This window comes from Bacteroides sp. AF20-13LB (genome assembly GCF_003603065.1).
Taxonomy (GTDB): domain Bacteria; phylum Bacteroidota; class Bacteroidia; order Bacteroidales; family Bacteroidaceae; genus Bacteroides; species Bacteroides uniformis.
The window spans coordinates 115,344-288,328 of the sequence record NZ_QTMH01000008.1 but is presented as its reverse complement, the minus strand read 5'-3'; the positions used below and the strand labels follow the sequence as shown (position 1 = coordinate 288,328).

152 protein-coding genes, 2 tRNA genes and 1 riboswitch (1 of these 155 only partly in view) are annotated in these 172,985 nt (G+C 45.7%); of the genes, 60 read left to right on the top strand and 94 right to left on the bottom strand.

Annotation, left to right across the window (positions count from 1 at the left end):
• The 39 genes from DWX62_RS11650 to DWX62_RS11465 form a co-directional block, all read right to left on the bottom strand.
• A partial coding sequence (locus tag DWX62_RS11650) for a hypothetical protein (protein WP_120172838.1) occupies nucleotides 1-1,440 on the bottom strand: 1,440 nt, incomplete at its 3' end.
• 244 nt (nucleotides 1,441-1,684) lie between these two features.
• The gene (locus tag DWX62_RS11645; protein ID WP_005829037.1) at nucleotides 1,685-2,113 is read right to left on the bottom strand and encodes a DUF5053 domain-containing protein; all 429 of its coding nucleotides are present in this window, start codon (nucleotides 2,111-2,113) and stop codon (nucleotides 1,685-1,687) included.
• A 38-nt stretch (nucleotides 2,114-2,151) separates the two neighbouring features.
• Entirely contained in the window at nucleotides 2,152-2,346 is a 195-nt protein-coding gene (locus DWX62_RS11640) for a hypothetical protein (RefSeq protein WP_005837025.1), read from the bottom strand.
• 105 nt (nucleotides 2,347-2,451) lie between these two features.
• Complete coding sequence (locus DWX62_RS11635) at nucleotides 2,452-4,227, bottom strand: hypothetical protein (RefSeq protein WP_005829033.1); 1,776 nt, start codon at nucleotides 4,225-4,227, stop codon at nucleotides 2,452-2,454.
• Nucleotides 4,224-7,724 (bottom strand): phage tail tape measure protein, encoded by a 3,501-nt coding sequence (locus tag DWX62_RS11630; protein ID WP_120172837.1) that lies wholly within the window; start codon nucleotides 7,722-7,724, stop codon nucleotides 4,224-4,226. The genes DWX62_RS11635 and DWX62_RS11630 overlap by 4 nt, the downstream gene beginning before the upstream one ends.
• Nucleotides 7,711-8,253 (bottom strand): hypothetical protein, encoded by a 543-nt coding sequence (locus tag DWX62_RS11625; protein WP_005829029.1) that lies wholly within the window; start codon nucleotides 8,251-8,253, stop codon nucleotides 7,711-7,713. Before DWX62_RS11625 ends, DWX62_RS11630 begins: the two co-directional genes overlap by 14 nt.
• A 64-nt stretch (nucleotides 8,254-8,317) precedes the next feature.
• Nucleotides 8,318-8,842 carry a glycosyl hydrolase 108 family protein gene (locus DWX62_RS11620; RefSeq protein ID WP_120172836.1) on the bottom strand — a complete coding sequence of 175 codons (525 nt, stop codon included), beginning with the start codon at nucleotides 8,840-8,842 and terminating at the stop codon, nucleotides 8,318-8,320.
• Nucleotides 8,843-8,866: 24 nt separating this feature from the next.
• The gene (locus tag DWX62_RS11615; RefSeq protein WP_120137743.1) at nucleotides 8,867-12,007 is read right to left on the bottom strand and encodes a hypothetical protein; all 3,141 of its coding nucleotides are present in this window, start codon (nucleotides 12,005-12,007) and stop codon (nucleotides 8,867-8,869) included.
• A 10-nt stretch (nucleotides 12,008-12,017) separates the two neighbouring features.
• Nucleotides 12,018-14,159, bottom strand: coding sequence for a hypothetical protein (locus DWX62_RS11610; RefSeq protein ID WP_008664696.1), 2,142 nt, complete (start codon nucleotides 14,157-14,159; stop codon nucleotides 12,018-12,020).
• Nucleotides 14,160-14,165: 6 nt separating this feature from the next.
• On the bottom strand, nucleotides 14,166-14,642 hold the full coding sequence (locus tag DWX62_RS11605) for a hypothetical protein (protein WP_005829022.1): 477 nt from the start codon (nucleotides 14,640-14,642) through the stop codon (nucleotides 14,166-14,168).
• Nucleotides 14,639-15,427 carry a hypothetical protein gene (locus DWX62_RS11600; RefSeq protein WP_005829021.1) on the bottom strand — a complete coding sequence of 263 codons (789 nt, stop codon included), beginning with the start codon at nucleotides 15,425-15,427 and terminating at the stop codon, nucleotides 14,639-14,641. Before DWX62_RS11600 ends, DWX62_RS11605 begins: the two co-directional genes overlap by 4 nt.
• Complete coding sequence (locus DWX62_RS11595) at nucleotides 15,424-16,458, bottom strand: DUF6712 family protein (protein ID WP_005829020.1); 1,035 nt, start codon at nucleotides 16,456-16,458, stop codon at nucleotides 15,424-15,426. Before DWX62_RS11595 ends, DWX62_RS11600 begins: the two co-directional genes overlap by 4 nt.
• On the bottom strand, nucleotides 16,458-17,813 hold the full coding sequence (locus DWX62_RS11590) for a hypothetical protein (protein WP_005829018.1): 1,356 nt from the start codon (nucleotides 17,811-17,813) through the stop codon (nucleotides 16,458-16,460). The genes DWX62_RS11595 and DWX62_RS11590 overlap by 1 nt, the downstream gene beginning before the upstream one ends.
• The gene (locus DWX62_RS11585; RefSeq protein WP_005829015.1) at nucleotides 17,813-18,091 is read right to left on the bottom strand and encodes a hypothetical protein; all 279 of its coding nucleotides are present in this window, start codon (nucleotides 18,089-18,091) and stop codon (nucleotides 17,813-17,815) included. The genes DWX62_RS11590 and DWX62_RS11585 overlap by 1 nt, the downstream gene beginning before the upstream one ends.
• Before the next feature lie 9 nt (nucleotides 18,092-18,100).
• Entirely contained in the window at nucleotides 18,101-19,195 is a 1,095-nt protein-coding gene (locus DWX62_RS11580; RefSeq protein WP_005829013.1) for a hypothetical protein, read from the bottom strand.
• The gene (locus DWX62_RS11575) at nucleotides 19,189-19,689 is read right to left on the bottom strand and encodes a hypothetical protein (RefSeq protein ID WP_005829011.1); all 501 of its coding nucleotides are present in this window, start codon (nucleotides 19,687-19,689) and stop codon (nucleotides 19,189-19,191) included. Before DWX62_RS11575 ends, DWX62_RS11580 begins: the two co-directional genes overlap by 7 nt.
• Nucleotides 19,673-20,233, bottom strand: a complete 561-nt coding sequence (locus DWX62_RS11570; RefSeq protein WP_008664691.1) for a phage holin family protein — start codon at nucleotides 20,231-20,233, stop codon at nucleotides 19,673-19,675. The genes DWX62_RS11575 and DWX62_RS11570 overlap by 17 nt, the downstream gene beginning before the upstream one ends.
• Before the next feature lie 114 nt (nucleotides 20,234-20,347).
• Nucleotides 20,348-20,647, bottom strand: coding sequence for a hypothetical protein (locus DWX62_RS11565; RefSeq protein WP_005829006.1), 300 nt, complete (start codon nucleotides 20,645-20,647; stop codon nucleotides 20,348-20,350).
• Nucleotides 20,644-20,889 carry a hypothetical protein gene (locus tag DWX62_RS11560; protein WP_005829004.1) on the bottom strand — a complete coding sequence of 82 codons (246 nt, stop codon included), beginning with the start codon at nucleotides 20,887-20,889 and terminating at the stop codon, nucleotides 20,644-20,646. Before DWX62_RS11560 ends, DWX62_RS11565 begins: the two co-directional genes overlap by 4 nt.
• Nucleotides 20,886-21,092 carry a hypothetical protein gene (locus DWX62_RS11555; RefSeq protein ID WP_005829002.1) on the bottom strand — a complete coding sequence of 69 codons (207 nt, stop codon included), beginning with the start codon at nucleotides 21,090-21,092 and terminating at the stop codon, nucleotides 20,886-20,888. Before DWX62_RS11555 ends, DWX62_RS11560 begins: the two co-directional genes overlap by 4 nt.
• Nucleotides 21,089-21,364, bottom strand: a complete 276-nt coding sequence (locus DWX62_RS11550) for a hypothetical protein (protein WP_008664689.1) — start codon at nucleotides 21,362-21,364, stop codon at nucleotides 21,089-21,091. Before DWX62_RS11550 ends, DWX62_RS11555 begins: the two co-directional genes overlap by 4 nt.
• 315 nt (nucleotides 21,365-21,679) lie before the next feature.
• Nucleotides 21,680-22,087 (bottom strand): DUF2442 domain-containing protein, encoded by a 408-nt coding sequence (locus DWX62_RS11545; RefSeq protein ID WP_005828999.1) that lies wholly within the window; start codon nucleotides 22,085-22,087, stop codon nucleotides 21,680-21,682.
• Between the two features lie 33 nt (nucleotides 22,088-22,120).
• Nucleotides 22,121-22,357, bottom strand: a complete 237-nt coding sequence (locus DWX62_RS11540; protein WP_005828998.1) for a DUF4160 domain-containing protein — start codon at nucleotides 22,355-22,357, stop codon at nucleotides 22,121-22,123.
• A 204-nt stretch (nucleotides 22,358-22,561) separates the two neighbouring features.
• A complete protein-coding gene (locus tag DWX62_RS11535; RefSeq protein ID WP_005828993.1) occupies nucleotides 22,562-23,152 on the bottom strand; it encodes a JAB domain-containing protein in 591 nt (196 codons plus the stop codon).
• Between the two features lie 19 nt (nucleotides 23,153-23,171).
• On the bottom strand, nucleotides 23,172-23,732 hold the full coding sequence (locus DWX62_RS11530; protein ID WP_008664684.1) for a phosphoribosyltransferase: 561 nt from the start codon (nucleotides 23,730-23,732) through the stop codon (nucleotides 23,172-23,174).
• Nucleotides 23,733-24,558: 826 nt separating this feature from the next.
• Nucleotides 24,559-26,286 carry a hypothetical protein gene (locus tag DWX62_RS11525; RefSeq protein ID WP_005828988.1) on the bottom strand — a complete coding sequence of 576 codons (1,728 nt, stop codon included), beginning with the start codon at nucleotides 26,284-26,286 and terminating at the stop codon, nucleotides 24,559-24,561.
• Nucleotides 26,287-26,298: 12 nt separating this feature from the next.
• The gene (locus DWX62_RS11520; RefSeq protein ID WP_005828986.1) at nucleotides 26,299-26,511 is read right to left on the bottom strand and encodes a hypothetical protein; all 213 of its coding nucleotides are present in this window, start codon (nucleotides 26,509-26,511) and stop codon (nucleotides 26,299-26,301) included.
• 10 nt (nucleotides 26,512-26,521) lie between these two features.
• The gene (locus tag DWX62_RS11515; protein WP_005828985.1) at nucleotides 26,522-27,124 is read right to left on the bottom strand and encodes a hypothetical protein; all 603 of its coding nucleotides are present in this window, start codon (nucleotides 27,122-27,124) and stop codon (nucleotides 26,522-26,524) included.
• Nucleotides 27,117-27,404: a hypothetical protein gene (locus DWX62_RS11510; protein WP_005828984.1), complete on the bottom strand. Its 288-nt coding sequence runs from the start codon at nucleotides 27,402-27,404 to the stop codon at nucleotides 27,117-27,119. Before DWX62_RS11510 ends, DWX62_RS11515 begins: the two co-directional genes overlap by 8 nt.
• Nucleotides 27,376-27,993 carry a hypothetical protein gene (locus DWX62_RS11505; protein WP_005828983.1) on the bottom strand — a complete coding sequence of 206 codons (618 nt, stop codon included), beginning with the start codon at nucleotides 27,991-27,993 and terminating at the stop codon, nucleotides 27,376-27,378. Before DWX62_RS11505 ends, DWX62_RS11510 begins: the two co-directional genes overlap by 29 nt.
• Nucleotides 27,994-28,001: 8 nt before the next feature.
• Nucleotides 28,002-28,892, bottom strand: coding sequence for a hypothetical protein (locus DWX62_RS11500; protein WP_005828982.1), 891 nt, complete (start codon nucleotides 28,890-28,892; stop codon nucleotides 28,002-28,004).
• A 133-nt stretch (nucleotides 28,893-29,025) separates the two neighbouring features.
• A complete protein-coding gene (locus DWX62_RS11495; protein WP_118273825.1) occupies nucleotides 29,026-29,628 on the bottom strand; it encodes a hypothetical protein in 603 nt (200 codons plus the stop codon).
• Between the two features lie 14 nt (nucleotides 29,629-29,642).
• On the bottom strand, nucleotides 29,643-30,875 hold the full coding sequence (locus DWX62_RS11490) for a hypothetical protein (RefSeq protein WP_035449826.1): 1,233 nt from the start codon (nucleotides 30,873-30,875) through the stop codon (nucleotides 29,643-29,645).
• Between the two features lie 18 nt (nucleotides 30,876-30,893).
• Complete coding sequence (locus tag DWX62_RS11485; protein WP_240056950.1) at nucleotides 30,894-32,009, bottom strand: Clp protease ClpP; 1,116 nt, start codon at nucleotides 32,007-32,009, stop codon at nucleotides 30,894-30,896.
• Between the two features lie 124 nt (nucleotides 32,010-32,133).
• On the bottom strand, nucleotides 32,134-32,616 hold the full coding sequence (locus DWX62_RS22265) for a hypothetical protein (RefSeq protein WP_243636264.1): 483 nt from the start codon (nucleotides 32,614-32,616) through the stop codon (nucleotides 32,134-32,136).
• Nucleotides 32,597-33,181, bottom strand: coding sequence for a hypothetical protein (locus DWX62_RS11480; protein WP_005828970.1), 585 nt, complete (start codon nucleotides 33,179-33,181; stop codon nucleotides 32,597-32,599). Before DWX62_RS11480 ends, DWX62_RS22265 begins: the two co-directional genes overlap by 20 nt.
• Nucleotides 33,182-33,760: 579 nt before the next feature.
• Nucleotides 33,761-34,090 (bottom strand): hypothetical protein, encoded by a 330-nt coding sequence (locus DWX62_RS11475; RefSeq protein ID WP_005828963.1) that lies wholly within the window; start codon nucleotides 34,088-34,090, stop codon nucleotides 33,761-33,763.
• 59 nt (nucleotides 34,091-34,149) lie between these two features.
• Nucleotides 34,150-34,470 carry a hypothetical protein gene (locus DWX62_RS11470; RefSeq protein ID WP_005828961.1) on the bottom strand — a complete coding sequence of 107 codons (321 nt, stop codon included), beginning with the start codon at nucleotides 34,468-34,470 and terminating at the stop codon, nucleotides 34,150-34,152.
• Entirely contained in the window at nucleotides 34,470-37,133 is a 2,664-nt protein-coding gene (locus DWX62_RS11465) for a DUF3854 domain-containing protein (protein WP_243636263.1), read from the bottom strand. Before DWX62_RS11465 ends, DWX62_RS11470 begins: the two co-directional genes overlap by 1 nt.
• A gap of 566 nt (nucleotides 37,134-37,699) precedes the next feature.
• Between DWX62_RS11465 and DWX62_RS11460 the strand changes: the two genes are divergently transcribed.
• Nucleotides 37,700-38,026 carry a hypothetical protein gene (locus DWX62_RS11460; RefSeq protein WP_008664637.1) on the top strand — a complete coding sequence of 109 codons (327 nt, stop codon included), beginning with the start codon at nucleotides 37,700-37,702 and terminating at the stop codon, nucleotides 38,024-38,026.
• Nucleotides 38,027-38,239: 213 nt separating this feature from the next.
• A complete protein-coding gene (locus DWX62_RS11455) occupies nucleotides 38,240-38,521 on the top strand; it encodes a hypothetical protein (protein WP_061411824.1) in 282 nt (93 codons plus the stop codon).
• A 91-nt stretch (nucleotides 38,522-38,612) separates the two neighbouring features.
• On the opposite strand, the gene DWX62_RS11450 is transcribed toward DWX62_RS11455, so the two are convergent.
• The 3 genes from DWX62_RS11450 to DWX62_RS11440 all read right to left on the bottom strand — a co-directional run bounded on the left by DWX62_RS11450 (nucleotide 38,613) and on the right by DWX62_RS11440 (nucleotide 42,018).
• Nucleotides 38,613-40,004 carry an integrase gene (locus DWX62_RS11450; protein WP_117713960.1) on the bottom strand — a complete coding sequence of 464 codons (1,392 nt, stop codon included), beginning with the start codon at nucleotides 40,002-40,004 and terminating at the stop codon, nucleotides 38,613-38,615.
• Nucleotides 40,005-40,513: 509 nt separating this feature from the next.
• Nucleotides 40,514-41,473 carry an alpha/beta hydrolase gene (locus DWX62_RS11445; protein WP_057258618.1) on the bottom strand — a complete coding sequence of 320 codons (960 nt, stop codon included), beginning with the start codon at nucleotides 41,471-41,473 and terminating at the stop codon, nucleotides 40,514-40,516.
• A gap of 311 nt (nucleotides 41,474-41,784) precedes the next feature.
• A complete protein-coding gene (locus tag DWX62_RS11440; protein ID WP_022402461.1) occupies nucleotides 41,785-42,018 on the bottom strand; it encodes a YecH family metal-binding protein in 234 nt (77 codons plus the stop codon).
• Between the two features lie 209 nt (nucleotides 42,019-42,227).
• Between DWX62_RS11440 and DWX62_RS11435 the strand changes: the two genes are divergently transcribed.
• The gene (locus DWX62_RS11435; protein ID WP_005825577.1) at nucleotides 42,228-42,941 is read left to right on the top strand and encodes a hypothetical protein; all 714 of its coding nucleotides are present in this window, start codon (nucleotides 42,228-42,230) and stop codon (nucleotides 42,939-42,941) included.
• A 70-nt stretch (nucleotides 42,942-43,011) separates the two neighbouring features.
• Here DWX62_RS11435 and DWX62_RS11430 read toward each other — a convergent pair whose 3' ends face one another.
• The 3 genes from DWX62_RS11430 to DWX62_RS11420 are packed head-to-tail and all read right to left on the bottom strand — an operon-like array spanning nucleotide 43,012 to nucleotide 46,199.
• Entirely contained in the window at nucleotides 43,012-45,021 is a 2,010-nt protein-coding gene (locus tag DWX62_RS11430; protein WP_005825576.1) for an alpha amylase C-terminal domain-containing protein, read from the bottom strand.
• Nucleotides 45,022-45,052: 31 nt separating this feature from the next.
• The gene (locus DWX62_RS11425; protein ID WP_005825575.1) at nucleotides 45,053-45,499 is read right to left on the bottom strand and encodes a YhcH/YjgK/YiaL family protein; all 447 of its coding nucleotides are present in this window, start codon (nucleotides 45,497-45,499) and stop codon (nucleotides 45,053-45,055) included.
• A 34-nt stretch (nucleotides 45,500-45,533) separates the two neighbouring features.
• A complete protein-coding gene (locus tag DWX62_RS11420) occupies nucleotides 45,534-46,199 on the bottom strand; it encodes a DUF2461 domain-containing protein (protein ID WP_008664625.1) in 666 nt (221 codons plus the stop codon).
• A 335-nt stretch (nucleotides 46,200-46,534) separates the two neighbouring features.
• Here DWX62_RS11420 and DWX62_RS11415 point away from each other — a divergent pair, with 335 nt between their 5' ends.
• Complete coding sequence (locus DWX62_RS11415) at nucleotides 46,535-46,765, top strand: hypothetical protein (RefSeq protein ID WP_005825572.1); 231 nt, start codon at nucleotides 46,535-46,537, stop codon at nucleotides 46,763-46,765.
• Between the two features lie 104 nt (nucleotides 46,766-46,869).
• On the opposite strand, the gene DWX62_RS11410 is transcribed toward DWX62_RS11415, so the two are convergent.
• The 4 genes from DWX62_RS11410 to DWX62_RS11395 all read right to left on the bottom strand — a co-directional run bounded on the left by DWX62_RS11410 (nucleotide 46,870) and on the right by DWX62_RS11395 (nucleotide 51,390).
• Nucleotides 46,870-48,567: an alpha-amylase family protein gene (locus DWX62_RS11410; RefSeq protein ID WP_005825570.1), complete on the bottom strand. Its 1,698-nt coding sequence runs from the start codon at nucleotides 48,565-48,567 to the stop codon at nucleotides 46,870-46,872.
• 32 nt (nucleotides 48,568-48,599) lie between these two features.
• Entirely contained in the window at nucleotides 48,600-49,409 is an 810-nt protein-coding gene (locus DWX62_RS11405) for a patatin-like phospholipase family protein (protein WP_005825568.1), read from the bottom strand.
• 285 nt (nucleotides 49,410-49,694) lie between these two features.
• Nucleotides 49,695-50,204 carry an ECF transporter S component gene (locus DWX62_RS11400; protein ID WP_165859011.1) on the bottom strand — a complete coding sequence of 170 codons (510 nt, stop codon included), beginning with the start codon at nucleotides 50,202-50,204 and terminating at the stop codon, nucleotides 49,695-49,697.
• A gap of 64 nt (nucleotides 50,205-50,268) precedes the next feature.
• The gene (locus DWX62_RS11395; RefSeq protein ID WP_009038441.1) at nucleotides 50,269-51,390 is read right to left on the bottom strand and encodes a DUF362 domain-containing protein; all 1,122 of its coding nucleotides are present in this window, start codon (nucleotides 51,388-51,390) and stop codon (nucleotides 50,269-50,271) included.
• A 169-nt stretch (nucleotides 51,391-51,559) separates the two neighbouring features.
• Between DWX62_RS11395 and DWX62_RS11390 the strand changes: the two genes are divergently transcribed.
• Nucleotides 51,560-52,207: a DUF4476 domain-containing protein gene (locus tag DWX62_RS11390; RefSeq protein ID WP_005825555.1), complete on the top strand. Its 648-nt coding sequence runs from the start codon at nucleotides 51,560-51,562 to the stop codon at nucleotides 52,205-52,207.
• 108 nt (nucleotides 52,208-52,315) lie between these two features.
• Here the strand turns inward: DWX62_RS11390 and thiD are convergent, their stop codons facing one another.
• The 10 genes from thiD to fabD form a co-directional block, all read right to left on the bottom strand.
• Nucleotides 52,316-53,143: a bifunctional hydroxymethylpyrimidine kinase/phosphomethylpyrimidine kinase gene (thiD, locus tag DWX62_RS11385; RefSeq protein WP_009038440.1), complete on the bottom strand. Its 828-nt coding sequence runs from the start codon at nucleotides 53,141-53,143 to the stop codon at nucleotides 52,316-52,318.
• A 21-nt stretch (nucleotides 53,144-53,164) separates the two neighbouring features.
• Nucleotides 53,165-53,767, bottom strand: coding sequence for a thiamine phosphate synthase (locus DWX62_RS11380; protein WP_016273738.1), 603 nt, complete (start codon nucleotides 53,765-53,767; stop codon nucleotides 53,165-53,167).
• A gap of 18 nt (nucleotides 53,768-53,785) precedes the next feature.
• The gene (locus DWX62_RS11375) at nucleotides 53,786-54,481 is read right to left on the bottom strand and encodes a HesA/MoeB/ThiF family protein (RefSeq protein ID WP_009038438.1); all 696 of its coding nucleotides are present in this window, start codon (nucleotides 54,479-54,481) and stop codon (nucleotides 53,786-53,788) included.
• A 35-nt stretch (nucleotides 54,482-54,516) separates the two neighbouring features.
• Complete coding sequence (gene thiH / locus DWX62_RS11370) at nucleotides 54,517-55,650, bottom strand: 2-iminoacetate synthase ThiH (RefSeq protein WP_057098126.1); 1,134 nt, start codon at nucleotides 55,648-55,650, stop codon at nucleotides 54,517-54,519.
• 20 nt (nucleotides 55,651-55,670) lie between these two features.
• Entirely contained in the window at nucleotides 55,671-57,353 is a 1,683-nt protein-coding gene (gene thiC, locus DWX62_RS11365) for a phosphomethylpyrimidine synthase ThiC (protein ID WP_008664608.1), read from the bottom strand.
• Between the two features lie 157 nt (nucleotides 57,354-57,510).
• On the bottom strand, nucleotides 57,511-58,290 hold the full coding sequence (locus DWX62_RS11360) for a thiazole synthase (protein ID WP_009038437.1): 780 nt from the start codon (nucleotides 58,288-58,290) through the stop codon (nucleotides 57,511-57,513).
• Between the two features lie 23 nt (nucleotides 58,291-58,313).
• Nucleotides 58,314-58,964, bottom strand: coding sequence for a thiamine phosphate synthase (locus tag DWX62_RS11355; protein WP_009038436.1), 651 nt, complete (start codon nucleotides 58,962-58,964; stop codon nucleotides 58,314-58,316).
• A 5-nt stretch (nucleotides 58,965-58,969) separates the two neighbouring features.
• Nucleotides 58,970-59,167, bottom strand: a complete 198-nt coding sequence (gene thiS / locus DWX62_RS11350; RefSeq protein WP_005837106.1) for a sulfur carrier protein ThiS — start codon at nucleotides 59,165-59,167, stop codon at nucleotides 58,970-58,972.
• A 70-nt stretch (nucleotides 59,168-59,237) separates the two neighbouring features.
• A riboswitch (TPP riboswitch) is annotated at nucleotides 59,238-59,328 on the bottom strand.
• 74 nt (nucleotides 59,329-59,402) lie between these two features.
• Complete coding sequence (locus DWX62_RS11345; RefSeq protein ID WP_005837107.1) at nucleotides 59,403-59,945, bottom strand: hypothetical protein; 543 nt, start codon at nucleotides 59,943-59,945, stop codon at nucleotides 59,403-59,405.
• Between the two features lie 107 nt (nucleotides 59,946-60,052).
• A complete protein-coding gene (fabD, locus tag DWX62_RS11340; RefSeq protein ID WP_005825542.1) occupies nucleotides 60,053-60,940 on the bottom strand; it encodes an ACP S-malonyltransferase in 888 nt (295 codons plus the stop codon).
• Nucleotides 60,941-61,338: 398 nt separating this feature from the next.
• Here fabD and DWX62_RS11330 point away from each other — a divergent pair, with 398 nt between their 5' ends.
• The 5 genes from DWX62_RS11330 to DWX62_RS11310 all read left to right on the top strand — a co-directional run bounded on the left by DWX62_RS11330 (nucleotide 61,339) and on the right by DWX62_RS11310 (nucleotide 68,345).
• On the top strand, nucleotides 61,339-62,070 hold the full coding sequence (locus tag DWX62_RS11330; protein WP_034523179.1) for an NUDIX domain-containing protein: 732 nt from the start codon (nucleotides 61,339-61,341) through the stop codon (nucleotides 62,068-62,070).
• 47 nt (nucleotides 62,071-62,117) lie between these two features.
• Nucleotides 62,118-63,596: an FGGY-family carbohydrate kinase gene (locus DWX62_RS11325; protein ID WP_035448507.1), complete on the top strand. Its 1,479-nt coding sequence runs from the start codon at nucleotides 62,118-62,120 to the stop codon at nucleotides 63,594-63,596.
• Between the two features lie 105 nt (nucleotides 63,597-63,701).
• A complete protein-coding gene (gene xylA / locus DWX62_RS11320; protein WP_005825539.1) occupies nucleotides 63,702-65,018 on the top strand; it encodes a xylose isomerase in 1,317 nt (438 codons plus the stop codon).
• A gap of 114 nt (nucleotides 65,019-65,132) precedes the next feature.
• Nucleotides 65,133-66,620, top strand: coding sequence for a D-xylose transporter XylE (gene xylE / locus DWX62_RS11315; protein ID WP_119992650.1), 1,488 nt, complete (start codon nucleotides 65,133-65,135; stop codon nucleotides 66,618-66,620).
• A 192-nt stretch (nucleotides 66,621-66,812) separates the two neighbouring features.
• On the top strand, nucleotides 66,813-68,345 hold the full coding sequence (locus DWX62_RS11310; RefSeq protein ID WP_005825535.1) for a carbon-nitrogen hydrolase family protein: 1,533 nt from the start codon (nucleotides 66,813-66,815) through the stop codon (nucleotides 68,343-68,345).
• A gap of 41 nt (nucleotides 68,346-68,386) precedes the next feature.
• On the opposite strand, the gene DWX62_RS22490 is transcribed toward DWX62_RS11310, so the two are convergent.
• Nucleotides 68,387-68,515 carry a hypothetical protein gene (locus DWX62_RS22490; RefSeq protein WP_005837113.1) on the bottom strand — a complete coding sequence of 43 codons (129 nt, stop codon included), beginning with the start codon at nucleotides 68,513-68,515 and terminating at the stop codon, nucleotides 68,387-68,389.
• Between the two features lie 47 nt (nucleotides 68,516-68,562).
• Here DWX62_RS22490 and DWX62_RS11305 point away from each other — a divergent pair, with 47 nt between their 5' ends.
• The 6 genes from DWX62_RS11305 to DWX62_RS11280 all read left to right on the top strand — a co-directional run bounded on the left by DWX62_RS11305 (nucleotide 68,563) and on the right by DWX62_RS11280 (nucleotide 75,654).
• Nucleotides 68,563-69,369, top strand: coding sequence for a hypothetical protein (locus tag DWX62_RS11305; RefSeq protein ID WP_005825533.1), 807 nt, complete (start codon nucleotides 68,563-68,565; stop codon nucleotides 69,367-69,369).
• Nucleotides 69,370-69,861: 492 nt separating this feature from the next.
• Nucleotides 69,862-73,350: an isoleucine--tRNA ligase gene (ileS, locus tag DWX62_RS11300; protein WP_057281123.1), complete on the top strand. Its 3,489-nt coding sequence runs from the start codon at nucleotides 69,862-69,864 to the stop codon at nucleotides 73,348-73,350.
• 33 nt (nucleotides 73,351-73,383) lie between these two features.
• Complete coding sequence (locus DWX62_RS11295) at nucleotides 73,384-73,764, top strand: TraR/DksA C4-type zinc finger protein (RefSeq protein WP_004290962.1); 381 nt, start codon at nucleotides 73,384-73,386, stop codon at nucleotides 73,762-73,764.
• A gap of 2 nt (nucleotides 73,765-73,766) precedes the next feature.
• Entirely contained in the window at nucleotides 73,767-74,399 is a 633-nt protein-coding gene (locus DWX62_RS11290) for a lipoprotein signal peptidase (protein WP_016273745.1), read from the top strand.
• Nucleotides 74,396-75,322 (top strand): DUF4296 domain-containing protein, encoded by a 927-nt coding sequence (locus DWX62_RS11285; RefSeq protein WP_035448513.1) that lies wholly within the window; start codon nucleotides 74,396-74,398, stop codon nucleotides 75,320-75,322. The genes DWX62_RS11290 and DWX62_RS11285 overlap by 4 nt, the downstream gene beginning before the upstream one ends.
• On the top strand, nucleotides 75,319-75,654 hold the full coding sequence (locus DWX62_RS11280) for a hypothetical protein (RefSeq protein ID WP_005837115.1): 336 nt from the start codon (nucleotides 75,319-75,321) through the stop codon (nucleotides 75,652-75,654). The genes DWX62_RS11285 and DWX62_RS11280 overlap by 4 nt, the downstream gene beginning before the upstream one ends.
• Here the strand turns inward: DWX62_RS11280 and DWX62_RS11275 are convergent.
• Nucleotides 75,602-76,363 carry an RNA methyltransferase gene (locus DWX62_RS11275; RefSeq protein WP_008664596.1) on the bottom strand — a complete coding sequence of 254 codons (762 nt, stop codon included), beginning with the start codon at nucleotides 76,361-76,363 and terminating at the stop codon, nucleotides 75,602-75,604. The two genes, DWX62_RS11280 and DWX62_RS11275, sit on opposite strands and share 53 nt — an antisense overlap.
• Before the next feature lie 143 nt (nucleotides 76,364-76,506).
• Between DWX62_RS11275 and DWX62_RS11270 the strand changes: the two genes are divergently transcribed.
• Nucleotides 76,507-78,816 carry a BamA/TamA family outer membrane protein gene (locus DWX62_RS11270; protein WP_119992647.1) on the top strand — a complete coding sequence of 770 codons (2,310 nt, stop codon included), beginning with the start codon at nucleotides 76,507-76,509 and terminating at the stop codon, nucleotides 78,814-78,816.
• 83 nt (nucleotides 78,817-78,899) lie between these two features.
• Here the strand turns inward: DWX62_RS11270 and DWX62_RS11265 are convergent, their stop codons facing one another.
• The 3 genes from DWX62_RS11265 to DWX62_RS11255 form a co-directional block, all read right to left on the bottom strand.
• On the bottom strand, nucleotides 78,900-79,454 hold the full coding sequence (locus DWX62_RS11265) for a DUF3332 domain-containing protein (RefSeq protein WP_005837119.1): 555 nt from the start codon (nucleotides 79,452-79,454) through the stop codon (nucleotides 78,900-78,902).
• 138 nt (nucleotides 79,455-79,592) lie between these two features.
• The gene (locus DWX62_RS11260) at nucleotides 79,593-80,030 is read right to left on the bottom strand and encodes a DoxX family protein (protein ID WP_044468852.1); all 438 of its coding nucleotides are present in this window, start codon (nucleotides 80,028-80,030) and stop codon (nucleotides 79,593-79,595) included.
• A 56-nt stretch (nucleotides 80,031-80,086) separates the two neighbouring features.
• Nucleotides 80,087-81,373 (bottom strand): NAD(P)/FAD-dependent oxidoreductase, encoded by a 1,287-nt coding sequence (locus DWX62_RS11255; RefSeq protein ID WP_008664590.1) that lies wholly within the window; start codon nucleotides 81,371-81,373, stop codon nucleotides 80,087-80,089.
• Between the two features lie 208 nt (nucleotides 81,374-81,581).
• Here DWX62_RS11255 and DWX62_RS11250 point away from each other — a divergent pair, with 208 nt between their 5' ends.
• Both DWX62_RS11250 and DWX62_RS11245 read left to right on the top strand, forming a co-directional pair.
• The gene (locus DWX62_RS11250; protein WP_025835369.1) at nucleotides 81,582-82,775 is read left to right on the top strand and encodes a BamA/TamA family outer membrane protein; all 1,194 of its coding nucleotides are present in this window, start codon (nucleotides 81,582-81,584) and stop codon (nucleotides 82,773-82,775) included.
• On the top strand, nucleotides 82,762-84,462 hold the full coding sequence (locus DWX62_RS11245) for a lipid A phosphoethanolamine transferase (RefSeq protein WP_005837124.1): 1,701 nt from the start codon (nucleotides 82,762-82,764) through the stop codon (nucleotides 84,460-84,462). The genes DWX62_RS11250 and DWX62_RS11245 overlap by 14 nt, the downstream gene beginning before the upstream one ends.
• Nucleotides 84,463-84,486: 24 nt before the next feature.
• Here DWX62_RS11245 and DWX62_RS11240 read toward each other — a convergent pair whose 3' ends face one another.
• The 9 genes from DWX62_RS11240 to DWX62_RS11200 form a co-directional block, all read right to left on the bottom strand.
• Nucleotides 84,487-84,903, bottom strand: coding sequence for a DUF1893 domain-containing protein (locus DWX62_RS11240; RefSeq protein ID WP_005825513.1), 417 nt, complete (start codon nucleotides 84,901-84,903; stop codon nucleotides 84,487-84,489).
• 1 nt (nucleotide 84,904) lies between these two features.
• On the bottom strand, nucleotides 84,905-86,305 hold the full coding sequence (locus tag DWX62_RS11235) for an aldo/keto reductase (protein WP_005825512.1): 1,401 nt from the start codon (nucleotides 86,303-86,305) through the stop codon (nucleotides 84,905-84,907).
• A 21-nt stretch (nucleotides 86,306-86,326) separates the two neighbouring features.
• Entirely contained in the window at nucleotides 86,327-87,823 is a 1,497-nt protein-coding gene (locus tag DWX62_RS11230; RefSeq protein WP_005825508.1) for a 4Fe-4S binding protein, read from the bottom strand.
• 196 nt (nucleotides 87,824-88,019) lie between these two features.
• A complete protein-coding gene (locus tag DWX62_RS11225) occupies nucleotides 88,020-89,810 on the bottom strand; it encodes a glycoside hydrolase family 15 protein (RefSeq protein WP_005825506.1) in 1,791 nt (596 codons plus the stop codon).
• Between the two features lie 5 nt (nucleotides 89,811-89,815).
• Nucleotides 89,816-92,071 (bottom strand): bifunctional alpha,alpha-trehalose-phosphate synthase (UDP-forming)/trehalose-phosphatase, encoded by a 2,256-nt coding sequence (locus DWX62_RS11220; protein WP_005825504.1) that lies wholly within the window; start codon nucleotides 92,069-92,071, stop codon nucleotides 89,816-89,818.
• Between the two features lie 139 nt (nucleotides 92,072-92,210).
• A complete protein-coding gene (locus tag DWX62_RS11215) occupies nucleotides 92,211-92,768 on the bottom strand; it encodes an NAD(P)H-dependent oxidoreductase (RefSeq protein WP_005825500.1) in 558 nt (185 codons plus the stop codon).
• 324 nt (nucleotides 92,769-93,092) lie between these two features.
• Nucleotides 93,093-93,165 (bottom strand) — tRNA-Lys (locus tag DWX62_RS11210).
• 93 nt (nucleotides 93,166-93,258) lie between these two features.
• Nucleotides 93,259-94,062, bottom strand: a complete 804-nt coding sequence (locus DWX62_RS11205; protein WP_025835841.1) for an MBL fold metallo-hydrolase — start codon at nucleotides 94,060-94,062, stop codon at nucleotides 93,259-93,261.
• An 82-nt stretch (nucleotides 94,063-94,144) separates the two neighbouring features.
• Nucleotides 94,145-95,527 (bottom strand): MFS transporter, encoded by a 1,383-nt coding sequence (locus tag DWX62_RS11200; protein WP_008664585.1) that lies wholly within the window; start codon nucleotides 95,525-95,527, stop codon nucleotides 94,145-94,147.
• A gap of 207 nt (nucleotides 95,528-95,734) precedes the next feature.
• Here DWX62_RS11200 and DWX62_RS11195 point away from each other — a divergent pair, with 207 nt between their 5' ends.
• Nucleotides 95,735-96,424, top strand: a complete 690-nt coding sequence (locus DWX62_RS11195) for an HAD family hydrolase (RefSeq protein WP_005825494.1) — start codon at nucleotides 95,735-95,737, stop codon at nucleotides 96,422-96,424.
• Between the two features lie 42 nt (nucleotides 96,425-96,466).
• Here the strand turns inward: DWX62_RS11195 and uxaC are convergent, their stop codons facing one another.
• Nucleotides 96,467-97,873, bottom strand: coding sequence for a glucuronate isomerase (uxaC, locus tag DWX62_RS11190; protein ID WP_008664581.1), 1,407 nt, complete (start codon nucleotides 97,871-97,873; stop codon nucleotides 96,467-96,469).
• Between the two features lie 233 nt (nucleotides 97,874-98,106).
• Here uxaC and DWX62_RS11185 point away from each other — a divergent pair, with 233 nt between their 5' ends.
• Together DWX62_RS11185 and DWX62_RS11180 are read left to right on the top strand one after the other, a co-directional pair.
• Nucleotides 98,107-99,168, top strand: a complete 1,062-nt coding sequence (locus DWX62_RS11185) for a substrate-binding domain-containing protein (RefSeq protein WP_035448524.1) — start codon at nucleotides 98,107-98,109, stop codon at nucleotides 99,166-99,168.
• Nucleotides 99,169-99,207: 39 nt separating this feature from the next.
• Entirely contained in the window at nucleotides 99,208-100,656 is a 1,449-nt protein-coding gene (locus DWX62_RS11180) for a tagaturonate reductase (RefSeq protein WP_005825488.1), read from the top strand.
• A 108-nt stretch (nucleotides 100,657-100,764) separates the two neighbouring features.
• Here the strand turns inward: DWX62_RS11180 and DWX62_RS11175 are convergent, their stop codons facing one another.
• Together DWX62_RS11175 and DWX62_RS11170 are read right to left on the bottom strand one after the other, a co-directional pair.
• The gene (locus tag DWX62_RS11175; protein ID WP_005825486.1) at nucleotides 100,765-101,298 is read right to left on the bottom strand and encodes an FHA domain-containing protein; all 534 of its coding nucleotides are present in this window, start codon (nucleotides 101,296-101,298) and stop codon (nucleotides 100,765-100,767) included.
• Nucleotides 101,299-101,348: 50 nt separating this feature from the next.
• Nucleotides 101,349-102,503 (bottom strand): SPOR domain-containing protein, encoded by a 1,155-nt coding sequence (locus tag DWX62_RS11170; protein WP_005825483.1) that lies wholly within the window; start codon nucleotides 102,501-102,503, stop codon nucleotides 101,349-101,351.
• Between the two features lie 233 nt (nucleotides 102,504-102,736).
• On the opposite strand from DWX62_RS11170, the gene DWX62_RS11165 reads away from it, so the two are divergent.
• The 4 genes from DWX62_RS11165 to DWX62_RS11150 are packed head-to-tail and all read left to right on the top strand — an operon-like array spanning nucleotide 102,737 to nucleotide 106,863.
• Nucleotides 102,737-104,155 (top strand): capsule assembly Wzi family protein, encoded by a 1,419-nt coding sequence (locus DWX62_RS11165; RefSeq protein ID WP_005825482.1) that lies wholly within the window; start codon nucleotides 102,737-102,739, stop codon nucleotides 104,153-104,155.
• Between the two features lie 4 nt (nucleotides 104,156-104,159).
• Nucleotides 104,160-104,708 carry a dTDP-4-dehydrorhamnose 3,5-epimerase gene (gene rfbC / locus DWX62_RS11160; RefSeq protein WP_005825481.1) on the top strand — a complete coding sequence of 183 codons (549 nt, stop codon included), beginning with the start codon at nucleotides 104,160-104,162 and terminating at the stop codon, nucleotides 104,706-104,708.
• Nucleotides 104,709-104,711: 3 nt separating this feature from the next.
• Complete coding sequence (locus DWX62_RS11155; protein ID WP_005825480.1) at nucleotides 104,712-106,025, top strand: UDP-glucose/GDP-mannose dehydrogenase family protein; 1,314 nt, start codon at nucleotides 104,712-104,714, stop codon at nucleotides 106,023-106,025.
• A gap of 37 nt (nucleotides 106,026-106,062) precedes the next feature.
• On the top strand, nucleotides 106,063-106,863 hold the full coding sequence (locus tag DWX62_RS11150; RefSeq protein WP_005837141.1) for a DUF4738 domain-containing protein: 801 nt from the start codon (nucleotides 106,063-106,065) through the stop codon (nucleotides 106,861-106,863).
• 120 nt (nucleotides 106,864-106,983) lie between these two features.
• On the opposite strand, the gene DWX62_RS11145 is transcribed toward DWX62_RS11150, so the two are convergent.
• The 3 genes from DWX62_RS11145 to serB form a co-directional block, all read right to left on the bottom strand.
• Nucleotides 106,984-108,198, bottom strand: coding sequence for an IS256 family transposase (locus DWX62_RS11145; RefSeq protein WP_005837038.1), 1,215 nt, complete (start codon nucleotides 108,196-108,198; stop codon nucleotides 106,984-106,986).
• Between the two features lie 97 nt (nucleotides 108,199-108,295).
• A complete protein-coding gene (locus DWX62_RS11140; protein ID WP_120172834.1) occupies nucleotides 108,296-109,582 on the bottom strand; it encodes a DEAD/DEAH box helicase in 1,287 nt (428 codons plus the stop codon).
• Between the two features lie 128 nt (nucleotides 109,583-109,710).
• Nucleotides 109,711-110,940, bottom strand: coding sequence for a phosphoserine phosphatase SerB (serB, locus tag DWX62_RS11135; protein WP_005837143.1), 1,230 nt, complete (start codon nucleotides 110,938-110,940; stop codon nucleotides 109,711-109,713).
• Nucleotides 110,941-111,216: 276 nt separating this feature from the next.
• On the opposite strand from serB, the gene DWX62_RS11125 reads away from it, so the two are divergent.
• Nucleotides 111,217-111,717: a thioredoxin-like domain-containing protein gene (locus tag DWX62_RS11125; RefSeq protein ID WP_005825473.1), complete on the top strand. Its 501-nt coding sequence runs from the start codon at nucleotides 111,217-111,219 to the stop codon at nucleotides 111,715-111,717.
• Nucleotides 111,718-111,990: 273 nt separating this feature from the next.
• Here the strand turns inward: DWX62_RS11125 and DWX62_RS11120 are convergent, their stop codons facing one another.
• From DWX62_RS11120 to lon, 3 genes are read right to left on the bottom strand one after another with little or no spacing between them, the layout of a single operon-like run.
• Nucleotides 111,991-113,127, bottom strand: coding sequence for an LptF/LptG family permease (locus tag DWX62_RS11120; RefSeq protein WP_009038416.1), 1,137 nt, complete (start codon nucleotides 113,125-113,127; stop codon nucleotides 111,991-111,993).
• Nucleotides 113,124-114,254 carry a tRNA guanosine(34) transglycosylase Tgt gene (tgt, locus tag DWX62_RS11115; RefSeq protein WP_005825470.1) on the bottom strand — a complete coding sequence of 377 codons (1,131 nt, stop codon included), beginning with the start codon at nucleotides 114,252-114,254 and terminating at the stop codon, nucleotides 113,124-113,126. The genes DWX62_RS11120 and tgt overlap by 4 nt, the downstream gene beginning before the upstream one ends.
• On the bottom strand, nucleotides 114,251-116,731 hold the full coding sequence (gene lon / locus DWX62_RS11110; protein WP_005825468.1) for an endopeptidase La: 2,481 nt from the start codon (nucleotides 116,729-116,731) through the stop codon (nucleotides 114,251-114,253). The genes tgt and lon overlap by 4 nt, the downstream gene beginning before the upstream one ends.
• A gap of 171 nt (nucleotides 116,732-116,902) precedes the next feature.
• On the opposite strand from lon, the gene DWX62_RS11105 reads away from it, so the two are divergent.
• Both DWX62_RS11105 and DWX62_RS11100 read left to right on the top strand, forming a co-directional pair.
• Nucleotides 116,903-117,610 (top strand): methyltransferase, encoded by a 708-nt coding sequence (locus DWX62_RS11105; protein ID WP_022402423.1) that lies wholly within the window; start codon nucleotides 116,903-116,905, stop codon nucleotides 117,608-117,610.
• Nucleotides 117,611-117,696: 86 nt separating this feature from the next.
• Nucleotides 117,697-117,771: transfer RNA gene (locus DWX62_RS11100), tRNA-Pro, on the top strand.
• 61 nt (nucleotides 117,772-117,832) lie between these two features.
• Here the strand turns inward: DWX62_RS11100 and DWX62_RS11095 are convergent.
• The gene (locus DWX62_RS11095) at nucleotides 117,833-118,798 is read right to left on the bottom strand and encodes a HAMP domain-containing sensor histidine kinase (protein WP_057281063.1); all 966 of its coding nucleotides are present in this window, start codon (nucleotides 118,796-118,798) and stop codon (nucleotides 117,833-117,835) included.
• Nucleotides 118,795-120,168, bottom strand: coding sequence for a sigma-54 dependent transcriptional regulator (locus tag DWX62_RS11090; RefSeq protein WP_120172841.1), 1,374 nt, complete (start codon nucleotides 120,166-120,168; stop codon nucleotides 118,795-118,797). Before DWX62_RS11090 ends, DWX62_RS11095 begins: the two co-directional genes overlap by 4 nt.
• A 218-nt stretch (nucleotides 120,169-120,386) precedes the next feature.
• Between DWX62_RS11090 and DWX62_RS11085 the strand changes: the two genes are divergently transcribed.
• The 11 genes from DWX62_RS11085 to DWX62_RS11035 all read left to right on the top strand — a co-directional run bounded on the left by DWX62_RS11085 (nucleotide 120,387) and on the right by DWX62_RS11035 (nucleotide 140,880).
• On the top strand, nucleotides 120,387-121,874 hold the full coding sequence (locus DWX62_RS11085) for a TolC family protein (protein ID WP_120172833.1): 1,488 nt from the start codon (nucleotides 120,387-120,389) through the stop codon (nucleotides 121,872-121,874).
• Between the two features lie 169 nt (nucleotides 121,875-122,043).
• The gene (locus DWX62_RS11080) at nucleotides 122,044-123,294 is read left to right on the top strand and encodes an HlyD family efflux transporter periplasmic adaptor subunit (protein ID WP_005837154.1); all 1,251 of its coding nucleotides are present in this window, start codon (nucleotides 122,044-122,046) and stop codon (nucleotides 123,292-123,294) included.
• 11 nt (nucleotides 123,295-123,305) lie between these two features.
• Nucleotides 123,306-125,711, top strand: a complete 2,406-nt coding sequence (locus DWX62_RS11075; RefSeq protein WP_120172832.1) for an FtsX-like permease family protein — start codon at nucleotides 123,306-123,308, stop codon at nucleotides 125,709-125,711.
• 11 nt (nucleotides 125,712-125,722) lie between these two features.
• Nucleotides 125,723-128,098 (top strand): FtsX-like permease family protein, encoded by a 2,376-nt coding sequence (locus DWX62_RS11070; RefSeq protein WP_057281058.1) that lies wholly within the window; start codon nucleotides 125,723-125,725, stop codon nucleotides 128,096-128,098.
• An 18-nt stretch (nucleotides 128,099-128,116) separates the two neighbouring features.
• Nucleotides 128,117-130,516 carry an ABC transporter permease gene (locus DWX62_RS11065; RefSeq protein ID WP_008664546.1) on the top strand — a complete coding sequence of 800 codons (2,400 nt, stop codon included), beginning with the start codon at nucleotides 128,117-128,119 and terminating at the stop codon, nucleotides 130,514-130,516.
• 23 nt (nucleotides 130,517-130,539) lie between these two features.
• Entirely contained in the window at nucleotides 130,540-132,897 is a 2,358-nt protein-coding gene (locus DWX62_RS11060; RefSeq protein ID WP_005837160.1) for an ABC transporter permease, read from the top strand.
• A gap of 37 nt (nucleotides 132,898-132,934) precedes the next feature.
• Nucleotides 132,935-133,609, top strand: a complete 675-nt coding sequence (locus tag DWX62_RS11055) for an ABC transporter ATP-binding protein (RefSeq protein WP_005837161.1) — start codon at nucleotides 132,935-132,937, stop codon at nucleotides 133,607-133,609.
• Nucleotides 133,610-133,767: 158 nt separating this feature from the next.
• Nucleotides 133,768-134,055: a RyR domain-containing protein gene (locus DWX62_RS11050; protein WP_005837162.1), complete on the top strand. Its 288-nt coding sequence runs from the start codon at nucleotides 133,768-133,770 to the stop codon at nucleotides 134,053-134,055.
• A gap of 24 nt (nucleotides 134,056-134,079) precedes the next feature.
• Complete coding sequence (locus tag DWX62_RS11045; protein ID WP_034529763.1) at nucleotides 134,080-134,475, top strand: hypothetical protein; 396 nt, start codon at nucleotides 134,080-134,082, stop codon at nucleotides 134,473-134,475.
• A 13-nt stretch (nucleotides 134,476-134,488) separates the two neighbouring features.
• A complete protein-coding gene (locus DWX62_RS11040) occupies nucleotides 134,489-136,507 on the top strand; it encodes a hypothetical protein (protein ID WP_044467872.1) in 2,019 nt (672 codons plus the stop codon).
• A 20-nt stretch (nucleotides 136,508-136,527) separates the two neighbouring features.
• Nucleotides 136,528-140,880, top strand: a complete 4,353-nt coding sequence (locus tag DWX62_RS11035; RefSeq protein WP_118274934.1) for a hypothetical protein — start codon at nucleotides 136,528-136,530, stop codon at nucleotides 140,878-140,880.
• Here DWX62_RS11035 and DWX62_RS11030 read toward each other — a convergent pair.
• From DWX62_RS11030 to DWX62_RS11020, 3 genes are all read right to left on the bottom strand, one after another.
• On the bottom strand, nucleotides 140,858-141,544 hold the full coding sequence (locus tag DWX62_RS11030; RefSeq protein WP_057089411.1) for a hypothetical protein: 687 nt from the start codon (nucleotides 141,542-141,544) through the stop codon (nucleotides 140,858-140,860). The two genes, DWX62_RS11035 and DWX62_RS11030, sit on opposite strands and share 23 nt — an antisense overlap.
• Before the next feature lie 342 nt (nucleotides 141,545-141,886).
• A complete protein-coding gene (locus tag DWX62_RS11025; RefSeq protein ID WP_117749614.1) occupies nucleotides 141,887-142,693 on the bottom strand; it encodes a M48 family metallopeptidase in 807 nt (268 codons plus the stop codon).
• 99 nt (nucleotides 142,694-142,792) lie between these two features.
• A complete protein-coding gene (locus DWX62_RS11020) occupies nucleotides 142,793-143,980 on the bottom strand; it encodes a pyridoxal phosphate-dependent aminotransferase family protein (protein WP_005837169.1) in 1,188 nt (395 codons plus the stop codon).
• Nucleotides 143,981-144,187: 207 nt separating this feature from the next.
• On the opposite strand from DWX62_RS11020, the gene DWX62_RS11010 reads away from it, so the two are divergent.
• The 3 genes from DWX62_RS11010 to DWX62_RS11000 all read left to right on the top strand — a co-directional run bounded on the left by DWX62_RS11010 (nucleotide 144,188) and on the right by DWX62_RS11000 (nucleotide 147,522).
• Entirely contained in the window at nucleotides 144,188-145,231 is a 1,044-nt protein-coding gene (locus DWX62_RS11010) for a diacylglycerol kinase family protein (protein ID WP_005827827.1), read from the top strand.
• A gap of 131 nt (nucleotides 145,232-145,362) precedes the next feature.
• Entirely contained in the window at nucleotides 145,363-147,120 is a 1,758-nt protein-coding gene (gene aspS / locus DWX62_RS11005) for an aspartate--tRNA ligase (RefSeq protein ID WP_005827825.1), read from the top strand.
• Nucleotides 147,121-147,141: 21 nt separating this feature from the next.
• The gene (locus tag DWX62_RS11000) at nucleotides 147,142-147,522 is read left to right on the top strand and encodes a GtrA family protein (protein WP_005827823.1); all 381 of its coding nucleotides are present in this window, start codon (nucleotides 147,142-147,144) and stop codon (nucleotides 147,520-147,522) included.
• 26 nt (nucleotides 147,523-147,548) lie between these two features.
• Here the strand turns inward: DWX62_RS11000 and DWX62_RS10995 are convergent, their stop codons facing one another.
• The 3 genes from DWX62_RS10995 to DWX62_RS10985 all read right to left on the bottom strand — a co-directional run bounded on the left by DWX62_RS10995 (nucleotide 147,549) and on the right by DWX62_RS10985 (nucleotide 150,267).
• Nucleotides 147,549-148,436 carry a carbon-nitrogen hydrolase gene (locus tag DWX62_RS10995; protein ID WP_005827821.1) on the bottom strand — a complete coding sequence of 296 codons (888 nt, stop codon included), beginning with the start codon at nucleotides 148,434-148,436 and terminating at the stop codon, nucleotides 147,549-147,551.
• 40 nt (nucleotides 148,437-148,476) lie between these two features.
• Nucleotides 148,477-149,592, bottom strand: a complete 1,116-nt coding sequence (locus DWX62_RS10990; protein ID WP_005837171.1) for an agmatine deiminase family protein — start codon at nucleotides 149,590-149,592, stop codon at nucleotides 148,477-148,479.
• Nucleotides 149,593-149,730: 138 nt separating this feature from the next.
• Nucleotides 149,731-150,267 (bottom strand): DUF2148 domain-containing protein, encoded by a 537-nt coding sequence (locus DWX62_RS10985; RefSeq protein ID WP_005827817.1) that lies wholly within the window; start codon nucleotides 150,265-150,267, stop codon nucleotides 149,731-149,733.
• A gap of 92 nt (nucleotides 150,268-150,359) precedes the next feature.
• Between DWX62_RS10985 and DWX62_RS10980 the strand changes: the two genes are divergently transcribed.
• Both DWX62_RS10980 and DWX62_RS10975 read left to right on the top strand, forming a co-directional pair.
• Complete coding sequence (locus DWX62_RS10980) at nucleotides 150,360-150,983, top strand: ATP-binding cassette domain-containing protein (protein WP_005827815.1); 624 nt, start codon at nucleotides 150,360-150,362, stop codon at nucleotides 150,981-150,983.
• Nucleotides 150,984-150,994: 11 nt separating this feature from the next.
• Nucleotides 150,995-151,804, top strand: a complete 810-nt coding sequence (locus DWX62_RS10975) for an ABC transporter permease (RefSeq protein WP_005827813.1) — start codon at nucleotides 150,995-150,997, stop codon at nucleotides 151,802-151,804.
• A 2-nt stretch (nucleotides 151,805-151,806) separates the two neighbouring features.
• Here the strand turns inward: DWX62_RS10975 and DWX62_RS10970 are convergent, their stop codons facing one another.
• Both DWX62_RS10970 and DWX62_RS10965 read right to left on the bottom strand, forming a co-directional pair.
• Nucleotides 151,807-152,217: a DUF4891 domain-containing protein gene (locus tag DWX62_RS10970; RefSeq protein ID WP_005827811.1), complete on the bottom strand. Its 411-nt coding sequence runs from the start codon at nucleotides 152,215-152,217 to the stop codon at nucleotides 151,807-151,809.
• Nucleotides 152,218-152,241: 24 nt separating this feature from the next.
• Nucleotides 152,242-152,982 (bottom strand): DUF4377 domain-containing protein, encoded by a 741-nt coding sequence (locus DWX62_RS10965; RefSeq protein WP_243636262.1) that lies wholly within the window; start codon nucleotides 152,980-152,982, stop codon nucleotides 152,242-152,244.
• A 209-nt stretch (nucleotides 152,983-153,191) separates the two neighbouring features.
• Here DWX62_RS10965 and DWX62_RS10960 point away from each other — a divergent pair, with 209 nt between their 5' ends.
• The 8 genes from DWX62_RS10960 to DWX62_RS10925 all read left to right on the top strand — a co-directional run bounded on the left by DWX62_RS10960 (nucleotide 153,192) and on the right by DWX62_RS10925 (nucleotide 164,074).
• Complete coding sequence (locus DWX62_RS10960) at nucleotides 153,192-154,286, top strand: Nif3-like dinuclear metal center hexameric protein (protein WP_005827806.1); 1,095 nt, start codon at nucleotides 153,192-153,194, stop codon at nucleotides 154,284-154,286.
• 5 nt (nucleotides 154,287-154,291) lie between these two features.
• On the top strand, nucleotides 154,292-155,131 hold the full coding sequence (locus tag DWX62_RS10955; RefSeq protein ID WP_005827804.1) for a C4-type zinc ribbon domain-containing protein: 840 nt from the start codon (nucleotides 154,292-154,294) through the stop codon (nucleotides 155,129-155,131).
• A 145-nt stretch (nucleotides 155,132-155,276) separates the two neighbouring features.
• Complete coding sequence (locus DWX62_RS10950; RefSeq protein ID WP_005827802.1) at nucleotides 155,277-156,443, top strand: PCMD domain-containing protein; 1,167 nt, start codon at nucleotides 155,277-155,279, stop codon at nucleotides 156,441-156,443.
• Nucleotides 156,444-156,468: 25 nt separating this feature from the next.
• Complete coding sequence (locus DWX62_RS10945) at nucleotides 156,469-157,251, top strand: porin family protein (protein WP_005827800.1); 783 nt, start codon at nucleotides 156,469-156,471, stop codon at nucleotides 157,249-157,251.
• 93 nt (nucleotides 157,252-157,344) lie between these two features.
• Nucleotides 157,345-158,778, top strand: coding sequence for an efflux transporter outer membrane subunit (locus tag DWX62_RS10940; protein WP_117887844.1), 1,434 nt, complete (start codon nucleotides 157,345-157,347; stop codon nucleotides 158,776-158,778).
• Nucleotides 158,779-158,803: 25 nt separating this feature from the next.
• Nucleotides 158,804-159,907, top strand: a complete 1,104-nt coding sequence (locus DWX62_RS10935; RefSeq protein WP_005827796.1) for an efflux RND transporter periplasmic adaptor subunit — start codon at nucleotides 158,804-158,806, stop codon at nucleotides 159,905-159,907.
• 25 nt (nucleotides 159,908-159,932) lie between these two features.
• On the top strand, nucleotides 159,933-163,046 hold the full coding sequence (locus DWX62_RS10930; protein WP_005827794.1) for a multidrug efflux RND transporter permease subunit: 3,114 nt from the start codon (nucleotides 159,933-159,935) through the stop codon (nucleotides 163,044-163,046).
• A gap of 137 nt (nucleotides 163,047-163,183) precedes the next feature.
• A complete protein-coding gene (locus DWX62_RS10925; protein ID WP_005827792.1) occupies nucleotides 163,184-164,074 on the top strand; it encodes a CblA family class A beta-lactamase in 891 nt (296 codons plus the stop codon).
• Between the two features lie 30 nt (nucleotides 164,075-164,104).
• Here DWX62_RS10925 and DWX62_RS10920 read toward each other — a convergent pair whose 3' ends face one another.
• A complete protein-coding gene (locus DWX62_RS10920) occupies nucleotides 164,105-164,554 on the bottom strand; it encodes a type I restriction enzyme HsdR N-terminal domain-containing protein (protein WP_005827787.1) in 450 nt (149 codons plus the stop codon).
• Nucleotides 164,555-164,618: 64 nt separating this feature from the next.
• Here DWX62_RS10920 and DWX62_RS10915 point away from each other — a divergent pair, with 64 nt between their 5' ends.
• The 5 genes from DWX62_RS10915 to DWX62_RS10895 all read left to right on the top strand — a co-directional run bounded on the left by DWX62_RS10915 (nucleotide 164,619) and on the right by DWX62_RS10895 (nucleotide 169,620).
• Nucleotides 164,619-165,395 (top strand): AMP nucleosidase, encoded by a 777-nt coding sequence (locus DWX62_RS10915; RefSeq protein ID WP_005827785.1) that lies wholly within the window; start codon nucleotides 164,619-164,621, stop codon nucleotides 165,393-165,395.
• Between the two features lie 41 nt (nucleotides 165,396-165,436).
• On the top strand, nucleotides 165,437-166,456 hold the full coding sequence (gene holA, locus DWX62_RS10910; protein WP_005837183.1) for a DNA polymerase III subunit delta: 1,020 nt from the start codon (nucleotides 165,437-165,439) through the stop codon (nucleotides 166,454-166,456).
• A gap of 909 nt (nucleotides 166,457-167,365) precedes the next feature.
• Nucleotides 167,366-167,827, top strand: coding sequence for a helix-turn-helix transcriptional regulator (locus tag DWX62_RS10905; protein ID WP_005827779.1), 462 nt, complete (start codon nucleotides 167,366-167,368; stop codon nucleotides 167,825-167,827).
• A 117-nt stretch (nucleotides 167,828-167,944) separates the two neighbouring features.
• Nucleotides 167,945-168,721, top strand: coding sequence for a dihydroorotate dehydrogenase electron transfer subunit (locus DWX62_RS10900; protein WP_005827777.1), 777 nt, complete (start codon nucleotides 167,945-167,947; stop codon nucleotides 168,719-168,721).
• On the top strand, nucleotides 168,709-169,620 hold the full coding sequence (locus tag DWX62_RS10895; protein ID WP_009038379.1) for a dihydroorotate dehydrogenase: 912 nt from the start codon (nucleotides 168,709-168,711) through the stop codon (nucleotides 169,618-169,620). Before DWX62_RS10900 ends, DWX62_RS10895 begins: the two co-directional genes overlap by 13 nt.
• A 93-nt stretch (nucleotides 169,621-169,713) precedes the next feature.
• Here the strand turns inward: DWX62_RS10895 and trmD are convergent, their stop codons facing one another.
• Nucleotides 169,714-170,391, bottom strand: coding sequence for a tRNA (guanosine(37)-N1)-methyltransferase TrmD (gene trmD, locus DWX62_RS10890; protein WP_005827773.1), 678 nt, complete (start codon nucleotides 170,389-170,391; stop codon nucleotides 169,714-169,716).
• An 89-nt stretch (nucleotides 170,392-170,480) separates the two neighbouring features.
• Here trmD and ligA point away from each other — a divergent pair, with 89 nt between their 5' ends.
• Entirely contained in the window at nucleotides 170,481-172,478 is a 1,998-nt protein-coding gene (ligA, locus tag DWX62_RS10885) for an NAD-dependent DNA ligase LigA (RefSeq protein ID WP_117887236.1), read from the top strand.
• Between the two features lie 103 nt (nucleotides 172,479-172,581).
• Nucleotides 172,582-172,985 carry the start of a 4-hydroxy-tetrahydrodipicolinate synthase gene (gene dapA / locus DWX62_RS10880; RefSeq protein ID WP_005827769.1) on the top strand. The gene runs 490 nt beyond the window's last position, so only the first 404 of its 894 coding nucleotides appear in the window; the start codon lies at nucleotides 172,582-172,584; its stop codon lies beyond the right edge, outside the window.

The following is a 172,985-nucleotide window of genomic DNA, read 5'->3' as shown; positions in this document are numbered from 1 at the left end:
ATTGGGTAATTCTCCCAAAGTCCTTTGTATAAGGCACAAACAAAAGTTTTCCAGAATTACCATAAAATCCTGAATATTATCCCAAGTTGTTTGAATATCTATTGGCACAGGGGAAAGTTTGTTACTATGTACATAAGCATTCATTGTATCCACTCCCCAAATAGAATTACGTTCTTTGGTTAATAATTTTACAGCTTTTAATATTGTTTCATCTGCAATTTTCTCTTTATATAAGTATTGACTAGCATCATTAACCTTCTGATACAAACTTCTTGAAGAATTGGAAGCCGAAATTTCTCCTTCTTTAAGTAATCCTTTTTTTTCAATGAAAGTATCTACACTTAATTCTAAAAAAACTCTCAAAGTGACAGCTGCACAATTAACAAAACTTCGAACATCTATTTTTTTCAATTCATCATAAATTTTATTTGCTTTTGGATTGGAAATCCTAATAATACAATTATTGGGTATAAGAGTTTTACGTTGGGTCGGAATAGACTTCTTTAAATGTCCCTTAGAATGCAAATCACTTCCCTCATTCTTTGCTGTATTATCTTCTTCTTCCAAATTAGGAATTTGTTCTAATGGATTATCCAACCTCCAAACTTCTCCTATTGTCTTATTTTTATCAGGCAGTTTTTCTCCTAAGCCTTGAATATAATCTTTTCTTTGCTTGGCATTATATATAGAACTAACCTTAAAATCTTTATCAGACAAATCTAAAATAATTTGCCCTAAGGCCTTAGCTATTTCTTCTTCTTCAAGATTAGAACTTAATTTAGAATTTATATACTTTAAACCCAAAATTTCCCGAACACTTTTATCTCCTAATAAACGAGCAAAATTTGTGAGTTTAATGTTTTCGGAAGCCCTCTTTACTTCTTCTTGTACGAAAGGAGATGTTCGTATGAAATCAATAGCTTGTATTTCTACAGACTTATTTTTTCCATGTTTTATATCAAATCTCTGTACTTGCTCTGGTTTCCACTCAACTATACCAACTCCATTCTGTTCTCCTGTATGTTCTAATCGAACCCATTTATCTGCCTCTTCTACATCATCATAAATATAGCACATTATTTTTCTAATCGGAGTTTCCATAAATCTTTCATGCAGCTTAAAAAAACGATTCTTTAATGAAGCATGTTTTTTAGAATCAATTAACTTAGGGTTAGCCATCAATTTTAATGCTGTGGTTCTTCTGTTTCCTTCCTTTACAAGAAATTTCTTGTTAGATTTCTTTGATGGCATAACATAAAATGGCTTGGGAGACAACCCATTCTCTAAAATATGTATCGCAATATAATAAATTTTGTCTCCTAATTTTGTTAGCATTATGTCTATAGCCTGCTTTTCATTCTCAACAGACTCAAAACGATCATTATCTGGATTTATAATTAAATTAGAAATACTGATAGATTTGTATTTTTTGTTTGTCATAATATTAAATGGCGAATCCTTCACTATAGTGCGCCTACAGGAATGAATAAACCTGAACCCAATCTTATGGGTTACACTATGGAAAAGGATTCATTTAATTCATTTTTTGGCGTTGCTAAAATAGTGATTTTATCAAACTTAACAAAATAAAAAAACTTTTTATTCTAAATTTAATTCATGATTATTTGAATAATGAAATAAAAAAGGCTTCCAACCCGTGGAAGCCCCTCTGTCATTAAAAACCTTACGGCCTCGCGATAGACCGAGAAGTATCTTTCATTATGTCGCCAAGCTCAGATAGAGCTAAAGATAGAGTATTCAGTTCATCAGCGGTGAAGTTGGCTGGTTTGCCGTTTACCGCACTTCCGTTAATCCGTTGATATAGCCATTGGCGTGTTCTGCCAAAATAGTGCTGGGCAATATACGACATAGAAGCGAAAGGCAATACTTTTTCTAAGGTCTGCCTGATTTCTACTGTTTTCACAATGGCTTGGGCTTCATTGATTGATTGCCTGGCACCATCTTGGAATGCTTGCGCAAACGCTTTTTTATCCTCCGGTGAAAGCGTCTGCAGAAAAGCCCTGAAACGTTTTTTATGGTCGGCCAATTCCTCCGGAGTATTGCATTTTACATATTCCGACTTCCATTTTCCCAATTCTTTCTGTACGTCCATAAGCCTAAAAATTATATGTTAGAGAAAAAGTAGCCCCCTCAAGGAGGGCTACCGTTTTCATTCAGCTTGTCTTGTGCATCATTCAAGTCATCGAGACAATCATTGATGCCTTCCTCAAGCTCCTCATCGGAAATCCAATCAGTATTCTGAATGTCATCCCAATAGAGGGAAAAGAAGCTGAGGTCTTTTTTCGCAGCTTCAATCCGAGCCTTTAGCTCTTCTTCTTCAGTCATAAAAAGATCGCGATACATTATGACACTGCAAATATAATAACCTTTTGGTAATTACGCAAGGGAAAAAGGAGTTATTTTTGAGAGGCAGATGTCTTTTTAACATTATTATTCTATCCGGTAAAAAGTCCCCTTCAGTACCTTGCTTAATCCATCAACATCTATTTCCGTCTCAATCTTCTCGCACAAATACTGCTTGTTGCCTATAAGAAACACCTTATTCACATCTGGCAGCTTATTGGCTTGGAACTGGATTGTGTAAGGGATATTGGAGTGAAACAGACTGAGTGTCGACAACCGATGTCCGACACTGTCCGGACAAACATCGTTCAAGCTTAGGGAATACGGAAGGAAGTCCGTGAGCTGTGCTTCGGTCTTCTGCTGGTAGTCCGTAAAAGGATAGGCATAATCATAGGCATGTGTCTGACCGCTGTAAGTTACGTTCTGCCGGTTGAACTTGCCGGTATTGACAGCCACTTCCATGTGCCCGTTTTTTTCCTGCTTCTCCTTCAGCTCCACGTCACCGTTTATGGCTTCCTGGACATTGAAGCGCTCCTGCTTGGCAACAGTAGCCTGGTAGCCCACCGCGGGTATGTTCAATACCATGGAGGTGTACGGACGGGACAAATCGTAATCAGCTACAGAGCCATACACGCCGACATTGAACTGAATAATTTTAGCCGGGACGATTCCGAGTGAGGTCTCTACATCGGACGATTCCGGGTCACGGATTAAATCCGCATACAAATTGACTTCACGCAGCGTATTCTTATCATTTTCATTGTAGTTGATATAATACCGTTTGCCAACAATAAAGATTGTACTTTTCTTGTCACTGTCACCCATTCCATTGTATGCGGCCAGCATTGCATCGTAAGAATCATATTCTTGTTTGTATGCAGCCTCTATGATGTCCCTTTCAATTCGCAGATAGCCGTCATCCGTATGGGAAGGCAGATTGTAGCCCACATTGCCAGTGCTCAAGTCTTTCTCATTCTTTTCATCTTCAATATCCACAGTGAACTCCCGTAGCAGGGAAGATGCAGGAATTATCTCCTTTCCGGATTCTGTAAAATAATCGTTAAGCCCTACGAGACTCACCACTTTGGTGCGTTCGTTGACCACCGTAACCGCACAAAGGAATTTCTCCAGTTCATCAAAGAATTCGGAAACAGTCCAGTGCGGCAATGCGGCGGCCACCCGGTTGCTGCTTACCGCGCTGCATACATAAACGTTCCGCAAGAAATTGTTATCAAAGAAGGAGGTATCGAACGTATAGCCAAAATACTCCACTATTCTCTTGATGACTGTCAAAAGGTATGGTTGTACACATCGACGGCCATAATAGGGGCAAAGGGTAAAATTGTTCGTGCCGAACTCATAGATTGCATCGTTCTGAAGATTCTCCCATTTGGCTTCCTGATAGAACACCGGCAACCATACAGCTTCAATGTCGTCCACCGAACCGTAGTAGTTCACCATATTGGCAGGTGGCTGGAAACGGTTCTGATTGTTGTTCGGCCAACTGATTGTACCTAAATCAAGTTCGTCAATATACAGATCATCATTCGTCAGCAGATTAAATTCCGCATTACCCGATACGAGCTGTACCTTAACCAGTGCATCTTCTACTGAGAGTAAAACCGCACTGCCGTAAAGCAGGCATCTGGCGTCAACGATGAGTGTGGCCGGAAGGATAGTCTTTTTTTTCGTCACATCCAGTCTGTTCACGTGCTTGAATATGGCATGATTGGCAGGCATGGGGAGTTCTATGTCCAAGGAGTAATTGGAACTGCGGGTGAAATACGGATTCTCGGAGGTGAACGTAATGTTGAACCCTTCAGGAAGGGCGGCCAATTGCCCGTCAATGTATAATTCTGTCATTGCTTGTTGCGTGATTTATTGTTGTTCAACTTCTGATATTCTTTTTGTGCCTGGTTGATACCCCGTTTGCCGGTAACATAAGTTTCCGCTACCAAAGGGGCATCCAGCCTGTTTTTAAGCTTCCGCAATACGCGGGTACATTCTATCAGCATCGCCACCATAGCCGGGTCATTGGTCGTCGTTGTGGCGCTGGCAGCAGGTGCCTTGGCTGGTACGGTACGTGTACTCTTTCCGGAACCTGCTACAGCCGCTATGTCTTCAGCTGTCAGATTACCAACATTACCGCTACGCTGTGCCACGTCAATGGCGTCGAATATCGGTCGCAGATTCGGGTTGGCCACAGCAAAACGGTTGGCGACAAATTCATTGGAATGTACAATACCTTGCGGCTGATTCCAGTCACCGGACGGAGTAAAGCCGCCGGTGTAGAAATTGGAGATAAGCCCTTTGGCTGTCTCAAATGCGGCAGTTATCAGAGCAATCTCTCCGGCAGCTTTAGCTACACCTACGAAGCCGAGTGAACCTATATTCTTGATGGTGCGTTCGGTAACGGCCATAATCATCATACGTTCCAACGCATCAAGCGACATAGTAAGAATATTCTTCAGGAAGTCCTTGAGAGACACCTCGGAGTCCGTGAAGAATTGCGCCATGGTCTCTCCGAAGCCTTTCGCCAGGTCAGACAGTATGTCAAACTTCTCACGTTCAATCCGTTTTTCTTCTTCAGCATCTTTTTGGGCATCCTTCAGATTACGTTTACGCATCTGTTCACGTACCTGGTTTTTCTTCTCCTCACTGATTGCCGCGTCATTGAGAACCTTATGGTAATATACATCTTGCAGTCTGCGCAGCTCATTGAAATACTCCTCCTCGGAAGTCCTGTTTTCATAATGATACATGGCGGCAGCTTCCACCTGCATTTGGTACTCTTTGTCCAAACGGGAAAACGTCTCTTCTGCCTGCTCCTTACGGCGTTTCTCTTCATCCTTGGCAGACTGTTCATCAAGCCTGCGCAATTCATCACGCGCCTTTATTTCCGCATCAAGTATTTGGTCATTGATACGTTGAATCTCTGAAGGCTCAAGCCCCTTGACCTTCAGCTTATCGTTGAGCAGTTGTATTTCTGCATCCCGCATCTGCTTGTTGTATTCTTCCTGGGTCATCTTATCGTCAGCGAGGTACTTCCGTTTGATGTCAGCGATACGTCGGTAGTAGTCGGCTTCAGCTTGGGCGAACTTGTCTTTGGAAGTGTTGTTTTTATCGCAGGTACAAGGTTTGTTTCCACATATCGGACATTTTCCACCGTCATTGCCTCCGGTGGGATTGTTTTTAGGAGTGTTCGGATTCAATGCTTTCCATTTTTCTTGTACCAGTTTCTTATAACGTGCAGTTAAAGATTCAACAATCTCTTCTTCTTGGGAAATCTTGTTGCGAACATCCTCGCGAGCCATCGACCCCATCGGTGAATTGTCACTCAATGCCGGGGATTTTTGAAGGCGCATCAGGTTGATCCGGTGCTTATCCAGTTCGTCGGCAGCCTCTTTTAATTCGATATTGGTTGCTAATACGGCATTATATCGGTCAAGTGCCTCTGTGTTTTCATTGATGATTTTGCCCTCTTTATCAATCTCTGCATTATAATCCGGAATAATAGCCTGCAATTGTACAATTGCCTTTTTACGTTCAAAATTGGAAAGATTATTATTGTGTATTTTGGTGGTCAACTGTTCAATCAGTGATGATTGACGCGCATATTCATCATTTGATTTTTCTGTAATTTTCTCATTGACTTTATTTAGGTCGTAATAAGCTTTGGTGCGTTGTGTCAGTTTGTAGGATGCGGTAGCTGCTGCAAGAACTAATGTAACCAGTAAGCCAATCGGATTGCTGGACATAATAGTCCAAGCTGCTTTCAGCGATTTGGCAGCCAAATCAACGCGCCCGTGTAAAACCTGCACGGCAGCGGCATATAAATAAGTGGCGGTACGTAGTGATTTAAGTAAAACAGAATGTCCTTGCATGAGCATTGATAATTTACGCAAGTTTCCAAATGATGTCACTGTATAACCAGACAATGTATTCATTGATGCGGCATAAGCCAAATTGAGAACTGTCGCAATTTTGGTAAGTGAATTCCAAATAGAATACCATGCTGTAATTATCTTCAGCCGGGTAGCATATACAAGCAATATCGTACTAAGCCACAATACAGTACCACCCCATTTTTTGCACCAGTCAATCAATCCCGGCAAATACTTGAGCACATTGGTCAGCATATTCGTACTCACCGTCAGAGCCGGATTCAGTTTCTCTCCCAAATCAATGGCTGCCAGCTTCATCTTATTGCGTGCCTGCTCCAGTTTGGCCTGTGCAGTATCACTGTTTATGGCCGCCTGCTCATACGCCACATTGGTACCGGTGACGGCAGCGGTGAAGTCTTTCACCATCTCCGTGTTCTGAAGGATTACGGATGCGGTATTGTAGCCTTCCTCCCCGAACATCTTCTTGATGGCGCCTGCATCCATATTCTTGTTCTTCAGATTCTCCAGTGCCTTATCCAACCCGACGATTTTAGGGTTGGTCTCGTCCGCTCCGGTCTGAAGAACCAGAAAGAATTTCTTCAATCCCGTTCCGGCCACTTCATCCTTTATACCCCGATAGGCAAGCGTTTCAATCAATGCGACCGTCTGTTCAATGGGAACATTGGCCGAAGCCGCTGCGGTACCTGCATTCCGGATAGCCTTTGCCTGGCTTGCGATATTGGCGGAACCTGCCTGGGAGCCGGCAGCCAATACGTTGGTAAACCGTCCTGCCTGGTCTGCTGCCGCCCCATATTGGTTGAGTGATAAGGTAAGTGAATCAACCGCTTCGTTCAGGGTAATGTCCTTGGCTGCCGCCTGCAACCGCATGGCTTCCTCCGTAACAGCCTTGAGCGTTTCCTTGTCACCAAGCAGTTCCGGCTTGGCCGAACCGACCAGCATGAACGCATCCAGGATTTCGGCTGCCGACTGGCGGACACGCAAGCCCTCTTTTGTCATGGTGGTGGAAAGCGTCTTGGCTTGCCCGGTCAACCAGGCAATGCTGTCATCATCAAGTCCGGTCAAGGCTTTCAGCCCGGCCTGGGACTCCTCCAACTTGTTGCGTTCGTCTCTGATGGCGCGTAAGGCAAGGGTAAAACCGGTCAGGAAACCTATTACGGACAAGATAACTCCACCGAAACGGTTGAACCAGTCTACCATACTGCCAATACTGACAGTCGCTTTCTTGGTTTCGGTGGTGATGCCTTTTATCTCCTGGCGATGCTGTTTTAAAATCCCCTGAAGATGCTGTATCTTCGCCATGGTGCGGTTGTATTCCTCAGAGCCGCGTGTCATTTCCTTAATGTCACGCTGTAGGCGTTTCATCTCCAAATCAATGGAATTGATGTCATTCTTAATTTCCTTGCCATCGATGTACAAGTAGACACCTCTTTTGACAGTCTTGTCACTTTTTGCCATAACGTTTTTCAATTGTTATTTTATCAAACTTCTGAAGCACATTCTTGAGTGCCTGGTCACCGTAATACTCTCCGGATAAATCAGCCAGTGATTCAATGTTATCCACAATGGGAGGGTCTAACCAGGGTAGGGGACTTCGCCGGATAACGGCATAGTGTTCATCAACGGTACGCATGCGCCGGATACGATATTCAGAAACACGTAGAGAACGCAGTTCCTGACGTTTCTTCTTATCGCTCCATGCCGAATGTCCCTTCATTATAATTCCGTTCTTGACGATATATCCACGCCCGGCGCCATACTCCCGGTACGCACCATACCGGGCAAAGCGGAAACCCAGACCGACATAAGCCGGTCCACCTTCACGGTCTTTCAGCCAACGGGATTGCAGTTCCCTACGCAATCTGCCGGTTGCGTGTGTCCGTTGTAGAATATTTACGGAGGTATTCCTGACTTTCCACGTCCAGTTCTCAACTCCTCGATTGAATTTCTCGGAGGTCATTAAACTCTTTTCTTCAGTTATTGCCATAAAAAAGCCTTTAGTTCCGGACACAAAACTAAAGGCTGAAAAGAGTGGAAAAAAGGACAAGAATTCAACGGACAGAGAACTTGAAATCATTGATCCGGTTCAGCCATCCTTTCCGGAATACAAGCTGCGACGGATCTCTTTTGCAGATTTCTTCAATAAACCGGATTCTGTCTGTCTTGATAGCTTCGAACAGCTGCCGTTGGTTGGCCAGATTGATACTTGCAACCGTCTGAGGACCTACGATGCCGTCTACATTGATTTGCAGTAGTTGTTGTACCCTTGTGATACCGGGACGTCCGGAGGCCCACACCCAATCCACACAGATGTTCGCAATGGACTGGTTGTGTATGAAGTCCGCTTGGTAACGGTCCCAATAATACTTCTTGAAAACATGAAAAACGTCATCCGGAGTAATCATGCGTAAATCATCCGCATCAATATCTCCGTCACCATCCTTGTCATAACCACATGATTTCCACGTAGACAAGGTTATCCCCATATTGGTTTTGCCACCTTTGTCATTTTTGTGGTCACTCCATCCGCCTTCCCATTTGCGGATGACCTTGAATAAGATTTCTACTTTAGCCATACTACTTTTATATATTTCATTATCTTACGTTTCTTCTATTTCTATAATATTCAGCGGAACCTCCATCCATCCTTTTGTCGCATTCTCCATCCCCCATTGCAATTCGAACATTCCCGATTCCGGTACGGTGATTTCCTGTTCAAGCCATCGGGTGAGATTGCCTATGACATCATAACCGTCCGGCAGTTCAAACACATTGGCAACACCGTCCACGACGGTCTGTACCTTCATGAATTCCGTGGAGTTCTTATAAGTGGAGTTCAGGGAACAGAACAGCCGCAGACGGTATGTCCCTGGAGAGAGATGTATCGAGGCTGTCCTGTGTCCGTATGTATTCTGCGGGAAACCGTTATACCTGACATATTTCTCCAACACACTGTCCGGATACATGCCACTATCGTCACCTGTAGTTGCACCACCGACCCTGATATCCTCATTGAAATTGACGGAGTCCCCTTTGACGACAGTTCCGGCATCTTCCCCGGAATCCCATACAAAGGTCCGGGCTGTCGCCGAGTAATTCATCCTATTGATGCCAAGCCCACTGTCAAACACACATCCGGGGGCAACATCATCATAGGCCCATCCTATACTGACCACTGCCTTACGCGGCGGATTGATGGTGATGCTTGCGGACCGGGTTTCAGTCATCTGCCCGAATCCGTCCATCAGTTGTACATACAAGGTCTTCGCGCCCGTTGTATCAAACGTATAGGAGAAACGTTCCGTAAACGCAGTCCAACCGGCAGAGGTCAAATCCTCCGTTTCACCTGCACGGTAGTATCGGGGCATGACAGAACCGCTGTATGATATTTCAACACTCACAGTCTTTCCGTTCTTTTCAGGAACACCGTCCTCTATCACGACAGAGGACAGTACCAACGGGCTTTCCTGATAGATGATGGATGCGGATTTAACAGCGCTCTCTTCCGTAGACGACTTTATCTGGCAGTACAATGTCTTCGGTCCTGTGGAAAGGAATGTGAATTCTACGGTATCACCGCTCCACTCCGACCACACCGTGTCGGAAAAGTCCCTTTTCTCACTTATACGGTAATGTGTCACCTCACCCTTGCAATTCATCCGCACGCTGACCTTATTGCTCAAGGTACTGGCGGCACCTCCGTCTATCACAATGGATGACAGTCCGAAAAGGGCATCCACGATGTCCGGACTCCTATATTTCCCAAGGAAAGGGCCTATAGGGAACACCTTGTCGTACCAATTTTTATAGCCGTTGAAATCAAAACGGAAACTGTCGCCGCATCCTCCTTCAACCAGAGGCGAGGAGGCGGCAATGCGATAGTCCAGATTGATGGAATCGGCAATCTTGTACCGCTCGTCAATAGCCTGGAAATCGAAAGGGTAACGCGGGTATTCCAGTTCCATGTTCCCCTCTACTTTCCAACCGGACATTATATCCGCCGCCTGACCTCCCCAGGCTCCCTTATGTACACAGAAGTTGTCCAGAATACGGACATTCTTGCATTTGTTCGCCTGACTGAACAGATATGGCACGCCATACGAGAAGAGGATGTTGTTATGTATATTAATCAGATGCCCTATTGTCAACCCGGTATCATAATCGGACTGCGGGGGTTCCTGGAAGCCCCCCAGATAGAAAGCGCTTGAGACTTCCGTGCCGGGAGCGATGATATTGTTGAAAATCTCCACATCACCCATGCACAGGCACTGGATGGCAGGGCCGAAATGCCCGCGTATGACATTGTTGTATATTTTGCCACTGAGACCGAGGGCAAGAGCCGATGTCTGGTCCTTCTCCATACGGTTACCGCCATTGATGAATTCATTATAGCATATCTCGGCATCTTCGGCATTATTGAGCTGGAAGTTGTCATAACCCTGATTCTCATAGATATTACGGTATATGCGGGTGTTGTACAAGTGGTGCGCACGGTATCTGACCTCCTCCCCGTTGCTGTTGGTACCGGTATAATAATTAGGACTGTAGTGTCCCAGATAGCTCCCTTCTCCGACCGTGTCATGAATATGGTTATGATGGAGCCTGAGATTTTCCAGCCTATAGGCAGGCCACCACCCCTGGGGGTTATCGGCCGTGGGGTCTGTCTTGATCATGAATCCGGCAAAATCCGCCTTGTCGATCTCGATACCAAAGAATTCAAGCTCGTTCGAATAGTTGGTGACTTGTATGGCGATATTCGCAAATTCCGGCATGGCAATCATTCTGAACCCCTTATCTAGATTATGATAGCCCCTACCGTCAAAGACGATATGGGTGCAGTCATTGAAGAGTATGCCGAACCAATAGAACCAGTTGAATTCAAACGGCTCCTCAGTATCTATCGTGAAAATGATCGGATTCTCCCGCGTGCCCTTGAAATTGTCAAGACGCAGACGCATGGGGTATCTCTCACCGAACTGCGGGTCATATTTTAGGATAACCGTACAGCCTGCCGGATAATCCTTACCGTCTATAATCCAGCTCTCGGCTCCACCCACAATCTTGGCGTCGGGGACGAGATACTCAACCGCTTCATCACGGGGGGCAAGCGCGGGGGTAACGGTTATGAGCTTGTTGATACGTTTGGTAAAAGTCACACCGGTCAGGACATCTGTCACGTCCACCTCCACATCGTATATTCCACGGTCGGACACAGCATCGAAGGTATAGGGGGATGCCGCCCAGACAGTCGGTCCTGGACGGCTCGTGTCAAAGCCGACGGTTTTCACTGGTTCCGGTTCATTCTCCTTGTATATACGCGCAACGATGGTATTGTTGCGGGAAGTGGCATAACCGTTTTCGGCATATATCGAAAGATAGCCCCTTTCCCCGACACGCACTATCTCAGTGGCGGTAACCATAAAATAGGGCTCGGTGGCGGGAAGCATCGGATATGCGATTTTCCTGACAGAAGCGTTGCCGCTATCGTTGGATACACTGACGCTCTGTATGAACTCACCTGCGGCAGACATATCTACAGTCTCTGAGGATTTTCCCAGTACACAATCCAGGACAGACCGTTCAGGCCCGGCTCCACCATCAAGCAGATACTCGTGTTGCCTCACCCATTCGCTTGTACTTGATATGGTAACTTTGTCCCCGACCAGAGGGAAAGGGTTGTCAAGTCTTGCGGACAAGGAGGGAATGCCGATCAGGGCTTTCAGAATCTCGTGGTATTTCATATATTCATCATTATTCAATGGTTACATCATATAACTGGTCTGCTGTATATTCTCCGTTCCCGTCAAGCTTCGGACGGATGGAGAACGATGCCAGGCGGCCGACAGATACAATCCGGTTACCGACATCGTCCGATTTGGTTATGTTGAACACAACCATCCTGTCCCGGTTCTTGGACCGTGCAAGCAACACCAGGGTCTGGTCTGACGGCATACTGTATTGGGCAGCGCTGCTGAAGACTTCATTGCTGTAACGGTTTATACCGTCGTAGCCATCGGTGGTGTCGGCTGTCTCGTCAAACTCGACGCTGTAGTAGTTGTCACAGCCGATGCTGGTATTGTCCCGGTCATTCGTCTGGTACTTGTAATCGAATTCACGTACATATTCCGCGACGCTCTTGTGAATGGCTGCCAGTTCCGCTGTCAGACACGGGCGGTCATCCATCAGGATGGCGCTCCCGTCGGTAATCTGTGCCGTGCCAGCCTCATATCCCTGTGCTTGTATGTACGCAAGGTTTCCCTGGTTGTTTCCGGCAAAATACACCGGTGAAGTATTGTCGGCCATGGAGTACAATACGGTCTCCTTATTATAAATATTACTGCCACTTATGAGGCTATGGACGCTCGAAAGGATGAAGATGCCATGATTCTGCTCATTGTGCCGGACAAATATATTGTTCACATTGACCAGCCTTTCGATAGCGGAAGTGCTCGAACGCGCGAAAAACTCCTGGAAATAGCCGCTGCTGAACACGAAGGTATTGTTCGCGATTATTATTTCCTTGGACATGCCGGGGAACGTGAACCACGTGCAGTCCCATTGGTATTTCGGAAGCTCCATGTTATCATGCATGTAATTGCCGGATATGAATATCTTGTCCGCGCCGAGTTCATTGCTTATTCCGATGACCGGTCCGCAGGTCTTGTAGATATGGTTACGCTCTAAGAACAGTTGTTTGACCTTGCCTACGGAAATGGCTACCTCATTGTAATGGCTGCCGTCTATGTCACAATCCATGATATAGACATCCGTTGCCGAAAGGCTCATGATTGACGGGTGCCCGACCACTTCGGCCTGCATCACTGATTCGGAGAATCTTATCTTTGATATATAGACGGTATTCGCGTCTGTAATGGAAATCGGCTGGACAACGACCTGCGACATACGGATATTATGGAGACACACATTCTCGTATCCTTTGACCGTAATGCCGTAGCGGGTGCGGTAATTGGAGTTCGGACTCTTGGTGCTCTGCCCTTTGACGGTCAGGTTCTCAAAGTACAGGTTGCGGCAAGGCTTGCGTTTGGAGATGTTTGTGGCATAGATGCAGGCGGGCTCCTCCGGTGCATAAACACCCTCGTAGGTATTGAAGTTCAGGAAGGTGATGTCCCGGATGATGATGTTACTGCAATCCTCGATATGTATGCCACCGAAACCGCGGCCGTCGAGTGTGCATTTGCCGGCCCCGTCAATGGTAAGTATATGTGCGGTATCCTGGTTCCAGCCTTTCATCTCCACGCTCCACATGCTGTCCTCATCCTGGTATCTGTTGCCCTTGTAGTCTATGTTGGTCTGGGTGCATGTTATCGTCACATCCTGCGTCAGACCGTCGGGATAGTCCTCCATGACCGATTTGGTCGCGTTGTAGATGCCGAGATATTGCCGTCCGTTGTCGCTGCGGACATAGACGGGCGGTATGACCTTGTTCCAGTCCTCCGCTCTCATTGCCCAAAGATTCAAGATACCCGCAAAGAGACGCCCCACACGTTCGGACGTATTCTCACCTTTTCGGGTGGCACCACGTACCTGGTCGGAAAGGGACTGCAGAATCTCTATGGAATCATCTCCTTCGGCAGTATCGAACTCGATACCGGACTGCTCCAGCAGATCCAGGATGCCGGCAAAAACACGTCCGACACGTTCGGCGGTATTCTCACTGTCCTCGGTAGCACTGCGTACCTGTGCCGCCAGTTCCTTCAATGTCCCAAGCGTATCGTATCCCTCGGAAGGCTCGAATGAAATTTCGGATTCTTCCATGAGGGCAAGGATGCCCACAAAGAGACGCCCGACACGTTCAGCCGTATTCTCACCTTTTCGGGTGGCACCACGCACTTGTGCCGCCAGCTCCTTCAATGTTGTAAGTGTATCAGACATACTGTATCATAAAAATGCATTGCGGCAATTCAAAACCTTGTAAAGTTCGGACAGATGTATTGCCGCAACCACGCCATAAAGCTGGTTATCATTGTTTACCACATAATCCGCTTCCACATCCTCCAAGGAAAAAGCGAGCCACAGCCTTTTCTTCCTTTTGTCTTCCAAAATTTGGTTGAGCAGCTCATCAAGAATGCGCTCGCACTTGTCAAGGGCAGCCTCTATCTGCTCATAGTCGGAGGTGTCGGACACATGCTCCACAATGAAGAGCAGGTAATCGCGGTCTTTTCGGTATGCACCCGGATTACCGCCGTAACCGAATCCTGAGCCACGGTCCACAATCACTGCCGGATAGTGGAGCACGCTGTCCAGTGCCGTATGCTTCTCTCGTTCTGATGAGAGGAAGTGTACTTCATCATTCTCCTTGTGTCGTATATCGACATGCCTTTCAGCCAGATTCTCTATGTATTCCGAAAAAGTCATTTCTTCTGTTTTTGGGCGTCACGTATCCTTTTGTTGAGCAGGCGGAATGCCGTTGCCACCGGCATCGCCTGGTATTTCTCCATCACCGCCACATCGTCACCGACAAAGGCGTCGAAGATGTCGAGCCAGTTGACTGACGGTGCGGCGGGACTATTCCGCTTTTCCTCCGGTTCATCATCCAACGGAAAGAGGAAAGGAAAAGCCTTTGAAAGCCACCTCTTGACAAAAACGTAGTTCAGGAATATGGCATACTTGACGTGCCTGTCAATCTTTGTCACCTTCATTATCCGTTTTTGCAGTATCAGCGGTTTCTGCCTGCTAAATAAGCCGTTTTTCCCACCTGATGGTAGGACAATATATTCGTTGTCCTTCAAATAGAGCATTGCTACGAAAGTGTCCAGTGAGGCATCCTTGCCGTCACGGACATATCGGTTGAAAGCAGTGTCCACGTGCATGAAGTGTTCGAAACACATCCCCTTCAGGCGGTCACCCGGCGCTTTCAGCCCGGAGACGGCAGGAAGGATAAAGCGGTCCATCCGGACACGGCAGTCGCTGATGAACTCCACCAGTTCGCTCAGCTTATAACTGTAATAGGTGTCGGAACCGACCCCGTACGGCAGGGAATAGAACTCCTTCAGGAAGGATGGTTCGTCTATTTCCTGAAGATAAAGCCGCGACACGAGCAGGAACTGTGCCGGTGTCAGCTCCTCCCATTTCTGAGGTACCCGGCGGATTATCTCATGGCGGATTCCGAATCTACGGTATGCAATGCGAAGCTCCCTCATGTCCAGAATGTGCGTTTATGGTCATTGTCCCGGTCGTATATCTGCCTGGGATCACCCTCATAGAAATTCTCAAAACAGCTCCGTACCGTACGCAGCAGCACGGTCATGTACATGTCCGCATCCGTTTTCAGATTCTGGATCTGTACGGCTATGCGCTCCGTATCGACGGGTCTCTTCTCCTCATTGCCCTTCTCACCCGGCTGTACAGCGGTGAAGTACAGCCCCCGGTCCGTGACGCTACCCGTCTCCATCAGCAGCCGTCTGACCGCCATTGCCACAATGTAGCGGGAGCAGGCAAGGCGCAACCGCTCCATGCTCTTCCGGGCTTCTTCGTCTTCTGGGGGATTTACCAGTCCGTCAATCAGATGCTCATACAGCTTGTCACCGATGGCCGGCTGAAGGAGCATCTCCTCGGCAAACTTCAGGTGCGGCTGCAGACGGAGGAAAACAATCCGGCTGCCATTGATAAAACAGACGTCATTGACATCCGCGGTACTGCGGACAATGGCTGATTTACGGTCCTGATAGGCCTGGGAGGACGCGAACTCCGGATATTCGGCTATATGGGCATACAGAAACTCAAGCAGCTCGTCGAGCGCATTGAACCCCTTGTTGCGTAACGATGCCCGCAGGTTATCTTCCTGGTACTTGTACACCTGCTGGAATGATTCGCCGTTGTCGGATTTCTGACGTTGGAAGCCCGCATCGGTGATACGCATGCTGATTTCATCGAAATCGTTCCAGAACGCCAGGTTCGCGTTCGCGCGTTTGCAGATCTCCAGCAGGCGGCTGTCCAGTTTCTCCCGTTCGGTTGCCCCTTCGGTATTCTGTTCCAATACATCCGGATTTGGACCGAATTCATATATCTCGACCACTTCTCCCACCATCGCATCGCCCAATAACGGTACGAGGTATTGCCGGAAAGCATTCCGGAGCGGTGCCTCCATCATGTCAAAGGAGATGGCGGTGTTCACCTTCATCACCGCTTTCAGCTCCTTGCCGTTGTTCCATTTTTTTGCACTGAATATCATTAGCTCAATGTTTTTTTGGTACCGCTGCCGGTATCGAGGGTTACTAATACGGTATTGCGGAAACGCAGCTCGCATTCCGGCATGCCGTTCATTTTGATATAGAGTTCTATAGGGTCCAGGATATTCTGCCGGTCAATCCACGCGTTGGCAATGTTCACAAGGAAAGCCTCACGGATATTGGAACCGCCCTGGTTGCCGGCATAGGTGCCACCGGGCATACCTGCACCGAGCACATTCGGATTCACCATCAATGCAAACAGAATTTCCGAGTTGGCGGCTGCCGACACCGGAAGATTGTCACTACCCTGGTATTTGTTCTCCAGCGGCTTGATTTTCCACTCCTCCTCAATCCTGCCGTTCATCTCGTTCACGGCATAATGAGAGAAGATGGGCTTCTCCGCATTGTCCGGTCCGCAAAGGTTCTGCTCCACAGAATCCATATACTTCTGTATGGCCGCCTCACGCTCCTTGGCAGAATAGTCCTTGGACGGGTATTTCTTCTCCCAGTAGGAATACGGTATCTGTACATGCCACTTCCAGGTTATCTGGTTCTTGTAGGCTTTCTTGAGGAAATGGGGGATAAGATGGGCTATCTCCACCCATCCACAAACGTAGGCGGGCCACCAGATGGGCATGCCGTAAAGGTCGTCGTTGCTCCAGCTGTCGCGTACCGGCATGATGAAACCGTCCCTCACCTTTCCGGCAAACTTTAACACCTCGGCGTGCATCTGCGGGTCGTATTCGGAGAGCACATCCAGCCTGGTGTATTGTCCCTTGTCCGGACGTTGCGGCCAATATCCGGAAATGATGCACTTGCAGGCGCCGTATTCGTCCACTTCGGAATAACGGCGGTAAAGCGCATTGACCGGATTGACCCCTGCAAAAGAATTGCCGGCAGCCGACGGCACAAACTGGACGGCACCGTTGCCGAATTTCAAGTAATCCCGAAGCACCTTCTCCATGTAGCGCCTCACATTCCGGGAAGCAATAAAAGCTTGTACTCGGCTATCGGTAACGGGCTTCAGTATCTCGTTGCCATCATTGTCGTAACCTTTCACCGTACAAGGATATATGCCTTGCCCAAGTGTCAGGTTACGAAGAAACTTCAGGCCCGTATTGAGCACGCTGGTGTTTCCTATCTCTTCAGCCGCCTTCTGGGGGAAATCATTCTCATCTCCCCATGGACGCACCTTCACTCCGTCGATGTCTATATAGGAAACATTCGACAAGTCATATGGCGCCAGGATTCGGGTACGCTCCTTCATTTCGTTCTGGGGTGTCCCCGTCGTTTCGCCGAATATGTACGTGGACTGCATCAGCAGGGGAATGCCGCTTGAATTAAACAATATGTTCATCAGAATATTATTTTCTTTTTGTTATACTCCAGTATCAGGTCAATATCCACAGGGTAGGGGTGTCCTTCCGGATTTCCCTTGCAGTCGCAGGGCTGCACGCCCCGGAGCTGGTATTCCTTCATGTTCATGCGTCCTGCACCGCAGGCGTAGGCCTGGGGCATGAAATAGACCTTGCCTTCCTTGCTGACGAACTTTATCGAAAAGATGCGCCGGCGTCCGCGTTCGTCCGTGCGGATGTCCATGTCGGCCAGAGCCAGGTTTCTGCGTATTGTCTCCATATCGTTATATCATTCAAATGTATTGTCAAATGTTCTGTCGAATATCCGCCCATAAATACCATTGTCACCGGTACGCTCGAAAGCCAGATGCAGGCGTGATGCCTGACGGAATGTAAGTGAGACATTGATTTTCTCGTTGCCGGTACGCTTGTGAGAGAAATCAATGTCAGTGGTCACCACTTCCGTCGATGTTTCCGTATTATACAGCTGCAAAGAATCAGTTGTTATCAGATCCAGTACCTTTCCGTATTGTCTGGTGTCCAGATAGCCGCTGTTTACCGTACGGCTGTCAATGTATTTGGATGAAGTGCGGACGGTTCTCTGTAACAGTTCTACCGGATCACCCTCAAGTTCGGGGGAATATTCCACCAGTCCGGTGAATGCCATTGTCTCCGGCATACCGAATGCGTTTCGGTAAATGAAATTGGTGACATTCCTATACTGTCGGTCATCATTGACAAATCTCACCTTATCCTTTACAGTGCCATCTTTTTTCAATAGGACATCATAATATGTGATGGATGATACGGCAATACCGGACCGACGTACAATCTTATCAAGTGAAAAAGAAACAGCGAGCATACCGGCAGTGGCATCCACTTGCTCACTGACTGTCTTGTACTTTTCCTTTCCCGCATCCATGTAGGCTATGCTCATGTCCACCGACATGCCTTTATGGGCAGTAAAGGTTAGATATTCCATTCTATCATGGGCTGTACGGATTGTGCTCTCGTGTGTCAGAAAAAGTACGTCTGACGGGGATACCGATGTGCGACAACGGCTGTAATAAGCATTGAAACTCCTCCGGACTGTGTCCTGCTTGCCTGAAAACACAGCGGTTATGGACAATGGAGCCTGATAATAAGAGACTACATTGTTTGACATCCCTTTCGGGTCATGCAGGGAGAAGTGACTGCGGAGCATTTCCCCTATCTCATGGATTACCACGTTGCCTTTCAAAGCGTAATAGCTCTCATTGAAAATCTCCGTACCTCCGGTTTCAATACGGACATTCAACTGTTCATCTGTGATTCCTGAGATTTTTATTTCCCCGATTTCCGAGATGAAGCAGTCCACTCCATCATGTATGCCGTCCACTACCATTGCCAAAGGGTTTTAGAAATGCCCAACACCAGTGACCTGTTGTACAAGTCATATCCTGCTCTGAACTCCCATTGCTTATGGCGATATTCTGCCGACAAGACTTGCCAGGAACGTCCAATTTCCAGACCTAAGGCAAGAGCATTGTTGCAGACGACCGGTTGCCGGTAGTCCACCACTACCGTGCGGTCAAGCAATGAATTGCGGGATATGACGTCGGTCAGCTCCACTTTCAGGTAAGGGCGTTCAATAATTGTATCAAGATAATGCTTCTCCGAGAAATAGTCGGCCAGTATAGCCGCCGTATCCACTTCTGTGGGTACCTCACGGACAATCACCTCCGGTTCCGGAATGGCAGAGCGTATCGTATCATGCCTGACCACCGTTTCCGGTACATGGACAATGCTCCGTTTCCGGGAACCCAGCCAGTGGCCGGCCCAGCCGGAAAGAAATGCGATAACCGCACAAAGCAACATATGGCTAACCTTCCGTCTCATCGGCCTTTCTTCTGAATTTATCCGTGACTGTCACCCACAATATTCCCACCTGCTTGATCAGCGCATCTTTCGGCTTGCCGTCGATGACTGCCAGGTTCTCCAGTATGCTTGTCACGTGCTCGACGCAGAACCAGGTCATGACGAACACCTTGACAATGGAAAAGAACAGGGTGGCCAGCAGCATGACAAAGCTTTCTTCCGCTCCGGCCTTGCTCTCCAGATAGAACGAGTGGGTGATATAGATGATGGTCAGCCAGATACACAGCTTGATGATGCAGCGTGAGAAACGGAAGCTTTCAAATCCTATTCCCTGGACCTTGCTTGCCCGGATGCCCGTCCACATCTCTGAGACAATGGCGACGAGCATGGCCATGGCCAGGAACGGTGTAATGCCTATCCATTCGCTGACTACGGCAGTGACGGCGCTGAAGGAGATGGCCGGAAATTGCAGGTTGTACTTGAAGCTCGGAGCCACCGAAAGAAAGAACTCCTTCGGTGAATCATACCCATAGGTGGCGACGAATCTTGTGAAAAAACGTATCATATCTCTTTTTTTGTCACAAAGATAGAGCCCAACCATCCGCTCTCATAGGACAAAAAAAGCCCTTACTCTCACGAGCAAGGACTTCAAAAATAAAAAAATCTCCGGTTAGTATTTTTATGGCTTCTCGTACATCACCCAGTAGGGTTGTCCTGCCAAATATTCTACATGGTACCCGGCATCAGCCAGTTGTTTGGCCAGCGCCATCGGAGCGACATCGACAATGTTCGACAGCTCATATACCAGTTCAGCGGTGGTCTTGTAACATTTCTGTGAAGTGGTACCGATGGGTGAATAGTTCTGGCCGATGAAGTTTGCTATGGCTTTCTGCCGCTCGGCTTGTTGCTTCTCCAATTCGTCTTGTTTGTCCGGTTCTTCGTCGTTTTGATAAGAACGGAATCCTATCTTCTTGCTCATTGTGCGCCTCCTTTCTCTTCTTCCGGAGTCAAGCTTCTTATCATGGATGACACAATGCGTAAATCACTTATTACGGATATAATGTCATCAGCACTAACTTCATTGTCGACTTTCAAGTCCAGGATTAATCCGGTAGCTCTATCTATGGTATTGCAACAAGCACTGGCAACGCCATTTTGTAAAATCGAGATGGTTTCGCTGATGGAGGAGGTCAATACGATGTTATTGATTTCGGTATTCATTTCTCACCTCCTTCCCCATTAGCCTTTAGGGCATTTTGCATGCAGGAAATGATTTCACGTAACTCATCGGCAGACATATCGCAAGCTATATAATTACCACCATACGACAACATATAACTATATTCATCGGTGTTGGTAGCTGAATGACTGCGTTGGCTCGTTACAAATATGCCATCTTCGCTGATTTTTTTATGTTTGCTCATGCCTCACCCCCTTTCCGGCACTTCTTTGCCTTATAAACACACAACGCGGCTGCCGCCAGTAGGGGAGGGAACACCATCGCGGCACATGCCCAGACAATGGCACGGAAGTACCAGCAATCGGCTTCGGTCTTTATTTCGCAATCGGGAGCCAGGACGCGGTAGTAGCGGCATTGGATGTTGGATACTTGCTCATTCAGAGCTTTCAAGTTCTCGGATACACGAATCCCTGCGGGTTCTGGTGCGATAAGCGCACCGGATGTTTGATTTTTCATACTGTAACTGTTTAGCATTTTAGGCAATTTTCTTAAAAGAAGAACGGCTGCCATTTCCCGTGTCGCTAAACAGTTACAGATTCCGCTCGTAGAGCAAAAGTGTAATGGGAAAGGCAGCCGCCTATTTCGTATGTATCATTTTACTGACGTCAGTAAAATGGTTAATGTATGGGCATAAAAAAAGCCCACTGAAATTCATTGAGCATTGACCGCGCTCTGCGATACGGTGTGACCGTAACTGTTTAGCACTGCAAAGATGAGAGTTTCTTTTGAAACAACAAAAGAAAAGCGGAGTTTTTTGCTCCGCTTCTCTTTTTAAATTGAAATACCGCTCAATTCCTTTCCGATTTCACGCACCGTATTCAATATCGCCTGCTCCCGTTCTTTTGAGGGACGTTTAATTCCCCGTATATACTGTGCCAACAAACTCTGCTGCATCCCCATCCGTCGGGCAACAGCCGAAGCGTTTATCTCCGGGTGTGTAAGGAACAAGCGGGAGATACCTGCCGGTTCTGGATCATCATATTCAAAGCTCTCGTAAGAAACATCCTCGTCAATCTCTTCCCAGTGAATGCCGAAAGCTCCCAGCTCATAATCCTCGCGCTGCTCTTTGGTGGCATTCCTCAATCTTTGATAATACAAGATTGACTGCCACAACGTACGACCGTCATCAGTTTCGATGTAGATTCGTTCACCTTCGAACCAAACTTTTTTCGCTACCATAATCACTCCTTTCTATGTATAGAGATATACGGCTTATTTGCCGTATATCTTAACCCATTCTGTAATAATCAACTCTTTGTTCTCTTCAATAATAGACTCAGCCAGTTTTATGTCTTTGGGCTTCATTCCTTTATTGACCATCAACCGGATTTCATCACCTACCTGGAACTTGGCTTCACCGTCTTGACTGAGTACATGTACATGCACCGGTTCGTGGTCACGTACATAAATTCTAAACTTCAAACCGAATAAAATTAAAATTGTTGGCATATCGTTATCTGTTTTTGATTACTCTGCAAAGATAGGTAATTATTTTATTACCCACAAAGAATAGGGTAATTATTTTATTACCATAAGTAAAAATCCCCTCCGTGGTTGAAGGAACGGTAACACGACCAGTCATTCCGCTTTTCGGGCCCCATTTCGTTTGCGAGCATGCGAGCAAACGGAATGGGTGCGCCCTGCACCCCTCCGTCAAATCAGCCCCTCATCGCCAAAACTGTAATATCCACCATTCGTTATAATCACATGGTCTATCATCCTAATATTGAATAACCCTGCCGCCTTTTTAAGTTGCTCCGTCAGCCTCTTGTCCTCATTGCTCGGTCGGCTGTTGCCACTCGGATGGTTGTGCACCGCTGCGAACTGCACCGCCCCCGTATCAATCAGCACGCGCATAATCAGTCTTATATCCGCTGAAGTCTGGTCAATACCGCCTACCGATATGCGTACTTTCTTGATAATCCGTCCGGCTTGGTTTATCGACACTACCCAAAATTCCTCATTCGGCAAATCTCCTATCAACGGCTCCATCAGTTCGTATACGTCTTTGCTCATCCTTATTTGCCTACGTTCCACCTGCTGCGACAGTTGTCTCTTGTACATCTCCACGGCTGCCACGGCTACCCTCCTGCGTCCAGGAGTCAAAGAGGAAAACAATTTTTCAAGGTCTATCACTTCGTTGCTGCGTTCGATGTCCGAAACAATCTGTCTGTTGTTGCTGATTTCGTAAATCAGTTCGCTGTCGCTCATGTAGCGGCAATCGTTATCAAAAAGAGTATTCATAATTGTATGGATTAAATTGTTATAAAAGAATTGTCTTGCCTAAGAAATAGCCTCCCAAAACCTCTGCCCCAAGCGTTTCAAGTGCACACGCAAACCGTGCGTAACTATGCCCCTGCGTCAGTATATCATCGAATACAAGGCATTTCTTACCCTTGAAAAAACGCTTGTCAAACTTGATGACCTCCACCGTCTGCACCGTCTTGGCCGCTTTCGTCTCATGGATGGCAAGCCGTCCACCCTCAATGGTAATTGCTTTGTACGCATTCCTGCACCCCGTCAGCCGTGCCACCTCTTCGGCAAAAGCCTTGTATCTGATTTCGTTCTTCTCTCCGCTACTGGCTGGTATGCAGACCAACGTCACGTTGCAAACCTCCGCACCGAACTGCTCGCGCATCTTCTTCGCTACAAGTTCTGCCACAGACGCACTGCGCTTCCCGTCCTTAAAATCCCATATCATCCTGCGGATAGACCACTCCCGTTTGTTAGCCTCGTACTTGGTAGGCAAGTAATCAAAGAAGTTAAACATGAATTTAGACCATTGATTTTTCCATGCTTCGGGGATGTTTCTTTTTGCTGCCATAACTGTAAGTTTTTAATTTATTCTGGATTTCTGGAGTCGTCGGGTGGAGCCTTTTTTAATTTTCTCCGTTTCCCAGAACGACTTTTTTTTTATTCCGGCGTGTCTGTATGACGTGCGGTATGGTTGCCTTTTGATGCCGCAATAATTGAGGTGCCGAGGATGACATTCCGCAAGGTTCCGACTAAAACCGAAGGCTTGAATACTACCCGTAGGGCTGGAGATTTTTTAGCGGACAACGCCCGACCTTGTTTGTCAGACCGGTGCCCTACATTTGCGGACTCAAAAGACTACCTGACCGCATACAGAGATGCAGGAAATGAAAAGGAGTTGCGGAAAAGAAACGGAGGCACGCCAAGCGGAACGCTTACCGCTCTACGGTCTCTACCTTAGCTATTGAAACGGAAAAGACCGGGTCTACCTGCATGGATGCGGACAAACGCAAGTAGCTGCCGCTACTTACCGCTGAGACGCGCAAAATCCGTACTGGAGGAAATAGATTTGCCTGCCTGTTCCTTCAGTACGGATTTTGCGCGCGCCGTGCTCTTTGTTAATGAATGTTATAATAAATATACTTCTTTGATAATGAATACAGAATACCCCGCTTTCCATCCGAATGGAAACAGAAACGGAAGTTTCTGCCGACCGCGCCCTATCCAAAAACGCAACCAAAAGCGCAAGAAACAAGGAAATATGACAAGGAGGATGCCCCTCGGCCAGTCCTGCACACGGCGTTCTGTCCTAAAGTGCAGCGATTCCCATTGCGGACGTTGCGAGTCCTGCCATAAGCATTGCGATTGTGATTGCGGATGTATGTGTATGAGGTGAATCAGATACGTGCGTCCACGAATCCGTATGCCTGCCTGAGTAGGTGCCCGTACTTCGTCCATACACGCTTATCCACCGCATCACCGAAGTGGGTGGCTTCTTCCGGAAGGATGGACTGGTTACGCTCGCTGCGCTTATCCTTGGCAAAACGCCCCTCGCGGTCCTCGATGACACGCGTATTGTTCATGGAGATGAGTGTATATTTGCATTTCGAGCCGTTGAAACGCTTCTTCGGGAACCGTTCGTCTTTCTCTGCCAGGATGGAAGCCCAGAGCAGGTACTTGTCATGCTGCGGCGGCTCCATGCCCGCATGGGTGTGTTGTTCCACCGTCCACCCGTGTTTCTCCAGACGCTCGATGGCAAGCTCGTTGTAGGACTTCTTGTTGTTGGCACGGCGTGCATCCCCGTAACGGTCACGGTAATAATGCAGGTGTTTGTTGATATGGTTACGGTAGTAGTGGCAGAACTTGTCCATCAGCGCGTTCACCATGGTGTCATCCTCTTCATCACGCTTGACGAAGAACTCGTTGATGTTGTTGTCCACCGGCTCACGTGTCAGCATCTTCGTCACGAAGTCATAGTTGCGCTCCTGCGCCACTTCCAGGAATGAAGCGGCACTACCCCAGTCGGGTGTCAGCTCTATCGGCTGGTTGGGATTGCAGTCCAGGTCACGCCGGCTGTCATCGTTATTGGCAAGCTGCTGCCAGTTGTAGTTATGATCTTCGGCAAAGTCACGGATATAGTCGTCATTGGTCGCATTGTAATAGATATGGCGTTCATCCAACTGGTAGTAGCAGCTGTCAATCTTATCCACCATGAAGTTTAGGATCTCTATCATGAAGGAAAGTTTATCCATCACCTTGTACTGGTTTAGGATATAGTTCATGCCCACATTGGCGATGTTGTCGAAGATGGAGCCAAGGATAAAGAGCGTGCCGTCACGTGAAACGAACGGCGTGATACTTTGCCTGAGACGGACGGTCTCGTTCCAGATCTCCTTGAACAGTCCGGCGTCATTCGCAATCCTTGCATCAATGAGCTGCATCTGTAACCGCACAATCCTGTTCCAGACATCAAACAGCCGGATGCCGCGTTCTTCTTCATAATACTTGGCCGGTTCAAGCAACCATTTCTGTTCAGGCGTGTACGGCATGGAGGAGAGGAAGGTGTTGCCGTGGTGCTTCAGCACCGGATGCTCCGACTTGCGCCCGAAGATATGCTCATTGCCACGGTTGGTCGGCGCCGCCTCCTGGTCGAACTTCTCCTTGTCGAGTGTCAGCGCTTCATCGGTGATGTTGTAGTCCGCATTCGGACCGCGGCTGTTGCCGCCCTGGGTAAGTATGTAGAGCATATGCCCGTTACTGAAGCTGATACCATACTCAAACGACATGATGTGCTCGTAAGGTTTATACCATCCCTCAATAGGTTTGCGACAAACCACATAGTCACCGGTCTTGCTGACCGGATCCCACTGCTTATAACCGAGCATCTCCAGCATCTTGAACGCTGAAGGCAGGGTTTTAGTCAACGCCTGCCCAATGGTGGCCTGGGTGAGCGTAGTAATCCCTCGCGGCATGAGCCGGATGTTGTCATCTATCACGGCACCGGTAATGAATGATTTACCCGTGGCACGCGAGTAGATGACATATCCGTTCTTGTACGGCATCACGAGAAATGCCGCCTGCGCCGGATTGACCTGTATGACCTCTTCCCAGACATTTTCGTCCATTGTCCTGCCGTATCAATATCGTGGGAAAACAATGTAGTTCACACCTTCGGAGGAAGTCATGCGGGGCATGTCCTGCCCGGTGTCAGCCAGCAGCTGCGGCACCTCTTCCGGCCTGAACCTGGCGGATACGGTACAGACAATCTGTGTCTTGCTGACCGATACCATATCAATGTGCTTATGGTCAACCAGGTAAGAGATGAGTCGTTTGTTTGTCAATTTTTTCATGGGTAATCTGTTATGAGTTCATTATTTCTTCAGCTTGTGCGTCGTCGATAGGCGTGTACATCGAATCCACCAGAACCTTCTGCTCTTCCTGGGAAAGGTTGCGGACGGCATTTAGGGGAATATCCACCTTTTGCCCCATACTGTTGATCTGGATGTAGAATACGTTCTTCTCCATGCGTCGCGGGTCCTCGACGGAAGCCGGCTTCTCACCAATCATCTGATGCAGCACTTTCTTGGCGTTGTTCCATTGCTTGAGATCACCTTTGAGCTTGCAATCCCGGATAAGCTGAATCTGGTCCTTGATCATCCAGGCATACCAGAAGTCCCAGTCGAACTGGTGCTGTGTCTTGAACAGCTCTTTTGCCAGGGCGATGTCCTTCCTTATCTGGGTACGCGAGATACGGTATTTTGCCAGCATGATGTTGATGATGTGGCTCTCGTTCGGATAGTCATCCAAAAGACGTGCTATCTGCAGCACCCGGTTGCACTGCACACGCAGATGCTCCGGCAGCGGACTGTTCTCCGGGTCGATGATGTGCTGCTGTATAAGGTCGTAGGATTGCTCCTCCAGTGCGGCCTTGCTTTTGGATGCCGTCAGACGGTTGTTATTCATACTCAAGATACTGCTGTTGCGATTTGATGAACTTGATAAGCTCCTGCTGTGCCGGGTTGCTGCCATTGACGGCCGACTTGATGAGTGACTCCCGGAGTTCAACCGTCTGGCGAAGATGCCCCCGGTAGAAGGCGGTCCGGACTTCGGTGCCCGGTGTGCGGAGTTCCGCGAGAAAGTCCGTCTCATCGGCACCTATATTGATGGCTATCAGCCCCGGAGGGATCAAACGATAGGCCATCTTCTCTATCTCCTCACGTTGTTCCTGAGTCAAATTCATCATTCAGCATTTTAAAGTCAAAATCAAAAATATCTCTGCCGGTATGGATGATTCCACGTTCCAGCTTCGGGTTGTGCGTGGCGTTCTGGCTGCCCACTACGGTAATCTTCCAGTCCTCGTTATACAGCAGCGCCACCTTCGCATGAAGCGCGAGGCAACGGTAGCAGTCCGGGAACGTGGTCACCAGATAATCGAACGGTTTGGGTGATATGCTGCGCACCCGGTTGTCTATCAGGAACCGCACTGACAACAGCTCGCCCGTTTCCACCTTCCGATGAATCGCCGCAATGCTGTCCATGGAGATGGAATAGGTGGTAAGCAGCAGGTGTGCCGGTCCCGTCTGTCTGAGAATATAGAAAATCAACTGGATCAGGTTGAACGCCCCTGAAGAGTAGAAATGCTTGTCCCTGCCGGGTACCAGCACCCCCATGGCGTCCGGATGCAGCAGCTTCTCCGCAGCCAGGTCGTGGCCGGAGGCTGCCGCATCCGTTCGGCGGATGTAGCCTGTCGGGTATCGGTCTCCCTGCATAGGACTTACTGCATCATCCGCCGGCATCATCTTATTCTCAATCTCGCTGCAACAGACCAACATAACCTAACCTATTGCAGTTCTGCCAAACGATATTCTATCCTTTCCACCAGTGCTTCCTGGGCAGCCACCTTCTTCTCGTATTTCACGCGTTTGGGGCAGTCGGGAAGGGGATTCTCCTTGCCGTCCTTGGGCTTGCTTTCCGAAGAGTACAGCAGCATGTTCCTTGCCTTGGTAATCTTGCTCTTGGCATTGGATTTCGCTTTCCTCAGCTCTTCCACGGATAGGGAACTGATGTCGGTCTCGTCCTCTTCCTTTTCCGGATTTTCTTCGGGGGTATCCGCTTTTTTGTAGAGTTCGTCCAGCTGCTCTTCAGTCGGCAGTTCCCTGTCCTGCTCGAACTGCCTTTTGATGGCAGCCAGCAGTGTCATGCGGTTGGAGAGAAAGGCTATACGGGCGACAATATCCTTGCGCTGCGTGCATACAGCCTGCGTGTTTGTCTCACCCAGTCCGGCAAGCATCCGGTGCTGGCGTGAACGTTCGTTGTAGCATTCCCGGAAGTCATAGATGATTTTGGCCATCACCGGAGGATAGGCGGGCTGTTCGTCCGCCTCACGCGCCAGTTCCCTCTCCGCAACGGCGACAATGGCGGCAGCCGTCTCTTCGGGAACCGTCTCGGAACGCCCGTCATTGCCCGGCATTGCATCATCTGCCAGGTCCACATCCTCAAAGCGCGGGTCATCCGGATGGTACCACACCTTGATCATCTGCCGGATTTCATACTCCAGCTTCTCGCGGGTATGCGGCTTTTCGCCCTGGCGTGCCAGACGTGCGGCGACAAACCCCTTATATCCAGAACGGGTCAGGATATTCACACCGGTGCTGTAGTCACGTTTCTGCGAGTTCAGCCACTTGATGCCGTCCCTGCGCGCCTCGATGTAGTTCTGTGTAATCTTTGACATTGTATGTACGTTGTTTTTTGATGATACGCAAAGCTATTGCGGTTTTTGTTGCCGGAATAGGACAAAACAAAATGTCCGCCCCTGCCTAAGAGCGAGAGACGGACATGAACAACCAATCATGAACAAAAAAGTCTTATGGAACTTCTGATGCGGCTTTTACAGTCAGGATATCCTCCGTATCCCCCTCATACACACATTTGCGCGGTGCGGTAAAGGTGTAGTGGAGGGTGTTCTGGTTGCGGGCAGTGGAGCTTGCTCCGGTAGTGGCGCCGTCACCCGATGCACGGAGCGCACCGCGCCGCTTGTCACCCATCAGGTAGTTCGTGCCGTTGTTGTCGGTCACGATAAAGAACATCTTGCGCCCTTTGGTCGCATTCTCAAAACCGAATATCTTCTTCCGCATCTTGGCCGAAATGATATTCAGGTCCATCAGGAACGATTCCCCGCCGCTTTCTCCCTGGTCGGTAATCTTGAACTCGGCCAGCTCGTCGGTGAAATCCATCTTGTATGCCCTGCAGCCTTCCTTCATGACCAGGTCGCCGACCAATGTACCGGCCGCTTCAAGAGAAAGGGGAGATTCCGTCTTTTTCGGGTAGTCCGGCCATGTGGCCACATCCGCATGATAACCGAAGATGACGGACGGTATGATACCGCCCATGTTGTCCTGGTTCTCGCAGTCCATTGCCTCGTTGATGTCATCAAGGGCAATACATAATTTAGGGTCTACTTCTGCCATAATCACGCCATTTTTTAAGATTTAACAACGTATGTACCCGTCACTTTCTCTACTGCACCCGCAGCGGGCGTCTTCTTCTGCACGGCAGGAGTGGTGTATCCGGCAGCCTCCAGGAACTCCACGGTATATTCCTTTCCACCGGGAACAGCCACATACGTGCCGGACTCACGCCAGGCTTCCTCGCCCTGGATACGCCATTTGCCTCCGTTGTTGGCCGCTTCATCCGGCGTAATGGTCACTTCAATGTATCCGAACGGATTGGTCCCTTCCGGGTCCACCGGACGGTCGTTGACGCAGAACTCGGACTTGTGCACAGACACGAACTGGAAGCCGATTACATACTTGCCCGCAGCGTCGAAGGTATAGGGATTGCCGGACATGAACGGCTTGATGGACTTGAAGTCGCTCTCCTTGTCAAAACCGTAGCATACGTTCTCCTTGGTGGTCAGCATGACGAACTGGCTGCCGTCGGGAAGGTTCGGAACACGCACCAGCTCGCAGCGGTTGTTGGAACCAAGCAGGTGTTGCGTGTCGGAAGTGTCCTCCTTGAGTCCGATGACAATCACGCCTTCACCTTTGCGCCAGTCATCATACATGTCACCGATGTCATCGCTGATGAACATCTTGATGTTCTTCTTGCGCTTGAAGGTACGCGGCATGTGGCGCCACATATCCAGCAGTTTCTCGCCGACATTGGCAAGTGTCAGCTCACCGGTAGCATACACATTACCTTCGGCACTGGAGATGTCCCCGACAGCTTCGCCTTCAGTGATAATGGTACCGATACCGTCGAAAGAGTCCTGAATGTCCGTCTTTTCTTCATCCGCACTGTATTTTGCCGTGAAAATGGCAAACAGCAGGTCATTGGATGCCAGTTCATGTCCGTGGTTGATCAGCCACAGCTCGAACGGGTGTTCCTTGCGGAGTGTACCGGGAACCTCGGCGATGTAGGTACGTCGGTAGCGCTCAGGCTCGTCGGACATCTCCATTACAACGGGACGCACTACCAGACGTCGGGGAACAATCTTGCCCAGATACTTTCCGGCAGTGAACTTTCCGGTGTACTTGCCGGAGATGCTTCCGCCCTCCACCTTGCCCAGTTCAAGGGAGTCGGTTATGCCCGGTACCGGAGTGAAATGTCTCAACACCTCCGAGGCGTCGAGCTTGTCGACCGCCTTCAGGATGTCCTTGTGCTTTTTTACCGCGGTCAGAACGGCGGTAATGTCAATAGGTGCTTTAAAATCCATAATAGAATAGTTTAGGTGTTACTCATTCTCAAAACTGTTGATCGGGTCTGTGGCGATGTCCGCAAACTTGTTGTCTTCGTTCGCTTCCCGGTGGCTGTCGGTACCCGTTCCGGGTATTTTGGCGACAATGTCACGGATAACTTGTACCTTGGCCTTGTTGTCGGCGGCATTCTTGATGCTGTCACTTAGGCTGTCAAGGTCATTCACGACTGCCGTCAGACTGTTTTCGGCGGTCTCCTTGGCAGTGTTGGCGACAGCCAGGTCATTCTCCGCCTTGGCTTTCGCTTCGTTGGCGGCCTTGACGGCGTCATTGATGGCCTGCAGATTCTCTACGGTAAGCAACATCTTGCCGTCTTTTTCCTCAATGCCTTCGCTGTTGAGGATCTGGTTGATGAAAGTAAATTCTTTACGCATAACTGTATTTGAATTAGAAATGTCAGTCTTGTTGCCGGCAGGGAACAGCCCTTTGATACCGTCGATAATCTGGGAGACCAAGTTTTTGTCACGGCCTTCCGGTTCCGGCTTCTCCTCCGAACCGATAGCCGGCAACGGTAGACCAAGCGCGGTGAAGCAGTCGGTCATTTCATTGGTCACCTGCGGCTTTTTATGGGTACCGGGAATGATCTTGTCTATGAATCCCCATTCCTTGGCTTCGGCGGCAGGCATCCAGCGTTCCTCTTCCATCAGGGTGATAATCTCCTTCAGGCTTTTGCCGCTACGGTTGATGTACTTCTGTGCAATCATCAGGTCAATGGCTTCCGCGCTCTTCTTCTTGTTCTGCAGTTCCTTGATGGTGTCCTCCAACTGGTCAGCATTGAGCTGGCCCCAGATGTCCACTCCCAGGCTGCATTTATGCGCCAGCCACATGCCGTCCTCGTGCATCTCGATGGACTTGGCGCCAAACGCCAATATGGTGGCCGCCGAAGCGTTGAAGCTGATGAACTCCACCGTCACATTGCCGTGCTCGGCCATCAAGGCGGACATGGCAACCGCTTCGGCCACATCACCGCCATAACTGGAAACCTTCAGGCGTACGGGCTGGCCTTTGGCCTTGTCAAGGAAGTATTTCAGATAGTTTTTGTTGTACCAGTAACGGTCAATCGCTCCGAATAATGTGATAACTGTCTCGTTCATAAAACTTATTTTTGCGCAAAGAAAAACGCAAAAAAAACGGTACCCAAGGACATCGGGCACCGTCAGCGGACATATAAATGTTTGACTGAAAGAGTGTTGTGTGTCAGCAAAGGACGTTGTACGGTTATATTTCCTCCATGTTTTCAATATAGACGGTCGGTTCATCCTGGATGCAGGTGAACGTGAATGAGGTGCCGTTCCGTTCCGACACGGAACGTCCGCTTGTCTTGTTTGTGGCGAACAGCATGAGTGCGTCCTCCTGCCCGCACCAATGGACCACCCCGTTGCCGTCCACTGCCAGTACATACCACAAGCCACGCTCCAGCGTCTCCATTAAATGATGATTCACTGAGGAAAGTTTTGGAATCACCCCTTCGACCGACACATTCCAGCAATCCCCCGCATCATTCACCTCCTTGTCCTCATTATAGGAATAGGTGTCATTGGCATATACCGGTATGGAAACAATATCCTCCCGGTTGCGGAGTTCCAGATAGTTCAGACCGGCGGCATAGTCCTTACGGATTTGCACGAACGAGGCCGGAGGCACGGCAATCACCTGCAACAATCCTCCGACGTTTTCAAAATCATAATGCATTGCTTTCATAAGTCATTTTTCCCTGCTGGGAAATTGTCCCGAATTCGGACAACTTCCCCAAAATTATACGGTTAATAAAGTCTAAAATCGTGGTATTCTCCACCGTTTTCCTATATCCATGCCGGTTATACTCCCTGCGGATAGTCTCATAAGACCAGGTGTCGTCATCAAAGCCGAAGCTGTTCTGAAAGTTGCGGATGGCGGTCGAGAGTGGGATTCCGATACTGACATGGGTGTCGAGATAGAGGAAAAGCATCTGCTTGATCCGTCTTTCCACCTTGCTGCCGAACGCCACCACTTCGGTATTCGACATCGCCCATCCGTATCGGTAGAAGTCATCACGGCGTATCTCCACCGCCACGTTGGCGGTATATCGTGCCAGGTTCCGGTATCTGTTCTCGTATCGTCCGGGTTTTGCAAGCCTGGAAAGGAAGTCGTTCTGTAGCTCCTTGTCCGGGGACAGATTGACTATTTCGGTCCAGGTGTCGTCCGGGGCATTGAAATTGTACAGCAGGAATTGCTTGACATAAGGCTTGCAAGGGAGCCAACACACAAATCGGTCTTTCTTTGTCATTTAAAGCATTGATTTTTATACAAATATACAAAATACCGATAATATAGCCAAGGCCTTATACGGATATAGTATAAAAATCGTGCGACAGTGCTTTTGTACATGGTTTATCTTTTATATTGTTGAATGTCAGGCTGTTATAAGTGTACAAAAAGCGTACAAAACCGTACTAATTCTTTCGTTTGCGTACTTTTTGCCGTTTTTTGAAGAAAAGTACAATTCGTGCGCTATTCGTGCACGATTCGTGCGGAATTTGTACGCTTATAAATATTTGTATATCAGAATAATATGTACTTAATTCCGCACATCCGTACGAATGCACGATTTTTTCTCTGTTTTTTAAGGTAGTCCAATTTTAAAAAGAAGAATAAAAAAAGAATAATATACCCCCTCCGGGAATTCTCATGTCTGTTGCCACTTCCATGCACGTTTGTCCGAATCGTTATTATGACGGGTTGGGGGGAGGGGGGAAGGGGCAGAAGAAAAAACTGCATCCGGCTGTACTCACGCACAGCCGGATGCAGACAAATACCTAATATGCACTTTCAAGAATACTCCGCATTGTGTTTTCCGGGAATGTCATCACGGAAAATCTTCCGGATAGAACACCTTGCAGATGAATTCATATTCACGGGGAATGGAACGGACTCCTACAGCCACACACAAGCCTCGCGCCGCCATTTCATACAAGCGCTGGTTGGTGAGTACGGCTCCACGGAAATTGTAGCTGCTGCAGAAAACGAAATAGGCCGTCGCCAGGTCTATGCCGTAGATGTCGTTCGATATGATTTTCGCTGCATCCGAAGGGATGAGTGCGAAACCGAGCCGTACTGCCAGGCGGCTCAACAGTCTCTTGCGTTCAGCCGGTTCCGGAGAAACGACCACCAATATTTTGTGCTCTTTTTTCAGCATGATTGTTTGCGTAATTCGTTGAAAATATGTATCTTTACATCATAATAAATTGACATATTCTATCCCTTTCTCCATTTCGGGATGAAGCGGTTCCCGGAAGGTTTAAAGCCGGTTGTCCGCCGCACATACTCCATATCATCCGACAGTTCCAATTGTCCTGCATACTTGTCGTAAGGCTGTTCCGCAATGAGAGTCTTCACGATGTCCCGGAACAGTTCCAGGTCTTTTTCCCGGCAACGGTCTGAGATACGGAACCGGCAGCCTTCCGGCAGATCGACACACATCAGATACACCGCATCATAGAACGCCATGAAACGTTCGGGCGCCATCTCGTAGAGCGGCATAAGTCTGGCCATGATACTGGAATGTGTCTCGCTCATCAGAATGCAAGTTTGTTGTCCGGATTGCCAACCGGTAGTTCATGCGGGTCACTCTGGGGTGTCTGCTCTCCGGCTGTCTTGCCTATGGTGAAATACTCCACTCCTCCGGACTTGTCATCTATAACCGGTTTCCCGTCCTTGTCCAGGAAGAGAGGCAGACCGCTTTTGGCGTCATACTTGTGTGGGTTGAACACCCAGCCCTTCCATTCGCAGTATTTTTTTATCTTGTCCTTGAAGGCGGTGGAAGTGATGTACTTGCGTTGCTGCGGATCATAGTTGCAGAAATTGTCATAAATCTCCTTGCGTGGGGTACGGCGACAGTGCTCCTCGCTGCTGAAGTATTCGTCCGCCCAGGATATGATGGTCTCGCCAATCTCCTGCCTTAGCTTACGCTGCTGCAGGCGTTCGCCCGGTGCCTGCACGACCCCGAATTTAAGATAGAGCTGTATGCAGTTGGCCAGCATGTTCCAGGTCAGGTTCCACTGGGTGAAGTCCCATTCGGAAAAGAACAGTACCCCGAAATCATCCATGGGCTTGTGCTTGTCATTATAAAAATCGGAGAAGGCTATCAGCCATTGCCTGTCGGTATAGCTGGAACCGGTACCGCGGATGGCATGATTGGTGGGGATATATACTTTGGGTGATTTGGCGAACGGATAAGTGATACGTGCGCCCCCCTTTTTGTTCACAGTCCAGTCTCCGGTGAGATTGGGGAACAGAAACTCGAAGTTGAAGTTCAGCATGACATCGTCGATGAATACCAGGCGTGTCCGTTCGTCGATGTCATTCCAGATAAAGCTGTCGTTGAAGATGTCCGTCCGTTTCCCGGATATATAGACTGTATCGACAACCTGGCGCATCAGCTCACCGACAAGTGACTTGCCGCTGCGTCCGTTGCTGTCACCGACTTCCGACTGCTTGCCGTCCATGCCGATAACGGCACGTGTCACGTTCGCGTCCTTGCATTCCATCAGCATGTAGCCGATGGCGCACATCTTAGAAAGCAGATGAAGATTGTTTTCAAAGATTTCACTCTCCTCAATCTCTTCCGGCCTCTTTCTCCAGGTGAAATTGCTGGTATTGATAAGGAACTGGAGATAGTGGCATTTCCTGCCTTCCGGAGAGAGTTCGTAGTCATACCTGCCGTCCTTCTCCCTGAATATAATGAGGGGGTGGCCGAGGTACCTGGCATCGGTGTTCTTCCGTTGTTCATCCCATATCTGGTGGGTGATGCTTTCATATCCCACTTCCTTGACCTCATGCTGGGTGATGTGCCAGCAACGGTCACGGAAATAGAAATATTGCTCGTCACGGGACGGGGAGATGAAGTTCGGTTGGATGAAGGCGAGCCTTGACATCTGGAACGGTCCGACGTATTGCGAGCCTCCCTTGAGTAGCTGGTTGTTGACGAAACGGCTGCAGTTCTGTTCGGCAAAGGCGAACATGAAATCGCGTGCGTCTTCCACGTCAATGGTGCGGACTACCGGCGGCTCCAGATGGATATATGTCCAGAGTTTGGTATCGAGCAGGCGGTAACGGCCGATACCCCGGTTCTGGAAAAAGGTCTTGGCGGCCACATAATCATATTCAAACACCGGCACCCTGTTACCGTTCGTTTCCTTGTAGTCCTCATTCCAGAACTTCTCATCCTCATCATAGGGTAGGGCAGATACCAATTTGCCGTTCTCGTCAAACTTCCAGGCATAGCGACCAAAGATAAATTCCGGAAGCTCCTGCAGGACCTCGCGGTGCTGCTCGGCAAATTTTTCATGGCTGTGCAGGTTCCATAATTCCCGTAGTTTCTGGTCATTCCATGTGGTGATTTTGAACACTTCCACATACTTTCCCATTCCGGACTTCTCGTTGCAGGCAAATTCCAGGTCTTCGGCCAGTTCCTCTTCATGACCGGCCAGCTTATCGGCCAAGAGGTCGTCCACTCCCTTGTCGCCTTCATCGTTCTTGTTGATGTGGCCAATGAATATTTCCACCATGATACCGCGGTTCTTCAGCATACGCATATATTCCTTGAAGTTTCGGGCAGCGGAGAAGAAACTGCGTGGTCGAAAATCAACTGGAGCATTGAACTTAATGTTACGGGAGAGGTCATTCCAGTCCGCATCAAAAATGAAAGCCACTTCCTTGACTCCGCAGACAGTGATTATCTTGACAAGATCCTCCGGCAACGCCCCTTTCTGTCCCAGGTTCTGGATGCCGCTGACCGCTATGGAGGGGATACCGTGCTTGCATGCCTTTTCCGCTTTCTTTTCTCCTTCCTGGATGTAGAGTCTTGGGAACTGCTCTTTCCTCTTGTACATCTGCCTCATGCGTTCCGGGATGTATATGGGCGTACCGCTGCCGGCAGGAGACTTGTACTTGAACGGTTTCCCTTCCTTGTCCCGGTGTTCTTCCGGGAATTGCCAGCGGACGCGGTAATACACTTTGAGTTCCTGCTTGCCACGCCCCGGCAGCTTACGGGTATAAGTGACCGGCATGCCGTCCAGGTCGTAATATTCGATGATGACATCATCCCCGTCAACGATATTGCCGTATTCGTCAACGGTTCCCGGACGGAAAGTCTTCGCCTCGAAAATGCTCTGTGTATCTCCCTTCTTGAAGATATGTGCCGTCACGTCCTGATAGGTCAGACCGCTGTCAGCAAGCATACGGGCGCAGAATATAGTGTTAGTATAGTCCTTCTTTCAGCCATTGCAGTTTCTTTATACTGGATTTACAGAATGTTCCAACATTGTGTGCTCTAATTGATTGTATATATTGAAAGGAACATGCTGGACCTCAGCTTTTATGCGGCTGAGGTTTTGTCGGAGACAAGAGTGCGTTGTTGAACGTGCGATGGAAATATGTGTTTAACCAAATTATTAGTTATGAAAAAAGAGTTTTGTATGGTAATTGCATTTGCTATGGCTTTAGCCGGGTTATTTATGCTTATGTTTATGTCATTTGATTAGTGAATGTCTGTTTGTTGACTGTTTTATAGAAGGGGCAGCTTATTCAGCTGCCTTGTTCCATTTCCCAGGAATTAAGTAATCCATATTGTGTAATTATTCCCCATGTGTGGTACTCAGTTCCACATATTTCCACACATAATTATTCCTTCTTGTTTTTATAATATGCTGATGTATAATGTATTATGTGCTGATGTACATCATGGCATATCGTTTGTCCTATAGTTAATACAAAAACTATATTTATTTACTTAAAACTTACGATTATGAAAAAAGTATTGGTAGCATTAGCAATGGTTATGGGATTAGGCAGTTCAGTAGCATTTGCTTACGTGGTTTCTGGAACACAGTCTGTAGAGCAAACTCAGCAAAATCCTCAGGATGAGTTCACAAAAGTGGAAGTAAAAGACTTGCCTCAGGCAGTTATGAATGTCTTGGCTAAGGACTATGAGGGGGCTGTAATAAAGGAGGCTTTCATTTCCGAGAAAGAAACCGGTAAGATTTATAAGGTTGTGTTGACCATCACCAAGGAAAATCAATCCACTGAAGAAGTAACGGTACTTCTGAATGAAAAAGGAGAAACTGTAGAATGAATGGAAACTCTGTAGTGGTTCGGCATCCATCTACAGAGATGATTCGAGATGCTTTTATGTCTATCTCGTTAATGCGAAAGGGGCGGCTGAATAGTCGCTCTTTTTGTTTATATTGTAATAATAGTTCGTTTCTTTTTCGTCAGAAATTCCTATTATAGAGGGTTGTTTTATACAAAATAATGTTTATATTTGTATTCTAATCCCTATTGTATTATGAATGACAAACAACAACTTCTAATTGATTGTATTTCCCTTCTTCCCGTTATAGGCATTCTGGTTTTGATAACTGTTGCCAATGACCAGCTTGTTACTATGGTTGCTGCCTATGTGCTTTGCGGAGAACTCTTATGTGTATTGGTTAGCAGGATATTAAATTTGTACTATATTGATGTGGCTTTTGTTTGGTTGGGTGGGATTATGCTTTGGTTGTGGTATTGGTTCTGGTTGGAGTCAAGCCATGTAGTGATGGAGATTGTGGAAAAGGCAGTTGAATGAATCGCTTCTTTTTCAGTAAAAATCCCCGTAGCGGCTCAACTACGGGGATGGTGTCAAATAACAGAGTATCAATATGAGATACTAAGTGAGCCTATTCCATTACAGATAAATCATCGTCAACTTCATACTGATTACAGCCAAAAGCCGCACACATTAAAATAAAACGTTCTTTTATACCTAATCCAGTATATCTGTCTACGGCTCCACTGCCTTTTGCATGAAGGCCTGCTGCGTATTTATCTATCTGAACTTTATTCATTAAATCTACATGAGTTTTACGGGCAAGTTTACTGCTTGCAATCTCATATATGGATTTGTATTCATTTGTTCCCAATGCCGCACTAAACATTGCCACTTTCCGGCTAATCTCACAGTATTCAAGTAGTTTTTTTATTTGATAATTGTACCCGGTTTCACCATTGCCATCAGGATAATAGGGTAACAAAGCATTGCTTGGTAGCCTACCTTTATACTTCATAATAATATCATAAGCAATACGAATGATGGGAGTTTTTATCTCAGTGCGTATAAGTCCATCCTTGTGTGTTTTTTGAGGTAAATAATGAATGTAAGGTATTCCTTCTTCAATGCTGATATTATCAAAAGTGAATCGTCTGAAATCACCTATACGGCAACCGAAACAACATTGAACAACGAATACATCTTTTACTCGCTGCAATGTTTCGGGACATTCTTTGTGGACAACTTCATTGAATTCTGTTTTGGTGAGAAAGAAAGGCTCGTCATATTGTTGCTTCATAATGGACTCTTTTTCTTTTCCTATCTTGCGGAAAGGAGATACGGGAATAACATCATTACTTTCAAGCTCCACCATAAATGCTTGTAATAATAATAGTTTCTCAGCAATTGTATTCTGGCTTCTTTCCTTTGATGGTATATTCCGCTTATTCATTTCTGCGTACAGTTCTGGAAATTTTTCAACCAGAGTGTATTCTTTGCGTAGAAAATCACGAAAATTTAGAATATGTTCCTTATTGAATTCATTGACCGGCAACCCGTCAATGCCATTGATAATGAGGAATCGAGTCAGTTCCCTTATCACTACATCGTAATGTTTCTTTCTGCCGGGACCTATTACACCTGCATTTAGCCATCCGTCAACATAGCGTTGGAACATACTACACATGGATTCCTCTTCACTGCTGATGTTATATTTTTCAGGATGTAAGTGCTGGTCTATTAAGATTTCCAGTTTTTCACTGGTTAATTCTTTGTTGCTCCCATAAATGGATAAAATTAGATTCTTCCGTTCTTCAATAGATGTGTTAAATGATGTTCTTATGTCTAACTTTATAATACTTTTAGCCTTATATTTTTCAGTCTTGGCATCCCAAAGAGTAGGAGAGACCATAATATCTGATTTGTGGAATAACTGTACATTGCGTCCATCAGATAATCGAAATCTGACATTTACCTCTTTATCCTTCTTCCCAGTTCTTATAAATGCTTTTACTGTAGTCATATATTCTCTGTTATATCGGTTGTGCAAATATACATAAATTGCACAACTCAGTTCAAATATTGCACAACATAATGCAATGGTATGCAATATAATATTTTTATATTACTCTGATTTTTAATATTATGTTATATGTATTGGTTTTATAGTATTTTATATTCCGAATCGCAACGGAATCACAAGGAAAAAACCGCAAATGGCTAATAAAAAGCTTTTGCGGTTTTCTTGTTTTAGAATTAGAAAATGTCCGCATTTTGTCAGCATAGGTTGTAATGGGAAACAAATTGGAGTATTTGGTTTACATTGCAGGCAAGATTTATTTGCGATACCTGGAGAAAAAATTATCAATCCAACGGACTAGATATACTATAATAACTCCGGCTATGACCATACTGATAATACGTACCAACATAATTTATAGAATTAAAGATTTGTTTTTATAGAATAATAATGTGCAAAGATAATTGATTGGTGGAGAAACAAAAACTCTGGAAAGGATATAAAGATAGGAATTAACGCATATTTTCACGGATATAATCTTCTATTGTAAAATCACTCTTATATCTAGATATTTCCGGATTCTTCTCTACAGTCGTAATGCAACGTTTTTCTTTACCAAGTACCAACCGATTTAGGAAGCTCAGGATGTCATGACGATTATCCTTCATAGGAGAATAGGATAGGGAATGTCCTATACCTTCCGCTATATAGAAATAGTATGCTGTCTCTTTTTCTTTCAGTTGCATACAGATAAAGTTTGAGCCCCATAGCCCCATTTCCTCTACTACTGCCTTAGTAAAAGGAACCGTGCTGTCGGCATCACCATGGAACAACATAAGAGGACAAGGGGACATTATCCATTTTGGAATACCATTGGCACAGATTGCTCCAGAAAAGGAAATGACCCCTGCATAATTGAAATTGGCAGGTAATCTGTCCGCAAAAGCCGTTTGATTGCAAATCTCATACTCTGCTTGAAGGGCAGTTATCGCACCTGCACTTGAACCGCAAGCTATAATTTGTGCAGGATTTATTTGCCATTCTACACTATGCTCAATTATATAATTTGTAGCATCACCAAAATCTTCTACAGCACAAGTGATTGCTTGTTGCAGGGCAGAAGAGAATCCTTGCAAGTCCGAATACTCCGATTTATCTATATCCTTTAATTGGGTACGGTAATCTGTTGATACTACCACATAGCCGGCTCGTGCCAAAAAATGAAAATAAGAAATGTAATCGGGATTATCTCTTCTCCCGCCTTTGAAACCTCCCCCAAATGCAAAAAGAATGACGGGCTTTGATTGTGTCCCTTGTATTTGATCAATCATTACATACTTGTCCAGTTTCAGAGTATCAACCTTTTTGATGGCAAAAATATATGTTTGCTTGTCAATATGCTGTGCATGCACAACAGTAGCTATACTCAATAATGAGCATGCCATCAAGATAAAAATAAAGCGTTTTCCCATATTCAGTTTATTCTATTAATGCTGCGTGGATTATCTGACCTACAAAGATAGAATAAAACTATAACTAAAAAGGGGAAAGATGACATTTAGACATAAAAAAAGGCTATCTATCCCAGACAGCCAATCTTTTTTATTAACCTTAAATCTAATACTATGAAAAACACAGTACAAAGATACGTACTTGCAGGAGATATCCAAATTTTAGCGGGTAATCAGCGGATATTATAACATGGTTTAGTAGAATATTATTTCCGTTAACTATTAACATAAATAATATTCAATTTAACAGAAGAAGGAATTAATATTCCTCATCAGTGATTGCAAACTTTAGTCATGTCCACTGTAAATCCACCATTGGCGGGTATAAATTTTCCTTTTCTTTTAAGAAATTCTATCAGGGTATCTACATCCATATTGTCGGCAGAGCAGGTGAAAAAACGCTGCTGCTCGCCGAATTTTTGGATAATGGCTTCTCTCAATGATAACTCAGTATAACTATTACCTTCCATCATGTGAAGGACTTCATGTGCATGTAATTGTTCCATAATCTTTTTTTGTGGCAAAGATAATATGATATTCTAAGTATAAGTGTAACATATGTGACAAAGCCCAACACACATATCCGGATATTTGCTTTTACGTAAAATAACACTTGTTACGACTATGCTAAAAACCTCAAAAAAAGTAAAAAGGTTTTGCTTCTATACCATTGTAAACTAACTTTGGGAATCAACTTTTAAATGAATTAAAGCATATGAAAAAATTAATCTTATCTATTGCACTATGTTGTGCAGCTACGAATTTCTTTGCGCAGAATGCTGACCCTGCCCAGTTGGTCAACGATGGTAAGGCTGCTCTTGAAGCTAAAAATTACCAGGAAGCTTACACAAAATTTAGTACTTATCTGACACAAACAAACAACCAAGATTCCGTAATTGCATATAACTGTGGCGTTTGTGCCGATAAGATAAAGAAACCTGCCGAAGCTTTGAAGTATTTTGATATTGCTGTACAGAAAAAGTATAACCTGGCAAATGCTTATATAGGTAAAGCCGGTGCTTTGAAAGATTTGAAGAAAAATGATGAGTATGTTGCCACTTTAAAGGAAGGGCTGGAAGCAAATCCCGGTAATAAGACATTGACTAAATTGTATGCCACTTATTACGTAAATCAAGGTATCATGGCGCAGAAAGCCAAAAAGATGGATGCAGCCGAAGAAGCATTTAAACAAGCCATAGCTATCCAAGCAGATAATGTAAATGCACTTAACAGTCTGGGTTCTTTGTATTATAGTAAGGGTGCCAATACCATGAAAACAGATGTAGAAAAAGCAAAAGTTGAATTCAAGGAAGCCAAAGAATATTTGGATAAACTTATTCCATTGCTCTCTGCGGACAAACCAGCTCAAAAGAAAATGATGGATAATGCAAAAACGATGTTGAACTTCATCGACAGTCAAGTGAAATAAAAGACTCATATATAAAAAAGAGGCAGATATCTGAATTGATATCTGCCTCTTTTTTTGCGTTATGAAATGACTATTTAGTTCTTCTCAGTACAACAGCTGTACGTGCCGGTATGTAAAGCTTCAGCCACTCCTTCTTGTCTTTTTTGTAAAGCGGGTCGTGGATGGTAAAATGTTTGATGGTATCATCCGTCAAACCATTACCGCCATAATCTGGATTATCTGTATTCAAAATAACTTCATAAGTTCCGGCAGGAACCAAGAAACCGTAATCAGTAAAAGACTGCTTAGGGTTGAAGTTGAATACAAAAATCAAGTCCTTGCGCATATAGGCCAATACCTGGTCACCGTCATTATGCCATATTTCTTGGACCGGAGTAGCCTGGAAGTTCTTTATGCTTTTTACAACTCCCAACATGGCAGCATCAAAGTCACCCATATAATGATATGCCAGATTCTTGTTGTCCACCAAATTCCATTGGCGGCGGGCATATTTACAAGACCAACCGTTACCTTCACGGGGGAAGTCAATCCATTCCGGATGTCCGAATTCATTGCCCATAAAGTTAAGATAACCGCCATTGATAGTAGTCGCAGTCAGTAAACGTATCATTTTATGGAGAGAAATGCCTCGATTTACGGTATAGTTCTCGTCTCCTTTCTGCATGTGCCAGTACATATCCGCATCAATCAAGCGGAAAATGATGGTTTTATCGCCCACCAAAGCTTGGTCATGGCTTTCCGCATAGGAGATGGTCTTTTCATCTTTGCGGCGGTTGGTCACTTCCCAGAACATGCTGGATGGCTTCCAGTCTTCATCTATTTTCTCCTTGATTGTCTTAATCCAATAATCGGGAATATTCATGGCCATACGGTAATCAAATCCGTAGCCGCCATCTTCATATTTTGCCGCCAGTCCGGGCATTCCCGATACTTCTTCGGCAATGGTGATGGCTTTGGCATTGACCTGATGGATAAGCCGGTTGGCAAGTGTCAGATAACAAATGGCATTGTCGTCTTGATGTCCGTTGAAGTAATCTCCATAATTACAGAATGCTTCTCCCAAACCATGACTATAATATAACATGGAGGTTACTCCGTCAAAGCGGAAGCCGTCGAAATGATATTCTTCCAGCCAGAATTTACAGTTAGACAGCAGGAAGTGAATAACTTCGTTCTTGCCGTAATCAAAGCAAAGTGAATCCCAAGCTGGATGTTCCCGACGTCCACCGGGATAGAAATATTGATTAGGATCACCGGCAAAGTTACCCAAGCCTTCCACTTCATTCTTCACAGCGTGTGAATGGACAATATCCATGATAACGGCAATCCCCATACTATGGGCTGTATCAATCAACTCCTTCAGTTCTTCCGGAGTACCAAAACGGGAAGAAGCGGCAAAGAAACTGGAAACATGGTATCCGAAGCTACCATAATAGGGATGTTCCTGGATAGCCATAATCTGTATGCAGTTGTAGCCTTCTTTGGCGATACGTGGAAGAATCTTTTCCTGAAATTCCTTATAGCTACCGACCTTTTCCTCCTGCTGAGACATACCGATATGGCATTCATATATCAATAAAGGATCTGTAGATGGCTTGAAAACCCGCTTTTTCATTTTATAGGGTTTCTCCGGAGCCCAAACCTGGGCACTGAATATTTTAGTCTGTTCGTCTTGTACGACACGTGTAGCCCATGCAGGAATGCGTTCACCGCAACCACCGTCCCAATGTACCATCAGCTTGTACAAGTCACCGTGTTTCACGGCATCAGCAGGAAGCTTGATTTCCCAATTACCGTTTGCTTTACGCTTCAAGCTATATTTTTTTTCTTCTTTCCAATCGTTAAAAGTTCCGACCATAAAGATTTGGGTTGCGTTAGGCGCCCATTCACGGAAAACCCAACCATCGTCAGTACGATGCAGGCCGAAATAGAGGTATCCGGATGCAAAATCAGACAAGGTTAGTTTTCCTTTGTTGGTCAATTCCGATTCTTTGTCTATGGCATGTTGATGACGTCCGTTGATGGCATCGGCAAAAGGTTCCAGCCATGGGTCATTCTTGATTAAATTCAATGTTTCCATAAAGAGGATGAGTTTTGGATATTTGATAAATTTACGCTTTAACTTTCACAATTATTTTTTTTACACCGTCAGGGGTAATACCCGGAGCATGCCCGTCCTGAGGGAAAAAGATAGCAAACATTCCGGGCTTCACTGCAATATAGTCCTCCGCCAGTCCTTCAAAAAAAGTGATGTCTTTTTCCGCATTGTAAGGAGCATCAACCGGAAGGCAGTCTTGGGCGGCGGTATAACCCATTATCTCCGTACCGGACAAGGGTATTTGAATGTCAATATAGTCTTTATGGGTTTCCAGTTTGGCATTTTCTTTTTCTTTTGGGTTTGTCTGCGCCACGTTGACCAGCAAGTCCTTTCCTTTCAGTTCGGTCTTGCCGATTTCCAAAGAGTGCAAGTCATGTGATTTTAAAAAATCAATGGCCTGCTCAAACAGAGGATGCAGCAAAGTATATTTTTCTATGTTTTCAAGTCTGTCTATAACCATAATTCAAATGTTTTAAGTTAGTTATATAGGTAAATTATTCAAAGTCGTCTATGGTGTAATTCACAAAATCAGAAAAACGCTTCATCTGCTTGAAGATGTCGTCTGTACGATCCAAAAAGTCTGGAGCAAGAAAGAAGCTGTCCGGCTGGCAGCAGGCAACCGTATACTCTTTACACTGAAGGTATTTCAGATAGGGATAGTCCTTTGGAAATCCTTTTGGAGCTGTTTTTAGAAAATTCTCTCCGATGACGGGAAAGTATTGCTTGAAAGCAGGATCTTCCACTATACTGCGAAATTCATCTATATTGTCGTGTACCGCTTGTCGCAGAGCTCTTAACAAGGGCGGGGGAGGACAATAACTTCCACCGGCCAACAAGCAGTTTCCCGGTTCCAGATGCACGTAATAGCCACAATGGTCGGATTTCTTTCCTTTCGCATTGATATATCCTCCCAGATGTGTCTTGTAGGGAGTTTTATCTTCGGAAAAGCGTGTATCACGATAAATACGGTATGTACAGTCCTTTGCTTCTATACCACGGATGCTTTCATCAAATAAAGAGATACGGGAGATAATTACTGTAAGCAAGTTTTCAAACTCGCTGCGGGCGACTTCATACTGTTCCCGGTGAGAATTGAACCATTCACGATTGTTGTTTGCAGACAGTTCTTTCAAAAATTGAAATATAACAGGGATATTCATATCATATTCTTTCCTTATTATCTGCCAAATTTACGGATAATATTTCTAACATGCTACAAAGAAGGGTAAAAAAAAGCATCGGCTCTGGTAAACCGATGCTCCTTACACATTTATCAATCAAACAGACGCTTCTGTTTTTGATGTACTTACTTATCACAAGCGGGTACGTCTCTTTTAATTAATCTTATATCTAATACTATGAAAAACACATTTATATAACACAACAAATTGGAATTTTGTTCATGCAGATGAGGATAACTTTAGCATAAAAAAATGGGTGGGTCATTTTATTCTGCATTCGGTTTGCACTATCTTTGCAAGAAAATATGTAGAATATGGCCGAATATAAATTTGATGAAGATAGCGTTAAAGCGCTGATAGATTGGGCAAAGAGCACATCTTTCCCTCAAAGTGTAACATTGTCTGATGCTGAGAACATAGTGGATGTGAAACGTTTTGTGCAAGCTAACCTGAGTGACATAGATGCACATTATCCTGATGATTTTTATAATCCTGCCATCACGCGGCTATATCGGCTGAAGGAATATATGGAAGAGAACAAATAAAGACTTGGCACTGATTATGCGGAAAACCACGAAGCGATTAAGAAATCCGTGTTGTTCTGCATAATCAGTGCCAAATCTAATAAATCACCAGAGTTGTGACTCCGTTATAGCTTTATCTTAAGTATCTTTCCTCCATATCCTTCGACGGCCACATTAGTAGCCTTATAGGGAAGCAGACTTATGTTTTCTTCTTTTCCGCTGAGCAGCTCCGTAGCTTTGTACTGGTCCATCTGCGGTATTTGCAGGAAGTCAAAAGCATGAGAAGGAATATTTATGGCAAGGTCTGCCGAGATATGGTCGAAGTTCACGACGAACAGCAGCAGGTCTCTCTCAAATTTGCGCAGGAATGTATATTGCTTATGTTCATTAAAGCGCCATCCGTTGACATTGGCATACATCAAATCGAAGAAAGCCCCCTGAGAGATGGCCTTTTCTTCATTGCAAAGAGTCAGTAGCCGTTTATAAATGCTGTATAGGTGTTTCTGGTCCTCCGTCAGCATCTTGCCGTCGAACTTGCCGCCATTGCGCCAACGGCGGATGGTATCTACACTCCAATAGTCAAAGATGGTTGTACGTCCGTCTCGGCCGCTGAAACCTTCACTATCCATGCCCAGCTCACCAAACTCCTGACCGAAATAAATCATCATCGGATTGGTGTTCATGCAGGCTGACACAATGAGTGCCGGAATCGCCTTGCGTGGGTTACTGGCAAAAAAGTCGGAAGCGATACGTTGCTCGTCATGGTTTTCCAGAAAGTTCAGCATGCGTTTTTCTATACCTCCCAGACTTTGCCAAGAGCGGGTGATGGCAGTTGCCGATTCATACCCGCAAGTAACAGCCCGCAAGGTATCATAAAGTCCTACTTTGTCGTATAAATAATCAAACTTGCCACGGAACAAGTAATTCTTGTATTCTCCCGGGTTATAGACTTCGGCTATAAACAGCAGGGAGGGATATTGCTCCTTTACCTGCGGGATTGCCCATTCCCAGAACTCTACGGGAACCATTTCGGCCATATCGCAACGGAAACCGTCTATATTCTTTCCCGCCCAGAACAGCATGATATCCAGCATCTTGGTCCATGTGTCGGGAATGGGGTCGAAATGGCAAGTCCCGCCGTTCTGATAATCCACTCCATAATTCAACTTTATAGTTTCGTACCAATCGGTGATGTTTGGATAAGCGTCAAAACGGTTGTTTCCGGTAGCTTTTGCCGGAAACTCCCTATAAGGTTCGGCGGCTGCACCTTTCATGTCAAATTGGCCATGCAGTTCCGATTTCGGGATATAATAGAAGTTATTATATGGGCTGAACGCATAATTGGTATCATCGTTTGAACCCAGTTGTGAAGTGCCATCCGGCTGGGCATCCGAGTGATATTGACGGGCTACGTGGTTGGGAACAAAATCTATGATAACCTTCAGACCGCTACGGTGAGTGCGCTGCACCAGATTCTCAAACTCTCTCATACGCTCCGGTACGTCCTTGGCGAGATCCGGATCGACATCATAGTAGTCCTTGATGGCATAGGGAGATCCGGCTTTACCTTTCACAATGGCCGGATGGTCGGGTTGGATATTGTGACGGCGGTAGTCAGTTTGCGTAGCATGCTCGATGATGCCCGTGTACCATATATGTGTAGCGCCAAGCTTCTTGATTTCTCCCAACGCCTTGGCTGTAAAGTCAGCCATCTTGCCGCATCCATTTTCGGTGATGCTGCCATTATTGATGCAGTGGTTATTGTTGTTTCCGAATAGTCGGGTGAACACTTGATAAATAATCAATTTGTTTTCGTCGTTCATTTCTTTGTTTTCTATGTTATAGAATGGTTATTTTATTCTTTCCAAATGCTGCCTTTGTCTATGAGCAGGCGTTCCAATATATCATTGGTCGTATTATATCCCTGCATGAATATCTCCTCCGCCTTTTCCAGCTCTGTATTGCTGTATCCTTCCAAGTTATAAGGTTCTATCAGCAAATCAGCCTTCTCGCGTTCAGGAAAAGAGTTGGAGCGGAACATAAAATTATAGGAACGTAAGGCAATGCTCACAATGTTCATTTTATACTTGGTTGCCATCAGAGGGCTGACATTCACGGCAATCACTTTTTCGCATATACGGCGGAGGGTAGAGACAGGCAGGTTCATCAGCAGGCCTCCGTCCACGTAATGGGTGCCGTCTATATTGACCGGGGCAAACAATACCGGCATGCAACACGAAGCTGCTACGCGTTCGGCGATGTCCCCTTTATGGAAATGTACCAGACGTCCGTGGTCCAGGTCAGTAGCTGTAATAATCAGAGGGATTTGCAGTTCTTCCAGTTTCTTGGATTTCAGATTGCTTTTCAGGAAATCGATGAATTCTCCCAATTCAAACAATCCGACTTTGGGAATCACCAGTTTGGTCAGGTCCTGAAACTTGTGCCCGGCAAAGTAGTCAAGAACTTTATGCGGTTCATTGCCGTCGGCGTAGAATACCCCGGCCAAGGCTCCGGCGCTGACTCCGGAAAGTATATTGGGCTTTATGTCATGTTCCAATAAGGATTGCATGGCACCCAAATGGGCAAAGCCTTTGATGAAACCGCCGCTTAAGGCAAAACCTATTGGATATTTTTTAGTGAACCAGTTGTTCGTTACTACTTCCATGTTGAAAATATGATATATTGTTCGGCACGAAATTAATGATTTTATTGTAGGGAGAAAGGAAAATAGCGGAAAAAAGTTCAAAGTATTAAGAGAAAAGTCTTCTCTATTAAGGAGAAAGTTTTTCTTAGTTAGGGAAAAAGTTTTTATCAGTTAAGAAAAAACTTTGTTTATGGTTTGCGGATGTCTATCCCAAGCCTTGGGATAGACATCCGCAAACTGGGGATATGTATCCGCAGTGTGCGAACAAAGTTTTAGGATTAAGGGATACTGTTTGAGAATATACGTTTATTTCTTTGCGATTGCTTTCAGCAGTGCATATCCTCCAAACCACTGAATCAGCATGCCCGGAATGCCCATACGGAAATCTTGCACAGCCAGAAAGAAATTACCGCACAACGCCCATTCAAAGACCGTACCGATAATTTGATAGGAGAGGACTACACCCAGCAATGCCAATAAAGAGATATTCTTGGCATAGCGTGCAGCAAGAGCGGCGGTTCCGGCCAGCAGACCGGACTTTATAAGTATGGCCGGCAACACGGCTGCTGCAGGCATGGCAAAAAGCAGATGATTGATGACCGGAGACAAGAGAGCCGTCAGCAGACCTACCTTGAAACCATATTTATAAGCAGCTATCAGTGTAAAGAAATAGATGGGAAGCAACGTCGGACCGCCTGCTGGGACCAGATGGCAGAGTTGCGGCAAGGCGATGTTTCCTGCCACGAACAGCAGGACGAATAGATAGGTCTTTACGTTGCCGAAAGGCAAAGAATAAAGTTTTACAGATGTTTCCATTTGTATAATATTATAGTTGATAAATCTATTTTTATTATGACTGTTTAAAACTGAAAAGGTTTAATCAAATCTTCACCAATTCATATTCCATGGTTCCCAATCCTATTTTCTCGGCATGGCGCAATCCGGCAAGCCAGTCTGTGTCGGGGTGCATCAAGTGGAACTTGTCGCATCCACACAAGTCGTCGTGCTCGTGTGCCGTGGCAAGGCAATTGTTACCGTGCAGTATCGGGGCTTGGATGACCATATCTGCACATGCCTTGTCCAGTGCAACCGGGTCTGCCGAAGCCAGAATGCCGAGGTCGGGCACGATGGCGGCATCGTTGTGGTTCCAGCAGTCGCATTCGGGAGATACGTTCATGATGAAGCTGATGTGGAAATGGGGCTTGCCCATAACGACAGCGAGGGCATATTCCGCAATCTTGTAGTTCAGGCGCTCGGAAGTATCTTCGGCTCCCATCACGGCACCGTCGTGCTGGCAGAGGGCTACGCACTGTCCGCAACCTACGCATTTGGCGTAGTCTATTTCTGCCTTGCGGCTGGCATTGAGGTGCACAGCGTCGTGTGCGCAATGCTTCACGCAGATGTTGCAGCCGATGCAGCTTGCTTCATCAATCTTGGGTTGCGAGGCGCAATGCAGTTCCAGCTTTCCGCCTACGCTGGCACATCCCATGCCCAGATTCTTCAAGGCGCCGCCAAAACCGGCTTGTTCGTGCCCCTTGAAGTGGTTCATACTGATTACAATATCGGCATCGGCTATCGCTGTGCCGATTTTGGGTGCCGGACAATATTCCCCGTTCAGAGGGATTTCGCGGTAGTCCGTTCCCTTCAGTCCGTCGCCGATAATGACCTGGCACTGGGCCGAGATAGGGTTAAAGCCATTCTCCATCGCACTTTGCAAGTGGTCTACAGCATTGGCACGACGACCGGAATACAGCGTGTTGCAGTCCGTCAAGAAAGGTTTGGCTCCCAGGCTGCGGAGCAGGGTTGCCATTCGAGCTGCATAATTGGGACGCAAGTATGCCAGGTTTCCGGGTTCGCCGAAATGGATTTTAATGGCAGCAAAGCTATCTTTCAAAGGAAGTTGCTCGATGCCTGCCCTTTTCAGCAAGCGTTCCATTTTATCCAAAAGATTGGATGTAGGGGAGGTACGCAAATCAGAGTAGTATACTTTTGCTTTTTCCATGTGTTTTTACCTATTTATAGTGATAGTATCTGCAAAAATAACGGATTATTTCCATATTAATAGGTATATGGCTAAAAAAAGTAGGGAAATCCCTTTTGACAAATAGGGGGATAATAAGAGGTCTATCCATGTTTCTGCCTACCTTTGTGGCAACTAAAAACTCGATAAGATGAAAACAATCAGACTAATTATTGCGGGACTGGTAATGACGATGGGATTCAGCAGTTGTTCCAGTTTGTTTTATGATGCTAAGGTAGATGTGTTGAACAGTATCCAGAAGGGGATGAGCAGGCAGGAGGTCACCAAGATATTGGGAACTCCAGAGTATCGCCGCTTCGACCGGGATATAGAAGAATGGGAATATTCCAGAGTGCTGTCCGGTAAAAGTAATATCAGCCGAACTCAGATTGTCGTGACTTTTGAAGGTGGGAGAGTCGTTGCAATGGACTCATTCTCCGGAGAGCCACGTACGTTGCCGGTTGTTCCCAGTGAAGTAGTGATAGATTCTCCAGCTCCGGTTTATGTCAGGGGGATGCACCCCGAAGACTTCCGGCATTTTTATGAAAAAGTGAAGTCCCGCCCTTTCAAGGATGATCAAATCGAAATGATGAGAACTGTTGCCCGAAACAACAGTCTGAACTGTGTGCAATGTGCCAGTTTGATGGCACTATATACTTTTGATGACGACAAGATGAAAGTCCTCAACATATTCGCTCCCAATATCGTAGATCCGGAAAACTACGAAGCGATTTTAGACGTCATTGATTCACTGTTCAAGAAAGACGATGCCAAGAAAATTCTGGGCATACGCTATTAAGAAGCAGGCATGTCGAAACGCATTGTCCGTTGGTGCCAAACACATGATGTATCGGAGGCTGACAGATAATGCGTTTAAGGTAAACAGATAATGCGTTTCGACGAGCTCTTATTCCGATAAAGGAAAGTGCCATAACGGACCGTTCCCGTGCCCTATATTCATGTCTTTCCCCCGGTTTATCGCAGTACCGATATACTCTTTAGCCTTGCAGACCGCTTCATCGAGTTTGTTGCCACCGGCAAGAAATGTAGCTATGGCAGAGGAAAGGGTACACCCCGTGCCGTGCAGGTTACGGCTCTCTATTTTGGGATTGGAATAGAGGATGCATCCGGATGGCAGGACGTCAGCCCCGGCAGAAGGTTGCCGGCAATAAAGCACGTCGCACATGTCATTGCCCTCCAGATGTCCGCCTTTGACGAGAACAGCGGTATTGTATCTGCAGGATAATTCCTGTGCCGCTTGCTGCATCTCCACAGTGCCGGCAATGGTTCGCCCCCAAAGCAGGCTTGCTTCATTCAGGTTGGGAGTAATGAGGGTGCATAGCGGAAACAGTTCCGTCTTAATGACTTGTATGGTTTCTTCGGTCATCAGCCGCCGTCCGCTGGTCGATATCATGACGGGGTCATAGACTATACACTCCGGAGTATATGTCTGAAGACAATCGACAATGGTGGTCACAATACCGGCATCATATACCATACCTATCTTGACGGCATCCGGCCTTAAATCATCCATAACAGAGGTGATTTGTGCCTTAACCATATCCACAGGTATCGGATAAACCGATTGTACTCCCAGTGTGTTTTGTGCAGTAACAGCCGTGATGACGGAAGCGGCATAACCTCCCAAAGCGGAAATGGTCTTTATGTCTGCTTGTATGCCTGCACCGCCCGAACAGTCGGAACCGGCAATGGAAAGGATAATAGGGGGAAGCATGAAATAATTAAAAATTAGAAATTAAAAATTAAAGGGGTGAGAGGAAAGCTGTTTCAGGTGGAGGAAGTGGGGGATGAAAGCTTCCTTCGCTTGCTGCCAGACATCTCCCAGCAGTACGGCACCTCCGAAACCTAAAGCGGCTATTTCCGGAAGATGTTCCAAGGTGATGCCACCCAATGCCATCACCTTTGAGTCGATAATACCAGCTTGCTGCGCCTTCTGCAAGGTATCGCAGGAGTAAGCGGAAGAATAGCCTTCTTTGGATATACTGTCATAAATGGGGCTGAGGAACACATAGTTACAATCTGATTTATGTTTCAACACTTCTTCAAGAGAGTGACAAGAGCGACTGACATGTCCCTTATATCCGGACGGTATCTGCGGATTGCGCCCGTTCAGATGAATTCCTTTCAGACCGAAAACGGATGCCAGCTGGAATTGCTCATGCGTGACAATGCGTGGCATATATTCCATCGGTAGCTGTTGAAGAAAATTCCCCATCTCCTCTGCCGAAGCTCCCGGCTTGCGCAGGTGGAGTATTTCCAAACCGTTTTGGAATAAGGAGGTAACTGCCTCTGCTTCTCCTTCAAAGAATTGCGGCGTGGTAATGACTATCAGTTTCATATCTTTATGGATGTTTGCCTATAATGAGAGAATATACGACTGCATGGTCCTTAAATCAATCGTCCATAGCTTTCCAGCCAAGGGTTCACCGTAGCCGCAAATCAGTTTCAACACTTCATTGGCTTCTACGCTACCCACAATGGCAGGGGTTACGCCGATAACCGATTTGTCCGGAGATGGCATGAGCAGTGTCCCTTCTTCATCTGGATAGAGGTCACGATAGTTTTTTGCACTCTCACCGTAGCAGAAGACGGACACTTGGCCTTCAAAGCCTTGAATGGCACCATAAACGTAGGGCTTGCCCCAAGCGTTGCATACGTCATTCAGCAAGTAGCGGGTAGCGAAGTTGTCGCACCCGTCTACCACTATATCGTAGTTCCTTATCAGTTCTCCGGCATTCTTCTTGTCCAGACGGAAGGGGTATACTTCCACGTTTACATCGCTGTTCAAACCCTGCACTCTACGGGCGCCACATAGAGGTTTAGGCTGCCCAAGGTCAGCTTCAGCATACAGAACCTGACGTTGAAGATTACTGATGCTGACCTGGTCATCGTCCACCAATCCCAGCGTTCCGACTCCTGCTCCCGCCAGATAGAGGGCAATGGGAGAACCCAATCCTCCCACACCGACTATCAACACCTTGGCATTACGCAGTTTCTCTTGTCCGGCTTCGCCTATTTCGGGAAGGGACGTTTGTCTGGCATATCGGTTCATTTGTTCATTGTTATTAAGGTTCTGTATTCGGTCACTCATCTCTTGAAAGCCTTCAAATCAAAACTCGCATCCCAATCTTTCCACACCGGTTCGCGCCCCAGGCGTTTCAACGCTTTGTCCACTTCCACAGCCTTGCGCTCGTCGCTGACATGAAACTGTTCCAGTGTTTGCGGATAGCTGTAATATCCTCCCGGTTCGGTCTTGCTTTCGGCGCTCATGGTTGTCACACCGAGTGTTGCCATATGGTCGCGTATATCGGCAGGCTCGCGGGTGGAGTAGGAGATGTCTACATCATGGTCGAAGATGCGCATGGCGAAAGTGACTTGTGCCAGTTCGCGGTCGCTCATGATGACATTGGGCTGGAAGCCGCCGTTCTCCGAAGGACGCATACGGGGGAAGTTGACGCTGTATTTCGTTTGCCAATAATGTTTCTGGAGATAGCGCAGGTGATAAGCCATCATGGTGATGTCTGTCCGCCATTCTTTCTCCAGACCGATGAGCACTCCCATGCCGATGGAATGGACGCCTGCCTGCCCCATACGGTCAAAACCGTTGACACGCCATTCAAACTTGGACTTCATGCCGCGGGGGTGGTAGATGTTGTAATTCGCTTTGTGATAGGTTTCCTGGAAACAAATCACACCGTTCATGCCGTGCTCTTTCAGCTCTGCATACTCTTCCGTTTTTAAGGGCATCACTTCTATTTTCAGATTGCTGAAGTAGGGTTTTGCCAGGTCCAGTGCGCGGGCTATGTAGGGCACGCCTGCTTTGGCCGGATTTTCTCCCGTCACCAACAGCAAATTCTCGAAAGGTGCCAGCTTCTTGATGGCCTTGTACTCGTTCACGATTTCTTCTTCCGTCAGTATGGTACGCGGCATGGGGTTGCTGATGTGGAAACCGCAATACACGCAAGAGTTGGTGCAGGAATTCGTGATGTAAAGAGGCACGAACATGGAGATGGTCTTCCCGAATCGTGCCTCGGTGTATTTCTTGCTCAATCGTGCCATCGTCTCCAGATAGGGGGCAGCGGCGGGTGAGATGAGGGCCATGAAGTCCTCTACATTACAATGTTCTTTGGAGAGGGCACGGCGTACATCCGCATCTGTCTTGGCATGGATGCGTGCCGTGGTTTCCTCCCAGGATATATGTTCTAATTCGTCTGAAAACATAGTGTTCTATCAATTCCCATTTATTTCTTTTTTAATTCTCTCGACAACCGCATTGCGCAGAAGTTTGGTCCGCACATCGTGCAATACTCCCCATCCACATGCTTCCCTGCATGGAAATAGCTGAACGCACGTTCCGGGTCGAGTGACAAGTCAAACTGGTCTTTCCAGCGGAATTCATAACGCGCTTTGCTCAGTGCATTGTCGCGCACTTGTGCTCCGGGATGCCCTTTTGCCAGGTCGGCAGCATGGGCGGCTATCTTATAGGTGATGACACCTACACGCACATCCTCCTTATCGGGCAGCGCCAGATGCTCTTTGGGGGTGACATAACAGAGCATGGCCGTACCCAGCCAACCTATCTGTGCCGCGCCGATGGCAGACGTAATATGGTCGTAACCCGGTGCGATGTCCGTCACGATGGGGCCGAGCGTATAGAAAGGCGCATCGTGGCATTTTTCTATCTGGCGCTCCATATTCTCCTTAATCTTGTGCATGGGCACGTGGCCGGGACCTTCGATGAAAGCCTGCACATTCTTGTCCCAGGCACGCAGCACAAGCTCGCCCATCGTGTCGAGTTCTGCAAACTGCGCTTCATCGTTGGCATCGTGCGTAGACCCCGGACGCAGCCCGTCTCCCAAAGAGATGGCAACGTCATACTGTGCCAGAATGTCGCAAATGTCATCAAAGTGTTCGTAAAGGAAACTCTCGCGGTCGTGCACCAGGCACCATTTGCTCATGATGCTGCCGCCACGGCTCACGATGCCGCACAACCTTTTCTCGGCCAGATGCACATTGTGGCGGCGTATGCCGGCATGGATGGTGAAGTAGTCCACTCCCTGCTCGCATTGTTCAATCAAGGTGTCGCGGTAGATTTCCCAGGTGAGGTCTTCCACCTTGCCGTTCACTTTCTCCAATGCCTGGTAGATGGGGACAGTGCCCACGGGAACGGGACAGTTGCGGATAATCCATTCGCGCGTTTCGTGTATGTTCTCGCCCGTGGAGAGGTCCATCAGCGTGTCGCCGCCCCATTTGCAGCTCCACAATGCTTTCTCTACCTCTTCTTCGATGCCCGAGGTGGTGGCGGAGTTTCCGATATTGGTATTTATCTTCACCAGGAAGTTACGGCCTATAATCATCGGCTCTGCTTCGGGATGGTTGATGTTGGCAGGAAGCAGGGCGCGTCCGGCAGCAATCTCCTGGCGTACAAATTCCGGTGTGATGTGCGTCTCTATTCCCAGCTCCGCGCAGTTCATGTTCTCGCGAATCGCCACATACTCCATTTCAGGCGTGATGATGCCTTGTTTGGCATAGTACATCTGTGTGCAGCATTTTCCTTGAAGGGCGCGGTAGGGCAGGGTGATATGCTCAAAGCGCAGAGAGTCGAGCGACCGGTCGTCGCGGCGCATGCGCCCGTACTCCGACGTTATTTCGGAAAGCTGCTCCACATCGCCGCGTTTCAGTATCCACGGCTCGCGCAGACGGGGCAGCCCTTTCTTCAAATCCACTTCGACGGCAGGGTCGCTGAACGGTCCGCTGGTATCATACACATACACTTCCGGATTCGGAGTAAGTACCTTTTCTCCATCAACGAAGTTCGTACTGGGCACTTGCTCCACCTTGCGCATAGCTACGCGCAATTCGGGAAACAAGGTGCCCGGCAAATATACTTTCTCGGAACGGGGGAATTTTATCTTCTGGTTCATTTTTCTTTAGGTTTTGTTATGTAGAGATTTACGATTAGACAATTTACGATTTACGATTGGAGTTTGTATTGTTAAACAACCTCTCTCAACCGGTAGGTTTATGATTGCATGAGTAACTTCAATCGTAAATCGTCTAATCGTAAATCTCCCTGTTTTATCATTTTTCATTCAAGAAAGCCGTCAGCGGTGAGCTGGCTTCCGCAACAAAATTATCTGCCTGTATGCCCAGACCTGCTTCGTATGCCATGCGTCCTGCCTCTACAGCCTGCTTGAACGCTACCGCCATGGTCACGGGGTCGCCCGCCACTGCAATGGCTGTATTCACCAGGCAAGCCGAAGCGCCCATTTCCATAGCCTCTGCCGCATGGCTCGGGGCACCGATACCGGCATCCACCACTACGGGGATATTGGCTTGCTCGATGATTATTCTCAGGAAATCCCTTGTCTGCAGTCCTTTGTTTGTACCGATAGGAGCACCCAGCGGCATGACGGTGGCGGCACCGGCTTCTTCCAGCCTCTTGCACAGTGTGGGGTCGGCCTGGCAATAGGGCAGTACCACAAATCCTAACTTGACCAGTTCTTCTGTGGCTTTCAGCGTCTCTACAGAATCGGGCAACAGATAGCGGGGGTCGGGGTGTATCTCCAGTTTCAGCCAGTTCGTGCCGAAAGCTTCACGCGCCATCTGTGCAGCAAAAACAGCTTCTTCGGCATTGCGCACGCCGGAGGTGTTGGGTAGAAGCTGGATGCCGGGATGCTGTATGTGTACCAGCATATTGTCTTCCTTGTTGTCCAGTTCAATGCGTTTCATGGCTACCGTCACCATTTCTGTGCCGGATGCCAGGATAGACTGCTCCATCACTTCATCGGAATTGAACTTTCCGGTTCCTAAAAACAGACGGGAGTTGAACTCACGTTCCGCAATCACTAATTTTTCCATATCAGTCGTCATATATTAATTCTTTATTTTTCATTCTCCATTAAAGAAATGATTCTTTTCATTTCATCTGCCGGACTATCGGCATGCAGTACCGTGCCCGAAAGGGCAATCCCGCTTACCCCCGTCTGCATAACGGCTGGAATATCCGCTATGGTTATTCCACCGATGGCTACTATCGGAAGGTGTATATCCTTCTCCTGCATCCGGTGGATGATAGCTGTATATCCTTCCAGTCCCAATATCGGACTCAGATTCTTCTTGGTAGTGGTGTAGCGGAAGGGGCCGCAGCCTATGTAGTCGGCACCGGCTTTGTAGTGTTGCAGTACATCCTCAAAAGTATTGGCGGTACCGCCTATAATGTACTCCGCGCCCAGAATCCGGCGTGCGTCGGCTATGGGCATGTCTTTCTTTCCAAGATGTACGCCGTCGGCATGCAGTTTTCGCGCCAGTTCCACATGGTCGTCAATGATGAAGGTGGCACCGTATTGCCGGCAAAGGGCCTGCACTTCCAAAGCTACGGGTTCTATCGTTTCCACCGGGGTGTCTTTCATGCGCAGTTGCACCCAGCGGCAACCGCCCTCAAGAGCCATGCGTGCAGCATCCAGATACGAATATCGTTCCGTATAGTGCGTGATGAACTGCATTCCTCCGTTTTTCAGTCTCTCGTCCTTCATCTTCCTCACCCTCCGCAAGCTGCTTTGATAATGATGATGGGCATGTATTCCCTCAGGATGCATTTTGTCCATTCCGTGCGAAGTACAATACGGTTGTCTACGGCCACGGCAATGCCTTGCATCGGTAGGGCAAGTTCCTCGATAAGTTGTGAAAGGGTAGTGGCGCCGGTTTTCACTTCCTTGTTGTTGACCAATACTTTCATTTTTCTGTTCATTAAGAAATAAAACAAATGGAAGTAAATACAAAGAAGCGTCTTTACGGCAAGTTCAGTGAAGAAAGAAATATCCAATTCCTACGGCAGTACTAACTGCATCAGGTTCGAGGGTATAATCTCAGCCCGTCGGGGCACCCCTTTGTCTTTACGGCAACAAAGGTAAGGGAAAATCGGAAATAAAAAACAAAAGAACGTACTTTTTATTTCAGTGATTACTTTTTGTTTACTCGCGCCCCTTTGTGGCACGTATCTTTTTCAGCGTATTCCGAACAGTGGTTCTGACTCCAGTTGAATAAAAATCAAGCTCTGTATTTTCCAGTATCAGTTGCAATTCCTGCAGCAGTTCCGGCTCCTTCCTGCAAAGCAGATAGGCTATTCTGATGGAAAGGGCTTGCACTCCTATGCTTTCTTGCGGAGATAGCATGTGGTCCAGGCAGTAATTCAGCAAATCGACGGAGATTGGAGTAGGGATGGGAATATTATACAGTATAGATAATAAGAGACGTTTGGAACCGTCGTGCGTGCAGTCTATCAGCCGTTGAATGATTTCATCGTACAGTAGGATGAACCAGCCGGGATGGATTTCGCTCAATTTCTCGCATACCCATATTGCCCGCCATGACACCGTCTGTTTTTCATCGTATGTCAATCGGTATATATCTTCAAAATACTCGGGGCAGAGGCATACCTCTTGTACCAGAGAGTCTATCGATAACTTATGAATAGGTACTGCCAAGGTATTTCTGAACTCCGTAATCTTTTCCATATATCCCATTTTGTTGTGAGTGGCAAATATAAAGGAAATGGCCTATTAAAACAAGAAAGGCTGTCTATTTGAAGAAAGACAGCCTTGAAAATATTCTATTTAAGGAATTATGCAATCCCGTGAGCCGTAGCTTCCGGTGCAATCTTCTTGATAAGACCTTGCAGCACTGCACCAGGACCGCACTCTGTGAAGTCCGTAGCACCATCGGCAACCATGTTCTTCACTGTTTGCGTCCAACGTACCGATGCTGTCAGCTGAGCCACCAGGTTCTTCTTGATTTCTACCGGGTCAGTATGAGGCATAGCGTCTACATTCTGATATACGGGGCACTTCGGAGCATGGATTTCTGTTGCATTGATGGCTGCTTCCAGTTCAACTTTGGCAGGGTTCATCAGCGGAGAGTGGAACGCACCGCCTACCTTCAACGGCAGAGCACGCTTTGCACCTGCAGCCTTCATCAGTTCGCAAGCCTTGTTGATACCTTCTATGGAACCGGAAATTACAATCTGTCCCGGGCAGTTATAGTTGGCTGCCACGCAAACTTCACCTTCAGCACTTACTTGAGCGCAGATTTCCTCAACCTTTTCATCCGGCAGGGCAATAATGGCTGCCATAGTGGAGGGCTGTGCCTCACAAGCCTTTTGCATAGCCATGGCACGGGCATACACCAGTTTCAGACCATCTTCAAAGCTCAGTGCACCGGCAGCAACCAAGGCAGAGAACTCGCCCAATGAGTGACCGGCGGTCATCTCCGGCTTAAAGTCATCGCCCATGCAGAGGGCGGAAATAACGGAATGAAGGAATACGGCAGGTTGGGTAACTTTAGTCTGGCGCAGGTCTTCATCTGTTCCGTTGAACATAATATCAGTAATACGATACCCGAGGATATCATTTGCTTTCTCAAAAAGTTCCTTGGCTAATGCCGAATTTTCGTACAGGTCCTTTCCCATGCCAACGAATTGGGCACCTTGACCCGGAAATACAAATGCTTTCATATTTACTCGTTTTTTAGTGTTTAAATAAAAAGTGCTGCAAAGGTAGAGGTTTTTCTGATATTCACCGCACAAACGGATGTTTTTTGTGCAATGCCCTTACTTTAAGGAGGGAAGCTAAAATACAATATGTATGCTTGGGCCTTCTGTGGTATCCGGAGGCTGAAATACTTATAAATGAAACACTTTCTCCTTATTGTACTTCCTACAATTAGACCTCTTGTATATTCTTGTAAATTACATATTGTATTCCATACGATAACAACTGAAAATGATATTGTATAAAGTAAGATATGTATTCAGTTGAAAAATAATGCTTTATAACATTATAAAAATAATCTTTTCCTTTATTGCAAATTAGAAAAACCTATTTATATTTGCAGCGCTTAACGAGATATATTATGCAAAACATAGAACAAAAAACGCCGTTGGCAAACAATCATATCTCTGTGGACTGTGTAGTGATTGGTTTTGACGGAGAACAGCTAAAGGTTCTGCTGATTAAGCGTGCAGGAGAGGAAGAAGGAGAAATCTTTCATGATATGAAGCTTCCCGGAAGTTTGATTTACATGGATGAGGATTTGGATGAAGCTGCCAAACGGGTGTTGAATGAATTGACGGGTCTGAAGAACGTCAATCTGATGCAATTCAAGGCATTCGGCTCAAAAAACCGTACGAAAGACCCCAGAGATGTACATTGGCTGGAACGTGCCATGCAGTCCAGGGTGGAGCGTATTGTCACCATAGCCTATCTTTCCCTGGTGAAGATAGACCGCGCATTGAACCGTGATTTGGACAATTATCAAGCCAGTTGGGTAGCCATGCCGGATATAAAGGCTCTGGCATTCGACCACAACCTGATTATCAAGGAAGCCATTACCTATGTCCGCCAGTACGTCGAGTTCAACCCGTCTTCACTGTTCGACTTGTTGCCGCGTAAGTTCACCGCATCCCAGCTTCGCACTTTGTACGAACTGGTGTATGACAAGCAGTACGACGTACGCAATTTCCATAAAAAAATTGCCTTGATGGAGTATGTCGTCCCCCTGGAAGAAAAACAGCAGGGCGTGGCCCACCGGGCGGCACGTTACTACCGTTTCGACAAAAAGATATACAATAAAATCCGACGGTAGCCGGATTGTAAATTCTTCATATCACTTTCATTTTAATATTGATAGAAATGTATTTATTAGGTTATGACATCGGCAGCTCGTCTGTAAAAGCGAGTCTGGTAAATGCGGAAAGCGGCAAGTGTGTATCGTCTGCCTTCTTCCCCAAGACTGAAGCGGAAATTATCGCAGTGAAGCCCGGCTGGGCAGAGCAAGACCCCGGAAATTGGTGGGAAAATTTGAAACTGGCCACACAAGCTGTATTGGCAGAATCCGGAGTAAACGCAGAAGACATCAAGGCGATTGGTATCTCTTATCAGATGCATGGCTTGGTATGTGTAGATAAAAACCAGCAGGTGTTGCGTCCTGCCATTATCTGGTGCGACTCCAGAGCCGTGCCCTACGGACAAAAGGCTTTCGAAACATTGGGAGAGGAGACTTGCCTTTCACATTTGCTGAATTCTCCGGGCAACTTCACGGCCTCCAAACTGGCTTGGATTAAGGAGAATGAGCCTTCCGTTTACGAAAAGATTCATAAGATAATGCTGCCGGGCGACTATATCGCCATGAAGTTGAGCGGTACCATCTGTACCACGGTGTCCGGTTTGTCCGAAGGGATGTTCTGGGATTTCAAGAACAACCGGGTTGCTGATTTTCTGATGGAGTATTATGGATTCGACTCCTCTCTGATTGCCGACATCAAACCGACTTTCTCCGAGCAGGGACGCGTCAATGCTGCTGCAGCCGCAGAGCTGGGTCTGAAAGAAGGTACGCCTATCACTTACCGTGCCGGCGACCAGCCCAACAATGCCCTTTCCCTGAATGTATTCAATCCGGGTGAAATTGCTTCTACCGCCGGAACGTCCGGTGTGGTATACGGCGTGAACGGTGAGGTGAACTACGACCCCAAGTCACGTGTCAACACCTTTGCACACGTCAACCATGCTGCCGGGCAAACCCGTCTGGGTGTTCTGCTGTGCATCAATGGTACGGGCATCCTCAATTCATGGGTAAAACGCACCGTTGCTCCCGAAGGCATCTCTTACAACGATATGAATCTGCTGGCCGCACAAGCCCCCATCGGCAGTGCCGGTATCAGTATCCTGCCCTTTGGAAACGGTGCGGAGCGTATGCTGGAGAACAAGGAAATAGGCTGCTCCATTCATGGCATCAACTTCAACCAGCACGGCAAACAGCATATCGTCCGTGCAGCACAGGAAGGCATCGTTTTCTCCTTTAAATATGGAATCGACATCATGGAACAAATGGGCATTCCCGTGCAGAAAATTCATGCAGGCAAGGCTAATATGTTCCTCAGCCCGCTGTTCCGCGAGACATTGGCCGGTGTGACGGGAGCTGTCATCGAACTGTATGATACCGACGGCTCTGTAGGTGCCGCCAAAGGCGCCGGAATCGGTGTGGGCATATACAAGGACAACAACGAAGCATTTGCCACGCTTGAGAAGCTCGAGGTGATAGAGCCGAAAGTGGCAGACCGCCAGGCTTATGCCGACGCATATGCGCGCTGGAAACACTGGGTAATGTGCTAATGTGCACATTAAAACGTTAGCACGTTAAAACAATAAATTAATAATTAACCCCGTGATGAATGTGTCTGTCATTGGCACATTCTCACATTAAAACATTAAATTCTTATGGCAACAAAAGAGTATTTTCCCGGAATAGGAAAGATTAAATTCGAAGGTAAAGAGAGCAAGAACCCGATGGCATTCCGTTATTACGATGCCGATAAAGTAATCATGGGTAAGAAAATGAGCGAATGGCTGAAGTTCGCCATGGCATGGTGGCACACTCTTTGCGCAGAAGGTGGTGACCAATTCGGTGGCGGAACAAAGAAATTCCCCTGGAACGGTGAGGCTGACAAGGTTCAGGCTGCCAAGAACAAAATGGACGCCGGCTTTGAATTCATGCAGAAAATGGGTATCGAATACTACTGCTTCCACGATGTAGACCTCTGCGAAGAAGCCGAGACCATTGAAGAATACGAAGCCAACTTGAAGGAAATCGTAGCGTATGCCAAGCAGAAACAAGCAGAAACCGGCATCAAACTGTTGTGGGGTACTGCCAACGTATTCGGCCATGCCCGCTACATGAATGGTGCAGCCACCAATCCCGATTTCGATGTTGTGGCACGTGCCGCCATCCAAATCAAAAACGCCATCGACGCTACTATCGAACTGGGAGGTTCAAACTATGTATTCTGGGGCGGTCGCGAAGGCTACATGTCATTGCTGAATACAGACCAGAAGCGTGAGAAAGAGCACCTCGCACAGATGTTGACCATCGCCCGCGACTATGCACGTGCCCGCGGCTTCAAAGGTACCTTCTTGATTGAACCGAAACCGATGGAACCTACAAAACACCAGTATGATGTAGACACCGAAACCGTTATCGGCTTCTTGAAGGCTCACAATCTGGACAAAGATTTCAAGGTGAACATCGAAGTGAACCACGCTACTTTGGCGGGCCACACCTTCGAGCACGAACTCGCAGTAGCCGTAGACAACGGTATGCTCGGCTCCATCGACGCCAACCGTGGTGACTACCAGAACGGCTGGGATACAGACCAGTTCCCCATTGACAACTTCGAACTGACCCAGGCAATGATGCAAATCATCCGTAACGGAGGCTTTGGCAATGGCGGTACAAACTTCGATGCCAAGACCCGTCGCAACTCCACCGACCTGGAAGACATTTTCATTGCCCACATCGCCGGTATGGACGTGATGGCACGTGCACTGGAAAGTGCAGCCAAACTGCTTGAAGAGTCTCCTTACAAGAAGATGCTGGCCGACCGCTATGCTTCCTTCGACAGTGGTAAAGGCAAGGAATTTGAAGATGGCAAACTGACGCTAGAGGATTTGGTAGCTTACGCAAAAGCCAACGGTGAGCCGAAACAGACCAGCGGCAAGCAGGAATTGTATGAGGCAATCGTGAATATGTACTGCTAATAATGATCAATGTTTAGTGATTAGTGGTTAATAAGTTGCGCATGAGGTGTTTCAATATTAATCATTAATCGCTAATCATTAATCGCTAATCATTAACCATTAATCATTAATATCATGAATTATACAGAAAAAGGCAGTAAACTCTACCTCTTCTCTATTGTGCTGGTAGCCGTCATCGGGGGCTTGCTTTTCGGCTACGATACAGCAGTCATATCCGGTGCCGATAAAGGGCTTCAGGCATTTTTTATGGGTGCCTCCGATTTTGTCTACACAGATACGATTCACGGCATTACCTCTTCCAGTGCACTTATCGGATGTATCATCGGTAGTGCTCTTTCGGGATTCTTCGCATCCAATCTGGGACGTAAGAATTCTCTTTTCATAGCCGGCGTCTTGTTCTTTCTGTCGGCATTGGGCTCCTACTACCCGGAATTCCTTTTCTTCGACTATGGTGTTCCTTCCTATTCCTTGCTCGTGGCATTCAATTTCTACCGTGTATTGGGAGGAATCGGCGTAGGTTTGGCATCGGCCATCTGCCCGATGTATATTGCGGAAATTGCGCCGAGCAACATTCGCGGGACTCTGGTATCATGGAATCAGTTTGCCATTATCTTCGGCCAGTTGGTGGTTTACTTCGTGAATTTCCTTATTCTGGGCGAGAATTCAAATCCGGTGATAAAGGCCATTGAAGGAGTCAACCAGATTCTGAATCCCGAAGCGGCAGCATGGACCACAGAGATAGGATGGCGTCTGATGTTTGTCAGTGAGGCTGTTCCTGCAGGAGTCTTTGCGTTGCTCGTACTGTTTGTTCCCGAAACGCCACGCTATCTTGCCATGAGTGGCAAGGATGATAAGGCACTCCAGGTGTTAAGCCGTATCAACGGCTTGGCTCAGGCAAAGGTTATTCTGTCTCAAATCAAAGCCACGGCAGAGGAAAAGACGGAAAAGCTTTTCACTTATGGCTGGATGGTTATCTTTATCGGTATCATGCTGAGTGTATTCCAGCAAGCGGTAGGTATCAACGCCGTACTCTATTTCGCACCGCGTATCTTCGAAACGATGGGAATGGGCAACCCGATGGTTCAAACCGTCATCATGGGTATCATCAATATTCTGTTCACGTTGCTGGCTGTCTTTACAGTCGAGAAATGGGGACGTAAACCGCTGCTCATCTCGGGGTCTATCGGCATGGCGATAGGTGCTTTCGGAGTAGCTCTTTGCAACGTTGTGGCAGGGCTTCCTCCCATGTTGGCTGTTGTCAGCATCATGGTCTACAGTGCTTCGTTCATGTTCAGCTGGGGCCCCATCTGCTGGGTACTGATTGCTGAAATCTTCCCGAATACCATCCGTGGCGCTGCAGTAGCCATTGCCGTAGCCTTCCAATGGATATTCAATTTCATTGTATCTTCCACCTTCGTACCTATGTACAATATGAGTTTGGGAGATATGGGAGACAAGTTCGGGCACATGTTTGCTTATGGCTTATACGGAATCATCTGTGTGGTGGCTGCTCTGTTTGTCTGGAAGCTTGTTCCCGAAACGAAAGGCAAGACACTGGAAGACATGACCAAGCTGTGGAAGAATAGAAGAGACAACGGATAAGACCGTCATTGAAACTGTCCATATAAGACGGGAAAGAGGAGGCCTGATGAATGCCTCCTCTTTTTGTTATCAATTCCGTATCTTTTCCCTTATCCGTTCAAGATGGGAAAGAAAAATCTTCGGAGGGGAAGATAACATGTAAGGATAAACCGTACCTTTGCACTGTTTTTAATCAGGAATAGCAAGAAAGTTATGGATTCAATGAAAATCAATAAGGTGCAGATACGTAATCTGCAGATTGAAGATTATGACCAGTTAGCACAATCGTTTACGCGCGTTTATTCAGACGGAAGCGATGTGTTCTGGACGCACAAACAAATAGAAAAACTGATACGCATCTTCCCCGAGGGGCAGATTGTGACGGTGGTTGACGAGAAAATCGTGGGCTGTGCGCTTTCCATCATAGTGAACTACGATGATGTGAAGAACGACCACACTTACGCCCAGGTTACGGGCAAGGAGACTTTCAACACCCACAATCCGAAAGGCAACATACTTTATGGCATCGAAGTCTTTATCCATCCCCAATACCGTGGCCTGCGTCTGGCACGCCGTATGTATGAATACCGCAAGGAACTTTGCGAGACATTGAACCTGAAGGCAATCATGTTTGGCGGACGTATCCCCAACTACTACAAATATGCCGATCAAATCCGCCCCAAGGAGTACATAGATAAGGTGAAGCAAAAGGAAATCTTCGACCCGGTGCTGACCTTTCAGCTCTCTAACGACTTCCACGTGCGCAAGGTGATGCGCAACTACCTTCCCAATGATGAGGAGTCCAAGCACTACGCCTGCCTGCTGCAATGGGACAATATCTACTATCAGGCTCCCACACAAGACTATGTAAACCCCAAAACCACTGTCCGCGTAGGCTTGGTACAATGGCAGATGCGTACCTACAAGACACTGGATGACCTTTTTGAGCAAGTGGAATTTTTTGTGGATGCCGTGAGCGACTACAAGAGTGACTTTGTTCTTTTTCCCGAATACTTCAACGCACCGTTGATGGCAAAATTCAACAACGAGGGCGAGTCGCAGGCTATCCGCGGGCTGGCGGCCTATACCGAGGAAATCAAGGAGCGTTTCGTCAAGCTCGCCATCAGCTATAACATCAACATTATTACGGGCAGTATGCCGCTTATCAAGGAAGACGGGCTGCTATACAACGTAGGATTCCTCTGCCGACGTGACGGAAGTTATGAAATGTACGAAAAGATACATGTCACTCCCGACGAGATAAAGTCCTGGGGACTGAGCGGAGGCAAGTCCATCCAAACTTTCGATACGGACTGTGCTAAGATAGGCGTGCTGATATGCTACGATGTAGAGTTCCCCGAACTGAGCCGCATCATGGCGGACCAAGGCATGCAGATACTCTTTGTTCCTTTCCTTACCGATACGCAGAATGCTTACAGCCGCGTAAAGGTGTGCGCCCATGCTCGTGCCATCGAAAACGAGTGCTTTGTAGTGATAGCCGGCAGTGTAGGCAATCTTCCCCGCGTGCACAACATGGACATCCAGTATGCCCAGTCCGGTGTGTTCACTCCCTGCGACTTCGCTTTCCCCACAGACGGCAAGCGTGCGGAAGCCACTCCGAATACCGAAATGATTCTTGTGTCGGATGTGGATCTGGACTTGCTGAATGAACTGCATACCTACGGCAGTGTACGCAACCTGAAAGACCGGAGAGGCGATTTGTACGAGGTGAAGATGAAAAGATGACTTTCCCGAATGCCACACTCGGTTGCCTCCAATACCACACCTTATTCTCCGAAATGCCACACTTCATCGTCCGGAATGCCATAGGTTTCGGACAACGGAGTGTGGCATTTCAGCTGCTGAAGTGTGGCATCCGGGACGATGAAGTATGGCATTTCGGATGGTAATTCCATAGTTTATCCGTATCTTTACAAAACTTTTATTCTAAAAAACAGAAACAATGGCCAAGAAAGCTCTCTCTGCTCCCGAAATACCTCTCTGCATCAATGTGTTGCGATTACTTAACTACCGTCTGGCTCCCGACGAGCTGATTCTGTTCGACTGGCTTACAGTAAAACAGATTTCTTTTAAATACAAGCCTTTCCATTACTCCCAGGCGCGTGTAGAGGAAGAAACCCGTATCCGCCGTACCCGGCAGGAAGTCATCATTAAGCAATTCTCGGCCTTGGGCTTCTTGAAAACCGACATAAAGGTCAATTCCGTCACCCGTGGACGTGTCCGCTATTACTCCGTGGACTTCAGTGTACTTGCCGACGTGGATGTCCTGGTAGAAATCATCATGCCCCAAACCACGCTCTTCCGTGACTTCATCCTCTACTTTGCCTACCACGCCACTATGCAGAAGAAGAGCAAGGAAGAACAACTGAAGCCTGCCTCCGCCATAAATCACGAGGCTGCCGCCCGAATCTATCAACTGCTGAGCCAAGTCTATGACGAGCGCCGCCAATACTATAATGATGGGGGACTGACCGGAGATGTGAAGCCTGAACGCTCGAAATCTGCCATGCAATTGCAGCATAACAAACCCATAGAACGTAAACTGGCAAAGTTGGCAGACTACTACAACGATAACAGCATCAAAAACGCCTTTCTTGCCTATGTGGACGAAATCCTGACCCAAAAGAAAGAACCCGAAAACCTGATGTATTACTTTCTCTCTTTCGATGAGACATCGGATTGTTTCGGAGTGGTGAATCATTACCTTAATTATTTCACCTTGCATTATAGTTACAGCAGCAACAGTTGAAGTCTATCCGCTGATGATGCTGTTATTATTTCTTTTAATATAATACTTTATTATTCTTTCCCATGCTGTTCTCTGCACGCTTATTGCTGATTGCGGCAATAGCATTCGCAGAATTCTACATACCATTTGTTGAACTCAGCAAAATAGCCCTCTCATTTGTTGTTTTCAACGTAGTTTTCAGGGGGTAGGTTTTGGCAAATTCTGCGTTTTTTGTCGTTTTTTGCTTAGGGAACCCTGCATTGCCCCAAACGACATCTACAGATGCACTTCTATGTACTAATTCGGGAAAAGAGAAAAGAGGGACAGTGTTGAGTGAGCGAATATTTTTTAAAATCGTACCTGCATATTTTTTTGTTCTTAAAAAGTCTCTTGTATTTAAGTTTTTTGTAAATTTGCACCCTTAAAATGGAGAAGGTAGCTTTTGACGTACCAAATGCCTATCAAGAGTATCTTCAATCGTAAATTGTAAATTGTCAAATAGTAAATATCAAGATGGGTAAGAAGTTTGCCGAATATTCGAAGCTCGACCTTTCCGAAGTGAACGGAAAAGTGTTGAAGAAATGGGACGAAAACCAGGTTTTCGCCAAGAGTATGACAGAACGTGAAGGTTGTCCTTCTTTCGTATTTTTCGAAGGACCTCCCTCGGCCAATGGTATGCCGGGCATTCACCACGTAATGGCTCGCTCCATTAAGGACATTTTCTGCCGTTACAAAACGATGAAGGGGTTCCAAGTAAAGCGTAAGGCCGGATGGGATACTCATGGACTGCCCGTGGAACTGGGTGTGGAAAAAGCACTCGGCATTACGAAAGAGGATATTGGCAAGACTATTTCCGTAGCAGAATACAATGCTGCCTGCCGCAAGGACGTCATGAAGTTCACCAAGGAATGGGAAGACTTGACGCACAAGATGGGCTACTGGGTGGACATGACGGACCCGTATATCACCTACGACAACCGCTACATCGAAACCTTGTGGTGGCTGCTGAAACAGCTCTATAAGAAAGGACTCCTTTATAAAGGGTATACCATACAACCTTATTCTCCTGCTGCCGGAACCGGACTCAGCTCGCACGAGTTGAACCAGCCCGGATGTTACCGTGACGTAAAAGACACGACCATGGTGGCACAGTTCAAGATGAAGCATCCGAAACCGGAAATGGCAGAGTGGGGAACTCCTTACTTCCTGGCATGGACCACTACTCCGTGGACGTTGCCCAGCAACACTGCGCTCTGCGTCGGTCCCAAGATAGACTACGTGGCCGTACAGACTTACAACGGATATAGCGGTGAGAAGATGACTGTTGTCTTGGCAAAAGCACTGCTCTACACTCACTTCAACAAAAAAGCGGAAGACATTGCATTAGAGGATTATAAGCCGGGTGATAAGCTGATACCTTTCAAGATAGTAGGTGAGTACAAAGGCCCCGATTTGGTAGGTATGGAGTACGAACAGCTCATCCCTTGGGTGAAACCGATAGACGTTGCCGAAGACGGTAGCTGGACTCCCAGCGACAAAGGTTTCCGTGTAATTTCTGGTGACTATGTGACGACTGAAGACGGTACGGGTATCGTACACATTGCCCCGACCTTTGGTGCGGACGATGCTTTTGTGGCACGCGCTGCAGGTATACCGTCCTTGTTCATGATAAACAAGAAGGGTGAGACCCGCCCGATGGTAGACCTCACCGGTAAGTTCTTCTTGATTGACGAACTGGACGAGGAGTTTGTAAAGGCATGTGTCAATGCAGACCTTTACAAAGACTATCAGGGCAAGTGGGTAAAGAATGCCTATGACCCTCAATTCACCGTAGACGGCAAGTATGATGAGCAGGCTGCACAAGCTGCCGAATCATTGGATATCGAACTCTGCATGATGATGAAAGCCGCCCGCCAGGCATTCAAGATAGAAAAGCATGTACACAATTATCCGCACTGCTGGCGTACGGACAAACCCGTATTGTACTATCCGCTGGATAGCTGGTTTATCCGCAGCACCGCTTGCAAGGAACGTATGATAGAGTTGAACAAGACCATCAACTGGAAGCCGGAAAGCACCGGTACGGGACGTTTCGGCAAGTGGCTGGAAAACCTGAATGACTGGAACCTCAGCCGTTCACGCTACTGGGGTACTCCGCTGCCCATCTGGCGTACAGAGGACAATAGCGAGGAAAAGTGTATCGAGTCTGTAGAAGAACTTTACAACGAAATAGAGAAATCCGTAGCTGCCGGCTTGATGCAGTCCAATCCTTACAAGGAGAAGGGCTTCCAGCCGGGTGTATATACCAAAGAGAATTATGACAAGATAGACTTGCACCGTCCTTACGTGGACGATGTCATCCTTGTTTCCAAAGACGGCAAGCCGATGAAACGCGAAACGGACTTGATTGACGTTTGGTTCGATTCCGGTGCCATGCCTTATGCACAGATACACTATCCGTTCGAGAATAAGGAACTGCTGGATAGCCACCAGGTATATCCTGCCGATTTCATCGCCGAAGGGGTGGACCAGACACGCGGTTGGTTCTTCACGTTGCACGCCATCGCTACAATGGTGTTCGACAGTATTTCTTATAAGGCTGTCATTTCCAACGGCTTGGTGCTCGACAAAAATGGTAACAAGATGTCCAAGCGTCTGGGCAATGCCGTAGACCCCTTCTCGACCATCGAGAAATACGGGTCCGACCCGTTGCGCTGGTACATGATCACCAACTCTTCTCCGTGGGACAATCTTAAGTTCGACGTGGATGGAGTGGAAGAGGTGCGCCGCAAGTTCTTCGGAACACTCTATAACACCTATTCATTCTTCGCCCTCTATGCCAATGTAGACGAATTTGACTACAAAGAAGCCGATGTGCCCATGGCAGAACGCCCTGAGATAGACCGTTGGATTCTCTCTGTACTGAATACGTTGGTGAAGAACGTGGATACCTGCTACAATGAATACGAGCCCACGAAAGCAGGACGTCTCATTTCTGAGTTTGTGAACGACAATCTCTCCAACTGGTACGTTCGTCTGAACCGCAAACGTTTCTGGGGTGGCGGTATGACGCAGGACAAGCTTTCTGCATTCCAGACACTCTATACCTGCTTGGAAACTGTAGCCAAGCTGATGGCGCCCATTGCTCCGTTCTATGCCGACATGCTGTATACGGACCTGATTGCAGCTACGGGACGCGACAATGTGGTTTCCGTACACCTTGCCAAGTTCCCCGAATATAAGGAGGAAATGATAGACAAGGAATTGGAAGTCCGCATGCAGATGGCACAAGACGTCACTTCCATGGTATTGGCATTGCGCCGCAAGGTGAACATCAAAGTCCGCCAACCGCTTCAGTGCATCATGATACCGGTAGTGGATGAAGAACAGCGTGCACACATCGAGGCTGTGAAAGCACTTATCATGAACGAGGTGAATGTGAAAGAAATCCAGTTTGTGGACGGTGCTGCCGGTGTACTGGTAAAGAAAGTGAAATGCGACTTCAAGAAGCTGGGACCGAAATTCGGTAAGCAGATGAAAGCCGTGGCTGCTGCTGTGGCGGAAATGTCCCAGGAAGCCATTGCCGAGCTGGAGAAGAAAGGCTCTTATACGTTCAATCTGGACGGTGCAGAAGCCGTGATTGAAACGGCAGATGTGGAAATCTTCAGTGAGGATATTCCGGGATGGCTGGTTGCCAACGAGGGCAAACTGACCGTGGCTCTGGAAGTTACCGTTACCGAAGAGCTGCGCCGTGAGGGTATTGCACGCGAGCTGGTAAACCGCATTCAGAATATCCGCAAGTCGAGCGGTTTTGAGATAACAGATAAAATAAAGATTACATTATCAAAAAATCCTCAAACAGATGATGCGGTAAATGAATATAATGACTATATTCGCAACCAAGTTTTAGGAACTTCACTGACGCTGGCAGACAACGTAGAAAATGGTACAGAACTGAACTTCGACGATTTCTCGCTGTACGTGAGCGTAGTGAAAGAATAATTAAATACTAACCCTGATTAACACGTAAAAGTTATGGCAGAAAAGACAAGATACTCAGATGCTGAATTGGAAGAATTCCGCGCTATCATTATGGAGAAGTTAGAGTTGGCACAACGTGACTATGAACTGTTAAAGGCCAGCCTGACGGGTGCAGACGGTAATGACACCGACGATACATCTCCTACGTACAAAGTACTGGAAGAAGGTGCCAACACCTTATCCAAGGAAGAAACCACACGTCTGGCCCAACGCCAGTTGAAGTTCATCCAAGGATTGCAGGCTGCTTTGGTGCGCATTGAGAACAAAACATATGGCATTTGCCGCGAAACCGGCAAACTGATACCGGCAGAGCGCCTTCGTGCAGTGCCCCATGCCACTTTGAGCATCGAAGCTAAAAACAACGGCAAGAAATAAAAATGGGTAAATTCTTTACGAAGGGCCGGATAGCCTGCCTTATTATATTTTCGGTATTGGTTATAGACCAGATTATCAAGATTTGGATAAAGACCCACATGTACTGGCATGAGAGTATCCGGATTACGGATTGGTTCTATATATACTTTACCGAGAATAGTGGTATGGCTTTCGGTATGGAAATATTCGCCAAACTGTTCCTGACCTTGTTCCGCATTGCTGCAGTCACGGTCATTGGCTGGTTTCTGTACAAGTTCGTGAAGCAAGGCATGAAGACCGGATTTATCGTCTGTGTGTCTTTGGTCTTGACGGGAGCCTTGGGAAACATTGTCGACAGTGTGTTCTATGGCGTGCTGTTCAACGAAAGCACCCATTCGCAGATAGCCTCCTTCATGCCTGAAGGAGGGGGATATGCCCCGTGGTTCCATGGCAAGGTGGTGGATATGTTCTATTTCCCCATCATTGATACAAACTGGCCCGCATGGATGCCGTTTGTCGGTGGAGAACATTTCATTTTCTTCAGCCCGATATTCAATTTTGCGGATGCAGCAATCAGTTGCGGTATCATTGCTTTGCTGTTGTTCTACGGCAAGGACTTCAATGATGCCTATCATGCTGCCATAAAGAAATCATGAAAGGAATAAATCGAATTCAATGGTGTAGCGTAGTCCTTCTGGCGTTCAGTCTGACGGCTTGTAAGGTGAAAAGACCTGAGACCGTCCTTCCGGATGCCAAGATGGAAAACGTGCTTTATGATTATCACATAGCCAAAGCTATGGGTGAAGAAGTGCCGTATAACGAAAGTTATAAGCGGGTGCTATACATTGAATCGGTTTTCAAGAAATATGGCATTACTCAGGCCGATTTTGACTCTTCTATGGTCTGGTTTGCCCGTAACCCGGAAGTACTTACCAAAATCTACGAGAAAGTGAATGTACGGTTGAAAGCCGAGAGAGACGGTATCAACCACTTGATTGCCCTGCGTGACAACAAGCCGAAAGAATCACTTCCCGGAGACAGTATCGACGTGTGGATATGGCAGCATATCTATCAGTTGACGGGTATGCCCCTGGACAACAAGATAACGTTTACGTTGCCATCAGACACCAATTTCCACGACCGTGACACGCTGCGCTGGAGCGTGCGCTTCCGTTTCCACAACGGTGCACCGGACAGCATACATGCTCCGTTGATGGCGATGCAGGTTCTTTACGAAAAGAATGACAGTGTCATCAGTGCCATTCGGAAAGTACAAGACACAGGTGTGGAAACGCTCACCTTGTTTGCCGATACTTTAGGAGAAATCAAGGAAATACGCGGGTTCATCTATTATCCGCAGCAGGAGACTCCACAGCCTTTGCTGGCAGACCGTATCTCACTGATGCGCTATCACGCCACGGACAGCTTGGTCATTGCCCCAAAGGACAGCCTTCAGCAGGCGACAGACTCCCTTCGCAAAGACAGTATCGGAAAACCTGAGAAATTGAAACCTCTGGAAATTCAGGAGCAGGAAAATACCACGACTCCCAGAACCATACGTCCCCGTCCGAAAGCATGAAACGCTACGCTTCCCATTTTCTGTTTCTTCCCGGGCATGGCTATCTGAAACAATATGTGGTGGAGATAGGTGAAGGACAATGTGTATCACGTATCTTCCCATTGACAGAAGAGGTGGAGAATACGGAATGGCTACCGGGAGTTATAGCTTTGCTTACGGAGGTGGAAACAGACTATCCTCATTTTGATACGTGCTGCAATATACTGACGGCAATCCCTCCGGTTATCGAGGAAGAATTGCCTTATTTGATTCCCTGGTTGTTTTTTCCTTTTGATTTTACTACAATGCAGCCTGGCGCCGGAACTCAGCGCAAACTACTGCTGTGGCAATAGCCACGTTCAATGACTCCGAGGTCTCACGGCTGGCGGGATAATTCGGTATGTATAGTTTGCGGTTGATGAGTGCCTCCACTTCTTTTCCGATGCCATTTCCTTCATTACCCATCACAATCAGCCCATTTTTCGAAAGCGGTTGTCCGTACATATTCTCTCCGTCCAGGAAAGTGCCGTAAACGGGAATATCCTTCAGTGAGCGGATGAACTCGGGTAGGGGAGTATAATGCAGTCTGACGCGTGCGATACCTCCCATCGTGGCCTGCACAGTTTTGGGATTATAGATATCCACCGTGTTGGGCGAACAGAAAATATGCTCTATCCCGAACCAATCAGCAAGGCGGACAATCGTTCCCAGGTTACCGGGGTCTTGCACATCATCCAAAGCCAGACAGAGGGAGTGGCTGATGACGGAAATATCCGTCTCCTCATCCGGCTGCCGGAACACAGCCAGCACTTGTTGGGGAGTTTTCAGCAGGCTGGCACGCGAAAGTTCCTCCTCCGATACTTCCGTGACATCTGTTACGGTGGAGAGAGGGCGGTTCCGGGAAAGCCATTCTGAAGTTGCCAGCAAGAACTGACAAGGAAAATGTCCCAACAAATCCCCTACGAGTTTAGGCCCTTCTGCCAGAAATACCTTGTCTGCCTTCCGGTTCTTTTTCTGCTCCAACGAGTGGATATATTTAATGCGATTTTTACTTAATGCCATAGGACACACATGTTATCATTTGACAAAAATACGTGATTATTTCAATATAATCAAAAACTCTGCACTCTTCCGGCGTTTTTTATTTCGGGAACAAAAAAATACAAGTATATTTGTAGCTGTTTATGCGCAATTAATGACTCGGTATGAATAAAGGTTTCCGCTACGCGATACTTACTACTATCGTACTTTTGTTGGCTTCCTGTTCTTCTACCAAATATGTGCCGGACGGCTCGTATTTGCTGGATGAAGTGCGCATACATACCGACAATAAGGAAGTAAAACCATCCAATCTCTCCATGTACATCCGCCAGAATCCCAATGCGAAGTGGTTCAGCCTGATAAAGACCCAGTTGTATGTCTACAACTGGTCCGGACGGGACTCTACACGCTGGATAAACCGTACATTGAGGAAATTAGGTGATGCCCCGGTCATATACAGTGAGGAGGAAACCAACCGGACCAGGGAAGAGATTACTAAGGCTGTGCAGAATATGGGCTATATGGGTGCTCTGGTGGAACCGGTACGCCAAGTCAAGAAGAAAAAGATGAAGTTGGTCTATAAGGTGACGACCGGCAAGCCCTATAAAGTGCGTACCTTGAAATATGATATCCGGGACAGTAAAATAAAGGAATACATGCGGCAGGATTCCGCAGTAACCCTATTGTCCGAAGGCATGTATTTTGATGTCAATGTACTGGATGCAGAACGCCAGCGTATCACAAACAAACTGCTTCAGAATGGATATTACAAGTTCAACAAAGAGTACATATCCTATACCGCAGATACCGTCCGTAATTCTTATCTGGTAGATTTGACGTTGCACTTGGCTCCATACAGGCAGCACAACGAGGATACACCGCAGAATCACCGGCAATACACTATCAATAAAGTGAGTTTCATTACCGACTATAATGTGTTGCAGGCATCTGCCTTGAACAGCATTGAGGTGAATGATTCATTGCACTACAAAGGATTCCCCATCTACTACAAAGACAAGCTTTATCTGCGTCCCAAAGTGCTGACCAACAATCTGCGCATCATTCCGGGAACTCTCTACAACGAGCAGAACGTGCAGCGTACCTACTCCAACTACGGACGCCTGCAAGCCCTGAAATATACCAATATCCGTTTTTTCGAAGTGCAGCAGAGTGACAGTGCAAAGCTCAACGCTTATGTGATGCTGACCAGAGGCAAGCATCAGTCCGTATCCTTTGAAGTGGAAGGCACAAACTCTGCCGGCGACTTGGGAGCTGCCGCTTCGGTGGCTTTTCAGCACCGCAACATGTTCAAAGGTTCCGAAACATTCATGTTCAAGCTACGTGGGGCATACGAGGCTGTGTCCGGTCTGCAAAGCGGATTGAACCAGAACTACATAGAACTGGGTGCGGAAGCGACCATCAACTTCCCGCGTTTCATGTTCCCGTTTCTTTCCGGCGATTTCAAGCGGAAGATAAGGGCTACTACCGAGTTCGGATTGCAATACAACTACCAGATACGACCGGAGTTTACGCGTATTGTGGCTTCTGCCGGATGGAGCTACAAATGGGGGGTACAACAACGGCGTTCACAGCATCGCATTGATTTGCTGGATATTAACTATTTGTATATGCCCAGTATAGATTCAACTTTTAGAAAAAAATATCTGGAGAAGGACGAGAACTATATCCTTAAATACAATTACGAAGACCGTTTTATTGTCCGCACCGGCTACAGCTATATCTACAACAGCGCCGGAAGGGCTTTGATGAATAACTCCGGTATCGGAAATTCCTATACCATCCGCCTCAATTTTGAATTGGCGGGTAACTTGTTGTATGCTGTGGCAAAGCTCGGAGGAATGAAGAAGAATGCATTGGGGGAATACACTTTGTTGAACATTCCTTTTGCCCAATACCTGAAAGGCGATTTTGACTTTGCCAAGAATCTAGTCATTGACAACCGCAATTCATTGGCATTTCATTTTGGTGCCGGTATTGCCATTCCATACGGCAATGCAACAATGCTTCCATTTGAGAAGCGCTACTTCTCCGGCGGCGCCAACAGTGTGCGCGGATGGTCTGTACGTGATTTGGGGCCCGGTTCTTTCCCCGGCGATAATAACTTCATGAACCAGTCGGGAGACATCAAGCTGGATGCCAGCATTGAATACCGCACACGGTTGTTCTGGAAATTCAGAGGAGCCCTCTTTGTAGATGCCGGGAATATCTGGACAATACGGGATTATAAAGACCAGCCGGGAGGTCAGTTTAAATTTGACAAGTTCTATAAGCAGATTGCCGTGGCATATGGTTTGGGATTGCGTCTTGACCTGGATTTCTTTGTATTGCGTTTCGACGGAGGTATGAAGGCCATCAATCCGGCTTATGAAAAGAAAAAAGACCGTTATCCCATTATTCATCCTAAATTCAGCCGCGATTTTGCTTTCCACTTTGCTGTGGGATATCCGTTCTAATGAAAGTTGAAAATGGAAAGTGAGAAATGCTTATTGGGCATCTATGTACCAGCCACTTTCCATTTTCAATTTTCCATTTTCCATTAATTAAAAGCGTAGTACGTGCCAATCATCGTCGCCTGACGTGCTGCTGCCACACCTTGGGCATCCAGCGTCACTGTCATTTCCTCACCGTTCGGAAGGGTCATTTGTGCAGTGCCGTCATTGTTCATTTGCAGCAATTCTGTGCTGACACCATCGGCAACAACATTCCAAGTATTCAACTCTTTGTTGTAAATGAGTTCCATAGAAGCAGTCTCACCTTCTTTGGTGATAGAATAGCCGTTTTCAAGTGTCTCTACCAGGTAGTCACCGTTTTCGCCTTTCACTTTCTTTACATCACCAATGCTGGCCATAGGGTTTGAACCACTCCAGAATTCGATGGAGTTGATGACCAATGCATCGGCCAGATAGCAAACGCCATATACCGGGATAATATTGAATGCCAGATAAACCAGTTCGTTTACAAACTTGGTACCAATACCTTGATTCCAGCTGACCAGTTTACTATGCAGTCCAAAAGAACCGATACAAGAACTGAAAAGAAACGAGCCGCAAATCATTACGGTCGCAGCCATCTTCAAATTGAACTTTTTCATAATCACTCTTTTTTATTTTACTGTATTTAATTAGCTTTATAGCTCATCGAGTTATTTTAAGCATCCGCAAATATAGGATTTTTTACGAAAATACATCCTATTTGAGCTTAAAATCTGTTTTCAGTAAAACGGAAGTGTCTATTTACGAGCCTTTTGGAAAAGAGCTTTTCCTATCCAGCGGTCAACGGCAAACTTGCCCGGACCTATGATATACATCAATATGAACACTACCAGATACACAAAAGCCAACTCTTTCGTGGCAAACGGGTCATTGCCATGAATTACAAAAAAGGCAACAGCCATTGTAAACACCATTGGTATCATAGCCAAACGATAGAGAAAACCTATAATGAATGCCATGGAACATGCCAATTCACCAAAGATAGCCAGTCCTAAAGACAGCGGACTGCCTACACCCAGCGGGTCAGGGAAAACAGCCGACAGCTCTTGAAAGTTAGTCCACTTCTGGATGCCGTGGTTCATTAATAATATACCGAATACAATTCTTGCAATCAATAGTATAGCAGATGTTGCCGTTCCGTCCGGTTTGACAGGAAATAAAAGTCGTTTTAACATATTCATTCGTTTTTAAGTTCGTATATGAACTATAACAAATATTACTCAATAAAAGTTTACTCCCGCTTCAACGGTTTGATGATAATCCGTAAAGATGGGTCATAGGTAAAGTAACTCCACATCCAGTCTACGAAGATGAAAAGACGGTTCTTTACACCCACAATACTCATCAAATGGATGAATAGCCACACAGCCCATGCCGGAAAACCGCCAAAACGCAGTTTCTTAAGCTCGACTACGGCATGATTGCGGCCAATGGTCGCCATGGAGCCTTTGTTTTGATATATAAACGGCTGCAACGGCAGGCCTGTTTCTGCACGCTGCAAGTTCCTTATCAAGTTGCGGGCCTGCTGGATGGCTGGTTGCACCACTTGCGGGTGTCCTTTGGGATACTCCTCAGAAATCATAAGGGCCGTATCCCCGATAGCGAAAATATTGGGATATTGAGAAAGACGGTTATAAGTGTCCACCTTCAAGCGGTTTCCCGGTCCATAGGCATCGGCAGGCAATCCTTGAAGGCTGTTTGCCTTGACACCGGCCACCCAGAATACATTTTTGGTATCGATGGCAGTCCCGTCATTCAATGCCAATTGATAATTCTCGTATCCCATCACCCGTTGGTTCAATTTGATTTCCACATCACGCTTCTTCAGATAATCGGCCACTTCTTTGGAAGACTCTTCTGAAAAAGCAGACAAGAGCCGGGAAGAGCCATCCAACAAGATGATACGCATCTCATTGATATTCAAGTCCGGATAGTCTTGAGGAAGGACAAACTTCCTCATCTCGGCCAAAGCACCAGCCAACTCTATTCCCGTAGCTCCACCGCCTACAATGGCAAAGGTCATCAGACGCCTGCGCTCTTCTTTATTACCGGTGTTCTGGGCTTGTTCAAAACTATCCAATATCTGGTTTCGGTTGAACAAGGCTTCCGAAGTATTCTTTAGTGCCATGGTCTGTTTCTCCAGCCCGTCGTTTCCAAAATAATTTGTGTTGCAGCCGGTGGCAATGACCAAATAGTCGTATGCCAGCGTGCCGATGGAAGTCTCCAGCAGATTGTGTTCCGGGAAGACTTGCTGTGCTTCACAAATACGTATATGGAAATGCTCTCTTTTTTTGAAGATTTTTCGGTATGGGAATGATATGGCACTCGGTTCAATACCTGCTGTGGCCACTTGATAGAGTAACGGTTGGAAGATGTGATGGTTATTCTTATCCAGTAAAACTATCTGAAACTTGTTGCTTTTCAATTTTCGTGCCAGCTTTAATCCGCCAAAGCCGCCGCCTACGATTACCAGTCGTTTCTGTCCCTCTTTATCGGGAATGTCCATTGCTGTTTTCATAATTCAATATCATGTTGTTCTTTGTAATATTAAAATAACAGTATAAATCGAGGAAAGTTCTATAAATGATGTAGTTAAAAAGAGTAAACCCCACATGCAATGTAGAAATGAACATTAAAAGAGAAAAATTGGAAACAAAAAGAACAGTAACATTGTTGTAATGAAGAACATAAAAACTAACTTTGCCACGGAAGTTTTCTACAAGTAAATGGACACTAAATTGACAAAATGGATATTACCAATATTGATGCTGATTACAGAAACGGCTGTTCATGCACAAACACACCTTGCAGAAGCAAAAAACTCTGTGGACTCAATTTCTACGTATCCGATAGACTCGCTTCCCAAGAAACGCAGTTTTTTCGGAAAAATTTTGAATTACTTCAACGATGCCAACAAAGAAAAGAAAAACAAGAAATTTGATTTCAGCATTATAGGCGGGCCTCATTATTCCAGTGACACCAAATTTGGAATCGGACTGGTGGCGGCAGGACTCTACCGTACCGACCGGAACGATAGTATTCTCCCTCCGTCCAATGTCTCTCTGTATGGGGATGTCTCCACAGTGGGATTCTATTTGCTGGGAGTACGTGGAAACCATCTGTTTCCCCAAGACAAATACCGGTTGAACTACAATCTGTATTTCTATTCTTTCCCAAGCCTTTACTGGGGACAAGGATATGACAATGGAGCCAATGATGACAATGAGAGTGAATACGATCGCTTTCAGGCGCAGGTTAAGGTGGACTTTATGTTCCGGATGGCACGTAACTTTTATATCGGTCCGATGACAGCATTTGATTACGTGTATGGGCGTGACTTTGAAAAACCGGAATTATGGAAAGGAATGAAAGCGCGCAGCACCAACGTGAGCTTGGGTTTTTCCTTGTTGTATGATTCACGCGATTTTCTGACAAATGCCTATAAAGGATATTACCTACGGATAGACCAGCGCTTCAGTCCGGCCTTTTTGGGAAATAAATATGCATTCAGCAATACGGAACTGACGACCAGCTATTACCAGTCCGTGTGGAAGGGTGGGGTGTTGGCAGGCCAGTTCCATACTCTGCTGAACTACGGAAATCCGCCCTGGGGACTGATGGCAACATTGGGAAGTTCCTATTCTATGCGTGGCTATTATGAGGGGCGCTACCGTGACAAGTGTGCAATGGATGCCCAGCTGGAACTACGCCAACATGTATGGAAGCGAAATGGAGTTGCCGTATGGGTAGGGGCGGGAACCATATTCCCGAATTTCTCGGAATTGGAGGCCAGGCATATTCTTCCTAATTATGGTTTCGGCTACCGCTGGGAGTTCAAAAAGAGAGTAAACGTACGTTTGGATTTAGGTTTTGGCAAACACCAGACCGGATTTATATTCAATATCAATGAAGCTTTTTAGAGACATAAAAAAATGGTTCGACAATCAGGAACATTTGTTCTATCTGTTTCTGGTCATTCTGATAGTGCCCAATGTAGTGCTATGCTTTACAGAACCCATATCATGGACGGCAAAGATATGTAATATCCTGCTACCCCTTTCTATATATTATGCTGTAATGGCTTGGTCGAGAAACTGTGGCAGGACATTCTGGCTGCTATTTCCGTTCATCTTCTTCGGAGCCTTCCAGCTTGTATTGCTGTATCTTTTCGGTCAGTCCATTATCGCAGTGGATATGTTTCTGAATCTGGTGACAACCAATTCGAGCGAGGCGCTGGAACTGCTGGACAATCTGATACCTGCCATCGTTATTGTGGTAGTGCTCTATATACCTGCATTAATTCTGGCAACCATATCCATTGTACACAAACGCAGACTGTCCGAAGCATTCATCCGGCAAGCTCGCCGTCGCACTCTGTATGTGTTGTCTGCCGGAATATTATCCTTAGGCACTGCTTATTTGACAGATAACCGGTATGAGCCGAAATCCGAACTGTATCCTGCCAACGTATGCTACAACATAGCACTTGCTTTTCAACGGACGGCCCAGACGCGGAATTATCACAAGACCTCTAAAGATTTTACCTTTCATGCTAGAAGTACTCATCAGGCTGATGAAAGGGAAGTATATGTAATGGTGGTGGGAGAAACCTCACGGGCATGCAACTGGGCTTTGTACGGCTACGAACGGGAGACTAACCCGGGACTGTCGGGCATTGGCGGACTGACAGCTTTCAGCCATGTGCTGACAGAATCAAACACTACCCACAAGAGTGTTCCGATGTTGCTGTCGCCGGTCAGTGCTTCCAGTTTTGATTCCATCTATTATCAGAAAGGGATTATCACAGCATTCAAGGAAGCCGGTTACCAGACCGCCTTTTTCTCGAACCAGCGTTATAACCACTCATTTATAGACTTCTTCGGCAAAGAAGCCGACACGTATGATTTCATTAAAGAAGATGTGGGGGATTCCAATTACAACCCCTCTGATAACGAACTGTTGAAACTGGTAGCAAAAGAACTGGGCAAAGGAGTTTCCAGGCAATTTATAGTTCTCCACACTTACGGTTCTCATTTCAATTATAAAGAGCGCTATCCGGCAGAGCAGGCTTTCTTCCTGCCGGACATGCCCGTTGATGCGGAAGTGAAATACAAAGACAACCTGATTAATGCCTATGACAATTCTATCCGCTACACGGATAATTTTCTGGTTCGTCTGATAGATATGCTTCAAGAACAACATGTCAATTCTGCCCTGATATACACTTCAGACCATGGAGAAGATATTTTCGATGACAACCGGCATCTCTTTCTGCATGCCTCACCGGTACCTTCCTATTATCAGATACATGTGCCATTCTTTATTTGGATGTCCGACAACTACCGGCAGAGATACCCATCGTTATTGGAGGCCGCACAAGCCAATAGGCAGAAGAATGTATCTTCCAGTGCCTCATTCTTCCAGACAATGCTGGAAATAGGTGGAGTGGAGACCCCATACCGGAATGACTCTTTATCTGTCACCAGCGCTCTGTTTATCGAAAGACCCAGAGTCTATCTGAACGACCACAATGAAGCCCGCACACTGGATGATGTCGGTATGCTCAAGGAAGACTTCAAGATGCTGGAAGAGAAAGGCATCAGGTAATCAGGGAAAGAGAGCAGGCTGTTGCTATTTTGCCCTGATTCTTGATATAAAATTCTGAATCACCGGATACATCTCCTCTACCGTATTCAGCTCCATGCAAGCCGTCTCCAACGGGCACCAGCCGGTCTTGTCACGGTTAATGATATGGGGAACCTCTTGGGCAAAAGTCGTTTCAATTCCTGCTTCGCACAGCAATGCCAGCGCAGGAGTGCTGATTATATCGGCATAGACCGTTTTAAAGCCTCCCAGTACCATCAAAGCAGCGGCACCTTTCCCTATAACCTTATCGGCAATGGCAGCCCCCTTCATAAATGCAGAATCTGCCTGGTACAAATCATACAAATCCGCTACTCCCCGTTGGGTGAAAGTACGGACTTCCTCCCGGTTCTTCATAACACAAGAGTATCCTCCCTTGTGCAGTATGTCAATGATACTCTCCATTTTATAAAGTCTCTTGTTTCAACTGTTCTACAAATTTGTCAATACGATGCAGTTCTTTGGGAATATCAATCGTTTGCGGGCAATGCGGAGAACACTGGTTGCACCCGGTACAATGGTCGGCCTGCCTCAGTTTGGGTACACTTCGGTCATATCCTACGAGAAAAGCACGGCGTGCTTTCCGATAATTCTCATCCTGGCTGCTTTCCGGCACATTTCCTTCATTGACACATTTATTGTAATGTATCAAGATGGCAGGAATGTCAATTCCATACGGGCAAGGCATGCAGTACTTGCAGTCGTTGCAAGGTATGGTGGGGTACTCCATCATCAAATCTGCCGTATCATACAGATACTGAGTTTCCTCTTCTGTGAGTGGTACCAATGGAGAGTAAGTACGGATGTTATCCTGCAAATGTTCCATATAAGTCATGCCGCTCAGCACTGTCAGTACATCCTGGGGAGAACCGGCATAACGGAATGCCCAAGACGCCACACTGCGTTCGGGTTCGCGCTGCTTCAGCCGTGCCACAATATGGTCGGGGACATTGGAGAGCCGCCCACCCAGCAGAGGCTCCATAATGACAGCAGGAATCTTACGCTTGGCCAGCTCGTCATACAGATACTCTGCCTTGAAGTTGCTGCCCGAAGCATGTTTCCAGTCCACATAATTCAACTGTATTTGTACAAAGTCCCAATGAACTTCACCACGGTCATGCATCTGCAAGGCATAGTCATAGACTTCGATATCTCCGTGGAACGACCATCCCAAACGGCGGATGCGTCCTGCTTCACGCTCCTTGACAAGAAAATCAATCATACCGTTGTCTATGTAGCGTTTGCGGAATTGCTCCATGCCACCGCCACCAATCATGTGTAGCAAATAGTAGTCTATATAGTCCACCTGCATATCCTCGAACGACTTACGGTACATGGCGATGGAACCCTCGCGAGTCCAGGTATCAGGATGAAAATTGGATAGTTTGGTGGCAAGATAGAACGATTCGCGTGGATGGCGTTTCAGAGCTATTCCCGTAGACTTCTCACTCCATCCTTGTACATACATCGGAGACGTATCGAAATAATTCACGCCATGGGCAATGGCATAATCCACCAGTTCGTTTACAGCATCCTGGTCTATCATTTCCCCTTTTCCATCCGGAGCAGGAACGGTAGGCCAGCGCATACAGCCATATCCTAAAATAGAAACTTTGTCACTCCCCAAACCAGGAAAACTACGATAGGTCATTTTATCCGTCGGAATGGGGCCCAATACTTTACTGCCTTCACTGCTTCCTTCCTTAGAACCACATCCATAGAGGGCAGCAGTAGATGTGGCGGCTGTAATTCCCACTATCTTCAAGAAATCACGACGGTTCATATTGTTTTTATGATGTTCTTCCATACTTATAGAAATTCTACTTTGTTATATAATTCGATGTCTTTCATGTCCTTCCACATAGATGGCACTGAACGGACGGGCCGGACAAAGATTCTCACATGCCCCGCAGCCGATACAACGCTCCACATTGATTACCGGAATCTTTGGAGAATCCTTGTCTTCAGGTATACTCGGCACCATTTGTATGGCTCCCGTCGGACAATGGCGTGCACAGTTGCCACACTGCACACCATCCGTCAGTGGTATGCAATTTTTCTTTACCCACACGGCATGCCCTATCTGAACGGATGATTTATCAGCTTTGGTTATCGGACGGATAGCCCCTGCAGGACATACCTCCGAACATTTTGTACATTCCGGTCTACAATAGCCGCGTTCGTATGACATTTCCGGTTGCATCAATTTCCTTAAGTCTGCAGAAGGACGAAGAACCTGATTGGGACATGCCGACACACAGAGCTGGCAGGCCGTGCAGTGTTGCGCCATATTGCAGGCACTCAATGAGCCGGGAGGAGTGAGGGGAGTGCTTCGCTCAGGAATCTTCTTATCTTCAATGGCTGCCAGTCCTCCGTCTACTTTCTTTTCCTGCGCTTTTAAAACAGAAGTGGCTGCAACCAGAGCCGTTGCTGTGAAAAAACTGCGGCGGGTTTCGTTTATCTGTTCCGAATCTGCCTTGCCCGCAGCAGGTTTACCGAAAGGATGATACTTGTAGGAAATGGCTCCATGCTTGCACTTCTCAATGCAGTTCATGCAAACCACACACCGGCTTGCATCAATCTGATGCTCCTTAAAGTTGATGCAGGCTGCCTTGCAGTTGCGTGAACAAAGACTGCATTGGTTGCACTTTTCCGAATCTATTGTGATGCGGAAAAGCGAATAACGTGAAAGGAAGCCCAAGACCGTTCCTACCGGGCAAATCGTATTACAATAGGTTCGTCCGTTGCGTCCGGCCAGAACAACAAGCACAGCCAAAGTAGCGGCAGCAATAATAAAAGTCGGCAGGCTCTTCAACCATACATCCGTTTCATAAAAGGCATAACTGTCTGCCCGTTCAGCCAGATAAGCAAGCAGATTGTTGCCCCATTGCCATATAGGTTGAAAAAGATTATTGGCAATACGTCCGTATGCACTATAGGGTGCAAGTAGAGCAGCCAATGAACCAATTCCGGCAATCAAAGCAATGATAAACACACCCAATACGCCATAGCGCAGCCAAGATAAGGCCGGAGAATAAGAGTAAGGAAGCTTCCTGCGTTTTTTAGGTTGCCGGCCCAGCCATGCCAGTATATCCTGAAATACCCCTAAGGGGCAAATCACAGAACAATAGATACGCCCGCATACCAAAGTGAGAATTACAAGAAACAATATCACTCCCACATTTAGCGCCAATACAGCCGGCAAAAACTGGATTTTGGCCAACCAGCCGAACCACCCATGCAACGTTCCCGTAAAATCAAGGAACAACAAGGTGATGAGTACAAAGCAAATCATTGCAAAAGTCAGTCTAATCTTCCGTAACATGATAATCCTTTATTTTGAGTTCCTAAACTATATCAGCGATATGAGTACAAAACAACTGCCGAAATAGTGAAATTTTATTTATGCAAAAATACATAAAAAAAGAAAGGTATCATCATTCAATGGAATTAAAAACGAAAGAAAGAAGGACAAATACAAAATGCTCCCATTTGCAGTATTAATTAAGTTCCCCTCCTCGTTACGGCCGGATAAAAGCCAATCTCTTATTTTCTTCTGCAAACAGAATAGCCGTATTGACTAATGCCAAATGCGAATAAGCTTGTGGAAAATTCCCCAGTTGTTCCTTCGTATTAAAATCAATATCCTCACTGAATAACCCCAAATGATTGGAATATGTCAGAACATCATCAAACAAACAACGGGCTTCTTCCTTTTCTCCGATAACAAAAAGCGCACGTATCAGCCAAAAAGTGCAAATGGTAAAAGCCGAAGAAGGAAGCCCGAAATCATCTTCGCTGTTATACCGGTACATCAATCCCTTATGCAAAAGAGCTTTTTTCACAGCCTTCACTGTCTTATGGTATCGGATATCGTCTGCTGCAATAAAACCGTAAGGTTCCATCAACAGCAAAGAGGAATCCATTGCCATATTATCATAAGTCTGCGAGAAACTTTGAAGTTCTTCCTTCCATCCATATGTCATTACATCCTGCCATACCTTGTCAGCTTCCTTTTGCCAACGTTCACTATAACCGTATTTATTGAGCATGGAAGCTATCTTTGCACCACGGTCCAAAGCCACCCAACACATCACTTTGGATGAAACAAAATGGCGGCTTTCTCCTCTGATTTCCCATATCCCCTTATCTGGTTTCTTCCAATCTTCCATTACCGTGGAAAGAATGCTCTTTACCATTTCCCACATATCCTCTATTTCGTCTAATGTACCGGGCATCAGCCGATAGTACTGGTAAATCAAATCCATCAGATAACCGAACGAGTCATTCTGCTTTTGATGGTAAGCATCATTACCTATCCGTACTGGTTTGGAATTCTTATATCCGGACAAATGCTCCAGAATAATCTCGGTCAGCTGCCTTTCTCCCCGAATGCCGTACATTATCTGATAGGATTCGTGCTTGGATACGAAAGTGGACTGTATGAACTTCATAAAACGTCTTGCTGCCCCTATATGGCCTATCTGGAACAAAGTTTCGATAGACATGGAGGCATCCCTCAACCAACAGAACCGATAATCCCAATTACGTACTTCGCCGACGGATTCGGGCAAACTGGTAGTAAGGGCGGCCAGTACGGCTCCGTTATAGTAAGACATCAGTTTCAAAACCAGCATGCTTCTTTCTATCACATCATTATAGAGAGAATATTTCTTAGTACGGTTGGTCCAATTAAGCCAATAAACCAAAGTACGGCAATATTCAATTTTTTCCCGTTCAATGTCCACCGGAATGACCTTTTCATTGTATGACAAAAGAAAGAACTCATCTTTTTCCAATATAATTTCTTTTTTCTGTTCGATGTTCTGCAAAGGAAGGGAAGAATACAAATATTGTCTATCTTTATTATCAGAAGAACAATAGCTTTCTATAAATTCAGAAGTGACATTATGAATCACTTTACCTTGCGCATAATTGGGAGCAGGGACATAGTTTACTTTGAAACGGGGCTTACCTTTTATCCACCTCACATATCGATACAATTCTGCCGGAAGATAATGGGCATTTTCGCAGGAACGGTAATAAGGCATGTAATCAAGTACGACAAATTCTCCCTCTTTCGAAGAAAAAGAAGTAGACAATATGTTAGTGTGAGGAACGTAAGATTGTGAGATATGATAGTCTTCTGTAACGTCAAATCCAAAACTTCCTCCTCTTTCCCGATCAAGTAGTGATGCAAAGATAGACGGAGAATCAAAATCGGGAAAACACAACCAGTCTATGCTGCCTTTTTCGGATATAAGTGCGGCAGTCCGACAATTGCCTACTACCCCATAATTTAAATTACTCATTTTTACTATTTTGTTTTTAACAAGTCTCTGAAAAAATCGAATACCCCTTTCAAGCTCGTTTTGACATTCTCGCCAATGGGTTGTTTCATGTCTTTCTTGTTCGCCAGAATTTGAAGAAAAGGCAGGACTTCCGTTTGTGATGGCATATTATAGCTTGCTGCCTCCGACACATATCCCACCTTGATTGTCACTGCATTCACCGGCAAAGCTTTGAACATATCTTCATCCGTAGTATCATCTCCCATAGCTATGATAAAGTCATAATGTTTCTTTTCCAACTGGCGTCTCACTTCGGAACCTTTATTATAATCGGGAGACTTAATCTCCACCACTTTATCTCCTTGTATGATTTGCAGCTTTTGCTGTATACAGATGTTAACCAGCACATTGATAAGTTGCTGTGCCCGCAAAGCTCCTAACCATGCATCACTTTCCCGGTAATGCCATGCCAAAGTCGTTTCCTTGACTTCAAGGTGGGAACGAGGCGTCTTTTCGACAAAAAGCTTCAAGATGGACACCAATCCGGAACTCCATTCCGCTTTGTTTATGTTTTTGTGCCAGATGCCATTTTCCTTATAGAAAGCACCATGTTCCGCAGCCATTGCAATAGGTAAATTTCCCAACCATTTTTCTAAAGTAAAATGGTCGCGACCACTATTCACAACAACATGGTTGGCCGGGTCGGAAACCAGCTTCTGCAATGTGGCAATGAGTTCAGGGGTGGGCTTAGCATTTTCCGGTCGTGTATTGAGCGACGCCAACGTTCCGTCATAATCCAGCAAGATAAGCCGTTGCTTAGCCTGGTTATATTTCATTTTGATGGCACCAATAATACCGGCGGATATCCTTTTCTTACGAAGCTGTTCATTCTTACGGCACGTATCGCTCCATTCACTTACAAAGTCTGCCGCCCACTTATTAACCGTTTGTACGGAAATAATTTTCTGCATGTGTTGCAAGCGTTTCAGTTGTTCCTGTTCGGGCATCTCCAAAGCCCGACAAATGGCCTGCTTTATCTCCTCAGTGTCATTGGGGTTAATCAACAATGCATCCGTCATCTCAATAGCTGCACCTGCCATTTCACTCAAAATCAAAACACCCGGATTATTATTTTTCGAGGCTACATATTCCTTGGCAACCAAATTCATGCCATCACGAAGTGGAGTTACCAAAGCTACATCAGCTATATAGTACATTGCCACCAGTTCTTCAAATGAAAAACCGTGATAGAAATAGCAAACCGGAGTCCAGTCCATCGTAGAATACTGTCCGTTTATAGAACCTATTTCTTCGTCAATCTTGGTTTTTAGCTCAGCATAACTATCTACATGGTCACGTGATGGAACAATGACCATTGCCAATGTAACTTTTCCACAATATTCAGGATGACATTCTAAAAAAGCAGCAAATCCCCATAAACGGTGCAGAATGCCTTTGCTATAATCCAAGCGGTCTACAGAAAGAATCAACTTATGATTCCCGAAAAATTTCCGTGTACGGTCTATCGCCCGCCGTACTTCCGGTCTGGAAGAAGCATTGTGATACAGTCCGTAGTTGATTCCCATAGGAAGAGCATCGGTCCTAACTACTCTATTCCCGAGTTGTGCTTCGTCCAGTTTAAAGTCAATACGCAATACCCGTTCGACAGCACTGATAAAATGCCGCATATAGTCATGAGTATGGAAAGCTATAAAGTCAGCACCCAATAATCCTTTCAGGATTTCTGCACGCTCCGGTAATATCCGGAAAAGTTCATAGGAAGGGAAAGGGATATGATGGAAATATCCGATATTCAAATCCGGGTAAACCTTCCGAAGCATTCCGGGAAGCAGCATTAGCTGATAGTCTTGAATCCACACCTTGTCACCTGGACGTATCACGCGGCAAATGGCATCGCAGAACAACTGGTTCACTTCCTGATACGATTGCCAGAAAGAGTTCCGATACAGCGTATAAACAAAAAAGTAGTGACATAATGGCCAAATAGTACTATTACTATAGCCTTCATAATAATTCTTTATCTGTATTTCGGACAAGAATACTGGGTGGAAATTTATTCCTTCCAATCTAGAAGTGATTTCCTCTTTACTTTCTTCGTTGTCAACGCATATTCCAGGCCATCCAATCCAATGTTTTTCGTAGGAAATCTGAAGTGAGTCCAAACCGGTAGCCAGTCCACCTTCACTTCGTGAAAACACGAACGTTTCATCCTCTTTGGTAACCTTAACGGGTAATCTGTTTGATATAATATAAAGTTTCATGTATGAGTTAACACAAGAAATATGCCAATTCATACAATATTTTATTTATTGCTTAAAATCAGTATTTTAGAAAAAGATAAAGAGAAAAACAAACATTCAAAAATGAAAAAGAATGTTCCATTTCGATATGGTCCTACTATTACCAATTATCACTGAAAATGTCTTTCTTCACCAATGCTTCAATTCTTTGCTTATAGCAATTTATCCCTTCTGCTATATTTTTACTAGCTTCCGAAGTCCCCATTCCATAGACTACAAGAGGAGTTTGCCATATCATTCCAGCATGTACAGCACTTGCTTGATAAGGTCTTAACAACTCATCCACCGTAAAACGATTTCTTCCTCCGCTTCTATAAGCATCATGTTCAGAGCCGGCAGTAGTGACCACCATCAATGTCTTACCAGCCACAGCAGGAGTTTTTGCCAGATAAGTAAATACTTCATCCAACCATCTCTTCAATAAAGAAGGAGCCGACATCCAATAGAACGGAAACTGAAATACAAGCGCAGATGCATGCGATATGATAGTGCTCCATATCTCTGCATTAAAAGCATCTTCCATACGCATCTCATATAAATTGTATATGGCTACCTCTCCCATGTCACTAATAGCATCCATCAATGCCTTGTTAGCTCGCGACTCTTTTATATTGGGATGTGTCAGAAGAACCACTACTTGCTTTGAATCTTTATCCATATTGTTTTTCTTTTAGTTTAAAATCATTGATGTGTGTACAAATATACAAAATATAGATATACGAGTAGGAGGAAATAAAAGTTTTCTTCCTACTTTCATTTTCTGACATATATTTTCGAATGTGACGAAAGAGGCGGAAAGCGGGTGAGGGCAAAGGTATAAAAACAAACTTCTGAAGAATTTATGATGCGGACTAACGAAAAATAATGTATCATCCCCATATAGATTTACTAGTGATTCCGTATGAGGAGCTTATACCCAACAAAGCATGTTCTTGTTAAAACAAATTAAAAAAGGAACAACTACTGTTGTTCCTTTTTTAAGTACACCCTCAGGGATTCGAACCCTGGACCCACTGATTAAGAGTCAGTTGCTCTACCAACTGAGCTAAGAGTGCATTCCTTATTTCTTGTTTGCGGGTGCAAAAGTAGTCCTTTTATTTTATTCGTGCAAACAAAACGGTGTATTTTTTGCGATGAAATGGGATTTTTTATTCAAACTCGTATAAATCAGAAGGAGTAGTACGCTTCAAAGCACACAACTGTACATCCTTTCCTACGATAATTCCTTTTTCCCTTAATTTCCATTCCACTGTTTTATATGCCAATTCAGGATGATTGTTGTCCTTGCTCAAATGACAAAGCCAAATATACTGTAAATGTTCCGTCATATTTTCCGAAAGAAATTCAGCAGTAGCAATATTACTCATGTGTCCGGTGCGGCTGGTAATCCGTTCTTTCAGGTATTGGGGGTAGGTACCCATGCGTAACATTTCCTCATCGTAGTTGGCTTCCAATATCAGATAATTGGCCTTTCTGATATATTCTGCGGCCGTAGGAGTAATTTCACCAAGGTCTGTAAGAAAAGCAAACACTTTTCCGTCTATCTCAATGCAATAGCCCACATTGTCCGTGCCATCATGAGGTACCTCGAAAGATTCGATATGAAAATCTTCCAACTGCATGGGTTGCTGCTTTTCCAGGTAACGGACAGACGAATATAACTTTTCTGTCATGCAATAGCTCCGGTTGATACCCTCATGAATCCGGGCAGTTGTATAAATAGGAATATTCTGTTTCTCACCCAATCCACCTACCGCTTTAATATGATCTGCATGGTCGTGCGTAACAAATACCGCACGTATCATTTCCATGCTAATACCTGCTTCTTTCAGTCCTTTTTTTATCGTCCGTACTGCAATGCCGGCGTCGATGAGTATTCCATATTTTTCTGTGCCTATATAATAACAGTTGCCGCTGCTTCCACTGGCAAGGCTTATAAATTTTACTTTCATCCTAATCTCCTTAATTACAAAAAAGCCGTCGCTTTTAAAAAAAGTGACGGCAAATATACAAAAAGTATGCAATATATAAACCTTATGCCTTCTTCTTTTTGTCGATGAATTCGGTAGTTTTGGCAAAAACGAATAATGCTATTGCCGCAACCAATCCTATAACAGCGAAATAATACCAGATATAATGTGCATTGACACTAGCTGCTTCCCACGCTTCGCGGGTTTCAAACAAGACTGGATCAGGACAATATTTTGTCAGAAGCACCCCCGCAATACCGAATCCGAAAATAGAAGAGAGGAATGAATGAAGATGACTGAAACCGAGGTACATACCTTCTTCGCCCTTGGGGGCCTGCAAAGAGAAGTATTCCAGATAACGCGGTGAGATAAAACATTCTGCCAAAGCTTGCACAACAATACCAAACACCATCATCAAAGTAATATTGCTCATGCCGGAAATAATATCGTTGCCCAGCAAATTACCGCATGCCATCAGCAATGCCGATACCGGAATAAGAAACATGCCTATATTCATAGAAGTAATAGCTGTGCGCTTTGCCATCCACCGGGTGATAAAACTTACGCAGCAAACCACTACAAACGGGTTTACATTGGCTATCCACCCCGGTTTGGCTGTTTCACCCGCCATACGGATGACATATTTGGGCATAGTTGCATAGAGCTGTTGCTGCACCATCCAAAAGCCGGTTACGATGAGGATAAGAATCAACAAACGCCAATTAGTGATAATACGCAGAAAACCTTGCCCAATTTCACGCATGCTTTTCCCTTCACCTGCTGTATGTGCCGATTTATACAATAAGATGACAGCCAATAATGCCAGCACCGTCATGGCAGCCGAGAAGTAATTGATATAAATATAAGCTTGCTCACCGATAACATTCCGTAGAGGGTCGACCACCGTTTTTCCGGTAAAAGCTCCTATATTCACCATCATATAGAAGATGGAATAGCCGCGAGCACGGGTAGCCTCTGTTGTTTCCTTAGCCACCGATCCCGATATGATAGACTTGATGAACGAACCTCCTACCATGATAACAAACAATACGGGGACAATCATCCAGCGGTCATTACTATCCGGCAATCCTGAAAAACGGGTTGTCTCGCCATACTCCACCAGACCGGCTGCTTCCAGTAGGGTGGGAAGCAATCCCAAGCCCAAATACCCGATGGAAAGCAGTGAGAAAGCAATAATCATCGACTTTCGGAAACCTATCTTATCGGCATATGCGCCCGTAAAGATAGGCAACAAATAGAGCCCTCCCGAAAACAGACCGGAAATCATGCTTGACTCAAAATCATTGAAACCTAAAATATTGGAAAGATAAATGGTAAGAACAATAAATACAGCATAATATGCCATGCGTTCGAACAGTTCTACTGTACTGCTTACCCAAAAAGCTCTGCTGAAGCCTTTGGAAGCGGGTTGGGGTGATGTCATCATCCTTTTGTACGATTAAAATTTATGTATTAAATGAAAAAATAAGTGCAAAAATAGGAAATTAATATCGTGTTTGCAAGATATTAATTTTCTGCAAACACAATATTAATAAGTTGCAGACAAGATATTAACTTCCCATTTATCACTATTTATCTTTTCATTTATATAGAATACTCCGTATCTTTGGACGCTTTTATAAAACGACCATTCATGAAAGATAAAATCGAATTTATAGCTTTTGACGCTGATGACACACTGTGGGAAAGCGAACTTTATATTCAGGAGTTCGAGCACAAATTCTGTAACCTTTTAAGGCAATATCTGCCTGCTTCATCCATATCACAAAGGTTTTTTGAAACAGAAATGAAGAATCTGCATATGTATGGCTATGGGCTGAAGAGCATAATGCTCAGTATGACTGAAACCATCTGCAAAGTGACAGACGGAAACGGGAATATGCATCTTATAGAAGAAGTAATAGGATGGGGACAAGAGCTTCTGCAGAAACCGGTTACACTACTGGAAGGCGTGAAGGAGACCATATCGTCACTTCATGGGAAATATAAATTGGTGTTGGCCACTAAGGGGGACTTGTTCGACCAGAAAAGAAAAATAGAAGCTTCCGGACTGCGAGAATATTTCCATCATATCGAAATTATGAGTGACAAGAAAATCGATGATTACCAGAGGCTGATTGATACATTGGGCTGTCCGCCTGAAAAACTCCTGATGATAGGTAATTCTGTAAAATCAGACATACTTCCGGTATTGGAACTTGGGGGATACGCTGCCCATGTACCATACCACGTGACTTGGGCATACGAGCAACATGAAGGGGAAATACGACATCCCAATTTTATACGATTGGATAGTATCAAAGGAATATTAGATAAGCTATAAGTTATGGGTGAAACTGCATAACTTATAGCTTACTATTGCTTTTTAGAATTGGAAGAAATTCTTAGCGTTATAATAGCTGATATCTTCAATCATCTGGTTTACGCGTTCCATCTCGGAAATAGGAATTTCACCATTTTCTACATCACGGCCTACAAGATTACACAATGTACGGCGGAAATATTCATGGCGCGGATAGGAGAGGAAGGAACGGGAATCGGTCAGCATACCAACAAATCGGCTCAATAAGCCCAGTACAGAAAGGGCATTCATCTGCTTTTCCATACCATCCTTCTGGTCAAGGAACCACCAACCGGAACCGAATTGAATCTTACCGGCAACCGTACCATCCTGGAAGTTACCCAGCATAGTAGCAATGACTTCGTTGGCGCATGGATTCAAATTATAAAGAATAGTCTTGGTCAGCTTACCATTGGAGTTTAAGCGGTCGAGAAATTTAGCCATAGCTTTTGCTGTAGTAAATTCGCCAATGGAATCAAAACCGGTATCAGGACCTAACAGTTTGAACATCTTACTATTGTTGTTGCGAATAGCACCATAATGGAACTGTTGTGTCCAACCTTTCTCCCAATCCATTTCGCCGAACACAACCAGCATGGCCGACTTGAATTTCAGAATTTCCTCCTTCGTCAATCCAGTACCGCCATATACCTTGTTAAAGATAGCCTTAACTTCCGCTCCTGTATAATCCTCGGCATAGAATTCTTCAATTCCGTGGTCAGACAGTTTACATCCTTGTTTCGCGAAAAAATCGTGACGCTTACGCAAGGCAGCAACCATATCGTCAAAGCAGGAAATAGCCACATCGCTCACTTCGGCCAACTTTTCTACATATGCGCGAAAATCGGCAGGAACTTCCACCGCCATTGCCTTATCCGGACGCCAAGTAGGCAACATCTTGATTTCAAAGCCGCTCTCACGTGTCTTGATATGGTATTCCAAGGAATCAATAGGATCATCTGTAGTACAAACCACTTCCACATGATAACGGCGCATCATGCCACGGGCGGAATATTCAGGCTGTTTCAGCTTCTCATTACATTCATCATAAATTTCACGGGCCGTATGAGGATTGAGAATTTTATCGATTCCAAAAGCGGTCTTCAATTCAAGGTGGGTCCAGTGATACAACGGATTACGGAAAGTATAAGGTACCGTTTCGGCCCACTTCTCAAACTTTTCCCAATCTGTAGTATCCTTACCGGTACAGAAACGTTCGTCCACACCATTGGTACGCATGGCACGCCACTTGTAGTGGTCACCTCCCAACCAAATCTCAGTCAGTGACTTAAATTGATAGTCTTCCGCCACCATTTGAGGAATCAAGTGACAATGATAGTCGATAATCGGCATTTTAGCCGCATGCTCGTGGTACAACTTCTGTGATGTTTCCGTTTGCAACAGAAAATTTCCGTCCATAAAGTTTTTCATCTTCTTGTGTTTTAAGTATCTAAAAATATTACTTTCTATTTATTACACCTATATAGTATTGATTGTAAAGCTAATAGGTCGTATAATTGTTTTTAGTTTTATTAACCGTTATCGAACACAAAAGTAGAAATTTTACTTGGAGAAACAAAATAATTCGTATCTTTGCGGCGAATATTTATAATATTTAAGCTTCAGACGTCTCACCTTTACTGCCTTAGGCAGCATACCTCAAGATGGAAAACAAGAACTATACCATTAAAGACATAGCACGCATGTCCGGCGTCTCTGCCGGCACTGTAGACCGCGTACTGCACAACCGCGGAGACGTATCCGTTTCCAGTAGGGAAAAAGTCCAGAAAGTACTCGACGAGATAGATTATCATCCCAATATGTTTGCCATCGGGCTGGCGGCTAAAAAGCACTATCATATTGTCTGCATTATACCTTATTATATAGAACATGATTATTGGTATGCTGTAGCAGCGGGAATTGACCGTGCCGCACAAGAATTACGGCCGTTCAATGTTGGAGTTAGCTATCTGTACTATCGGCATGCGGACAAATCCTCCTATAAAGAAGCATGTGCTGTGCTCCGGGAGGAAAATGCCGACGCCGTACTTGTTGCCCCGAATTTCCGAGAGGAGACCATAAAACTCACTGCTTATTTGGAGGAAGCGGATATTCCCTATGCATTCATAGACTTCAATATTGAACAGACGCATGCCTTGTGTTATATCGGACAAGATTCCAAAACCAGCGGATACATCGCTGCCAAGATTCTGATGCGTAGCTATGAAAAAGGGCAGGAGCTTGTGTTATTCCTGAACAATCAGAAAAACAATCCGGCAGAAATCCAGATGCAACGCCGCCTCGAGGGGTTCATGCAATACCTTTCCGAGGAACATAAGGATTTGATTATCCATGACATTGTGTTGCACAAGGAAGATACTGACGGCAACAGACGGATGTTGGATGCTTTTTTTAAAGAACATCCCCAAGCCGTACTGGGAGCTGTTTTTAATTCCCGTGTTTATCAGGTGGCAAATTATCTGCACGAAAAGGGGCAGAAGCTGGCAGGACTTGTGGGATATGACCTTTTACACAAAAATACAGAGTTCCTGAAAACCGGTGAAGTAACCTTTCTCATCGGTCAACGCCCAGGCCTGCAAGGCTATTGTGGCGTGAAGACTTTATGCAACCACGTGGTATTTAAAAGACCGGTCACTGCAGTGAAATACATGCCCATCGACATATTGATGAAGGAAAACATAGACTTTTACTTTGAGTTTGAATAATCAAAAAATTACATATCAACCATTTAAATCATTTTTTAAATGAAAGCATTAAACAAAGAAACTGCTCCCAAAGCACAACGCCCGGAACGCATTATCCAGTTTGGCGAAGGTAATTTCCTTCGCGCATTTGTGGATTGGATTATTTATAACATGAATCAAAAGACCGATTTTAACAGCAATGTGGTAGTAGTCCAACCCATCGATAAAGGTATGGTTGACATGCTGAATGCCCAGGATGACCTTTATCATGTAAATCTGCAAGGTCTGGATAAAGGAGAAACCATCAACAGTCTGACTATGATAGATGTAATCAGCCGTGCCTTAAACCCCTATACTCAAAACGATGAGTTCATGAAATTGGCCGAACAACCGGAAATGCGTTTTGTCATTTCCAACACGACGGAAGCAGGTATAGCCTTTGACCCTGCTTGTAAGCTGACAGATACACCGGCGTCTTCTTATCCGGGCAAACTGACACAGCTGTTGTATCACCGCTTCAAGACATTCAACGGCGACAAGAGCAAAGGACTGATTATCTTCCCTTGCGAACTCATCTTCCTGAATGGCCACAAGTTGAAGGAGACAATCTATCAATACATTGAATTATGGCAATTGGGTGATGAGTTCAGAGCTTGGTTTGAGGAAGCCTGCGGTGTGTATGCAACACTGGTGGACCGTATCGTTCCAGGATTCCCCCGCAAAGACATTGCCGCTATAAAAGAAAAGATACAGTACGATGACAATCTGGTAGTGCAGGCTGAAATTTTCCATTTATGGGTCATCGAGGCTCCGCAAGAAGTCGCCGAAGAATTCCCTGCCGACAAAGCCGGACTGAATGTATTGTTTGTTCCTTCTGAAGAACCTTACCACGAAAGAAAAGTAACCTTGCTGAATGGACCTCATACCGTATTGTCTCCAGTAGCCTATCTGTCGGAGGTAAATATTGTACGCGATGCCTGCCAGCATCCTATAATCGGACAATACATCCATAAAGTGATGTTTGACGAGCTGATGGAAACGTTGAACCTGCCGAAAAACGAATTGAAAAAGTTTGCAGAAGATGTATTGGAGCGCTTCAACAATCCGTTTGTTGACCATGCCGTAACCAGTATTATGCTGAACTCTTTCCCTAAATACCAAACCCGTGACCTTCCTGGCCTGAAAACCTACTTGAAACGTAAAGGAGAACTGCCGAAAGGTCTGGTATTGGGACTGGCTGCCATCATCACGTACTACAAAGGAGGTACCCGCGCAGACGGCACAGAAATCATCCCGAATGATGCTCCCGAAATCATGCAGTTATTGAAAGACCTTTGGGCAACGGGGGATACCCGCAAAGTGGCAGAAGGCGTATTGGCAGCCAAAGACCTTATCTGGGGGGAACACGGAGACTTGAATACCGTTCCAGGATTGACAGACATGATTACCTGCTTCTTAAAATCCATCCAAGAAAAAGGCATGCAGGAAACAGTAAAAGGTATTCTTTAATTCCTATGATTTTAAACAAGCAGACCGTACAAAAGGAGTTTTTATACGGTCTGCTTTATTTATACCACATTTGATGGGAAATAATTAAGTCACAGTTTTCTTTTTTGTCTAAAGGCTTTCCTGCTCTGCTGCCCGCAATATAAAAGTAGTGGCACCAATAGTTACAATGGCTCCATCCTCAATGCGAATACGGTCTTTGTCACCCAAAATTTCATTATTAAGGAAAGTTCCCGTCAGGCTGGGAGCATCGCGTAAGGTATAAATCAACACTCCCTGCTTATTACGCTTTACATTAATGATACAGTGACGCCGGTCCATACTCATATCCGAAGTCTCAATCGGCACATCGATAACATTCCCCACGCAACGCCGGCCTATGATATTGTCACCTTCTTGCAATGGAAGTACCTGCTTAAAACCAAACACGTTCTCAATGACCGTGATGCTGCCAAAAGCCTCTTTAAACTCCGCTTCATCCGGACGTTCTTCCTTTTGAGGGGCTTTCATCTTTGATTTACCTAAACGGATACTGAACTGCTTCTTACACTGGTCACATACAAAGACCAGTGATTGGCCTTCGGTATACTTGGTTTCATCGAATGTTAAGTAATTCTCACATTTGGGACAACGGATACGCTTCATGATAGTTAAAAATTAAAGAATTAAAAAATAAAGCAAGGGTAGATTACTTTCTACTTCTTTAATACCCAAGCGTTCTTATACGTTTCATTCTGGCGAACTCTGTTCAATGCCTGATATGCTTCTGTTTCTGTGCCACAAGACTCAATGCTGACACGCATTTTACCATCTCCAACAATTGCTTTTGCATGAGGGTAACCTTTTTCAATCAGTTGCTTTGCCATTGCTTCGGCATCCTTCTCAGTACCTACACTGGCAATGATGACGTGGTATTTCTGTGCAGAGACAAGTGACGGGGCGACAGTCCCTGCTGTGGTCTTTTGAATTTCACTCTTTGTTGTTACAGATGTTGAAGAGGACACTTCTGCCGCCTGCTGCTTAGGCTGAGAAACAACCGGAGCATTCTGCGCGTTAGCTTGGCCCACCTTAACCTCTCTTACGGCAACCGGAACCACCTTTTTCTTTGCCTTCTGCCCCGTGTTTTTTTGAGCCGACGCTTTCGGAGTGTCGGCCTTCCGGCTAACAACAATCGGATTAATGGCAAGGGATTCCTTTTCTATCATCTCAAAAAGTTCATTCGGAAGTAATTGCGCATAATTTCCTTCAACCACTTCCGTATTCTCTATCGGTGTAGACAAAAAGAAAAACAAGGCAACCACTGCAATCATGGCAACCGCATTCGACAAATAGGAACGGTTGAATTTAATCTCAAACCTTCGCTTTTTGTCTTCCGGCACAACTGGAACAGAATAACGGATGGTCTTTTCCATGTACGGTTTCTTCAGTTCCGCCAGTTCCTGCATTTCAAAACTATCCAACCCATATAAGTAAGGAGTGGTTATCTTGTGGTCATAGGGAACAAAGTCATAAATACCATGAATGGAGTAACGCAATTCGCCAATGTTGGGCAAATCCACCTTACCTTCTTCATGGAGAGCAGTGAATATATGCGCCACTTCTTTTTCTACAATCCGCGTAGCATCAGAAAAATCAGTATCATAGACAGCCATATAGGATTGTACAAGTAAGCCGTCATTCATCTTCAGTTGAGGATTGAAACCGATAATACGGGTAGGGGGCAGAAAAACATTCTCTTCCGCTACTCTCATTGCCGGAGTATAATGAGCTACAAATCCTCCCAAACCGGGAACAATGACACAATCGTTCTCCAATAACAATACTTCTATGTGCTGTGCTAATTCAATCATGCTACAAAAGTAGCGGAAATATCGGATATACGCTAGTTTCAGAGCATTTTTCTTATCAACAAATTATGAACATTGCACATTGAAAATGTATTTGAAAAAGGTTTTTTGGCAAGAGAAGGAATTTTTACCGGAAAAATTTCTACTTTTGTACCGTTTAACTATACTCGTCAAGAATAGAAAGACAATTGCCCTCGCAAGAGTATACAAACCTAAACACTTAACAAAAGACTATTATGCGTATTATTTTCTGTCTGATGGTTTTCTTGTTCATAGGAAAGAACACGATGCTGGCACAGCAGCTGTCCTCATTCGTAGAATATGGAGCAGCCCTGCATACCGGTGACAATACTCCTCTTTGGCAGGTCAGCAACCAGCAAGGACTCACTTCGCTCGACAACAATACTTACATACGTGGAGGAATATCCTACAAACACCAACTTGGAAAATGGAAGTTTGAAGAAGCACTGGATTTGGTTGCAGCAGCCGGATTCAGCACGACCTCCTTCATTGTACAGCAGGCTTACGTAGACATCCGTTACAAGTGGTTTGGATTCTTTGCCGGAAGCCGGGAACAGAATTCTCCATTGCTGAATCAAGAGCTGAGCAGTGGCGGCATGACCTGGTCGGGTAATGCGCGTCCCATCCCACAAGTACAGATAGGCATACCCGAGTATGTACAGTTGCTACCCCGTTTAGGCCTGAAAGGAGAAATCTCGTACGGATGGTTTACAGATAACAAATACCAGCGGGAGCAAGTCGGAGAAAAATACTGGTACACCAAGAGTATCAAATACCATCATAAAGAAGGGTTCCTGCGTATCGGTATACCCAAAGGAAAATGGCAACTGGAACTCGGAATGACCCTCGACACCCAATTCGGAGGATACAAGATTGGAGGTTCCGAATCGGGAGACTTGGGCAACGGATGGAAGGATTACGTACGCGTATTCTTCCCCGGCCACGGGCGTGAGGACGGACCGGTAGGTGAACATCTGGCTTTCCAAGGCAATTTTCTGGGTAGCGAATATATCAAAATGACTTATCGTCCTAAGGAAGATTTCTCCATCAGCGCCTATCTGGACAATCATTTTGATGACTTCTCCGCCATGGCCAAACTCAACGGTTGGGATGGCTTATGGGGTGTGGAATATAAATCCAACCATAGACAAGCCATCAACGAAATCGTTATCGAATATCTCCAGACTACCAATATGAGCGGTCCACTGCACGGTTTGCAAAATTCTGTAGTAGGTAAGACCGGAGGAGCCGACAACTACTACAACAACGGTTACTACCCAGGATGGGCACATTGGGGTATGGCGATAGCCAATCCGTTGATAGCATCGCCTATCTATAATAAGGATGGCGATATGAGTTTCAAGTACAATCGCGTTAAGGCCCTGCATCTGGGATGGAGCGGCGACATCAGCAGTGAGTGGAGATATGTGGCAAAATTGTCCCACAACAGAACTTGGGGAACTCCTCATCGTCCAATACCCGATATATTAGAAAATTTTTCTACTTTTGCATCGTTTTACTATATTCCCCGTAAATGGAAGGGCTGGTGCTTCAACGCGTCCCTTGCATTGGATATGGGAGAGATATATGGAGACAATTTTGGATTCCAACTGAAAGTACATAAAACATTTTAAGAAAATGAACTACATACAAACAGAGATTGACGGCGTATGGCTGATTGAGCCGAAAGTATTCCATGATGCCCGCGGATACTTTATGGAAGCATTTAAGGAAGAAGAGTTCCGTGCACATGTCGGAAACGTTCACTTCATCCAGGACAATGAGTCCAAATCCTCTTTCGGTGTATTACGTGGTCTTCATTACCAGAAGGGTGATTGCAGCCAGGCCAAACTGGTACGTGTCATTAAGGGAAAAGTGCTGGACGTGGCTGTCGACTTAAGAAAATCTTCTCCCACTTTCGGAAAGTATGTCAGTGTGGAGCTAAGTGAGGAGAACAAAAGACAATTCTTCATTCCGCGTGGTTTTGCCCACGGTTTTCTGGTGCTGAGCGATGAAGCTGTCTTTACATACAAGGTAGACAACGTATACGCACCACAATCCGAGGCATCCATCCGTTTTGACGACGAAACCATCGGTATTGAATGGCCCGTTGCTACGGAACAGCTTCTATTATCAGATAAAGACGGACATGCCGTATCGTTCAAGGATGCGGTCTATTATGAATAAAATATGAAAATAGCCATTGTCGGTACAGGATACGTCGGTTTGGTAACCGGAACCTGCTTTGCGGAAATCGGTGTCAACGTTATTTGCGTAGACACGAACAGTGAAAAGATAGAGTCACTGAAAAAGGGTGTTATTCCTATCTATGAAAATGGACTGGAAGAAATGGTTAGCCGGAATGTGAAAGCAGGACGCCTACAATTCACCACGTCTCTGGAGAGTTGTCTGAATGAGGTGGAAGTGGTATTCAGTGCCGTAGGTACACCACCCGATGAGGATGGAAGTGCCGACTTGAGCTATGTGCTGGAAGTTGCCCGCACCATTGGACGCAATATGCAGAAATATGTGTTGGTGGTAACCAAAAGTACCGTTCCCGTAGGTACTGCCAGAAAAGTGCGGGCTACCATTCAAGAAGAACTTGATAAGAGAGGGATGAACATTGACTTCGATGTCGCTTCGAATCCCGAGTTTCTGAAAGAAGGTAATGCTATCAACGATTTTATGAGTCCCGACCGTGTAGTGGTGGGAGTAGAGTCCGAACGAGCCAAGAAGATAATGAGCAAGCTCTACAAACCATTCCTGCTGAACAACTTCCGTGTCATCTTTATGGACATCCCTTCTGCAGAAATGACAAAGTATGCAGCTAACTCCATGCTTGCCACCCGCATCAGCTTCATGAACGACATTGCCAATTTGTGCGAATTGGTGGGAGCGGATGTAAACATGGTGCGCAGTGGTATCGGTTCGGATACCCGTATCGGACGCAAGTTCCTCTATCCGGGGATAGGTTACGGCGGTTCATGCTTCCCTAAGGATGTAAAGGCACTGATTAAAACGGCTGAACTGAGCGGCTACAAGATGCGTGTACTCCATGCAGTAGAGGAGGTGAACGAGAAACAGAAGAGTATCTTATTCGAAAAGTTGCAGAAGCATTTCAATAATGATTTGGAGGGAAAGACCATTGCCATTTGGGGGCTGGCCTTTAAACCCGAAACAGATGACATGCGTGAAGCCCCGGCTCTGGTATTGATTGACGAGTTGCTGAAGGCCGGTTGTAAAGTACGTGCCTACGACCCGGCTGCCATGAACGAATGCCGACGCCGCATAGGAGAAAGTATTTATTATGCGACAGATATGTATGATGCTGCGCTGGATGCAGATGCACTGATGCTGGTGACCGAATGGAAAGAATTCCGCCTGCCTTCATGGGCAGTCATCAAGAAAACTATGGAGCAGCCGTTGGTATTGGACGGACGTAACATTTATGACAAGAAAGATATGGAAGAACAAGGTTTCACATATCATTGCATCGGAAAATAAAGTTGCAGAAAAAAGAAAAGAAATAAATAGGGACGTTATGACAATAAAAGGAAGTGCGATTCTCATTGTACTTGTTGTCTCATTGGCCTCATGCAGCAACAGACAAACAGGAGAGGTTTCCGTAAAGGAAGACCTCATTGCAAAACAACTGTTACAAGGCATCTGGGTGAACGATGAAACAGAAATGCCGTTGATGCGCATCGAAGGGGATACGGTATATTATGCCAACCCGCAAAGCGCTCCCGTACCTTTCAAGGTTGTTCACGATACAATCTACATATACAGCAATGAACCGGTGGCCTATAAGATAGACCGTCAAACGGAATACAGCTTCTGGTTCCACTCGCTGGCCGACGAAGTAATTAAACTGCATAAATCAGAGAATGCGGAAGATTCTTTGGTTTTCACCAGTCGAGAAGTGGAGGTCATTTCTACTACTCCGGAAGTGATAAAGAAAGACAGTATCGTAACATACAAGAATACAAGATATAGGGGATATGTATATATCAACCCTTCAAAGATGAAGGTTTTCAAGACTTCCTATTCTGAAAATGGAATCAGTGTGGACAATGTGTATTATGATAATGTAATCCACATCTGTGTATACGAAGGGAAGAAGATGCTTTATGGCCAGGACATCACTAAAAAGATGTTTGCGGATATATTCCCTGCCGAAATGCTGGACCAGGCCATTCTTGCCGATATGAATTTCATGGGTGTGGATAGTAAGGGGTACCATTATCAGGCAACCCTCGGCATACCCGAAAGTTCCGTATACAATTTGGTAAATATGATTATTGGTTTTGACAATACAATGAACATAGAAAAAGCGGAATAAATCCGCTTTTTCGGTAGTGTAAAATAAACTGTGTCACGCATTATTTATCTCTAGAAAACTCATCGGTCGGGGAACGGCCCGCGCCAAGGGGCGGGACCACCCGTCCCGACGAGCGTAAAATTACAATAATTTAAACCGGTTTCCAAACTTTATAGCCAGTTGTTGCGAGATGGTAGCCCAATTGGCCAGTGGCATGGTCCATTTCTTACGTATATTGCGGTATGCAAGATAAACAAGTTTCTCAAGGGCTGTATCCGATGGGAACACGCCCTTGTTTTTTGTTACCTTGCGGATCTGACGGTGATACCCCTCAACGGTATTTGTGGTATAGATAAGCTTACGGATGACCGGAGTATACTGGAAGTATTCGGACAGCTTATCCCAGTTGTCCTGCCAGGATCTGATAACGACAGGATACTGTTCACCCCATTTTTCATCCAGCTTGAGGAGCTCATTTTCTGCGGATTCCTTATTGACTGCCTGATAGACACATTTCAAATCCCTTAAGAACTCCTTCTGATTCTTGGATCCTACATACTTGATGGAGTTACGTATCTGATGTACTACACAAAGCTGTACGGCTGTATTAGGATAAACGCTTTGAATGGCTTCAGGAAACCCCTTCAGACCGTCTATACAGGCAATGAGAATATCCTCAACTCCACGGTTCTGAAGGTCTGTCAACACGCTGAGCCAGAAGTTTGCTCCCTCATTCCTTGATATATACATTCCAAGTAACTCCTTGTGTCCCTCCCTGTCAATGCTCAGTACATTATAGATTGCACGGGTTACCGCGCAGCCACGTTCATCCGTTACTTTGTAATGAATGGCATCCATCCAGACTATAGGATAAACAGAATCAAGCATCCGTGATTTCCATGCTTTTATCTCCGGAAGTACACGGTCTGTGATGGAACTGATTGTGTCGGCCGAAACACGATTCCCAAGATTTTCTTCCATCCAGTCACTGATTTCCCTTGTGCTGTTTCCCATTGCATACAAGCCAATTATACGGTCAGCAACACCTTCTGCCAGAATAGTCTCACGCTTCTTGATAAACTGGGGATCAAAACTCGAATTACGGTCACGGGGAGTGGAAACGGTTACTTCGCCCAAGGGAGTCTGAACCTGCTTTTGCATCTTTCCGTTACGACGGTTACCCATCTGGCGTTCTTCTTCTGTCAAATGTGCATCCATCTCTCCTTCCAGGGCTGCATTCAATATACTTTCCAATAGTGGGGCAAAGGCGCCGTCCTTACCCAACAAAGGCTTGCCGGCTTTCAGCTGTTCAATGGCCTTGTTCTTGATACTCTCGAAATCAAATTCTTCTTTCATAAAAAAAACTGTGTTAGCAAAGTTAATACTTTATTCCTTGCTGACACAGTTTAATTTACATCCTCGCTTTTTCTATTTCTTTTCTTCACCACAATGTTTATTTCTTCTCGCCGCCATTCTGTGGACGTTTGGCTCTGGGCTTTCCACCTTTACTGTTGTTACGGCCGTTCTTGTTTCCTCCTGGCTTACGTCCGTTTCCACGGCCGCCCCGTCTTCCTCCGTCAAATGCTCTCGGCTTGTATTCGGGGGCTTCGCCCAGCTCCTCGGGAACCGGTATTTTATAGATGTCCCTATCCAGGAATTTTTCGATATTCTTAAAGTTCCCCTGCTCCTTTTCGGAAACGAAAGTGATGGCTACGCCGTCATTATTGGCACGCGCCGTACGTCCGATACGGTGCACATAATCTTCACTGTCGTGGGGAACGTCATAGTTTATCACCAGACGGATGTCATCGATATCAATACCTCTCGCAACGATATCTGTAGCTACCAGGATATTGATACGTCCTGCCTTGAATTCGTACATCACTTCTTCGCGCTGTGCCTGCTCTAAATCGGAGTGCATTTCACCAACGTTCAGTTTCATCTGCTTCAAGGCTTTGGTCACTTCCTTCACTTTCAGTTTGGAAGAAGCAAAGATGATGACGCGTTCCGGCGTCTCCTCTGCAAAGAGGCTACGGATGATGCCCAGCTTCTGATTCTCGTAGCAGACATAGGCTGCCTGCACAATCTTTTCCGCTGGTTTGGAAACCGCCAACTTCACTTCGGCGGGATTGTTCAGAATGTTGCCAGCCAACTGTTGTATCTTGGCAGGCATGGTAGCAGAGAACATAATGGTCTGCCGCTCTTTAGGGAGAAACTTGACAATCTGCATAATGTCATCATAGAATCCCATATCCAGCATCCGGTCTGCTTCATCCAAAATAAAATAAGAGACACGGGAAAGATCTACATAACCAAGGCTAAGATGGGCTATCAAACGCCCCGGGGTAGCAATAACGACATCAGCACCCAGTGTCAACCCTCTTTTCTGCTGCTCGAATAGTATTCCGTCATTACCGCCATACACGGCCACGCTGGAAACCGGCATGAAATAAGAGAAACCTTCCATCTGTTGGTCTATCTGTTGCGCCAACTCGCGGGTAGGAGCCATGACAATGCAATTGATGGCATCGGCAGGGTGTCCGCCCTCTGAAAGCTTGTTCAATATAGGCAACAAATATGCGGCTGTTTTTCCCGTTCCGGTTTGTGCCACTGCTATTAAATCTCGACCTTCGAGTATGACGGGAATTGATTTTTCTTGTATGGGGGTGCACTCTTCAAAGCGCATGGCATCCAGTGCCTCCAGTACATTGCCATTTAAATGTAGTTCTGAAAACTTCATGTATCTCTTTTAAATTTGCGTACAAAGATAGGAAAAAGACTTATAAAATAGACTCTTACAGTAAAAAAATAAGCCCTTGGGACAATAATTATCTCAAGGGCTTGCAAATTTGTTTCAAGCATCTGCCTTCAACGGGGAATATCAATGTATGAATCCTTAAATCCCAGAAAGTAAAGTACGCCATCTAAGCCGATGGTATTGATGGATTGCTTGGCATTGGCAACTACTTTGGGCTTTGCATGGAAAGCGATTCCAAGGCCGGCAATTCCCAGCATGGGCAGGTCGTTGGCACCGTCGCCCACAGCAATAGTCTGCGCAATATCCACTTTCTCCACCTGAGCTATCAAACGCAGCAACTCCGCCTTACGCTTACCGTCGACTACATCACCGAGATAGCGGCCGGTCAGTTTGCCATCCTCTATTTCCAGCTCGTTGGCATACACATAGTCTATACCGTACTTCTTCTGGAGGTACTGCCCGAAGTAGGTAAACCCTCCCGAAAGAATAGCTATCTTGTAACCGTATTTCTTCAAAACATACATCAGGCGATCCACACCTTCCGTAATGGGAAGATTCTCTGCAATCTCCTGCATCACGGACTCATCCAATCCTTTCAACAAAGCCACTCGTTCGCGAAAGCTCTCGATGAAATCTATCTCACCACGCATGGCACGTTCGGTAATGGCCTTCACCTGGTCGCCCACACCTGCACGTATGGCCAATTCATCAATCACTTCCGTTTCAATCAGCGTAGAGTCCATATCGAAGCAAATGAGGCGGCGCATCCGGCGGTACATATTGTCCAACTGGAAAGAGAAATCCATTTCCAGTTCGGTTGCCAGTTTCATTAACTGTTCTTGCATGGCAATACGGTCTTTCGGAGTGCCACGAACGGAAAATTCGATGCAGGCGCGTGTACGCGATTCGCATTCGTCCAGCGGGATACGTCCTGTAAGGCGCTTGATGGCATCGATATTCATGCCTTGCTCTGCAAGAATACGGGTAACGGCAGATATTTGACGGGCAGACAACTTACGCCCCAATAAAGTAAGAATATAGCGGTTCTTTCCCTGCATATTCACCCAATCCTCGTACTCTTTGGTAGTAATGGGGTAGAAACGGACAGTCACGCCCAGGGAGGAAGCCTTGAAAAGCAGTTCCTTCATAATGAACCCCGAGTGTTGTTCTTCCGTCTTGCACAAAATGCCCAATGAAAGAGTATTGTGAATATCTGCCTGGCCAATATCCAGAATGGTAGCATCATATTTCGCCAGAATTTCCGTCACGGAAGCTGTCAGTCCCGGACGGTCTTCACCCGTAATACGTATCAGGATGAGTTCAGTGTTCAATGGTTGCATAAGTCATCTTTTTGATAGAATAATAGGCTACAAAAGTAAGGAAAATTCCCGCTATTTATGCTAAATAACATAAAAATATGCCCCTAAAAAGTGAGAAAAATGCTTGTTTATTTGGAAGTTTGTTTAGGAATTACTTACCTTTGCACCCGATTTCAGAATTAAAAGCTTTGATTATCAGCATCTTTATCACTATTCAAGGCTTTGACAAGACGATGTTCCGGGAAGAAATCACTGTTGAAGGACAGTCCCGGATAGTATTAACCAAAACCGTGCCGCATGAAATATGCAAAATGGATTTTTGTTGTATTACTAATAAGTTCCTTGACTTCTTTTGTAGAAAAAGACAAACCTACCGGAGGTTTGAATGTGGGTGACATGGCCCCGGATTTCAAAATCCAAACCATGTCGGCAGAGCAATCCCAAACCGAACTTTCAGACTTGAAAGGAAAGTATGTGTTGCTCAGTTTTTGGGCAAGTTACGACGCGCAGTCCCGGATGCAGAACGCAAGTTTGAGCAATGCGCTTCGCTCTACTGCCCGCAACAATGTGAAGATGGTTTCAGTTTCATTCGATGAGTATCAGTCAATCTTTGAAGAAACCATCCGTAAGGACCAAATAGTTACGCCCACTTGTTTCGTGGAAACTAAAGGCGAATATTCCGGCCTCTTTAAGAAGTATCGCTTGGGCCGCGGATTCACTAACTATTTACTGGATGATAATGGTGTAATTATTGCCAAAAACATCTCTGCTGCAGAACTTTCCGCTTACTTGAATTAAGCTTGCTGATGCCCGGTGCATACAACAGCAACTTAAAGAACCTGTAAGACGAAAGTGAGGGTGTTCCCTAGAAACCGACATCTCTTTCCGGCAAAAAAGGGAACAGAACAAAAGAGGAAAATGAATACAACAAAAAGCCCCTCCCGCACTTGTACAACGCAAGAGTGGGAGGGGCTTCTTATTTTAATGGGCTTCCAGAGACAAACATCCTAAACCTCTGCTTTAGTACGCCAAACCTCAACTTGAGCAAGCTGAAGTAGAGGTTTAGAATGCTTATTTCGGCGCTTTCCTATATAGATAGAATGCGATGAAGGCATACATTATATTCGGTATCCATACAGCGATGACCGGAGGCATGTTGCCGTTCACCGCAAATGTGGAAGCAATGGTCTGAAATAGAATATAAGAGAAACTCAATGCCAAGCCGATACCCAAATGCAATCCCATTCCGCCTTTCGTTTTCTTGGAAGACAAAGACACTCCAATCAGTGTCAGGATAAAGGAGGCAAACGACATGGCAATGCGTTTGTGGTACTCAATCTCAAATTCCTTAATGTTGGCAAAGCCGCGTTGCCGCTGCCTGCTGATGTACTCGCTCAGTTGAGGGCTGGTCAACATCTCCTGCTGGTTCTTCATAATCAGGAAGTCGGCAGGCTCCATAAAAAGGGTAGTGTCTATGCGGTCACCCTTCGTGATACTCTCCTTCATGCCATCCATCTGGCGAATCATATAATCCTTGATTTTCCACTTATGCACGGCCGTCGTGTCGTAGGTAATGGAACGGGCCGTAAGGTGGGAGACCAGTTGCTTGTCATTGAACTTGTCCAAAGAAAAGCGATAACCGGTCTTGCTGTAGTCTTCAAAACGTTCGATATAGGCAATTACCCCCGAATCCACTTCCAGCTGGATGTTCCGTGCCGTATTCGCCTTACGGGGTTTGTAGTACTTGTCCTCAAAATTGATACGTGTCACACTGCCTTTGGGAATGACATAGGACCCGAGGCAGAATGTTACTACCGCAATGATTGCTGCAGACACCATGTAAGGACGCAACATACGCTTGAAGCTCATTCCCGTAGAGAACATGGCAATAATTTCCGAGTTCTCCGCCAGTTTGGAAGTAAAGAAGATTACGGCGATAAACACGAACAGCGGACTGAACAAGTTGGCAAAGTAGGGGATGAAGTTCAGATAATAATCAAAGACAATAGCATTCCACGGCGCTTCATGAGACATGAAGCGGTCCATCTTCTCGTTGAAGTCGAACACCACCGCAATGGAGATAATCAATGCGATGGCAAAGACATATGTACCCAGGAACTTCTTAATGATGTACCAGTCCAGCCGCTTCAGGAATTTACCTCTCGGCAGCTTTATATTCTTCCATATCCTCCAGTTCATTTTTCTCATAATCTTGTCGATACGCGTTTCACCATCATCGGTTTCCAGGTAGCAAAGTCGCCTGCAATGATATGCTTACGTGCCTCGCCTGCCAGCCACAGATAGAAAGCCAAGTTGTGGATAGATGCTATCTGCATGGCAAGCAGCTCTTGTGCATGGAACAGATGGCGCAAGTATGCCTTGCTGTACATGGTATCTACGTAGGAGGCACCGTCTGCTTCAATGGGAGAGAAATCCATTTCCCATTTTTTGTTGCGCATGTTCATGATGCCGTCCTTGGTAAACAACATGCCGTTGCGTCCGTTGCGGGTAGGCATCACACAGTCGAACATATCGACACCGCGTTCAATGCCCTCTAGAATGTTTACCGGGGTCCCGACTCCCATCAGATAGCGAGGCTTGTCTTTGGGAAGAATACCGTTCACCAGCTCAATCATCTCGTACATCTTGTCTACAGGCTCGCCCACAGCCAGACCGCCAATGGCATTACCGTCAGCACCTTTAGAGGCAACAAACTCTGCCGACTGCTCGCGGAGGTCGCGATAGACGCACCCCTGCACAATGGGAAATAAGGATTGCTGATAACCGTACTTAGGTTCTGTTTCGTTGAAACGCTTGATACAACGGTCCAGCCAGCGATGTGTCAATCCCAGTGATTTTTTGGCATATTCGTAGTCCGAATCCCCCGGAGGACATTCATCAAAGGCCATCATGATGTCTGCACCGATAGTCCGTTCTATATCCATCACCTTCTCCGGCGTAAAGATATGCTTGCTACCATCGATGTGTGAACGGAATTCCGCACCTTCTTCGCGCAACTTGCGGATACCGGACAACGAGAATACCTGGAAACCGCCGCTGTCTGTCAGCATAGGACGGTCAAAGCCGTTGAACTTATGCAGTCCACCGGCTTTCTCTATCACTTCCAGTCCCGGACGCAGATAAAGATGATAGGTATTACCCAATATTATCTGCGCCTTTATGTCCTCTTTCAGCTCGGGCAGATGCACGCCTTTCACTGTTCCCACTGTACCTACCGGCATAAAGATAGGTGTCTCAATCTGCCCGTGGTCAGTAGTAATCAGTCCGGCACGTGCATTGGTCTTGCTGTCTGTATATTGTAACTCGAATGTCATTCCTCTTTCTTTTCGGTCTTTTCTTTCTTTACGGACAAGTCGATGGCATCGGCTACTTTTTCATCAGTCAGCGCAATGGCAAACACTTCCTTAATATCTTTCACATAGTGGAAAGTCAGTCCTTTCAGATATATATCCTGTATCTCTTCTATATTCTTGCGGTTCTCGTCACTCAAGATAATCTCCTTGATACCGGCACGCTTGGCAGCCAGTATCTTCTCCTTGATGCCTCCTACCGGAAGTACCTTACCGCGAAGTGTTATCTCTCCCGTCATGGCAAGATTGGCCTTCACCTTTTTCTGGGTGAGGGCAGAAGCGAGGGAGGTAGCCATCGTGATACCGGCAGACGGACCGTCTTTCGGAATGGCGCCTTCGGGCACATGGACATGGATGTTCCAGTTGTCAAAAATCTCTTCGTCAAGATTCAGCAGGGAGGCATGCGCCTTGATGTATTCCAATGCCAGCATGGCCGACTCTTTCATTACATCACCCAAATTGCCGGTCAATGTCAAACGTCCACCCTTGCCACGGCTCAGGCTGGTTTCCACGAAAAGTATTTCACCACCTACGGCAGTCCACGCCAGACCGGTCACCACCCCTGCATACTCATTACCCTGATACTTGTCCCGGGTATATTCGGGTGCACCCAGGAATTCATACAAGTCTCCCGGTTTTATTTCGGTCTTCGCAAAATAACCGTCCGTAGCATATTGGCGTGCAGATTTACGGAGTATCTTTCCGATTTTCTTTTCCAGTTCGCGCACGCCGCTCTCACGGGTATAATTCTCTATAATGGCTTCCAGTGTGTTCTTCGGAATCTTGATATCATTCTTTTTCATACCGTTTGCCTCCAATTCCTTCGGAACCAGATGGCGGCGGGCAATCTCAATCTTTTCTTCCGTGATATAGCCGCTTACCTCAATCAGCTCCATACGGTCCAGCAACGGTCCGGGGATGGTATTCAGATTATTGGCAGTAGCGATGAACATCACTTTGGACAAATCATAGTCCACATCCAGAAAGTTATCATGGAATGTAGTATTCTGTTCCGGGTCGAGCACTTCGAGGAGGGCAGAGGAGGGGTCTCCCTGGCGGTCGGCACTCACCTTGTCTATTTCATCCAGAATAAATACCGGATTGGAGGAGCCTGCCTTTATCAGATTCTTGATAATCCGTCCCGGCATGGCACCGATATAGGTTTTACGATGACCGCGAATCTCAGCTTCATCATGCACGCCTCCCAGCGACATACGGATATACTTACGCTTCAAGGCGGCAGCAATGGAACGCCCCAAAGAGGTTTTTCCCACACCCGGAGGGCCATACAGACAGATGATGGGGGACTTCATATCGCCCTTCAGCTTTAATACAGCAAGATGTTCCAGAATGCGTTCCTTCACCTTCTCCAAACCATAATGGTCTTTGTTCAGTGTCTTTTCTGCATTGACAAGGCTCAGATTATCCGTCGTATAAATGCCCCACGGTAAACTAAGCATCGTCTGCAGATAGTTCAGCTGCACGCTATAGTCGGGAGACTGGGGATGGGTACGTTCCAACTTATCCACCTCTTTCAGGAACGTAGCCTTCACCTCATCATTCCATTTGATGGTCTCCGCCTTCTTACGCATCTCCTCTATTTCCTGCTCTTGACCGCCGCCACCCAGCTCATCCTGAATGGTTTTAATCTGCTGCTGCAGGAAATACTCACGCTGCTGCTGGTCTATATCCTCACGTGCACGCATCTGGATAGACTCTTTGATTTCGGCAAGCTGCACTTCACGATTCAGAATCTCAAGCAGGCGGTAGGTACGCGCCCGCAAAGAGTCGATACGGAGCAGTTCTATCTTTTCGTCTTTCTTGAGTGGCAGGTTCGTACAGATAAAGTCTACCAAAAACATTGGATTGGTAATGTTCTTGATGGCAAATGCCGAATCCTGCGGAAACATATCGGATGACTTGATGTAGCGTACTGTCAAGTCTTTACACGCCTCTACCAATGCATGGAATTCCTTGTCATTCTTCTCCGGAAGTTCTTCATTCAGCGTAGCTATCCGTCCCTTCAGATAAGGAGTCGTATCCGTAATCTCCTTCAGTTCCATACGTTTGGAGCCTTGCAGAATGACTGTAGTTGTCTGGTCTGGCATTTCAAGCACACGTACTATCTTGGCAACTGTACCGATGGTATGTAAATCCTCAAACAGAGGTGTCTCTGTTTCAGCCACCTTTTGGCATACAACAGCTATATAAGAATTTTTCTTTTCTGCTTCACGCACCAATTTGAGGGAAGATTTTCTTCCTACAGATACCGGCATAAACACCCCAGGGAACAATACCATATTTCGGAGAGGCAATATCGGTAAAACCTCTTCTACCTCAATGTCCATCAATTGTTCTTCATTCCCCTCAAAATCAGCAATTACAGAGAAAGCGTTTCCGCTTCTATCTTCGACATCACTCAGGTAATTTCTTTTCTTCATTTCTTTCTTTTTAGTTTATGTCATATTGGCAGGCCAATAAAGCGCCTGCAAAGTTAAGCTATTTCTTCATAAATAAACGTTCTTCACCCTTTAAAAAGACAAAAACAGTGCCAATTTTATGACAAATATGCAGGCTTTGATTATTTTTGAGCCCAATTAAAGAAGATAAACATGCCAAAATCATCTTTTAAGTTTAAACAATTTACCATATTTCATGATAAATGCGCCATGAAGGTCGGCACAGATGGTGTACTACTTGGGGCATGGGCCCCGGCAGACAAAGCAAAGCGTATACTGGACGTTGGAACCGGTACCGGATTAATAGCCTTACAGTTAGCGCAAAGGAATCCGCATGCCCGGATTACTGCAATCGAGATAGATGCGGCTGCAGCCGGACAAGCCACAGAAAATGTATCTCACTCTCCATGGGCCGATAGAGTAGAGATCATATGTCATGATTTCCGAGATTATCAGCCGGAAAACAGATTTGACCTCATCGTTTCCAATCCTCCCTATTTTATAGATGCGTTGAAATGTCCTGACGAACAAAGGTGCACAGCACGGCATGCGGGCAATTTGAATTACGATTTACTGTTTCATCGTTCGGCATCTTTGCTTGAAGAGCAAGGAGTCGTAAGCATCATTATTCCAGCGGAAGCTGAAAAAACGGTTGTGGATACAGCTTGGAACCATAAGTTGTTTCCATTGCATCGTGTGCAAGTCTTCACCAAGCCCGGAAAACCGTGCAGACGGGTATTGCTGAACTTTGGTTTTGAAGCAAAAGAGTGTAGAGAAGAGAAACTCTGTATTGAGGTGAATCACAATGAGTTTACCCCTGAATATGTAGCTTTAACGAAAGATTTCTATCTGAAAATGTAATTTTAATTGCATAAAACTTGCCTAAATGTTTGGTTGGTATCAGAATTGTTTTTACCTTTGCACTCGCTTTTCAGAAGTAAAGTATTCGGGGTGTAGCGCAGTCCGGTTAGCGCACCTGCTTTGGGAGCAGGGGGTCGTGGGTTCGAATCCCGCTACCCCGACAGAAATTAATAAGCTACTGATTTTTCAGTAGCTTATTTTTGTATATACCCTCTTTCCCACTTATCCAAATAGCAGCGTAAAGCAACTCCCTTTTCCCACAGTAGACTGCACCGTGATATTCCCTCCATGCCGGTTCATCACTTGTTTACATAAACTGAGCCCGATGCCCGAACCGGAAGGCTTGGTGGTGAAGAACGGTACAAAAATCTTATCTTGCACTTCCGGCAGAATGCCTTCACCATTGTCACTGACAGTGATTAGGCATTGCCACGAGAGGGCGGGTAGCATCTTCACTTCTATCCGGGGATGCTCTTTCCTGCTACATGCCTCTTTGGCATTTTTAATCAGATTAATCAGTACTTGTTCTATCTGTGTCCGGTCTATCTGGAGTATGCGGTCGGTCTCCGGAAGCTCTATCCGGATATACTCTTCCGAAAACAGCTTCTGCAAATCCTGCAACAGCTCGCGGACGGCAACCGGACGACGGACGGGGGCGGGAAGTCTTGTCAGCTTCCGGTAATTCTCCACAAACTCCAACAACCCCTTACTACGGCGGTGGATAGTCTGCATTCCCTGCCGCATGACGGGATAGTTCTTTTCCGACATTTCCCGCTCGCTCAAGGTTTCGGAGAGGGAGATGATGGGAGTGATTGAATTCATTATTTCGTGCGTCAGCACACGTATCAGCTTTTGCCACGCTTCCATCTCATTGCGTTCCAGCACGCGGGTACGGAAATTCCTCATCGCTTCGGAAAGCTCGTCCACCATATCCTCCATAGACCGGTTCTTGTAGGGAGAACGGAATGACAGCATCATGTCGTCATAGCGCAGGCTCTCTGCCAGATGGCGCATCATGCGCACCTGCATCATCTGCAGGCGGTACAGATGAACGGCAATCGCCAGCAATATCAAAAAAGCCATCAGTGCACTGAACCACAGTCCGGCATCCACCAGCAGATAAACGCCGACCGAAAGGAAGGCTATGCCGATGATGTGCAGTGCCACAATCAATGAATATCGTTTCATAAGCCCAGTTTTTCAAGTTTCCGGTACAAGGCGAAGCGAGTAATGCCCAAGTATTCGGCGGCACGGGTCACATTTCCTTCACTGAGCCGCATGGCACGTTCCACAGCCTGCCGTTCCAATTGCTCCAAGTTGAGGACTTCTTCTTCCTTCTTCTGACGGGAAACAGAAGCTTGGAACATAAAGTTCTCCGGACGAAGCAGAGAACCGTCTCCCAATATGACAGCACGTTCCACTGTATGCTGCAACTCACGTACATTACCCGGCCAGGCATATTTCAACAACTTGTTTTTCGCCTCCCGGGTCAGCCCGCGCATCTCTTTCTGATATTTGCGGGCATACCGTTGCAGGAAATACTCTGCCAGCAGGAGGATGTCGTTTCCGCGTTCCCGCAGAGGTGGAATATGCAACTCGATGGTGTTGATGCGATACAGCAGGTCTTGGCGGAAGTCTCCTTCGTCCACCAGCCGACGGATGTCTGCATTGGTGGCGCAGATGAGCCGCACATCAATGGGCGTAGCCTGCGTACTTCCCAAACGACTGATACAACGCTTTTCGATGGCAGTCAGCAATTTGGTCTGCATGGGCAGGGAAAGGTTACCTATCTCGTCCAGAAAAAGCGTACCGCCGGTTGCCACTTCCATACGTCCAGCTTTCGCTTTCCGTGCATCGGTGAAGGCGCCTTTCTCGTAGCCGAACAACTCGCTTTCGAACAACTGTTCGGGAATACTGCCGAGGTCTATCGTGACAAACGGCTTTCCATAGCGGGGAGAATTGCGGTACAGCAGGCGGGCAATCACATCCTTTCCGGTTCCATTCTCACCCAATATAAGTATGTTGGCATCCGTATCGCGCAACTTCTCCACTGTAGAGAAGACTTGCTGCATGACAAGAGAATCACCGATAATAACCTCTTCGGAGCCTCCCGCTGTGGCATTGCTCAGAACTTCCACCTGCTCCTTCAGCAGATTTATCTCGGTCCGCGAACGACGCAGCTTCATGCCCGAAGAAAGGGTCGCCAACAATTTTTCCTTCTCCCACGGCTTGGGAATGAAATCCGTAGCCCCCGCTTTGATGGCACGCACTGCCTTGTCCGTATCCGCGTAGGCAGTCATGAAGATGACCACTGCTTGCGGGTCGATACTCAGAATCTGCTTCAAGCTGTCGAAACCTTCCTGACCACTGATGGCATCACGGCTGAAATTCATATCCAGCAGAATAATGTCCGGACGGAAAGTGGTCATAAAATGCTCGATGCGGTCGGGAGTCACTGCCACCTTTATCTTCTCGGCGTAGGGTTCGAGAAGAAGGTTCAGTGCAAAAAGCACATCCTCGTTATCATCTACAATCAATATTTTACCAAACTGCTCCATATCTGTTTTCTTTTCGTGCAGGCAAGGCCTACACAATCCCACATCTCTTGTACGGGCAAAGATAAGTATAATATCCATGTGTTGTGCGTGCATTATCGCACTATTTTTGTGCGCAACTGCACACGTTTGGAAAGCTTCGAACCACAACAAACACTTATAATACAACAACTTATACTTATGGCATAGAATTTGAACTTTATAGAGTAAAGAAAACAACTATGCACCGGAATATATTTTTATTGCTTATTACATTCAGTCTGACGTCGAGTGCCGTTGCTCAAGAGCACACGCTGGAGCTGACTTTGGAAGAAACCATCGAGCAGGCCCGCCAGCAGTCGCCCGACGCCCAAAATGCCCGCCATAGCTTCCGTTCCGCTTATTGGAACTACAAATACTACTGTGCCAACTACCTGCCGACGCTCAAGCTTACTTCCAATCCCTATCTGGACCGTGCTATCAACAAGGTGACCCAAAGCGATGGCAACGTCAAGTTCATAGAGCAGAACCTGCTGAGCACTGACCTGACACTGAGCCTGACACAAAACGTGCCGTGGACCGGAGGAACCTTTTTCATTGAAACGGCTGCGCAGCGCCTCGACCTTTTCAGCAGTGACACCTATTCCTGGCAGACTTCACCCGTCAACATCGGATACAGCCAGTCCTTGTTTGGCTACAACAGCCTGAAGTGGGACCGGCGCATCGAACCTATCCGTTATCGCGAAGCCAAGAAAACCTACGTAGAAACCCTTGAACTTGTTGCCGCCAATGCCACAGAGAAGTTCTTCAACCTGGCCAAAGCACAAAGCAACTACGAAATAGCCAACGCCAACTACGCCAATGCCGACACCTTGTATATATATGCGCAAGGACGATATAACATCGGCACCATCAGCGAAAACGAAATGTTGCAGCTCGAACTCAACAAACTGACCGAAGAAACCAACTGCATGAATGCCCGCATCGAAGTGGAAAACTGCATGCAGGAACTCCGTTCCTACCTCGGCATCCAAGAAGACCTCCTTATAAAGGTGAGAATAGACAACCGCGTGCCCGACCTGCACATCGACCTGGATGCCGCGCTGATGCTTGCCAACGAAAACAGTCCGGAGATACAGAACATGCTACGCCGCAAGGTGGAAAGCGAGAGTGCCGTGTCGCGCGCCAAGGCCAATGCCGGACTGAAGGCAGACATCTACCTGCGCTTCGGCTTGACACAAACTGCCGACAAGCTGAAAGATGCCTACCGGAATCCACTGGACCAGCAGTACGTCAGCTTGGGCATTACCCTCCCAATCCTGGACTGGGGGCGCGGAAGGGGACAAGTACGCGTGGCCCGTTCCAACCGAGACCTTGTCTACACGCAGGTAGAGCAAGACAAGACGGATTTCGACTTGAACGTACGGAAACTCGTAAAGCAATTCAACCTGCAGGCGCAACGGGTAAACATAGCCGCCCGCACGGACCATACAGCCCAACGACGCGCCGAAGTAGCCCGAAAACTCTATCTGCTCGGCAAGTCCTCGGTACTCGACCTCAATGTATCCATCACGGAAAAAGATACGGCCCGGAGAAGCTATATAACGGCTTTGTACAACTATTGGAGTTTGTACTATGCACTGAGAAGCATCACGCTATATGACTTTGAAAAAGAGAGGCCACTGGCAGAAGACTTGGAAAGGGTTACTAATGAAGAATCTATACAGTAATAGAATCGTGGAATAGTTTTAGTAAAAGCTGGCCGGAGATTTACTAAAACTCCGGTGACGATTTACTAAATCTCCGGTAAAGTTTTAGTAAAACTCGGAACCCTTATTCAGAAGTACTTCTGAAGGGGGTATCTGAAAAGTAAAAAAAGAGTATATAAAATATTGCATTATGGATATAAAACTTGAAAAGAAACCCTGGTACATCCGTTACCGCTACTATCTGGCGGGAGGCGTTGCCTTCCTTGCCTTCCTGATTTATGTAGTCACCCTTTCGCTGGGTCCCAGCAAACTGCGTATCGAGCAAGACAACATACAGATAGCCGAAGTCAAGAACGGCAAATTTATGGAATATGTAGATGTGGAGGGAGTGATTCAGCCCATCCTTACCATCAAGGTCAATGCACGTGAAGCCGGAAGCGTGGAACGCATCATAGGAGAGGAGGGGAGCCTGCTCCGGCAAGGAGATACCATCCTCGTCATGGAAAACCCCGACCTGCTGCGCAGTATCGAAGACCAGCGCGACGACTGGGAAAAGCAGCTTATCACCTACCGCGAAAAAGAAATTGAAATGGAGCAGAAAAGCCTGAACCTGCAACAACAAGCCCTGCAGACCGATTATGACCTCAACCGCCTGCGCAAGAGTTTTGCCCTTGACAAGGAGGAGTACCGCATGGGCATCAAGAGCAAGGCGCAGCTCGAAGTTTCCGAGGACGAATACAACTATAAAGTGAAAAATGCCCATCTTCAAAGGGAAAGCCTCCGTCATGACTCTGCCGTCACCGTCATCCGCAAAGACCTCATCAGGAACGACCGCGAACGGGAACGGAAGAAGTATGAACGCGCCTGCGAACGGCTCGGCAACCTGGTGGTGAAAGCTCCCGTCGCCGGCCAGCTCAGTTTTGTCAAGGTGACTCCGGGACAGCAGGTCGCTTCCGGTGAAAGCATTGCGGAAATCAAGGTGCTGGACCAATATAAAGTGCATACTTCCCTGAGCGAATACTACATCGACCGCATTATCACCGGATTGCCTGCCACCATCAATTATCAGGGAAGAAAATACCCGTTGCGCATCACGAAAGTGGTTCCCGAAGTCAAAGACCGCACGTTCGACGTAGACCTCGTCTTCACCGGTGACATGCCCGACAACGTACGTGTAGGCAAAAGCTTCCGGGTACAGATAGAACTCGGCCAGCCGGAGGAGGCGCTCGTCATTCCGCGCGGCAACTTCTACCAGAGTACCGGAGGACAATGGATTTACAAACTGAACGCCGCAAAGACAAAAGCCGTGCGCGTGCCGCTTGGCATCGGTCGCCAAAATCCGCAACAATACGAGATTACGGAAGGTTTGCAGCCCGGAGATTGGGTAATTACAACGGGATATGATACCTTTGGCGAGGCGGAAGAATTGATAATGAAATAAAACTACGCACTATGAGACAAATAATCTTAGCCATCAATGCATTGCTGAAATTCAAAGCATACACCCTTATCAATGTATTGGGACTGGCGTGCAGTTTGGCTTGCGTACTCACCGTAGCCCGATATATCCACCAAGAAAATACAGTGAACCAATGCTTTCCCGAATATAAACGCATTTGCCTGATAAAAACCTCTACCAGCAGTGGTGAGAACTTCTTGGGAGGCTACCGGTCGGGATTGGAAAAGGATCCTGACGTAGAACAATTTACGGTGATTTATCAAATATCGGATATGCCCGTTCTGTTCGGTGAACAAGAAATTGCAGCGAACACTTTTTCTGTAGACAGCACCTTCTTCAAAATCTTTCCATATAGGGTGATTGCCGGAAGCGGAAGAATAGTCCGCCCGAGGGATGTTGTCATCACCCGTTCTTTTTGGAAGAAGAAGCTGGGAGGGAAGAATGCCATAGGCGCTACTTTCAAAAACACAAAAGGGAATAAATTCACTATTATAGGAGTGGTGGACGACCCCGATACCAAGACATCATGGATGCCGGATATATTTATGTCGGATGAACTGGACGAATTCCTTTTTTTCGACCCTATATACGCCATGCTGATGGCACCGGATACAGACATTGCACTGCTGAATAAAAAGTATTCAAAAGAACACCCCCGCAGCAAATGGAGCACTTATGAGACAGTACGCTATCAGTATTTGCCTTTGAAAGATTTATATTACGATAAAGACCACGGAAAAGAAAACAAGAACTATCAATATGGCAACCAAAGCTATGTCCGGGTATTGATGGTAGTAGCCTTCCTGGTAGGTATCATAGGGCTGCTGAACTTCATCAACATCTACACTGTCATCATGTCCAAGCGGTCAAGAGAGTTTGGGGTGAAAAAAGTGTTCGGTGCAGGCAGGACAGACATTTTCCTGCAAATATATGCCGAGAACATCTTATTGACGGGACTGGCATTACTCCTTTGCTGGGCTTTAATAGAAATAACCAGGTTTTTCTTTTTCCATGAACTTTATATACCTACCACAACAGACTCCGGCTTTGACCGGAAGGTCTCTGCCATCGTACTTTTAGGATTGCCATTGCTGACTACTGTTTATCCGTTCTTGAAATACACATGTAGCAGACCCGTCAACTCCATACGCGAGCTGGCATCTTCACGCTTTTCCACACGGTCACGCATGATATTACTGTGTTTTCAATATGTCGTAACCATCTTTATAATAACCGTTTCTCTATTCTTTGTACGGCAGTTGGAGTATATGCTCTGCGCCGACCTCGGTTTCCGCTCGCACGATGTGATAACTTGCCGGATGTATGTCGATAAATTGGGCTTATATAAAACAACTAAAGAGGAGGGATTGGATGAAGGAAAAAGACAATATATAAGTAATGCTTTGGTCAATAAACGAATGAGTGAAAGCACTCTGTTTGAGCATTGGAGCAGAGGAAACGACTTGCTGTTCACCGACTTCCGTTTTGACAGTTTTGCGCTCAACAGAGCCGAAAACGGTTTCCATCCGGCATTATCTGCACATTTAACGACCCACTCCATGGCAATATACGATTTTCAACTTGTAGAGGGGCGCCTATGGAACGACTCCATAGATGAAGCGTTCACCAAAAACAGTTTCAAGGTAATTATCAACGAAACCGCTAAAAGAGTCTATGGAATAAAAGACATCACCAAAGACAAGCTGCAACCTGAAGAACCACACTACGCCTCAAGCAGCTTACCGGATTTCTACAATCCACCTTGCGAGATAGTAGGGGTCATAAAGGATTTCAATGTTCGGCACCTTTCACAATCCATCCAACCGATTGTCATCTATTATCACGATGCAAGCATAGGCGGAATTTATACTGTTACAGCCTCGTATAAGCACGAGAATAAAGCCAAAGTCATTGATTTCCTGCGCCGCTTATACGAAGAATCTACGGGAAGAACCGACTTTGAATATACGCTGATAGAAGATGAACTCCAAAAGATGTATCGTGAAGACCGTCAAGTGGTGAACATTTATACGCTCTTTGCCGGAATAGCCATTTTCATCTCTTCATTGGGATTATTGTCAATATCCTTGTTCGATATTCGGCAACGTTACCGTGAGATAGGTTTACGCAAAGTGAACGGTGCGCAAGCAAAGGATATTTACCCCTTACTCATTAAAAAGTATCTCTCGGTCATGGGAGTCGCCACTTTGCTATCCATACCCTTGTCATGGATTGCCATTACCCTCTATTTGCAGGATTTTGCCCACAAAGCCCCTTTGACATTCGACTTGTTTGCCGTAGCAGTAGCCATAACAACTGCCATCTCCTTGTTGACTATTATTAGGCAAATCAGCAAGGCTGCCAACATCAATCCGGCAAGCATTATGAAAAACGAATAAAAGACACGAATATGAAACTCATACTATTATATATCCGAACATTAAGTAGGTTTAAAGTATATACGGTAATCAATATTATCGGACTGGCACTGAGCTTGGCTTGTGTCATTATTATATTCCGCTACGTGAAGCAGGAAAATGATGTAGATTGTTATAGTCCCAACAAAGACCGGATAGGCATCATGGTGCAGGAATACAAAGATGACAACAATAAAACGGCAGTTATCGGAGGTCCCCTCGAAGATGCAGACATAGAAGCGATGTCCACTTTCGTATGGTTCAATAAAGACTATATCATAAAGGAAGAAAAACATATTGATGTAGAAACGATTGTAGCAGACAGCTTGTTTCTAATAGTGACTGATTTTCCCATGAAATATGGAAAAGCCGAATCATGGGCGGCGTCTCCACAAACCGCCTTTATCACAGAAGAGCTGAGTGAGAAACTATTCGGGAACATAAATCCTATCGGCAAAACCATTGAATACTCTACCGGTGACCCTCTTACGGTGACCGGAGTTATCGGCAAAGACAGAGGGAAACGCTCGCTTCATTTCGACTTGCTTGTTCCTGAAACATTGCAGAAGGATTGGGAGTTCCGTTTCCCGATGAAAATGGCATTAATTCATAAAGGGGCTTCCTTTACGAAGATAAATGCACGGCATGCAGCGTTCCGGCAATCTCCACGTGCTGCGGATGTTGAATTCAGGTATCAACTGCTTCCCATGCGTGAAGTGTATTTTCATCCAGCCATTGATGTTTGGCAGGACATGCTGCAAAGGGGGAATTTACCACAGCTACATCTATTGGCACTTGTTGCTGTACTAATTTTAATTGTAGGCATCTTCAATTTTATGAGTCTTTATACGGTTGTATTATTGAAACGAAGCAAAGAATTCGGACTAAAGAAGGTTTTTGGAAACAATTCAGCACAGCTATTCTCCCAACTATATATCGAGAATTTATGTCTGACACTTGTATCATTATTTATAGCCTGGTTCCTTGTCGAGATTTCCGTCTTTCCCTTAAATAAATATTTTGATGTCATTCAACAACCTAATGGTATATTTGACATAGGAATAACCATAGCTATCCTGATTTTACAGCCATTGACAGCTTCAATCTATCCGTTTTTTAAATTCAAATACAACACGCCTATCCATTCATTACGGAAAATAGGCAGTGGTGAAAAATCGTCTGTTGTAAGAAACCTCTATCTGAGTATTCAGTATATCGTGGCATTCATTCTAATAGTTGTTTCCATGTTCTTCGCCAAACAACTGTATGAAATGACTCATATAGATTTAGGCTATGACACAGACTCTATCGTTAAAGTCCATTTTGAACGCTATGAACGCAAACAGCCTACCACTGAAGCAGAATATCTGAAACAGACCTCCTTGCGCAAAGCCTCCAAAGAAAATATATCCACTGCAATGAATGCCTCTCCTTTATTCACGGCATGGAATTACTCTTTATCCCCTTATGAATATTTCACAGAATCTCCGGTACTTTTCCGTAAGCTCGGAGAAGCCAATTTCAAACAATTGTATTGCATTCCCATAACAGAAGAAGAAATAAGATTTCATGGCTTCCGTTTATCCCAGGGACGTTTATGGGATGCCGACATCGACCATGAAGGTGAAGCAAAACTGATTCTCAATCAAAAAGCCATGCAACTCTTCGGACTCGAAAGCGCAATCAATGCCCGGCTGGAACCCCAACAACCTTTATGGCCGCGTAGGGATTTGAGCCCTTATCAGATTATAGGTATCGTCGAAGATTTTTATTGCGGACATTTATCCCAACCGGTTCTTCCTATAGCTTTTATATACGGTGAAACATATCTTTCACAAATTCCTTTGCAAGCTAAAATTGCTCCAGGACATCAAAAAGATGCCGTTGCCTTCCTGGAAAACCTACACAACGACAATGCTGATGGAGCCTTCAATTATACTTTTGCAAAACAGGAAGTTGAGAATCTCTATAAGTCAGACAAGCAAATAACTATTACCTATTCCTTTTTCGCCTTTATGGCCATTCTAATATCCTCAATAGCTTTGTTTGGATTGTCCTTATTTGACATACAACAAAGATACCGGGAAATAGCTATACGAAAAGTACATGGCGCTACACATAAGGAAATTTTATTGTTATTACTCAAAAAATACATTATCATATTAGCAATGTCATTTTTGATTGCCATTTCTATATCTTATTGGGGAATAACCATTTATCTGAAAGATTTTGCCTACAAAGCCAACATCAGCAGTTGGTTGTTTATTATTGCAGCAATCATCATATCATTAATTTCCATATTAACATTGGTTTATCAAGTAAAAAAGGCTGCACGACAGAATCCGGCGGAAGTAATCAAAAGCGAATAATACAATAATGATACTATTATGATAAGACATTATATTAAAACAGCATTCAGAAACCTATTAAAGTACAAGGCACAGAATATCATCTCTATCATCGGACTGTCGGTAGGTATACTTTGTTTTAGTATCTGCCTATATTGCAGCCGCTATATAAATTCTACCGACAAGTGCTTTACCCACTGGGAACGCATTGCAGACATAAACCTATACACTCCAGCAGAAGAACCTTATTCCGGAACTCCCGCTACGTTGTTTGAGAGTCTGCGCCAATTGCAATTCCAAGAAGTAGAAGCATTTACTTTTGTTGCCTATCCCCGCCCACGTAGCTACAATGTGGAAACTATCGACAAGGAAGAACTGCCTTACGAAGATTTATATGCTATGGAAGTAGATACAGCCTACCATAGCGTGTTCACCCCGGAAGTATTACAAGGTTCATGGGCTGTAGCATCGCAAACTCCCAATGCCGTGATACTGACACGCTCTCTGGCACACAAAATATTTGGTCTCGGAGAGAATCCGATAGGAAAGCGAATGACCTTAGCACAACGGCTTTTCTCTTCACCTGATACCACACCACGAACAGGAGGTACCATCTATACCATACAAGCGATAATAGAAGATATTCCATTGAATACCAGCCTTAGCTTTCTCCAAAAGATTGATATGTTAATCTTGAACGACAGCGAAGGACTTATACAATTCGATGGACGAGACAGTATGACCGGTGGACTTACTTTTGCTCTTCTTCGTCCGGGCAAAACATCCGCGCAACTTGAAGCAAGTTTCCGTGCAATGGACTTGAAGCACACAATATTCAATGAGAAAAATACCGTATCAGCCTCGAATTTCGGAAAACTTTTTCGGGAGAAATCCGTTGCCCCTTACTTTGCCGGAATCACATTCATTGTCGGCCTTTTGATTCTACTGACTGGTCTACTCAACTTTTTTCATTTTTTGACGGGGAGTTATCTGAACCGTTCGCACGAGTTCGGCATTCGTAAAGTGAATGGAAGTAATGGCAACAAACTATTTTGGTTACTTTTTACCCAAGCCATTATCATTTCGTTCATAGCCTTCTTATTGACTTTCTGTCTGATAGAAATATTTACCCCTTACCTTTCATTCTCTTTATTTGATTTCACATTAGTCATTGAACGGGACCTATTATTGATACAGACAATAGAATATATGGCAGGCGTTATTTTACTATGCTTATTACTCTGCTTGTTTACCGTATGGAGGATGAAGCATGCCTCCATCCAGTCAAGTATTTACAAGAACAAATCCAAACGCCACAAACAGAAGATACGAAATTGTCTTTTGGGTATCCAATTTTTCATCTGTTGGTTATTCATAGTCTTTACAGTCGCTTTATATTTGCAGGCTAACAAGACCGGTTCCACACTGTTCAACACACTGACAGAAAAAGAAAAGTCCGAAATCATCAGTATTCCTATGGATTACCGTTTTATGAAAAATGACGAAAAGCTTGCTCTCATAGAGCGCATCAGTCAACATCCGGATATAAAAGATAAAATGCTGACAGATATTAATTATCTGAAAGGTATTTCGGGAACAAGCATGCAGACAGAAAAAGATAACCGGGAAAGTAGCCTTGAAGTCAATATAATGAATGTTCCTAATAACTTTTTCGAGTTTATGAATATCCCCATTCTCTCCGGGCATGTCCTGAAGACAAATAGTGACATGGTAGCAGACCGTAAATTGGTAGAACGTATAAAGAAGGATTTACTGGGAACCACCTTGTACAATTATCAAGATAGCTACACGGTATGCGGCATTTGTTCCGATTTTGTAGCCGACACTTACAATCAGAGCCAGGGCTTCGTCTTTCTGCCTTGTGATTTCAAATATTATGTAGGTCATTGCTATTTGAAGTGTGTACCCGGAAAAGCAGAAGAAGTAGAGGCTTTCGTTAAGAAAATGCTGGAAGAGAATCTTCCACCGAGTATACAATTACACATTTCGACCTTGCAGGAAGACATTCACCAAGCGCAAGCCATCGAGAACAACATGAAAGGGATAATCTTATTCTTCTCATTTGTCAGCCTTATAATCACTTTATTAGGCGTCTATTCGGCAATCACACTGGATACGGAACGCAGACAAAAGGAAGTGGCAATCCGTAAAGTAAATGGTGCAGGATTGAAACAGATTATCATATTGTTTGCCCGTACGTATATTTATCAGCTTGTACTCTCGGCAACAATGGCATTTCCTTTATGTTATGCCATACTGCAGTTATGGAAAAACATGTATATCGTATTCTTTAATGATGGCCCGCTATTTTGGATTTCAATCTTCATAATCGTAGCTGTCATTACTACTCTGACTATTATTTTCCGTATTCTGAAAATAGCAAGGACAAATCCGGCAGAAGTCATTAAAAACGAATAAGAAAATATATTTACCTAAAGATTATGACCATACTTACAATCCTAAAAATAATTACCCGCAGTTGGTGGAGAAACAAAGTTTTCTTCTTCATTTCTATAGTCAGTCTGGCTATAGGGCTAGCATGTACAAACTTGCTGTTCACCTATTATGTACATGATTACAATATAGAGAGTGGCAATCGGGACAAGAACCGTATTTTCTGTCTGCGTCAGGATAATCCGATGCAGGACGGAAGCAAGGTGGCCTATGCTGATGCCAATATTCCCCCTATGCTGAAAGAAAAATATGCAGAAGTGGAAGACTACCTGCGTATCAATTCTCTGGTTCCACAATATTGTAAATATGGAGGGGAGATTTACCACGATATAACCTTTATATCTGCCGATACTACTTTGCAACATTTCTTCCACTATCATCCCATTGCCGGTAGTTTAAAGCAAGTATTGGAACAACCGGGCAAAGTAGCACTCAGTGAAGCTTTTGCACATAAACTGTTTGGAGATAAAAATCCATTAGGAGAATTGCTGGAAATAAAAACCATGACTGATACCCAAAGTTATGAAGTGGCAGCCATATTAAAGTCACGGTCACAATCATTGCTCCAATTCGACATGATTACCGGGAATAACAAAGACTTTTGGGGTGGAATGACGTTTCTGAAACTAATTCCAAATACCGATGCCCAACAGTTTACCGAAAAAATCAACCACGACAAAATTCCCACTTTGATTCCGGAAAAGACACAATATTACGTCGACCCTCTGTCCGACATCTACTTTACTACACCGGACTACGATACACAACAACCTCTGCCGTATATCAATCAAAGTAATGTGCAATTATTGTATATCAGCCTTGCTGCCGCCTTGTTGGTACTTATCATAGCCTGCTGCAACTATACCAACATGAGCCTGAGCCGTGTATTGCAACAGCTCAAAATGATACATGTGGAGAAACTGATGGGAAGCAGCTTGAAGGATATCCGCATCCAACTGTTTGGTGATGCATTCCTCACTGTGCTGCTGGCATTCGGATTATCTTTACTCATCATCAACGACTGTCTGTCTTTTTTCAATGGATTATTTGCATCCCATTTAAACGTACATTTCTTTTTCAGCCTACAGATGCTACCCTTGTTAGTGCTCTTTGTACTAGTTATGTCCATTGTCCCTGCTTGGTATATCAGCCATAGACTTTCACAACTCTCATTCAGCGAATACAAGACACTTTACGGAGGTAAAAAGAAACAACGTTTCATAGCTTTGCTGGTCATTCTTCAGTTTTCCATTTCTATAGGGCTGATATTCGCTACTCTCGTTGCCAATGAACAAATCAATCTCATCAAGGAACGGGCCTACTGTTACGAAAATCGGATTGAAATAGGAGATTTCAATGCCGCACCGGCTACAATACTTAAAGAAGAGCTGGAGAAACATGTACAAGGAATAGAGTCCATCGCCCTGTCACAAGGCTCCATATTGAATTCATGGATACGTGAGCTATCCATCAAACAAGCCGACGGTACGGAAAAAAGTTCCTACCTATTAATGCTGTATAGTGATGCCAATCTGGTAAAAACGATGGGGTTCAAACTCTTGTCCGGCAACGCTCCCGAACAACTGCAAAAACAATATGCCTATCCTGCACTGGTCAACGAAAGCTATGTCAGAATGCTGATTCCAGCAGGAATAAATGCCATTGGAAAACCTTTGAAAGAATTTGACCAGTCTGCCGATTCTTTATACATCATCGGCGGTGTATTAGAGGACTTCCCGTTCAGTTCATTGGAAAATGAAATTACCCCGGTCATACTTTACCTTCCACCTACAGAGAGAATGTCGGGTGCCAACTATCTGCAGATTAAGCTGATTGAAAGCAATAAACAAGAAACACTACATCAAATAGCCCAAATATGGGAAAAGATGAATGAAGGGGAGATATTTCAATACACAGACATGCACCAAGACTTTATGAAACGCAATGGTAAAGTCTTGTCTCTCTCCAAACTCCTTATCGCCTATTCTCTGATTGGCTTGATATTGACCTGCTTCGGCTTATTCGGCATTTCATGGTATGCCACTCGCCAGCGTATCCGCGAAATCAGCATTCGCAAGATTCATGGAGCAACATCCCGACAAATCGTGCTGTTGCTGAATAAACCATTCTGCCTGCAAATTCTGCTTGCATATATTCTAGCTGTCCCCATTGTCTATTGGCTCATGCACCATTGGCATGAACAGTTTGCCTATAAAGCCCCCTTCACCGTTATGGACTTTCTATTGCCACTATGTATTGTCTGGATAATATCTGCCGTCACAGTGTGTCTGCAAAGTTATTTGCTGAACAAAACAAATCCGATTGACTGCATCAAATCCGAGTAAGAAATAATATATTTATAACCCATAAAAACAAAGCATTATGATTAAGACAGTAAACTTACAGAAGATTTTCAAGACCGAGGAAGTACAGACTCTGGCTTTGAACGACGTAAACATTGAAGTGAAAGAAGGGGAGTTTGTTGCTATCATGGGACCTTCAGGCTGCGGAAAATCCACTTTACTGAATATCCTCGGTCTGTTGGACAATCCTACATCCGGAGAATATTACTTGAATGGGACGGAAGTATCTAAATATACAGAAGCCCAACGTACCAACTTGCGTAAAGGAGTCATCGGCTTTGTATTCCAAAGTTTCAACCTGATTGATGAGCTGAATGTATACGAAAACATCGAACTGCCGTTACTCTACATGGGCATTCCTGCCACCGAACGCAAGCGCCGGGTGGAAACCGCTATGGAGCGTATGGCAATCATGCACCGCAGCAAGCACTTCCCGCAACAATTGTCCGGCGGACAACAGCAACGCGTGGCAATCGCCCGTGCAGTCGTATCAAACCCTAAACTGATACTTGCCGATGAGCCTACCGGTAACCTCGATTCAAAGAACGGAAAAGAGGTAATGGAACTACTGAATGAACTGAATAAGGAAGGTACTACGATTGTCATGGTGACACACTCACAACATGATGCCGGATTTGCCGGACGCATCATCAATCTGTTTGACGGGCAGGTGGTGACGGAAGCTAACTTATAATTCCCGCTTCTCCCGATTTATATGCAGGTTGCAATGTTTTTTCCATTGTAATCTGCATGTTTTTTGGAAATAGCTTTCCTTTTTTTTGTTTCTGTCGTCCGAAATGCCTAATATTGCTACCAATAAACTTTTTACTTCCACATTTTAAATAACAGAAAATGAAAACATACACACCGTCCCCTTTGAACGCAGAAAATATCACTTTACCGGATAATTTGACGGAACTCACAGAAGCCATGGCACGCAATGTACATGAAGTATGGGCTTTGGGAAGAGTGAAAGAAGGATGGAAATACGGAGAGACACGCAATGATGAATTAAAGACACATCCCGGACTTGTACCATACGAAGAGTTACCGGACTCAGAACGAGAATACGACCGGCAAACAGCCATACAGACACTGAAACTGATTATGAAACTGGGATTCGACATACAGAAGAAATAATAATCCAATATCTATTATAGTACTATGAGGACGAGTGAGAACAAGTATTATCCTATCCGGCACTGGTGGAAATTCGTGATTCCTGCCTTTATCATTCTCTTTCTGGTTGCAGCATTGATTGTGACATGCACTACATTCCAAAACCTTATTCAATTCTTTCCATCGCGTGGAATGACCTACCTGATGACACTCCATGCCATCATTTCCCTTAGCGTATGCATCTGTTTTTTTCTATGTATCAAGAGATTAATAGATGTATTCTCATTGAATCTGGAACAAGAAAGAAACATTCTTGCATCCTTGTACCAGGAAAAAGAAAAACGGGAGATTATCAATAACGATGAGAAAGAAATCAATAAACTGAAAGAGAATATCAGAAAAGAATTGAAACAAGAAACTGAAAAAAAGGAAACTGTCTAATGACAAAACAAATATGAATCTTTTAACAAGACTTTTTGCCCTTCATTTTGACCGCTCTTTTTCCGGAAAAGGATGGAGGCAGCTTGCTTGGCTTTTCGGAGTCATAGTAACTGTTTTCTTATTGATATATCTGGTAAGTTTTGCATTTATCTTTCCTGAGCCGTCTCTTGAAGAATGGACCGGTATTGATAAAGACGTACCTATGGGGCGTTTGCTTCAGTTGATTTGTCTGTTCATTGATCCGGGGAATATTGTGGAAGTACCACCTTATCTGCGTTGGTTCTCTCTATTGGTCGTAGTGCTGGGATTAATTTTGTTCTGCGGATTATTGATATCCGTAATCTCCAATATGCTGGAACGCAGAGTTGAGCGATATCGTGAAGGCGATATCGTTTACCCTTTGCAAAACCACATCGTCATTATCGGTTTTGACAACATGGTCCCCACTCTTATCCAGCAGATTTGCGATGACACACATTATGGAAATTGCCATATTCTGATTCAGAGTACCCAACCGGCACAAGAAATCCGTAGCAAAATCCATACGGAACTGGATGCCAAAAACGAAAAAAGAATTGTGGTGCTGCGTGCCCGGCGCGACTCTATCGAGGAGTTGGAAAAACTCTATACTACCAAAGCGCGCGAAGTATTCCTTATCGGAGAGAGAGACGAACATGACCATGACTCACTGAACATAGACTGCCTGAAAAAGATAGTTGACATTCATAAACGATGCAATAAATGTTCCCTCATACCATTCACCGTCCTTTTCGAATATCAGACTACTTTTGCCGCTTTCCAACTGACCGATTTGTCTGCCGAATGGAGAAAATATATAGAATTCCATCCCTTTAACTTCTACGAGGGCTGGGCCCAAAAGATATTGGTAAGCCGGCGATATGGAAAAGGGGAGAACTGTATTGAATATCCTCCTCTCGACCGTGAGGCAATAACCTATGAAAGCGAAAAACATGTTCATCTTGTTATCATCGGTATGAGCCGTATGGGAGTGGCAATAGGAGTGGAAGCTGCCCATCTGTTGCATTTCCCAAACTTCTGCCGGGACAAGAACATAAAAAGTGTCATTACCTTCATTGATGAAAATGCCGACCGGGAAATGAATTTCTTTTGTGGACGATACCGCCATTATTTCGAGATATCGTCTACCCATTATTACGACATGAGCAAGGACGAAAGGCACGAGAGATTTGTCCTTCCCACCCGTTTTAAAGGAAAAGATGCAGACTTTCTGGATGTGGAATTCGAATTTATCAAAGGCCGTGCGGAAACTCCTGCCATCCAGAACCTAATTAAAGAATGGGTACATGACTCAGACCAGGTATTGACGATTGCCGTCTGTCTCAATTATCCTCCTCAAAGCATGGCAATGGGATTATATCTGCCGGACGATGTATATGATGAAAATATCCCAGTTTTTGTCCGTCAGGAAACCTCCAGTGCACTGCTCAATATGCTTAACAGTAGAAAGAAAGATGAAGCGATTCATAAATATTCCCATGTTTTTCCTTTTGGAATGCTGGACAACTGTTACGACTTGGACAAAAAAAGCCGGAGGGAGGGACAAATCATCAATTATATATACGATTTCAAGAATAAATATGGAAATGTGCCTCAATCATGCCCACCTGACAATGAGCTGAAAGACTCATGGAACAAACTGTCCGTATCCCTTCAGTGGTCCAATTTGTACAGTGCATATTCCATTAGTCCCAAGCTACGCTCCATAGGCATTACGGATGGTTACGTGAAACTGGACAACGACCAGATAACATTGCTTGCCGAAGTCGAACATAACCGTTGGAACATGGAGAAGCTGCTGCTTGGCTTCCGTAAACCCACCGCCGAAGAAGAAGAGTTAATCTATGGCAGCAAGGAAATGGGAGACATCTTCAAAAAGAAACGCTTTGTGCATCCCGATATACGTCCGTATGATGAATTGAAGGAAAGCTCAAAAGCGTATGACAGATGTATCACAGCCGGCATTCCGCTAGTCGTAAACAACAACACATAGAAAGTAACCAACACTATATTATGAAAACATACCATGTATTTATAGCCTCTTCGCTGAGTTTTCAGAAAGAAAGGGATTTAATGGAAAAAGTCCTGACGGAAAGAAACAACAGCGAACTCAATATTGTAGTGCACCGGCACGAAAAAAATGGAGACAACGATTTAGCTAAAGGCGATACGCAGGAAATCATAAATTCAGAGATAAGGCAATGTGACGTCATCATCTTCTTCGCCGGAAACTGGATACGCTCCAAGACCATCGGAGAGTTTAATGTTGCCATCGAAAATGCATCCAACAAACATATCTATTTCTATCAGAATCCGACATTGGAATACACCCAGGAAGACTGGACAAACACTACTTTATGGAAAGACTTCTATGCGGAATACATGCAAAAGCACCTGGACGACGATACCGTTATCGAGCGGTATGAGAAGCAGTGCAATACGCTGGAGCAGCTAAGGGACGCGTTGGTCAAGGATCGTGAAAGTTTTCTCAATAATCCCTTTTGCGCAATCTCTTGCCATAAGATGGAGTATGATAAAATTATTCCCAACAGCCAAGCCAACCGTCGCAGAGGCAACCTGGACTACTATTTTATCCGTCCGGAAGTAGACAACAAACTTAAAGAGGAGTTTGACAGCACAAACAAGACAATCATCGTCACCGGTCAATCCACTTCGGGAAAGACTATTGCCGTTTGCCGAATGCTGAAAAAGCTCCCTCAGGAATATTATGTGGTCATTTTGAATGCCGATACGACCAAAGAACAGTTAGAACGGCTTTCTGTATCCCAATTCCAGCATGGCAAAAAGATTCTTCTACTGGACGATTTGCAGCTGTTGTTTTGGAAAGAAGAGAATGAAAAGCCGATACCCATTGACAGAGAATTACTTCGCAAGTTATCGGAAATCCTTCACATCGGCAATCCGGACTTCAAGGTTATTGCCACTACAAGCTATAGCTTCAAGGAAGTGAAATCCATGCTTACTTTCAATGAAATGGTTCCTCCGGCCATAGTCGAAGTGGGCATCAAACCTTTATCCTTCAAAAAAATAAATGAATATGCCCGCGAGCTTAGGACATACGGCTATCTTAAACTCCGACCCGAAGCCGGCATGACTATCGGTTCCTTGTTTTTCGACATAGACAGAATCAAGACCAGATATAACAACCAGTTCCAGAACAGCAATTTAAGCAACCTGCAGAAATCCATGCTTCGACAACTCTGCCACGCCATAAAATGTTTGTGGATGTGGAAAAAGAGAAGCCGCAATAAAATAGACCTATTGCTCGATTTCCTCAAATTCACCTATGAGAACAGTTACAAAAAGGCCGACAGAAGCACCATCTGTGAATTGGCAGGCAAAGTAGATGATTTGATTTATTATCAGGACATTGAAAAGGACACATTTGAAGTTGAAGACATCATAGTAACCCAGGTTTTCCAGTACTATAGCAGTGAACCGTCCGATGACCTACTGGCAACTGAAAAGAAAGCCATAAAGGGCATATTCCGCTATATCTACTACAAAGACAGACCGAACTTTTTCAAAAATACAACCAAGATCCTGCATCGGGTGAAAAACTGTTCGGTAAATGCCCCCGAACTCCAACAGTATATCATCAATGATGTTGTAAGCCGCATTTATAAAAACGAACAAACGCTATATACAAGTAAGGAACTGGGAACAAACCCGGAAGGCGTTTCCATTGATTGGGTGGACGCCTATATTGGCAATATAGCCAATTTTGCTCCTACCAATGCAGAGGCCATCCATATTTGGAAATTAACAAAAAAATATAATAGGAGAGAGCTGAATGTGCTGCGGTGGCTTTTGCCCAGACTGCAGACACAACAAGATAAGGACATTGTACACAAGGATTTGCTCAATGAACAAGGGCAAATGCAAGACAAGTATATAGAAAACTCGTATATTGAATTTCAGACAGAATTGGTACGGTTCCTCGACATGGACGAAGCCAAAGAAATATACCTCAACGCTTCCTTTATATACGAAGCTTCCCCAAGTGCCGATGATGACGACATAGATGATTTCTTCTCCGATTCTGCAGAGAGCGCCCATGGGCAGGAAAGCAACAATGAGACTTATCTGACAGAACTGAAAGAGAAAAGAATACGTAATTTCGCCAGGCAGCTTATGCATAAAGCACAGACTCTGGCTGACATACACGACATCAAGAACTTCTTGCAGAAGAATGATAAAGGGGTAGTTCCCCACGACGATGCAGTCTTTTTCTTCAACTTTATTGCTCCCTACACCTGGCTGGAAGTTTTCAAAAGATTCAGCCAGCCGGAAAAGCTGGTTGCATTCTTCAACGAACTGACAGAACTGTCTGTCGACAAAAAAGAGGATACCAGTATGTTCCTGAACAAGACCGAAGTGTTGAATGGAGCACTCGAAAACATACCGTCCTCTTATGCCTATGATTTATGGAACCGTATGGGGAATAACTGTGATGGCTACTCATTGAACTTTATGCTCCAAAAGGCTAAAAATTTTGAGCAAGCCAAAGGAATCTTCAACACTTTTATGGAAAGGTTGGAGCAGCAAGAAGAAGAAAACAAGACCAAACTGAAAGTGGGTGAAATCTACCTGAACGACTTATTGGATACGACCTCCACTTATAGCGGGATTAAGGAATGCGAGGAACTGTTCCATAAATACCATTTACTGGAAGCAGACCAGTCTTTACTGGATTACCCGAGCCAGCACACACAAGGTATCCTATACCAACGCATGACCCTAAAGGAAATCAAGGCACATATGAAGAGACATCGTCCCCAAAACGGCGATGAATCTCGAAATATAAGAACAATCGTACAATTCATTCTGAAAATATCAAATTATGAAGAGGCGTATCAGGCACTGTTCGGAGAAACTCCCGATTGTATTACTCCGGAAGAACAACAGATTTTGAATCATTCGCCCTACGTTGTCTCCGAAATGTTCAATAAGGTAAAGACTCCGGAAGAAGGAGGAGTCGCAAGGGATTTCTTCGAGAACCGGCTGGACAAGTCACTGCTCAATCATCCTGATGCCAATATCTTGAATATCATTATCAATAACCGGTTCATATATCCCTATTATGAACAAAAAGTGGACATGATAAAGCGGATGTCCGAAAAATACACCGTACAACAGAACAGTTATACACATAAACATTTACTCTATCACCTGACCAACCACACCCAAGGTTCACTTCCTCCGGAAGAAATACAACTGATTATAAATGAGGAAATAATGAAAAGCCTGGATGCGCCAAAGGATATATTGAAGCAAATGCTTATCCAGCGATACTATGCCGGAAGAGCACAAGACAACGTTCCGCAGCCTTTTCCCATTTATACATCGGAAGGGTGGAAAATTAAAGAAAGCACTATTCTGGAATATGTGTATTGTCTGCTGGACGTGGGCGTATATGATGGAGGAATTATCTTCTGTTGCATGAAGGCATTGCTCCGTCAGAATGATAAGGAAAACGCCCAACGGCTGCAAGAGCAAGCAATCAGTAAAAAGGTTTTTATCAATTACGATTCATATTGTATGTTGAAAAAGGTAGGAGCCGTCATTCCCAACCCCTACCTATTTGTCGAACATTATCCAATTATGAAGGACATATGCTATCAAATGCGGGAACGCGGCATGACCTTCGAAGAAGCCGAAAGCCGTATAAAAGAGATGGAAGATGATTTACATATTTCCATTGCACGCACACAAATCTACTGGAACAATGTCATCAGCCGCATGGCCAACAACAGAACAAACAAAAAACTGGTGCTTCAGAATACTCTGAAATTCATCGATGAACACCATGTGCCGATGAGTCCGGAAATATATTACTCCCTTTTACACACAATCACTTCCATTGAAGACTATACAAAAGTCAAAGGTTTATATAAAGGCGAATTGAATATAGGACATATCTTCGTACTTCTAAAGAAGATTCCAGAATTTGCCAAATATAGAATTGCCGAATGGGCATTTGTCGCCTGCTTGCGTCAGGAGTTTGATGAATGGTATGACATTCTATGTTCCATCAGTGAGAAAGAACAGGAGAAAAGAATTAAAATCATGTTACAGTCCGAGCGCTACAAGCAACTGCAAGTCATCACCCCCAAAGGGTATCTTAACCAGACTTTCTTGTTCTGGTGGACTATCCGCTACGCCGTCTCAGAGACTGAAGAGCAACGGAAGGCAGAATTGGATACCCTTGTCACAATGATACCCAACCCCTTTGTACCTCAGTATCCGAAAATGATAGAGAAGTTCTTTATACCTTATCCGCAAGACTTGCTTGAAATCATTCGAGAATATATAGGCCGGATTATTTCATCCGAGCCGCAATAGCCAGCAATACCCCGAGCACCACACCCAATATCGCTGCAAACAGCACCCGCATTTCTCCCGGCAGGAGGAATGTGATGGTGTGTGCCGGATACCAGAAGAAAGGAATTGTTTTCTTGAAGACAAAATTCCATTGTGCATCCCAATTCAGATGCGTAATGATGCGGGTCATCGGGATAGGAGTGAGGAGGCTGCGAGGCGAACCGCCACAATCCAGGATATGCGTATCCGTAATCTTATGGAATGTCATGAATACCGGAGCGAAAATGGTATTCATAGCAACTGAAATGGCGAAGGCTATCCATAATTTGTCCAGGCAGAATTCTCCGTTTATAATGGCGGCGGCATTTGCCATTCCCATATATTCCATGAATTGCGGCACACCTTTGGAGAAGATTATCATGGCCGCATTGATACCCATTCCCAGCAGTCCCCACACTACGGCACGCGGCAGTACGCCAAATCCTTTTCGGTTATAGACTCCGGCACTGATACGAAGTCCCAGCATCTCACCCAGTGTAGCAAGAATTCCGAATTTAACGAAACTCATTACCATGCCATGTGCAGCGTTGAAAGACTTATACCAATTGTAGATGGATTCACTCACAAAGAATGGCAGGAATATTATCACCAGAACAAAAATAAAGAGGAAGTCTTGCTTTTTCATACAAAAGTCATGTTTTTCATAAATAATGTGGCAAACATACTAAAATTATTCTAATTTAAAAGCAAATAAGTAAATAAAAGAAGTTTTACCAAACAGAACAAAGTGTTTCCCTTAACCGAACAGTGTGTTTCATTAAAGAGAACACTTCGTTTCCCTTAAAAGAACAGTTTGTTTCAAATAGAAAAACACTTTGTTTTTGATCATAAAACAAAGTGTTCAGCACTGTGAACTAACGAACTATCCCATTAGCTCCCTCAGAAGCCCATATCATAGTCTCGGCACAAAAAAAGTGGGATTCAGAGAAACCTCTGATCCCACTTCATCATAGTAAGCAACGGATAGTTATTTCTTATCCTTCATATATTCATCCGCTTTCTCCTTGGCACGTGCCACGCGCTTGGCTGTATCCGGATGAGAAGAGAACATCTTCTGGAACTTGGATTCCTTCGGTGCTTCCGCTGAAAGTTCAAGCAATTTGTTCAAAGCATTGTACATGGCATACGGATCGAGATTATTCTTGATGCAGAATTCAAAGCCGTAATCATCCGCTTCCGTCTCCTGCTTCTGGGAGTATTGAGCACCTGCCAATGCCTCGGCCATGGCACCCAGTTCAGAATCACTCAATTTGGATACCGTAGAACTTGCCGCACCGGCAGCATTCTTCACAGCCGAACGAAGGTAAGCATTCTTCATCGCATCTTTGGAATCCGTATGGATGACGTGACCTATCTCGTGGCCGACAACTGCCATCACTTCATCATCCGTCATGATGTCCATCAGTCCGGCACAGATGCGTACACTACCATCACCGCACGCAAAGGCATTCACATCTATTACTTCATAAACACCGAAGTTCACCTTCAAGCCGTCCACTTCCTTGATGTTTCCGGTCAGCTTCTCCAGACGCTTGCCGTAATCCGTATCGGACTTTGTCAGCGGATTGTGCGTATCCATCCATTCCATATATTCCTTGCTCATCGCTGCAATGTCAGCATCGGACAATGAAATGGCCTTGACGGCATCTGTACCGGCTTGGACAACTTTGGTCACATTGATTTTCTTTCCACCGATTTTGAACTGCGCATAGGCAGTGGTGGTACAACTCATTCCGCATACTACAGCAGTAATGATGAAGAAGTTCTTTTTCATGTACTTTACGATTTAATTTTAATCCTACTTCGCTTTGTCTATAAAAAAAACCGCCTAATCATTATTAAACGGTTTTCCGAATATCTGTTTAAATCAAGTTTACTTGATGATACCCAATTCCTTGAAACATTTAGTCAATTTTTCTACAGCATAATCCACTTGTTCGACCGTATGGGTAGCCATCAACGCTACACGCACCAGTGTATCTTGTGGAGCACATGCAGGTGGAATAACGGGGTTGATGAAGATACCTTCGTCAAAAGCCAGCTTCGTTACTATAAATGTCTTCTCTGTATCACGCACATAGAGAGGAATGATAGGAGATTCTGTCTCACCGATTTCGAAGCCTGCATCGCGGAACTTCTTCAAGGCATAGTTAGTGATGTCCCACAGACGTTGGATGCGTTCAGGTTCGGACTTGATGATGTGAAGCGCCTCGCGGGCTGCAGCCGTAGCAGCAGGTGTGCTACTTGCCTGGAATATATAGGAACGGGCATTGTGGCGCAGCCAATTGATTACCGCCTTGTCTCCAGCAACAAAACCACCGATGGAAGCCAATGACTTGCTGAATGTACCCATAATCAGGTCTACATCTTCGGTAACACCGAAATGGTCGCACACACCACGGCCTTGTTTTCCGAATACACCCAAGCCGTGAGCTTCGTCCACGTAAATGCTGGCATTGTATTTCTTCTTCAGGCGGACAATTTCGGGCAGATTGGCCAAGTCACCTTCCATGGAAAATACTCCATCCACAACAATCAGCTTTACAGCATCCGGTTCGCATTTCTGGAGTTCTTTTTCCAAAGCCTCCATATCGTTATGCTTGTACTTCAACTGAGTGGCAAATGCAAGACGGCGGCCATCTACAATGGAAGCGTGGTCACGGTCATCACAAATAATATAATCCCCACGGCCTACAACGGCAGGAATAATACCTTCGTTTACAGTAAATCCGGTAGAAAAACAGAGTGCTTCATCTTTTCCTACGAATTCAGCCAATTCCTTCTCCAGTTCAACATGTATATCGAGTGTTCCGTTCAGAAAGCGGGAACCTGCACAACCGGTGCCATATTTTTCTGTGGCAGCTATCGAGGCATCAATGATACGCTTGTCATATGTCAGTCCCATATATGCATTAGAGCCGAACATCAGAACCTTTTTACCATCCATCATTACCTCTGTATCCTGATGGCTGTTAATTGTGCGGAAATAAGGATATACGCCTTTTGCCATAAACTGCTGCGGCAGGTCGTATTTCGCAAATTTGTCTTGTAGTAAACCCATGAAATATCTTTTATATAATGAATATTTAATTCTATTAAATACAAGTCTTAAAAAACAGGGGGCAAAGATAGCAAAATATGTCGGTATATGTTCTATTTACATTAAAAAAACTACTTATACTTATTTTAAAAAGAATTATGTGGTTAATTTTTCAGATATTTATATTACTTTTGCCAGTTGGAAAACCTGCATAGCAACAACCCTTGCATGAACGAAAACAAGAAGAAAATAGCATTCATCATAAACCCCATATCCGGCACTCAGAGTAAGGAGCAGATACTGAAGTGGCTCGATGAAAAACTGGATAAGGAAAGGTATGCACAAGAAGTGATTTATACCGAACGGGCAGGCCATGCCGTAGAGATAGCGGCACAGAAGGCACAAGAAGATGCACATGCCGTCATCGCCATAGGAGGAGACGGCACCATCAATGAGATAGCCCGCTCACTGGTACATACAAAAACCGCTTTGGGCATCATTCCCTGCGGTTCCGGCAACGGACTTGCCCGCCATCTGCAGATTCCGATGGAGCCGAAAAAGGCCATCGACATCATCAATGACGGACTGATAGACATCATTGACTACGGAAAAATCAACGATGTGCCTTTCTTCTGCACCTGCGGCGTGGGATTCGACGCATTTGTAAGCCTGCAATTCTCCAAGGCGGGAAGGAGAGGACCACTCACTTATCTGGAAAAGACTCTGCTCGAAAGCCTGAAGTACCGTCCGGAAACCTATGAACTGGAAATGGACGGCAGCACCCTGCGATACAAGGCGTTCCTGATAGCCTGCGGAAACGCATCGCAATATGGAAACAATGCGTATATTGCCCCACAAGCCACCTTGAACGACGGACTGCTGGACGTCACCATACTCGAGCCGTTCACTGTGCTCGATGTACCGTCGCTCTCTTTCCAGCTCTTCAACAAGACCATTGACCAGAACAGCCGGATTAAGACGTTCCGTTGCCAGACACTCCGTATTCACCGTTCTAAACCGGGGGTAGTCCACTTTGACGGCGACCCGATGATGATGGGAGAGAATGTAGATGTAAAGATTATGAAGAAAGGACTGCAGGTCATTGTTCCCCGGGATGCGGAAAAAGACACTTCGAATGTCTTGCAGCGGGCACAAGACTATATCAACGGACTGAAACAAATTAATGATGCTTTTGTGGAAGACATCGCCCATAAAAACAAGATGATACTGGATAAAGGCAAAAGGCAATTCAAGAAACTGACAAAAATGTAATGTTGTAAAAAAGGTACTAAAGGAGTTTCTGAAAATAACTTTCCCCTTTTGATGCGCCATATAATATGTTTTATGTATTTTTGCATGTTCAAAATAGTAAATAAGTAAATCGTCAAACAGTAAATAAAAAGATGTATAGATCACACACCTGCGGAGAACTCCGTATCTCCGATGTTAACAAGCAAGTGACGCTGGCAGGTTGGGTACAGCGCAGCCGTAAGATGGGAGGCATGACTTTCATTGACCTCCGCGACCGTTACGGAATTACCCAATTAGTGTTCAACGAAGAGGTGAATGCCGAACTTTGCGAGCGTGCCAACCGCTTGGGCCGTGAATTCGTAATCCAGGTTAAAGGTACCGTAAACGAACGTTTCAGTAAAAACCAGCATATCCCGACGGGAGACATTGAAATCATCGTATCGGAACTGGATGTTCTGAACTCATCGCTGACCCCTCCCTTCACCATCGAGGAAAATACGGACGGTGGCGACGATATCCGCATGAAGTACCGTTATCTAGACCTGCGCCGTGCCAATGTACGCAGCAATCTGGAGCTTCGCCATAAAATGACAATTGAAGTACGCAAATACCTGGACAGCCAGGGATTCATCGAAGTGGAAACTCCGATTCTGGTAGGCTCCACACCCGAAGGTGCACGCGATTTCGTCGTTCCTTCACGCATGAACCCGGGACAATTCTATGCCTTACCTCAAAGCCCGCAGACACTGAAACAGTTGTTGATGGTTTCCGGTTTCGACCGTTACTTCCAGATAGCCAAATGCTTCCGTGACGAAGACCTGCGTGCCGACCGCCAGCCGGAATTCACACAGATTGACTGCGAAATGTCTTTTGTGGAGCAGGATGACGTCATCAACCTCTTCGAAGGCATGGCCAAATATCTGTTCAAGGAAATCCGTGGCGTAGAGATGAACGAGCCGTTCATGCGCATGCCATGGGCAGACGCCATGAAATATTACGGCAGCGACAAGCCCGACCTCCGTTTCGGCATGAAGTTCGTGGAACTGATGGACATCATGAAGGGACACGGATTCCCGGTATTCGACAATGCCGCCTACATCGGCGGTATCTGCGCAGAAGGCGCCGCACACTATACCCGCAAACAGCTGGATGTACTGACCGAATTCGTGAAAAGACCGCAAATCGGTGCCAAAGGTATGGTATACGCGCGCGTAGAGGCAGACGGCAACGTAAAATCAAGTGTCGACAAGTTCTATGCGCAGGAAGTATTGCAGGAGATGAAGGCTGCTTTCAACGCCAAGCCGGGTGACCTGATTCTGATTCTGAGCGGTGACGATGCCATGAAGACCCGCAAGCAACTGAACGAGTTGCGCCTTGAAATGGGTAACCAACTGGGATTACGCGACAAGAACAAGTTCGTCTGCCTTTGGGTGGTTGACTTCCCGATGTTTGAGTGGAGCGATGAAGAAGGCCGCCTGATGGCTATGCACCACCCGTTCACTCATCCGAAAGACGAAGATATTCCTTTGCTGGATACAGACCCGGCAGCTGTCCGTGCAGATGCATACGATATGGTGTGCAACGGTATTGAAGTGGGTGGAGGTTCCATCCGTATCCACGATGCACAGTTGCAGGCCAAAATGTTCGAGATTCTCGGATTCACTCCGGAGAAGGCTCAGGAGCAGTTCGGCTTCCTGATGAATGCCTTCAAATACGGTGCACCTCCTCACGGTGGTCTGGCATACGGTCTGGACCGTTGGGTCAGCATCTTCGCAGGTCTCGACAGTATCCGCGACTGCATTGCATTCCCCAAAAACAACAGTGGACGCGATGTAATGCTGGATGCACCTTCAGTTATTGACCAGAAGCAGCTGGACGAACTGAATCTGATTGTTGAAGTGAAAGAGTAAAAGCAGGTACAGAGTAGGAGAGTGAAAGAGTCTGCACGCATTTTTCGTTTTGCGGTAATCGGCACGCTGAATGCCTTGATTATGGCTGTTACCGTTTGGGTAATGATGGACGAACTGGACATCAACTATATGCTCTCCAATGTAACCGCATATATACTTGCACAGATACACAACTTCATCTGGTGCAAGTACTGGATATTCCCTACAGAAAAAAAGAGCAACACTTGGCGACAAGTGCTGCTCTTTTCCATAGCTTTCGGAATGGCTTACGGAGCGCAATTCCTTTTCCTCATAGGGCTGGTGGAGGGACTGGACTGCAATGAATACCTTGCCCAGTTCCTGGGATTATTCATCTACGGAAGTGTCAATTTCCTGATGAACAAACGGGTGACATTCCGTTAGTTCTCCCCCAGAGATCCCCGTCGTTATCAGTCAAGAAATCGTTTTGTCAATCCGGCATAGGCATCAATTCTGCGGTCGCGCAGGAAAGGCCACCAACGGCGTACATTTTCCGAGCGTTCCAAGTCCACCTCTACAACGATATTTTCCGGCCGTTCGTTTCCTGCTTGGGCCAGGAACTCGCCTTGCGGTCCGGCCACAAAACTATTTCCCCAAAACAAGATACCATTGGTCTGCATGGAAGGATCCGGCTCATGTCCCACACGGTTCACTGAAACAACCGGCAAGCCGTTGGCCACAGCATGTCCACGCTGGGAGATAATCCAAGCATTGAGCTGACGCGCCTTTTCATCATCCGTATCACTGCTTTCCCAACCGATAGCCGTAGGATATATTAGTATTTCAGCTCCCTTCAGCGCCATCAGACGTGCTGCTTCCGGATACCATTGGTCCCAGCACACCAAAACTCCCAATTTGCCCAAAGATGTCTGAATAGGTTCGAAGCCTATATCACCGGGAGTAAAATAGAATTTCTCATAATAGGCGGGGTCATCAGGAATATGCATCTTCCGGTATTTCCCGGCAATGCTGCCGTCACGTTCAAAAACAACCGCTGTGTTATGATACAATCCGGGAGCGCGTTTCTCGAACAGAGAAGTGACCAGCACAATATCGTTGGCAGCAGCCAACTCTGAATAGAATCCCGTAGAAGGACCGGGAATCGGTTCTGCCAAGTCGAACAACTGCGTGTTTTCCGTCTGACAGAAATACAGAGAGTTATGCAGCTCCTGCAAAACAACCAATTGAGCCCCATGCGCCGCACATGCCTCTATACTTTTGGCCAAATTCATTAAATTAGTCCTGAGGTCCTTGGTATTGGCCTGCTGGATAATACCTACTTTTATTTTTCTTGTCATCTTATTCTATGGTTTATTGTTTTACTATGTATAATCGACATTACTTCAACACCCCTACGGGATATTGCATGGTAACACAATGCAAAGAGCCGTGTTGCTTAATCAAAGCACGGCAATCTATCCCGATAATTTCATAACCGGGAAAAGCCTCCCGCAACACTTCCCCCGCGCGGGCATCATTCTCCGGCTGGCGATAGGTGGGGTAAAGCACTGCATCATTCAGAATCAAGAAATTAGCGTAAGTGGCAGGAAGCCGTTCCCCTTCCTCTTCTATCTTATCGGCCATGGGCAAAGCCAGCAAACGGTAAGGTTCCCCCTTCAACGTACGGAAAGTCTTCAGTTGCTCCTCCATGCGATGCAGTTCTTCGTAATGCTCATCATCCGCATCCTTGCATTGTACATAGGCTATCGTGTCGGCAGGGCAGAAACGGGCCAGCGTGTCTATATGACTGTCCGTATCGTCACCTGCCAAATAACCGTGGTCCAGCCAAAGAACACGTTGCAGGTGAAAAACGGAACGAAGATATTCCTCAATTTCCACCCGGTTCATCTGTCCGTTCCGGTTAGGCGAAAGCAGGCATTCGGAGGTGGTGAGCAACGTACCCATGCCGTCACTTTCGATGGAACCGCCTTCAAGGACAAACCCCAAGCGATTTACATACTTTCCTTTCATCACTTCCGACTCCACCGCACGACGCGTAATCAAATTATCCTTATCGGATGCAAACTTCAATCCCCACCCGTTGAACTTAAAGTCGAGCAGAGATACACCGTCAGCATCCAGTAGGGTGATGGCTCCATGGTCGCGTGCCCAAGTATCATTCGTCTCACACTTCAGGAAACGGACATTTTCCATATTCACCCTGCCGAGAATCTGTTTCTTCACCTCATCCGGTTCTGGGGTTACAATCAGCAATGTCTCCCGGGCGGCTATTTCGTGGGCAATGGCTACAAAACATTCCTGCACTTCGTCCAACATATAGGTCCAGTCTGTACCCGCATGGGGCCATGTAAGCTGTATGCCGCTTTGCAAAGCCCATTCGGCAGGCAAGTGGGGAGCACGTGTCTCTACCTGAAAAGTCATATTCTTGCCAAAACGCACCTGACAGTCCTTCTCTGCGGCACCACCCAGCGGCAGTCCTACAAAATATCCCATATTATTTATCTTTTCTAATTCGTTACTTTTTAAGTTAGCAGAGAGAGGGAGAATAAACCTTAGGTTTAGAATTGCCAAACCTCTACTTCAGACTTCTAAACCTCTACTCTATGATTGTAAACCTCTACTCGTCAATTATCACTTATCTTCCTTCGGTTTCCGGTCGAAGAATGGATTCTTGGAGGATGCACTCACCGGAATGGCAAAGACAGTCTTGCATCCTTTCAGCCAATCCAAACGCTGAGCGGCAAGTCCGGCAGAAAACATGACACGGGTATCCACCCTCAAATCGGCAGCCATGGCACAAGCCGAACCTACAGCTATCCCTACATCCACCGTATTCAAAGCACAAGGTACTCCCTCCGGACGACCGGCACAAGTGGGAAAACCGCAGTGTCCGCAATTCAAACCTTGCGTCTGCTCGCGCGTACCTATTATAATTACACATTCAGCCTGCAAAATGTTGTCCGCATCACGGAGAAAGAACTTCATACCGTGCTCTTCAACCATAGCGACCATCTTTTCAGACAGCTTCTTAATGTCTTCACCCGTAACCAGCGCAGCTTCAATCACATCAATACCTTTTCCTTTCGGTGCCGTGCGCGCAGCAGTCAGCATTTGCCTTGCCACGTCAAGCACATGTTCGTGGCGGCAATCCCGTTCATTCTGTATCATAGTCTTTCTTTCCTGAATTAATTAGTGCGTCAAAGATAGCACAAATATTTTTTTGCACTATCTTTGCGATACAGAAAGATTAAAGGAACACCATGCTGCAAATAGAAAATGCCAGTATCGCCTACGGCAACGATATACTTTTCTCGGGTTTCAACCTGCAATTGGAAAGGGGAGAGATAGCCAGTATCTCCGGCCCTTCGGGATGCGGAAAGTCGTCACTGCTGAATGCCATACTTGGATTTACTCCGTTAAAAGAAGGACGCATCGTCTTGAACGGCATTCTGCTGGATAAAGGAAACGTCGACGTTGTCCGTAAGCAGACTGCATGGATTCCACAAGAACTGGCATTGCCGCTGGAATGGGTAAAGGACATGGTACAATTGCCCTTCGGTTTAAAGGCAAACCGGGGTACACCCTTTTCTGAAACCCGTTTATTTGCATGTTTCGAGGATTTGGGTCTGGAACAAGAGTTATATTACAAACGGGTGAACGAAATATCCGGAGGCCAACGCCAACGGATGATGATAGCCGTAGCCTCAATGATTGGCAAACCACTGACCATTGTCGATGAACCGACTTCCGCTCTCGACTCCGGTTCCGCGGAAAAAGTACTCTCTTTCTTCCGCAGGCAGACAGAAAATGGAAGTGCCATACTGACCGTATCCCATGACAAAAGATTCGCCAACGGATGTGACCGACATATAATCATGAAATAACATACACACTATTGGGAACCATAGATATATCATACCTCAGCCTGGGCATCGGATTATTGCTATTATTAATACCGCTGTTTTACATCTGGAAGTTCAAGACCGGACTGTTGCGCGCTACTGTGATAGGTACGGCACGCATGATTGTCCAGTTGTTCTTCATCGGCATATACTTGAACTACCTCTTTTTATGGGATAACCCGTGGATAAACTTTCTATGGGTAATTGTCATGATATTTGTAGCATCGCAGACGGCATTGGCACGAACACAATTGAAGAGGAAGATTCTGCTCCTGCCCATATCCGCAGGTTTCTTATGCAGTGTAGTATGTGTAGGCTTGTACTTTATCGGAATAGTACTGAGAGTGGAAAACGTATTCAGCGCCCGGTATTTCATCCCTATTTTCGGCATACTGATGGGCAACATGCTATCCAGTAACGTCATAGCCCTCAACACCTATTATAGTGGACTGAAACGGGAACAACAGCTTTACCGGTATCTTCTCGGCAATGGTGCTACAAAAGCGGAAGCACAGGCACCTTTCATCCGCCAAGCCATCATCAAATCCTTCAGTCCGCTGATTGCCAATATATCCGTGATGGGGCTGGTTGCTTTTCCGGGAACCATGATTGGCCAGATATTGGGTGGCAGCAGCCCGAATGTGGCCATCAAATATCAGATGATGATTATGGTCATCACCTTTACCGCCTCCATGCTGTCACTGATGATTACAATCTCTCTGGCTTCCCGCAAGTCGTTCGATGCCTACGGCAAGCTACTGCCGGTGATGGTAGAGAAGAAGGGAAAAAAGGAGCATAAATAACTTCAACGGTGGTGGGCATCCAGTTTTCCGGGGAGATAGCGTAGCTGCACATATTGTACGCCCGGTTTCACAAAGCCGCTGTCCAACATCACTTTCTTTACACGGAATTCTTCAAGCCTATACTGCAGGTAACTTTTGATGCGTTGACTTTGCGGCTTGGTATATGCCAGCAGATTAACTTTTCCCAGCGAATCAATCTCTACCCTTGCCTTGACGGTGCGTAGAGAAAGAGGACCGTCTTTTTTCTTAGCCTGATAATCTTTATCCTTGTCTACCCAAAAGATAGCCGTAGCCTTGGGAGTAGTATCTACCGGCTCCTCCATATCCTCAGATACATCTTTACCGGAACAGTTCGTATCCTGACAAGACAATAACGATAAAAGGAAAAGAAACAAAACAAGTAATGTTTTCATAATAAAGGAGATTAATGTGTCCAACTAATCAAACGTACCCGATGAAGCATATATTATCGGATATATAAAATGTTCTTCACCTTCCGTTTGCGGTTGTTCAAACAATTGTTTGTAGATAGGTTCCGGCTCTGTTTCAGAGAAAAAATCTGCATCAGCAGGATAAATACCATAATACCACCAGGGAGTTCCTTCCATATTATAAGGCTCAATACCCTCGATTACAAACTTATATAATCCAACTGTATCACCATCTTTTATAATGCTTGTATAGGTTCCATAATTGGTCCCCATATTATATCTCAATCCTTTTAAAGGAGCATATTCTTCTTCAGTAAACTCGCCTGCTACATATTTTTTTCTTTTGCATGCAAAAGGAATCTCATATTTTCCTCCATCAGGAGAAAGAATAAAAGGATTGGGTCCATCAACCTCTATTGTATATTCATATTCTACTCCGACTTTTGATAACACCTCGACCAGTTCGTATGCAATATTACTGGCATCGGCGGGAGGGTTGAGCAAAGTTGTTTTTTTCACCAATAAGGTGTATTCATACCCCTTGCTATAATCAAACCCGGCAATTCCTAAAAAGTCCAACGCTTCATATTCATTTTTACCTTCCTCCTTTACCAACATACAATCAATGAAATGATCACTTCCCCAAGGCTGGTAAGTGCCAATCTCGGAAGAGACCTTCATTTTAATGTTTTCTACATTGTCTTGTGGAGTATCACTGTTACAAGAGGTCACACCAATTATAATCAAGAGCGATAAAATTCCGAATAGTTTTTTAGTTTTATAATAATCGCTCGCAAAGATAGTCTTTTTCGTGATAAAACATTTTTCGATAAGAGTTTTTGTTGGAAGAAAACCGTCTATTACTCAAATTTGTTACTGATATTTTATAAAAAGAATAAAAAACATTCTCAATCCATTGCTTTTTACTATATTTGCAACCAAATTTTCTGTTCACAATGAAAATTAAGGAATTAGTAAGCGCCCTTGAACGGTTCGCGCCTCTGCCATTGCAAGACGGATTTGATAATGCCGGCCTGCAAATCGGATTGACAGATGCGGAAGCAACAGGGGCTTTGTTGTGTCTTGACGTTACTGAAGCTGTACTGGATGAAGCCATTGCATTGGGATATAATGTGGTTATATCACATCACCCTCTCATTTTCAAAGGGTATAAATCCATCACGGGCAGGGATTATGTGGAACGTTGTATCTTGAAAGCCATCAAGAATGACATCGTTGTTTATGCTGCGCACACTAACCTGGATAATGCACCGGGAGGAGTGAACTTCAAGATTGCCGAGAAAATCGGTTTGAAGAATGTCCGTATCCTGGAAGCCAAGGAAAATGCGCTGGTAAAGCTGACCACATTTGTACCGACCGCCCAAGCGGAAGACGTGAGGAAAGCCTTGTTCGACGCTGGATGCGGCAATATCGGCAACTATGATTTGTGCAGTTATAACATGGAAGGCGAGGGGACATTCCGAGCCCGGGAAGGTGCCACCCCATACTGTGGAGCGATAGGGGAGCTGCATACCGAACGTGAAGTACGTATTGAGACAATCATACCCGCCTACAAAAAAGCGGCAACTGTCAAGGCACTGCTTGCGGCACATCCATATGAAGAACCGGTCTATGATATTTATCCCTTGCAAAACTCATGGCCACAAGCCGGAGCCGGTGTCATTGGCGAATTGGAAGTACCGGAGACAGAACTTGAATTCCTGAAACGGATAAAGAAAACCTTCGAAGTAGGGTGTCTCAGACATAACAAACTCCTCGGGCGGGAAATACAGACTGTTGCATTATGTGGCGGCGCCGGCGCTTTCCTAATGCCGCTTGCCATCCGCAACCGTGCAGATGTCTTTATCACCGGCGAGATAAAATACCATGACTATTTCGGACATGATACCGATATATTATTGGCTGAAATAGGGCATTATGAAAGTGAGCAATATACGAAAGAAATATTTTATACAATAATCCGGGATTTGTTTCCTCATTTTGAGGTCCAAATGACCAAAGTGAATACAAACCCCATAAAATACATGTAAGTAAAATGGCTAAAGAAGCAAAAAAAGATCCTCAGGAATTAACCGTAGAACAGAAGTTGAAAGCTTTGTTCCAATTGCAGACAATGCTGTCCAAAATCGATGAAATCAAGACGTTGAGAGGTGAACTTCCACTGGAAGTACAGGACTTGGAAGACGAAATAGCCGGTCTGAGTACCCGTATAGACAGAATCAAGGCAGAAGTTGCCGAGTTGAAATCCTCCATTGCAGGAAAGAAAGTTGAAATTGAAACCGCAAAGGCTTCTGTAGCTAAATATAAAGACCAGCAGGACAACGTACGCAACAACCGCGAATATGACTTCTTAAGCAAGGAAATCGAATTCCAGACATTGGAAATCGAACTCTGCGAAAAGCGTATCAAGGAATTTGCCGCACAAGAGGAAGAAAAATCTCAAGAAGTAGCAGAAAGCACTGCTGCTCTGGAAGAAAGACAAAAAGACCTCGACGTAAAGAAGAGCGAACTGGACGAAATCATCTCCGAGACCAAGCAAGAGGAAGAGAAGCTGAGAGACAAAGCCAAAGAACTGGAAACAAAGATTGAACCCCGTCTGCTTCAGTCCTTCAAACGTATCCGTAAGAATTCACGCAATGGACTGGGTATTGTATACGTACAGCGTGATGCTTGCGGTGGTTGCTTCAACAAGATTCCGCCCCAGAGACAATTGGACATCCGCTCACGCAAGAAAATTATCGTTTGCGAATATTGTGGCCGTATCATGATTGACCCGGAATTAGCAGGTATAACTCCCGAACAGAAAGTGGAAGTTGTAAAGGAAAAGCCAGTAAGAGCCAAAAGAAAAATCGTACATATCGGCTCAGATAATTAAAAATAGAACATTTTCTATATATAAAACGGCAATAGTAAAGCACCTATTGCCGTTTTTTTGTTAAATAAGCTCATAAAAACCTGCTATTAGAGAAAAAAGAAGTAGTTTTGTTGCTTGAAAAATTAATAGAATTAAATTAAAAAGCATGAGACTAAACAAATTATTCATACTCTATTCACTTTTCGGAATATTGATGGCATCGTGCATAAAAGATGAAGCACCCAATGCTGAAGCTGATATAACAGGCATCTCTTTTGAAGAAGATGTACTGGCAAGCGCTCGTTTCAATTTAAATCCGTCTTACAATGATAATCTGCAGGCCTACCCCATATTAGTAAAAGTAAAAGAGGGCACTCCTTTAAACAAACTATCCCCCCTGTTTGAGTTGACGCCGGGCGCTACCATTAGTCCGGAAAGTGGTAGTGAACACGATTTCTCTGACGGAAAAAGGGTAAAGTATACCGTAACTTCTGAGAACAAGGCTTGGCAGCGAGTATATTCCATCGGTGTACGCGAACAATCGGTATCAGACATCCCAAATGAATTCCATTTTGAAGACATACGACTTATCAATGGAATTAACCCCAAATACAAATATCAGGAGTTCTATGAAGAACAAGACGGATTGGAACTGACATGGGCCAGTGGAAATGAAGGATTCAACTGGGCAGCCAGTTCATCAGCTACTGAAAATTACCCTACGTCACAATATGACAATGGTAAAAACGGAAAGTGTGCCAAATTAGAAACTCGGCTTACCGGCTCTCTGGGAGCAATGGTAGGTATGCCGATAGCTGCTGGAAATTTGTTTATCGGTGAGTTTGATATGACGAATGCTCTCACCAGCCCATTGAAAGCCACACATTTCGGCACTCCTTTCTGTTATAAGCCCTCACGTCTAAAAGGTTGGTACAAGTACAAAGCCGGTGAACGTTTTTATGAAAACGGTGGATACACCGACCGTAAAGATGTGATGAACATCTATGCAATCTTTTATGAAGGCGAAAGTTACAACGAAGCAGGAGAAGTTACGGAAGTAATATTGGATGGAAATCTGCCAAACCAGAACTATGAACATCCCAGTATGGTAGCTTTAGCTCTAATATCCAATCCCCACGAAACCGATGATTGGGAAGCTTTCGACATTCCTTTTGACTATCAGAGATATGGAAAAGAAATAGATGAAACCAAACTGGCAAAAGGAAAATATAAACTAAGTATCATTTTTGCATCCAGCAAGAACGGTGCAACTTTCGAGGGTGCGCCCGGAAGTACCCTTTTAGTGGATGATGTGGAACTGATTTTCGAATAAGAACCCTGTAGAATTGGAATACAACATGATAAAGAAAATAGTAGCATTTATCGCATTGGCAGTTTACATGCAAACCGCCCTATACGCTCAAGAGAATCAGAATCGTACGCTTATAAACGCTGCCCTGCACGGATGGGAATATGAGATAAGGGCCGGTGTCAGCATCGGTGGTACTTCCCCGCTTCCATTGCCCGTAGAAATACGGAGTATCGATGCCTACAATCCTACTTTAGCTCTTATGCTGGAAGGAAATGCCATCAAGTGGTTAGGAAAAACTAAAAAATGGGGAGTAATAACCGGGGTAAGACTGGAAACCAAAAATATGATTACCAAAGCGACAGTAAAGAACTATGGCATGGAAATCATAGGAAATGACGGTAACCGCTTGAAAGGTAACTGGACGGGAGGAGTAAAAACCAAAGTACGCAATGCCTACATTACTGTCCCCGTACTTGGAGCATATAAAATCAACTCACGATTGCGAGCCAAAGCAGGTGCATATGTATCCTACCTGATGGATGAGGAATTCTCCGGATATGTATATGAAGGTTATCTGCGTGAAGGTAATCCTACCGGAAAGAAAGTCAACTTCTCCGACGGTGCCATTGCCACTTACGACTTTTCGGATGATTTGCGCAAGTTTGCCTGGGGCGTGCAAGCTGGTGTAGACTGGCGTGCCTTCAAACATCTGAGTGTATTTGCCGACCTTACATGGGGATTGAATGATATTTTCAAGAAAGATTTCAATACAATTACCTTTGCCATGTATCCCATCTACTTGAATGTGGGTTTCGGGTATGCCTTCTAAGATACTCGGGTATACCGAGTAAATACTCATAAACAAATAAAGGTTTAGGTTGTTATCAATCCCATAAAAAGATAACCACCTAAACCTTTATTTATGAATATAAAAGCTTGGAGCACCGCGTTGCTCATATTATGCCTATGTCCTGCGGCTATGGCACAGAAAGCCAACCGCTATCTTGAGAAACCACTCCCACAAGGCTGGGGAAAGGATGTCTCCCATGCCATTCCCGGAGATGACAATCTGTTCAGCAGACAGATACCACCCATTGACGACAAGTGGTGGAAAGCCTTCGATGACCCGATGCTGGATTCATTGATTACGGTAGCCTCCACTCAAAACTATTCCGTACTTTCTGCCATGGCCCGTATGGATATGGCTAAATCCAACCTGCGGATAGAACGCGGCAGCTTTTTCCCTTCCATCTCATTGGACGGAGGATGGGCACGGCAGCAAAGCAGCGGCAATGTCAACGCACTTCCGCAATCCATTACCGGTGCATACAGTGCCTCGCTCAACGCCAGTTGGGAGCTGGACGTATTCGGAAGTATCCGCCAACGGGTAAAGGCACAGCGGGAAACCTTCATGGCAAGCAAGGAGGAATATACCTCTGTCATGGTATCCCTCTGTGCCCAGATAGCTTCTGCCTACATCGGACTCCGCGAACTGCAGCAAGAGCTAAGTGTAGTGACCCACAATTGCCATACCCAGGCAGCCGTACTTAACATTACCGAAGTACGCTACAAAACCGGACTGGTGTCCAAACTGGACGTTTCACAAGCCAAATCCGTATATTACAGTACCAAAGCCTCCATCCCACAACTGGAGGCAGGCATCAACCAATACATCACGACGCTCGCAATCTTACTCGGTACTTACCCCCAGCATATCCGCCCCATATTGGAGAAGCCCGGCAAACTGCCCGACTATATGGAACCCATAGGCATCGGTGTTCCTGCCGACCTGCTGCTCCGCCGCCCCGATATACGGCAAGCCGAACGCCAAGTCAACGCGCAGGCGGCAACACTCGGCGCATCTCAAAGTGACTGGCTGCCGCAAGTGTTCCTAAAAGGTTCCATCGGCTATTCCTCCCATGACTTGAAGGACTTGACTAAACGGAACAGTATGACGTTTGAAATTGCTCCAAGCATCAGCTGGACCTTATTCAGCGGTACCAAACTGGTGAATGCCACCCGTCTGGCACGTGCCCAGCTCGATGAATCCATTCACCAGTTCAACCAGACAGTGCTTACCGCCGTGCAGGAAACGGATAATGCCATGAACTCCTATCGCAACTCCATCCAACAGATTGTTGCCATGCGCGAAGTATGCAACCAGGGAGAAGAAACTCTGAAACTCTCCCTCGATTTGTACAAACAAGGACTTACTCCCTTCCAGAACGTACTGGACGCACTACGCTCACTCCTGACATACGAAAATCAGCTGGTGCAGGCACAAGGCAGCTCCTTGCTGCATCTGATAGCCTTATACCAGGCATTGGGAGGTGGATATGAAATGAATCAGAAATAAGAATATAAACTAAACCGAACCGTATATGAAAAATCAAATGTACATCACCCTGCTCATCCTGCCATTGCTGGCAACGGGATGCGGGGGAAGGAAAGAAACGGCACAAACGATGCCCGTTCCCGAGATAAGCGTGGCCCGTCCGACAGTGCAGAACATTACGCTGACGAAAGAATATCCGGGCTACCTGACTTCTGAAAAGACCGTAGACCTGGTAGGCAGAGTCAGCGGAACCTTACAGACCATCGCTTACGCTCCCGGCAGCCGGGTACGCCAGGGACAAGTACTTTTTGTCATCGAACCGACAGTCTATCAAGACAATGTGCGGCAGGCAGAAGCAGAACTCAACACTGCCCGCGCCAACCTGGAATACGCCCAAAACAACTACACACGTATGCAGGAAGCCATGAAAAGCGATGCTGTAAGCCGTATACAAGTGCTGCAAGCACAATCCAACGTGGCAACTTCGCAGGCTGCAGTGAGCAATGCGGAAGCAGCCCTGAACACAGCACGCACCAATCTGAGCTACTGCACCGTCCGTGCTCCCTTCGACGGCACCGTAAGCCGTAACCTGGTGGATGCCGGAGGCTATGTAGGCGGCAGCGTGCAGCCCGTCACATTGGCAACCATCTACAAAGACGACCATTTGTACACCTACTTCAATGTGGCAGACAACCAATGGCTCTCCATGCTGATGCAGCAGGGAGACAGTATCCCCCGGCAAGTGAGTGTCAGCCTGGGTAAAGACGAACTCCTCACTTATCCCGCACAGCTGGACTATCTTTCGCCCAACGTAGACTTGAACACCGGAACTTTGAACATCCGCGCCCGTCTCGACAACCCTAAAGGACTGTTGAAAAGCGGCCTCTACGTCAGCATCACCTTGCCCTACGGAGAGCAACAGCAGGCCATCCTGCTGCCGGACGCCTCCATCGGTACCGACCAGTTGGGGAAATACATATACGTAGTCAACGATTCGAATATAGTGCGCTACCGCCATATAGAAACCGGACAACTGATAGGGGACAGCCTGCGCCAGATAAGGGCAGGCATCACTCCCCGGGAGCGCTACGTCACCAAAGCACTGATGAAGGTAAGGGATGGAATGAAAGTACATCCCATTGACAACTAATATGAATTGATTAATACCAAAGCCTATGTTTTCAAAATTCTTCATAGACCGTCCTATCTTTGCTACCGTATTGGCGCTGCTCATCGTCGTAGCAGGACTGGTCACACTGGGCATCCTGCCCATTGCCCAATATCCGGACATCACACCACCCACCGTGCAGGTCAGTGCCGTATATCCCGGAGCCAATGCGCAGACGGTGGCACAAACCGTCGGCATCCCCATCGAGCAGCAAGTCAACGGAGTGGACGGAATGCTTTACATGTCCTCCAACTCCAGCTCATCGGGCGCTTACTCTCTTACCATTACTTTTGCCGTAGGCACAGACATTGATATGGCTACCGTGCAGGTCCAGAACCGGGTAAGCGTGGCCCAGTCGTCACTGCCTACTCCCGTTGTGGTGCAAGGCGTCACTGTGCAGAAACAGTCATCGAACATCGTGATGTTCCTCACGATGACGTCGGACAGCAAAGACTACGACGGACTTTACCTCAGCAACTATGCCAAGCTGAATCTCGTAGACCAGTTAACACGCGTGCCCGGTGTAGGCGCCGTCAATGTGATGGGAGCAGGGGACTACTCCATGCGTATCTGGCTCGACCCTGCCGCCATGCGCATCCGCTATCTTTCGCCGGCCGATGTATACCAAGCTATCCAATCACAGAATGTGGAGGTCAGCGCAGGTAACGTAGGGCAACCCATCGGCACAGACAATAAAAATGCCTATCAATACAGCCTGACCGTAAAAGGGCGCCTTACCTCACCCGAAGAGTTCGGCAACATTATCCTGCGTACCGAAACCGGAGGGAAGATACTCCGTCTGCGCGACGTGGCGCATATCGACCTGGGCTCGGCCTCTTACAGCGTAGTATCCCAACTGGACGGGAAACCCACCGCTGCCATCGCTATCTATCAGCAACCTGGCAGCAACTCGCTGGACGTTTCCAAAGGAGTAAAGGCAAAAATGCAGGAACTCTCGCAAAATTTCCCTGCAGGCATACAATACAATGTAACCCTGGACACTACGGATGTCATTCATGCTTCCATAGACGAAGTGATGGTGACGTTCCTTGAAACAACCCTGCTGGTAGTTCTCGTCATCTTCCTGTTCCTGCAGAACTGGCGGGCGGTCGTCATTCCCTGCATCACTATTCCGGTATCACTCATCGGCACACTGGCCGTCATGTCCTTGTTCGGCTTCTCCATCAATACGCTGACACTATTCGGACTGATACTTGCCGTGGCCATCGTGGTAGATGATGCCATTGTGGTGGTGGAGAACTCCACGCGTCTGCTGGACACGGGGCGCTACACCTCCCGCCAGGCTGTGACCGAAGCGATGGGAGAGATTACCGGCCCCATTGTCGGGGTAGTGCTGGTGCTGCTTGCCGTATTTATCCCGACAACACTCGTCAGCGGCATATCAGGACAACTGTATAAACAGTTTGCCTTGACCATTGCAGCCAGCACCGTACTTAGCGGATTCAACTCATTGACCCTTACTCCGGCACTCTGTGCCTTGATGCTGCAACCTACCCGGCCTTCCAAAAATCCCCTATATCGGGGGTTCAACCATCTGTACGACAAGACACAAGGAGTCTACGACCGGATAGTGGAGTACCTGCTCCAACGCCCTGTCGCTTCCATCGTTTCATATGCGGTTTTCACATTGATTGCTGTCCTGCTGTTTGTCAAATGGCCGTCCACATTTGTTCCGGAAGAAGATGACGGCTATTTCCTCGCAGTGGTACAGCTTCCCCCTGCATCGAGCCTGGAGCGCACCCAAGCCGTAGGAAAGCAGATAAATAAGATTCTCGATTCTTACCCCGAAATAAAGGACTACATCGGCATATCCGGCTTCTCCGTGATGGGAGGTGGAGAGCAAAGCAATGCGGCCACTTACTTCATCGTACTGAAAAACTGGAATGAACGCAAGGGAAAGGAACATACGGCTGAAGCCGTAGTACAGCGCTTCAATATGGAAGTATATGGCATCCAGGAAGCAGAGATATTTGCCATGGTCCCGCCTGCCATCCCCGGACTGGGAGCTACCGGAGGCCTGCAACTCCAATTGGAAGACCGCCACAACCTCGGCGCCACCGAGATGCAGCGTGCTGTAGAGACCTTGATGGAGCATTACCGCAATTATCCGGCACTGGCATCGGTCAGCAGCCAGTACCAAGCCAATGTACCGCAATATTTTTTGAATATAGACCGCGACAAGGTACAGTTGATGGGTATCCCGCTGAACAGTGTATTCACCGCCTTGGGTTACTATATGGGGGAGGCCTACGTCAACGACTATGTACAGTTCGGACACATCTACCAAGTGAAATTGGGGGCGGGCGACCGTGCCCAGCGTGTCATCGACGATGTTCTGAAATTGAGCGTTCCCAATGCATCGGGAGAAATGGTACCTTTCTCTTCCTTCACCCGGGTGGAAGAGCAGTTAGGCATGGACCAGATAAACAGATATAACATGTACTCCACAGCAGCCGTGACCTGCAATGTGGCTCCGGGCAGTAGTTCGGGAGAGGGTATCCGGCAAATGGAAAGTCTAATCAAAGAGCATCTCGGAGACGAGTTCGGCTATGAATGGACTTCGGTAGCCTATCAGGAGACGCAGGCGGGAACCACGACGACTGTCGTATTCGTCATGGCACTGCTGGTTGCCTTCCTTGTACTCGCCGCACAATACGAAAGCTGGACCAGTCCGGTAGCTGCCGTAATGGGACTTCCGGTTGCACTGCTCGGTGCCATGCTGGGATGCTATGTCATGGGGACTCCGGTCAGCATCTACACACAAATTGGAATCATTCTGCTTGTCGCCTTGTCTGCCAAAAACGGTATTCTGATTGTGGAGTTTGCACGTGACTTTCGTGCACAAGGCAATTCAATCCGCGATGCGGCATTCCAGGCCGGACATATCCGCCTGCGACCTATTCTGATGACATCGCTTGCATTCGTATTCGGGGTTATGCCGCTGCTTTTTGCAACCGGAGCAGGGGCGGGAAGCCGTATTGCACTGGGAGCCGCCGTAGTGTTCGGTATGGCACTGAATACCTTGCTTGCCACGGTCTATATTCCTAATTTCTACGAATTGATGCAGAAGTTGCAGGAGAAGTTCAGTAAGAAACAATAGGGAGGATGAGCTACAAGTTATGGATTATGGGTTATAGGCTATCACACTTATAGCTCATAATCCATAACTCATTTTAGCAACTTGCTGCTAAAAGTTGTATCTTTGCGTGCGAATTGCCTCTTAAAGAAATTGAAGTTATGAAAGCATATTTCATCGCCATACTTACCTTATTCACTTGTATAGCTACCGTCGTCCGGGCGCAGCAAATGTCTGAACTTGAAAACCGGATTGACAGTCTGCTCAATGGCAAGAAAGCCACCGTTGGTATAGCCGTATGGACAGACAAAGGAGACATGCTCCGGTATAACGACCATGTACACTTCCCCTTGCTCAGTGTATTCAAATTCCATGTGGCACTGGCCGTACTGGACAAGATGGATAAGCAAAGCATCAGTCTGGACAGCATTGTTTCCATAAAGGCATCCCAAATGCCGCCCAATACCTACAGCCCCCTGCGGAAGAAGTTTCCCGACCAGGATTTCACGATTACGCTTAGGGAACTGATGCAATACAGCATTTCCCAAAGCGACAACAATGCCTGCGACATCTTGATAGAATATGCAGGAGGCATCAAACATATCAATGACTATATCCACCGGTTGAGTATCGACTCCTTCAACCTCTCGGAAACAGAAGACGGCATGCACTCCAGCTTCGAGGCTGTATACCGCAACTGGAGTACTCCTTCCGCTATGGTCCGACTACTGAGAACGGCTGATGAAAAAGAGTTGTTCTCCAACAAGGAGCTGAAAGACTTCTTGTGGCAGACCATGATAGATACTGAAACCGGTGCCAACAAACTGAAAGGTATGTTGCCAGCCAAAACCGTAGTAGGACACAAGACCGGCTCTTCCGACCGCAATGCCGACGGTATGAAAACTGCAGATAATGATGCCGGCCTCGTTATCCTTCCCGACGGCCGGAAATACTACATTGCCGCCTTCGTCATGGACTCATACGAGACGGATGAGGACAATGCGAACATCATCGCCCGCATATCACGCATGGTATATGATGCGATGAGATGAGAGAGGCAAGGGGGCTATTGGTAGCTCCTCCTATAAGTTTTGATACTCGGGTATATCCTGCAGAAAAGTATAGCTGTTGTGCTCGTAATCTATGCGGCAACAATAATGCTGAAGCCCGTTGCTGACAATCAGATAATCCACTTTCAGCACCATGTTGTAGCGGGTAATCTGGTCGAAAACCTTTTGGGTGATTTCTATTTCAGGCGCCTTGTATTCCACAATCATCCGGGCGGTAAGGTCGCGTCGATAGAGCACTGTATCACAGCGTTTCTTTGTACCGTTCAGCTGTACCTGCACCTCATTTGCCATAAGCGCCTGCGGATACCCCTTGTGAGCAAGAAGAAAGTGGACGAAGTGCTGCCGCACCCATTCTTCAGGGGTCAAGGCGACATAACGACGACGGATTACATCGAAAATAACATTTTTTCCGTTCCTTGCGGCAATTTTAGCATCGAATGCTGGTAGGTTTAACGATAACATTTACTACATTTGTAAGTTAAATAATGGTTCCCGTCTTTTGGGAACACAAATTTAATGAAATCTTATGAAAACAAAAGAAGAAATCGTAGCCAATTGGCTGCCCCGTTACACAAAGCGTAACCTGGAGGATTTTGGAGAGTACATTCTGTTGACCAACTTCAACAAGTACGTAGAGATTTTCGCAGAAAAGTTCAATGTTCCCATTCTCGGTAAAGATGCCAACATGATATCTGCCAGTGCAGAAGGAATGACCATCATTAATTTTGGTATGGGAAGTCCTAATGCCGCCATTATCATGGACTTGCTGAGTGCTATCAAGCCCAAGGCATGTCTGTTTCTGGGTAAGTGCGGCGGTATAGACAAGAAAAATAGAATAGGGGACCTCATCCTTCCCATTGCCGCCATCCGTGGCGAGGGTACCTCCAACGACTACTTCCCACCTGAAGTCCCGTCACTCCCGGCATTTATGCTGCAACGTGCCGTTTCTTCTGCCATCCGCGATTATGCCCGTGACTACTGGACCGGTACCGTATACACCACCAACCGCCGCATTTGGGAACATGACGAGGAATTCAAAGAATATCTGAAGAAAACCCGTGCCATGGCTGTCGATATGGAAACGGCAACCCTATTCAGCTGCGGTTTTGCCAATCATATTCCCACGGGAGCTCTTCTGCTGGTTTCAGACCAACCGATGATTCCGGAAGGTGTAAAAACCGATAAAAGCGACAATCTGGTGACCCAGAATTATGTAAAGGAGCATGTTGAAATCGGCATCGCATCCTTGCGCATGATTATTGATGAAAAGAAAACCGTAAAACACTTGAAGTTCGACTGGTAATCCGTTACGGGACATCCCTCGTATAGCACTTACTTTATTATATGGCAAAACAAGAAACAACCTGTGATGATATTCTAAAAGAGTTGAGAGCCAAGCAATACCGCCCCGTCTACTATCTCATGGGCGAGGAATCGTATTACATAGACCTCATCTCCGACTATATTGTAGACAACGTTCTCACTGACACCGAAAAGGAATTCAACCTGACCGTAGTCTATGGTGCAGATGTCGATATAGCCACTGTCATCAATGCGGCCAAGCGCTATCCGATGATGTCCGAACGCCAGGTCGTAGTCGTAAAGGAAGCGCAGGCCATCCGCAACATGGAGGAGCTTTCATACTACCTGCAAAAACCGTTGAACTCCACCATTCTTGTTCTATGCCACAAACATGGGGTGCTGGACAGAAGAAAGAAGCTGGCGGCCGAAATAGAGAAGGTGGGAGTTCTATTCGAATCCAAGAAGGTGAAGGATGCCCAGTTACCGGCATTCATCACCTCATACATGAAGCGCAAAGGTGTAGACTTGGATCCTAAAGCCACCTCCATGCTTGCCGATTTCGTAGGTACGGACCTCAGCCGCCTTACAGGAGAACTGGAAAAACTGATTATAACTCTTCCAAAAGGTCAGACACGCGTCACCCCCGAACAGATAGAACGTAACATCGGAATCAGTAAGGATTATAATAACTTTGAACTTCGCAGTGCCATTGTAGAAAAAGACATACTAAAGGCCAATAAAATAATAAAATATTTTGAAGAAAATCCGAAAACAAACCCTATCCAGATGACTTTATCTTTACTTTTCGGCTTCTTCTCCAACTTGATGTTGGCTTATTATGCACCCGAAAAGACGGAGCAGGGTATTGCCAGTTTCATAGGATTAAAGACTCCCTGGCAGTCGCGCGAATACCTAAGTGCCATGCGCCGTTACAGCGGAGTAAAGACCATGCAGATAATCGGAGAAATTCGATATGCAGATGCCAAATCCAAAGGAGTAGGAAATTCCTCCCTAAGCGATGGAGATATCCTCCGGGAATTGGTCTTTAAGATTCTACATTAACTTCCATACAGCATACTTTTCCATAAAAAGGGAAAAGCATAAAACAGACTGATTTGATATCATTATGTCATTTTTAGGGGGATTTATCCCCCTTTTTTCTATTTCGGCCCTTAGCATAGACAGTAAAATAGGAGATAATAATCATATTTACAGCAAATTACGTTCATTTATAAGCTCTGAGAATCGTGTTTTTATAACGAATCGACCAATTATACAGAAATAAAGCAAGGATTTAAGTCTTGAAGACTAGAAAATAAATAAAGCATCTTATTTTCTTATTTATGTCACATCTTTTCTCCTTTAGTAAAAAGAAGAGATGGAGCAATTCAGCTTTAAATCGTCATATATGAAATCTGTTACACTTTTCAAGAGTACAATAGTTGTAATACACAACTAGGATAATTGACTATTGTGAATTTAATACATTACATAAATATCTATATGACGGGTGTACTATAACATATGTGATATTATATTTGAAAACACAAATGTAATAAGTAATATTTAATATCGCAAACTGATGGTTTACAAAAATAATAGAGTAGGGGTTAACCCATGTAATTATAATCGATAAATATGTATATATCAATTATATACGATAATTAATCAAATCATTAAATTATATATTATATAAAATGAGCGACAAACAAATGTAATACAGCATTTACCATCAAAAAACAACTATATAATATGCTAATAATTAGACAAATATATTATTTTATTAAACTTACGATAAACACCTATTTTACTCGTAATTTGTATTATAGCATTTGTAATGATGAATATTGTAATAATAACATTTCATCTGTAAACTTTAAAATATCACATTTTTAATTTGCTTTTGTGATGTCGTTTTTTTACTTTTGTAATCCAATAAATAACATGTACAATTGTAATAACACATAAACCATGAGTATAAAAGACAGGTTCAAAATGGTTATGGACCGGGAGAAACTGACAGCAGGAGCTTTTGCCGAGAGTATCGGCGTGGCCCAAGCCACCATTTCTCACATCTTGGGTCCGCGTAACAAATATCCAAGTACGGAAGTCATTCTCCGATTGCATCAACGATACAACGACATAAACTTGGAGTGGCTGCTTACCGGAAAAGGTAATATGAGTAATAATCCGGATTCACCCGAAAACGATGGATTCGACTATCCTTTATTCGCCGAGAATCCGGAAAATCTGTCCAACGGGCCGGAAGAATCTAAAAATCGCAAGGAAATTGCATTAGAGACAGCCCTAAAATCGCCTAAAGAGATTGTAAAACAAGAGATTATCTACAAAGAAAGACCTCCCAGAAAAATCACAGAAATAAGAATTTTCTTTGATGACAATACCTACGAGACTTTCAAACCGGAAAATTAAGGAATGAGAATGGAAATAGACTAACGCCCCGGCATAAAAAAGAAACGGGTTCATTTTATTCTGCACTCGGTTTACACTATCTTTGCACCCGAAAGAAAAACATCCCTCTTTATAGATATGAAAAAGTATATTTTAGATCTGACAGTGACAGAGAACCTCCGCTTGCATGCCAACTACGTGTTGTTGAAGCTGACTTCTCCATCCCCACTTCCGGAAATGCTTCCGGGACAATTTGCAGAGATTCGCGTGGACGGCTCGCCTACCACTTTTTTGCGCCGCCCCATCTCCATCAATTATGTAGATAGACAACGGAACGAGGTCTGGTTCTTAATCCAACTTGTAGGCGACGGAACCAAGCGATTAGGAGAAGCAAAAGCAGGCGATATAATCAATGTAGTGCTTCCGTTGGGAAACTGCTTCACAATGCCTGAAAAGCCCTCAGACAAGCTCTTATTGGTAGGTGGAGGTGTAGGTACAGCTCCTATGTTATATTTAGGCGAACAGCTCGCCAAGAAAGGTTGCAAGCCAACATTCCTGCTGGGTGCCAGAAGTGACAAAGATTTGCTTCAATTGGAACAATTTGCCGCCTATGGCGAGGTGTATACCACCACCGAAGATGGCAGCCACGGAGAGAAGGGATACGTAACACAACACTCCATATTAAATAAGGTGTGCTTTGAGCAGATATATACTTGCGGCCCCAAACCGATGATGATGGCAGTAGCAAAGTATGCCAAAAGTAAAGGCATCAGTTGCGAAGTATCTTTGGAAAATATGATGGCGTGTGGCATAGGCGCTTGTCTATGCTGTGTAGAAAATACCACGGAAGGTCATTTGTGCGTATGTAAAGAAGGTCCGGTTTTTAATATAAACAAACTATTATGGCAGATTTAAGTGTAAATATTGGTGAATTACAAATGAATAATCCGGTGATGACTGCATCCGGAACATTCGGATATGGTGAAGAATTCGCCGATTTCATCGAACTATCGCGAATAGGCGGTATTATTGTAAAGGGAACCACTCTTCACAAACGTGAAGGCAATCCATATCCGCGCATGGCAGAGACTCCTTCGGGTATGTTAAACGCTGTGGGACTGCAAAATAAGGGTGTTCATTACTTTGTTGAACACATCTATCCCCGCATCAAGGACATTCAGACCAACATGATTGTGAATGTTTCGGGTTCTGCCATCGAAGACTATGCCGAAACAGCCGCAATCATTAATGAACTTGACAAAATTCCTGCCATAGAATTGAACATCTCTTGCCCCAACGTGAAGCAAGGAGGAATGGCATTCGGTGTTACCGCCAAGGGCGCCGAAGAAGTGGTGAAAGCCGTGCGCTCAGTTTACAAAAAGACACTTATCGTAAAGCTCTCCCCGAACGTTACCGACATCACTGAAATAGCCCGCGCAGCCGAAAATGGCGGTGCAGACAGTGTTTCCCTCATCAATACCCTGCTGGGAATGGCTATAGACGCGGAACGCAGGCGTCCGATACTCTCCACTGTAACCGGTGGCATGTCCGGTGCGGCCGTGAAACCCATTGCCTTACGTATGGTATGGCAAGTAGCCAAAGCGGTAAAAATCCCCGTCATAGGCTTGGGAGGTATCATGAACTGGAAAGATGCTGTGGAATTCATGCTTGCAGGTGCCTCTGCCATCCAGATTGGTACGGCAAACTTCATTGATCCGGCGGTTACAGTGAAAGTGGTAGAAGGAATAAATGACTATCTTGACAGACACGGTTATCAGTCTATAAAGGATATTATCGGTGCACTCGAGGTATAAAGAATAACAAGAGATTGCCATTCGCAATATATATTCATAAAAAAGGACATTCATTGACGAATGTCCTTTTTCTTTTTATTTACATCAGTAAACTTACTCTCCCAACAAATCCGGACGCAATCTACGGGTCCTTTCCAACGACTGTTGCAGCTCCCATTCCTTAATCTTGGCCTCATGTCCGGAGAGTAAAATATCCGGAACCTTCCATCCATTGTAATCAGCGGGACGTGTATAGACCGGTGCGGCCAGCAGATTGTCCTGAAAAGAATCTGAAAGTGCAGACTGCTCATCAGAAATCACTCCCGGAATGATACGGATGATGGCATCTGCCATGACAGCCGCCGCCAGTTCTCCGCCAGTCAACACATAGTCGCCGATACTGATTTCCTTGGTGATGAGATGCTCGCGAATCCGGTAATCTATCCCTTTGAAATGCCCGCAGAGAATGATGAGATTCTGGGCAAGGGAAAGAGTATTTGCCATCGGCTGATTGAACTGCTCACCATCGGGGGTCGTAAAGATAACCTCGTCGTAATCCCGCTCGGCCTTCAAGGCGTTGATACACCGCTCTATCGGCTCTATCTTCATGACCATTCCGGCAAAGCCGCCAAACGGATAATCGTCTACACGACGGTACTTATCTTCCGTATAATCACGAAGATTATGGATATGTATCTCTGCAAGCCCTTTATTTTGAGCACGTTTCATAATGGAGCAGTTAAAGAATCCCTCAATCATCTCCGGCAAAACTGTGATAATGTCAATGCGCATATAACTTTATTTTAGCTATTTCAAGCTGCAAAAGTACAAATATTCGGGGAGAAACCCGTATTTTTGCGTTCAAACAATCCGAAAACCCTATGACTGTAAAAGAAAAAATAGACCAGCTCCGTGCGGAATTACACCAGCACAACTACAATTATTATGTGCTGAATGCTCCTGAAATATCCGACAAGGAGTTTGACGACCTGATGCACGAGCTACAAGACTTAGAGAAAGAACATCCTGAATACCAAGATGATAATTCGCCCACGATGCGTGTAGGGAGTGATTTGAATAAGAACTTCACACAAGTGGCACACAAATATCCCATGCTTTCATTGGGAAACACCTATTCTGAAAACGAAGTGACCGACTTTTACGAACGGGTAAAGAAAGCGTTGAATGAGGATTTTGAAATCTGCTGCGAGCTGAAGTATGACGGTACTTCCATCTCGCTGACTTACGAGGATGGCAAACTGGTGCGTGCCGTCACCCGTGGCGACGGCGAAAAGGGTGATGACGTGACGGACAATGTAAAGACAATCCGAACGATTCCACTGGTCCTCCATGGGAATTATCCTAAATCATTCGAAATCAGAGGGGAAATCCTGATGCCCTGGGTGGTTTTCGAAGAACTGAACCGGGAAAAGGAAGCACGTGAGGAACCGCTTTTCGCCAATCCGCGCAACGCTGCTTCCGGTACCTTGAAGTTGCAGAATTCCGCCATCGTAGCATCCAGAAAGCTGGATGCTTATCTCTACTATCTATTGGGAGAGGAATTGCCCTGCGACGGCCATTACGAGAATCTGCAAGCCGCCGCCAGCTGGGGATTTAAAACATCAGAGCACACCAGAAAAGCCCACAGCCTGGAGGAAGTCTTCGAATACATCAATTATTGGGACACGGAGCGTAAGAACCTTCCGGTAGCTACTGATGGTATTGTACTAAAAGTCAACAGCTTGAGACAACAAAAGAATTTGGGATTCACAGCCAAGTCCCCCCGGTGGGCCATCGCATACAAATTCCAGGCAGAACGTGCACTGACACGCTTGAATAGGGTTACCTACCAAGTAGGACGTACCGGCACAGTCACTCCGGTTGCCAATCTGGACCCCGTACAACTGTCCGGCACCATTGTGAAACGTGCCTCCCTGCACAATGCAGATATTATCGAGGGGCTGGACCTGCATATAGGCGACATGGTGTATGTGGAAAAAGGCGGTGAAATCATCCCCAAAATAACCGGTGTCGATAAGGATGCCCGCAGTATGCTTATCGGTGAAAAAGTGAAGTTCATCACCCATTGTCCCGAATGCGGCAGCAAACTGATACGTTTTGAAGGAGAAGCAGCCCACTATTGCCCCAATGAAACCGCTTGTCCTCCGCAGATTAAAGGGAAAATAGAGCATTTCATCAGCCGCAAAGCCATGAATATAGACGGACTGGGACCTGAAACAGTAGATATGTTCTACCGATTGGGGCTGATAAAGGATACTGCAGATTTATACCAGCTCAAAACCGATGACATCAAGAACCTGGAACGGATGGGCGAAAAATCGGCAGAAAACATAGTCAACGGTATTGCGGCAAGTAAAGAAGTGCCATTCGAAAGAGTGCTCTTTGCACTGGGCATACGCTTCGTGGGAGAAACGGTTGCCAAGAAAATAGCCAAGTCCTTTACGGACATCGAAGAGCTGGAAAACGCAGACCTCGAAAAGCTGAAAAACATCGATGAAATCGGTGAAAAAATAGCGCAGAGCATTATAACCTACTTCTCCAATCCTGTCAACAGAGAGCTGGTGGAACGGCTGAAATCGAACGGTCTGCAACTCCACCGGACAGAAGAAGACCTCAGCGGATACACCGACAAACTGGCGGGCCAGTCCATCGTCATCAGCGGCGTATTCACCCACCACTCACGGGACGAATACAAAGAGATGATTGAAAAGAACGGTGGAAAAAACGTCGGCAGTATCTCCTCCAAAACCAGCTTTATCCTGGCCGGAGAAAATATGGGACCTGCCAAACTGGAGAAAGCGCAGAAACTGGGAGTAAAGATTATGAGCGAAGATGAGTTTTTGGCATTGATATCCTAACAAATTTCCACAAAAAGCTTTTTTATGGCTTATATTTGTAGGGTAAATCGAAAAAATTCGTACTTTTGCGAGTCATTTAATTAGAGATTACTTTATAATACTCATGATACAGACAAGATTGAAAGGAATGGGGGTAGCGCTGATTACTCCATTTAAAGAGGATGAAAGCGTTGATTACGATGCGTTGATGCGTTTGGTAGACTATCAACTTCAAAACAATACCGACTTTTTATGTGTGCTCGGCACCACGGCAGAAACTCCGACTCTGACTGAAGAAGAGAAAAAGAAAATCAAGAAAATGGTCATCGAGCGAGTGAACGGAAGAATTCCTATCCTGCTGGGCGTAGGTGGAAACAACACCCGGGCCATAGTGGAAACACTGAAAAATGACGATTTCACCGGAGTAGATGCCATTCTATCCGTCGTTCCATATTACAACAAGCCATCGCAAGAAGGTATATATCAGCATTATAAGGCCATTTCTGAAGCAACGGATTTGCCGATTGT

Bases quoted from the DNA above. Each gene is read 5' to 3' on its own strand.
- DWX62_RS11645 (WP_005829037.1), bottom strand. From the start codon at position 2,113: ATGGACGTACAGAAAGAATTGGGAAAATGGAAGTCGGAATATGTAAAA.
- DWX62_RS11640 (WP_005837025.1), bottom strand. From the start codon at position 2,346: ATGACTGAAGAAGAAGAGCTAAAGGCTCGGATTGAAGCTGCGAAAAAA.
- DWX62_RS11635 (WP_005829033.1), bottom strand. From the start codon at position 4,227: ATGACAGAATTATACATTGACGGGCAATTGGCCGCCCTTCCTGAAGGG.
- DWX62_RS11630 (WP_120172837.1), bottom strand. From the start codon at position 7,724: ATGGCAAAAAGTGACAAGACTGTCAAAAGAGGTGTCTACTTGTACATC.
- DWX62_RS11625 (WP_005829029.1), bottom strand. From the start codon at position 8,253: ATGGCAATAACTGAAGAAAAGAGTTTAATGACCTCCGAGAAATTCAAT.
- DWX62_RS11620 (WP_120172836.1), bottom strand. From the start codon at position 8,842: ATGGCTAAAGTAGAAATCTTATTCAAGGTCATCCGCAAATGGGAAGGC.
- DWX62_RS11615 (WP_120137743.1), bottom strand. From the start codon at position 12,007: ATGAAATACCACGAGATTCTGAAAGCCCTGATCGGCATTCCCTCCTTG.
- DWX62_RS11610 (WP_008664696.1), bottom strand. From the start codon at position 14,159: ATGTCTGATACACTTACAACATTGAAGGAGCTGGCGGCACAAGTGCGT.
- DWX62_RS11605 (WP_005829022.1), bottom strand. From the start codon at position 14,642: ATGACTTTTTCGGAATACATAGAGAATCTGGCTGAAAGGCATGTCGAT.
- DWX62_RS11600 (WP_005829021.1), bottom strand. From the start codon at position 15,427: ATGAGGGAGCTTCGCATTGCATACCGTAGATTCGGAATCCGCCATGAG.
- DWX62_RS11595 (WP_005829020.1), bottom strand. From the start codon at position 16,458: ATGATATTCAGTGCAAAAAAATGGAACAACGGCAAGGAGCTGAAAGCG.
- DWX62_RS11590 (WP_005829018.1), bottom strand. From the start codon at position 17,813: ATGAACATATTGTTTAATTCAAGCGGCATTCCCCTGCTGATGCAGTCC.
- DWX62_RS11585 (WP_005829015.1), bottom strand. From the start codon at position 18,091: ATGGAGACAATACGCAGAAACCTGGCTCTGGCCGACATGGACATCCGC.
- DWX62_RS11580 (WP_005829013.1), bottom strand. From the start codon at position 19,195: ATGGTAGTGGACGGCATACATGATGGAGTGGACTGCTTCATCTCGGAA.
- DWX62_RS11575 (WP_005829011.1), bottom strand. From the start codon at position 19,689: ATGAGACGGAAGGTTAGCCATATGTTGCTTTGTGCGGTTATCGCATTT.
- DWX62_RS11570 (WP_008664691.1), bottom strand. From the start codon at position 20,233: ATGATACGTTTTTTCACAAGATTCGTCGCCACCTATGGGTATGATTCA.
- DWX62_RS11565 (WP_005829006.1), bottom strand. From the start codon at position 20,647: ATGAGCAAGAAGATAGGATTCCGTTCTTATCAAAACGACGAAGAACCG.
- DWX62_RS11560 (WP_005829004.1), bottom strand. From the start codon at position 20,889: ATGAATACCGAAATCAATAACATCGTATTGACCTCCTCCATCAGCGAA.
- DWX62_RS11555 (WP_005829002.1), bottom strand. From the start codon at position 21,092: ATGAGCAAACATAAAAAAATCAGCGAAGATGGCATATTTGTAACGAGC.
- DWX62_RS11550 (WP_008664689.1), bottom strand. From the start codon at position 21,364: ATGAAAAATCAAACATCCGGTGCGCTTATCGCACCAGAACCCGCAGGG.
- DWX62_RS11545 (WP_005828999.1), bottom strand. From the start codon at position 22,087: ATGGTAGCGAAAAAAGTTTGGTTCGAAGGTGAACGAATCTACATCGAA.
- DWX62_RS11540 (WP_005828998.1), bottom strand. From the start codon at position 22,357: ATGCCAACAATTTTAATTTTATTCGGTTTGAAGTTTAGAATTTATGTA.
- DWX62_RS11535 (WP_005828993.1), bottom strand. From the start codon at position 23,152: ATGAATACTCTTTTTGATAACGATTGCCGCTACATGAGCGACAGCGAA.
- DWX62_RS11530 (WP_008664684.1), bottom strand. From the start codon at position 23,732: ATGGCAGCAAAAAGAAACATCCCCGAAGCATGGAAAAATCAATGGTCT.
- DWX62_RS11525 (WP_005828988.1), bottom strand. From the start codon at position 26,286: ATGGACGAAAATGTCTGGGAAGAGGTCATACAGGTCAATCCGGCGCAG.
- DWX62_RS11520 (WP_005828986.1), bottom strand. From the start codon at position 26,511: ATGAAAAAATTGACAAACAAACGACTCATCTCTTACCTGGTTGACCAT.
- DWX62_RS11515 (WP_005828985.1), bottom strand. From the start codon at position 27,124: ATGAATAACAACCGTCTGACGGCATCCAAAAGCAAGGCCGCACTGGAG.
- DWX62_RS11510 (WP_005828984.1), bottom strand. From the start codon at position 27,404: ATGATGAATTTGACTCAGGAACAACGTGAGGAGATAGAGAAGATGGCC.
- DWX62_RS11505 (WP_005828983.1), bottom strand. From the start codon at position 27,993: ATGTTGGTCTGTTGCAGCGAGATTGAGAATAAGATGATGCCGGCGGAT.
- DWX62_RS11500 (WP_005828982.1), bottom strand. From the start codon at position 28,892: ATGTCAAAGATTACACAGAACTACATCGAGGCGCGCAGGGACGGCATC.
- DWX62_RS11495 (WP_118273825.1), bottom strand. From the start codon at position 29,628: ATGGCAGAAGTAGACCCTAAATTATGTATTGCCCTTGATGACATCAAC.
- DWX62_RS11490 (WP_035449826.1), bottom strand. From the start codon at position 30,875: ATGGATTTTAAAGCACCTATTGACATTACCGCCGTTCTGACCGCGGTA.
- DWX62_RS11485 (WP_240056950.1), bottom strand. From the start codon at position 32,009: ATGAACGAGACAGTTATCACATTATTCGGAGCGATTGACCGTTACTGG.
- DWX62_RS22265 (WP_243636264.1), bottom strand. From the start codon at position 32,616: ATGAAAGCAATGCATTATGATTTTGAAAACGTCGGAGGATTGTTGCAG.
- DWX62_RS11480 (WP_005828970.1), bottom strand. From the start codon at position 33,181: ATGACAAAGAAAGACCGATTTGTGTGTTGGCTCCCTTGCAAGCCTTAT.
- DWX62_RS11475 (WP_005828963.1), bottom strand. From the start codon at position 34,090: ATGCTGAAAAAAGAGCACAAAATATTGGTGGTCGTTTCTCCGGAACCG.
- DWX62_RS11470 (WP_005828961.1), bottom strand. From the start codon at position 34,470: ATGAGCGAGACACATTCCAGTATCATGGCCAGACTTATGCCGCTCTAC.
- DWX62_RS11465 (WP_243636263.1), bottom strand. From the start codon at position 37,133: ATGCTTGCTGACAGCGGTCTGACCTATCAGGACGTGACGGCACATATC.
- DWX62_RS11460 (WP_008664637.1), top strand. From the start codon at position 37,700: ATGAAAAAAGTATTGGTAGCATTAGCAATGGTTATGGGATTAGGCAGT.
- DWX62_RS11455 (WP_061411824.1), top strand. From the start codon at position 38,240: ATGAATGACAAACAACAACTTCTAATTGATTGTATTTCCCTTCTTCCC.
- DWX62_RS11450 (WP_117713960.1), bottom strand. From the start codon at position 40,004: ATGACTACAGTAAAAGCATTTATAAGAACTGGGAAGAAGGATAAAGAG.
- DWX62_RS11445 (WP_057258618.1), bottom strand. From the start codon at position 41,473: ATGGGAAAACGCTTTATTTTTATCTTGATGGCATGCTCATTATTGAGT.
- DWX62_RS11440 (WP_022402461.1), bottom strand. From the start codon at position 42,018: ATGGAACAATTACATGCACATGAAGTCCTTCACATGATGGAAGGTAAT.
- DWX62_RS11435 (WP_005825577.1), top strand. From the start codon at position 42,228: ATGAAAAAATTAATCTTATCTATTGCACTATGTTGTGCAGCTACGAAT.
- DWX62_RS11430 (WP_005825576.1), bottom strand. From the start codon at position 45,021: ATGGAAACATTGAATTTAATCAAGAATGACCCATGGCTGGAACCTTTT.
- DWX62_RS11425 (WP_005825575.1), bottom strand. From the start codon at position 45,499: ATGGTTATAGACAGACTTGAAAACATAGAAAAATATACTTTGCTGCAT.
- DWX62_RS11420 (WP_008664625.1), bottom strand. From the start codon at position 46,199: ATGAATATCCCTGTTATATTTCAATTTTTGAAAGAACTGTCTGCAAAC.
- DWX62_RS11415 (WP_005825572.1), top strand. From the start codon at position 46,535: ATGGCCGAATATAAATTTGATGAAGATAGCGTTAAAGCGCTGATAGAT.
- DWX62_RS11410 (WP_005825570.1), bottom strand. From the start codon at position 48,567: ATGAACGACGAAAACAAATTGATTATTTATCAAGTGTTCACCCGACTA.
- DWX62_RS11405 (WP_005825568.1), bottom strand. From the start codon at position 49,409: ATGGAAGTAGTAACGAACAACTGGTTCACTAAAAAATATCCAATAGGT.
- DWX62_RS11400 (WP_165859011.1), bottom strand. From the start codon at position 50,204: ATGGAAACATCTGTAAAACTTTATTCTTTGCCTTTCGGCAACGTAAAG.
- DWX62_RS11395 (WP_009038441.1), bottom strand. From the start codon at position 51,390: ATGGAAAAAGCAAAAGTATACTACTCTGATTTGCGTACCTCCCCTACA.
- DWX62_RS11390 (WP_005825555.1), top strand. From the start codon at position 51,560: ATGAAAACAATCAGACTAATTATTGCGGGACTGGTAATGACGATGGGA.
- thiD (WP_009038440.1), bottom strand. From the start codon at position 53,143: ATGCTTCCCCCTATTATCCTTTCCATTGCCGGTTCCGACTGTTCGGGC.
- DWX62_RS11380 (WP_016273738.1), bottom strand. From the start codon at position 53,767: ATGAAACTGATAGTCATTACCACGCCGCAATTCTTTGAAGGAGAAGCA.
- DWX62_RS11375 (WP_009038438.1), bottom strand. From the start codon at position 54,481: ATGAACCGATATGCCAGACAAACGTCCCTTCCCGAAATAGGCGAAGCC.
- thiH (WP_057098126.1), bottom strand. From the start codon at position 55,650: ATGTTTTCAGACGAATTAGAACATATATCCTGGGAGGAAACCACGGCA.
- thiC (WP_008664608.1), bottom strand. From the start codon at position 57,353: ATGAACCAGAAGATAAAATTCCCCCGTTCCGAGAAAGTATATTTGCCG.
- DWX62_RS11360 (WP_009038437.1), bottom strand. From the start codon at position 58,290: ATGGAAAAATTAGTGATTGCGGAACGTGAGTTCAACTCCCGTCTGTTT.
- DWX62_RS11355 (WP_009038436.1), bottom strand. From the start codon at position 58,964: ATGAAGGACGAGAGACTGAAAAACGGAGGAATGCAGTTCATCACGCAC.
- thiS (WP_005837106.1), bottom strand. From the start codon at position 59,167: ATGAAAGTATTGGTCAACAACAAGGAAGTGAAAACCGGCGCCACTACC.
- DWX62_RS11345 (WP_005837107.1), bottom strand. From the start codon at position 59,945: ATGGAAAAGATTACGGAGTTCAGAAATACCTTGGCAGTACCTATTCAT.
- fabD (WP_005825542.1), bottom strand. From the start codon at position 60,940: ATGAAAGCATTTGTATTTCCGGGTCAAGGTGCCCAATTCGTTGGCATG.
- DWX62_RS11330 (WP_034523179.1), top strand. From the start codon at position 61,339: ATGCAAAACATAGAACAAAAAACGCCGTTGGCAAACAATCATATCTCT.
- DWX62_RS11325 (WP_035448507.1), top strand. From the start codon at position 62,118: ATGTATTTATTAGGTTATGACATCGGCAGCTCGTCTGTAAAAGCGAGT.
- xylA (WP_005825539.1), top strand. From the start codon at position 63,702: ATGGCAACAAAAGAGTATTTTCCCGGAATAGGAAAGATTAAATTCGAA.
- xylE (WP_119992650.1), top strand. From the start codon at position 65,133: ATGAATTATACAGAAAAAGGCAGTAAACTCTACCTCTTCTCTATTGTG.
- DWX62_RS11310 (WP_005825535.1), top strand. From the start codon at position 66,813: ATGGATTCAATGAAAATCAATAAGGTGCAGATACGTAATCTGCAGATT.
- DWX62_RS22490 (WP_005837113.1), bottom strand. From the start codon at position 68,515: ATGGAATTACCATCCGAAATGCCATACTTCATCGTCCCGGATGCCACA.
- DWX62_RS11305 (WP_005825533.1), top strand. From the start codon at position 68,563: ATGGCCAAGAAAGCTCTCTCTGCTCCCGAAATACCTCTCTGCATCAAT.
- ileS (WP_057281123.1), top strand. From the start codon at position 69,862: ATGGGTAAGAAGTTTGCCGAATATTCGAAGCTCGACCTTTCCGAAGTG.
- DWX62_RS11295 (WP_004290962.1), top strand. From the start codon at position 73,384: ATGGCAGAAAAGACAAGATACTCAGATGCTGAATTGGAAGAATTCCGC.
- DWX62_RS11290 (WP_016273745.1), top strand. From the start codon at position 73,767: ATGGGTAAATTCTTTACGAAGGGCCGGATAGCCTGCCTTATTATATTT.
- DWX62_RS11285 (WP_035448513.1), top strand. From the start codon at position 74,396: ATGAAAGGAATAAATCGAATTCAATGGTGTAGCGTAGTCCTTCTGGCG.
- DWX62_RS11280 (WP_005837115.1), top strand. From the start codon at position 75,319: ATGAAACGCTACGCTTCCCATTTTCTGTTTCTTCCCGGGCATGGCTAT.
- DWX62_RS11275 (WP_008664596.1), bottom strand. From the start codon at position 76,363: ATGGCATTAAGTAAAAATCGCATTAAATATATCCACTCGTTGGAGCAG.
- DWX62_RS11270 (WP_119992647.1), top strand. From the start codon at position 76,507: ATGAATAAAGGTTTCCGCTACGCGATACTTACTACTATCGTACTTTTG.
- DWX62_RS11265 (WP_005837119.1), bottom strand. From the start codon at position 79,454: ATGAAAAAGTTCAATTTGAAGATGGCTGCGACCGTAATGATTTGCGGC.
- DWX62_RS11260 (WP_044468852.1), bottom strand. From the start codon at position 80,030: ATGTTAAAACGACTTTTATTTCCTGTCAAACCGGACGGAACGGCAACA.
- DWX62_RS11255 (WP_008664590.1), bottom strand. From the start codon at position 81,373: ATGAAAACAGCAATGGACATTCCCGATAAAGAGGGACAGAAACGACTG.
- DWX62_RS11250 (WP_025835369.1), top strand. From the start codon at position 81,582: ATGGACACTAAATTGACAAAATGGATATTACCAATATTGATGCTGATT.
- DWX62_RS11245 (WP_005837124.1), top strand. From the start codon at position 82,762: ATGAAGCTTTTTAGAGACATAAAAAAATGGTTCGACAATCAGGAACAT.
- DWX62_RS11240 (WP_005825513.1), bottom strand. From the start codon at position 84,903: ATGGAGAGTATCATTGACATACTGCACAAGGGAGGATACTCTTGTGTT.
- DWX62_RS11235 (WP_005825512.1), bottom strand. From the start codon at position 86,305: ATGGAAGAACATCATAAAAACAATATGAACCGTCGTGATTTCTTGAAG.
- DWX62_RS11230 (WP_005825508.1), bottom strand. From the start codon at position 87,823: ATGTTACGGAAGATTAGACTGACTTTTGCAATGATTTGCTTTGTACTC.
- DWX62_RS11225 (WP_005825506.1), bottom strand. From the start codon at position 89,810: ATGAGTAATTTAAATTATGGGGTAGTAGGCAATTGTCGGACTGCCGCA.
- DWX62_RS11220 (WP_005825504.1), bottom strand. From the start codon at position 92,071: ATGAAACTTTATATTATATCAAACAGATTACCCGTTAAGGTTACCAAA.
- DWX62_RS11215 (WP_005825500.1), bottom strand. From the start codon at position 92,768: ATGGATAAAGATTCAAAGCAAGTAGTGGTTCTTCTGACACATCCCAAT.
- DWX62_RS11205 (WP_025835841.1), bottom strand. From the start codon at position 94,062: ATGAAAGTAAAATTTATAAGCCTTGCCAGTGGAAGCAGCGGCAACTGT.
- DWX62_RS11200 (WP_008664585.1), bottom strand. From the start codon at position 95,527: ATGATGACATCACCCCAACCCGCTTCCAAAGGCTTCAGCAGAGCTTTT.
- DWX62_RS11195 (WP_005825494.1), top strand. From the start codon at position 95,735: ATGAAAGATAAAATCGAATTTATAGCTTTTGACGCTGATGACACACTG.
- uxaC (WP_008664581.1), bottom strand. From the start codon at position 97,873: ATGAAAAACTTTATGGACGGAAATTTTCTGTTGCAAACGGAAACATCA.
- DWX62_RS11185 (WP_035448524.1), top strand. From the start codon at position 98,107: ATGGAAAACAAGAACTATACCATTAAAGACATAGCACGCATGTCCGGC.
- DWX62_RS11180 (WP_005825488.1), top strand. From the start codon at position 99,208: ATGAAAGCATTAAACAAAGAAACTGCTCCCAAAGCACAACGCCCGGAA.
- DWX62_RS11175 (WP_005825486.1), bottom strand. From the start codon at position 101,298: ATGAAGCGTATCCGTTGTCCCAAATGTGAGAATTACTTAACATTCGAT.
- DWX62_RS11170 (WP_005825483.1), bottom strand. From the start codon at position 102,503: ATGATTGAATTAGCACAGCACATAGAAGTATTGTTATTGGAGAACGAT.
- DWX62_RS11165 (WP_005825482.1), top strand. From the start codon at position 102,737: ATGCGTATTATTTTCTGTCTGATGGTTTTCTTGTTCATAGGAAAGAAC.
- rfbC (WP_005825481.1), top strand. From the start codon at position 104,160: ATGAACTACATACAAACAGAGATTGACGGCGTATGGCTGATTGAGCCG.
- DWX62_RS11155 (WP_005825480.1), top strand. From the start codon at position 104,712: ATGAAAATAGCCATTGTCGGTACAGGATACGTCGGTTTGGTAACCGGA.
- DWX62_RS11150 (WP_005837141.1), top strand. From the start codon at position 106,063: ATGACAATAAAAGGAAGTGCGATTCTCATTGTACTTGTTGTCTCATTG.
- DWX62_RS11145 (WP_005837038.1), bottom strand. From the start codon at position 108,198: ATGAAAGAAGAATTTGATTTCGAGAGTATCAAGAACAAGGCCATTGAA.
- DWX62_RS11140 (WP_120172834.1), bottom strand. From the start codon at position 109,582: ATGAAGTTTTCAGAACTACATTTAAATGGCAATGTACTGGAGGCACTG.
- serB (WP_005837143.1), bottom strand. From the start codon at position 110,940: ATGCAACCATTGAACACTGAACTCATCCTGATACGTATTACGGGTGAA.
- DWX62_RS11125 (WP_005825473.1), top strand. From the start codon at position 111,217: ATGAAATATGCAAAATGGATTTTTGTTGTATTACTAATAAGTTCCTTG.
- DWX62_RS11120 (WP_009038416.1), bottom strand. From the start codon at position 113,127: ATGAGAAAAATGAACTGGAGGATATGGAAGAATATAAAGCTGCCGAGA.
- tgt (WP_005825470.1), bottom strand. From the start codon at position 114,254: ATGACATTCGAGTTACAATATACAGACAGCAAGACCAATGCACGTGCC.
- lon (WP_005825468.1), bottom strand. From the start codon at position 116,731: ATGAAGAAAAGAAATTACCTGAGTGATGTCGAAGATAGAAGCGGAAAC.
- DWX62_RS11105 (WP_022402423.1), top strand. From the start codon at position 116,903: ATGCCAAAATCATCTTTTAAGTTTAAACAATTTACCATATTTCATGAT.
- DWX62_RS11095 (WP_057281063.1), bottom strand. From the start codon at position 118,798: ATGAAACGATATTCATTGATTGTGGCACTGCACATCATCGGCATAGCC.
- DWX62_RS11090 (WP_120172841.1), bottom strand. From the start codon at position 120,168: ATGGAGCAGTTTGGTAAAATATTGATTGTAGATGATAACGAGGATGTG.
- DWX62_RS11085 (WP_120172833.1), top strand. From the start codon at position 120,387: ATGCACCGGAATATATTTTTATTGCTTATTACATTCAGTCTGACGTCG.
- DWX62_RS11080 (WP_005837154.1), top strand. From the start codon at position 122,044: ATGGATATAAAACTTGAAAAGAAACCCTGGTACATCCGTTACCGCTAC.
- DWX62_RS11075 (WP_120172832.1), top strand. From the start codon at position 123,306: ATGAGACAAATAATCTTAGCCATCAATGCATTGCTGAAATTCAAAGCA.
- DWX62_RS11070 (WP_057281058.1), top strand. From the start codon at position 125,723: ATGAAACTCATACTATTATATATCCGAACATTAAGTAGGTTTAAAGTA.
- DWX62_RS11065 (WP_008664546.1), top strand. From the start codon at position 128,117: ATGATAAGACATTATATTAAAACAGCATTCAGAAACCTATTAAAGTAC.
- DWX62_RS11060 (WP_005837160.1), top strand. From the start codon at position 130,540: ATGACCATACTTACAATCCTAAAAATAATTACCCGCAGTTGGTGGAGA.
- DWX62_RS11055 (WP_005837161.1), top strand. From the start codon at position 132,935: ATGATTAAGACAGTAAACTTACAGAAGATTTTCAAGACCGAGGAAGTA.
- DWX62_RS11050 (WP_005837162.1), top strand. From the start codon at position 133,768: ATGAAAACATACACACCGTCCCCTTTGAACGCAGAAAATATCACTTTA.
- DWX62_RS11045 (WP_034529763.1), top strand. From the start codon at position 134,080: ATGAGGACGAGTGAGAACAAGTATTATCCTATCCGGCACTGGTGGAAA.
- DWX62_RS11040 (WP_044467872.1), top strand. From the start codon at position 134,489: ATGAATCTTTTAACAAGACTTTTTGCCCTTCATTTTGACCGCTCTTTT.
- DWX62_RS11035 (WP_118274934.1), top strand. From the start codon at position 136,528: ATGAAAACATACCATGTATTTATAGCCTCTTCGCTGAGTTTTCAGAAA.
- DWX62_RS11030 (WP_057089411.1), bottom strand. From the start codon at position 141,544: ATGAAAAAGCAAGACTTCCTCTTTATTTTTGTTCTGGTGATAATATTC.
- DWX62_RS11025 (WP_117749614.1), bottom strand. From the start codon at position 142,693: ATGAAAAAGAACTTCTTCATCATTACTGCTGTAGTATGCGGAATGAGT.
- DWX62_RS11020 (WP_005837169.1), bottom strand. From the start codon at position 143,980: ATGGGTTTACTACAAGACAAATTTGCGAAATACGACCTGCCGCAGCAG.
- DWX62_RS11010 (WP_005827827.1), top strand. From the start codon at position 144,188: ATGAACGAAAACAAGAAGAAAATAGCATTCATCATAAACCCCATATCC.
- aspS (WP_005827825.1), top strand. From the start codon at position 145,363: ATGTATAGATCACACACCTGCGGAGAACTCCGTATCTCCGATGTTAAC.
- DWX62_RS10995 (WP_005827821.1), bottom strand. From the start codon at position 148,436: ATGACAAGAAAAATAAAAGTAGGTATTATCCAGCAGGCCAATACCAAG.
- DWX62_RS10990 (WP_005837171.1), bottom strand. From the start codon at position 149,592: ATGGGATATTTTGTAGGACTGCCGCTGGGTGGTGCCGCAGAGAAGGAC.
- DWX62_RS10985 (WP_005827817.1), bottom strand. From the start codon at position 150,267: ATGATACAGAATGAACGGGATTGCCGCCACGAACATGTGCTTGACGTG.
- DWX62_RS10980 (WP_005827815.1), top strand. From the start codon at position 150,360: ATGCTGCAAATAGAAAATGCCAGTATCGCCTACGGCAACGATATACTT.
- DWX62_RS10970 (WP_005827811.1), bottom strand. From the start codon at position 152,217: ATGAAAACATTACTTGTTTTGTTTCTTTTCCTTTTATCGTTATTGTCT.
- DWX62_RS10960 (WP_005827806.1), top strand. From the start codon at position 153,192: ATGAAAATTAAGGAATTAGTAAGCGCCCTTGAACGGTTCGCGCCTCTG.
- DWX62_RS10955 (WP_005827804.1), top strand. From the start codon at position 154,292: ATGGCTAAAGAAGCAAAAAAAGATCCTCAGGAATTAACCGTAGAACAG.
- DWX62_RS10950 (WP_005827802.1), top strand. From the start codon at position 155,277: ATGAGACTAAACAAATTATTCATACTCTATTCACTTTTCGGAATATTG.
- DWX62_RS10945 (WP_005827800.1), top strand. From the start codon at position 156,469: ATGATAAAGAAAATAGTAGCATTTATCGCATTGGCAGTTTACATGCAA.
- DWX62_RS10940 (WP_117887844.1), top strand. From the start codon at position 157,345: ATGAATATAAAAGCTTGGAGCACCGCGTTGCTCATATTATGCCTATGT.
- DWX62_RS10935 (WP_005827796.1), top strand. From the start codon at position 158,804: ATGAAAAATCAAATGTACATCACCCTGCTCATCCTGCCATTGCTGGCA.
- DWX62_RS10930 (WP_005827794.1), top strand. From the start codon at position 159,933: ATGTTTTCAAAATTCTTCATAGACCGTCCTATCTTTGCTACCGTATTG.
- DWX62_RS10925 (WP_005827792.1), top strand. From the start codon at position 163,184: ATGAAAGCATATTTCATCGCCATACTTACCTTATTCACTTGTATAGCT.
- DWX62_RS10920 (WP_005827787.1), bottom strand. From the start codon at position 164,554: ATGTTATCGTTAAACCTACCAGCATTCGATGCTAAAATTGCCGCAAGG.
- DWX62_RS10915 (WP_005827785.1), top strand. From the start codon at position 164,619: ATGAAAACAAAAGAAGAAATCGTAGCCAATTGGCTGCCCCGTTACACA.
- holA (WP_005837183.1), top strand. From the start codon at position 165,437: ATGGCAAAACAAGAAACAACCTGTGATGATATTCTAAAAGAGTTGAGA.
- DWX62_RS10905 (WP_005827779.1), top strand. From the start codon at position 167,366: ATGAGTATAAAAGACAGGTTCAAAATGGTTATGGACCGGGAGAAACTG.
- DWX62_RS10900 (WP_005827777.1), top strand. From the start codon at position 167,945: ATGAAAAAGTATATTTTAGATCTGACAGTGACAGAGAACCTCCGCTTG.
- DWX62_RS10895 (WP_009038379.1), top strand. From the start codon at position 168,709: ATGGCAGATTTAAGTGTAAATATTGGTGAATTACAAATGAATAATCCG.
- trmD (WP_005827773.1), bottom strand. From the start codon at position 170,391: ATGCGCATTGACATTATCACAGTTTTGCCGGAGATGATTGAGGGATTC.
- ligA (WP_117887236.1), top strand. From the start codon at position 170,481: ATGACTGTAAAAGAAAAAATAGACCAGCTCCGTGCGGAATTACACCAG.